The 225426-nt window shown below is 61.6% G+C and carries 203 protein-coding genes, 2 tRNA genes and 3 pseudogenes (2 of these 208 running past the window's edge); 99 read left to right on the top strand and 109 right to left on the bottom strand.

The annotated features are described in order from the left end of the window. From uvrC to ACP691_RS07295, 3 genes are all read right to left on the bottom strand, one after another. Positions 1-871: the beginning of an excinuclease ABC subunit UvrC gene (gene uvrC / locus ACP691_RS07305; protein ID WP_426199001.1), read on the bottom strand. Its footprint begins 953 nt before the window's first position; only the first 871 of its 1824 coding nucleotides appear in the window; its start codon is at positions 869-871; its stop codon lies off the left edge, out of view. Then, a complete protein-coding gene (gacA, locus tag ACP691_RS07300; RefSeq protein ID WP_040262955.1) occupies positions 872-1516 on the bottom strand; it encodes a response regulator transcription factor GacA in 645 nt (214 codons plus the stop codon). Between the two features lie 83 nt (positions 1517-1599). Next, the gene (locus tag ACP691_RS07295) at positions 1600-1968 is read right to left on the bottom strand and encodes a helix-turn-helix domain-containing protein (RefSeq protein ID WP_426198999.1); all 369 of its coding nucleotides are present in this window, start codon (positions 1966-1968) and stop codon (positions 1600-1602) included. 80 nt (positions 1969-2048) lie between these two features. Here ACP691_RS07295 and ACP691_RS07290 point away from each other — a divergent pair, with 80 nt between their 5' ends. Next, positions 2049-2291: a DNA-binding protein gene (locus ACP691_RS07290; RefSeq protein ID WP_426198997.1), complete on the top strand. Its 243-nt coding sequence runs from the start codon at positions 2049-2051 to the stop codon at positions 2289-2291. Here the strand turns inward: ACP691_RS07290 and ACP691_RS07285 are convergent. Next, positions 2273-3118, bottom strand: a complete 846-nt coding sequence (locus tag ACP691_RS07285; RefSeq protein ID WP_426198995.1) for an NAD-dependent protein deacetylase — start codon at positions 3116-3118, stop codon at positions 2273-2275. The two genes, ACP691_RS07290 and ACP691_RS07285, sit on opposite strands and share 19 nt — an antisense overlap. Positions 3119-3159: 41 nt before the next feature. Beyond that, positions 3160-4575 (bottom strand): PLP-dependent aminotransferase family protein, encoded by a 1416-nt coding sequence (locus ACP691_RS07280; RefSeq protein WP_426198993.1) that lies wholly within the window; start codon positions 4573-4575, stop codon positions 3160-3162. 215 nt (positions 4576-4790) lie between these two features. On the opposite strand from ACP691_RS07280, the gene ACP691_RS07275 reads away from it, so the two are divergent. From ACP691_RS07275 to ACP691_RS07240, 8 genes are all read left to right on the top strand, one after another. Then, complete coding sequence (locus tag ACP691_RS07275; RefSeq protein ID WP_426198991.1) at positions 4791-5927, top strand: KamA family radical SAM protein; 1137 nt, start codon at positions 4791-4793, stop codon at positions 5925-5927. Continuing rightward, the gene (locus ACP691_RS07270) at positions 5909-6901 is read left to right on the top strand and encodes a C-terminal binding protein (protein ID WP_426198989.1); all 993 of its coding nucleotides are present in this window, start codon (positions 5909-5911) and stop codon (positions 6899-6901) included. The genes ACP691_RS07275 and ACP691_RS07270 overlap by 19 nt, the downstream gene beginning before the upstream one ends. Continuing rightward, complete coding sequence (locus tag ACP691_RS07265; protein ID WP_426198987.1) at positions 6898-8010, top strand: pyridoxal phosphate-dependent aminotransferase; 1113 nt, start codon at positions 6898-6900, stop codon at positions 8008-8010. The genes ACP691_RS07270 and ACP691_RS07265 overlap by 4 nt, the downstream gene beginning before the upstream one ends. After that, entirely contained in the window at positions 8000-9229 is a 1230-nt protein-coding gene (locus ACP691_RS07260; protein WP_426198985.1) for a hypothetical protein, read from the top strand. The genes ACP691_RS07265 and ACP691_RS07260 overlap by 11 nt, the downstream gene beginning before the upstream one ends. A gap of 2 nt (positions 9230-9231) precedes the next feature. Then, a complete protein-coding gene (locus ACP691_RS07255) occupies positions 9232-10401 on the top strand; it encodes an MFS transporter (RefSeq protein WP_426198983.1) in 1170 nt (389 codons plus the stop codon). A 66-nt stretch (positions 10402-10467) separates the two neighbouring features. Further along, positions 10468-12093 carry an NADP-dependent glyceraldehyde-3-phosphate dehydrogenase gene (locus tag ACP691_RS07250; protein WP_426198981.1) on the top strand — a complete coding sequence of 542 codons (1626 nt, stop codon included), beginning with the start codon at positions 10468-10470 and terminating at the stop codon, positions 12091-12093. Between the two features lie 79 nt (positions 12094-12172). Further along, on the top strand, positions 12173-13228 hold the full coding sequence (locus ACP691_RS07245; RefSeq protein ID WP_426198979.1) for a tetratricopeptide repeat protein: 1056 nt from the start codon (positions 12173-12175) through the stop codon (positions 13226-13228). A 109-nt stretch (positions 13229-13337) separates the two neighbouring features. Continuing rightward, a complete protein-coding gene (locus ACP691_RS07240; RefSeq protein WP_426198977.1) occupies positions 13338-14594 on the top strand; it encodes an ATP-binding protein in 1257 nt (418 codons plus the stop codon). 22 nt (positions 14595-14616) lie between these two features. Here ACP691_RS07240 and ACP691_RS07235 read toward each other — a convergent pair whose 3' ends face one another. The 5 genes from ACP691_RS07235 to ACP691_RS07215 are packed head-to-tail and all read right to left on the bottom strand — an operon-like array spanning position 14617 to position 21187. Next, on the bottom strand, positions 14617-14994 hold the full coding sequence (locus ACP691_RS07235) for a response regulator (RefSeq protein ID WP_040262939.1): 378 nt from the start codon (positions 14992-14994) through the stop codon (positions 14617-14619). 8 nt (positions 14995-15002) lie between these two features. Next, positions 15003-16256, bottom strand: a complete 1254-nt coding sequence (locus ACP691_RS07230) for a hybrid sensor histidine kinase/response regulator (protein WP_426198976.1) — start codon at positions 16254-16256, stop codon at positions 15003-15005. Further along, a complete protein-coding gene (locus ACP691_RS07225) occupies positions 16250-16828 on the bottom strand; it encodes a chemotaxis protein CheB (RefSeq protein ID WP_426198974.1) in 579 nt (192 codons plus the stop codon). The genes ACP691_RS07230 and ACP691_RS07225 overlap by 7 nt, the downstream gene beginning before the upstream one ends. Positions 16829-16841: 13 nt before the next feature. Beyond that, entirely contained in the window at positions 16842-17663 is an 822-nt protein-coding gene (locus ACP691_RS07220; RefSeq protein ID WP_426198972.1) for a CheR family methyltransferase, read from the bottom strand. Positions 17664-17704: 41 nt separating this feature from the next. Beyond that, positions 17705-21187 (bottom strand): response regulator, encoded by a 3483-nt coding sequence (locus ACP691_RS07215; RefSeq protein WP_426198970.1) that lies wholly within the window; start codon positions 21185-21187, stop codon positions 17705-17707. A 227-nt stretch (positions 21188-21414) separates the two neighbouring features. Here ACP691_RS07215 and ACP691_RS07210 point away from each other — a divergent pair, with 227 nt between their 5' ends. The 3 genes from ACP691_RS07210 to ACP691_RS07200 all read left to right on the top strand — a co-directional run bounded on the left by ACP691_RS07210 (position 21415) and on the right by ACP691_RS07200 (position 23744). Next, positions 21415-21801, top strand: coding sequence for a response regulator (locus ACP691_RS07210; protein WP_426198969.1), 387 nt, complete (start codon positions 21415-21417; stop codon positions 21799-21801). 122 nt (positions 21802-21923) lie between these two features. After that, a complete protein-coding gene (locus ACP691_RS07205; RefSeq protein ID WP_426198967.1) occupies positions 21924-22832 on the top strand; it encodes a helix-turn-helix domain-containing protein in 909 nt (302 codons plus the stop codon). 120 nt (positions 22833-22952) lie between these two features. Then, complete coding sequence (locus ACP691_RS07200) at positions 22953-23744, top strand: class I SAM-dependent methyltransferase (RefSeq protein ID WP_426198965.1); 792 nt, start codon at positions 22953-22955, stop codon at positions 23742-23744. A 28-nt stretch (positions 23745-23772) separates the two neighbouring features. Here ACP691_RS07200 and ACP691_RS07195 read toward each other — a convergent pair whose 3' ends face one another. Further along, positions 23773-24276, bottom strand: a complete 504-nt coding sequence (locus ACP691_RS07195) for an MgtC/SapB family protein (RefSeq protein ID WP_426198963.1) — start codon at positions 24274-24276, stop codon at positions 23773-23775. Positions 24277-24339: 63 nt separating this feature from the next. On the opposite strand from ACP691_RS07195, the gene ACP691_RS07190 reads away from it, so the two are divergent. Further along, entirely contained in the window at positions 24340-24546 is a 207-nt protein-coding gene (locus ACP691_RS07190; protein ID WP_426198961.1) for a hypothetical protein, read from the top strand. Between the two features lie 222 nt (positions 24547-24768). After that, on the top strand, positions 24769-26160 hold the full coding sequence (locus tag ACP691_RS07185) for an MFS transporter (protein WP_426198959.1): 1392 nt from the start codon (positions 24769-24771) through the stop codon (positions 26158-26160). Positions 26161-26249: 89 nt separating this feature from the next. Here ACP691_RS07185 and ACP691_RS07180 read toward each other — a convergent pair whose 3' ends face one another. Further along, the gene (locus ACP691_RS07180; protein ID WP_426198957.1) at positions 26250-28343 is read right to left on the bottom strand and encodes a putative bifunctional diguanylate cyclase/phosphodiesterase; all 2094 of its coding nucleotides are present in this window, start codon (positions 28341-28343) and stop codon (positions 26250-26252) included. Positions 28344-28615: 272 nt separating this feature from the next. Beyond that, a complete protein-coding gene (locus tag ACP691_RS07175) occupies positions 28616-29095 on the bottom strand; it encodes a GNAT family N-acetyltransferase (protein WP_426198955.1) in 480 nt (159 codons plus the stop codon). A gap of 85 nt (positions 29096-29180) precedes the next feature. On the opposite strand from ACP691_RS07175, the gene ACP691_RS07170 reads away from it, so the two are divergent. The 9 genes from ACP691_RS07170 (at position 29181) to ACP691_RS07130 (ending at position 37959) form a co-directional block, all read left to right on the top strand. Then, complete coding sequence (locus tag ACP691_RS07170; RefSeq protein ID WP_426198953.1) at positions 29181-29312, top strand: hypothetical protein; 132 nt, start codon at positions 29181-29183, stop codon at positions 29310-29312. A gap of 116 nt (positions 29313-29428) precedes the next feature. Then, positions 29429-29593, top strand: a complete 165-nt coding sequence (locus ACP691_RS07165; protein ID WP_426198951.1) for a hypothetical protein — start codon at positions 29429-29431, stop codon at positions 29591-29593. 25 nt (positions 29594-29618) lie between these two features. Beyond that, positions 29619-30698, top strand: a complete 1080-nt coding sequence (locus ACP691_RS07160; RefSeq protein ID WP_426198949.1) for a 3-deoxy-7-phosphoheptulonate synthase — start codon at positions 29619-29621, stop codon at positions 30696-30698. 87 nt (positions 30699-30785) lie between these two features. Continuing rightward, positions 30786-31067, top strand: a complete 282-nt coding sequence (locus ACP691_RS07155) for a peptidylprolyl isomerase (RefSeq protein ID WP_040262918.1) — start codon at positions 30786-30788, stop codon at positions 31065-31067. Between the two features lie 102 nt (positions 31068-31169). After that, a complete protein-coding gene (locus ACP691_RS07150) occupies positions 31170-33014 on the top strand; it encodes an extracellular solute-binding protein (RefSeq protein WP_426198947.1) in 1845 nt (614 codons plus the stop codon). Further along, entirely contained in the window at positions 33011-34057 is a 1047-nt protein-coding gene (locus ACP691_RS07145) for a microcin C ABC transporter permease YejB (RefSeq protein WP_426198945.1), read from the top strand. Before ACP691_RS07150 ends, ACP691_RS07145 begins: the two co-directional genes overlap by 4 nt. Beyond that, positions 34054-35076, top strand: coding sequence for an ABC transporter permease (locus ACP691_RS07140; protein WP_426199629.1), 1023 nt, complete (start codon positions 34054-34056; stop codon positions 35074-35076). The genes ACP691_RS07145 and ACP691_RS07140 overlap by 4 nt, the downstream gene beginning before the upstream one ends. Positions 35077-35088: 12 nt before the next feature. Further along, a complete protein-coding gene (locus ACP691_RS07135) occupies positions 35089-36675 on the top strand; it encodes an ABC transporter ATP-binding protein (RefSeq protein ID WP_426198943.1) in 1587 nt (528 codons plus the stop codon). Between the two features lie 105 nt (positions 36676-36780). After that, entirely contained in the window at positions 36781-37959 is a 1179-nt protein-coding gene (locus ACP691_RS07130; RefSeq protein WP_426198942.1) for an MFS transporter, read from the top strand. 30 nt (positions 37960-37989) lie between these two features. Here ACP691_RS07130 and ACP691_RS07125 read toward each other — a convergent pair whose 3' ends face one another. After that, complete coding sequence (locus tag ACP691_RS07125; RefSeq protein WP_426198940.1) at positions 37990-38877, bottom strand: LysR family transcriptional regulator; 888 nt, start codon at positions 38875-38877, stop codon at positions 37990-37992. A 113-nt stretch (positions 38878-38990) separates the two neighbouring features. Between ACP691_RS07125 and ACP691_RS07120 the strand changes: the two genes are divergently transcribed. Together ACP691_RS07120 and tkt are read left to right on the top strand one after the other, a co-directional pair. Beyond that, complete coding sequence (locus tag ACP691_RS07120; protein ID WP_426198938.1) at positions 38991-39713, top strand: pirin family protein; 723 nt, start codon at positions 38991-38993, stop codon at positions 39711-39713. A gap of 142 nt (positions 39714-39855) precedes the next feature. Beyond that, entirely contained in the window at positions 39856-41928 is a 2073-nt protein-coding gene (gene tkt / locus ACP691_RS07115) for a transketolase (protein ID WP_426198936.1), read from the top strand. A 135-nt stretch (positions 41929-42063) separates the two neighbouring features. Here tkt and treS read toward each other — a convergent pair whose 3' ends face one another. Further along, entirely contained in the window at positions 42064-44130 is a 2067-nt protein-coding gene (treS, locus tag ACP691_RS07110; protein WP_426198934.1) for a maltose alpha-D-glucosyltransferase, read from the bottom strand. Positions 44131-44322: 192 nt separating this feature from the next. On the opposite strand from treS, the gene ACP691_RS07105 reads away from it, so the two are divergent. Beyond that, positions 44323-45888 carry a sensor domain-containing diguanylate cyclase gene (locus tag ACP691_RS07105; RefSeq protein ID WP_426198932.1) on the top strand — a complete coding sequence of 522 codons (1566 nt, stop codon included), beginning with the start codon at positions 44323-44325 and terminating at the stop codon, positions 45886-45888. On the opposite strand, the gene ACP691_RS07100 is transcribed toward ACP691_RS07105, so the two are convergent. Next, a complete protein-coding gene (locus ACP691_RS07100; RefSeq protein ID WP_426198930.1) occupies positions 45885-46577 on the bottom strand; it encodes a metallophosphoesterase in 693 nt (230 codons plus the stop codon). The genes ACP691_RS07105 and ACP691_RS07100 overlap by 4 nt on opposite strands. A 22-nt stretch (positions 46578-46599) precedes the next feature. Continuing rightward, the gene (locus tag ACP691_RS07095) at positions 46600-47133 is read right to left on the bottom strand and encodes a DUF4946 domain-containing protein (RefSeq protein ID WP_426198928.1); all 534 of its coding nucleotides are present in this window, start codon (positions 47131-47133) and stop codon (positions 46600-46602) included. Positions 47134-47253: 120 nt separating this feature from the next. Between ACP691_RS07095 and ACP691_RS07090 the strand changes: the two genes are divergently transcribed. The 4 genes from ACP691_RS07090 to ACP691_RS07075 all read left to right on the top strand — a co-directional run bounded on the left by ACP691_RS07090 (position 47254) and on the right by ACP691_RS07075 (position 49367). Continuing rightward, positions 47254-47646, top strand: coding sequence for a hypothetical protein (locus tag ACP691_RS07090; protein WP_426198926.1), 393 nt, complete (start codon positions 47254-47256; stop codon positions 47644-47646). 52 nt (positions 47647-47698) lie between these two features. After that, positions 47699-47881: a hypothetical protein gene (locus ACP691_RS07085; protein ID WP_426198924.1), complete on the top strand. Its 183-nt coding sequence runs from the start codon at positions 47699-47701 to the stop codon at positions 47879-47881. A gap of 3 nt (positions 47882-47884) precedes the next feature. Beyond that, positions 47885-48169 carry a hypothetical protein gene (locus ACP691_RS07080; RefSeq protein ID WP_426198922.1) on the top strand — a complete coding sequence of 95 codons (285 nt, stop codon included), beginning with the start codon at positions 47885-47887 and terminating at the stop codon, positions 48167-48169. 70 nt (positions 48170-48239) lie between these two features. After that, positions 48240-49367 (top strand): mechanosensitive ion channel family protein, encoded by a 1128-nt coding sequence (locus ACP691_RS07075; protein ID WP_426198920.1) that lies wholly within the window; start codon positions 48240-48242, stop codon positions 49365-49367. 62 nt (positions 49368-49429) lie between these two features. Here ACP691_RS07075 and ACP691_RS07070 read toward each other — a convergent pair whose 3' ends face one another. Beyond that, positions 49430-49678 carry a hypothetical protein gene (locus ACP691_RS07070; RefSeq protein WP_426198918.1) on the bottom strand — a complete coding sequence of 83 codons (249 nt, stop codon included), beginning with the start codon at positions 49676-49678 and terminating at the stop codon, positions 49430-49432. Positions 49679-49933: 255 nt separating this feature from the next. Here ACP691_RS07070 and ACP691_RS07065 point away from each other — a divergent pair, with 255 nt between their 5' ends. The 4 genes from ACP691_RS07065 to ACP691_RS07050 all read left to right on the top strand — a co-directional run bounded on the left by ACP691_RS07065 (position 49934) and on the right by ACP691_RS07050 (position 55987). Continuing rightward, entirely contained in the window at positions 49934-50971 is a 1038-nt protein-coding gene (locus tag ACP691_RS07065; RefSeq protein ID WP_426198916.1) for an NADP(H)-dependent aldo-keto reductase, read from the top strand. A 121-nt stretch (positions 50972-51092) separates the two neighbouring features. Beyond that, positions 51093-53432, top strand: a complete 2340-nt coding sequence (locus ACP691_RS07060; RefSeq protein WP_426198914.1) for an FdhF/YdeP family oxidoreductase — start codon at positions 51093-51095, stop codon at positions 53430-53432. A 101-nt stretch (positions 53433-53533) separates the two neighbouring features. Next, positions 53534-55483, top strand: coding sequence for a DNA topoisomerase III (locus ACP691_RS07055; protein WP_426198912.1), 1950 nt, complete (start codon positions 53534-53536; stop codon positions 55481-55483). A 72-nt stretch (positions 55484-55555) separates the two neighbouring features. Next, positions 55556-55987: a low affinity iron permease family protein gene (locus tag ACP691_RS07050; protein ID WP_426198910.1), complete on the top strand. Its 432-nt coding sequence runs from the start codon at positions 55556-55558 to the stop codon at positions 55985-55987. Positions 55988-56045: 58 nt separating this feature from the next. Here the strand turns inward: ACP691_RS07050 and ACP691_RS07045 are convergent, their stop codons facing one another. Both ACP691_RS07045 and ACP691_RS07040 read right to left on the bottom strand, forming a co-directional pair. Continuing rightward, entirely contained in the window at positions 56046-56330 is a 285-nt protein-coding gene (locus ACP691_RS07045) for a DUF6021 family protein (RefSeq protein WP_426198908.1), read from the bottom strand. A gap of 85 nt (positions 56331-56415) precedes the next feature. Further along, positions 56416-60588, bottom strand: coding sequence for a PAS domain S-box protein (locus tag ACP691_RS07040; RefSeq protein WP_426198907.1), 4173 nt, complete (start codon positions 60586-60588; stop codon positions 56416-56418). 318 nt (positions 60589-60906) lie between these two features. Here ACP691_RS07040 and ACP691_RS07035 point away from each other — a divergent pair, with 318 nt between their 5' ends. Continuing rightward, positions 60907-61116, top strand: coding sequence for a hypothetical protein (locus ACP691_RS07035; RefSeq protein ID WP_426198905.1), 210 nt, complete (start codon positions 60907-60909; stop codon positions 61114-61116). Positions 61117-61203: 87 nt separating this feature from the next. Here the strand turns inward: ACP691_RS07035 and treA are convergent, their stop codons facing one another. The 5 genes from treA to ACP691_RS07010 form a co-directional block, all read right to left on the bottom strand. Then, positions 61204-62856 (bottom strand): alpha,alpha-trehalase TreA, encoded by a 1653-nt coding sequence (gene treA, locus ACP691_RS07030; RefSeq protein ID WP_426198903.1) that lies wholly within the window; start codon positions 62854-62856, stop codon positions 61204-61206. 189 nt (positions 62857-63045) lie between these two features. Beyond that, entirely contained in the window at positions 63046-64119 is a 1074-nt protein-coding gene (locus ACP691_RS07025; RefSeq protein ID WP_426198901.1) for a polyamine ABC transporter substrate-binding protein, read from the bottom strand. 43 nt (positions 64120-64162) lie between these two features. Continuing rightward, positions 64163-64504, bottom strand: a complete 342-nt coding sequence (locus tag ACP691_RS07020; protein WP_426198899.1) for a cupin domain-containing protein — start codon at positions 64502-64504, stop codon at positions 64163-64165. After that, positions 64501-65925 carry an NAD(P)/FAD-dependent oxidoreductase gene (locus ACP691_RS07015; protein WP_426198897.1) on the bottom strand — a complete coding sequence of 475 codons (1425 nt, stop codon included), beginning with the start codon at positions 65923-65925 and terminating at the stop codon, positions 64501-64503. The genes ACP691_RS07020 and ACP691_RS07015 overlap by 4 nt, the downstream gene beginning before the upstream one ends. A 56-nt stretch (positions 65926-65981) precedes the next feature. Beyond that, positions 65982-66770: a helix-turn-helix domain-containing protein gene (locus ACP691_RS07010; RefSeq protein WP_426198895.1), complete on the bottom strand. Its 789-nt coding sequence runs from the start codon at positions 66768-66770 to the stop codon at positions 65982-65984. A 287-nt stretch (positions 66771-67057) separates the two neighbouring features. Here ACP691_RS07010 and ACP691_RS07005 point away from each other — a divergent pair, with 287 nt between their 5' ends. Both ACP691_RS07005 and ACP691_RS07000 read left to right on the top strand, forming a co-directional pair. After that, positions 67058-69214, top strand: coding sequence for an ATP-binding protein (locus ACP691_RS07005; protein WP_426198894.1), 2157 nt, complete (start codon positions 67058-67060; stop codon positions 69212-69214). Positions 69215-69344: 130 nt separating this feature from the next. Further along, on the top strand, positions 69345-70295 hold the full coding sequence (locus tag ACP691_RS07000; protein ID WP_426198892.1) for a 2-hydroxyacid dehydrogenase: 951 nt from the start codon (positions 69345-69347) through the stop codon (positions 70293-70295). Between the two features lie 57 nt (positions 70296-70352). Here the strand turns inward: ACP691_RS07000 and ACP691_RS06995 are convergent, their stop codons facing one another. Further along, the gene (locus tag ACP691_RS06995; RefSeq protein WP_426198890.1) at positions 70353-75491 is read right to left on the bottom strand and encodes a trifunctional serine/threonine-protein kinase/ATP-binding protein/sensor histidine kinase; all 5139 of its coding nucleotides are present in this window, start codon (positions 75489-75491) and stop codon (positions 70353-70355) included. A gap of 438 nt (positions 75492-75929) precedes the next feature. On the opposite strand from ACP691_RS06995, the gene ACP691_RS06990 reads away from it, so the two are divergent. Then, positions 75930-76304, top strand: a complete 375-nt coding sequence (locus ACP691_RS06990) for a response regulator transcription factor (protein WP_426198889.1) — start codon at positions 75930-75932, stop codon at positions 76302-76304. Here ACP691_RS06990 and ACP691_RS06985 read toward each other — a convergent pair. The 4 genes from ACP691_RS06985 to ACP691_RS06970 all read right to left on the bottom strand — a co-directional run bounded on the left by ACP691_RS06985 (position 76301) and on the right by ACP691_RS06970 (position 79613). Continuing rightward, positions 76301-77284, bottom strand: a complete 984-nt coding sequence (locus ACP691_RS06985; RefSeq protein WP_426198887.1) for a response regulator — start codon at positions 77282-77284, stop codon at positions 76301-76303. The genes ACP691_RS06990 and ACP691_RS06985 overlap by 4 nt on opposite strands. A 199-nt stretch (positions 77285-77483) precedes the next feature. Then, complete coding sequence (locus tag ACP691_RS06980) at positions 77484-77999, bottom strand: carboxymuconolactone decarboxylase family protein (RefSeq protein ID WP_426198885.1); 516 nt, start codon at positions 77997-77999, stop codon at positions 77484-77486. A gap of 26 nt (positions 78000-78025) precedes the next feature. After that, positions 78026-78790, bottom strand: coding sequence for an SDR family oxidoreductase (locus ACP691_RS06975; protein ID WP_426198884.1), 765 nt, complete (start codon positions 78788-78790; stop codon positions 78026-78028). A gap of 25 nt (positions 78791-78815) precedes the next feature. Continuing rightward, a complete protein-coding gene (locus ACP691_RS06970) occupies positions 78816-79613 on the bottom strand; it encodes an SDR family NAD(P)-dependent oxidoreductase (protein ID WP_426198882.1) in 798 nt (265 codons plus the stop codon). A 110-nt stretch (positions 79614-79723) separates the two neighbouring features. Here ACP691_RS06970 and ACP691_RS06965 point away from each other — a divergent pair, with 110 nt between their 5' ends. The 9 genes and pseudogenes from ACP691_RS06965 to ACP691_RS06925 all read left to right on the top strand — a co-directional run. Further along, a complete protein-coding gene (locus ACP691_RS06965) occupies positions 79724-80668 on the top strand; it encodes a GlxA family transcriptional regulator (RefSeq protein ID WP_426198880.1) in 945 nt (314 codons plus the stop codon). A 96-nt stretch (positions 80669-80764) separates the two neighbouring features. Next, positions 80765-81292, top strand: coding sequence for a thioredoxin family protein (locus tag ACP691_RS06960; RefSeq protein WP_426198879.1), 528 nt, complete (start codon positions 80765-80767; stop codon positions 81290-81292). Positions 81293-81670: 378 nt separating this feature from the next. After that, positions 81671-83080 (top strand): annotated as a pseudogene (locus tag ACP691_RS06955) (tyrosine-type recombinase/integrase). A 385-nt stretch (positions 83081-83465) separates the two neighbouring features. Beyond that, the gene (locus tag ACP691_RS06950) at positions 83466-84164 is read left to right on the top strand and encodes a hypothetical protein (RefSeq protein WP_426198877.1); all 699 of its coding nucleotides are present in this window, start codon (positions 83466-83468) and stop codon (positions 84162-84164) included. Continuing rightward, a complete protein-coding gene (locus tag ACP691_RS06945) occupies positions 84157-85143 on the top strand; it encodes a hypothetical protein (protein ID WP_426198876.1) in 987 nt (328 codons plus the stop codon). The genes ACP691_RS06950 and ACP691_RS06945 overlap by 8 nt, the downstream gene beginning before the upstream one ends. A gap of 177 nt (positions 85144-85320) precedes the next feature. Continuing rightward, on the top strand, positions 85321-85605 hold the full coding sequence (locus tag ACP691_RS06940; protein WP_426198874.1) for a hypothetical protein: 285 nt from the start codon (positions 85321-85323) through the stop codon (positions 85603-85605). 55 nt (positions 85606-85660) lie between these two features. Continuing rightward, positions 85661-88426: an NERD domain-containing protein gene (locus tag ACP691_RS06935; RefSeq protein ID WP_426198872.1), complete on the top strand. Its 2766-nt coding sequence runs from the start codon at positions 85661-85663 to the stop codon at positions 88424-88426. Then, positions 88423-89820: a tetratricopeptide repeat protein gene (locus ACP691_RS06930; protein WP_426198870.1), complete on the top strand. Its 1398-nt coding sequence runs from the start codon at positions 88423-88425 to the stop codon at positions 89818-89820. The genes ACP691_RS06935 and ACP691_RS06930 overlap by 4 nt, the downstream gene beginning before the upstream one ends. Before the next feature lie 85 nt (positions 89821-89905). Further along, positions 89906-90826 (top strand): annotated as a pseudogene (locus ACP691_RS06925) (site-specific integrase); the annotation flags it as partial. 51 nt (positions 90827-90877) lie between these two features. Here ACP691_RS06925 and ACP691_RS06920 read toward each other — a convergent pair. The 3 genes from ACP691_RS06920 to ACP691_RS06910 are packed head-to-tail and all read right to left on the bottom strand — an operon-like array spanning position 90878 to position 99464. Beyond that, the gene (locus ACP691_RS06920; protein WP_426198868.1) at positions 90878-92689 is read right to left on the bottom strand and encodes a hypothetical protein; all 1812 of its coding nucleotides are present in this window, start codon (positions 92687-92689) and stop codon (positions 90878-90880) included. A 17-nt stretch (positions 92690-92706) separates the two neighbouring features. After that, positions 92707-95838: an SNF2-related protein gene (locus ACP691_RS06915; protein ID WP_426198866.1), complete on the bottom strand. Its 3132-nt coding sequence runs from the start codon at positions 95836-95838 to the stop codon at positions 92707-92709. Beyond that, positions 95835-99464, bottom strand: coding sequence for an AAA family ATPase (locus ACP691_RS06910; RefSeq protein WP_426198864.1), 3630 nt, complete (start codon positions 99462-99464; stop codon positions 95835-95837). The genes ACP691_RS06915 and ACP691_RS06910 overlap by 4 nt, the downstream gene beginning before the upstream one ends. A gap of 181 nt (positions 99465-99645) precedes the next feature. On the opposite strand from ACP691_RS06910, the gene ACP691_RS06905 reads away from it, so the two are divergent. The 6 genes from ACP691_RS06905 (at position 99646) to ACP691_RS06880 (ending at position 103816) form a co-directional block, all read left to right on the top strand. Next, complete coding sequence (locus ACP691_RS06905; protein ID WP_426198862.1) at positions 99646-99975, top strand: hypothetical protein; 330 nt, start codon at positions 99646-99648, stop codon at positions 99973-99975. A 91-nt stretch (positions 99976-100066) separates the two neighbouring features. Beyond that, on the top strand, positions 100067-101035 hold the full coding sequence (locus ACP691_RS06900; RefSeq protein WP_426198861.1) for a DUF932 domain-containing protein: 969 nt from the start codon (positions 100067-100069) through the stop codon (positions 101033-101035). Positions 101036-101110: 75 nt separating this feature from the next. Beyond that, on the top strand, positions 101111-102115 hold the full coding sequence (locus tag ACP691_RS06895; protein WP_426199627.1) for a YqaJ viral recombinase family protein: 1005 nt from the start codon (positions 101111-101113) through the stop codon (positions 102113-102115). A gap of 89 nt (positions 102116-102204) precedes the next feature. Continuing rightward, entirely contained in the window at positions 102205-103155 is a 951-nt protein-coding gene (locus ACP691_RS06890) for a hydrolase or metal-binding protein (protein WP_426198859.1), read from the top strand. Beyond that, a complete protein-coding gene (gene radC / locus ACP691_RS06885; protein ID WP_426198858.1) occupies positions 103127-103624 on the top strand; it encodes a RadC family protein in 498 nt (165 codons plus the stop codon). Before ACP691_RS06890 ends, radC begins: the two co-directional genes overlap by 29 nt. A gap of 9 nt (positions 103625-103633) precedes the next feature. Further along, positions 103634-103816, top strand: a complete 183-nt coding sequence (locus ACP691_RS06880) for a hypothetical protein (RefSeq protein WP_426198856.1) — start codon at positions 103634-103636, stop codon at positions 103814-103816. A gap of 96 nt (positions 103817-103912) precedes the next feature. Here ACP691_RS06880 and brxL read toward each other — a convergent pair whose 3' ends face one another. The 13 genes from brxL to ACP691_RS06815 form a co-directional block, all read right to left on the bottom strand. Then, positions 103913-105955, bottom strand: a complete 2043-nt coding sequence (gene brxL, locus ACP691_RS06875; protein ID WP_426198854.1) for a protease Lon-related BREX system protein BrxL — start codon at positions 105953-105955, stop codon at positions 103913-103915. A 6-nt stretch (positions 105956-105961) separates the two neighbouring features. Beyond that, positions 105962-108280 carry a BREX-1 system phosphatase PglZ type B gene (gene pglZ / locus ACP691_RS06870; protein WP_426198852.1) on the bottom strand — a complete coding sequence of 773 codons (2319 nt, stop codon included), beginning with the start codon at positions 108278-108280 and terminating at the stop codon, positions 105962-105964. A gap of 14 nt (positions 108281-108294) precedes the next feature. Next, positions 108295-108978 (bottom strand): DUF4276 family protein, encoded by a 684-nt coding sequence (locus ACP691_RS06865; RefSeq protein WP_426198851.1) that lies wholly within the window; start codon positions 108976-108978, stop codon positions 108295-108297. Beyond that, entirely contained in the window at positions 108975-110078 is a 1104-nt protein-coding gene (locus tag ACP691_RS06860) for an AAA family ATPase (RefSeq protein WP_426198849.1), read from the bottom strand. The genes ACP691_RS06865 and ACP691_RS06860 overlap by 4 nt, the downstream gene beginning before the upstream one ends. 16 nt (positions 110079-110094) lie before the next feature. Beyond that, positions 110095-111888: a DUF262 domain-containing protein gene (locus ACP691_RS06855; RefSeq protein ID WP_426198847.1), complete on the bottom strand. Its 1794-nt coding sequence runs from the start codon at positions 111886-111888 to the stop codon at positions 110095-110097. Further along, positions 111885-112862, bottom strand: a complete 978-nt coding sequence (locus tag ACP691_RS06850) for a DUF932 domain-containing protein (RefSeq protein WP_426198845.1) — start codon at positions 112860-112862, stop codon at positions 111885-111887. Before ACP691_RS06850 ends, ACP691_RS06855 begins: the two co-directional genes overlap by 4 nt. Before the next feature lie 2 nt (positions 112863-112864). Beyond that, complete coding sequence (locus ACP691_RS06845; protein WP_426198843.1) at positions 112865-116377, bottom strand: Eco57I restriction-modification methylase domain-containing protein; 3513 nt, start codon at positions 116375-116377, stop codon at positions 112865-112867. Beyond that, positions 116377-119841: a BREX system P-loop protein BrxC gene (gene brxC, locus ACP691_RS06840; RefSeq protein ID WP_426198842.1), complete on the bottom strand. Its 3465-nt coding sequence runs from the start codon at positions 119839-119841 to the stop codon at positions 116377-116379. The genes ACP691_RS06845 and brxC overlap by 1 nt, the downstream gene beginning before the upstream one ends. A 63-nt stretch (positions 119842-119904) precedes the next feature. After that, complete coding sequence (locus ACP691_RS06835; RefSeq protein WP_426198840.1) at positions 119905-120450, bottom strand: BREX protein BrxB domain-containing protein; 546 nt, start codon at positions 120448-120450, stop codon at positions 119905-119907. Beyond that, positions 120443-121222 (bottom strand): hypothetical protein, encoded by a 780-nt coding sequence (locus ACP691_RS06830; RefSeq protein ID WP_426198838.1) that lies wholly within the window; start codon positions 121220-121222, stop codon positions 120443-120445. Before ACP691_RS06830 ends, ACP691_RS06835 begins: the two co-directional genes overlap by 8 nt. Continuing rightward, entirely contained in the window at positions 121219-122115 is an 897-nt protein-coding gene (locus ACP691_RS06825; RefSeq protein WP_426198836.1) for a helix-turn-helix transcriptional regulator, read from the bottom strand. Before ACP691_RS06825 ends, ACP691_RS06830 begins: the two co-directional genes overlap by 4 nt. A 138-nt stretch (positions 122116-122253) precedes the next feature. Further along, positions 122254-123237, bottom strand: a complete 984-nt coding sequence (locus ACP691_RS06820; protein WP_426198834.1) for a YagK/YfjJ domain-containing protein — start codon at positions 123235-123237, stop codon at positions 122254-122256. Positions 123238-123571: 334 nt separating this feature from the next. Then, entirely contained in the window at positions 123572-123805 is a 234-nt protein-coding gene (locus tag ACP691_RS06815) for a helix-turn-helix transcriptional regulator (RefSeq protein WP_028699806.1), read from the bottom strand. Between the two features lie 954 nt (positions 123806-124759). Here ACP691_RS06815 and ACP691_RS06810 point away from each other — a divergent pair. Further along, a complete protein-coding gene (locus tag ACP691_RS06810; protein WP_426198832.1) occupies positions 124760-125452 on the top strand; it encodes a hypothetical protein in 693 nt (230 codons plus the stop codon). Positions 125453-125479: 27 nt separating this feature from the next. Here the strand turns inward: ACP691_RS06810 and ACP691_RS06805 are convergent. From ACP691_RS06805 to thrS, 10 genes and pseudogenes are all read right to left on the bottom strand, one after another. Beyond that, positions 125480-125775, bottom strand: a pseudogene (locus ACP691_RS06805) (hypothetical protein); the annotation flags it as partial. Between the two features lie 304 nt (positions 125776-126079). Beyond that, positions 126080-126156 (bottom strand) — tRNA-Pro (locus tag ACP691_RS06800). Positions 126157-126254: 98 nt separating this feature from the next. Beyond that, positions 126255-126611 (bottom strand): MerR family transcriptional regulator, encoded by a 357-nt coding sequence (locus tag ACP691_RS06795; protein WP_040262871.1) that lies wholly within the window; start codon positions 126609-126611, stop codon positions 126255-126257. Further along, positions 126592-126894: an integration host factor subunit alpha gene (ihfA, locus tag ACP691_RS06790; protein ID WP_002553164.1), complete on the bottom strand. Its 303-nt coding sequence runs from the start codon at positions 126892-126894 to the stop codon at positions 126592-126594. Before ihfA ends, ACP691_RS06795 begins: the two co-directional genes overlap by 20 nt. A gap of 3 nt (positions 126895-126897) precedes the next feature. Next, positions 126898-129279, bottom strand: coding sequence for a phenylalanine--tRNA ligase subunit beta (pheT, locus tag ACP691_RS06785; protein WP_426198830.1), 2382 nt, complete (start codon positions 129277-129279; stop codon positions 126898-126900). A 27-nt stretch (positions 129280-129306) separates the two neighbouring features. Then, positions 129307-130323, bottom strand: a complete 1017-nt coding sequence (gene pheS / locus ACP691_RS06780) for a phenylalanine--tRNA ligase subunit alpha (RefSeq protein ID WP_426198828.1) — start codon at positions 130321-130323, stop codon at positions 129307-129309. Between the two features lie 108 nt (positions 130324-130431). Then, positions 130432-130788 (bottom strand): 50S ribosomal protein L20, encoded by a 357-nt coding sequence (gene rplT / locus ACP691_RS06775; protein ID WP_040262863.1) that lies wholly within the window; start codon positions 130786-130788, stop codon positions 130432-130434. Positions 130789-130822: 34 nt separating this feature from the next. Beyond that, a complete protein-coding gene (gene rpmI / locus ACP691_RS06770; protein ID WP_009394045.1) occupies positions 130823-131017 on the bottom strand; it encodes a 50S ribosomal protein L35 in 195 nt (64 codons plus the stop codon). 60 nt (positions 131018-131077) lie between these two features. Next, positions 131078-131629, bottom strand: a complete 552-nt coding sequence (gene infC, locus ACP691_RS06765; protein ID WP_426199625.1) for a translation initiation factor IF-3 — start codon at positions 131627-131629, stop codon at positions 131078-131080. Next, on the bottom strand, positions 131629-133551 hold the full coding sequence (gene thrS / locus ACP691_RS06760) for a threonine--tRNA ligase (RefSeq protein ID WP_426198824.1): 1923 nt from the start codon (positions 133549-133551) through the stop codon (positions 131629-131631). Before thrS ends, infC begins: the two co-directional genes overlap by 1 nt. Before the next feature lie 301 nt (positions 133552-133852). On the opposite strand from thrS, the gene ACP691_RS06755 reads away from it, so the two are divergent. Next, positions 133853-134152, top strand: coding sequence for a hypothetical protein (locus ACP691_RS06755; protein ID WP_426198822.1), 300 nt, complete (start codon positions 133853-133855; stop codon positions 134150-134152). 182 nt (positions 134153-134334) lie between these two features. Further along, complete coding sequence (locus tag ACP691_RS06750; protein ID WP_003192493.1) at positions 134335-134547, top strand: cold-shock protein; 213 nt, start codon at positions 134335-134337, stop codon at positions 134545-134547. 87 nt (positions 134548-134634) lie between these two features. Here ACP691_RS06750 and ACP691_RS06745 read toward each other — a convergent pair whose 3' ends face one another. Then, positions 134635-134952: an I78 family peptidase inhibitor gene (locus tag ACP691_RS06745; protein ID WP_426198820.1), complete on the bottom strand. Its 318-nt coding sequence runs from the start codon at positions 134950-134952 to the stop codon at positions 134635-134637. Between the two features lie 131 nt (positions 134953-135083). Next, positions 135084-135389 (bottom strand): hypothetical protein, encoded by a 306-nt coding sequence (locus ACP691_RS06740; protein ID WP_426198819.1) that lies wholly within the window; start codon positions 135387-135389, stop codon positions 135084-135086. Positions 135390-135632: 243 nt separating this feature from the next. Between ACP691_RS06740 and ACP691_RS06735 the strand changes: the two genes are divergently transcribed. Together ACP691_RS06735 and ACP691_RS06730 are read left to right on the top strand one after the other, a co-directional pair. After that, entirely contained in the window at positions 135633-135833 is a 201-nt protein-coding gene (locus tag ACP691_RS06735) for a DUF1654 domain-containing protein (RefSeq protein WP_052469353.1), read from the top strand. Between the two features lie 10 nt (positions 135834-135843). Further along, on the top strand, positions 135844-136527 hold the full coding sequence (locus ACP691_RS06730) for an endonuclease (RefSeq protein WP_426198817.1): 684 nt from the start codon (positions 135844-135846) through the stop codon (positions 136525-136527). On the opposite strand, the gene ACP691_RS06725 is transcribed toward ACP691_RS06730, so the two are convergent. After that, positions 136528-137091, bottom strand: a complete 564-nt coding sequence (locus ACP691_RS06725; protein WP_426198815.1) for an SPOR domain-containing protein — start codon at positions 137089-137091, stop codon at positions 136528-136530. Between the two features lie 111 nt (positions 137092-137202). Here ACP691_RS06725 and ACP691_RS06720 point away from each other — a divergent pair, with 111 nt between their 5' ends. Then, entirely contained in the window at positions 137203-137490 is a 288-nt protein-coding gene (locus ACP691_RS06720) for a DUF6388 family protein (protein WP_426198813.1), read from the top strand. Positions 137491-137641: 151 nt separating this feature from the next. Here the strand turns inward: ACP691_RS06720 and ACP691_RS06715 are convergent. After that, positions 137642-137718 (bottom strand) — tRNA-Val (locus ACP691_RS06715). 188 nt (positions 137719-137906) lie between these two features. Between ACP691_RS06715 and ACP691_RS06710 the strand changes: the two genes are divergently transcribed. Further along, positions 137907-139190 (top strand): NAD(P)/FAD-dependent oxidoreductase, encoded by a 1284-nt coding sequence (locus tag ACP691_RS06710; RefSeq protein WP_426198812.1) that lies wholly within the window; start codon positions 137907-137909, stop codon positions 139188-139190. Between the two features lie 46 nt (positions 139191-139236). Here ACP691_RS06710 and ACP691_RS06705 read toward each other — a convergent pair whose 3' ends face one another. Beyond that, positions 139237-139914 carry a peptidase C39 family protein gene (locus tag ACP691_RS06705; RefSeq protein WP_426199623.1) on the bottom strand — a complete coding sequence of 226 codons (678 nt, stop codon included), beginning with the start codon at positions 139912-139914 and terminating at the stop codon, positions 139237-139239. A gap of 213 nt (positions 139915-140127) precedes the next feature. On the opposite strand from ACP691_RS06705, the gene ACP691_RS06700 reads away from it, so the two are divergent. Continuing rightward, complete coding sequence (locus ACP691_RS06700) at positions 140128-140304, top strand: hypothetical protein (RefSeq protein WP_426198810.1); 177 nt, start codon at positions 140128-140130, stop codon at positions 140302-140304. 15 nt (positions 140305-140319) lie between these two features. On the opposite strand, the gene ACP691_RS06695 is transcribed toward ACP691_RS06700, so the two are convergent. Continuing rightward, complete coding sequence (locus ACP691_RS06695) at positions 140320-141063, bottom strand: TerC family protein (RefSeq protein WP_426198808.1); 744 nt, start codon at positions 141061-141063, stop codon at positions 140320-140322. Between the two features lie 107 nt (positions 141064-141170). Between ACP691_RS06695 and nhaR the strand changes: the two genes are divergently transcribed. Next, positions 141171-142082, top strand: coding sequence for a transcriptional activator NhaR (gene nhaR / locus ACP691_RS06690; protein WP_426198806.1), 912 nt, complete (start codon positions 141171-141173; stop codon positions 142080-142082). A 35-nt stretch (positions 142083-142117) separates the two neighbouring features. Continuing rightward, entirely contained in the window at positions 142118-142762 is a 645-nt protein-coding gene (locus ACP691_RS06685; RefSeq protein ID WP_426198805.1) for a YceH family protein, read from the top strand. On the opposite strand, the gene ACP691_RS06680 is transcribed toward ACP691_RS06685, so the two are convergent. Further along, positions 142759-143580: a shikimate 5-dehydrogenase gene (locus ACP691_RS06680; protein ID WP_426198803.1), complete on the bottom strand. Its 822-nt coding sequence runs from the start codon at positions 143578-143580 to the stop codon at positions 142759-142761. The two genes, ACP691_RS06685 and ACP691_RS06680, sit on opposite strands and share 4 nt — an antisense overlap. A 167-nt stretch (positions 143581-143747) precedes the next feature. On the opposite strand from ACP691_RS06680, the gene ACP691_RS06675 reads away from it, so the two are divergent. From ACP691_RS06675 to pbpG, 3 genes are all read left to right on the top strand, one after another. After that, positions 143748-144059, top strand: a complete 312-nt coding sequence (locus tag ACP691_RS06675; RefSeq protein ID WP_426198801.1) for a hypothetical protein — start codon at positions 143748-143750, stop codon at positions 144057-144059. Between the two features lie 91 nt (positions 144060-144150). Further along, entirely contained in the window at positions 144151-144330 is a 180-nt protein-coding gene (locus ACP691_RS06670) for a hypothetical protein (protein ID WP_426198800.1), read from the top strand. A 165-nt stretch (positions 144331-144495) separates the two neighbouring features. Then, the gene (gene pbpG, locus ACP691_RS06665; RefSeq protein WP_426198798.1) at positions 144496-145407 is read left to right on the top strand and encodes a D-alanyl-D-alanine endopeptidase; all 912 of its coding nucleotides are present in this window, start codon (positions 144496-144498) and stop codon (positions 145405-145407) included. A gap of 50 nt (positions 145408-145457) precedes the next feature. Here the strand turns inward: pbpG and ACP691_RS06660 are convergent, their stop codons facing one another. Then, the gene (locus ACP691_RS06660; RefSeq protein WP_426198796.1) at positions 145458-145901 is read right to left on the bottom strand and encodes a hypothetical protein; all 444 of its coding nucleotides are present in this window, start codon (positions 145899-145901) and stop codon (positions 145458-145460) included. 202 nt (positions 145902-146103) lie between these two features. Here ACP691_RS06660 and ACP691_RS06655 point away from each other — a divergent pair, with 202 nt between their 5' ends. From ACP691_RS06655 to ACP691_RS06645, 3 genes are read left to right on the top strand one after another with little or no spacing between them, the layout of a single operon-like run. After that, complete coding sequence (locus ACP691_RS06655) at positions 146104-146790, top strand: response regulator transcription factor (protein WP_040262824.1); 687 nt, start codon at positions 146104-146106, stop codon at positions 146788-146790. Next, on the top strand, positions 146768-148162 hold the full coding sequence (locus ACP691_RS06650) for a sensor histidine kinase (protein WP_426198794.1): 1395 nt from the start codon (positions 146768-146770) through the stop codon (positions 148160-148162). Before ACP691_RS06655 ends, ACP691_RS06650 begins: the two co-directional genes overlap by 23 nt. Next, a complete protein-coding gene (locus ACP691_RS06645) occupies positions 148159-148818 on the top strand; it encodes a response regulator transcription factor (RefSeq protein WP_426198792.1) in 660 nt (219 codons plus the stop codon). The genes ACP691_RS06650 and ACP691_RS06645 overlap by 4 nt, the downstream gene beginning before the upstream one ends. A 2-nt stretch (positions 148819-148820) precedes the next feature. On the opposite strand, the gene ACP691_RS06640 is transcribed toward ACP691_RS06645, so the two are convergent. From ACP691_RS06640 to ACP691_RS06625, 4 genes are all read right to left on the bottom strand, one after another. Next, the gene (locus ACP691_RS06640) at positions 148821-149597 is read right to left on the bottom strand and encodes an enoyl-CoA hydratase (RefSeq protein ID WP_426198790.1); all 777 of its coding nucleotides are present in this window, start codon (positions 149595-149597) and stop codon (positions 148821-148823) included. A 22-nt stretch (positions 149598-149619) separates the two neighbouring features. Further along, positions 149620-150804, bottom strand: coding sequence for an acetyl-CoA C-acyltransferase (locus tag ACP691_RS06635; RefSeq protein ID WP_426198788.1), 1185 nt, complete (start codon positions 150802-150804; stop codon positions 149620-149622). 12 nt (positions 150805-150816) lie between these two features. Further along, entirely contained in the window at positions 150817-151578 is a 762-nt protein-coding gene (locus ACP691_RS06630) for an SDR family NAD(P)-dependent oxidoreductase (RefSeq protein WP_426198787.1), read from the bottom strand. A gap of 71 nt (positions 151579-151649) precedes the next feature. Continuing rightward, the gene (locus tag ACP691_RS06625; RefSeq protein WP_426198785.1) at positions 151650-152678 is read right to left on the bottom strand and encodes an AraC family transcriptional regulator; all 1029 of its coding nucleotides are present in this window, start codon (positions 152676-152678) and stop codon (positions 151650-151652) included. Positions 152679-152792: 114 nt separating this feature from the next. Between ACP691_RS06625 and ACP691_RS06620 the strand changes: the two genes are divergently transcribed. Continuing rightward, positions 152793-153821, top strand: a complete 1029-nt coding sequence (locus tag ACP691_RS06620; RefSeq protein WP_426198783.1) for an alpha/beta fold hydrolase — start codon at positions 152793-152795, stop codon at positions 153819-153821. Beyond that, positions 153818-154777 (top strand): D-2-hydroxyacid dehydrogenase family protein, encoded by a 960-nt coding sequence (locus tag ACP691_RS06615; RefSeq protein WP_426198782.1) that lies wholly within the window; start codon positions 153818-153820, stop codon positions 154775-154777. The genes ACP691_RS06620 and ACP691_RS06615 overlap by 4 nt, the downstream gene beginning before the upstream one ends. Positions 154778-154779: 2 nt before the next feature. Here ACP691_RS06615 and ACP691_RS06610 read toward each other — a convergent pair whose 3' ends face one another. Beyond that, positions 154780-155082, bottom strand: a complete 303-nt coding sequence (locus tag ACP691_RS06610) for a hypothetical protein (RefSeq protein ID WP_426198780.1) — start codon at positions 155080-155082, stop codon at positions 154780-154782. 93 nt (positions 155083-155175) lie between these two features. Here ACP691_RS06610 and ACP691_RS06605 point away from each other — a divergent pair, with 93 nt between their 5' ends. After that, positions 155176-155661 carry an LEA type 2 family protein gene (locus tag ACP691_RS06605; RefSeq protein ID WP_426198779.1) on the top strand — a complete coding sequence of 162 codons (486 nt, stop codon included), beginning with the start codon at positions 155176-155178 and terminating at the stop codon, positions 155659-155661. A gap of 12 nt (positions 155662-155673) precedes the next feature. Here the strand turns inward: ACP691_RS06605 and ACP691_RS06600 are convergent, their stop codons facing one another. Continuing rightward, on the bottom strand, positions 155674-155928 hold the full coding sequence (locus tag ACP691_RS06600; protein WP_426198778.1) for a hypothetical protein: 255 nt from the start codon (positions 155926-155928) through the stop codon (positions 155674-155676). A gap of 106 nt (positions 155929-156034) precedes the next feature. Between ACP691_RS06600 and ACP691_RS06595 the strand changes: the two genes are divergently transcribed. Next, positions 156035-156349 carry a glycine zipper domain-containing protein gene (locus ACP691_RS06595; RefSeq protein ID WP_426198776.1) on the top strand — a complete coding sequence of 105 codons (315 nt, stop codon included), beginning with the start codon at positions 156035-156037 and terminating at the stop codon, positions 156347-156349. 45 nt (positions 156350-156394) lie between these two features. Here the strand turns inward: ACP691_RS06595 and ACP691_RS06590 are convergent, their stop codons facing one another. Continuing rightward, complete coding sequence (locus ACP691_RS06590; RefSeq protein ID WP_426198774.1) at positions 156395-156583, bottom strand: hypothetical protein; 189 nt, start codon at positions 156581-156583, stop codon at positions 156395-156397. A 129-nt stretch (positions 156584-156712) separates the two neighbouring features. Here ACP691_RS06590 and ACP691_RS06585 point away from each other — a divergent pair, with 129 nt between their 5' ends. The 5 genes from ACP691_RS06585 (at position 156713) to ACP691_RS06565 (ending at position 159325) form a co-directional block, all read left to right on the top strand. After that, positions 156713-156880, top strand: a complete 168-nt coding sequence (locus ACP691_RS06585; RefSeq protein WP_426198773.1) for a hypothetical protein — start codon at positions 156713-156715, stop codon at positions 156878-156880. Between the two features lie 112 nt (positions 156881-156992). Further along, positions 156993-157457, top strand: coding sequence for a hypothetical protein (locus tag ACP691_RS06580; protein ID WP_426198771.1), 465 nt, complete (start codon positions 156993-156995; stop codon positions 157455-157457). A 182-nt stretch (positions 157458-157639) separates the two neighbouring features. Next, the gene (locus ACP691_RS06575) at positions 157640-158023 is read left to right on the top strand and encodes a Mor transcription activator family protein (protein ID WP_426198770.1); all 384 of its coding nucleotides are present in this window, start codon (positions 157640-157642) and stop codon (positions 158021-158023) included. 82 nt (positions 158024-158105) lie between these two features. After that, positions 158106-158750: a DUF2589 domain-containing protein gene (locus ACP691_RS06570; protein WP_426198768.1), complete on the top strand. Its 645-nt coding sequence runs from the start codon at positions 158106-158108 to the stop codon at positions 158748-158750. Between the two features lie 56 nt (positions 158751-158806). Continuing rightward, a complete protein-coding gene (locus ACP691_RS06565) occupies positions 158807-159325 on the top strand; it encodes a DUF2589 domain-containing protein (protein WP_426198766.1) in 519 nt (172 codons plus the stop codon). On the opposite strand, the gene ACP691_RS06560 is transcribed toward ACP691_RS06565, so the two are convergent. Together ACP691_RS06560 and ACP691_RS06555 are read right to left on the bottom strand one after the other, a co-directional pair. Further along, the gene (locus ACP691_RS06560; RefSeq protein ID WP_426198764.1) at positions 159322-163005 is read right to left on the bottom strand and encodes a translocation/assembly module TamB domain-containing protein; all 3684 of its coding nucleotides are present in this window, start codon (positions 163003-163005) and stop codon (positions 159322-159324) included. The two genes, ACP691_RS06565 and ACP691_RS06560, sit on opposite strands and share 4 nt — an antisense overlap. Continuing rightward, a complete protein-coding gene (locus ACP691_RS06555) occupies positions 163002-164729 on the bottom strand; it encodes an autotransporter assembly complex protein TamA (RefSeq protein WP_426198762.1) in 1728 nt (575 codons plus the stop codon). Before ACP691_RS06555 ends, ACP691_RS06560 begins: the two co-directional genes overlap by 4 nt. A gap of 111 nt (positions 164730-164840) precedes the next feature. On the opposite strand from ACP691_RS06555, the gene xthA reads away from it, so the two are divergent. Both xthA and ACP691_RS06545 read left to right on the top strand, forming a co-directional pair. Then, on the top strand, positions 164841-165653 hold the full coding sequence (gene xthA, locus ACP691_RS06550; RefSeq protein WP_426198760.1) for an exodeoxyribonuclease III: 813 nt from the start codon (positions 164841-164843) through the stop codon (positions 165651-165653). A gap of 62 nt (positions 165654-165715) precedes the next feature. Beyond that, positions 165716-167050, top strand: a complete 1335-nt coding sequence (locus ACP691_RS06545) for a substrate-binding domain-containing protein (protein WP_426198758.1) — start codon at positions 165716-165718, stop codon at positions 167048-167050. On the opposite strand, the gene ACP691_RS06540 is transcribed toward ACP691_RS06545, so the two are convergent. Further along, positions 167044-168255 (bottom strand): acyl-CoA dehydrogenase family protein, encoded by a 1212-nt coding sequence (locus ACP691_RS06540; RefSeq protein WP_426198756.1) that lies wholly within the window; start codon positions 168253-168255, stop codon positions 167044-167046. The two genes, ACP691_RS06545 and ACP691_RS06540, sit on opposite strands and share 7 nt — an antisense overlap. A 143-nt stretch (positions 168256-168398) precedes the next feature. Between ACP691_RS06540 and ACP691_RS06535 the strand changes: the two genes are divergently transcribed. Further along, positions 168399-169337 carry a LysR family transcriptional regulator gene (locus ACP691_RS06535; RefSeq protein WP_426198754.1) on the top strand — a complete coding sequence of 313 codons (939 nt, stop codon included), beginning with the start codon at positions 168399-168401 and terminating at the stop codon, positions 169335-169337. A gap of 521 nt (positions 169338-169858) precedes the next feature. Here ACP691_RS06535 and ACP691_RS06530 read toward each other — a convergent pair. Beyond that, positions 169859-170524, bottom strand: a complete 666-nt coding sequence (locus ACP691_RS06530; RefSeq protein WP_426198752.1) for a LexA family protein — start codon at positions 170522-170524, stop codon at positions 169859-169861. Between the two features lie 135 nt (positions 170525-170659). Here ACP691_RS06530 and ACP691_RS06525 point away from each other — a divergent pair, with 135 nt between their 5' ends. The 6 genes from ACP691_RS06525 (at position 170660) to ACP691_RS06500 (ending at position 175913) form a co-directional block, all read left to right on the top strand. After that, positions 170660-170926: a DUF6124 family protein gene (locus tag ACP691_RS06525; RefSeq protein ID WP_426198750.1), complete on the top strand. Its 267-nt coding sequence runs from the start codon at positions 170660-170662 to the stop codon at positions 170924-170926. Between the two features lie 69 nt (positions 170927-170995). Further along, complete coding sequence (locus tag ACP691_RS06520) at positions 170996-172144, top strand: M14 family metallopeptidase (protein WP_426198748.1); 1149 nt, start codon at positions 170996-170998, stop codon at positions 172142-172144. A gap of 82 nt (positions 172145-172226) precedes the next feature. Continuing rightward, the gene (locus ACP691_RS06515) at positions 172227-172733 is read left to right on the top strand and encodes a sigma-70 family RNA polymerase sigma factor (RefSeq protein ID WP_426198746.1); all 507 of its coding nucleotides are present in this window, start codon (positions 172227-172229) and stop codon (positions 172731-172733) included. After that, complete coding sequence (locus tag ACP691_RS06510; protein ID WP_426198744.1) at positions 172730-173497, top strand: anti-sigma factor family protein; 768 nt, start codon at positions 172730-172732, stop codon at positions 173495-173497. Before ACP691_RS06515 ends, ACP691_RS06510 begins: the two co-directional genes overlap by 4 nt. Positions 173498-173541: 44 nt before the next feature. Continuing rightward, positions 173542-174639, top strand: a complete 1098-nt coding sequence (gene zapE, locus ACP691_RS06505) for a cell division protein ZapE (protein WP_426198742.1) — start codon at positions 173542-173544, stop codon at positions 174637-174639. After that, complete coding sequence (locus ACP691_RS06500) at positions 174636-175913, top strand: leucine-rich repeat-containing protein kinase family protein (protein ID WP_426198740.1); 1278 nt, start codon at positions 174636-174638, stop codon at positions 175911-175913. The genes zapE and ACP691_RS06500 overlap by 4 nt, the downstream gene beginning before the upstream one ends. A gap of 51 nt (positions 175914-175964) precedes the next feature. On the opposite strand, the gene ACP691_RS06495 is transcribed toward ACP691_RS06500, so the two are convergent. From ACP691_RS06495 to sdhC, 10 genes are all read right to left on the bottom strand, one after another. Further along, a complete protein-coding gene (locus tag ACP691_RS06495; protein WP_426198739.1) occupies positions 175965-176672 on the bottom strand; it encodes a YebC/PmpR family DNA-binding transcriptional regulator in 708 nt (235 codons plus the stop codon). A gap of 129 nt (positions 176673-176801) precedes the next feature. Beyond that, positions 176802-177683: a succinate--CoA ligase subunit alpha gene (gene sucD, locus ACP691_RS06490; protein ID WP_040262774.1), complete on the bottom strand. Its 882-nt coding sequence runs from the start codon at positions 177681-177683 to the stop codon at positions 176802-176804. Continuing rightward, positions 177683-178849 carry an ADP-forming succinate--CoA ligase subunit beta gene (sucC, locus tag ACP691_RS06485; RefSeq protein WP_426198737.1) on the bottom strand — a complete coding sequence of 389 codons (1167 nt, stop codon included), beginning with the start codon at positions 178847-178849 and terminating at the stop codon, positions 177683-177685. The genes sucD and sucC overlap by 1 nt, the downstream gene beginning before the upstream one ends. 179 nt (positions 178850-179028) lie before the next feature. Continuing rightward, positions 179029-180465 carry a dihydrolipoyl dehydrogenase gene (gene lpdA, locus ACP691_RS06480; protein ID WP_040262771.1) on the bottom strand — a complete coding sequence of 479 codons (1437 nt, stop codon included), beginning with the start codon at positions 180463-180465 and terminating at the stop codon, positions 179029-179031. Positions 180466-180582: 117 nt separating this feature from the next. Continuing rightward, entirely contained in the window at positions 180583-181806 is a 1224-nt protein-coding gene (gene odhB, locus ACP691_RS06475) for a 2-oxoglutarate dehydrogenase complex dihydrolipoyllysine-residue succinyltransferase (protein ID WP_426198736.1), read from the bottom strand. Positions 181807-181829: 23 nt separating this feature from the next. After that, positions 181830-184676 carry a 2-oxoglutarate dehydrogenase E1 component gene (locus tag ACP691_RS06470; protein ID WP_426198734.1) on the bottom strand — a complete coding sequence of 949 codons (2847 nt, stop codon included), beginning with the start codon at positions 184674-184676 and terminating at the stop codon, positions 181830-181832. 243 nt (positions 184677-184919) lie between these two features. Next, positions 184920-185624 (bottom strand): succinate dehydrogenase iron-sulfur subunit, encoded by a 705-nt coding sequence (locus tag ACP691_RS06465; RefSeq protein ID WP_426198732.1) that lies wholly within the window; start codon positions 185622-185624, stop codon positions 184920-184922. 14 nt (positions 185625-185638) lie between these two features. After that, positions 185639-187411, bottom strand: coding sequence for a succinate dehydrogenase flavoprotein subunit (sdhA, locus tag ACP691_RS06460; RefSeq protein ID WP_040262764.1), 1773 nt, complete (start codon positions 187409-187411; stop codon positions 185639-185641). Positions 187412-187414: 3 nt separating this feature from the next. Further along, positions 187415-187783: a succinate dehydrogenase, hydrophobic membrane anchor protein gene (gene sdhD, locus ACP691_RS06455; protein WP_040262762.1), complete on the bottom strand. Its 369-nt coding sequence runs from the start codon at positions 187781-187783 to the stop codon at positions 187415-187417. Beyond that, positions 187777-188163 (bottom strand): succinate dehydrogenase, cytochrome b556 subunit, encoded by a 387-nt coding sequence (gene sdhC, locus ACP691_RS06450; RefSeq protein WP_187375337.1) that lies wholly within the window; start codon positions 188161-188163, stop codon positions 187777-187779. The genes sdhD and sdhC overlap by 7 nt, the downstream gene beginning before the upstream one ends. Positions 188164-188514: 351 nt before the next feature. Between sdhC and gltA the strand changes: the two genes are divergently transcribed. Beyond that, entirely contained in the window at positions 188515-189801 is a 1287-nt protein-coding gene (gltA, locus tag ACP691_RS06445) for a citrate synthase (protein ID WP_426198730.1), read from the top strand. Between the two features lie 61 nt (positions 189802-189862). On the opposite strand, the gene ACP691_RS06440 is transcribed toward gltA, so the two are convergent. From ACP691_RS06440 to ACP691_RS06400, 9 genes are all read right to left on the bottom strand, one after another. Continuing rightward, entirely contained in the window at positions 189863-190468 is a 606-nt protein-coding gene (locus tag ACP691_RS06440) for an START domain-containing protein (RefSeq protein ID WP_426198728.1), read from the bottom strand. 16 nt (positions 190469-190484) lie between these two features. Beyond that, on the bottom strand, positions 190485-190757 hold the full coding sequence (locus ACP691_RS06435) for a YkgJ family cysteine cluster protein (RefSeq protein WP_426199622.1): 273 nt from the start codon (positions 190755-190757) through the stop codon (positions 190485-190487). A 93-nt stretch (positions 190758-190850) separates the two neighbouring features. Next, on the bottom strand, positions 190851-191432 hold the full coding sequence (locus ACP691_RS06430; protein ID WP_426198725.1) for a translation initiation factor 2: 582 nt from the start codon (positions 191430-191432) through the stop codon (positions 190851-190853). 84 nt (positions 191433-191516) lie between these two features. Further along, complete coding sequence (locus ACP691_RS06425; RefSeq protein WP_426198723.1) at positions 191517-192962, bottom strand: PLP-dependent aminotransferase family protein; 1446 nt, start codon at positions 192960-192962, stop codon at positions 191517-191519. A 106-nt stretch (positions 192963-193068) separates the two neighbouring features. Then, positions 193069-193884, bottom strand: coding sequence for an OmpA family protein (locus ACP691_RS06420; protein WP_426198722.1), 816 nt, complete (start codon positions 193882-193884; stop codon positions 193069-193071). After that, entirely contained in the window at positions 193881-194240 is a 360-nt protein-coding gene (locus ACP691_RS06415; protein WP_426198720.1) for a DUF4398 domain-containing protein, read from the bottom strand. The genes ACP691_RS06420 and ACP691_RS06415 overlap by 4 nt, the downstream gene beginning before the upstream one ends. 1 nt (position 194241) lies before the next feature. Next, positions 194242-195054 carry a substrate-binding periplasmic protein gene (locus ACP691_RS06410; protein WP_426198718.1) on the bottom strand — a complete coding sequence of 271 codons (813 nt, stop codon included), beginning with the start codon at positions 195052-195054 and terminating at the stop codon, positions 194242-194244. A 135-nt stretch (positions 195055-195189) separates the two neighbouring features. Continuing rightward, positions 195190-196119 carry an electron transfer flavoprotein subunit alpha/FixB family protein gene (locus ACP691_RS06405; protein WP_426198716.1) on the bottom strand — a complete coding sequence of 310 codons (930 nt, stop codon included), beginning with the start codon at positions 196117-196119 and terminating at the stop codon, positions 195190-195192. Next, the gene (locus ACP691_RS06400; protein ID WP_426198713.1) at positions 196119-196868 is read right to left on the bottom strand and encodes an electron transfer flavoprotein subunit beta/FixA family protein; all 750 of its coding nucleotides are present in this window, start codon (positions 196866-196868) and stop codon (positions 196119-196121) included. The genes ACP691_RS06405 and ACP691_RS06400 overlap by 1 nt, the downstream gene beginning before the upstream one ends. Positions 196869-197391: 523 nt before the next feature. Here ACP691_RS06400 and ACP691_RS06395 point away from each other — a divergent pair. After that, positions 197392-199047 carry an electron transfer flavoprotein-ubiquinone oxidoreductase gene (locus ACP691_RS06395; RefSeq protein ID WP_426198711.1) on the top strand — a complete coding sequence of 552 codons (1656 nt, stop codon included), beginning with the start codon at positions 197392-197394 and terminating at the stop codon, positions 199045-199047. Positions 199048-199173: 126 nt separating this feature from the next. Here the strand turns inward: ACP691_RS06395 and ACP691_RS06390 are convergent, their stop codons facing one another. The 7 genes from ACP691_RS06390 to ACP691_RS06360 all read right to left on the bottom strand — a co-directional run bounded on the left by ACP691_RS06390 (position 199174) and on the right by ACP691_RS06360 (position 207255). Then, positions 199174-199950: an IclR family transcriptional regulator gene (locus ACP691_RS06390; RefSeq protein ID WP_426198709.1), complete on the bottom strand. Its 777-nt coding sequence runs from the start codon at positions 199948-199950 to the stop codon at positions 199174-199176. A 55-nt stretch (positions 199951-200005) separates the two neighbouring features. Continuing rightward, complete coding sequence (locus ACP691_RS06385; RefSeq protein ID WP_426198707.1) at positions 200006-201328, bottom strand: MFS transporter; 1323 nt, start codon at positions 201326-201328, stop codon at positions 200006-200008. 59 nt (positions 201329-201387) lie between these two features. Then, positions 201388-202536: a galactonate dehydratase gene (gene dgoD, locus ACP691_RS06380; RefSeq protein WP_426198705.1), complete on the bottom strand. Its 1149-nt coding sequence runs from the start codon at positions 202534-202536 to the stop codon at positions 201388-201390. A gap of 45 nt (positions 202537-202581) precedes the next feature. Next, a complete protein-coding gene (locus ACP691_RS06375; RefSeq protein WP_426199620.1) occupies positions 202582-203202 on the bottom strand; it encodes a 2-dehydro-3-deoxy-6-phosphogalactonate aldolase in 621 nt (206 codons plus the stop codon). Continuing rightward, positions 203192-204163, bottom strand: a complete 972-nt coding sequence (locus ACP691_RS06370; RefSeq protein ID WP_426198704.1) for a 2-dehydro-3-deoxygalactonokinase — start codon at positions 204161-204163, stop codon at positions 203192-203194. Before ACP691_RS06370 ends, ACP691_RS06375 begins: the two co-directional genes overlap by 11 nt. Positions 204164-204319: 156 nt before the next feature. Continuing rightward, a complete protein-coding gene (locus tag ACP691_RS06365) occupies positions 204320-205222 on the bottom strand; it encodes a 1-aminocyclopropane-1-carboxylate deaminase/D-cysteine desulfhydrase (protein WP_426198703.1) in 903 nt (300 codons plus the stop codon). Continuing rightward, positions 205219-207255, bottom strand: coding sequence for an FAD-dependent oxidoreductase (locus ACP691_RS06360; protein ID WP_426198701.1), 2037 nt, complete (start codon positions 207253-207255; stop codon positions 205219-205221). The genes ACP691_RS06365 and ACP691_RS06360 overlap by 4 nt, the downstream gene beginning before the upstream one ends. A 166-nt stretch (positions 207256-207421) precedes the next feature. Here ACP691_RS06360 and ACP691_RS06355 point away from each other — a divergent pair, with 166 nt between their 5' ends. After that, the gene (locus ACP691_RS06355) at positions 207422-208459 is read left to right on the top strand and encodes a carbon-nitrogen hydrolase family protein (protein ID WP_426198700.1); all 1038 of its coding nucleotides are present in this window, start codon (positions 207422-207424) and stop codon (positions 208457-208459) included. Continuing rightward, positions 208456-209511: an AraC family transcriptional regulator gene (locus ACP691_RS06350; protein ID WP_426199619.1), complete on the top strand. Its 1056-nt coding sequence runs from the start codon at positions 208456-208458 to the stop codon at positions 209509-209511. The genes ACP691_RS06355 and ACP691_RS06350 overlap by 4 nt, the downstream gene beginning before the upstream one ends. Here the strand turns inward: ACP691_RS06350 and ACP691_RS06345 are convergent. Continuing rightward, entirely contained in the window at positions 209508-210332 is an 825-nt protein-coding gene (locus ACP691_RS06345; protein WP_426198698.1) for a DUF2242 domain-containing protein, read from the bottom strand. The two genes, ACP691_RS06350 and ACP691_RS06345, sit on opposite strands and share 4 nt — an antisense overlap. 188 nt (positions 210333-210520) lie before the next feature. Between ACP691_RS06345 and gcvA the strand changes: the two genes are divergently transcribed. Then, positions 210521-211405: a transcriptional regulator GcvA gene (gene gcvA, locus ACP691_RS06340; RefSeq protein WP_426198696.1), complete on the top strand. Its 885-nt coding sequence runs from the start codon at positions 210521-210523 to the stop codon at positions 211403-211405. 32 nt (positions 211406-211437) lie between these two features. Here the strand turns inward: gcvA and ACP691_RS06335 are convergent, their stop codons facing one another. Next, a complete protein-coding gene (locus ACP691_RS06335; RefSeq protein WP_426198695.1) occupies positions 211438-212328 on the bottom strand; it encodes a helix-turn-helix domain-containing protein in 891 nt (296 codons plus the stop codon). Positions 212329-212461: 133 nt separating this feature from the next. Here ACP691_RS06335 and pobA point away from each other — a divergent pair, with 133 nt between their 5' ends. Together pobA and ACP691_RS06325 are read left to right on the top strand one after the other, a co-directional pair. Further along, complete coding sequence (pobA, locus tag ACP691_RS06330; protein ID WP_426198694.1) at positions 212462-213688, top strand: 4-hydroxybenzoate 3-monooxygenase; 1227 nt, start codon at positions 212462-212464, stop codon at positions 213686-213688. 171 nt (positions 213689-213859) lie between these two features. Beyond that, positions 213860-214918 (top strand): permease, encoded by a 1059-nt coding sequence (locus ACP691_RS06325; RefSeq protein WP_426198692.1) that lies wholly within the window; start codon positions 213860-213862, stop codon positions 214916-214918. A 98-nt stretch (positions 214919-215016) separates the two neighbouring features. Here ACP691_RS06325 and mnmH read toward each other — a convergent pair whose 3' ends face one another. Both mnmH and selD read right to left on the bottom strand, forming a co-directional pair. Further along, positions 215017-216120 (bottom strand): tRNA 2-selenouridine(34) synthase MnmH, encoded by a 1104-nt coding sequence (mnmH, locus tag ACP691_RS06320; protein WP_426198690.1) that lies wholly within the window; start codon positions 216118-216120, stop codon positions 215017-215019. Further along, positions 216117-217154: a selenide, water dikinase SelD gene (gene selD / locus ACP691_RS06315; protein WP_426198689.1), complete on the bottom strand. Its 1038-nt coding sequence runs from the start codon at positions 217152-217154 to the stop codon at positions 216117-216119. Before selD ends, mnmH begins: the two co-directional genes overlap by 4 nt. A 141-nt stretch (positions 217155-217295) precedes the next feature. On the opposite strand from selD, the gene ACP691_RS06310 reads away from it, so the two are divergent. The 3 genes from ACP691_RS06310 (at position 217296) to ACP691_RS06300 (ending at position 220167) form a co-directional block, all read left to right on the top strand. Continuing rightward, positions 217296-218072 (top strand): substrate-binding periplasmic protein, encoded by a 777-nt coding sequence (locus ACP691_RS06310; RefSeq protein ID WP_426198687.1) that lies wholly within the window; start codon positions 217296-217298, stop codon positions 218070-218072. Further along, positions 218069-219409: a diguanylate cyclase domain-containing protein gene (locus tag ACP691_RS06305; protein WP_426198685.1), complete on the top strand. Its 1341-nt coding sequence runs from the start codon at positions 218069-218071 to the stop codon at positions 219407-219409. Before ACP691_RS06310 ends, ACP691_RS06305 begins: the two co-directional genes overlap by 4 nt. Before the next feature lie 71 nt (positions 219410-219480). Beyond that, the gene (locus tag ACP691_RS06300) at positions 219481-220167 is read left to right on the top strand and encodes a substrate-binding periplasmic protein (RefSeq protein ID WP_426198683.1); all 687 of its coding nucleotides are present in this window, start codon (positions 219481-219483) and stop codon (positions 220165-220167) included. A gap of 7 nt (positions 220168-220174) precedes the next feature. Here the strand turns inward: ACP691_RS06300 and ACP691_RS06295 are convergent, their stop codons facing one another. Next, complete coding sequence (locus ACP691_RS06295; RefSeq protein ID WP_426198682.1) at positions 220175-220492, bottom strand: hypothetical protein; 318 nt, start codon at positions 220490-220492, stop codon at positions 220175-220177. Between the two features lie 117 nt (positions 220493-220609). On the opposite strand from ACP691_RS06295, the gene gstA reads away from it, so the two are divergent. Beyond that, complete coding sequence (gstA, locus tag ACP691_RS06290) at positions 220610-221215, top strand: glutathione transferase GstA (protein WP_426198680.1); 606 nt, start codon at positions 220610-220612, stop codon at positions 221213-221215. 43 nt (positions 221216-221258) lie between these two features. Then, a complete protein-coding gene (locus ACP691_RS06285) occupies positions 221259-222143 on the top strand; it encodes a DMT family transporter (RefSeq protein ID WP_426198679.1) in 885 nt (294 codons plus the stop codon). A gap of 128 nt (positions 222144-222271) precedes the next feature. On the opposite strand, the gene ACP691_RS06280 is transcribed toward ACP691_RS06285, so the two are convergent. The 3 genes from ACP691_RS06280 to ACP691_RS06270 form a co-directional block, all read right to left on the bottom strand. Beyond that, positions 222272-223042, bottom strand: a complete 771-nt coding sequence (locus ACP691_RS06280; RefSeq protein ID WP_426198677.1) for a 3-hydroxybutyrate dehydrogenase — start codon at positions 223040-223042, stop codon at positions 222272-222274. An 81-nt stretch (positions 223043-223123) separates the two neighbouring features. Then, positions 223124-224338, bottom strand: coding sequence for a sugar transporter (locus ACP691_RS06275; RefSeq protein ID WP_426198676.1), 1215 nt, complete (start codon positions 224336-224338; stop codon positions 223124-223126). A 152-nt stretch (positions 224339-224490) separates the two neighbouring features. After that, a protein-coding gene (locus ACP691_RS06270; protein WP_426198674.1) for an NAD(P)H-dependent flavin oxidoreductase crosses the window boundary here: on the bottom strand, positions 224491-225426 show its 3' portion. 141 nt of this gene lie beyond the right edge of the window; 936 of the gene's 1077 nt are visible here — the last part of the coding sequence; the start codon falls outside the window, past its right edge — the gene reads right to left on this strand; its stop codon occupies positions 224491-224493.

The raw sequence follows: 225426 nt of genomic DNA, 5'->3' as shown, positions 1-225426 counted from the left end.
GACTCTCTTCGATACCGACCTGGGGGAAGAAATTCTTGCTACCGAGAACCCGCCCACCGCGTACGCTGATCAAGTGGACGCAGGCGCCGCCAGGGTTCACGAAAGCCGCGACCACATCCACGTCTCCGGTGCCCCCTTCCATGCTTTGCTGATCCTGCACGCGACGCAGCACCGCGATCTGGTCACGCAATTCGGCCGCTTTCTCGAAATCCAGGTTCATGGCCGCCTGCTCCATGGTTTCGGACAGCTCGTTGGTCAGCTGGTGACTGCGGCCTTCGAGGAACATGATCGAATGGCGTACATCCTCGGCATACTCCTGCGCTTCGACTGCCCGCACGCAGGGTGCCTTGCAACGCTTGATCTGATATTGCAGGCAGGGCCGCGCCCGGTTCTTGTAGTAGCTGTCTTCGCACTGGCGGACCTGGAAAGTCTTTTGCAAAAGACTCAGGCTTTCCCGGATGGCGCCGGCGCTCGGGTAAGGGCCGAAATAGCGCCCCTTCCCTTTCTTTGCCCCGCGGTGAATGCTCAGGCGTGGAAACTCCCCCTCGGACAGGTACACGTAGGGGTACGACTTGTCATCGCGCAGCAGGATGTTGTAGGGCGGCCGCCATTCCTTGATGAGGGTCTGCTCGAGCAGCAAGGCCTCAGTCTCGTTGGCGGTGATGGTGGTTTCCACCTGGGCGATATGGCCTACCAGCGCGGAGGTTTTCGGGGCCAGGCCGGTCTTGCGGAAATAGCTCGCCAACCGCTTCTTGAGATTGCGCGCCTTGCCCACGTAGAGCAGGCGGCCACCGCTGTCGAACATCCGGTAGACGCCAGGGCGGCCGCTGCAGGTAGACAGGAAGGCGGCGGGGTCGAAAATCTGGGTCATTTAGGCGTTGGCATCCACCATGCCGTGCCGAACGGCGAGCAGCGTCAGTTCGACGTCACTGGTGATGGAAAGCTTCTCGAAGATGCGATACCGATAAGTATTGACCGTCTTGGGGGAAAGGCACAGGCGATCGGAGATGTTCTGTACCTTCTGGCAGCCCACGATCATCAGCGCGATCTGGATCTCCCGCTCGGACAGCAGGTCGAACGGCGACGCGGTCGTCTGCGGCTGGAATGACTTCAGGGCCAACTGCTGGGCGATTTGCGGGCTGATGTAACGCTGGCCGGCGAATACCAGCCTTATCGCCTGGACCATCTCGGTCAACCCGGCGCCCTTGGTCAGGTAACCCGCCGCGCCCGCCTGGAGCAAACGGGTCGGGAACGGGTCTTCCTCGCAAACGGTGACCACTACCACTTTCACATCTGGATGGCTGCGCAGCATCTTGCGAGTGGCTTCGAGCCCTCCGATGCCGGGCATCTTGACATCCATGAGCACCACATCCGGCCGCAGGTCCCGGGCAGCCTTCAGCGCTTCTTCCCCGGACTCGGCCTGGCCGACCACCTGCAGCCCATCGATATCGGACAGCATTCGAGTAATGCCTGTGCGTACCAGATCGTGATCATCGACCACTAGCACCCTAATCAAGCAGACACCTCTCGTTACGCTTTACATTCATGGATGTACATTAACAAAGATACACATGCCGAACCTAGGCTTTGTATGAAAACTCACTCCCCTCGTATGCGCCCCCGCTTCGCTGCGCTGCCCGGGGCGGGCAGCAAGCCCACCACCGCGTCCGTCATGCCAAGCAGAGCCTGGCGGGCAGCGGGCGGGAGCGCGCGATAGTGGCCAAGCAGGCGAACTTCGTCTTCCTGCAACTGGTCCAGGGGCGGCGCCAGACGCTGGCCAGTCAGCACATAGAGAACATCGACGCCTTCCTTGGCGACAGCTTCCAGGTAATCGGCCTTCGGCCAACGTTCGCCGCTTTCATATTTACCCTGGGCGTTGGGCTCTACCCCGCCGATTTCCCCGAAGGCGCGCTGAGTGAGGCGCAGGCGCTCACGCTCCTCCCGGATGCGCGATCCAATTCCAGTCATTTGAATGTATAATCCTTGCTGAAACACCCGAAGCGGTGTGGATACGACCACTATTAAATCAAACGAAACGGACTTGAACTATGCACGGTATACGGACTGCCGCACAAGCAAGAGCTTGGCTGGATCGTCAGGGGAAATCTGTTCAACAATTCGCCCGGGAGCACAATGTAGACCCCGCGACCACCTACCAGGTGCTATCCGGTCGCAAGAAAGGAAGACGGGGCGAGGCGCACAAGGTAGCGGTACTGCTGGGGATGAAGGACGGTGTCATCCCCGGCGAGTGCGCGTCACTCGAAGCCGGCGTTCAGCCGGGCCCCAGCTGAGCCAAAAGCCGGGGCAAAGCGGCTTCGCAAGGTTGCCTGACCTTGAGCGCAAGTAGCGGATCGGCCCGGGTGCGCCCCAGGTTGATCGCAAACAGCGGTTTGCCTTGGCGGGACATTTCCAGGCACAGCCGATAACTGGAATAGGCCATCAACGATGACCCTACCACCAGCATGGCGCCTGCCTGTTCGGCGGCTTCCCAGGCGGCGCGGGCCGTGTCCGCGGCCACGCCGTCACCGAAGAACACAACGTCCGGCTTGAGCCTGTCTGACCCGCAGCCTGGACAGTGAGGCAAGTAGAACCGCTCGAGAAAGGCCGCGGCCAATTGAGCGTCCCCATCGGGCGCCAGCACGGCGCGCACGTCCAACAGTGTCGGATTGGCTGCCTCCAGGGCAGATTGCATCTCGGCGCGGGGCAACATTCGATGGCAGTCCAGGCAGACGACCCAGTGCAGATTGCCATGGAGCTCGATCACCCCCTGGCTGCCAGCGCGCTCGTGCAATCCGTCCACGTTCTGGGTAATGACACCCTTCACCCGTCCGGCTGCCTGCAGGCCGGCCAGCGCCAGGTGCGCGGCATTGGGCCGGGCCGCATCCACGCCTCGCCAACCCACCATGGCCCTGGCCCAATAGCGTTTCCTCGCAGGCAGCGAATGAATGAATTCCTGATGCATCATGGGGGCATTGCCCCGTCGCACCCCTTCGCTGTCCCGGTAGTCCGGGATGCCCGATGCGGTACTGATACCCGCGCCGGTGAGCGCAAGCACTGGCGTGTCAGCAAGCCGCTGGCACAGGCAGGCGACAGCATCGTCGACATCGGTGTCCTGCATGGCAACCTCCCATCCCTCGTTGGAAGGAGGTTAAACCAGGATCAGTCCGCCCGGCCAAGATTACGACGAACACCGTTGTCATCCCTGACACGGAACAGGCCGCATACGCGGCTGGCATCGAAGTGGGCGACATTCAGGCGCAGCCAGGGAAGGTCCTGCTCCGCGGCGCTGAACAATCTCCCGGGCGCGAGCAACACCCCCTGCTGGGCCGCTGCCTGGATGAAAGCATCCGTGCTTGCGAGGGATGGGTGTCGTATCCACAGGAACATGCCTTCCCTTGGCTGGTGATAGAATTCCCACCCCCAGCTTTTCAGCACCTGCTGGGCATGCGCCTGAGCTGCCTGCAAACGGCGGCGTACCCGTCGCAGGTGCCGCTCGTAGCTGCCATCGGCCAGCAGGGCGCCGAGAAAACGTTCGCAGAAGCTTGGTACCGCGACGCTGGTCAGCAATTTGAGTTCGGCGAGCCTGGCCATTTCTTCGGTGGGGCCCACTACATAACCTATGCGTAGATTGGCGGACAGGGTCTTGGAGAAACTGCCCACGTAGATGACGCTGGTCAAGCCATCCAACGTGGCCAGGCATGGACTTTTCTCGGAACAGAACCCGCCGTAGACGTCGTCCTCGACGACCCTGATGTCATGGTCCTGGCTAAGCCTGAGCAGGTCGCAGGCCGCTCGCGGGCTGAGGGTGGTACCTGTCGGGTTGTGTAAACGAGCATTGATGAAAAAGGCTTTTACCGGGCCCTGTGAAAGATGCCACCGCACCTGAGCGAGGTCCGGACCCTGGGCCAGCCGCTCGATGCCAAGCACCCGCGCCCCACGTAGCCGCAGCAGCCGTACCAGGCTGCTGTTGCAGGGGTCATCCACCATTACGCGGTCTCCAGGCTCCACCAGTATGCGAACCAGCAAGTCCAGGGCCTGGGTCGCGCCCAGGGTGGTCAGGATTTCCTGCGGTGACAACGCGACGCCCAGGCGACTGCGCAGGTGCTGACATAGCGCCTCCCTTAGTGGCAGGTAGCCAACAGGATCGCCGTACTCCACAAGCGAGCTTCGCGCGAAGCTGGCGGTGCGGCGAATTACCCGAGCCAGTGCCTGAGTATCCATCCAATCAGGCGGTAGCCAGCCGCAACCGAGCTTAAGCGCATGCCCTGGCGCATGGAACATGGACCAGAACGCGTCCACTTCCATATTCAGGCTCAGCGCTTGCGGGTTCGTCGGCAGTGCCGCCGCGGCGCTCAGGGCAAAGTAGCCACGGCCAGGGCTGGCTTCGACCAGCCCCAGGGCTTCCAGCCGCTCATAGGCGCGAACCACGCCATGGAAGCTCAGCCCGGGCCTGGCGGCCCACTGCCGGATGGACGGCATCTGCTCACCCGGGCGCACGGTGCCACTGGCCAACGCCTCCCGGATGGTTTCGAAGGCCCGCTGCGCGGGGCCGCTGCGACTACTTGTAGGGTCCATTCCACGCGCCGTATCGCTTGTGTGCCCTCAGACTTTACCGCCCATGGCCGCAGGGAACACCCATGCGAGGGCACAAAGGACCGGTTGACCCGGTGTTAGGGCCCGCGAGCTAACAGTTAGGGCCGTTATCGGCGCTTCCGTAAGGCCGGCGGCCCGTCGTGTTTCCTATGATCGCCGCTTGTGACAGGACCTGACGCAGCGCACGAGGAGGCCGGATGCACCACACCGACGAAGCACCCTGTTGGACCGATTGGCGATGGCAGCAGCGGCATTGCGTAGCGACCCTTGAAGAGCTGGTTCAGGCGTTCCCGGGGCTTGCGGCGCGCGAGGGGCTCGACGGTCTGCGGAAGATTTTCGACCGGCGCCGCGTGTCCCTTACCCCGTACGCCGTGAGCTTGATCCAGGTCGATGGCGATCAGACCCCGCTCGAACATGACCCCATGTGGCTGCAACTGATCCCTGAGGGATCCGCCGCGGGCCCGCTCGAATATGACGGCCATACGGAAAACTGGGAGCTGCCAGGCGAGATGGTCACGAGCATCTGCCAGCACAAATACGACAATCGGGTCATCGTACGCTTGTCGAATGTCTGCCATGCCTATTGCCAGTTCTGCTACGAGGCGTTGCGCACGCTAGAGCGCCGCTCCCGCAAGGCCATGTTGCGCAAGGACGCCTGGCAGGCAACGCTCGACTACCTGGCTGAGCATCCCGAGGTCGAGGAAGTGATCCTCAGCGGCGGGGAGCCGCTGATGCTCGCCGATGCCCGCCTCGAAGCGCTGCTGTCCAGTCTGCGTCGGACGCGGCCGGACATTATCGTCCGTCTGCATACTCGCGCCCTCTCCTTCAACCCGTTTCGTATTACCCCTGCATTGGTTTCATGCCTGGCCCGATATCAGGTCACGGCCGTTGGGCTTCACGTCGCCCATCCACGAGAGCTGACACCTGCGTTTCTGGAAAGCGTCCGTGCGCTGCAGCAGGCAGTGCCGCTGATCTTCGCCAATATTCCTCTGCTGGCAGGCATAAACGGCGACCTGGCTACCCTGCGTGAGCTTTGCATGGGTCTCTATCGCCACGGGGTCACGCCTCACTACCTGTATCAGTTCATGCCGTTTTCACCAGGCCATAGCCGCTATGCGACCCCAGTGAGCCAGGGCGTCACGCTGTTGCGCCAGCTCAAGCGCCATGTATCCAACCTGGCGGTGCCCGAATTCGTCATTCCCCATGTGACCGGCAAGCACACCCTCTCGCTGGAGCTGGGGGGCCAGGCCACGCGCCTGACCGTGGATGACCAAGGACATGAAATCGTCGACTTCATCAACTGGAGGGGTGAGTCATGCACCTTCCCCTACTGAAGACCCAGGCGCCCGGGCGCCTTCGCATTCTCATCCTCGACGGCCGTCGCCATCGCTATGTGGACGAGCCTGACCTGGAACGCGCGGTCCTGGGCCCCAATGCGCAGGTGGAGCTCGCCCACGTGGATTCGGTAGCGGACCTGCCTCGTTCGGCCTTGGCCTGCGATGGCCTCATCTGCTGGCACCTGGTTCCGCTGGACGCCGACGCGCTGGCTCGCTTCACCCAGTGCCGTGTCCTGGTCCGCGCCGCCATGGGCGTCGACAACATTGACCTGGCCGCGGCGCGACGGGCTGGTATTTCGGTAGCCAATGTGCCCGATTACGGTACGGAGGAAGTGGCGGACCACACTCTGGCGCTGGCCTTGGCGCTGCTGCGCAGAATACCGCAAGCCAACGCCGTGGTACGTGGCGGCAGCTGGGACTGGCGTGAGCTGGGCCCGCTGCCCCGGATCGCGAACCTGGTAGTGGGCCTGGTCGGGCTCGGGCGAATCGGCACGGCCGTGGCAAGGCGCTTTCAGGCGTTGGGCTGCAGGACGGTTTTTCATGATCCCTGGCTGGGAAGCGGCTGGGAAAAAAGCCTCGGCGTCACCCGCTGCGAAACACTCCAGGCCCTGCTGGAGCAGGCGGACCTGGTCAGCCTGCATGCACCCCTTACACCTGAAACGCGCTATCTGATCGGTGCCCCTGAACTTGCCTGCCTGGCGGGCAAGTATCTGCTGAACACCGCCAGGGGAGATCTGATCGACCCTTGCGCGCTGCGCGCGGCCATGGCGCACGCGCCCTTGGCAGGACTCGGCCTTGATGTCTACAGCGATGAGCGTGATCCTCCCCCACCCGAGCTCAGAGGCCCACGGGTGCTCTGGTCACCACACATGGCGTTCTATTCGCGCCAGTCGCTGGAAGAGCTTCGTCACAAAGCCGCGGTCGGTTTGCAAACCTTGCTGGCTGGCCAGCACCATCGGGACCGCTTATGAGCATTCATCGCCCCAAGCCAGCCAAGCCCCTGCGCAAGCGCCGGCCGAGCAATCCGTTCCCAGGGATCGCCGCGCTTGAACGCCGAGGCGGCCTGACCATTGCCGCACGCCTGAGCGCCAACGAAGCCCTGCCGCTGTACAGCGAAAGCCTTGCCCAACGCTATGGGCAAGGCTTGCTCGAGCAAGCCCGGCTGTACCCGGATCCGACGGCCTACGAGCTACGCCGGGCCATTGCCAGCGAACACGGGCTCACCGGTGATCAGGTACTGGTGGATGCCGGCGCAGATGCCCTGATCCATCTGTTCCTGCGTGCATTCGCCGACCCAGGCGGCGTCGTGGCTCTTGCGGCTGGCACCTACCCGACGGTGGGTTACTTCGCGCGTTCGCTCGGGCTTCGCGCCTGTCCCGTGGACTACAGGCCATACCCCGCGCCGGCCGCTGACCTGGCCGCCCTCGCCGAGACCGCCCAGCGACGCCAGGCCCGGGTCGTCTACCTGGCCAACCCGGACAACCCGACCGGAAGCGTCCACAGTGGCGCCGCTCTGCAAGCCTTCGCCCGGGAGCTACCGGAATCCACGCTGTTGATCCTGGATGAGGCTTACGAGGCGTTCGCGCCTGCCGCTGGAAACTGGCTCATGCCCAATGTCGTGCGCCTGCGCAGCTTTTCAAAAGCCCTTGGGCTTGCCGGCTTGAGGGTGGGCTACGCCATGGCCCCGCCTGATGTGCTGGAGATAGCCCAGGCAGCGCGCGTTCACTATGCAGTGGGTACCCTTGCCCAAGGCATCGCGACCCAAGCCTGGGAAGACCACGCCCACCGGCAACTGCTCGTCGCCGCTACAGGCGCCCTGCGCAGCCGTTTCTTCGAGATGGCCACGGCCGTTGGGCTAAGGCATTACCCGAGCGCGACGAACTTCGTCACCCTCCCCTTGGCAAACGAACAGGCCGGCGAACGCTTGCGCCAGCGTTTGCTCGACCGCGGCGCCAGCATTTATCTGGGCCGGCTCAACGGCCGCTTGCCGATCGCCAGGGTGACCCTGCAGCCTGAACTGTTCACGGCGCCACTGAGCGAAATCCTGTTCGACCCTGAGGAGGCCCGCAATGGCGAATGACCTGTTACTTATCCTCGGCATTGGGCCAGTGGCCCTGAAATACCTTGAGCCGGCGCTGGCCACCCATGGCCTGGAGCCCTTGGTGCTGGGCCCCAGGCGGCATTTGCCCGCGCAGACCTGGCAGACCTTTTCCCCCTCCCGCTTTCATGAAGTGCCGCTCACGCGCGAGGGCATCGAAGGTTTTCTTCAACGCCACGCCCGTCTGCGCGGTCGTATACGCGCCGTCACCACCTTGTTCGATGAACAGTTGCCTCTGGTGGAAGTCATTGCCCGGGCCCATGGCTGGGCTTACCCGGGCCCGGCGGCCGTGCGCCTGAGCGACAAGTCGACGGCCTCGGCCTATGCTGGAGACTTTTCCGTGCCCAGCGAGACGTTCAGCGCCTGTGAACCTGAACGGTTGGAACCCTTCCTGGCAGAGCCAGGCCGACGCTGGGTCATCAAGCCGGGCTGCTGCTCCGGCGGGCATGCCGTGGGCCATGTGGAGGGAGGCCCGGGTGCCCTGGCCCGGCTGCGCGCGCATCTGGCGCAGCATCATCCTCTAAACCCCGACAGCTGGATACTCCAGCCTTGCCTGGAAGGCCGTCTCATCAGCTTCGAAGGTTATATGCGCCAGGGGCAGCTGTATCGAGTAGGCGTGTCGCTACGCGTTCGCATCGGGCTCACCGAGGTCGCCAACCGCTTTCCGTCCACCGATGGCCTGGATCGCACGCAGCTCGAGCATGGCTGGAGCGCCCTGGAGCGGCTGTTCCAGACAGCCGGTTTCCAGGATGGCTGGTTCCATAGCGAATGCATCGCCGGGCCTGCCGGCCTTCGCTTGATCGACGCAAACCCGGGGCGCGTCGGCGGCGCGACCGTGCTCGAACAGGTCGCCCTGGCATGGGGTCATCTACCCACCGAGCTGCTAGCCCATGTGCTTCTGCTGCCACTTGGGGAACCAATGTCCACGCTGGAAGGAATGGTTGACAGGCCCAAGCCAACGCTGGGTGTCTGGTATGGCCTTTGGACACCCGCACGGCTCAACAGCGTGACCGTACCCGTGTCCGGAGCATGGCATACCCAGTTCGCGGCGGAAGAAAGCCAGGTGCCGGCCATGGGCACCTCGGACTATGCCTGGGTGGGCCTGGTCAGTGGCGAGGAACAGGCAGTACGCCAATGCCTGGCCGGGCTGAGCATAGACACCGACCTGGGGCCGGCGTCGCCCGCCTACCGGCTGGACTGAACATGGCTATCTATCTGATCCGCTTTACCACCTGGGGCAGCTGGAGCCTGCTGTTTTCCTTTTTCGCCGTATGGCTGAGCCGGGAGGCCCCCTTCAGCCCCGCCGATATCAGCTTGCTGGCCGCTACCATCGCCCTGGCCAATCGGGCCGGCGGGCTGGTCTTCGTACCCTGGATCGGGCGCTGGCGTCTACGCCGCGTGCTGATACTGACACAGCTGGCCATCATCCTCGCCGCCGCCGGGCTGCAATGGCTCTACAACCACGGCGATTACCTCCTGGAGGCTTGGCTGCCCCTGGCCGCGCTGTTCGGTGTCGCGCACTCGCTCGCCTCTCTGGCGCAGCTCACCTACCTGGCGGCGGGCGGCGCGGGTCAGAACCAGGTGCGGGCGTTCTCCATGGAAAATGTAGCGCTCAACCTGAGCGCCGGAATCACGCCTTTCCTGTCAGCGCTTGTTCTGGACGAACTCGCGCCCTGGTACCTGGTGGTTCCGGTGGTTTATTGCCTGGCCACCCTGGCCCTGACCGGTTTCATCAGCGACCTGGCCCCCGCCCATGCCGGGGCCAAACCCGGGGGAACCACCAGCGCTACCTCAGCAAAGGCGTTGGGAATGTTCCTGCTGCTCAATGCGCTATCGTTCTTCGCTTTCAGCCAGTTCTACAACGTCTTCCCCTTTTTCGCCCGCCAACAGCTCTCGGCACAAAGCATCGGCTTATGGTTCGCTCTGAGCAGCGGCATGATCGTACTGCTGCAGTTGCCACTGACCCGCTTGCTGGCGGCCAGGCCCCGACGTTGGCTGGTCATTGCAGCCAATGGGGTCATGGGGGTCGGAGTGCTCGGCCTGCTCCAGGCGGTGCAGAGCGTGCCCGCGGCCTTCCTTGCCGTGCTGTGCCTGACCCTGGCCGAGATGGTGTTCGGCCCGCTGTACCAGGTCATGGTCCTGGGCCTGATGCCCGGCCGACCTGCCTTTGCCATGGGCCTTTTGACCCTCATCTGGGCCAGCGCCGAAGCCATGGCCACCGGTGTGGGGCTGTACTTGGTGGCCGAAGGGCAGGCGACCCTGGCGTTCGGTCTCGCTGCCTGCGCGTGCCTCGGCGCGGTGAGCATCGGCCTGGTCTTCGGGCGCCTCCATGGCAGGGGCCCGCTGAGCCAGGCGTTGCGCGCGCCTCACTGAGCAACCGTCCGCCGAGGTCGGACAGGCCTGCTACGCTGCAGTTTTTCCAGTGTAATGGAGGTTGGCATGAGCGAAGCCCATCTGCTGTCGAACCTGTTCCCGACGATGCAGGATATACCCCGACAGTGGCTTCCCGGCGAGCCGCAGGTGCAGAAGGAATACCTGGTCGACGGCCGCTTCGAACAATGGGTGGGGCCTCTGGCGAAAGTCATGAGTCCACTCTGCCTGGCTACCAGCGAGGGAGACCGCCCGGTGGAACTCGGCAGCACCCCCAGGCTGGACGCCAAGGCCGCGATGACCGCGCTCGACGCCGCGGTGCGCGCCTATGACAAGGGCCGCGGCGCCTGGCCCATGATGAGGGTCGCGCAGCGGATACGCCATGTGGAGGCTTTCCTGGAGCGCATGCGTGAACAGCGGGCGCCAGTGGTCAAGCTGCTGATGTGGGAAATCGGCAAGAACCTCAAGGACGCCGAGAAGGAGTTCGACCGCACCTGTGACTACATCGTCGATACCATCGACGCGCTGAAGGAGATCGACCGCCGTTCGAGCCGGTTCGAACTCGAACAGGGCACGCTCGGGCAGATCCGGCGCGTTCCGCTTGGTGTTGCCTTATGCATGGGCCCCTACAACTACCCGCTCAACGAGACCTTCACCACGCTGATCCCTGCGCTGATCATGGGCAATACGGTGGTGTTCAAGCCGGCCAAGTTTGGCGTGCTGCTTATCCGCCCCCTGCTGGCCGCCTTCCGGGACAGCTTCCCGGCTGGCGTCATCAATGTGATCTACGGCAGCGGGCGGGAAACCGTCAGTGCCCTGATGGCCAGTGGCAAGGTCGATCTGTTTGCCTTCATTGGCACCCACAAGGCCGCCGCCGAGCTGAAGAAGCTGCACCCCCACCCTCACCGCTTGCGTTCCGCCCTGGGGCTGGACGCCAAGAACCCGGGGATCGTGCTGGCGGATGCCGACCTGGACAACGCCGTCAAGGAATGCATCACCGGTGCGCTCTCGTTCAATGGTCAGCGCTGCACGGCCCTGAAGATACTCTTCGTTCATAGCTCGATCGCTTCCCGATTCCTTGCCAGGCTTGCCCAAGGCGTGGCCGCGCTCAGGCCCGGCATGCCCTGGGATGCGGGAGTAACGCTGACGCCGCTGCCTGAGCCGGGCAAGGTGGCCTACCTCCGCGCCCTGGTGGATGACGCAGTAGCCAAGGGGGCCAAGGTGGTCAATCAGGGCGGGGGAAGCGTGCGCGGCTCGTTTTTCTATCCCGCGGTACTTTACCCGGTGGGGCCCGGCATGCGCATTCACGCGGAGGAACAGTTCGGCCCGGTGGTGCCCGTGGTGCCCTACACCGATATCGAGACCGTCATCAACTATGTGCTCGAGGCCAACTACGGGCAACAACTGAGCCTCTTCGGCACCGACCCGGTCCTGCTGGGCAGGCTCGTGGACACTTTCGCCAACCAGGTGGGCAGGATCAACCTCAATACCCAGTGCCAGCGAGGGCCGGATCAGTATCCTTTCAACGGTCGCAAGGATTCGGCCGAGGGCACCCTGTCCGTACACGACGCGCTGCGTAGCTTCTCCATCCGCACCCTGGTGGCGACGCGCTTCAATGAAGCCAACAAGGCGCTGGTCAGTGACATCATCCAGGCACGCAGTTCGGGCTTCTTGAGCACCGACTATATCTTCTAGCGAACCCGCGCGCCCGGCGGCGGTTTGACTCTACCGGCATTCTGCCGGAAGCTGTCGACCCGCCTGCACGGATGTCTGCATGTTCCGCTTTTCCCGCCCATTGCTATTGACGCTTGCGGCCCTGGTGGTCGCACTTGGCGTATGGCTGGCGACCCGTCCCGGGCTCCCACCTCCACCCGTATTGCCGCCGGAAAGCTACGAGCTGGCCCTGCGCGCGGCCCGCTCTGGCGAACCGGGGGCGGCGAGACTGCTTTATCAACAACTTGGCCGCGAAGATCTGGCGGCGACGGCGCGGGCAGCCCTCTACCCTTCCTTGGTCAATTATCCCAGCACACGGGCCCTGGCCTTCGTCCAGGCGGGGCTGGGAGCGCCTGACGCATCGGTGCGCCTCGCCGCGGTTGAAGCCGGCGCACAGCTCACTGAAGGTGAAGCTCGGGTGAAGCTGCTCGGTCCGGCACTCACGGACACGGACCCTGCCGTGCGTCGTTGCGCCGCGCTGGCGCTCATGAGCGCATCCCCTATGGACCTTGGCGCCTACGTCGAGGCCGCCAGCCAGGTAATAACGAACTATCTCACGGCGCTCGAGGCGCAACAGGGCGTTTATAGCGCTCAGTTGGAACTGGCTCGCCTACAGCTGGCGCGTGCGAACCCGGCGCAAGCGGCAGCGGCGGCAACCCAGGCGCTCAGCCTGGAACCAGAGGCATTGCGTGCCAGGGTGCTGCTGGCCAAGGCGATGGAGCGCCTGGGATCGGCGGCGCAGGCACGGGCTTTACTGGCTGAGCCGCTGCGCGAACAGCCGGATAATCCCTACCTACAACATGAACTCGGTCAATGGCTGTTGGCTCACCAACAGCCTGAGTACGCGTTGCTGGCCTTGGCCAAAGCCGTGGAATTGGCCCCGCAGGAGGGCGACTTTCGCTACGATCTGGCGGTGGCTCTGTATGCCATGGACCAGCCCGAAGCCGCCCAGGCGCAACTGGACCAGCTGATCCGTCGGCAACCTTGGAACCGCAAGGCCCGCCTGCGGCTGATCGACTACTACACGCGAAGTGGACAGCTACAGAATGTGCAGGTACTGCTGGCCGAGCTCGAGCAACAGAACCCTGACGACCCGATTATCCAGCAAGGCTTGTAGACGAACGTACCAGGTGGCTGGAACCGCGGACGGCAGGTGTGGTCCAGTCAATTACGAGTGGAGTACCGAGCCGCAAGGCAGCAACGCACGGATGGGGACGGCAGCTTTGATGACAGCGAAGCCACAGGGCGGGGATGCCTGGCGTGAAACCCAGGGATGCTGGCCTTCCGAGGACATGCTCGACGGAGGATGCAGGGCTGGCGAAGGCGTGCTCGTATGCGCGGCGCCAGGGCCGGACCGGGACCAGCTCTGCGCCCAGTTGGCCGAGGGCCTGGCGCCTGCCTATCGGTTGATCGAACCTGCTGAACTTTACCTGGCGCTCGAGCGTGGAGCCCAGATGTTGATCACTACCAGCGAGACACTGGCATGCGGCGATCTGGCGCCGCTGCAGGCTTGGCTGGACAATCAACCCGAATGGTCCGATCTCCCCGTACTGGTGTTGACGGCCGCCACCGGCGGTCGTCGCTTGCCACCCCCGCCCTCCCTGGCAGGTTTGGGTAACGTCCGACTGTTGCAGCGGCCCTATCATCCGGCTTCCCTGGAGATCCTGCTCGACGCCAGCCTGCAGGGCCGTGACCGGCAATACCGCATGCGCGCCAAGCTGATGCGCATGCAAGCCGATGACGGCGGTACCGAACCTTACATAGAGTCGCCCTCGCGCCTGGAAGCCGTGGGGCGCTTGACGGGCGGTATCGCCCAGGACTTCAACAACCTGTTGACCGGTGTCCTGGGGGGGCTGGACATGATCCGGCGCTGCCTGAACACCGGTCAATACGGTCGCCTGGACAGCCTTCTGGACTTGAGTACCCATTCAGCCCAGCGGGCCACCCAGCTCACTCACCGTCTTCTGGCATTCGCTCGTCGTCAACGCCTCGACGCTCAGGAGCTGGACATCAATCGCCTTATTGAAAATGGGCTGGGCCTGTTCAGCCGCAGCCTCAACAGCAGCATCGCCTTGCAGTTCAGGCCGATGGACAACCTATGGCCCGTCCACCTGGACCCTAGCCAGCTGGAAAGCGCGCTACTGAACCTGGTCATCAACGCCGGCGATGCAATGCCGGGGGGTGGCCGGCTGCTTATCGATACGACCAACCGGACCCTCGCCACCTGCGAAAACGCAGGCAGCCTGGCGCTACCGGCGGGTGACTATGTGGTGATCGGCGTGCAGGACGACGGCTGCGGAATGAACCGGGAAACCCTGGAACGTGCCTTCGACCCCTTTTTCACTACCAAACCGGCTGGCCTGGGTACCGGGCTGGGCCTATCGATGGTCTACGGGTTCGCACGCCAATCCGCAGGCTATGTCACCCTACACAGCGAGCCTTCCCGCGGCAGCCGCGTCGAACTCTATTTCCCGAAAGCCTAAACCCATCCGCACCCTCCTGGGTTCAGGCCAGTTCCTGACGGATCACCGCGTGCAGCGCATCCAGCGCGAAGGGCTTGGCCAGGATGGGCGCGCGGCGGGCGATAGGATGGGGGCTGTCGCTGATTTCCCTCGGATAACCGCTGATGAAGATCACCTTCAGCTCCGGGCGCAGTTTCACGGCGGGCTCGGCCACATCGACCCCTGAAATGCCACCGGGCAAACGAAAGTCCGTGATCATCAAATCCAGGTGCGGCTTGGTCGCGAGGATTTCGAACGCCTGGGAGCCATTCTCCGCCTCCAGCACGTGATAACCCTCGCCTCGCAAGTAATCGTTCAGGATCTGCCGTATCACGGCCTCATCCTCAACGATCAATACCACGTCTTGCGCGTCTCCACTCATTGCAATGCCTATATCTTGTTGGTCGGGCTGCCCATGTGACCTTGGGCATTCGAAGAGGTTGCGTCAACCTCGACGGACGCCTCCAGGGGCAGGCTCACGCTGAAGGTCGCGCCTTGCCCAAGGGTGCTGCGCACGCCGATATGGCCGCCATGAGCCGTCACGATCTGCTCGGAAATGAACAGCCCTAGACCGAGCCCGGCGATACCCTGGCGGCTCGAAGCGCGCTCGAACTGCTGGAAGATGCGCCGCTGGTCTTGCTCGCTGATGCCTACCCCATGATCCCGAACGTGAACCCTAGCCCATCCCGCGTCGCCCTCTACCCAGACATTGACCACACCCTGGCCGCCGTAGCGCAGTGCGTTGGTCAGCAGGTTCGCCACCACCTGCTCGATACGAAACTCGTCCCAGACCCCGTTCACCGGACCAGGGCACTGATAGTCGATGGTCATGCCGGCGGCGTTGGCCTGGGGCATGAAGCGATCCACCACATTGCCCACCAACAGGGAGAGATCGAACGGCGCCGGGCGAATGGACAGCTTGCCGGTGCGTATGCGCGACACATCGAGCATGTCCTCGATCAGGCGGATCAGGCTCTGGATCTGACGCTCGTCCCGCTCGACCATGCCACGCATCTTGTCCAGGGTGAAAGCGCTGGCGTTCCCCTTGGCCACATGCATCTTGCGCAGTTGGGTCTCCAGATGCAGGCCATTGAGCGGGGTGCGTACCTCATGGCTGACCACGGACATGAAATCATCGCGCATGCGCACGGCGTGCTCCAGCTCCAGTTGCGTTGCCTGCAACTGACACAAGAGAACTTCCTGCTGCTGGCGGCTGCGTTCCAGCGCTTCGAGCTGTTCGTTGAGCGTTTTGCGCTGCCGATATAGGTCAACGAACACATTGACCTTGCTCTTTACCGCGAGGGTGTCGAGCGGCTTTTGCAGGAAGTCCACGGCGCCGGTCTCGTAGCCTTTGAAGGCGTAGTTGAGCTCACGCCCGGCGGCCGAGACGAACACGATGGGGATGTGCTTGGTCTTTTCCGTGCTGCGCATGAGCTCGGCGAGCTCGAAACCATTCATGCCCGGCATCTGCACATCCAGAATGGCCAGGGCAAACTCGTGTTGCAGCAACAGGGACAAGGCTTCGTCAGCGCTGAGTGCCTGATAGACCTGGCGATCCTCGCGACTGATCAAGGCCTCCAATGCCAGCAGGTTCTCCGGGAGGTCATCGACGATCAGAAGCTTGGCAGGTGTTGAACTTAGCATGAGCCTGTTTCCAGATCGGCAATGAAGGTACCGATACCGTGCAAGGTAAGAATGTGATCCGGCTGCATCCTGGCAAGCGCGGACTCGGGCATGGTGGCAACCCTCGCTTCGCGAGGGTCTTGTACCAGGGTACGACCGCCTGCCTGCTGGATTGCGAGCAGGCCGGCGGCGCCGTCCTGGCTGGCGCCAGTCATCAGAACGCCAGTCAGGCTTGGTCCGTAGGCATCGGCGGCAGACTCGAACAACAGGTCGATGGACGGTCGGGAGAAGTTCACCGGGGGTTCCTGGCTCAGGAAAAAGGAATGATCGCGCTCGATGGACAGGTGATAGCTAGGGCTGGCGACATAGATGATTCCCAGTTCTATGCTGGCCTTGTCCTGGGCTTCACGCACCGGGCGGCCGAGCCTGCGCTCGAGCACGAGCGACAGCTCGCTGGGGCGCCGCTCCGGGAGATGCAGCACGGCGATCAGCGGCAGGCCGAAGCCCTGCGGCAAGTAACCGAACACGGTCAGCAGCGCTTCAACGCCACCAGCGGATGCGCCTAGCACCACCGCTTCGCACGCTTGCCTCATCGATAGCGCCTCTTCATGTTTTCCGGTAGATGCGTTCTTGCCGCGAATGAACCTCGAAGCGTCCGTTATAGCTGGAAAAATCCAGACTTTCCTTCGCCCCGAGCATAAGGAAACCCCGGTGGCAGAGCGATTCGTGAAACAGCCCGAACGCTCGGTCCTGCAACGGCTTGTTGAAATAGATCAGCACGTTACGGCAGGTAATCATATGAGTCTCGGAAAACACGCTGTCCGTCGCCAGGCTATGGTCTGCGAAGGTCACGTTGTCACGCAGGCTGCTGTCGAGTATGGCGTGGTCGTAGGCCGCTGTGTAGTAATCGGAAAAACTGCGTTGGCCTCCGGCGCGGTGGTAGCTTTCCGTATAGGTACGGATCGCCTCCAAGGGATAGATCCCTTGCTTGGCGCGCTCCAGCGAGGTGGGATTGATATCCGTGGCGTAGATGAGCGTACGCTCCAACAGGCCCTCCTCGCGCAGCAGGATGGCCAGGGAGTACACCTCCTCTCCAGTGCTGCAGCCCGCCACCCACAACTTGAGCGACGGATAGGTCTTGAGCAGCGGCACTACGTCGCGACGCACCGCGAGGAAATGCTCAGGGTCTCGGAACATTTCGCTCACCGGTATCGTCAGGTACTGCAAGAGTTCGGTGAAGGCCGCCGGATCGTAGAGGACACGCTCCTGCAGCGCCGAAATGGTCCGGCAGTCGAACTGGCGCAACGCGTGCAGCACCCGGCGCTTGATGGACGCGCCGGAATAGTCGCGAAAGTCGTAGCTGTACTTCAGGTAGATCGCCTCGACCAACAGCTGGATTTCAATATCCAGGGTCCGCTCGGGGCTCATGGGTAACGCACTCGCGAAGCGAGCCGGTAAGTCTTGCACACTCAAATCCGCTCCAATTGTGGCAACCACACCCGTATCAAAGAGAACAGCCGGTCCAGTTCGATGGGCTTGGCCAGGTAATCGTTCGCCCCTGCATTCAGGCAGCGCTCCTGATCGTCCTTCATCGCCTTGGCCGTGACCGCGATGATTGGAAGCTTGCGCCAGCGCGGATCCTTGCGGATCTCACGGGTCGCCTCGAAGCCGTCCATCTCCGGCATCATCACATCCATCAGCACCAGGTCGATCTCCTGGACCTCGTTCAACCGCTCGATGGCCTCACGGCCATTTCGAGCGATCTCCACCACCGCGCCCTTATGCTCCAGCGCGCTGGTCAGGGCGAAGATGTTGCGCACATCGTCGTCGACCACGAGGATCTTGCGCCCCTCGAAGACCTTGTCGCGGCTGCGTGCCGTCTTCAGCATCTTCTGCCGCTCGTGGGACAACTGCGATTCCACCTTGTGAAGGAACAGCGTCACCTCATCGAGCAGGCGCTCCGGAGAGCGAGCGCCCTTGATGATGATCGAGCGTGAGTACTTGAGCAGTTCGGCTTCTTCTTCCCGGGTCAGGTTGCGCCCGGTATACACGATCACAGGCGGGAACGACCGGATCTCCTCCGTAGACATCCGTTTCAGCAAATCGTTACCGAGCATGTCAGGAAGCTTGAGGTCGATGATCATGCAGTCGTAGATGTTCTCCCGGAGCAGATCCAGCGCTTCCTGGGCGTATCCCACCGCAGTGATCTCGATATCGTCATCGCCGATAAGGCGGGCGATGCTGTCACGCTGGAGGTCGTCGTCTTCCACCAGAAGGATATGCTTGAGTTTCTGGGTCAGCTTGGCCTCGAGCCTGGCGAAAACCGACTTGAGTTCTTCCCGCGAGGTGGGCTTGACCGCATATCCGACCGCACCCATGTGCATGGCCGCTTCAACGCGATCTTCCACGGAAATGACGTGCACCGGGATATGCCGGGTGGCCGCTTGCTCCTTGAGCCGCTGTAGCACGGTGAGGCCTGAGTGATCGGGAAGGCGCATGTCCAGCAGGATGGCATCGGGAAGGAACTGCTCGGCCAGGTCGAAGCCTTCGTCAGCGCCATGGGCGACCAGGCAGCGATAGTTCAGTTCATGGGCCAGGTCATAAAGGATGCGCGCAAAGCTGGGCTCGTCTTCGATGACCAGAATGCAACGTTTGTCCGAGGCCCCCTGCTCCCGGTCGTCCGGGAAACTGGGCAAGCGCGCTGGCGACTGCACCGCCACGGGCGCAGCCGCCGCCACGGGGGCCACGAGGACTTCGGGAGCCGTGTGAGCGACGATCCTCGGCTCGCCTTGCGTAGGAAGGGCGCCTGGCTCGTAATGCTCTGGCAGCACCAGGGTAAAGGTGCTGCCCTGGCCCAGCGCGGAACTGACACTGATGCTGCCACCCAGCAAGGCGGCCAGATCCCGGGAAATGGAGAGTCCTAGGCCGGTTCCGCCATAGCGGCGACTGGTTGTGCCGTCGGCCTGGCGGAAGGCCTCGAAGATGATCTGCTGCTGGTCCGGTGCGATACCGATACCTGAGTCCTTCACACTGAACGCGATAGCATGCTCGCCCGCGCGGCTGACCGTGAGACCGACCTGGCCACGCTCGGTGAACTTCAGGGCATTGGACAGCAGGTTCTTGACGATCTGCTCCACACGCTGCCGGTCGGTGAACAGCGAAACCGGGGCTTGCTCGTCCACGCGCACCTGGAAGTCCAGCCCCTTGTTCGCCGCCAGCGGCTGGAACATCACCCGCAGGCTGTCTGCCAGCCGTTGCACGCTGGTGGTTTCCGGTCGCACGTCCAGCTTGCCCGCTTCAACCTTGGAAATATCAAGGATGTCATTGATGAGGTTGAGCAGGTCGTTACCCGCCGAGTAGATGGACTCGGCGAACTTCACCTGGTCCGCCGACAGGTTGCCTTCCGGGTTTTCAGCCAACAACTTGGCCAGGATCAACGAACTGTTGAGGGGCGTCCGCAGCTCATGAGACATGTTGGCCAGGAACTCGGACTTGTAGCGGCTCGAACGCTGCAACTCGTCGGCCCGCTCCTCGAGCTGAACCTGCGCCTGCTCCAGGGCGTCTCGCTGGCTGGCCAGGGCTTCGGTGCGCTCGGCCAACTGTTCGTTGGTCTGTTCCAGCTCTGCTTGCTGAGTCTCGAGGTATGCCTGGGATTCCTTGAGTACCCGCGACTGTTCTTCCAGCTCTTCGTTGGCGGTTTTCAGCTCTTCCTGCTGCACCTGCAGCTCTTCGTTGAGCTGTTGGGTTTCGGCCAGCACTTCCTGCAGCCGTTGGCGATAACGGGCGGCCTCCAACGAGGTACCGATGTTGCCCGAAATGAGCTCAAGGAAGGCGATGTCGCGCTCGCCCAGCGGGCGCAGGAAGCCAAGTTCCAGCACGGCATTGACCTGGCCATCATTGAGTGCGGGCGCCACAACGACACTGCGCGGCAGCCCCTCGCCCAGGCCGGAGCTGACCTTGAAGTAATCGGCGGGCACATCGTCCAGCCGGTGCAGGCGGGCCTGCTGGGACACTTGCCCGACGATACCCTCGGCGCCACGAATGACGTGATCCCTGCCCTCCTGCTCACGTGAGAAGCCATAGGTAGCGACCCGTCGCAAGTTGCTTTGCTCATCGCGCACATAGAGCGCACCCACCACCGCGCCCAGGTACTGGGAAAAGAACCGCAGCACGTTGTTGCCCAGCGCCTGCACGGTCAATTGCCCCAAAACCTGCTCGGCCAGCTGGGTTTGTCCGGTACGCAGCCAAGCCTGGGCTTCCAGACGCTCAGCGCTTTGATTCTGCGCCTCGAGGATGTCGCCGTACTGATCAGACAGGTTGAGCAGATCACGACGCCCGCGGTACGCCAGCAGGCTGCTTAGCCCGATGATGAACAGAAGATAAATGCTGACAGCGATCCAGGTGGTGCGAGTGACCTCTTCGCTCCGCTGGATGCGCAGTTGCTGTTCCATCGCTACGAAGGCTTCGAATTCCGTGCGTATCTCGTCGGTCAGGCGCTTGCCTCGCCCCGCCTGCACCGCCGCGCGAAAGTCCTGGCCATTGCGACGAAGCATGATCATCTCGGCGCCGAAGTCATTCCAGGCGTGCTGCAGAGAGCCCAGGCGTGTCAAACGGTCCACTTGCTGGGGATTGTCCGACACCAAGTCCTTGAGCGCGTCGAGTTCGGAATCGATCCGCGGCTTGGCCACTTCGTAGGGATCCAGGAAGCGCTCATCTCCGGTCAGGAGGAATCCACGCACCCCGGTTTCCATGTCGATCGAGAGCTTCACGGCCTCGTTGGCGTTATTGATCACCCGGTCGGTGTGGTCGACCCAGCCGATCACGGACATTAGGTAGCTGAGCAACCCGGCGAACACCAAGACGCTGACGACACCCACTCCCAGTGGAAGCGAGACGTTGCGCATGAGGATCTTGCGAAAGGCGGATTCATCAAGTGAGAACGGTTTGGTCATTTCCCTGGCCTGGCTGGAGGACAACGGCGGGTCTGCCGACAATTCGCGCCCCCTTCCCTTCCCGACCGGTGCTCGGAAAGTATTTAGTGGAACGACGAAATTGACGTAGGATACCCGCTTGGCGTGGACGTTCCACCTGCCCGTCGAAAATCTTCGCTCACCTGATGACGCGCCGCCCTAGAAAGCCCGTGCCGGTGGTCGAGTTCATCTATTTATGGAATCTGTGCATGCCTGTAGTCGATACCCCCACCATTCTTGTGGTCGAGGACGATGACATCGTTCGAATGTTGCTGGTGGACATTCTCGAAGAGCTGAATTTCAAGGTATGTGAAGCTGAAAGCTGGGACGCGGCCGCAAGGTTCATCGAGGAACGCGCCGACATCGCCTTGTTGATCACGGACATGAACCTGGGTGACCGCCAGGGCCGCAGCGGCGTGGACCTGGTCAATCATGCCCGGAGCGTGCGCCCTGAGGTTGCGGTGCTAATGGCCAGTGGCTACGGTGATACCCTGGAACTGCCGGAGGGCGCCGAACTGCTGAGCAAGCCATTCACCCTCGACGCCTTGCGTGACCGTGTGCATGCGATGCTGGGGCTGCCAGGGGTTGCTCTGTAAGCCCGCGGGCAGGATACGTCCGGGCAAGGCGCCAGCCAGGCGCGGGGACGTGTCGCCAAACCGATTGAAAGGCAGGGCCGTCTCCGCGATCATGTGAGCTCAGCCCAGGACCCGGCGGCCGCATGAACCGTCCAGCGCGCATCAGCGAACCCTCCTACGAACTGATGGATGACCATGAAGGCCTGTCCATCATCTATCGCCAGCATGGCTTTCCATGCCCGCTGGTCCGCTGGCATTTTCATAAGGAATATGAACTCCATCTGATCACTGCCAGTTCAGGCAAGGTGTTCATCGGTGATTACATCGGCAACTTCAACCCCGGCAGTCTCTTCTTGACGGGGCCCAACCTGCCGCACAACTGGATCAGCCAGGTCGAAGGCTGCGAGGGTTTTCCCCAACGAGACATGCTGGTCAACTTCAGCGATGCCCTCTTTGAAAGCACGCCGTCGGTGTTCGCCGAACTGAGGTCCGTGCTGCCCCTGCTGGAGCGCGCCCGCTATGGCATCGAATTCCGTTCACGCGCTCTGATCAGCGAAGCGACCCGGCTGATGGGCCTCATCGCCCATCACCGCGGTGCGACTCGGCTGGGGTATTTCCTGATTCTGATGGAAGCCTTGGCGACCAGCGATGACTATTGCCTTCTTTCGGCCAGCAGCGCGGCCGACCTGGCCGACGAAACAAACGTGGATCGCACCAACAGAGCGGTGGACTATATCTTTGCCCACTATGGGCGGGACCTCTCTCTGGAGGAAGTTGCCCAGCACCTGCACATGAAACCGACCTACTTCTCTCGCGTGTTCAAACAGTCCACCGGAAGAAGCTTCGTGGAATTCGTGAACAGGCTTCGCATCAGCAAATCCTGCGAACTGCTGGCCGATGGCAATAAGCCCGTCACCCAGGTGTGCTTCGAATCTGGCTTTAACAACATCTCCAATTTCAATCGCCGTTTCCAACAGCTCAAGGGCATGACGCCCAGTGATTACCGCCGGCTGGCGGTACAGCGCCTGACCGAACAGAACCTGCGCTCCTAGGTGCCCAGGCCCGCTCGACGGCGGAGCAGCTTCTGCCAGGTGCGCTACGCTTTCATAGGCATCCAGCCATTTGCGCCGGACCTCCCCGGCTGTTCGCGCCCTGTTGCAGAGGAAACGTTCATGAGCCTTGCCGAAAAACTCCACTTGCCAAGGTTTCCGGGCTTCGGCCTGGTGTCGGAAAACTATGACCGTGGGCGGCCGGGTTACCCGCCGGAGATCGAAAAATGGCTCACTTCCGAAATGCAGATCAGGAACGGCACACCGGTGCTCGACCTGGGCGCCGGCACGGGCAAGTTCACTCGCCTGCTGGTAGACCTGGGGGCCAAGGTCTATGCCGTGGAGCCCGAGCCCACCATGGCTGAGCGCCTGGTGCGCAATGTGCCTGGAATCACCCATTACCAAGGCGTCGCCGAAGCCATTCCGCTGGACCCGCAAAGCGTCAAGGCGGTCGTGTGCGCGCAGTCTTTCCACCTGTTCGCCAGTGATGCCACCATGGAGCAGATCCATCGTGTGCTGCAACCTGGCGGCCACCTGGGTCTGTTCTGGAACGTTCGGGACACCACTGTCGGCTGGGTCAAGGCCCTGGCTGAGATCGTCAATCGCCACAGTGGGGATCATCCCCGTTACTACGACTTCAAATGGCGCGAGCCGCTGGACAAGCGTTTGGCCAAGGGATATGCCCCCTTCAAGGAAGAAACCTGGAAGCACGTGCACACCGGCACGCCTGAAGACGTCATCATCAGGCGGGTCCAGTCGATCAGCTTCATTGCAGCGGCGCCGGAGGCGCGCAAGAGCGAAATCATGGGCGAGGTGCGCGAGCTGATCGCCACCCATCCGGACCTGGCGGGGAAGGAAATCGTGAGTGTCCCCTATGAAACACGGGCGGTACGGACAGTCAAGATACTTCCATGAAGCCCCATGGCTTGACGCATGGCTCGGCTTACGGCTCCGCCGATTTGCGCTCGGCCCGCTCCACCAGCCGAGGCCCAAGGGCCAACACCGCCCAGGCCAGCAGCGTGCTCAGCACAGCGGTGGCCTCGCGGCCCATGCCCGCGGTGATCCCGATGGCCGCCGTCATCCAGAGGCCGGCAGCCGTGGTCAAGCCCTTGACGTGGTGGGCATCCGTGCTGTTGCCCTTGAGGATGGTACCGGCACCCAGGAAACCGATACCGGCCACTATGCCCTGCACTACCCGGCTCATGGCATCGGCCTGGGATCCGGCCATGTGGGGCACCAGCACGAAAAGCGCGGCGCCGATGGACACCAGCATGTGGGTGCGCACGCCAGCGGCCTTGCCGTTCTGCTCCCGTTCGAAACCCAGGATACCGCCGAGCAAGGCAGCGATCAGCAAGCGCACCGTGACCCGAGTCAGCTGCTCGACATCCGTGATGTCCGCGAACTCACTTCGCAGGGCTTCCCACACCTGCCCCCAACCGCCGTCCATAGGTACTCCAATGACCTTTATCAGCGTTCGACTCAAGCGCAACCGCAAAGTGCCGAGGTGCCAGTGGCTATTGTAATGTTCGAGGAGCAAGGGGTGGTTCGCCTGCAAATGCCAGAGCTGCCAGGACCGGACGAAGCCAAGGAAGTCTCGATAACCGAAGACAGCAAGGGTATTTATGCTGAACTGGGAGGGCTTAGGGCAAGGGTCATCCTGGAACAGGCGGAGCGCCTTATCACCGCTGGCGCCAGGGATCACCGCACCCGCCAATGAGGTTTCCTTCCAGAATTTCTTCCTGAGATTGATTCTCACTCTAGGCTTATGCTCAAGGCTTAGGCAGAATACCTCGTTCGTTAATCGAACGCATTTCAGGCGCCTCCCCCGGGCGTGGTTGACGCCCCTCCAAGCGGCTGATATTCATGTACCACCCGGTTAGTTTTGCCTCCAGGCATGACAACGGCCACGCGCTTGATAATAAAAACAACGGAGACAAACATGGCTAGCCATGACATCCATGCCAAAGGCTCGAACCAGACGAAGAAGGCCACCGCGAGCGGTTGGGTCGGCTCCGCGCTGGAGTACTACGATTTCTTCATCTACGCTCAAGCCGCTGCGCTGATTTTCCCTCAACTGTTTTTCCCTTCTACGGATCCCAAGATCGCGATAGTGGCGTCATTGGCAACCTATGGCGTCGGCTATGTAGCCAGGCCGATCGGCGCCTTCGTACTGGGTCACCTTGGCGATACTCGCGGGCGCAAGAACGTACTGCTGATGTGCATGTTCCTTATGGGGTTCGCTACCATGGCGGTAGGCTTGCTGCCTACGTACCATCAAGTGGGCATGCTGGCCCCCGCGCTGCTGGTGGTCTTGCGGCTGATCCAGGGCTTTGCCGTCGCCGGCGAGATCTCCGGCGCCAGCTCGATGATCATGGAACACGCACCCTTCGGGCGCCGCGGCTATTACGCGAGCTATACGCTGCAGGGGGTACAGGCCGGGCAGATCTTCGCCGCCGCGATTTTCCTGCCGTTGTCCTACTTCATGCCCGAAGAAGCGTTCAATACCTGGGGCTGGCGTATTCCCTTCCTGCTCAGCGCGGTGGTGCTGATCGCCGGAGTCATCATTCGCCGCGAAGTACACGAAACGCCTGCCTTCTCCCAGGCTGAGGCCAAGGGCGCGGTCACCCGCGCGCCGGTCAAGGAAGCCTTCCAGAAGAACTGGCAGAACATGGGGCTGGTGACCTGCATGGCCCTGATGAACGTGATCCCGGTGGTTGCCACCGTGTTCGGCGCAGCCTATGCGGTGCAACCGGCATATGGAATCGGCTTCGAGAAAAGCGTCTACCTCTGGATTCCAGTGGTGGGTAACCTGGTTGCGGTAATGGTGATCCCCTTCGTGGGCAACTGGTCCGACAAAGTCGGCCGTCGACCCATGATCATTGGTGGTGCCTTGGGCTCAGGCCTGCTGTCCTTCGCTTATCTCTATGCCATCAGTGCTCACAACGTCCCCTTGGCCTTCGTGATGTCGCTGCTGATGTGGGGGGTGGTGTATCAGGGGTACAACGCGGTATTCCCAAGCTTCTATCCGGAGCTGTTCCAGACCCGCTACCGGGTATCGGCCATGGCCATTTCCCAGAACATCGGTACCATGATCACCGCCCTACTACCCGCGTTGTTCGCTGCCGTCGCCCCGCCAGGCTCCGAAAACGTGCCCCTGACCGTAGGCTGCATTGCCTTGGCAGTGACCGCCATCGCCGCGCTGGCCGCGTTCACCGCGAAGGAAACCTACCGGATTCCCATGGAGGATCTGGGCAAGCGCGACGCTACTCCGGTAGAAAAGCGCGACTATGACGCCATGCGCTCGCAGGCAGCGCCGCAAGCGCGGATATGAGTGCCTGAACCAGGAAGCCCGGGCTCGATGCCCGGGCTTTTTTCATCCAGGCGAACCTACCTCGGATAGCCATCCGTTTCGACAGGTTTTCAATGTTCCGGCACTGAAGCCACTGCCTGCTTGCCCACGATTTCCGCCATGAATCGCTCCGCCGGTTGCGGACGCCCGAGCAGGTAGCCCTGCAATGAGTCACAGCCCAGCCGGGTAAGAAAGGCTTGCTGGTTATCGGTTTCCACGCCCTCGGCCACGATGCGCAGGCCCAAAGCCTGTCCAAGGGCTACGATGGCCGACACGATGGCTGCATCGTCGCTATCCTGCTCCAGGTCACGAACGAAGCCACGATCGATCTTCAGCTCGTTGGCCGGCAGGCGCTTGAGGTACATCAGGCTGGAATAACCGGTGCCGAAGTCATCGATGGAAATATCCACCTGCATGTCGGCCAGCCGTTGAAGCACGCTCATGCTGGCGTCGGCGTCATTCATGGCGGTACTTTCAGTGATTTCGAGCGTCAGGTTGTCGGCGCGCAGGTGATTGCGGGCCAATGCATCGGCCACGCTCTGCACCAGACCGCCGTGACAGAATTGCAGGGCGGACAGGTTGACCGCGACCCGCCAATGGCCGTAGCCGGCCGCGACCCACTGGGCCATCTGCCGGCAGGCTTCGTTCAGTACCCAGTCGCCGATGGCGATGATCAGACCGGTCTTTTCCGCCAGCTCGATGAATTTATCCGGACCCAGGAGGCCCATTTGGGGGTGCTGCCATCGCAGCAACGCTTCGGCGCCGACAGGCTGGCCGGTCGACGCGTCGATCTTCGGCTGGTAGAAGAGGCGGAACTCGCCACGCTGCTCAGCCAGGCGCAGGTCCTGGATCAACTGCAGTTGCTTGCGGGCATTGCTGTTCATGGACGCGTCGAAGAAGCTGTAACCGTTCTTGCCACTGCTCTTGGCATGGTACATGGCCGCGTCGGCATTGATCAGCAGCTGGTGCTGGTCACTGCCGCAGCCTGGATAGAGGACTACGCCGACACTGGCCGAGACCTGCAGCTCCTGCTCGGCGACCGAGAAAGGCCGGGCCAGCAGGGCCACCTGGTGCGCTGCCACCGACACTGCATCATCGGGCCGGCGCAGGGGCACCAGCAGGACGAATTCATCCCCCCCAATGCGCGCCAGGGTGTGCTCGGCGCCCAACCCTTCGCTCAAGCGCTGGGCCACCGCCAGCAGCAACTGGTCCCCAACGTGATGACCAAAAGCGTCGTTGATGGGCTTGAAGCTGTCCAGGTCGATGAACATCAAGGCGAAGCAGCTTTCACTCTCTGTCGCCCGCTGCATGGCTTGAGTGATTCGGTCACCCAGAAGCATGCGATTGGGCAAGCCGGTCAGGGAGTCATGCAGGGCCAGCCGGGTAAGTTTCCTGTTGGCCGCGGTCAGAGAGCTGGCCAGGTCGGCGGTGCGCTCCTCCAGGCGTGCGTCCAGAACTGAAGTCAGCAAGGCGATGGCAAGTACGCTGAGGGTAGTCACTATGACCAGGTAGACCAGGCCGTCGCCGGTCAGGCCGGCACCGTCGAGGGCGCCACAGTAGCTTCCATCGGGAAAGCGCGCGGCCGCCATGCCGGTATAGTGCATGCCGACGATGGCAAGCCCCATGATCACGGCCGCCCCGGCACGCGCCACGCGTACGTATGGGGTATGCCTGCGCAAGCGGTACGCGATGATGAGCGCGGCCGCGGAAGCCCCTATCGCGATCATCAGGGAAAGGATGAACAAGGCAGGGTCGTAGACGATGCCTGGCATCATGCGCATGGCGGCCATGCCGGTGTAATGCATGGCCGCTACACCGGCCCCCAGGATGAGCGCGCCACAGGCCAGGCGCGGCCACGGCAGGCTCGGTTGGCCGACCAGCCAGAGTGCGAAACCTGAACTGCCTACGGCGATGAGCAACGAAAGCACCGTAATGCCCAGGTCATAGCCGAGCTCGATGGGCAAGCTGAACGCAAGCATGCCGATGAAATGCATGGACCAGATACCAACGCCCATCGCCAACGAGCCGCCCAGCATCCACAGGTAGGCCGAGCGCCCCGTGGCACTGGCGATCCGGCCGGCCAGGTCGAGCGCTGTATAGGAGGCCAGCATGGCTACCAGGAAGGAGGCGAGCACCAGCGCCGGTGAATAGGTACCTGTCAACATAAGCTTACCAACGAATCTGATAGGAAAGGCAGAGCTCAACTCGGAGCCAGCACCGCCGGGCATCGTGTCGATACCTGGACAATTCAAGGATGGACGTCCTGAATCAGGAACCTGAACCAATACGAACCTTATGCAAGGTTATCGGCCAAAGAGTACCGGACTGAACGCATCCCCGTGGCCACCGGTCAGTACAAGCCTAGACCAAGCTCCCGGCGCTGGAGCGAGATTGTACAGACCGCGAAAACTTGTACATGAAAAGTTTTGTATGCGCCTTATAGCAATTCGCTGCCCTGGCGTTCCAGCCCCGGCACGGCGCGCTCCATTCGCCAAAAGCACAAATCCTCTCCAACCACTGCAAGGCCCTTGCGCTTATACAATCGCTGTGCAGGGTTGTCCTTGAAGACCATCAATCGCAACCTCAACAGGCGTCGTTGCGCCGCAATGGCCAGGGCATGGTCCAGTACCGTGGCCCCTATGCCCCGCCCGCGGGCCTGTTCCACCAGATGCAATTCGCGGATATACAGCGCGCGGGCGTCCGCGCTCAGGCTCACAAAGCCTACCGCCTCGTCCAGGACCCGCAGCAAATGGTTCTCCCGCCAGCTCCAGCCGGCATCGAAATCGGCGTCTTGCCAGAGCAGGCCATGACGCGTGTAGTAAGGCACCATGGTCTTGCGGGCCAGGTTCCTCGCAAAGGGCAAGTCGGCATCGCTGGCCGGCGTGAAGATGACGTCGTCCACTGCATTCCTCGTCATACGGACCTCAATCGGGTGCGCAAAGCGGGGATTGCGACCCGCCAATGCCTCACGTAAGCTCTAGCGCTCACTGGGAGACACTAGCATGGCCCTGGCTCTTCGCATCTTTACCACGCTCGCTGCCGTCGCATCGCTGTCGGCCGGCTCGGTAGCGGGCGTGATTCCGGCTTATGCACGCGCTTATTTTGGCTATTGGTTTAGCCACTGGCGCGTCTGAGTGTCCCATTCAGGCGCCCATCCACCGGGTCGCCTGCCGCCGTTTTTCGAAACCCCTGGTCGGCCACCCGACCAGGGGTTTCGTTTTTCTTGCACCTAACGACTGGAGCTTCTGCCATGACCTACACCACCTACCGCACCTTTTATACCTACGCCTGGCGATTTAGCGCGCCCCGCTCGGTGCAACACGCCACCTCCGAACGGCCTGTCCTGGGTGGCGAAGCCCCTGTCCGCGGCTCATCGCGCTCACGAACACCACTACCCTCCCGCTTGCGTGCCTGAACGCAGCGGGCGATAAGGATCGCCCATGAATACCCTGGTTACCCGACTCGACCCCACCTCCAGCGCTGTCCGCCACCTTCCGGCAGCCGCCCCCCAGGAAAGCATCGGCCAGCGCCTGCCCACTGCCTACGCGCTTCGCCAGGCCCTTCCCTGCTCTGCCGGGCTCGCCGCCCAGGTTGCGCTACAGCGTCAGCAGGTCGAGGCCATCCTGAGCGGCCGCGACGACCGCCTGCTGGTCATCGCCGGGCCTTGTTCCCTGCATGACCCCAAGGCTGCCCTGGAGTACGGCAGTCACCTCGCCCGCCTGGCCGTTGCCTGCGAAGACAAGATGCTGATCGTTATGCGCGCCTATGTGGAAAAGCCTCGCACTACCATCGGCTGGAAGGGCCTGCTCTACGACCCCCACCTCGATGGCAGCGACGATCTGCTATTAGGCCTGGCCTTGTCCAGGGAGTTGATGCTGGGGCTAATGTCCCTGGGGCTGCCATTGGCCGGCGAATTGCTCCAGCCCATGGCCAGCGCCTATTTCGACGACTTGCTTGCCTGGGCTGCCGTGGGCGCGCGGACCACAGAATCCCAGGTGCATCGGGAAATGGCCAGTGGCCTGGCCCTGCCGGTAGGGTTCAAGAACGGCACGGACGGCTCCCTCGGCGTGGCTTGCGATGCCATTCGCAGCGCGGCCCATCCGCACCGCTACCTTGGCCTGGATACCCATGGCCACCCGGCCTTGCTGCGCAGTGAAGGTAACCCCCACTGCCACCTGGTGCTACGTGGTGGCCATGGTGGCCCCAACTACAGCGAAGCGCACCTTTCCAGTGCCCGGGCCCAGCTGAGCAAGGCCGGGCTCAATACCCGCTTGATCGTAGACTGCAGCCATGCCAACAGTGACAAGGATCCGCTGCGCCAGCCCCAGGTGATGAACGAGGTGCTTCGCCAGCGCGGCGAGGGAAACCGAGACCTGGTAGGGGTCATGCTGGAAAGCCATCTGTTCGAAGGGGCTCAGCCCACCGGGCCGCGGCTGCGCTACGGCGTCTCCATTACCGACGCCTGCCTGGGTTGGGAATCGACCGAGGCCCTGCTGCGCTCGAGCCTGGCATCGCTCTGAGCTCTGATGGGAAACCAGCGCGAGGCGCTGGCCTGTTCGCCCGTCGCGCGTTAGGCTGTTCCGTTCAATCAATGAGGAGACACCCCCATGGCCAAAGCCACCGCACGCCACATCCTGGTATCCAGCGAGGAGAAATGTAACGAACTCAAGGCCCAGATCGAGGGCGGCGCCGACTTCGCCGAGATTGCCAAAGCCAACTCAAGCTGTCCTTCCAGTCGTCAGGGCGGCGACCTGGGCTCCTTCGGTCCGGGCCAGATGGTCAAGGAATTCGACCAGGTGGTATTCAGCGCCCCGGTGAATACCGTGCAAGGCCCGGTCAAGACGCAATTCGGCTATCACCTGCTGGAAGTCACCAGCCGCCAGGATTGATGCTCGCCCCGATTCGGCCCGTTCACGCGGGCCGTTTCGTTTCTGCGCACGGACGTGCATGATAGCGTCTAGACATCTTCCCGGGTGCGCTCAAGGCCTTCCATGCGATCGGTTTTCCTGCTTATCAGTTGCGCCCTTGCGCTGGCCGCCGCGCCGGTAGTCGCCGCGCCCCTGCATGCCCTGACGGTGTACGGCGAGGCGCCCAAATATGGCGCGCAGTTTCGGCATTTCGACTACGTCAACCCGGACGCACCCAAGGGTGGCAGCTTGCGGCGAGCGGCCATGGACATCGGCCAGTTCGACCATCTGATGCCCTATATCGACAAGGGAATCGGCGTTTCCCAGATCGACGGCCTGGTGTATGCCCCCTTGGCGGTGCGCTCCCTGGACGAACCCTACACCGTCTACGGCCTGGTCGCCGAGGGAATGGAACTGAGCGACGACCGCCTGAGCCTGCGGTTCTTCCTGAACCCCAGGGCGCGTTTCGCGGATGGCTCGCCCATCACTGGCGAAGATGTGCGCTATACCTTCGACCTGTTGATGACCCAGGGCAGCCTTCGTTACCGCGCTCAGTTCGCCGATGTGTCCCAGGTCGTGGTAGAGGGTGATCGCCGGGTGCGCTTCGACTTCAAGAACCGGGACAGCCGCACCCTGCCGCTGGACCTGGCGGCCCTTCCGGTATTCCCCGAACACTGGTGGCAAAGCCGGGACTTCGCCAATGGTGGCGGCTTCGAGCCGCCGCTGGGGAGTGGCCCCTACCGGGTCGGCAAGGTCGATAACGGCCGCAGCCTCACATTGGAACGCAACCCCGACTGGTGGGGCAAGGATTTGCCCGTAGCCAAGGGCATGTTCAACTTCGACCACTTCAGCGTGGAATACTTCGCCGATATCGACGTGGCCCGGCAGGTGCTGCGCGGCGGCGGCTTCGACTACAATCGCGAGTTCTCGGCCACCGGCTATACCATCGGTTATGCCGGCCCGGCGCTGGAAGACGGCCGTCTGCAAAGGGCACAGTTGGCGCCCAAGGGATTGCAGCCAGCGCAAGGCTACGTCTTCAACCTGTCCCGCCCTGTCTTCCAGGACAGGCGGGTGCGCCAGGCCCTGGCGATGCTCTGGGATTTCGAGTGGAGCAATCGCCAGCTGATGCGCAACCTGTACATCCGCCAGCAAAGCTACTTCTCCAATAGCCCGCTGGCGGCCACCGCGCCGCCCACCCCCGCGGAACTGGTTATCCTCGAACCTTTGCGCGACCAGGTACCGACGGAGGTCTTCGGCCAGCCGTTCCAGGCGCCCAGAACCGATGGCAGCGGCTTCATCCGGGACAAGCAGCTTCAAGCGCTGCAACTACTGGCCGAGGCCGGCTGGCACCCTGTCGGTGACCACCTCGTCAACGCCGATGGCCAGGCGCTGAGCTTTTCGTTTCTTGAGGCCCAGGCCAGCCTCGAGCGCCTCCTCCTGCCTTACAAGCGGACCCTGGCGCAAATCGGCATCGACATGCAGATCCGCCGCATCGACCCTTCGCAATACCTGAACCGGCTGATGGCCCGGGACTACGACATGATCGTCACCGGTTATCCGGTGTCCGCATCGCCGGGCCTGGAACTGTACAACTACTTTGGCTCAGCCGCGGCCACGGACACGGGGTCCGGCAACTACATGGCGCTACGCGACCCGGCGGTAGACCATCTGATCGACGGCGTGGTCAAGGCCGACAGTTTCCAGGCCATGATGGACCACGCTCACGCGCTGGACCGTGTGCTGCAGTGGAACCACTACTGGATCCCCAACTATTACCCGCCTGGGACGTCCACGGTCTGGTGGAACCGCTTCGGCATTCCCAAGGTCCAGGCAGCCTATGACGAGGCCCCTGAAACCTGGTGGGAAATCAGCCCTACCCCGCTGACCACCGCGCAGATGGCCGAACGCAACGCGGGAGCGGCCCGATGACGCTCTACATTCTGCGCCGGTTACTGCTTATCCTGCCAACGTTGCTGGTGATTTTGCTGGTGAACTTCATCATCGTTCAGGCCGCTCCCGGCGGGCCGGTGGAGCAGGCCATCGCCCGTCTGCAAGGCGTTGGCAACGGCGGCAACGCTGACGTCGCCCAAGGCAGCTCCCGAGCCAGCCGCGGCCTGGACCCACAACTGATCAAGGAAATCGAGCGCCAGTACGGTTTCGACAAGCCGGCCCATGAACGGCTGTGGTTGATGCTGACGCACTACGCCCGATTCGACTTTGGGACCAGTTTCTTCCGCGGCGCTCGCGTTACCGATCTGATCCTGGACAAGATGCCGGTCACACTATCCCTGGGGTTCTGGGCCACGCTCATCACTTACCTGGTATCCATTCCGCTGGGTATCCGCAAGGCCGTGCGCCATGGCAGCGCCTTCGATATCTGGAGCAGCAGCGCGGTGATCGTCGGCTATGCCATGCCCTCTTTCCTTTTCGCCATGCTGCTGATCGTAGTGTTCTGCGGCGGTACCGGACTGAATTGGTTCCCGGTGCGCGGGCTGGTGTCCGAAGATTTCGAGCAGCTGTCCACCCTGGGCAAGCTGGCCGATTACTTCTGGCACCTGGTGCTCCCCGTGCTTTCCCTGGTCATCGGCGGGTTCGCCAGCCTGACCATCCTCACCAAGAATGCGTTCCTCAATGAGATCACTCGCCAATACGTGGTCACGGCTCGGGCCAAGGGCGTGAGCGAGCGCCGGGTGCTTTACGGACACATGTGGCGCAATGCGATGCTGGTAGTGGTGGCCGGATTGCCCCAAGCGTTCGTCAGCGTGTTCTTCGCCGGCTCGCTGCTGACGGAAGTGATTTTCTCCCTCGACGGGCTAGGCCGCATGAGCTATGAAGCGGCCGTATCCAGGGATTACCCGGTGGTGTTCGGTTCATTGTTCATCTTTACCCTGTTCGGCCTGCTCATCAAACTGGTGGGCGACCTTTGCTACCGGCTGGTCGACCCGCGCATCGATTTTTCGAGGAATGCCTGATGCGCCTGTCTCCCCTGGCACGCCGGCGCCTGGAGCGCTTTCGCAAGAACCGCCGTGGCTGGTGGTCCCTCTGGTTGTTCACCGGGCTGTTCGCGCTGTGCCTGTGTGCCGAACTGGTAGCCAACGACAAGCCTCTGTTGGTCAAGATCGACGGCCATTATCGTTTTCCGGTGGTGGTGCGCTACACCGAGCAGGAACTGGGCGGAATGTTGCCGTTCCAACCCGACTACCGTAGCGATTACGTGCGCAAACTGATCGCCGACCGCGACGGCTGGATGCTTTTTCCTCCCGTACCCTTTGGCCCGGATACGCCTAACTACGAGCTGTCCCGGCCGGCCCCCAGCCCACCGAGCTCGAGCAACTGGCTGGGCACTGACGACCAGGCCCGGGATGTACTGGCGCGGGTGCTCTACGGAGCTCGTGTCTCGATCCTGTTCGCCCTGGCGTTGACCGTGCTGAGCTCGCTGATCGGCATTGTCGCGGGCGCGCTGCAGGGATACTACGGCGGCTGGATCGATCTGCTGGGACAGCGCTTGCAAGAGGTGTGGTCCGGCCTGCCGGTGCTGTACCTGCTGATCATACTTTCCGGCTTCGTCGAACCGGGTTTCTGGTGGTTGCTGGGGATCATGACGTTGTTCTCCTGGCTTGCACTGGTGGACGTCGTCAGGGCCGAGTTCCTCCGTGGGCGCAGCCTGGAATACGTCAAGGCGGCGCGGGCCCTGGGGCTGCCGACCCGTACCGTGATCTGGCGGCACATCCTGCCCAACGCCATGAACGCGACCCTGAGTTACCTACCCTTCATTCTCACAGGCGCCATCACTACCCTGAGCGCGCTGGACTTCCTCGGTTTCGGCATGCCCGCCGGCAGCGCCTCTCTGGGCGAGCTGATCAGCCAGGGCAAGCAGAACCTGCAGGCGCCCTGGCTTGGCCTGACCGCCTTCTTCTCGCTGGGCATCATCCTGTGCCTGCTGGTGTTCATCGGCGAGGCGTTGCGCGATGCCTTCGACCCCCGCGCCTGACCGGAGCCTGCCATGAGCGAGCCGTTGATCGAAATTCGTGACCTGTGGGTGGCCTTCAATGGCGAGCCGGCGGTACGCAATCTAAGCCTGGACATAGGCCCTGGTGAATGCCTGGCCCTCGTCGGGGAGTCCGGATCGGGCAAATCCGTCACCGCCAATTCGATTCTTGGTCTTTTGCCAGCCCACGCCTGCCATGTGCAGGGCAGCATCCGCTACCACGGGCAGGAACTGATCGGTGCCAGCGATCAATGCCTGCGCGAGCTGCGCGGCAACCGCATCGCCATGATCTTCCAGGAGCCGATGACCTCCCTGAACCCGCTGCATACCGTTGAACGGCAGATCGGCGAAACCCTGCTGGTGCATCGTGGCGTTGCGGGCAAGGCCGCCAGGGCGCGCATTCTCGAATTGCTGGAGCTGGTCGGCATCAGCGATCCCAGGTCGCGTTTGCGCGCCTATCCCCATCAGTTGTCGGGCGGCCAGCGCCAGCGGGTGATGATCGCCATGGCCTTGGCGTGCGAGCCTGAACTGCTGATCGCTGACGAGCCTACCACCGCTCTGGACGTAACCGTGCAGCGCAAGATCCTGGCCTTGTTGAAATCGTTACAGCAGCGGCTCGGCATGTCCCTGCTGTTGATCAGCCATGACTTGAACCTGGTGCGCAGCATTGCCCAGCGGGTCTGTGTCATGCGGGCCGGGGAATCAGTTGAACAGGCAGACTGCGCCACGCTGTTCAGCGCCCCCCGGCATCCCTACAGCCGGCTACTGCTGGATGCGGAGCCGGCCGGCGAGCCGTTGGATCTGGAACCCAGGGAACCTGTGTTGGCAGTGGATGGGCTCAGGGTCTGGTATGCCCTGGGCGGGGGCCTGTTCCGCCGCCCCTGGGGCCATGTCAGGGCGGTGGATGACGTAAGCCTGTCGGTGCAGCACGGCAAGACCCTGGGCATCGTCGGCGAGTCCGGCTCCGGCAAGTCCACCCTCGGTCAAGCCATCCTGCGGCTCATAGCGTCCGAGGGCGTCATCGCCTTCCAGGGCCAAGAGTTGCAACGCTTGACCCAAAAGCAGCTGCGCCCGTGGCGCAGGAAAATGCAGGTCGTTTTCCAAGACCCGTACGGCAGCCTGAGCCCGCGCATGTCGGTGGCGCAGATCATCGCCGAGGGTCTTGAAATGCATCAGCGCGCCAGTGCCCGCCAATGTGAGGATGCGGTAGTTCAAGCCTTGCAGGAAGTGGGCATAGATCCGGCTACGCGGCATCGCTACCCGCACGAATTTTCCGGCGGGCAGCGCCAACGCATCGCGATCGCCCGCGCCCTGGTGCTCAAGCCCGATCTCATCCTGCTGGACGAGCCCACCTCCGCGCTGGACCGTACTGTGCAGAAGCAGGTGCTCAACCTGTTGCGCCAGTTGCAGAAACGTCACGGCCTCACCTATCTGTTCATCAGCCATGACCTGGCCGTTATCCGCGCCCTGGCCCACGACGTGATCGTGCTCAAGGACGGCCAGGTGGTGGAGCGCGGCGCCACCGAAGAATTGTTCAGTTCCCCAAGACACCCCTATACCCAGGAGCTGCTGGCAGCCTCGGCAGTGACAGCGTCGGCCTAGTAGGTACCCTCCCAAAAGCCGACACCGCCCTGCGCCAATGCTATGCTTGGCGGCTTTGCAGGGCGTGCCGCCCGGTTTAGCCACACTCTTGCGTCGGACCTCCCAATGATTTCACAACCTTGCGAAAACGCCCGGCTGACGCCGGCGTTGGTCATGCTGTTCGCCTTCAGCTGCGGCGCCATCGTCGGCAATATCTATTACAGCCAGCCGATCCTCGAATTGATCGCGCCCGCGGTGGGGCTCTCGGCGCATCAGGCCAGCCTGGTGGTATCCCTGACCCAGGCTGGTTATGCCCTGGGCCTGTTCCTGCTGGTGCCGCTGGCCGACCTGCTGGAGAACCGCCGGCTTATCCTCGCAACGCTCGTATTGGCAGCGGCCAGCCTGGTGGCGGCGGCGGCCACTAGCCGGGCCGATGCCTTTCTTGGGATTTCCCTGCTGATCGGCTTCAGTTCCGTATCGGTGCAGATGCTGATTCCCATGGCCGCGCACATGGCGCCTGAGCAAAGCCGCGGGCGAGTCGTCGGCAACATCATGAGCGGCCTTATCCTGGGCATCCTGTTGGCACGTCCGTTGGCGAGCCTGATTGCCGATCATTTTGGCTGGCGGGCCGTATTCGTGGTGGCGGCCGCCGCGATGCTGGCGATCCTGGCACTGCTGGCATTCACCCTGCCAGCGCGACAGCCGAGCCACACCGCCAGCTACGGGGCCCTGCTGCGGTCCATGCTGCAGCTGTTGCGCCAGCATCCCGCCCTGCGCGAGCGCGCCTTCTACCAAGCCCTGATGTTCGCGGCCTTCAGCCTTTTCTGGACCACCGTTCCCCTGGAGCTGTCCCGGCAGCATGGCCTGAGCCAAAGTCAGATCGGCCTCTTTGCCCTGGTAGGCGCCATGGGTGCGGTCGCCGCGCCTCTGGCCGGGCGCCTGGCCGATGCGGGTCATGGCCGCGCGGCGAGCCTGTTGGCCCTGGGTCTGGCCCCAGTGGCCTTCGGCCTCGGGCTTTTGCCCTCCGCAGGCGTGCTCTGGCTAGCGCTGACCGGTGTGCTGCTGGACTTCGCCGTACAGATGAGCATGGTCACTGGCCAGCGCATCATCTATGACCTGGATGCCGCCAGCCGCGCCCGCCTCAACGGGCTCTACGTCACCAGCATCTTCGTAGGCGGCGCCCTTGGCTCGGCCTTCGCCAGCAGCCTGTACGAGTTCGCGGGCTGGGTGGGAATCGTCGGGGCCGGCATCGCGTTGCCGACCCTGGGGCTGGTGGTCTTCCTCAGCCGCTGGCGACATCACTGAGTGGCCTGGCGCCGGCTCGCGGCTGGAGGTTCAAAGCACGTCCTGAAGCGCCACCCGTAGAAACTCCACCAGCACCTGTACCGCGCGCACCCCTTGCCGGTGCGCCGGGTAGAGCGCCGAAACCGCCAGGGGCGTGGGGCGATAGTCGTCCAGTACCCGGCACAGCCGGCCTTCCTCCAACGCCTTTCGAACGATGAAGAGCGGCAGGTAAGTGATGCCCAGGCCGGCAATGGCGGCATCCCTGAGCACTTCCCCATTATTGGCCCGCAAACGCCCCCCTAGCTGAAGCTGCTGGGTCTTTCCTTCGCGCTCGAAGCGCCACTGCACCGTGCGGCCGTGACCATAGGGCAGGCAATCATGAGCGACCAGCGCGGCGGGCTCTTCCGGCGTTCCTCGCTCGGCCAGATAGCCCGGGCTGCATACCCATACCCGCTCAACCTCCCCGATGCGTCGAGCAATCAGGCTCGAATCCTCCAATTGCCCGATGCGCAGCGCCAGGTCGAAGCCTTCGGCCAAGAGGTCCACCGAGCGGTCGCTCAGGTCGAGCTCGAGGATGACCTGAGGGTAGCGTTGCATGAATGCCGGGAAGACCTGGCTCAGATGCTCCACCGCGAAGGACAGCGGTGCGCTGAGGCGGATGGTACCCCGAGGCTGTCCGTGCTCCCCGGCGATGCTCTGCTCTACCTGCTCGACCTCCGCCAACAAGCGCAGGGCTGCTTCATGGTAGGCATGGCCCAGAGGCGTCACGTCCAGACGGCGGGTCGAACGGTTGAGCAGGCGCACGCCCAAGCGCTCCTCCAGCTGCATCAACCGACGGCTGATCAGTTGCTTGGAAACGCCCAGCTGTTCCGCCGCTGCGGTAAAGCTGCCGGACTCAAGCACTTGAGCGAACAAACGCATGTCTTCGAAAGGGTTCATGGGCGGCCCAACTGTCAACATAGGTGTGACAGTATTGCCGCTTCAAGGTACTTAATACAGCCTTTCATGGACAGTAAACTGCACTCATCCCCACTTGAAACGAGGTGCACATCATGTTCGCTCTGCGCAAATCCGCTGATCGTGGTCAAGCCAACCATGGCTGGTTGAAGTCCTTTCATACCTTCTCCTTCGCGTCCTACCGCGACCCGCGCGAGCAGGGTTTCTCAGACCTGCTGGTCATCAATGACGACCAGGTGGCGCCAGCCAAGGGCTTCGGCCAGCATCCGCACCGAGACATGGAGATCTTCTCCTATGTACTGGAAGGCGCGCTCGAGCACCGTGACAGCCTAGGCACCGGCTCGGTGATCCACCCCGGCGACGTACAGCTGATGAGTGCCGGGCGCGGCGTGACCCACAGCGAGTTCAACCACTCGGCGCACGCGCCTGTCCACTTCCTCCAGATCTGGATCGTACCCTCTGTACAGGGCGCGGAGCCTCGCTACCAACAGCAGCACTTCAGTCAGGAAGAGAAACGTGGGCGGCTGCGCCTGATCATCTCGCCGGACGGGGCCCAGGGCTCCTTGTCAGTGCGCCAGGACGCACGGGTCTACGCCGGCCTGTTCGACGGCGATGAAGCGGCTCGCCTTGAACTGGACGACAACCGTTATGCCTACGTACATGTAGCGCAGGGCAGTGTCACCCTCAACGGCCAGGTGCTTGGCGAAGGCGATGGCGTACGTGTTCGCAACGAACGCGCCCTTACGCTCGAGCACGGAAGGAACGCCGAGGTACTGGTGTTCGATCTGCGCCCCCACGAGCTGCCCGGCATGGCCTGAACCGAGCGCAAGGCTCGGGCCAGACGGTAAATCCGAGGCAACTCACCTGAGCCACCGTGGTCAGCTCCATAACCAGCACGGTTACGGAGCCGGCCGCGCGCCGGTCCGCTAATCGACTTACCGTCGACTCAGGACCTCAACCATGCAAGCACCCTCCTCCCTCTCCCCAGCCGACCGCGATGCCCGCGATCGCCTGTGTACCGATACCATCCGCACCCTGAGCATGGATGCCGTGCAGAAGGCCAATTCAGGCCACCCGGGCACGCCCATGGCGTTGGCGCCGGTGGCCTACACCTTGTGGAGTCGTTTCCTGCGTTACCACCCGGACCACCCGGACTGGCCCAATCGCGACCGCTTCGTACTGTCGGCCGGGCACGCCTCGATGCTGCTCTACTCGGTGCTGCACCTGGCCGGGGTCGTGGAAATCGACGCCCATGGCAAGCCTACCGGCCAGCCGGCCGTGAGCCTGGAGGACATTCGGCAGTTTCGCCAGATGTCATCGAAAACCCCGGGGCACCCCGAATACCGCATGACCACCGGCGTGGAAACCACCACTGGCCCGCTCGGCCAAGGTTGCGCCAACAGCGTAGGCATGGCCATGGCTGGGCATTGGCTGGGAGAGCGCTTCAACCAGGTGGGCAAGACGCTGTTCGACTACCGCGTCTTCGCCCTTTGCGGCGACGGCGACATGATGGAGGGGGTAAGCGCCGAAGCCGCCTCCCTGGCCGGTCACCTCAAACTCGGCAACCTGTGCTGGATATACGACAACAACACCATCAGTATCGAGGGCCACACCGAACTGGCCTTCACCGAGGATGTAATCACCCGCTTCAAGGGCTACGGCTGGGACACCCTCCATGTCACCGATGCCAATGACACCCAAGCCCTGGCGCAAGCCTTCCAGGGCTTCGACGGCCACGGTCAGGCGCCCTTGCTGATCGTGGTGGACAGCGTGATCGGCTATGGCGCTCCCACCAAGCACAATACTGCCGCGGCCCATGGCGAACCCCTGGGCGACGAGGAAATCCGCCTGGCCAAGCAGGCCTATGGCTGGGACCCGGAGGGTCAGTTCGTAGTCCCCGAAGACGCCAAGGGCTGGCTCCAGGCACTTCTGCGCGAGCGCAATCAGGCGGCCTATGAAGCCTGGGAAGCAGCGCTGGCGTCCCTTGCAGCCGCGCAGCCGAAGCTGGCGGACGACCTGAAGCGCATGCGTGCCGGGCAGATGCCTGAAGATTGGGACGCCGAGATCGAGGCGTTCCCCGCCGACGCCAAGGGTGTGGCGAGCCGCCAATCCGGTGGCAAGGTGCTCAACGCCTATGCGCGGCGCATTCCCTGGCTGCTGGGGGGTTCGGCCGACCTGTCGCCATCGACCAAGACCAACCTGACCTTCGAGGGCGCCGGCAGCTTCCAGGCCGGACAATACCAAGGCCGCAACCTGCACTTCGGCGTACGCGAACATGCCATGGGGGCCATCGCCAATGGCTTGGCCTTATGCTACCTACGGCCTTATACCTCCACCTTCCTGGTGTTCAGCGACTACATGAAGCCGCCCATTCGCCTGGCCGCCATCATGGAACTGCCGGTGGTCTTCGTCTTCACCCACGACTCCATCGGCGTGGGCGAAGACGGGCCTACCCACCAGCCCATCGAACAACTGGCACAGCTGCGCGCCACGCCAGGCGTACTGACGTTGCGGCCCGGCGATGCCAATGAAACGGCTCAGGCCTGGAAGGTAGCCCTCAAGCAGACCCACCGTCCTTCCTGCATCATTCTTAGCCGCCAGCCCTTGCCGACATTGGATCGCGAGCGCTATGGCGCGGTCGAGGGCGTGGAGCGTGGCGCCTATGTACTGGCCGACAGCGAAGCGCCGCGGGTTTTGCTGCTAGCCACGGGCAGCGAACTCAGCCTGGCCGTGGAGGCGTACGAGCAGCTCAAGAGCGAGGGTATCCCCAGCCGGGTCGTATCCATGCCTTGCTGGGAGCTGTTCGAGGAGCAGGACGAGGCCTACAAGGATGCCGTGCTGCCGCCATCGGTCAGCGCCCGGGTGGCCATGGAGCAGGCGGGCCCTCTGGGCTGGGACCGCTATGTCGGCCAGGGGGCGAAAATCGTCATGAACAGCTTCGGCGCCTCGGCGCCCATCAGCAAGCTGCAGGCACAGTTCGGCTTCACGGTGGAAAATGTGGTGAAGGTGGCTAAATCCCAGCTGAAGGCTTGATCCGAAGGTGGCCTACTTTGTGCCGACAAAGTAGGCCACCTTCGGCGGCTGAGGCCCGCAGGAGCCGCGGCGGAGCCCTAGGCAAAGCTCGCGAAAGAGGCAATATCGCCTTTCGGAGCTTCGGTGCTTCTCTACCTACAATGGAAGCGACGCGCTGACCACCCGCAGCGCCAAGCCTTCATAGGGGTCCAGACTGATGGTGAAATCGCCAGCTTCGGTGAGGTCGCCTTCGACTCGCTCGTTGATGATATCCACCACCGGGCCGGGAGCAATGCCGGGCAGGTGCAGGGTCTCTACCAGGGCCTCGTTGCCGAAGTTCAAGGCGGTGATCTGCGTACCCCGCCCCGCCGGTAGCTCGTGCACCATGATCAGCAACGACGGATGCTCCGTTTCCGGCAGCATGATCTGCTTGCTGGCGGCAATATCGTAAGCCCGTCGCACCGCCAGGATCTTCTTGAGCTGGGAAGCGAACGAATCCGGGCGCTTCAACTGCTCCACCAGGCTGCCGTACAGGCTGCGAGCCTTGGGCATGCCACCCTTGGACACCACGGCTTCGGGATTGAGCTCGGCCAGGTCGTAGGCGCCACGGTGAATCCAGCGCGTATCGCCGTCGGCCATCAAGTGCGCCACCTGGTCGGCCGGTAGGGGCAAGGCACCCGCCAGGTCCCAGCCGGACAGAGCGAATACCCCAGGCTGCATGGCGTTGAACATCACCAGCAAAAGGTGGATATGCTGGATTCGCTTGATGTCATCGTCCGTCAGCGTGTCCAGGTCACGAATCCCCAGGGCGGCGGTGATGATGCTGGCCGTGGTGCAGGCCACGCCATTGGTGACGAACTTGAGATTGTAAGGCGCATGCTCGCCGGCCAGGCGCTCGTACATTTCCTCGCGGATGTGCTCGCGCAGGATGTTGCCAGGGAAGGTCTGGCCTTGGTACATGAACTGGTCGTGGGCATGGAGCGTCCAGAAATGCACCAGCTCCAGGGTGAGCTCGTCGTGATTCTGCAGGGCATGGATCAGCGATGCCGGGTCCACGCCGAACCGGTGCATCTCCTTCAGCATCAGGCGCAGGAATTCCGTGCGCCCGGTGAGCAAGGCGTGTTGATAGGCCGGCCGGGTGATGAAGTCGTAGGACAGATCGGCGCCACCATGGGACATGGCCGCGATATCGTCGATGGTCAGGTTCAGTTCCTGGAAGCTGAAGCCTCCGGCCTTGCGGATCGCTCCGCCGAGCAACTGGTTGCCATTGACAGACAAGGGATGGCTTTCAGACCAGGCATTGCCCTCGGGTCGGCGCTCCACGCCCAGGAAGCCGTTGGCGTCCAGACGCAGGATACGCGCGCCCACCACGTCGATGGCATGCAAGGCGTCGCCGATGATCATCTGCTGCGCCGTGAAGCTGGGGTCCAGCCAGTTCAAGGAAGGTTGGCCTTCCTTGAAATAATGCAGGTACACCCAGCGTCGCGCCTTGCCATCCACGCCAACCACGACCGGCGTGGCGCTCCAGTCGGTTTCCTTTACCCCCGGCTCGAAGAAAATCACCCGTTGCAGCTGGCCGACGATGTAATGCTTGTCGCGCAGGCAGTCCACGGTCGCGGGCGACAGGTTGATGGCATCCCTCCCCGCTGGCACCTCGGGCAGCAAGCCCCAGTCTTCCTCGCGGATTTCCACCATATGGAACAAGCCCGGATAGTCCTCATAGGCAAGTTCGGCGAGGCGGAAGTCCGCGCCCTTGCCGGTATGGGAAGGAATCGCGTCCTCGATCACCACCGCGTTGTGAGCTGCGGCCAGGCGCGCCAAGCCTACCAGCTCGGCCTCTGTGCCTAGCGCCGGGTCGATATCGAAGCTGATGCGGTCGAAATTGCCATCGATGGTTGGCGTATGGGTGCGGCCGCGCAGTCCACCGGAAAGCTTCAGCGGGCCATTGTGGATGCCTTGGATGCCGATTTCCGACAGAGCGTGCCACAGGGCTTCATCGCCCAGGGCCTGGAGCACCGAACCTTCTTCCCGGGTCACGATCGAGGCGGGATACGCGGTGAACCAGACCGAAGCAATGGCAGAGGCGTCGCGTGGCCGCGCCTGGGCGAACGGCCGTTGCCACAAGCGGGCCTGGCCCGAGTAAAGCTTGGCGCGCTGCTTGGCGGCATGGAGCATCGAGCGCTCTACCAGCCATTGCACATGATCCGGATCCGGAGGGGTCATAGGCTATCTTCCATTGAAATGGGTCTTGCCTTGAGAGTCTCGGCGGCGGCGAACGTTGCATTGGCGAAGCCTGAGCAGCGAAGCGGCTCGCGGTTGCAGCGCAGAGCCCTGACCGTCATCATGGAGCAGCCCCTTCATGCCTCCTGGCCGAGCCGGGCCGGAACGAGCCTGATATCCGTACAGCGAGCCCCCATGCCAAACGTCCGTCCATTCAGCCCGGCAGGGCGAACCAGCCCGCTTACGGTAGCCCTGTTACTGATAGGCGTCGTGGTGTCCTCCCTGGTGGGGCTGGATATCTGGCAAAGCTGGACGTCCCGAAACCAGGCGCTGACGGCGGCCCAGAACAATGTCTCCAACCTGGCGCGTTCCGTGGCCGAGCATGCTTCGCACACCTTCGAGGAGGCCGACACCCTATTGGTAGGCATGGTCGAGCGGGTGCAAGTGGACGGGCTCGGCACGTCGGAGAAACGCTTGCGGTTGCATCGGCTGATGAAACGGCTAACCGGCTCGGTGGAACAACTGCACGGCCTGTTCATCTACGACCGTGAGGGCAATTGGCTAGTGAGCTCCACTGACGCTATACCGCCCAACGCCAACAATGCCGATCGGGACTATTTCATTTACCACCGCACCCACGCCGACAGCGGCTCGCATCTCGGACCAGTCATTCGCAGCCGTTCCACCGGCGATCTGATCATCACCTTGTCACGGCGTATCGACGACAGCGAAGGGCGTTTCGCCGGAGTGGCCCTGGCAACCCTGAAGGTCGACTACTTCAGGCGTTTCTACAACGCCTATACCCTGGACCCCAATGGGGTCATCAACCTGGTGATGGCCGACGGTACCATCCTGGTGCGCCGCCCCTTCGATGAGAAACTTATCGGTACCAGCATCGCCAAGGGTGTGGTGTTTTCCCAGTTGCTGCCCAAGGCCAGCGCAGGTACCCAGATGCTGCCCTCGGTCATTGATGGGGTTGAACGGCTGTACGCCTACCGGGCGCTGAGCCGCTACCCGGTGGTGGTGATGGCGGCCGAATCCAAGGACTTTCTATTGAGCCAGTGGCGAAGCAACCTGCTGCGCATGGCGGCGGTAATCCTGCTGCTGCTCTGTGCCACCGGTCTGTTCGGCGCCCTCCTGATTCGCCAGATCCGCCAGACTACCCAGACCGAAGCCGAACTACGCAACGCGCATGCCGCCCTTGAGTTGATGGCCATGCAGGACAGCCTGACCGGCCTGGCCAATCGGCGCCAACTGGACCAGGCCCTGCCCCAGGAAATCGGCCGCGCGCGCCGGGCCGGCCGGCCGCTGGGCATCATCATGCTGGACATCGACCATTTCAAGGCTTTCAACGACATCCACGGCCACCCCGCCGGTGACGCCTGCATTCGCGATGTCGGCCAGGCCGTGCTCGGTTGCGTGGGCCGTTCAGGTGACCTGGTGGTGCGCTATGGTGGCGAGGAACTGCTGGTGCTCCTGCCCGAGTGCGAGCTCAGTGGTGCCATCCGCGTCGCGGAGCGCATCGTCGAAGCCGTACAAGGGTTGAACATTGCTCACAGCGGTAGCCCTTATGGCCGGGTCACCCTTAGTGCCGGCGCCCACGCCTGGCTCGAGCAAACGTTGCCGCCCCGCCCCCAGGCGTTGGTGGAAGCGGCCGACGCCGCGCTGTACCGCGCCAAGGCGCTTGGCCGCAACCAGGTGTTCCCAGGCCCACGCTCGAGCGCCAGCGCCAGCGCCAGCCCAGGGCCACAGCCGGGCTAGACGGGCACCACACGAAGACGGCCAAGCTCCAGCAGGCTGAAGTAGCCCTCGCTCCAGCCGGCGGTGTCGATATGCCAGACGTTACCCAGGCGCCGGGGCCGACGCAGGGGGGTATGGCCGACCACCACGGCACGCACATCGCGTACCTCGCTCTCATCCCGCTGCTTTAAGCGGGCCCGGGACCATTGAAAGCTTTCCTCCAGCTCGACGGCGTAGGGCAAGGCGCCGGTAAGGTACTCACGCAAGGTGGTCCAGCTGGAAAAGGGGCAATGGGCATGAACCAACCCCACCAGGCCGAGCGGGGTTTCCACTTCCAGCGCCACGGGCAACTCGGCGAAGCGCAGGGCGTAACGTTCCTGCTCCTGGCGGCTGCTCTGCATGAACCAGGTCCCGCCGCTGCTGCGGTAATCGTCCGGGTGCAGTTGCGGATCGCCTTCCACGTATTGGCGCGTCAGTACCTCGTGGTTGCCCTGCACCGCGTGAAACCATGGCTGGGCAAGCCACTCCAGGGCGCGGGGACTTTCCGGACCGCGATCCACCAGGTCGCCGACGCTGAACAGCCGATCCCGCGCCGGGTCGAAGCGGGCGCGCCTCAAGGTCGCCTCCAGCCGACTGAAGTGACCGTGGATATCCCCTACGGCGTAATCTCGCCCCCGAGGGTTGGGCCCAAAATGTTCAAATCGCGCCATGCCTGCTCCTATGCCGGGCCTGTCACTGTCCTGCATCCAACACCAGCGAACTACGAATCTCCAGCACCGCGCCCTCGTTGAGCCGATAGCCCTCCGGCGTGCCGGCGTAGGACAACGCCCAGGCTTTCAGCGGGCCAGCGGCGGCGACCAGCGTCTGGGTGAGCACATGCCCGCCGTTAAGGGTAATGGTGCAGGTGGTTTCGGCCGCGGGCACCTGGTTCAGGGTGCTAGCCTTCACCCGGGTACAGGCACTTTGATAGCCGCCCTGGGAAAAGTTCTTCTGCACCGCCTTGCGCATTTCCAGAACGACCCCCGCCACATTCACCACATGGTCCTGCTCCACCGGGCTCTGGCTCAGTTCCACCACCATGGCGGGGTTGCCCTGGGCGTCCAGCCTGACGGCGCGCTGTCGCGATACATCACTACCGGCCTCTACGGGAACGGGCTCTACCTGCCAGCCGGGCGGCCAATCGATGACGGCCAGCTCGGCCTTGGCCTGGCCGTAGCCCAGCACACCGAGCATTAAGACCGCGGGGCGGATGAAGCGGTTCTGCATGGGTGTTCCTTGCGCATAAAGCGCACAGTCTCGCAGCCAGCCATGCGTTCGTACAGAGCGCTAGACTGGACAGGCCACAGCGCCTTTCGTAGGGTTAGCTCCCCATAGCGGAGACTTTCGATGTCGGAATTGCCCAAAGCTGGCGCCCTGCTTTTCGCCAAGGACCTGGAGCGCATGGCCAGCTTCTATGAACAGGTCGCCGGACTGGCGATCAAGGCCCGTGTCGAGGGGCGAATCGTGCTCGAATCGGCCCATTATTCCCTGGTTCTTCATGCGCTCCCCCAGATAGTCGCTGACAACCTCAACATTACCTCACCGCCCATGCGCCGCACCGACGTACCGGTGAAACTGATCTTCCCCGTGCCTTCCCTGGCGCTGGTCCATACCCTGAGCCCGATGCTCGGTGGAGGCGTGGACAGCGAATCGGCCGAGTGGATCGGCCCTGGCTTCCGGGCCTGCGACGGTTTCGATCCGGAAGGCAACCTGGTGCAATGGCGGGAACCTTTGGCCTGAACAAGACCTCCCTAGGCTATCTACATTGTCGTTGGCCAGAGAGGACGCCGCCATGAACCCACAGACCGAAGGTACCGAGCAACAAGGCCCAAGCGGCGTACCCTTTGTCAACGACCCGGCCAAGCCGGCCAACCATGGACGGGTGAACGACCCGGGCAACGAGGACCCGGGCTGGGGCCTTGACGACGCCCAGGTACCACTGATCGATGATCAGGTCGAGGATGATCAGGACTGACCCATGGCCTACATCGACCTGATTCAATGGCCCGCCATGCTGACCACCGTGATCGCTGCATGGCTGGTCGGTTCGCAGCAGCCCCGGCGACGCATGGCCGGCTTCTGGCTGTTTCTCCTGAGCAACCTGCTCTGGGTAGCCTGGGGCTTGTACAGCCACGCATGGGCGCTGATTGTCCTGCAGGCGTGCCTGTGCGTCATGAACTGCCGTGGGCTGCGGCGCAATGCCAGTGCCCTGGCCGACCCAACCGGCACGGCCGACCTTGCCCAGGCTCCTGGAAGCCGCTGACTAGACGGGCCGGCGGAACCCTCGATGACCGCCCCGGTCGGTATCGTTTTGGACCGACCGAGGCGTGCTCATGGACCTGATCCCGGAAAACTGGCTGGATCGCATACCATTGCCTTGGCTCAGCACGCTGATCGTGGCAGTTGCCGCCGTGCTGGTGACCCTGCTCATTCGCTGGCTGGGAATCACGGTGCTCAGGCGCATAGCCCGGCGCATGCTGTTGGCCCATGAACTGATCACCAAGGCCCAGCGCCCGTCCCTGTGGCTGATGCCCTTGTTGGCCTTACAGTCGGTATGGACGTCCGCCCCGGACGATCTGCCGCTGATCAACAGCGTGCGCCACCTCAATGGTCTGCTGGTGGTCGGTGGGTTTACCTGGCTGGGCTTGCGCTGTGTGGCGGCGGTGGCGGATACCATCGCCATTCGCAATCCGCTGGACATTGAAGACAACCTCACCGCGCGCCGGATACAGACGCAAGTCCGGGTACTGGTTCGCTGCCTCAACGTAGTGGTGATTCTTTTCGGAAGCGGGCTGATCCTGATGAGTTTCCCGGCAGTGCGCCAGGTCGGCACCAGCCTGCTGGCTTCAGCCGGGCTGGCGGGCCTGGCGGCGGGGTTTGCCGCCAAGCCGGTGCTGGGCAACCTTATCGCCGGCCTGCAGATCGCGATATCGCAACCGATTCGCCTGGACGACGTGGTCATCGTGGAAGGCGAATGGGGCCGGATCGAGGAGATCACCGGCAGCTATGTGGTCGTCAAGATCTGGGACGAGCGGCGCCTGGTGGTACCCCTCACCTATTTCATTGAAAAGCCTTTCCAGAACTGGACCCGCAGCACTTCAAGCCTGATCGGCTCGGTGTTCCTCTGGGTGGACTATTCACTGCCTCTGGATGTGCTGCGAGAACAGGTCAAGCAGATCTGTGAGGAAATTCCCCATCTATGGGATGGTCGCGTGTGCGTGCTCCAGGTCACCGACACCAGTGAAAAATCCATGCAACTGCGCATTCTGCTCAGTTCACTGGACTCCTCCCGCAACTGGGACGCTCGTTGCCACGTGCGCGAGCGCCTGATCACCTTCATCAACCATGAGTATCCCCAATGCCTGCCACAGCTACGTGCTGAATTGCAGACGAAGACAATCCGTCCCGATGCGCATCAGGCCAGGAAGGCCGATAACATCGAGCGTCAACCACCGGTTTGAACGTTGTTCTTATAGGAAGCCCGCGATGCGGACAATGGTGCGGGAGATCGAGCTGGGTTGTATCAGAGCATCTGGTCAGTGGAGGCCATGGATGCGATCACCACGGTTTTCTGTGCCTCGGTCAGGTGATCCCAGTAGTGGCTCTTGACGAAGAGGCCCAGGCCGCCAGCGATGTAGAGGCTGAGCGCGACTATGGCCAGGATCGCCAATGGCGAGGTACCGGTCTGGGCTTCGTCCCGTTCAGAGGCGGTGAAGGCGTCTTGCAGACGTTTGAAGAAATGAGTCAAGTAGAGCAATACTTGGCGCCCCATGGTGATCGTCGAAACCTCTTTGATGAATAGCGTGAATGCAGGGTCTGCCAGACAACGATGCCCGGTGCGCGCATTGTCGCCCCTGGCTCCGTTGATCGAAGCAGTTGTATGATAACTCAATAAGAAGTGACCAAATAGTTAGCCTGCTAGCCAGTACGACGAACTGTCGTGCGGCAATCCGCCTCACCCCCTCGACCGGGAACGCCCCGGTCTCCTCCACCGGGCCTCTTGGCCCGCCTGCACACGGGAGCTTCCATGCACTATCGCGTACTGGGCAAAACCGACGTCAAGGTCAGCGCCATCGCCCTGGGCACCATGACCTGGGGAGAACAGAATACCCAGGCCGAGGCCTTCGAACAGATTCGGCTGGCCAAGGCAGCCGGCGTAAACTTCCTCGACACCGCGGAGATGTACCCCGTGCCTCCTCGGGGCGAAACCTACACGCGCACGGAAAGCATCATCGGCGAATATTTCCGCCAACATGGCGATCGAGCCGACTGGGTTCTCGCGAGCAAGGTCGCCGGCCCCGGCCGCATGGATCATATCCGCGACGGCAACCCCAGGCTGGACCGCAAGAACATCACCGCCGCCCTGGACGCTTCACTCAAGCGCCTGAACACCGATTACCTGGACCTTTATCAACTGCACTGGCCCGACCGCAAGACCAACTTCTTCGGTGTACTGGGCTACCAGCATGACGAAACCGACGTCTTTACCCCCATCGAGGAAACCCTGGAAGTGCTCGACGAGGCGGTGAAGGCCGGCAAGGTGCGCCATATCGGCCTGTCCAATGAAACACCCTGGGGTACCCAACGCTTCCTGCACCTGGCCGAGACCCGGGGCTGGCCAAGAGCGGTGTCGATTCAGAACCCCTATAACCTGCTCAATCGTACCTTCGAGATCGGCCTTGCCGAAATCGCGCTGCGGGAGCAGATCGGCCTTCTTGCCTACTCGCCCCTGGCCTTCGGTGTGCTGTGCGGCAAGTACCTGGACGGTGCCCGCCCAGCCCAGGGCAGACTGACGCTGTTCGAGCGTTTCCAGCGCTACAACAACCCCGAAGCCGAGGCGGCTGCCAAGGCATACGTTGCCCTGGCCAGAGAGCACGGGCTGGACCCAGCGCAAATGGCCTTGCAGTTCGTGACCGAGCAGCCCTTCGTTACCAGCAATATCATTGGTGCGACTACTCTGGAGCAGCTGCGCAGCAACCTGGCCAGCATCGATGTGCGCCTCAGCGAAGAAGTGCGCGCAGGCCTTGAAGCCATCCACAAGGGTCAACCCAACCCTGCGCCCTGAACTGCCGCTGCAACTGGCGCCCCTTGGGCGCCACGCCGGCTCGCCAGCCGCCGAACCGAGCGAACCTTTGGCCGCTTCGCCACGTCGTAACGGAATACGACTTTTCGATGAAGGCTGAGCCATGTTTCTTTCCCCGCAGGTTCGTTTCAAGCCCTATACCCATGCGGCAGGCGGCTGGGGGTCGGCCCATTCGGTCGCCAATATCCTGCTCAGGGAGAGAGCCCTGGGCAAAGGCGCCTCGGCGCTGCTGAAGCAGAACAAACCGGATGGCTTTGCCTGCGTCAGCTGCGCCTGGGCCAAACCGGGTCACCCGCACCCCCTCGAATTCTGCGAAAACGGCGCCAAGGCCACGGCCTGGGAGCTGACCTCGCGACGGGCTACGCCTGAGTTCTTCAGCCGACATACCCTCGCCGAACTGCGGACCTGGCCAGACTTCGATCTCGAGCAGCAAGGCCGTCTCACTCACCCGATGCGCTACGATGCCGCGACTGACACCTACCGCCCGGTTGCCTGGGCTGACGCTTTCACTGCCATCGGCGCCTCCCTCAAGGCCTTGCCACGAGACAGCGTGGTGTTCTACGCCTCCGGGCGTGCCTCGCTGGAAGCCTCATTCATGTACCAGCTGCTTGCCCGGGGCTATGGCAACAATCACCTACCCGACAGCAGCAACATGTGCCATGAAAGCACCTCAGTCGGCCTGCAGGAAAGCATTGGCGTACCAGTAGGCACCGTGACCCTGAACGATTTCGAGCACACCGACTGCTTCCTGTTCTTCGGCCAGAACGTGGGCAGCAACAGCCCGCGCATGCTTCACCCTCTACAAGAGGCGCGCAAGCGCGGGGCACAGATCATTACCTTCAACCCCCTGCGCGAGCGCGGGCTGGAACGCTTCGTCAACCCTCAGAACCCGGTCGAGATGCTGGGGCCGGAATCGACCCAGGTCAGCACTCAGTACCATCAGGTCGCCATTGGAGGGGATCTGGCAGCCATGGCGGGGATGATCAAGGCGCTGCTCGCCCTGGACGCCGAAGCCCAGGCCAAGGGCGAAGCCGCCGTGCTGGACCATGGGTTCATCGCTGAACACACCACAGGTTTCGAAGTCCTGAGGGCGCAGATCGAGGCTTATGCCTGGGGAGCGCTCGAGCAACGCTCGGGCCTGAGCCGCAGTGCCATGGAAGCGGCGGCCAAGGTATATGCCCGCAGTGAACGCGTCATGGGCGTCTACGGCATGGGCCTTACCCAGCATCATCACGGTGTGGCCAACGTGCAGATGCTGGTCAACCTGCTGTTGCTCAGGGGCAACATCGGCAAGCCCGGCGCGGGCATCTGCCCAGTGCGCGGCCATTCCAACGTGCAAGGCCAGCGCACCGTCGGGATCACTGAAGACCCCAAGAAAGTCCCTGCCGACCTGATCGCTGAGCATCTAGGCATCGAGGTGCCCGCGGACAAAGGCTTCTGCACGGTAGACGCCTGCGAAGGCCTGCTCGACGGCCAGGTCAAGGGCTTCATCGGACTGGGGGGCAACTTCATACGCGCGGTACCCGATACCTCCAGGCTCGAACCAGCCTGGCAAGGGCTTGCACTCAACGTACAGATCGCGACCAAGCTCAATCGCAGCCATTTGCTTCCCGGACAACAGATGTGGCTGTTGCCATGCCTTGGCCGCATCGAAATCGATCGTCAGGACGGCATCGAGCAGCAGTGGACCACCGAAGACAGCACCGGCTGTATTCATGGCTGGCGGGGGCACAGCGAGCCGGCCAGTGATCAATTGCTGTCCGAGCCGGCCATTATCGCAGGCATCGCCCAGGCCACCCTTCCCCCTAACCCCAAGTTGGACTGGGACGCGTGGAGGCGTGACTACCGCCTGGTGCGCGCGGCCATCGCTCGAATCTACCCGGCCATTTTCCATGAGATGGAAACACGCATGCACGAACCTGGCGGTTTCCATCGTCCGTTGGGCGCTGCCCAGCGGCAGTGGAATACCGAGAGCGGCAAGGCCCAGTTCACGTTGTCGCCAACCTTGGACCCGGATGATGACGTGACCACGGCCAGCGCGCGGCGGGACGTGCTGCAGCTGATGACGCTGCGTAGCAATGACCAGTTCAACACCACCATCTACGGCTATGACGATCGCTTCAGAGGGGTAAAGGGCACGCGAAAGGTGTTGCTGATGAACAAGAACGACATCGCCCGCCTGGGCTTCATGGCCGGAGACTGGGTCAAGGCGGCCACAGCCGTGGAAACCGAGGTGCCCAGGGTGGTCGGCCCGCTGCAGATCCTGCCGTACGACATTCCCGCTGGCTGCTGCGGTGGCTATTACCCCGAATGCAATCCGCTGGTGCCGCTGTGGCACTACGCGCAGAAGAGCAAGGTACCGGCTGCCAAGTCCATACCCGTGACCGTGACCCGGGCCGCTGTGGAACCCGGGGCGGTACCGATCGACCTCAAGCGGGCCTGACGCGATCTGAAGGCTGGAAGCTGTACAAATATACAGATAGACCCTTGCATCCCTGGCTGGCGGCCGCCATGCTTTGCCTGGTGTGAACGAGGGTCGATGACATGCGGCTGTATCTCTGTGAAAAACCATCCCAGGCTCGGGATATCGCCAAAGTGTTGGGTGCCCGGGGCAAGGGTGAAGGCTGCCTGCGCGGCAACGGCCTCGCGGTGAGCTGGTGCATCGGCCATCTGTTGGAAACCGCCCCGCCGGACGCCTACGACGCACGCTACAAGCAATGGCGGCTCGAACATCTGCCGATCGTGCCCGAGCAATGGCGCATGCAGGTCAAGCCCAAGACCGCCAGTCAGTTCAAGGCAGTCAAGGGCTTGCTGGCCGAGGCCAGCGAGGTAGTGATCGCGACGGACGCGGATCGTGAAGGTGAAATGATCGCCCGCGAACTGCTCGACTACTGTCGCTACCGCGGGCCCATCCAACGACTGTGGCTCTCGGCACTGGATGACGTTTCGATCCGCAAGGCCCTTGGCGCCCTGCGGCCGGGCGAGGCGACTTTCAGTCTGTACCACTGCGCTTTGGGTCGCTCCAGGGCGGACTGGCTGATCGGCATGAACCTCAGTCGTCTGTTCACCCTGCTGGGGCAACGCTCCGGGTACCAGGGGGTATTGCCGGTAGGGCGTGTGCAAACCCCGACCCTGAGACTGGTGGTGGACCGTGATCGCAGCATCGCCGCCTTCGAACCCAAGCCCTGGTGGGCCATCGAGGTGCGGCTGGAAAGCGTCGGCCAGGCGTTCACCGCCCAATGGCAGGCGCCGGCCGCCGACTGCGATGAGGAAGGCCGTTGCGTGCGCCAGACGCTGGCCCAGGCGGCTGCCGCGATGCTGGGGCAGGCCAGCCATGCCAGCGTTGAGCGGGTCAACACCGAGCGGGTCAAGGAAGGGGCGCCTCTGCCGTTCGACCTGGGCACCCTGCAGCAAGTGTGCTCCCGCCGGCTGGGCCTGGGCGCGCAGGAAACCCTGGACATCGCCCAGGCGCTCTATGAAACCCACAAGGCCATCACCTATCCCCGCAGCGATTGTGGCTACCTGCCGTTAAGCCAGCACAGCGAAGCCTCGGCCATCCTGGCGGCCCTGGCCCGTGCCGACCAGGGCCTGGCACCCCTGGCGCCCCACCTTTCGGCTTCCCGCCGCTCCCGAGCCTGGAACGACGCGAAAGTATCGGCGCATCACGGCATCATCCCTACGGCGGTGGCGCCGGCGCCGTCAGGGCTGCCGCCCAAGCACAGGCGTGTCTACGAACTGATTCGCGCCCGCTATCTGGCCCAGTTCCTGCCTGATCACAGCTACGACCGTACCCGTGCCATCTTCGACTGTGCCGGACATACGCTGGAGGCGGTGGGCAAACACGTGACAGAGCCAGGCTGGAAGCGGGCAATGCCCGAGGCGCTGGCCCAGGCCCGAACCCAACCACAGGCGCAGCCCGCCGGCCGAGAGCCCACGCAGGTGCTGCCTCCTCTGGCGGCCGGCATGCAGTGCCCGCTGCTGGACGTGCGGCTCAAGGACAACTGGACGCAGCCGCCCAAGCCCTATACCGAAGGCGACCTGATCAGCGCCATGAAGAATGTCGCTCGCCTGGTGGCAGATCCGCAGCTCAAGCAGAAGCTCAAGGACACCACCGGCATCGGTACCGAGGCGACCCGTGCCGGCATCATCCAGGGACTGCTGGACCGAGGCTACCTGCGCAAGGATGGAAAGGCGCTCAGCGCGACGCCGGCCGGTCATGGCCTGGTGGACGCCGTACCCCGCGCCATCAGCGATCCGGGTACCACGGCCATCTGGGAACAGGCGCTGGACATGGTCCAGGCCGGCGAGATGACCCTTGAGGAATTCACGACGCGCCAGTCAGCCTGGATGAGCAAGCTGGTGGAACGCTGCCGTGGCCTGAGCCTGGTGATAAAAGGCCAGGCGGCGGTACCGGCTTGGCGCAAGAAGCGCAAGCCGGGCGGCCGAGGCAAGACCGCGGGCAAAGTACGCAAACCGCGCCAGGCGACTGAATGAAATTTCATGCCTGGCGGCAGACAACTGCCTTGGTCAGCTGTCATTACCTCAGAATACAACGAGGTAACCTACATGAGCTTCTCCAGCTTTTCCCAGTCCCTGTCCAAGCACGCCGGCAGCCCCAGGGCATTCGCCACCGCCCTGGTATTGATCATACTGTGGGCACTCACCGGTCCCTGGTTTCATTACAACGATACCTGGCAGCTGATTATCAACACCTCCACGACCATCATCACCTTCCTGATGGTATTCGTGATCCAGAACACTCAGAACCGCGATAACGACGTGTTGCACATCAAGATCGACGAGCTACTGCGGGCCACCAAGGAGGCACGTATGGCCGTGGTCAACCTGGACGACCTGGACGCTCACCAGCTCAAGACCATCCGCAAGCAGTACAAGAGCATGGGCAAGGGAGAGGAGGTCGAACTGCTGCAGGAGGAGACGACCCTGACCGCCAAGGACGACAGCTGTGAGAAAGCCCCTGGTCCATCCCAGCGTTAAGACGGGGGGTTCACCGTGAAAAGTGCCGGCCCAGGTACGGCCAGGGCCGGCATCGCTATCAATGACGCCCTTTAGGCTCACCTGCACCCTCATAAGGAGGGTAGGCATCACCGCTACCGCGCTTGTCGGTGCTTGCGCCGGGGCCGCTGGGTGCGCGTGGTGGATGCGGTGGGTCGATCTGCGGATCGGCCAGGTCGGGTGAGTCCGCATCGAAGCCAGGCTCGTTCTTGCCTGCCCCCGCACCTGGGCGTGGCGTGCCTGGCGCTGGGGTCAGGTCCGGCTCAATGCGCTCGGGCGCCTGCTGTGTGCCCTGCCCTTGCGCGTCGTGCTTGTCAGTAGCCATGCTCTGCTCTCCTGTTGGTCCAATGTCAACATTGGAACGACGCGGCGGCGGTTGGTGCCCTTGCCGGGACCAGCGGCCGCGCCTTTCACTCCAGACGAGTACGCATCTGTTCCTCGCTGGCTTCGAGCAGTTCCCTCAGTTCACGGGCCAGGCTTGCTGTGGCCACGCCCTCTATGGTTTCAGCATCCGCCCGCTCGAGGCTTGCTTCAAGCTTGCCCGCACGCATCGACAGGGCCTTGGCGCCGATATTGGCCGCGCTACCCTTGATCGCATGGAATATGGCCCGGGCTGTGGCGCGGTCTCCGGTGGCGGCGACACCTTCCAGCCGATTGAGCAGCTCCCGGGTGTCGGTGGCGAAAATGTCCAGCACATTGCGCAGCAAGTCCAGATCGCCACCGAAACGGCCAGTCACCGTAGGCCAGGCTTCGAGCAGGCTGTCGCTGTCCTGTCGCTCGATCACGGACAGCGGTTCTGGACGGCTGTGCCCTACCTGTTCGTTGAGGCATTTCACCAGCCCGGCCAGGTCGATCGGCTTGCTGATGTGGTCGTCCATGCCTGCCGAGAGGCAGGCCTGACGATCCTCGCTAGACGCGTTGGCAGTCATGGCGATGATCGGCAAGCCCTGGAAGCGCGGGTCCAGACGGATACGCCGTGTAGCCTCCAGGCCATCCATTTCCGGCATCTGCACATCCATCAGCACAGCATCATAGGTGTTCGGTGCATTGTTCAGAGCAACCAGGGATTCGTAGCCATTGCCAGCCAGGGTGACGTTGGCGCCCTCCATGTGTAGCAGCCCACTGGCCACTTGCTGATTCACGGCGTTGTCTTCCACCACCAGGATATGCAGCCCGGCCAGGCGCTTGGGCTGACGCTCGGGCGGCGGCGCAGCCGCGATGGGCCGCCCTTCCACCACACCCAGCACGCAATCGCGCAACTGGCGCGGCGTCACCGGCTTGCTCAGGGTCGTGGCGAACAAGGTCTTCTGGGACACCGGGTCGGCCTTGGATAGCTGGTCCGCATAGGCCGTGACCATGACCATATGCGGCCGCTGCGCTTCAGGCAACGCGTCTTGGATCATTCTGGCGGTGGCCACACCATCGATATCGGGCATGCGCCAGTCCATCAGGATCAGGTCATAGGGTGCCGTCGTGTTGGCCGCGCGACGCACCCGCTCCAGTGCCTCACGGCCCGACAGTGCATGCTGCGCCGTCCAACCCAGGGCCTGGATGGTACGCGAGAGCACATCGGCGCTGGTGGCATTGTCGTCTACTACCAACAGCCTGAGTGGCAACCGCCGCCCGGGAAGTGGCAGAGGAACCTGGCCACCATCCTGTACCTGCAGCGGCACGTCGAACCAGAAACGGCTGCCAACCCCAACCTCGCTTTCCAGTCTCAGCTCGCCCCCCATGAGCATCACCAGGCGGTTGCTGATGACCAGGCCCAGGCCGGTCCCACCGAAGCGTCGAGAGGTGGACGCCTCAGCCTGATTGAAGCCTTCGAAGATGCGCTCCTGCTGTTCCGGGCTGATGCCGATGCCACTGTCGCTGACGCTGAAGCGAAGCGTCACCTGGCCGTCGTGCCGTTCGACCACCTCCAGCCGAATGATGACCTCGCCATCCAGGGTGAACTTGAGCGCGTTACCCACCAGGTTCACCAGCACCTGTTTCAGGCGCAAGGCGTCCCCTACCAGCAGGGATGGCACGGTCGGCTCGATATCGAACACCGCCTCGACTTCCCGGGTACCCTGGTTGCCGGCGATGATGATGGCCAGTTCCGTCAACAGCTCGTCCAGTTCGAAGGCATAGCTTTCAAGCTTCAGCTTCCCGGCTTCGATCTTGGAATAGTCCAGGATGTCATTGAGCAACTCCAGCAGCGAGCGCGCCGCTTGACGGGCCTTGGCGACGTAGTCCCGCTGCTGGGCATCCAGGGCTGTGCGTTGCACGAGCTGAAGCATGCCCAGGACGGCATTCAACGGGGTACGGATCTCGTGACTCATGTTGGCCAGGAAGGCGGACTTGGCCGCGCTGGCCTCGTCGGCACTGGCCTTGGCCTGCCGCAAGGTGTCTTCGAGTTCCTGCTGGAGGGTGATGTCCCGGTTGATACCCGTTACCCGCAATGGTTTGCCATCGGCGTCCAGCTCGGCAAGGGCGGCGGCCTGGATATGTCGCAGGCGACCATCCGGCAGGCGGGCTCGGAATACCAGCTCATAGGGTTCCTGGTATTGGAGCAGCGCGTGCATGGCCTGCTCGCAACGTCCGATGTCGTCCGGGTAGACGCATTGCAGCCAGTCTTCGTAGTGCAGCACGCGATCGCGATTGGGATCCAGGCCATAGAGCTCGAACATGCGCTCATTCCAGGTCAAGGCGCGATCGGCCAGGTTGAAGGCCCAGATACCCAGCGCGGCGGCCTGGGCGGCCAGCAGCAACTGATCCCGCGCCGCCAGCAACTCATTGCGCTGCTTGATTTCGGTGGTGATGTCAGTCACCACGCACACGAACACGCGAGACTCAGCACTGCTTTTCAGGCCCACGGACACCCGCGCGGGGAAGACGCTACCGTCCTTGCGCAGGCCATGGATTTCCTGGCTGCGAGAAGACGGCGCTGCTTTCTCCAAGGTTCGGGCCACAAAGCGCTCGTAGGCGGACCAATGCGTGGCTGGAATCAGGCGGGTCACATGCTCGCCGATGACCTCCTCGGCCTCATAGCCGAATACTCGGCTGCTGGCAGGATTGAAGGACAGCACGGTGCCGCTTTCATCGATGCTCAGCACCGGATCGACCACGGTGTCGAGAATGGCCTGGGTGGTGGCGCGGCTGTCGTGCACCGCTTCCTGAAGGGCCTCGTTCTGCACCTGGATGCGAGCGGTCTGGGCCTTTTGCAGAGTGATATCCCGCGCCGTTACCGAAGCGCCGATGATCTGCCCATTGGGGCCGTGCACCGGTGAGGGCGTAATGGACACCTGAATCAACTGGCCGTTCTTGTGCGCCCTGACGGTTTCGTAATTCGGCACGAACTCGCCCTGGGCGACCCTAGCCAGCATGGCGTTTTCCTCGTCAACCCGATCGGCCGGGACGATCAGGCGGTTTATGGGACGCCCCAGGGCTTCGTCCGTAGTGAAGCCGAACAGCAGTTCAGCGCCCCGGTTCCAACTGCTGACGATACCGTCGAGGGTTTTACCGATAATGGCGTCCGATGCGCTCTCAACGATGGCGCCCAGCTCCATGCGCGCATAGAGAATTTCCCGGCGTTGCGCCCGGCTAATGGCGATGGCGCCGGCCAGGCCCGCCAGGCCAAGGCTGGCCAGGATACCCACCAACCATACCCAGGCCGGGGCGATGATGCTCTGCCGGGAAACGAAGGCTGGGGTGACGCTGAAATCGAATGCCCAGCGCCGGCCGAACATCTCATGTTCCAGATGGGTCGGAAGAAGCCCCGCGGCCGGTGAGCTGGGCCCTTGGTTATTGAAGAACGTAACGGGCATCGCGTCCGGGTTCGAAACGTCGGATAACGCCACGTGCAGCCATTGCGGGTCAATGCGCAGCCCTTGCAGCACCTCGGACATCAACAGAGGCGCGTAGCTGAGCCCAACCAATTGCGCGCGTCGCTCCTCGAGCGTGCCAGGGGTTCGCGGGCTGCGGTAGATAGGCATCAGCATCAGGAAAGATTGCTGCGGCTTGGACTTTTCCTGCATCAAGGTGATCGGCTGGGTCAGGCGCACCTCGCCGGTATCGATGGCTTCATGCGCTGCTCTGCGTCTGTTGGGCTCCGAAGCAATATCGAAGCCCAAGGCGTTGCGATTGCCACGGTTCGGCTCGATGTACTGGATGAACAGCCGGTCGCCGTCGTGTGGCCCGACGCTACTCAGGGCGTACTCAGGGCCCATATCTGCCCGAACCCTGGCCAGAAACGCCGCCTCGCCTCCCATGGGCACCCGCCGAACGAAACCGAAGCCCCGCGCGCCCGGGAATTCGACCCCTACGTCCCGGGATTCGGCATAGCGATGGAACACAGCCTGGGTAAGCGCATCCTCGCCTACGCTCAGGATCGCGCCACGAACTCCACGCAAGCCATATTGGTAAAGCTGGACACGATTGAAAATGGCATCCGTGGTGTCGTGGACGATGTCGGAAACGGCCTGATCCACCCTCGCTTCGTTGGCTCGGGCCACCAGCCAGGCGGCGCAGCCAGACAGCACCAGCCCTATCGCCAGCGTGACCAGGGCGGCTGGATAGAAACTCGAACGCGTCCGTGTGGTCATCGCGCCTCTTCCCTGTGGGCCTCTATGTACTGCGTGCCCGTTGTTTTCAGGATAGCCTCCGCTAGCACCCATGCTTGTCCAAGCGTAGCTCCCTTTCGAAAGCTTGCAGGCTCGCCCTGACGACAATCGCCTATCAGGAAGGCACGTAACAGATACTGTTGCCGGCCGGCAAGATTCTCGAAGCTAATATGCGGCGCAGATTAGAGGCCCGTCACATAACCTGCAACATTTCCTGTGGCCGCTGAAACCGCGCTCCGGCTTCGCTGTCTTCTTTGCAGAAACGCGCCACCAGGGCGCGGTATTTCGCTGGAGCCCGCGATGCCTTTACCCGCCTTGTTTCTCAATGCCGTTTTTTGTACCAGTGAGGCGCATACCACTTGCATGCCGCCGCAATTCGTATGGACCGCCGAAACCTTCGTGCGCGAGGAAACGCGAGTCGAGCAATGCACCACCAAGGCCACGCAGCTCAATGCGAAGCGCAAGGACCTCAGCATGCTGTACCGATGTGACACGGTAAAAGGCGCCTGACATACTCGCGACTGACAGGAGCCGGCAAAGCCGGTGAATCGTGAACATGGACGAAGAGTCGCCAGCTTCGCGGGCTCCTAGCGGCAATCAGTTCCCTGAAGCTGTCTGCTCATCAGGGCCGCCGTACAGCCGCAGCAGCCGCAAGGTTACGCCGTTGGTCCAGCCGAAACCGTCCTGCAGCGCATACTCGCCGCCGCCACCCCCCTGGCCCCCTTCGATGTCGTATTTCTCCACCAGCTTGGCTTCCCGATCGTAAAGGCCCTGCACCTGGGTCAGGAAACGGCTGCCGATGGTCCGCGCGAGTGTGTCTTGTCCGTAGCCGCGCAGCCCTTCGACCGCGATCAGTTGCAGGGGCGCCCAGCCGTTGGGTTCGTCCCACTGCTGGCCGCTGCTGACCGTGGTGGTCGCCAGGCCGCCAGGGCGGACCAGCCGCTGATTGACGCTGGCCGCGGTCTGCTCGGCATGGGCGCGGCTGGCAAGCCCGCTATAGAGCGGATACAGGCTGGCGGCAGTGATGCTGTCACTGAGGCGCTTCTGTTTCCAGTCATAGTCTGCATAGAAGCCGGCCGGGTTCCACAGATAGCGCTCGACCGCTTTTTGCCGCGCCTGGGCCCAGCCACTGTAGCGCGCCGTGCAACTGGCCTGGCCGCTTTGCTGGCACGCCTTGGCGATGGTCTGCTCCAGATGGAAGAGCAAGGCGTTGAGATCTGCCGGCACAATGGCGGTCGTACGAATGCTGGCCAGGGTATGGCCGTCGCCCAGCCAGCGCGAAGAATAATCCCAGCCACTTTCCGCGCCGGCGCGCAGATCCCGGTACACCTCGGCGGCCGGTCGGTCGGGCGCCTGGGCCGCCGTGGCACGGTCCTCAGCCCAGGATTCCTGGCGCGGCGCGTCACTGGCGTCCCAGTAGCGGTTGAGCACGGCACCGTCGGCAAGCTTGACCACATGCGCGTTCGCTTCGCCGGGCTTCAGGCCCTGCGCGCCCTCCATCCAGTAGGCGTATTCCTTTTGCAGCTGGGGAAGATACCGCTGGTATGTCGCCGGGCCGTCGAGGCTGGCGAGCAAGTCCACCATGTAGGCGAAGAATGGGGGCTGCGAACGGCTCAGATAGTAGGTGCGGTTACCGTTGGGAATATGCCCGTAGGTGTCGATCAGGTAGGCGAAGTTGTCCACCATGTCGCGCACCTGAGCGGTGCGCCCGTTCTCGGCCAGGCCGAGCATGGTGAAATAGGAATCCCAGTAATACATTTCTCGGAAGCGACCGCCCGGAACCACGAAGGAGCGAGGCAAGGGCAACAGGCTGCTGTAGGCCGGTACCTGTTCATAGCGGCGGGTAAGCACCGGCCAGAGGTCGTTGATATGGGTATTGAGGTCGGCTCCGGGCTTTGGCGGTTGAACATCGGCTGTACCTGATTCTTCGAAATGCGCGCTGACAAAGGCCTTGAGGTCGAACCCCGGCTGGTCTTTCTGGCTCAGGTAGGCGGCGCGGATGTCGGCCGGGGCCTGCCTGGGCAGCGCGTCGACGAAGTGCTTCTGGTCCGTGAACAGGCCGCTCTGCTGCACCGCCAGGAACAGTTCGGGATAAGCCTGGTCTGGAGGCACTTCCCGGCTCGCTGTGACCGCCTCCCAGCTCCAGGTGGGCAATCCAGGCTGCGGCGCCTGCTGCGCCGTGGAGCAGCCATAGATGGCTGCCAGGGTGATGGAGACGGCCAGGCTGGTCGCGCGGTGGAATGACCTCATGAAAGCTCCTTGTTCGCGATGCGGATACCTTCAAGTCGACTCGTGCGCACCGCAGGTGGTTCGTTCGACCTGCGCGAAAAAAACTTCAGGGTGCTTGTGGCGGGCGGGCGGTCCTGGCCCGGCGCCCGGCCCTTGCAGGGGGGCGATCGGGCCTGAGCGCGAGCGGAACGGCCGGAGCCTGCGGCCGGGTCAGCCGCCGTTCTTCACCGTGCTCCAGACCCGCGTGCGCACGCGGTCGATGGCTTGTGGCATCGCTTCGAGCACGAACAGCTTCTGCATGACGTCCTCAGGTGGATACACCATGGGGTTGGCGCGAATCGCCGGCTCCACCAGCGGGTCGGCGGCGGCGTTGCCGTTGGCGTAATGCACCGCGTCGCTGATCTGCGCCATTACCTTGGGTTCAAGCAGGTAGTTGAGAAACGCATAGCCGGCAGCCTCATCAGGCGCGTCGGCAGGCATGGCGACCATGTCGAACCACATGGGCGAGCCCTCCTTCGGAATCACATAGGCGATATGTTGGCCATTGCGGGCTTCGTCGGCCCGAGCCGCGGCCTGCATCACATCGCCCGAAAAGCCGACCACCATGCAAAGGTCACCGTTGGCCAGGTCCGCGGTGTATTTGGAACTGTGGAAGTAGCTTATGTAAGGGCGCACCTTCATCAACAGGGCCTGGGCCTTGTCATAGTCCGCCTTGCTCTTGCTGTGATGGGGAAGCCCCAGGTAGTTGAGGGCAATGGGAAGAATCTCCGGGCCGTTATCCAGGAAGGCAACGCCGCACTTGGCCAGTTTCTGCATGTTCTGCGGCTTGAAGATGACATCCCAGGAATCGACCGGCACGTCCCCCAGCGCTGCCTTGACCTTGTCCAGGTTGTAGCCGATGCCAGTGCTGCCCCACAGGTAAGGAAAGCCGTGACGGTTACCAGGGTCATTGGCCTCAAGGGCCTTGAGCAAGGCCGGATTAAGGTTGTGCCAGTTGGGCAGGCGACTGCGGTCCAGTGGCTTGAGCGCGCCGGCGGTGATCTGGTGGGCCATGAAGTGATTGGAAGGAAAGACTACGTCATAACCCGAATGCCCGGCCATCAGCTTCGCATCGAGCATTTCGTTGCTGTCGTAGAGATCGTACTGGGTGGGATGGCCGGTGGCAGCGGTGAAGTCCCGCAAGGTATTGGGCGCGATATAGCTGCTCCAGTTGTAGATCTTCACCGTATCGGCCGCCTGGGCGGCGACGCTGGCTAGCAATAATGGAGCGATGAACTTCAACATCTGACACCTCGACCTTTATTCTTCGGTTCTCTGGAAGGGGCAGTTAGAAAATCAATACATAGGTTTTGCGAACGGTTTCTTGTATGTCCCAGGTGCCTGTCGTGTTCGCGGGGAACATCAACGCGTCGCCGGCCTGGATGTGCAGCGGCTCACCGTCGTCCGGGGTGAAGGTGCAGCGCCCCTGGATGAAATGGCAGAACTCTTGTTGAATGATCTGGCGTCGCCAGCGGCCTGGCGTGCATTCCCACACCCCCGCCTCCACTCCATCGTCGCGCGTGCTGCTCTGGCTGGCGACTCGGGCCACCGGCTCGCCAAGCGGCAGGGCCACCGGACCCGGGTCTCCGAGAACAACGGCGGCGGTGTTCGTGAAATGGTCGATCTTCATGAGAAAGGCTCCTTGCTATGCATCAGCCGCTCCATGGCGCCGGCCAGGCCCTCGGCCATCCGGCGGCGCCAGGGCGACGTAACGGGGTTACGGAGAACGCGGTCCTCCAGGACGAAGCTGCGGATGATTGCGTTGTAGCCCAGCCATCGAAAGGGTTCGGGTTCCCAGCGAGGCAGCGAGGACAGGGGGCGGTCGCCCACTACCCAGGGCTGGCGGGTCAGGGCTGTCTCACGACCCAGAATCAGGTCGGCCAGGGTGCGGCCCCCTAAGTTGCTGGCGCCGACGCCTTCCCCACCGTATCCGCCAGACAGCGCCACCTGCTGCCGGCGGTCGGCAAGCATGTGTGGATGAAAGCGGCGGGCAACGCCAAGGTTGCCGCCCCAGGCATGGGTAAGCCGGACATTGCGCAGTGTCGGGAAAAGCTCACTGAACAGTTGCTGGCGCAAGGCGCGCTCTTGGCACGTGAGGTTGAAGTCCTGACGCAGCCGCCCGCCGAAACGATAGCCCCCGCGCGCGCCGAATATCAGGCGGTTGTCCGCGCTGCGCTGTCCGTAGGTGACTTGCCTGCTGCTCTCGCTGAACGCCTGGCCATGGGCCAGGCCGATACCTGCCCAGGTATCCTCCGACAAGGGCTCGGTGGCGACAATCAGACTCTGCGCGGCCAACTGGTGCTTGCCCAGGGGTGAAAGCTCGCTGGAATACCCTTCCACTGCCGGTACCACCCAGTCGGCTCGTACCTCTCCCGTGGCCGTGGTGACACTGCCAGGACCCCAGGCGACGACTGGGCTTCGCTCGAAGAGGGTCACCCCCAGCCGCTCCACCGCTCTGGCCAGGCCACGTGCCAGCTTGGCCGGCTGCACCGTCGCGCAGTGGGGGGAGTAGAGCGCGCCATAGGCATTGGCTACGTTAAGTCGCGCGCTTAGCTCACTAGGCTCTAGCCAGCGATAATCGGCCTCGCCCAAGCCCAGAGCACGGTAGCTTTCCAGGTAACCACGCAGGCGTGACTCCTGCTCAGGATAACGTGCGGCGCAGTAGAGCACGCCGCCCTTGCGCAGGTCGCAGTCGATCTTCTCTCTCTGGCACACAGCGGCGACTTCGTCCGGAATGCCTTGCAATAGCCCAAAGCCCTCGGCCCGCGCCGAGGCAGGCAGCCCGCCAAGCAGGCGGTCCTCACCGAGCAGATTGCCCATCAGCCAACCGCCATTGCGTCCTGAAGCGCCGAAGCCCGCGGTCTGGGCCTCAAGGATGACCACCTTGAGGTGAGGCGCCAGTCGCTTGAGGTAATAGGCTGTCCATAGCCCGGTATAGCCGGCTCCGATGATGGCGACGTCGGCCTGAAGCCTCCCGGACAAGGCCGGGCGGGCGGTCAGAGGCTCCTCCAGTTGGTCCATCCACAAGCTCACCCCACGCCAGCCCGTCATGCCCTGCCTCACTCGTCGATTTGGCCAGAGTGTAAGCAGCCGTTGCGTTGACTGTCTTATCTGCGGGTACGCGCGCAATGCGCCTTGAGCCAGGCCTTGGGAGAGGTGCCGGTACCGGCGCGAAACGCCTTGTAGAAAGCGGAGGTGGAGTTGAATCCGGCCCGGCCGGCCCATTCATCGATGGCCACGGTTTCACCCTGCTGGGTCCATTGGCCGAGCAGGTAGGCCAGGCGCGCCTGGTTGACATAACGATAGAAGCTCTGGCCAAGCACCTGATTGAGCAGGTAGGACATCTGGTTACGGCTGTAACCCGTGGCGCGGGCTACCGCTTGCAGGCTCAGCTCGGGGTCCAGGAAGGGCCGCTGGCGTTCGAAGTAATCATTCAGGTCCCGCGCCATGTAGCTCAGCTGGCGGGCCGAAAGCCCCAGCTTGCTGATGGCAGGCGCACGCTGGTTGTCAGCCAAGCTCGACTCCGGCGCCCGGACCAGGGAGGCGTACTCGTTGATACGCCAGATCAGCCCGTCGCGAACGGTGATGGCTTCGCTGGAGCGGAACACTACCCGCTGCCCGCTGCCTGCCAGCGCCGTCTGGTATTGGATGAAGGCCGTGTCGCCATCGACCCGTATGCGGTCGGTGTGCTCAAGGTAATCTTCCGGCTGTCTTGGCAAGGTCTGGGAAACATAGTCCCGGAGTTCGCCGATGCTCAGGCAGCGGTTCTGGAAGAAATCGTTGTATTGCACCTCGGGATGATAGAGCGCGAGGATGGCCTCCAGGTCCCGGCGTTTCCAGGCCAGGTGATAGGCCAATACAGTGGCCTGAGTGTCGGCGGAAGCAACGGTAGACATGCGCGGGCTGATCTGGCTGGCAGTCAGCCCAGTATGGGCAAGCCCAGGCCGTGATGAAACCCCTCGCCTTGCGCCTCGCCCGATCGCCGCCTGATGTCCCCGGTTAGCGTAACGCCTGCGCCTGCTCGCTACGCTTCCAGGCGCCGCCGGAAGCAGGAACCAGACAAGCGTTTCCTATACGGCATGCCCGATTTGCTATCATCCAGGGCACGGGTCCACCGATGCGGTGTCCTACAAAGCGTCATGGCCCATCCATGGTTCCGACCCTCGCACTTATAAGGCCCGCCATGCCCGATGTTTTACCCGGCCAGATTACCCTCGCGAACTGTGAAAGTGAGCCCATCCATACCCCAGGCTCTATCCAGCCCCATGGGGCGCTGGTTGCCCTGGGCCGGCACGGCCAAGTACTGACCCGTAGCGCTAACTTCGAGCGACACCTGGGCGTGGACGCCGCGCCCGGCCAGGGCCTTCCGGCGCCTTTGCTCGCCCAGTTGGGCGAGCTGGTCCAGGCGGGCTTGGCCGGTGAAGACGGTTGGAGCGACAGCGGCCGGTATACCGTGGGTGAGCACGGTTTCGATGTCATCGCCCATCGCTTCCAGCAGCTGCTTTTCGTCGAATTCGAGCCCCAGCCGCTCGCGCAGAACGCATTTTTCAGCCTGGCGGCCGACGCGCAGCGGATCATCGCCCGCATCCGTCACGCTCGGGACTTGCAGATCCTGATGAGCCGCCTGACCACGGATATCCGAGAGCTGACCGGCTATGACCGTGTCATGGCCTACCGTTTTCGCCCCGACGACTCCGGCGAAGTGGTCGCCGAGGCTCACCGGCCAGGGCTGGTCTCCTACCTGGGGCAGCGTTATCCCGCTTCGGATATCCCGCGGCAGGCGCGCCGCCTGTATATCCAGAACCCTACCCGGCTGATCGCCGACGTGGCCTACAGCCCGTCCCCCCTGGTGCCTGGCCTGCAGGAAAACGGCCAGCCGTTCGACCTGAGCCATTGTGAGCTGCGCAGCGTGTCCCCGATTCATTGCGAATACCTGAGCAACATGGGCGTCCATGCCTCCATGAGCGTCTCCATCGTGGTCGGGGGGCGGTTGTGGGGCCTGTTCTCCTGTCATCACTACCAGGCCAAGACCCTGGCCTACCCGGTCAGGCTGTCGTTCTCCATGATTTCGCAAATGTGCGCGGCCCTGGTCGAGCGCCTGGAGCAATGGCAGGAAGGTGAAGCCATGAACCTGGCGCAGACCCGTATCCATGCCTTGGAAGAAGGGCTGCACGATGCCGAAGACCTGCTGGCCGCCCTTTGCCACTCAACCCCGGGGCTGGACCACTTGCTCGACTGCGAGGACGTAGCCGTGTGCCTCAAGGGCCGGGTACAAACGCTTCGCGGACTGGCCGACGAAGCCGCCCGCGAAATGAACGGTTACCTGTCGATGCTCGGAGACAAGGACCTCTACGCGCTTGATCGCTGGCCAGGCCCGGCGCCGGTCAAAGGCTTGTGCGGTGTGATGGCGGTGCGCTTCGACCGGGTTGAAAACGGCTGGATCATGTGGTTTCGCAGCGAACAGGTCGAGCACGTTCGCTGGGGCGGAAAGCCGGAGAAGATCGTGGATACCGGGCCTTCCGGGCCGCGGCTTACGCCGCGCGGTTCGTTCGAGGCCTGGGAGGAAGTGGTACGGGGCCAAGCCACGCCATGGTCACGAACCGACCGGGCTATCGCCGAGCGCCTGCGCCAGGCCCTGGGCAACGTCGTATTCAGTCGGGTGAGTCACACCAATGGAATGCGCCAGCTGTTGATCGCCGCGCTCGGCCATGACCTGCGCACTCCGCTGCAGTCGATCACCATGGCCGCCTCTATGCTTTCTGACAGCGAGCAACGGACGGCTCGCTTGCGCCAGAGCATTGCCACGTCTTCCGGACGGATGACCCGGCTGGTCAGCCATGTGATGGAGCTGAGTCGGCTACAGGCGGGCCTGGGCATGGCACTGAGCAAAACCCTGACGGACATGTCCGCCCTGTTGGAGGTTTTGGCCAGCGAGGCGGAGCTGGCCTACCCTGGCTTACGGCTGGAACGAAGCATCAAGCCGGGCCTGCATGCCGACGTAGATCCGGATCGGCTGGCTCAGGTTGTCATCAACCTGATCGGCAACGCCTCACAGCACGGCAACGGTAACCGCGCGCGCCTGAGCCTGGATGTCGAAGATGGCGAACTGGCGCTTTCGGTCAGCAATCCGGCACCGCCCATGGATCAGACACGGCTGGCCAATCTGTTCTCGCCGCTCAAGGGCACCACCAGCCAGCAAGGCAATCGCGACGGGCTTGGCCTGGGCCTCTACATCTGCGATGCCATCGCGCGGGCCCATGGCGGCTCGATCACGGCGCGGCAGGTCAATGGCGAAGTGATCTTCACCGTCAGGCTTGCCATGGCTGATCCGGCTTCCTGAACATCACGAGGCGACCGAAAAGACGCTAAGCTGGAGCGCGACGAACCGGATCCAGGACCAGGCAGCAGTGGTCTGACGGCCTGGTTTCAATTACGCGGCCTAGCATGGTGCCGCCTCGATGGAGCAATGCATGACGGACACAAGGGTGGATGTTTTGGTCTGGGGGGCCCTGAACCCTAGCCTGATGGCGAATCTGGAGCAGCACTATCGCATCCATAATCGGGCCGAGATCACGGACGTGGCCAGTTGGGGCCGGGAGCACGGATACAAGATCAGCGCCGTGGTGACCAGCGGCGTGCTGGGGACCGAAATCGAGGTTCTGGAGCGATTGCCCAATCTGAAAGTGGTCTGCAGTTTCGGTGTGGGCTACGACGCTATCGACGTAGCCTACCTGGGCGACCGAGGCATCGCGCTGAGCAACACCCCTGACGTGCTCAACAATGCCGTGGCCGAAACCGCCATGGCGCTGATGCTGTGCCTGACCCGCCGCATCAGCGAAGCCGAGCGATTCGTGCGCGCCGGTCAGTGGCCCACCGGGAAATTCCCGCTGGGGCGCCAGCTCACCGCGAAGACCTGTGGCATCGTGGGGCTGGGGAAGATCGGCAAGACCATCGCCCGTCGCGCTGCCGCCTTCGATATGAACATTGCCTATTACCGCCGTGGCCAGGCCTACCCCGGAGTGGACTACACCCATTACGACGATTTGAAGGCTCTGGCCCGGGCCGCGGATTATCTGGTAGTGATCGTGCCCGGCGGCGCGGATACCCAGCACCTGATCGATGCCTCGGTGCTCCAGGCACTGGGCGCCGAAGGCTACCTGGTCAATGTCGCCCGTGGTTCGGTGGTCGATGAGCAGGCCCTGGTCGCGGCCTTGCAAGCCGGGCAGATCGCCGGCGCGGCGCTGGACGTCTTCGAAAACGAGCCCCATGTTCCGCAGGCTCTGATGACCATGGATAATGTCGTGCTGGCACCACACATCGGCAGCGGCACCCAGGAGACTCGCCAGGCCATGGCCGACCTGGTATTCGCCAACCTGCGTCAGTTCTTCGAAGACGGCACGCTCATCACGCCTGTGCAATGACAAGGCGCCCTCCCCGCGCCTGGACTGTAAGGCCACGTTTTTTCGCCAGCGTGGGGATTACACCAAGGGCGGGTTCGATACGCCTGCCGCCAATAGCGAAAAGCGAATGCGCCCGCCGCCCTGCTCATTGTCCTCGGCCACCAGGTTGCCACCGTGCGCCTTCATGATGGTTCGGCAGATGGCCAGGCCCATCCCCAGGCCGGTGCCCTTGGTCGTGAAGAAGGCCTCGAAGATCCGTTCGCGGTTTTCGACCGCGATACCCGGGCCGTTGTCATCCACCCGGACCTGCGCCTCGTCTCCGTCACGCCAGGCACGGATATGGATCAGCCGGGCGCCACTGTTAAGCGAAACGGCTTCGGCCGCATTGTTGATCAGGTTGTAGACCACCTGCTGAATCTGCACCGGGTCTGCGTTGACGCTCAGGTCCGGTTCCAGGTTTGCCTGAAGGGTAACGTTCTGACGCTCCAGGTCCGCGGCGGTCAGCCGCAAGACTTCCTGGATAAGCTCATCGAGCTTGAAAGGCTGGCGTTGCGGCGGCGTCTGCTTGGCAAGTTGTCGCAAGGCGCGCACGATGTTGGTCGCCCTGGCGCCATCGACGCGTATATCCTCCAGCCCGCGCATAGCCTCTTCGATGTCGGGCTGCTCACGGGCGAGCCACATCAGGCTGGCATCGGCGTTGGAGACGATGCCCAGCAACGGCTGGCTGATTTCATGGGAAATGGACGCTGAAAGCTCTCCCATCACGGTCAGGTGGGCGCTGCGGGCCAGGGCCTCCCGGGAGCGCCTCAGTTCACTCTCTACCTGGGCTTTCAAATGGGCTTCTTCCACCAGCTTTTCGTAAAGCCGCGCGGTGTCCAGGGAAACGGCCGCCTGGGTCGCGACTATGTCCAGCACCGATAGCCGCTGCTCGTTGAAGACCCCCGGCGACAGGCTGTTCTCCAGGTACACCAGGCCCAGCACGGCCCCCTGGCGCAGCAAGGGCATGCATAGCACCGAGCGGGTATGACGCAGTACGAAGTCATCCCTGTATGCCTCCGGGCAGTCGATATGCACATCGTCCAGCACCAGCGCCTTGCGGGTACGAAAAGTCGCGTTGAGCACCGAAGCGGGCACCTCGGCCTGGGAAAGATTGTCCAGATCGATGACGACCTCACCTTGGGCGACCCGGCCGGAAGCCGCAATATTGAGCTTGCCGGCCTGGACCACGTAGAGCACGCCCAGGTCAGCGCCAGCCTGAACCATCAGATGGTTCATCAAGGTGACGACCAGGCGGTCCAGCAACACCTCTTCGCTCAGCGCCTTGGCGGTCTGGATACTGACGGCAAGGTCGAGCCCGGGCTCGGCGAAGGGTCGATGCTCCACGATAGGCTCGCTGGCCAGGAAGGAGAATTTTCTTTCCAGCCAGTCCGCCTTGCCGTCACCACCCCACATCCTGTACCAGTCTCGCGCCACTCGCATGTGCAGGGTGATGCCAGAGATCAAGCCGTTCTTGCCTGTAGCGGTACCCAGCATCTCATGAGCGAGGGCGTATTCATTGACGAAGCCGGCCGCTGCTGAAGCAATGGCCGACTCGTCGAAGCAGCGGATAGCATGCATGTCGTCATCCTGGAGCATGGCGATCATGCCTTCGATGAACATCAGCTTGCTCTTGAAGGTTGCCGGGTTGATGGCCGCCCAGTGGGCGAAGCGTTCCCGCGTCGCTTGCAGCAAGCTGAGCTTGCCATGTAGCCCGCCCGGGGCGTCGGGGTGAGCCTTGGCCAGACTCGAATAGAGGTAGAAATCCGCCAGGTTGATATGTGCCGGTATGGCCCAGGCCAGGCGCTCGGCGGCATCGAACTCGGCGATCGCACTGAGGAAGTCATGGTAGAAGTATGCAGTCATGCCGGCATACAGATGCTTGAGGAACGCCGTGGTCTGGGAGGTTCCATTAGAGAGTGGGCGCAGCGGCAGGCTTCCTTCCTCGGCGCTGGCCGGCCCTATCCTGGTGCCACGACCATGACGCATGGCTGTAACGAACTGCTTCTGCGCCAGCAGAATCTGCTCGACGTCGGCGTACTGGTACTGGCGGACCAGCGCCAGGCCCCGGGAGATCTCTTCTTCCACCTTGATCAGGCGCTCGCCCATGATGAGCAGATCCGAGGCCACGTGGTAGCAGGCGTAGCAGGCCATGCTGATGTTCTCGCCCGCCTGGCCCGCGCGTATGGCTTGCTTGGCCTTGTGCAGCGCGCTCTTGAGTGGGAGGGTCCAGGGCGACAGGCGATCCATGGCCACCAGGGTCGCCGCCCGCGTATGCTCGTAGCCTCGGGCGTCCACCATGGCCTGGCCTGCCTGCGCGAAGGCCAGGCCTTGAGCATAGGCACCGAAGCGGTCGGCCAGTACCACGCCGAACCAGGCTAGCCCTTGGGCCGAAGCCGGGGCCGAACCGTGGCGCAGGGTCAGTTCCACGATCTTGGCCAGGTGGGTGAAACGCAGGCCTCCTTCGATGAACAAAGTGCAGAACAGCGCGCTGAGCAGGTCTACCGAGGCGATGAATACCCGGTCCGCGCAAGGCGCGAGCTGGCCGAGCTCTTCGATAGGACGGGCGCCGATCAGCTCCCTGATGACGGCATAGGAACGATCGATTTCCGCCTCGCTGGGATGGCGGTCCAGATCCACGCCCAGCAGGCGAAGCCCAGCCAGTGCCGCGCAGATCGCGCTTTCGTAGTCCGACTGCAAGGTTTTGAGGGTGGCCTGCAAGCGATAGGCAATGGCCTGGTCATAAGGGGCGCAGGCATTGCGCAATACCGCCGAGATCAATTCCTCGGACGCCTGGAGGTGCCCCAGTTGCAGCTCGCATTCGGCATACAGGCGGTGCGCTTCGAAACAATCCACGTACTGGAAGCCCCAGCCAGGCTCTTCCAACAGGCCAATGGCCGTGGCCAGATAGCCACTGGCCTGGTTCAGGGCCGCGGCGTCCTTGGCGCGTTCGGCGGCGGCGATCAGCAATCGGGTGAAGGGTATGCGGTACTGTGAGGCGATAGTGTGCAGGGAGGCACGCTGGATCTGGTTGGCGATCTCGAACGCGCGGTCGCCCGGTCGTTCGCTCCAGACTTCCAGCATCGCCGCGGCGATCAGGCCATGCTGGGTTGCCTGCTGTTCCACGGGCAACATGTTGTAGGCTGCCTCCAGCAAGCGATCATGCGGGAAGGTGTAGCTGCCCTCATCGTGGATCAGCAGCCCGGCCGAGAGCAGCGGTTCCAGTTGTCTGGAGGTCTGGGCAGGGGACTTGTCGCTGATGTGCAACAGCAGCGCCTGATCGCAACGGGTACCCACGCAGCTGGCCAGGCGCATGAGCTCGCGCTGGTCTACCGGCAGCCGATCCAGGCGCTCGATCATCAGGTCAACCACGTTGTCGGCATATTCATGCTTGCGCACCTGCTGCGCAGACCAGGCCCAATGCCCGGTGGTGGCGTCCACCCGCAAGATGCGATCGTCGACCATCGCCCGCACGATCTGGTGTACGAAGTAAGGGTTGCCAGCCGTCTTGGCAGCTACGATCTTGGCCAGGTGCGGGGCGTCGTCGATGGGCAACGCCAGCGAGGCGCTCATCAGTTGCGCCACGGATTCGCTGGACAGCGGCTCCAAGAACACTTCCGAAGCAGGGGTGATGTTGCGCTGGGCAGCGCGATCGAGGAACTGGCCGTGGCTACGCAACGCCTCCACTTCATTGTCACGATACGCCACGATCAACAAAACGTTGCCTGGCGGCTCGTTGAGGAAGGCCGTGAGCAGCAGAAGCGTGGACTCATCGGCCCATTGGAGGTCATCCAGGAACAGCAGCAGCGGTTCTCCCTCGCTAGGGAACGCTGCCAGTGCCCGCAGAAGCGTGCGGGTCGCCCGCCCTTGGGCCTGGCGCGCCGGCAGCTCGGTCAGCGGGGGTTGACGGCCGATCACCGTTTCAAGGTCCGGCACCAGTTCGGTCAGCAGGCGGCCGTTGCCGTCCAGGTTCTTCAGCAGGGCCTGGCGTATCGTTTTCAGCTGTTCTTCCGGGCGTCCAAGGACGCGGCCGGCCAAGGATTGGAACACTTGAGCCAGGGGAGCATAGGGTACCTGGCGCTGCAGCAGGTCACTCTTGCCGCTGGCCCACCAATGCCTGCCCTGACCCTGGAAAAGATCGCTGACCAGTGCGGATTTTCCCGCGCCAGGCGCGCCGCTGACCAGTAACAATTCGGAGACGCCGGTGGTAGATACCCGGCGCAGGGCCCCCTTGAGTCGCTCGCTTTCGTACTCGCGACCAAACAGGCGCTGCGATCTGGAGAAGCCGGGCTTGAAGTCGGTTCGTCCAAGTACGAAGTCTTTGATGGAGGCGGTGGCCTCCCATTGCGCGATGCAGCGGGACAGGTCGGCGGCCAGCGCATCAGCGGTCTGATAGCGCCCTCCGGGGTCCTTGGCCAGCAACTTGAGGATTATCTGGCGCACCATCTGGGGCACACGCGCCTCATCCACGGCGCGAAGGGAGACGGGAATGGCCAGATGGGCGTGCATCCAGTGGGCCGGGTCCTTCGCTTCGAACGGCAGGTGGCCGATGAGTGCCTGGTAGAGCACCACCCCCAGCCCGTAGAGATCGCTTCTGGCATCTGAAACCCTCTCTGATGGCCGGATCTGTTCCGGTGCCACATAGGGCCATTGCTCCAAGGTCGGGAGCAAGTGACTGGTAGCGACGAGCGCGGTCGATTGGAAGCCGCTGAGCCGTACATGGTCGCCCTCCCCCACGAGGATGTGGACAGGCCTAGGGTTGCCATGGATGATGCCGCTGGCATGGGCGTTGGACAGGGCGCGGGCTGCCTTCTGGATGATGCTCAGCACCCGACCCAATGGAAGCGGACTGGCCTGCAACATCTCTGAGAAACGCGTTTCTTCGGTTTTTGCAAAGAGCAGGAGCAAGCCATCGGTGGTCCGGATCAGCGCTTGCGGTACCTGCGCCCAGGCGGCATCCAGGGCCAGCTGGTGCTGGCGCTCCAATTGATGACAGGCGCACGGCGACTGCACCGACACCCGAACCCCCTCCCAGCATCGGTTGAAAAGCGGGTCGCGGACTTCACAGTAGGACAGATCCCCTTCCCGGCGAACCAGGCTCAGGGTACAGCGGGCCAACCAGGCCTCATCGAATTGAAGCGGCTGGGCAAGTACCCGGGAGCTGTCCAGTTGACCGGTCATTGTTGAGTCCATGCAGGGCGAGCGGCGGCGAAGCGCTGATTATACCGGTGCAACCTCTCGAGAACTTTAATGTGGAGATGGCCGTATAGCGTTCTGCTTTGGCAGTCCACCGTCCTATTTTCAACGGAACCGATACTTGACAAGTTCAGCGCGCGACAAAAAAAGGCCTTTACCTATCCCTAGGGATAATTGTCTGAAACCGCGCGTTTGCATTATTTTAAGTTCAGCCTGCCAGCCTTCGCCTGACACCTTTCCCGGACACTGGGCATTAGCGGATATCAGCCTTTTCGCCAGGCGCACCGCTGATTCAAGTGAACCCGGCAAGCGTGCCGTGGAGTGGTACGGCCAACTTATATCGGCGACGCCGAACATGCCCGGGATTCGCTCCAAGGGCCCTGGCTTTGTATTGAGCGGCGGCTGTGAGCCGGGATGATAACAATGTTGAGTGTAGGCGTGGTCGACGATGACCTCTCAGTGCGCAAGAGCTTGATGAATCTGCTGAAGGCCGCTGGGTATCGCCCAACCAGCTTTGCTTCCGGCGAGGCGCTGCTCGCCAGCCCTGACATCGACGCTTTCGACTGTATCGTGATGGATTTGCGGATGGGCGGCCTGCAAGGCACACAGGTGCAACGTCTGTTGAATGAGGGTGGTAGCTCGCCGGCGGTGATCTGCATGTCGGCATTCTGGGACCAACCTTCGCTGGACGAAGCCAGCACCCAGGGCGCCTACCACTGCCTACGCAAGCCCTTTACCGCCGAGGAACTGCTGGCGTCCATACAGGGCGCGGTCGCCGGGCGCCAGCCCCCTGGCTAGACCGCGGCGGGGGCGGCCACCGGCGGTATCATCGCTCGACCAAGGCGCTGGCCAAGATGGAACAGATCGGCCATGGAACCCAATTCCAGCTTGCTGAATATGTTTTTCTTGTGGACCTTGATCGTCACTTCGCTCAGGTTGAGCTGCCTGGCAATGGCCTTGCTCTGCGCACCGGACAGCAGCGCGTCGAACACTTCGCTCTCGCGGACACTCAGCCTGCCGAAGCGACGGCTCGCTTCCTCCGTATGGCGCCTGGCTTCGAAACGCAGCATGGCCTGGCCCAGGGCTTCCCGTAGGCTGCCGAGCAACTGCGTGGAATCGAAGGGCTTGACGAGCAGGGTTTGCGCCCCGTTCTTCATGGCCCTGACCGCTATTTCAATGGTTCCGAAGCCGGTGATGAAGACAATGGGAAACGGCGCCTGGCGCTGGGCCAACTCCGCCTGGAGATCGAGGCCGCTGGCTTGCTTGAGATTGATGTCCAGCAACAGACAGCCAGGGTTGTTGAAATCGCATCGCTCAAGGAACGCCTCGGCGCTGTCCAGGGCGAGGGCTGACAGCCCGTGGACACGGCATTGACGTAAGAGTGCATCACGCACGCTTGGGTCGTCGTCCACAATGTAAATAATGGGCTGTCCGTTTTCAGCGCTGTTCCAGCTCAACGCTTCGCTGCTTGGCGCACCGACCTGTGGCCCGACCGTCAGGTTCAAGCGATATCCCCGCCTCGGTATGGTCTCGAGTTGGCTCTTGTCAGCCTTCAATAACCGGCGAAGGTAGGATATTTGCACGTGGACATTGTTTTCTTCCACATAGAGCCCGGGCCATACCGCTTCCAGTAGTGCCTGTTTGGTCACAAGTTGGTTCGGGTTATCCATAAGGATGCGAAGGATATCGAAAGCCCGGCCGCTGATGGGAACCGGCACTCCCTCAAGATACGCCTGTCGCCCCTCGACCGATATTTCAGCTTGGCCTATCCGTATCATCAAGCTGTCCTGGGAGTGGAACTTTGGTTGAGTGTTTTTGTATCACTCCCGCAACGATAGCCCAGGCAGGGCGCTAGGACAATTCCAATTGTATTTCATACTCGAAGACTTCTTAATGACCTGGGAGTGCAATCTATCTGCTACCGGGTACCCGCTGGTCTGCCAGGGGTAAGCGGCAGGTCAGCGGGGCTTCCTGAACTCAGGCGCAGGGCGGAAAATCGATGGTCGTCTGCGCCACGTTGTTCAGATAATTGGTGAACGTCAGCAAAGCGACCTGAGCGATGACGTCGATTATTTTCCCATCGTCGAGCCCGCCTTCCCTGGCCGTTGCCAACTGCTCATCGCTCAATTGCCCACGGCTAAGGGTGACCGCCCTGGCCAGGGCAGCGACTGCGCCCTGTGTACCCGCCCGTGCGCCTGCCAGGGCCTGGTCATCGAGTCCCAGCTTGGCGCCGAAGAAACTATGAGCCGCGATGCAATAATCGCAACCGTTGACTTGTGAGGCCGCGAGGGCGGCAATCTCCCGCTCGGCAGCGGTCAGGCTGTTTCTGTTCAACGCCTGGGACAGCGCTAGGTAGCCTCCAAGCGCGGCCGGCGAGTGTGCCAGGGTGGCAAAGGCATTAGGTATGAAGCCAAGTCCCTTGTGTATTCCTTGCAGTGCGGTATGGGCTGCGGCAGGGGCTTGTTCCAGGGTAAGCGGAGCGATGCGGCTCATGCTAGGCGTCCTTTGATTGATGGCCTTCAGGCCACAGGAATAGGGTTGGCGATCAGGGACAGATTGAACTGCTCGATCAGGGCGTGCTCGTTGGCACCCTGGTTGGCGCGAAGAGGCAAGACGCGGTCCACCAATACCTCGGTGGTAGCGGTTTCGAGCTTTTCCAGGGTTTCACGAATGAAGTCATCCAGAGGCATGGCCCGGGCGTCACCGCTTTTGTGGATCAGGTCGGTGTCCACCCATGGTGGCGCTACTTCCAACACCCGGACGGAGGTGTCCCGCAGCATGAAGCGCTGGGACAGCGAATAGGAATGGAGCGCGGCCTTGGTCGCCGAGTAGAGGGCGGTCACTGCCAGCGGCAGATACGCCAGCACGGAGCTGTTGTTGATGATGTAAGCCTGCGGCTGAGCCTTCAAGTGCTCAACGAAGGCTGCGCTGACCCTCACCGGCCCGAGCAGGTTGGTCTGTACCAGGCCGACGGCCTGCTCGTCATTCAGACTACCGGCACCGGCGTCATCGAAGGGCATGATGCCGGCGTTGTTGATCACTACGTTGAGCGAGGGGTGACGAAGAATCACCTGCGCCGCCACTGCCCTGACCTGCTCAGGATCATTGATGTCCAACTGCACGGTATCCATGCCCGGATTCGCCCGGGCCACTTCGTCCAGTAGTGCCTGGCGGCGCCCGGCGATGATTACCTGGTTGCCCCGCTGGTGGAAGGCCTCGGCCAAGGCGCGGCCGATACCGGAGGTGCCGCCGGTGATGAATATCGTGTTATCGCTCAGTTTCATGATCGCTGTCCTAGGGTAGGCAAAGTCAGGCCGCGTTGTAGCGCGGTGCCAGGCGGTGATTGGAAAGGTGGTCGAACATGGCCTGACGGCTGGCTTCGAACCGCTGGAAGTGGCCCAGGTCATGCATCGATGGAATGGAGATCAGGGTGCCTGCATCGAAGTCTTGCAGGGCAGCATCGACCAGGTCAGGCGCGGCCATCACGATGGAGGGGTCCAGGTTTTCCAGGGGCAAGCCGCCAGTGGCCCAGAAGTCGGTGGCTGTCGCCCCCGGCAGCACGGCCTGTACCTTGATGCCCTGCGCCGCCAGCTCTTTGCTCAACGACTGGGTGAAAGCCGTGACGTACGCCTTGCTGGCGCCGTACACCCCGTTGAGCAGCTCTGGCGCCAGGCTGACGATGGAAGAAATATTGATGATCCCGCCCTGGCCGCGGGCCACGAAGCCGGGCACGGCGGCATAGGTGAGCCTGGTCAGGGCAGTCACGTTCACGCCGATCATGGTCGTCATTCGCTCCACATCACTTTGCAGTAGCGGCGTATGGGTGCCGAGCCCCGCATTGTTTACCAGGAGGCTGAGGCTGGCGTCTTCGCGCAGCTTGCCCTCTACCCGGGCGAGGTCCCTGGCCTGGGCAAGGTCGGCGGGAAATACCTCGATGTTGCGTTGGGTTTCGGAGGTCAGCCGATTGGCCAGGTCATTGAGCCGTTCTCTATTGCGAGCGACCAGCACCAGGTCATAGCCTCGGCGGGCCAGGCGGTCTGCGTAAAGCGCACCGATGCCGGACGAAGCGCCGGTGATAAGCGCGGTGCCAAGTTGAGCGTAAGCCATGCTGTCAATTCCTTTTCAATGGAAACTGAGGCCATCATGCGCTCCAGCCTCTACGACACAAATGACGTATAGGGTATGGTTTCAGGACATCGACGCTGCCCGGAGGCCGCATGCATAGAGTGGGCTATCTACTTACCGATGGATTCCAGGTCATGTCCCTGGCGACCCAGGCTGTGTTTGAATTTGCCAACATGGTCGCCGGGGAAACGGTCTACCGCATCCAGAACTTTTCTGTAGCGGGAGGCATGGTCAGGTCCTCTCTGGGAATGTCCGTGGACACCCTGCCCCTAGGCTCGCCAGGCTTGGCCGAGACCTGGATGGTGACAGGCACCCTTACCCCGCTCGCCCCGCCAGAGGATGCAGTGCTACGGGCCGTGCGCGGGTTCGCCGAGGGCGCATGGCGCACCGCCGGAGTATGTACTGGCACCTTCGTGCTCGCCGCCGCGGGCGTGCTGGATAATCGCCGCGCCACTACCCATTGGGCCTACGCCACGGCCATGCGCGAACGATATCCCACCATCGAGGTAGAAGAAGACCGGATCTACATTGTCGACGGCCCGGTGTGGAGTTCGGCCGGCATGACCGCCGGTCTGGACATGGCGCTGGGCATGGTCGAGAAAGACCTTGGCAGTGAGCTGACACGTTCAGTGGCCCATAAGCTGGTGATGCATCAATACCGCTCCGGTGGGCAGTCCCAACACTCCGAGCTGCTCACGCTCACGCCGAGGTCCGACCGCATCCAGAGCGCGCTGAATTACGCCAGGACACACCTGGGCCGTCCCCTGAGCGTGGAGGAACTGGCCGACGTGGCTCATCTCAGCCCCCGCCAGTTCACCCGGGTATTTACGGCCGAAACCGGCCAATCCCCAGCCAAGGCCGTGGAAAGCCTCCGGCTGGAGGCGGCCCGCTTGATGATCGAGCAGAGCCGGCATAATCTCGACACGGTGGCCAGGGAAACGGGCTTCCGGGATCGTCGCCACATGCGTGAGGTGTTCATGCGCGGGTTCGGAGTGCCGCCCCAGGCTGTGCGTCGGGACGCGCGACGCCTCGGCTAACCCAGGGGGTTCTTGGCAGGTTCCCCCGGGCCACTGGGGTTGCCTGCACTGATTAGTCAGTGATAGGACATTGAATGTAGTTTTCAGGAGCAGCCGATGAGCCTGTACCGGGACATCTTCGAAACGGGCAGACGCTACGACGCCTTCGTACAGGATGGGCTCGCCCCCGAGCGAACCGCCGCGAAGGCGTTCGTGGAAAAAACTGGCCAAGCCGACACTTTTTCCAGCGCCAGCCTGGACAGACTCGCGAATCTGACCGGCCGCTATCACCTTCTGGTCGCGGCCGAGATCTGGTGCCCGGACTGTCAGATCAACCTGGCCGTCATGGACTTCATGCGCCAGGTACAGCCGAACATCGAACTGGCGATCGTCTCCAAGGGCCGCGCGGAAAACAACTATCGCACTGCGCTGGGGCTGGAACGCATCTCGGTACCGCTCGTGGCGATCCTCGATGAAGCCTATGAGCTTATCGGCACCTTCGTGGAACGCCCCAGCGTGGTAGCGAACGATAGCTCAGGCCAGGCGTTGGTCCGCTATAAGGCCGGCGAGCATATGGAAGATACGTTCAGGGAACTGCTGGAGGTGATGGAGCGTCATGAAGAGCATGGCGGCAACCGTCGATAGATCGCGGCAAGGCGGGTCGCGAGCCAGGGCTCCTGCTACCGAGCCTCTGTGATCCCGCTGAGGTTCGACTGAAACCACTGCTTCCAAATCGCGCGCATGAAAAAGCCCAACCGTTTCCGATTGGGCTTAGTCATTCAACAATATGGTCGGGACGGAGTGATTCGAACACTCGACCCCTTGCACCCCATGCGCTTATTTGGCGGATATCCCTAGACCTTATCGGACACTACCGGACAGCCTTAACCATAGTAAACACGAGGCTTACAGGCTACTCTTGCATCCCATAGCGTCCAAAGCCGTCCACCACCAGCCAAGCGATTCGGTGGGGCAAAAGTGGGGCAAAATTCTAAGCCAACCGAATCAGACAAGGGGTAGAGTGTGGCGAAGCTGACAGCGAAACAGTTGGAGGCGCTAACCGAATCCGACGATGGCAAGACGCTTCGCGAGGACGGCGGCCTGGTCGCCAAAGTCCGCGCTGGCGTTCGCGGCGTTACCGTCCTGTTCCGCTATGAGTTCAAACTGGATGGCGTCAAACGCGATCATCGCTTGGGCAGCTGGCCGAAAAAGTCTCTGGCTCAGATTCGCGCTGAGCGTGATGAGGTAAAAGCCACGGCATCGAAAGGGATTGATCCAACTGCAGCCCGCAAAGCCGCCAAGATCGAAGCTCAAGCTGCAATCGCCGCGACCATTGCCGAGGCTGAACGCCAAGCCGCCGAGAACAAGACAGTGGCCGATCTGTTTGATGAGTGGATACGTGACGGCGTCTCCCGCCAGGACGGCAATGCCGAACTGATCCGCAGCTTCAAGAAGGACGTCCTACCGCTCATTGGCAAGAAGCCGCTTCGCGGCCTGACCGAGAAGGATCTGCTCGCCGTCCTACGCTCAATCAAGTCTCGCGGCCTTAATCGCACTGTCGTCATCCGCAGCAAGGACATTGGCCAGATGCTGCGCTGGGCCGAGAAACGTAAACCCTGGCGTGGCCTGATGGCCGACGGCAACCCCGCCGACCTGATAGACGTCAACAAGCTGCTCGACCATGACTACGAAGAACAGCGTGACCGCCGCCTCTCCCCTGATGAGATTCGAGAGCTGCGTGACATCCTCGAACGCCTGGAGAAAGACTACGAAGCCCTACCCACCGGCCAAAAGTATTCGGGCATTCGACCGGTTAACACGCGAGTCCAGTGCGCTCTGTGGATATGCCTGAGCACCCTCTGCCGCATCGGCGAACTGCTCAAGGCCGAGTGGCGCTTCGTCGATCTGGAGAAAGGCACTTGGTACATCCCTGCCGAAGCCACCAAAGGCCATAAAGGCAAACGCCAGGATCACCATGTGTTTCTGTCAGCGTTTTCCATCGCGCAGTTCAAACGCCTGCAGAAAGAAACCGGCGATACACCGTTCTGTTTCCCCAGCAAGAACAACCAAAGCCACGTCGACACCAAGACTATCAGCAAGCTCATCGGAGACCGGCAGTGTCGATTCAAGAACCGCAGCAAGCCTCTGGCTGGCAGACATCATGACGACTCATTGGTACTGAGCAAGGGTGTAAAGGGCGAATGGACACCGCACGACCTGCGTCGCACAGGTGCAACCATGATGCAGGAGCTCGGTGTCACGCTGGAGATCATCGATCGATGCCAGAACCACCTGTTGGGCGGGTCAAAGGTACGCCGGCATTACCTGCACCACGATTAAGCCAAAGAAAAAACTGAGGCCTGGCGGTTGCTGGGCGAGAAGCTGAAGTCGATCCTTAGCGAAGCTCCGGTAGCTACTGCTCAGCCTCAGTAGCCAGCTTCATTTGAGTGGCGAAAGGCCCAGACATAAGCAGTATCGTCAGCACGCTGATACCGGTCGAGCACGACGTAACCTGAGCCACCAGGCTCGATGATGAGCTCACGCTGCTCTAGCAGATTTAGAAATGGACGCCCCACTTCCGGGCTTTCCTCCAATCGCGCGAGTATGACAGCAGCGAAGAGGAGCCCCTGTCTATTTATCCGCCGATTGCAGAGGATTAGGATGATGGCTATGCATTGGCGCTATAAGGTCAGAAGAAACTATTCCTGCTTATAGCTCTTCCAGCGCCGCCGAATTATATTTCTCACCCACCGACTCAGATTCGGCAGGGCATACCTATTCAGCCGCACGAGTCAAATACCAAGGATTTCAGCTGCGCATGGACAAACTCGAAAAGATAGAAGCCCGCCGAATGATTTTGAGTTGGAAGGACCGCTGGACGCTGACAACACAGCAGCTCCTCGAAGTCGAGTCGCGGCAGTTCCAAAGCGAATTGCACGCCAAAATCGACCAAATCAGTTTTTGGGATGCACTCTTTTCCGGCAGATATCTGCGCAACACTATTCAGCCGCTGTTTACCGCGTGGTGCCACACCAAGGCAAAGGAACTGAGAGCGGCAGCCGAGCAAGACCTTCAATCAGTGGTAGCGAGAGCAATCCCAGAGGAAGATCTCGCTCCATCTCTGGACGCGCATAGCAGCAAGGGCACACTGCTTGATGTCGCCACTGCAGCCATTTCAACCGGTGTTGCTGCAGCAACTATCCCAGCGGTTGTCGCCTTTTCTACAGCCAGTGTTTCAGTAGGAGGTCTGTTGGGTTTTCTGGGCGTCACTACAACGGTGCTCGTCACACGCAACATAGTCGCAGGCTTGATAGTCCTGGCTATCCTTTTCCTGGTTGCCCTACTGCGCTTCAAGAGCATCAAGCGCAATGCCCGCAGCCGCCTGAAGGCTAAGGTCGACAAACAGATCATCAAGAAAGTCCACTTCAGCAAAAAAGAGCAGTCCTTGGCGATGGGCATGACCAAAATGCTGGAAAGCACCGCAGACAGCCTGATCAGAGAGCTGCGCCATGGTTGAGCAGATCCTGTTTGAGGTGCCGGCGAAGTATGCCAGCGGTATCGCCGATGGCAGCATCGTGCGAATCGGTACGCTTCTCAAGGACAGTATGTCCGGTCAGATTCTCAGCCACGTTCAGGAAACCGGCGTTGCTCAGAAGCTTCTCAGCAACGCCAGTCTTTTACCGCTTTCCCCATTGAACGCCCTGGAGCTGGCTTCCTCTGGTTACGCCAACGTCCAGTTGCACCAACTCAAAACCATGGTTGAAGGGCTACAGATACTGCAGTACGCCAACATCGGCCTTGCCGCCACCGGGCTCGGGGTAAGCGTGTTGGGCTTTATAGTGATCAATCAAAAGCTCAAAGGGCTTGAAAGCGCAGTCGCTCAGCTATCCAACCAAATGGATAAGCACTTCCAAGAGCTGGCTGAAAAACACCTGAGGCTTAGGTTCGCCAATATCTACGTGTTGTTTGAGCGAGCGGAGCAGGCCGTATTTTTGCGCAGTCCCACTCTGGAGTGGCTGACCATTGAAAGCCAGCTCGCCATGGAAAGCGGCTTCCTAAGAAGCGAGATCGGCCATCACCTGACCCAGCACAGCTTCCACTACGACTGGTTCAATAAAATGACCAGCGCGCTGGCAATGTGTAATGCCGCTCGCATTCAGTGCCTGCTACAAGCCAACGAGATGAGCGCCGCTCAGCATGCATCCAACGTTATTGCCGATAACTATAGCGACCTTTTTGACCCGCTCAGCGCTACACAACTTGCGGCAAGAATGACTGAAGCAGAACACGACGCGCAGCAGGATGACCTGCACCTATTCAAGTCCAACCAAGCCAAAGCAGCGCAGGTCATGCAGGGTCTACGCGAGATGACCGATGCTGCAATGACCCAACCGCTGCTGCTCGAACACCTCAAAAGCAGAGAGATCAGTGGGCCGAATTACCTGAAAGCAATCAGCGATCAGGATCAACACCCTATCATCATGCTGACCCCATAATGCCGTTTTAAGGTCAAGGCTTAACGCACTCCAAAGTGCATGCCATTTGCCAGTAAACGTCTCAGTATTCGTGAAACAGGCAGCCACACAAAAAGGCAACACCCAGAATGCACAAGAAATACGGGATGTGCTTAAATATGCTTCTGCGCAACACGGCATTCAAGAAGGAACTGAGCCATGCACCCGGCCGGGTATAACCGCCAGCGTCAGGAGTCGACAGTCAAGGTTCTGTCACCTTTGCGCCAAATAGAAATCAAGGCGGTCACCCGCAAGGATGTCATCGGTCAAGCCTTGGCAGTCACCGCCAGTATGGCACCGGCCGCGGTCGACTTCCTCGGCCATATCCGGTTCCCCCTCAAGCACGAAGAAGTTGAAGAACTGGCCATCCTAGCCCAGTGCCCGCCGCTGGTTACTGGATCAGAGCCCCGCGCTACCATCGCTGAAATCAACATCAACCAGTAACCGGCGTCAAGTCGAGCGATTGAAGCGCTCAACCATCGCATATGGAGTATCAACGATGGCATTAAAAGCATTCCGTGGCAGGCCTTTCGAGCATACCCACGAGAACCGAGCCTTCAACGACTTGTTTGACGCGCTGCAACAGCATTGCATAGCCACTGGGCAGGACTGGTACCTGCTCGGTAATTTTTTTGTGGGCAGCCGCGAACTGGATGCGATGGTGATCAAGCCCAACGCACTGATCATCATCGACTTCAAGGAGTTCAGCGGAGCTCTGCAGTTTTCCGAAGAAGGGCCGTGGCTGATTAGCAGCGCCGAAACGGGCGACAGCGTGACGGTTAAGGGTGGCGCGAGTATTAATCCGCTGCGACAACTGCGCCTCAACAAAAGCGCCATGCTCGACTTTCTGAGCCGCAACCTGGCGGAACTTAACCCTGTATGCAACTGGCGGCACACGGCGGCACTGGTAGCCTTTCAGGGTAAGATCGAGTTCGATCGGCAACAGTTGCCGGGCTCGATCAAGCCCTGGTTCCATATAAGCGATACGCGATCCGTCATCAGGGATCTTGACGCAATTGTCAGCAGGGAAATCAGGCTCTCGCCCGAGAATACTGAAGATATCGTAGACAAACTTGGGCTTGAGTTTTTTGTACCTGCCGGCATGCCCACAACCAGAGAGCTGGGCCATTCGCATACTCGTGCAAATGCCGTTTGCCGATTGACCACACGGCAAAACGAGGTACTGCATGACTTTCGAAGCTGGCTGCAAAACTGTACCGGGGTATTTCGCATCACGGGCATGGCCTCGACCGGAAAGCGCTACCTGTTTCCTCATCTGGTGGATGCTATGGGTGAAGCCAGACGGGAGCTGTTACTGCTGACGCCCAGTGTGCGGATCTCCTCGACTTACCAGAATCTTTTAGCGCAGCCGACCTCTATCTATAGTTGGTTGTATACCCATCAGCCCAAGCGCTTCGAGAAGCAAGACGACCGCAAGATCGGCATTCACGAGATCAGGGACGAGCTATTCTTAGAGGGTAGAATCCCGGTTCTAGTGGATGCTCATCTGCTTAGCGATGAAGAGTTTGAGGTCGGTGACAGGCGCTATGGGTCTGGTCGACTACTGCATGATTTTCTTTCAGTCATCGCCAAAACCAAGACGCCCTTTGTGATCATCGGCGACCCTTATCAGATGCCCAGAGGCTCCCTGCAGCGCAGCCTAGTCAGCGGCACCATGTTGGAGCAACTGGGGCTGGCAATTGATCACTACGCGCTAACCGAGCAGATCGTCATGGAAGATGATGATGCGCTCAAACACATGCAGGCACACCTAGCCGACAGCCTGAACAAGAACGGCTTCAACAGGCTGCCACGCCTCTCGGGTAAGCACCTTGAAATTCTCGATCCCGGAAATGCCAAGAACTGGACGCCTGATGTCCGCAATGTAAGAGCCGAGTCCATTCTGATCTGCGCCACCCATGAGCAGAACAGTAAGCTCAATGCGGCGGTAAAACGCAGAGTTCTGGGGCACGCCAGCCCAACACGACTGGCTGCGGGTGACCGAATCGACTTCTACAACCGCACGCCCATCCTTGCATCGACAGAGGAATCTTTGAGCCTTGAGGCACTGCGCTGGATAAGCTCCGGCGACATAGCTCTGGTCGATTCGGTTGACGAGGCAGTTGAAACCCACTTTGTCGAGCTGCGTGGCCGCAAGGAGGCCATCCGTTTGTGCTTCCAATGCGCCATTTGCCGCCTGCCCGGGCGGGGTGAGGTGCGCTTCCGCTATCTGATGGACTACTTCGAGGCAGATCGCCCAGAGCTAGCCAGCGAGCAATACCTGGCGCTGCAGGTATTGGCAAGGCAGCTGGCCAGGCCATTACTACAGCCGCTGAAAGCCACGCTTCCGGATAAGCAAAGTCCGGACTACAAGGAGGCAAGAGCCGAGTACGACCGGCTCGAATATCAGATCCTGCAGGGTCAAGGCTATCTATCCGCCGCACTCATTCGCCCTGCACATGCGATGACCCTGCATCGTGCTCAGGGCAGGCGCTGGCCCAGTGTCTGGGTCAACGCGGCGCGCAGTGCCTCGAGTACAACGGCCAATAACGCTGACTATTTCCGTTGGTTGTACACAGCAACCGTGCTGGCGGATGAGCAATGCGTCATTCGTCAGATGCCTGCCCTCACGCCGCTGAGTAACGCCTATATAAGCCGCGCCCATGACTTGAAGATAGCCCCCCTTCCACATAGGCGGGGTCTGTTTTACGACACAACCCGGCAGCCTACGGAGCAGGAAGCCCGGCTGAGCCCCCCGTCAGGGTTCTCCAACATGGAGCTACTTCCACTCTTCCTGACATTGCATGAGCGGCTGTCAGACTCCGACTGGAGCATTGCGGACTGGAGCGAGCACAGCTACCAGGTCGTTATGGGGCTTACCCACCGGCACTCGACAGCCAGCGTGCGGCTAAAGCTGCATTACGACAAGAAGTTTGCCGTCAGCAATCTGGTTTTTGCCGATGGCAGCCAGCCTGGGCAGGATGCCATCAGCACTCTGTTGTGCCAGCCTTTTAGGCCGCAGAGTGAACCCCTGGCGCAAGCACTTGATGCCTTGCAGGAGCAGATCAGTACGCTGGGCTTTAGCCTGATGGAGGCAAAGGAGTCGAACTATCGACTGCAACTGACGCTGGCCATTGACAATGAATCCGTCGAGACTCAGGTAGATTGCGACAAGGAAGGTATGATCAGCTCGGTGCGTATTCTGAAAGCATCTTCCGAGGGCGTAATTAAACGTCTAGAAGAAGCTTTGGTGGCCTCAGCATGAGTGTTTTCGATGAAATTCGTGAACATAAATCACGCCATGACTTCGAAGGCGCCTGGCAGGTCGGCTTTAAAGCCCTGGAAATTGAACCCAGCAATGAGTTCCTGAAAACCTCACTGTTCTGGGTGAATTACGCAGCGCTCAAGCCTTTGCTCGAGCCCATAAAATCCCGTGAAAACAAGGCTCCTCTACCTCACGAGCAGGCGAAGATCGACCTGTGGGCCTCACGGATCGCAACTCTTCAGCTCGCGCTTCCCAGTGAAAATATCGATTTCAGGCTATGGAATCTGTTTGGCGAAACTGGGAAGTTCTGCGAGCCACTCTGCACATTTATCTTGCATAGTGGAAGCAAGCTTTTTACGCCAGGTGATCACCAGCCGTTCGTTTCGGAGAAAGGTGAGTCCCCCAGCGTGGTCATGAAACTGGCCCGTATGGTCGCGGCCGGCCTTCTCGTAAAGGGTGCTAGCAGCCCAATGCCTGCAAATCGAGTCACTGGGTTTCTAAAGTATGCAGAGGCCTATGCGGAGGATTCGACAGAGCGCAAAGTGTGGCTTGAGTGGGACAAGGCACGAATATACTTCACTGTAGGTGAATTCTCCCGCGCCAGAGACTCCTACTTGGCCGTCCTGAAAAAGAAGCGTCGAGAACCCTGGGCTTGGTTCGGCCTGGCCAAGACCTATGCGGACGAGCCGGAAAAAGCGATCTGCCTGATCGCCTCCGGCCTGACCTATGCCCTTGATCCAAAATTCAGCATTCCGGGGCTGGTCGAACTTGCCGAGCGCCTCGCGGAAGCAGGGGCTTACGAGAACGCCTCAAAAGCCTTAGTCAAACTGATGGCAATCTATAATCAGAACAACTGGACGCCCAAGGACAATATCGTAAAGCTGACATCCTACTCATGGTATGACGCTGCGATTGATTCCAGTGATTTCGATGCCGTGGTGAAGAGGCTCGCTGATAACGCCAACCTCTATACCATCTCCAGGCCTGGCTACTACCAGGGCGTACTGCAGTCCGTGCACGCCTCCAACAAAGGTGCGAACATTTACATCGCGAGAGATCTTGTCATCTCTGCGCGCAAGGCCGTTTTCCCGGGACGGCAAATTCCGCGACCGGGAACCTTCGTGAGGGTTCTCTGCGATATGGACGCAGAGGAAAAGGAAGTCATTGCCGCAGAAATCGTTCAGGAATTCAGCTCCGCCGACATCCGCACCTTCAGCGGCCCGCTGACAGTCAGTGAAAAAGGCTTCGGATTTGTCAACAGAGAGATCTTTGTTCCAGCAGCCCTAATATCTGGCATTCAACCTGGCACCCAAGTGGCAGGAATGGCAGTCATGTCATTCGACAAGGTCAAGAATAAATACAACTGGAAAGCAATTACCGCAGCCTTGTGCTGAATACCGTGTCAGATCGACTGCTTTAGTGCATAGGATAGCGGGCCTTGACTTGATGGCTTAAGCCTCTGGCCGCATAGCTGTTTGAATCGCCGTCCTGCGCTCGGTCAAATCCCGCGGCCTGAACCGTACCGTCGTCATCCGCAGCAAGGACATCGGTCAGACGCTGCGCTGGGCCGAGAAACGCAAGCCATGGCGGGGGCTGATGGCTGACGGCAATCCAGCCGACCTGATAGACGTCAACAAGCTGCTCGACCATGACTACGAAGAACAGCGGGACCGACTGCTCTCACCAGACGAAATTCGTGAGCTGAGCGCCATCCTCGAACGCCTGGAGAAAGACTACGAAGCCCTACCCGCCGGCCAAAAGTATTCAGGGATTCGTCCGGTCAATACGCGCGTCCAATGCGCCCTGTGGATCTGCCTGAGCACCCTGTGTCGTATTGGAGAACTGCTCAAGGCTGAGTGGCGGCACGTGGACCTGGAGAAAGGCACCTGGTTCATCCCGGCCGAGGCCACCAAAGGCCATAAAGGTAAGCGCCAGTATCACCATGTGTTCCTGTCAGCGTTTTCCATCACGCAGTTCAAACGTCTGCAGAATGAAACCGGCAATACACCGTTCTGCTTCCCTAGCAAAGACAACAAAAGCCACGTCGACACCAAGACTGTCAGCAAGCTCATCGGAGACCGACAGTGCCGATTCAAGAACCGCAGCAAGCCTCTGGCGGGCCGGCATCATGACGACTCACTGGTGCTGAGCAAGGGAGCCAAAGGGGAATGGACGCCACATGATCTACGCCGCACCGGCGCGACCATGATGCAGGAACTGGGTGTAACACTGGAAATCATCGACCGCTGCCAGAACCACCTGCTGGGCGGCTCCAAAGTACGCAGACATTACCTGCACCACGACTACGCAAAAGAGAAAACCGAGGCCTGGCGCTTGTTTGGCGAGAAGCTGGAGTGGATTCTTTCAATCAGCCCCAAGCCCCCTACTGGAGCTCAGTAGACCGTTTCTTTCCGATGCCGAAATGCCACGACATGCGCGGCGCCATATTCCCTACTTATCGATGTAGTTATCTCGCCAGCTGTCTGAAACGGTAACCGGAATCACTGACTTAGGTACCGATTTCAAAACCTTCCCCAGATTAAGGAAGCTCAAGCCGTAAGCCACTGACAAACGGTCGAAATCATTTTTCGCAAGTCCGGGAGCCTCAAGCCGCTTGGGCAACGTCAGCGGCCTGACTTTCACTCTCATCCACTCGTACAGGCTGGGATGGTTGTTCAACGTCTCTCTCAACCGACCGTAGAACGGCATACGGCTGCCTCCCCCGCAGAGATAAACAGGGAGATCTGTCAGCTGCTGCCGCGTAAGGTGGCCTCGTGAGGCCTTCCAGTAGGTCTCGTGCCCCACTTGCGTAAACACCTTCCCGTAAAACTGCCGATCTGAATGTTGACGAGGATCGGAAAACCGGACCTTGGCTGCAGAGAAATAAGCTTCAAGCTGTTCTGGTATGCCTTCCTCGCCATCTGTCACCTTTCTTGCAGCTGTAATCGCCTCCAAAAGATCTTCGCGATTAGATGCGCGCTCCTCAATGGCACGAACCCACCAGTCCAGACGATTTCGATGCAGGTTGACCGCGCCAAGTGGCTCAACTGTCGCGGTATAAAACTCGAAGTCCCATTTACCGCGCCCGCGCTTAACATGAAAAAGCGAAGCATCTACCGTCCCCGCGCCTACGTCCACCATCATGAAGTTGTTGGCAGCCTTGTGATCAAAACGCTCCGATGCGACGTAGCCGTAGATCTGCGCAGCGATTTCTGGAACGACAGAAAGCTCCACATCCTCCTGATCGGACGGGAGCTCACCCGCATCAAGCGCCTCTGCACGGAATATGGCAGCGGTAACCCCAACGTCCTCAATCTTTTCTTCTGAGCGTCCGGCCAGTATCCAGGCCGCCGTACCCAATAGCCTATATCCCTTCGTTTGTTCAGGATCCAAGTGGTTGGCCGTAGGGAATCCCAATGCCATTCGCCAGACAATATTGCTCGAGCGGTAAACTGCTTCCTTTTCGCTAAATAGCCAGGCACGCGCTCTTCGAATGACTAGAGCAAGAAACGCCACAACTCGCCGCTGGTACGTAGCGACAGAGGGGTGGGCAAGGAAAGCCAACTTGAGATCAGCCAATGCTCGCCCCCCAGCCTCAAGCGAAAACGCTTCTCCTTCTTTGTAAACCCGGCACGGCAGCAAAAAGCTCGGCAATCCAGGAGCATTGCGAAATGGCACAGCAAATGCCTTTTCCAAAGCGCTGTCACCGATAACCGCCTTCACACTGGAGCTACCGAAATCCAGGCCGAGGACCAAAACTCGATCCTCCTGAGCAGTAATTCCCTCCTTCGGTGTCGGCTGAACCTGTTGCCCCGTTAGCTCAAGTTTCAACAACTCCAATACGCTCGATCCATCAGAGTGACTCCAGCACGGTGCAGAATCAGCACTAAGTGATATTTCATAATGGGAATCAGGGCTGGTCCCGACTGTTCTGGTCTCTCGAGGATTGACGCCTTGGCGGTAAACACTCAGGTCAATGCTCATTTGCTTAGCTGCTGCATTGGGTCGCTTTGACGACAGAGGCGGCCTAGTCTTCGCTACCTTTTTCTTTTTCCCTGCAGCTCCTGGTCGGGGCGTTGGCGCCTGTTCTGTTAATACTTCGGCCGGTGCCTGAACTCGGGAGAGTTTGTTTTCTGCCTGCTGGTGTCGCCCATCACGCTCAGGCTTACGCCCCGACGATTGAGTTGTTAAAGGTCTAGCAGGCAATTCTTGCCCTATCTTGGCGAAGGCCTCTTTGAATTTTTCTTCTAATGTCACGCGCATATGTCAGTCCCTTGCGCTCAAAGCAGCCGAATGACACCACCTGTCACGAAATTTTTGTCAGAGCTTCCGCCGCTCTTCAGCTCAAGCTCAGCAATGCGCTCTTGAATCCTGTTGCGCAATTTTTTCAATTTCCCCTCGGCTGCTGGAATCATGCGCATGCGTCGTTCCTCACCGGAAGAGCGGTGCGATTGAATTGTCGCTATGAGTCGCTCTACCTGCTTGTCCAAATGTGATTGAAGGGCCTTTTTCATCATCTTTAGCCGATCACGATCCTCCCGGCCTTGGGCGCTTTGAAAGTCATCAAAACGCTCATCCAGCTGGTCACGGCACGCATCGAAATAAGCAGCTGCAGCTTCGGTGTCCAACTCATTGGCGACACTCAACCACTGACACCCACAGAGTGCTGCCGTGTTAACGAGGTGCTCTGCCTGTTCCCCGTCGACAAAACAGTCACCCTGAAAAGGCCGAACAACATATTCCAATCGTTCGATATCGCGGGTACCGGAAACGGTCCAGCGGTAAACGCCAAAAACATACACCCCAGGCTCAAAACCATGCACCTCAAAGGCTGCAAGATCGATCGCTGAAACCGGGAACTTTGCCGTGCTTTTGCCTGCCTGGCGCAGACGCTCGGTGACAAATCGAATCAGTGGATGATCCTGCGTTACTCGCTCGAATACATTTGAGGGATTTCTCTGGCAGTTCTCGAAGAACAACGGTTTAGCACGTTGACTCAACAGTTGGCTTCGCCCCTGCAGACGATACAGGTCTACGAACTCTGCGAACTCGACTCGGGCCTGCACCGAAAGCTCAAGGTCATACTCCATCGGGACTCGATCTGTCGGCACAAGGCGCGAGCCGGGGTAGTGCTCGGTCAGAAAATCGCGTGCATAGCTGAGTAAATCCTCCCCCCGGATGTACCGGCCCAACTCCTTGGCAGCCCGAACCTTGTTCTGGATAAAGTCGCTATGCGCAATCAACTGAGTCGCCTGAGCCTCGAGCTCCTCTTGCTGCCGATTGGTGTTCTCAATCGCAAGGCTGGCCTGGTTGATGCGCTGACTCTCCTCCTCCGGAGTCAGCTTATGGGTAAGCAGATCTTGAGTAAGCTCCCGAATCTGCTCCCCGAGAATCCCCTCCATACTTCCCAATGCGCGCGTGAAGATATCCAGTCTATCCAGCAGGCGATCATAGACTCGCTCGTCGATGGTGTCGGCATACATAAAATTCCAGATCATGATCCGCTCAGCTTCCTGGCCGATACGGTCAATTCGACCTATTCGCTGCTCAATGCGCATCGGGTTCCAAGGTAAGTCGTAGTTGATGACCAAGCTGGAGAACTGTAAGTCGACCCCCTCTGAAGCCACTTCGGAAGACAACAAAATGCTGGGGCCCTGAGGTTCGCGAAAGCGCGTCAAAGCCTCCTGTTTATCCATGCCTCCCTGGACTAATACAGAGACATAGCCATCTTCACGCAAACGTTCGGCAAGGTAGGCCAGAGTCTGCCGGTAGAAAGCAAATAAGACGACCTTCTTGCCTGGATTGTCAGCCCAGTAGCTGCGCAGGTTCTTCAGCAGCTCAGCGTACTTGCTATCGTTGCGCCTCAGCGTTTCGTAATCGCCCACCTCTCGGGCTATGTCCACCAACGCCGAGAGTAGCGACCCTATATCGTCAGGCTGCGGCCCCTCTTCTTCTAGTAGATCACCCTGTAAGTCGTACAAGGTCTCCTCAAGTTCGTCCTGCTCCAGAGCAGCATGTTTTTTCTGCCAGGCTCGACAGGCTGCCGCCATGCAGCTGGACATCTGTCGCTGTGGAATAGTCAGCATGAAGCCAGTGGAAACAGCATGCGTGACGCAATACCCGCGAATCGCCTCGGTGACCTGCTCGTAAAAAACCGACTCACTACCACTCATGGTTGCGCGAATCGCGTATGGCGCACGTACTACTCGTCCTTCGTGCACATCCCGTTTCAAGGTACGGGTCACCACTTTACTGAGCGGGTTGATTCGATCTAACTGGTCGGCCAGCTCTGCCCGCCCTTTGGGATCGGCCAACCGCTTGTTGCTAGGGGCATGCTCCCGCAGGTAGGTGATCTGTTCGTTATCCTCAAAAAAACGCGCATCAAGCGCCTCATCCAGTCCTTCGATGAAATCCGCTCGGGTTATCGGCCCAGCCAACACGCGATCACGCAACCTTACGATAGGAGCATTAGCCTCAAGGCTGTAGCGAAAGCTCTCCTCGTAGGGGAAGGCATCTTCATCGATCAGATTGAGCAGATTGAATAAGTCCGAACTGCGTAGTTGGATCGGTGTGGCCGAAAGCATGACCAGACTTGAGGCAACCGGGCGAAGTAATCGCCCCAACAGGTTGGTCTGAGTACCTTTGTTGCGCAGATAGTGCGCCTCATCGACCACGACCATATCCAGCAGCGGCTCGTCCACCTCTGCATCTTCGAGAAACCTGGCCAATTTGGCAACGGAGCGCTGACTGACTCGATCCGGTGAATTGAAGCCACGAGGTGGGCGCAACCCTTGCATGCTGGCGATTACCGCGAAGCCATCCTGTGGTCGCTCCCGCACTGTTTGAAGCTTCTTCAGTAAATCTCCCGCATCAACCATCTCCGCCTGCACGCCAAAACGGTTAGCCAGCTCGTCACGCCACTTTTCCCTCAACATTGCCGGGCAAACGATCAACAATCGCTTCGCATCCAATCGCGCGCGCAACTCAGTCCAGATCAAACCTGCCTCAATGGTTTTACCCAGGCCCACTTCATCCGCAATCAGAATGCCGTTGCAGGGCGAATCGAGAAACTGCAACACCGGCTTGAACTGATACGCCAAAAACTGGGTGTTGGTTGTATTGAGGCTGTAGATCAGGTTGGCCAGCTTGCCACTCAGTCGGTGAAACGTAATCGCCGCCCGCAGATCATCCTCGCCACTGAATCGCCCCCGCTCAATGCATTCGTAGGGGCGTAAAGGCTTGTTCTCTACTTTTTCGAGCGTCGAGGGCAGAACGAAATCTTCGCTGCCATCGAGAAACGTAACCAACACTCGCTGTCGGTGTGTAGGGCCATCGGTTTCGTTACCCAAAACACCGACCCGCGCCGGATTGGCTTTCAGTCTGACCTTGTCGCCTGGATTCAGAATGCTCACTCCGGAACTCCCTGCATTTTCCGAATTAACCTATCTGCTTCCATGCTCAGTTCAGCCCCTTCGAATGTTTCAATAAGCTGACCTGGGAAATGCTTTTCGTACCACCCAAGCTTGGTTTCCCGATGATTGCGGTAACCCTCGTCGGTCATCATGCCCCAGTGCTCCCAGATGTACGTTTGCCCTTGGCAATGAACCAGGAAGTCAGGCAGGTAAAACGTCCCATCTTTCGCGTACAGCGGCTGCTCATACTCGAAGGGAAGCTCACGCTCGAACAGCATGTTCGCGATGATGACCTCTGACTTTGATCGCACCATGAACTGGGCAAGCGTCTGATGAATCTTGCCCTCTTCATACCAGTCCCGCTTTCTGCTGAGCAGTTGCGAAACAGGCCTCATGTCAAACAGTGAGGAGTTGATAACAGCCAGATGCGATGCTTCAGGGCGGCGCAGAGTCAGCAGTGGGGAAAGGTCTTCTTCGATCAGAAGCGTGCAGTGTTTTTTGGCACGCGTCAGACCGGTATAGAGCAACTCAGGTGAAAGCAGAGCCTGCTTGCTTTTGGGCAGCACAAAGTAAACACGCTCAAACTCGCTACCTTGAGACTTGTGCACTGAAATGGCGTAGGCAAGCTCCAGGTTATCCTCCACCTTCTCATCCTCAATCCATTTTCCATCGGGTGTTTTACCCAGAGAACGGCCATAGCCTATCCAGTAACTCTCTTTACGGGAAAAAAGGACTTGAAAATGCTTAATCCGGAACCAGCGAGCAAACGCATTTTTACCATCTAACGCATGTGCTTTGACAAACCCGAGCTCGCCGTTGAAAACCTCTACAGGTTTGTTTGAGCGTCCATGAGTATCCCAGGCCCACAGAGGCTTGGAGCGCGAACGATTTCGAATTTGCATGACCTTATCAAACAGCGCTACCCCATCAATCAACCGATGTGGATCCGGCCTCCGCCCCTTACTGGCGATCTGCAGCAGCCCGTTGAGATGATCAGTACCGAAAAACTCACCTCGATATGGCGAGATAACCTGGGATTGCTCAGGGCGATCTACCCCCTCCTTATTCTTGAAGGCTGCCCGCCATAGCTCATATGGCTTCTCGTTATTCAGCGTCAGACCCGTATCAGCTTGCATATCCGACTGCAGACTAGACACCAGCTTGACCTCGAGATCTTGCTGGCCACTCCAATAGATAACCCGCAAATCCTCGTCGACCTTCCCTCCCTCTTGAACTCGGACAAGTATCTGTTCGGCATGGGCCTTCTGAAGCTCTACCTCGCCACCACTGTTACGCAGAATGAACAGCGAGGCTAGGTCAATAATCCCGGTGCCCGTCTCCTGGAGACGGTTCTCCATTTGCCGAACATTGGTGCACAGGGTACCCAGGCACTCGGGATAGTCCTTACCTAGCCAATCGATCAAATCCGCAAACACCTTGCCGCGACCTATTGGTGGCAGCTGGTTGGGATCACCAACCAGAATGAGTCGCCTCACAGAATTCCAATTGATGGCTCGGAATAACGCGGCAACCAACGTAAGGTCGAGCATGGAGGACTCATCGACGATGTAAGTCTCGATACCCTCCTCTCGCATACCTCCCTGCCGCTTGAAAGTCAGGTTGTCATTCAACCAGCCACGCTGAGCCAGAAACGAGTGGATGGTTGAGGCAGCTTTACCTGTTTTTTCACGGATGCGATCTGCGGCCTTACCTGTTGGGGCCAAAAGCTGAAAAGATGCGCCGCTGCCGTGGACTCTTTCAACAGCATGAATCAATGAGCGAATAACGGTCGTCTTCCCGGTCCCAGCAGAGCCCGCCAGCACACACAATGGCCTGACAAAAATCTGCTGACAGACTGCAATCTGGCCCTCTATCGCCTCCTGGTACTGATCAGCGTCCATTCGGTTCAGGATGCTGCTGTCATCGCGCAGGTAATCGCCCCAGTGCGCCTCCGTCAGAGGGACCTTAAAGCTGATGTCGGCACGCTTATTGAGTTCACGCAGGCACTTCGAAACCAGCTGCTCGTCTTCCCAGGCAGAGTGCAGATACACGTAGCGTTGCCCTTCGTGCTCCCGAAACTTGAGAGCGCCCAGCATGTGCTCCTGATCGACCTCGTAGTAGCGCTCGGTAAACTGGTGTCGTTTCCACTCAGCGACAAAGCTCAAGTCATGGTTAACGTCATGCAAGACCTGAGATAGCTCGAGGAATGTTTGCGTCGACTTGATGAGCAGCTGACCGACCGTGAACGCACGCAGACGCCTCCAGTCATCCACCTCATACAAGAAAGCCGGCGCGATGTTGGGCGATGGGAAGATTCCGTGTTCGATCTTGCTGAGCCCAATGGTGTCATCCGGTCCGTCGCCGATATATGACTCGCAAAGGATGTAGGGGTTGTCGATGATCTCGCTCAAGCTGGTAGGCAGGCCATAAGTCGTTCGGTCCTCCCCTAGCAAGCGCTTCACTTGGGTGCCATCCAAGCCGAACCTAGGTAACAAATCTCGACAAAGTGCTCGCTCCTCATCCGTCCTTAGCTGCCACTGCCGCTTGACCTTACGCACCTCATCGCTGTTAAGGGCAAGTCCCTCAAGCACTTTGGCAGTACCATCGAGAAAGGCAAAAACAGCATCCTTGATCGCAACAGCCTCCTTGGCTTGCGCCTTGACGAAGCCAGGGATGGCGGCCTGAAAGCCGATGACATCAAGCACTGCCGGCAACCCTGGATAAAGCCCCCGTCCTTGCCAAAGCTCGGCAATCATTGATTGCAGCCAGCTAATCCGGCTGTCCCAGTTTTCGCTATCGTCGCCCAGTTCCCGCAGGCGGCAAGCAACTCCAAGTAGCTGCTCTACCAGAATGAGGGCGTCGTCGTCAGATACATGTCTCGCAGCGTACTTGCATACTCGTGGGTTAGTCGGTACAGCAAGAATCTGCTCCAACACCTCCGGTCTATCCGTATAGCGGTGATAAGGGATACGCATGCCCTGATCGGGATAGTGGCTGGAAACCACCCGCTGCCAAACGAATCCACCATATCGGTCTATGGTCTCTTGGCTGCATTCGTCATAGAACAGCTCTTCACCCAGAGCCTTGATCCGTGAAACACCAAGCAGCACGTAGCGCTTGTTGTCTTCCTCACTGAACGGGTTGCTGAAGTTGGCGTAGTAAAAAACCAGGCTTCGACCGGCCTCAACCTTGGCAAAAAATTTCCGAGCCGCTGCCAAGCGCTTGTCTGGATCGTACCCCCCCTTGGGCAGCTTGACCTCATCCTTGTACATCTCCTCATAAGGCCAAATGCTGCAACTGGACGGCGGCATATCCCACTCGCGGCGCACCCCATCAGGGCTTTTATCCGCCTTACGGAAGAAATCCGGGGTATCTGCAAAGGCATGAATCCTGTCCTGCCCGAAAGCATTGAGGCTATACATGCAAGGGGGCACATCCTTGCCCAGCTTGCTACATGCCTGCCCACAAGCCTTCTGCTCATAGGCCAAATCGCGCTGCTCGCCGATCATGTCGCCTGGATAGGACTGCTGCCCGACACAATAGGTATTGGCCGCAGGATCCTTACAAATATGGCCATTCCAGCCGTCTGCATGCCAAGCCAATCGAGCGGTGATATGCGTAGTCATCCCTGCTACTCCTTACTCATCGTCAGAAGTTGAATACCATTTTTGCCACGCCCCTACGAGAGCTAGCCCGATAGCCCGTTGGCTAAAGATGCACAAAATAGCACCCGACCAGTAAGATCGATTCAAAAAAATCTCAGCCACACATTACTGCAATGACATCACCACCAATGAGGTTCGCCCTATGTCATTGCAGTGCCCTCGCTGTCACTCCCCCAAAGTCGCTTCTTTCCATCACGCAATGAAGGCCGGCGCGGCCATCGGCACCGTAGGTGGTGTTGCTCGCGGCGTCAGCGCTGCCCTGGCAGGTAGTCAGGCTGGCGCGGCTATCGGCGCGTTCGCCGGCCCTGTTGGCATCACCCTCGGCTCCTTATCTGGTGCCATCCTCGGCGGCCTGGCCGGTGGTGTCGGAGGCTGCGTACTTGGTGCTCAGCTCGGTGAGTCACTCGACCGCCACGTCCTGGCCCACAACCTCTGCCTGCTCTGCGGTCATCGCTTCAACCTGCCGGCCTGATCGGCGCCTTCTTCTCTTATCTCCGTCATCCGGATAGTGCTGCGCATTGCGCGGCGCTTTATGCCGGCGTGTACCTACAGGAATCACTCACATGGCACATCTCGTCGAAACCATGGCCTACGCTGGCGCTACTCCGTGGCATGGCCTGGGCAATCAGCTCACTCAGAAACAACCCATCGAAGTCTGGCAACGTGAAGCCGGCATGGATTGGCAGATCCAGGAAAGCCCCGTGCACTTCAAGTCGGATGCTGTCGGCCATCTGGGCGCGATCCATTCCTTCCCCGAACAGAAGGTACTGTTCCGCTCGGACACCAAGGCACCGTTGTCGGTGGTCTCGCAGCGTTATCACACCGTGCAGCCTCGCGAGGTGCTGGAGTTTTACCGGGATCTGACCGAGGTCTCTGGCTACGAGCTGGAAACGGCCGGGGTACTCAAGGGCGGACGTAAGTTCTGGGCACTGGCGCGTACCGGCCAGGGTGCTGCGCTCAAGGGCAACGATCAGGTCAACGGCTACCTGCTGCTGGCCACCTCCTGCGACGGCACTCTGGCCACCACGGCAACACCGACCACTGTACGCGTGGTCTGCAACAACACCCTGACCATCGCCCTGGACGGTACCAGCCGTGCAATCAAGGTGCCGCACAACACCCGCTTCGATCCGAAGGCAGTGAAGAAGCAACTCGGTATCGCCGTCTCGCAATGGGACGACTTCATGTACCGCATGCGGGCGTTGTCCGAACGCAAGGTGCAGTGGCATGAGGCGCTGGGCTTCTTCATGAACGTGCTGTGTGAAACCCATCCAACCGCTGCGCTGCCGGAGCAACTGCCCAACGAGCGCGCCCTGCGCAAGGTTCAGGAACTGTACGAGGGGCGTGGACGCGGCAGTCAGCTCGCCTCAGCAAACGGTACGGCTTGGGGCCTGCTCAATGCCGTGACCGAGTTCGTCGACCATGAGCGCCGTGCACGCAGCAACGAGTACCGCATGGACTCGGCCTGGTTTGGCCAGGGTGCTCAGATCAAACAACGCGCCTTGGATGCTGCGCTGCAACTCGCCGCTTAACCCTCAATTACATCAACCCTCGCGCCCGGTCAGCTTTGTGCTGGTCGGGCGTTTTTATGTCTGCAGGTGAACACCATGAAAGCGACATCATTGAATGGCAGCCCCCGCAAGAAACGCCCTGCCCTGCGCCTAGTCAGCACCAAGGAGCTGCCGCGCGAGGACTGGCTGCAGATCCGCAAGCAAGGCATCGGCAGTTCGGACGCCGCGGCGGCCGTGGGCCTGAATCCGTACAAATCGCAGCTGGAACTGTGGCTGGAGAAGACCGGTCGCGATACCGGGCTGCCGAAGGCCGATCCCCAAGATGAGGAAAGCCCGATGTACTGGGGCAATGTCCTGGAGCCCATCGTGGCCTGGCATTACAGCAAGCGAACGAAGAACAAAGTCCGCCGCATCAACGCCGTGTTGCAGCATCCCGATCCGGAGTTGCCCTGGATGCTGGCCAACATCGACCGCGAGGTGATCGGGGCCGATGACGTGCAAATCCTCGAATGTAAGACAGCTGGCATAAACGGCGCACGCCTCTGGAAAGAGGGCGTGCCCGAGTATGTGCAGCTGCAGGTGATGCACCAGCTCGCCGTCACCGGCAAGCAGGCGGCTGATGTGGCGGTGCTGCTCGGCGGCCAGACGCTGGAGATCCACCGTATTGAGCGGGACGAGCAGATGATCGCTCGCCTGATCGAGCTGGAGCGCAAGTTTTGGCGCTACGTGGAGACCGATACGCCACCGCCGGCCGATGGTACCGCTTCCGCCGAAGCGGCCCTGCGCTGCCTCTATCCAGAGGACAACGGCCAGGTCGTCGACTTCAGCAGCCATGCCGGACTGACCGCTGCCTTCATCGAGCTCAAGGCCGTTCGCCAGTCGATTGCCGACAAGGAAAAGCGCGAGGCCGAGCTCAAGCAGATGCTGCAGCAGGCCATGGGCGATGCCAGCCGAGCGGAGTTCTCCAGCGGCTACGTCTCCTGGCGCAAGGCCAAGGACAGCATCGGTCTCGATGTCGCTCAGCTGCTCCAGGACAAACCCTACCTGCAGGCCAAGTACCCGCTGCTGAAAGCCGGTGCGCGGCGTTTCCTGGTCGGCTGATTTCCGTCCATCAACTCCTCCCTCCCCTTGGCCAGGCCATGCAGTTCGCGCTGCATGGCCGGCCTTTTTTCATTTTCAGGAGAACCACCATGCTCAAAGGTTTGGCTATCACACCGCCGGTGCTCGGACGCATCTCCATCGGCAAGGTCGTCGAGAAGAACGGCAAGCGCCTGCCGGAGAAGGATGACCAGTTCACCATCACCTCCCAGGTACAAGGCAAGGACGGCTGGCTGTTGCACCCGCTCAATGACGAACTGCGCCAGGGCAAGGACGACAAGCTGCGCAGCATCCCGGTACGGCTGCTGTTCAACGAACCCGAGCTGAATTTTCGCGCCGACTACACCCTGTTCGACCGGCAGTCCGGACGGCCGCTGTGCGTGGGCAATGGCGAGACTTGCAAGCGGGTCACTCAGGACGGCATGCAGTCTCTGCCCTGCCCTTCGCCGGACGCCTGCTCGTTGGCCAAAGGCAATGCCTGCAAGCCCTACGGCCGACTGAACGTGGTCATTGGCGACGACGACCCGCTGGGCAGCTTCGTATTCCGTACCACCGGGTTCAACAGCATCCGCACCCTGGCCGCTCGTCTGCACTACTTCCAGGCCATCTCGGGTAACCGCCTGGCCTGCCTGCCACTGGAGTTGCGCCTGCGTGGCAAATCGACCCGGCAAAGTCATGGGACGCCAATCTTCTACGTCGATCTGACGGTTCGTGGCGGCATGGAAATAGCCGAAGCGCTACAGGCTGCCAATGACCTCGATGCTCAGCGGCAAACCACGGGATTCGATCAGGCGGCTTTGGATGAGGCAGCAAGACGTGGCTTTAGCAATGGCGCATTCGAGGATAGCGGGGAAGACGTCGCGGCCATCGTCGAGGAGTTTTACGCCTCAGAAGAAAGCGTATACCCAACCACCAATACGCCCCCACGACCAGCACCAAACAGCCTGGCCGAGAAGCTGGACGCACAAGCCCAACGCAAAACCCGTTCGGTTGAAAACAACCCAGGAGCCGATCATGCGACTGCACAAGCTGAAAGCCAGTGACACGACCGGCACCTACCTGGTCGAGTCGCCGGTCACTGAAAACGACATTCTGCTGATGGCCCGCCAGTTGGCGAATTTGCGTCTGCGCCGGGGGCGAGCACTGACATCACCCAAGGAGGTATTTAGCCACCTGCAAGCCCTGCTGGCCGAGTATGAGCATGAAGTGTTCGCCCTGCTCATGCTCGACAGCAAACACCGTGTGATCGACTTTCATGAGCTGTTCCGAGGCACCCTGGACGGCGCCAGTGTTTACCCGCGCGAAGTCGTGAAGTTAGCCCTGGAGCACAACGCCGCCGCCATGATCCTCGTGCACAACCACCCCTCTGGAGACCCCAAGCCAAGCCTGGCGGATCGCAATCTCACTCACAAACTCAGGCAAGCGCTGGATTTGGTCGGGGTGCAAACTCTGGATCATATCGTGGTCGGCCAGGAAGGCTGCGTCTCTCTGGCAGAACAGGGCTACCTGTAAGGAGGCGGCATGAAGCTTTGGCTACGTACCTTCGCAGCGGTGTTCGTATTCGCTGGCATCCTTGTAGGCTGCTTGGCAATCGTGCTGCTGGTGATTCTGATGGTGCGTTTTCCACCACTGCTGGTCGCTGTGCTCCTGGCTTGCTGGATCTTCGCTCGGCTGCTGAGCGCAAAGCCAGGCACAGCCCGCTAAACGGCCACCTTCAACGTGAGCAGCCGAATGGCTACTCACGTTGAGGTCGGCCAGTTTTTTCTTTTTGGGTCTGCGCTCCACCACCAAGGCGAGCTGTTACTCCACAACCGCCTTCAACAGCGCATCGCGGGCATCCTGATAGAACTGAATGTCGATTTTGGTGGCCATGTCATCCGACAGATCGTAGAGCTGTCGACGCGCGGCAACTGGCATCAGTAATGCGCTAGCGCCCTTCTCCACAGCCAGCTCGGCAATGTTTACTGCATTGCTGATGGGCTCGATTGAGCCACCCAGGTTGATCTCACCGACGACGATTAACCCACCTTTGACGGACTTCTTCAGCAAGCTGCTGCACATGGCGATTAGCGCTGCCATCCCCAACTTAGAGCCGCGCTTCGCCGCATCAAAAGCCCGCAGTTGAATGGAAAACTCATGGGAGCGCGGATCGCGGTCGCCAATCAACTGTCCTGCACGTGAGTACAGGTTTTGTTCGGCATAGCGCACAGACTCTTTGAACGCGGCAGGTGCTGGGTTATTGAGAATCTTCACCCCAGAACCAGGCCCTTCATTGACCTCAATCCGGTACAGGCCAGCATTGTCATCAATATCCGCCCCCCCTTCACTGATGGTCCAGATCTGACCAGGCTCCAACGGATCGTCACCGATTTCGTTATCGGCTCTCAGCTCAGGGGTTGCAACGAACTTCTCGACGCCATCATCGCCAATGAAATAGCTGAAATGGGTATTGCGGAACTCGGCAGCCCCCACCCGTTTCTGTTGCTCTTTCACCCGCCGGCGAACCTCAAGGCCCAAGCGCGTTGCCCACTCCAGATCTTCATCGGAGACCGGCATATCCTGTTTGGGGTACATCAACTTCAGCAAGCCCGATACCGTCTTGTTAACCGCGTTGGTATCACGACCACTGAGAGCGCCGCCCAGGTGAACGCGGTTTTGCATCACGGATACGCGGCTCTCAAATCGCAGGCGGCTCATGCACTCGGAGAAGAAGTCGCTAACCAGACCAAAATGATCGGTGGCCAGATCCTTGTTCATCTTCGGTACATCCCAGCCAGGCAGATAGCAATGGATACGGTCCATCCAGGCCGTGTCATCACGCATTTCAGCAGGCAGCGGGCCAAACAAATGGCCAACGCGCTGCTGGTGCTCCACGTCTACATCGAAGTTACCCACAAACACCATGGAGCCATCAGCACGAATGCTTTCCTTGCCACGGCTGAACTCACCGGACTCCATGTAGCCTTTCATGATGTTGATCCCCTCCTTACTGTCAAAGGAGATCCCACTCACCTCATCAAAGCAGACCACATCGTACTGGCACACCAGGCCGCGCTGTCCGCTCGAATTATTCACGAACATCTTGGCGATCGTCGCCTTGCCCCCGGAAATCAGGTGGGCGTAGGGAGATACCTGCTGGAAAAGGTGGCTCTTGCCGGTGCCCCGCGGCCCCAACTCAACCATGTTGTAGTTGCGCTCTACGAACGGGATCATCCGCAGCAAAATGGCATCTTTCGCACGCGAGGTCAGCGCGCTGGCCTCCAGGCCAATGGAGCGCACCAGAAAGTCGCGCCACTCCTCACTGCTGAAATGACTACGGGCCTCGGCCATGATGTCCAGCACGTTGCGCTTGGACATCTGGATCGGCCGCAGCTCGGAGATACCAAAAGCGTTGCCCTTCTCCTCAGCAATCACCCCGTCGTACTCAAGGGTGACCTCAGCATAAAAACCGCCGGTCAACAGGCGCTCGTTGTCATCGACTATCTGGTCAGGGATGCGCACCCGGTTCAGGTTCAGGCTGGGCAAACTGGCCAGATAGCCCCCCTCTTTTTCCACGAAGCGTACGCTAACAATATCAATCAGCTTGGCTGACCCTGTCTTGTAAGCCCTGGCCTTGAACAGCTCTTCCTCGCCCGCACGCACGGTTCTGGAAGACAGCTGGCGCTGCACAATCTCCAGCCCCTCCTCAATCTCATCGGGATTGGTGGAAGCGCAGTACCGCCCCAGCATGAACTCGACCACATAGGTGGGTACCGGAAACTGGCGGGCGAAGGTTCGCACCAGATCCTTGCGAACCAGATAACCCTCAAAGGACTCAGCAGCCTTGTGGTCCAGCGTATCCATTTCCACTTATTCGTCTCCTACCAATGTCGGCTTCTTCGCCAGCACATTGCCTTGATCGTCCAGCAGCACCAACACCGCAGAGCTGCCCTCATACTGGTCATCCACCAAGAGGCTGCACTTGCCTTCTTTGAGCGGCTTGCGCTTGCTGATTTCGGAATCCGCTTCACCCGCATGTGTTCTCAGCACCGCCAATACGCCGTCTGCCTGGGTTGCAGCCTGCACCTTGCAGGTCAGGCCTAACCAGCGAATATCCGACAGGGTCGCGGTAACTGCAGAGACGGAGTTGGGCGCTTGTGTGCTGCGCAGCTCAATGACCGGAGTGAGGCACTCCTGCAGGCTCAAGCCTCCGTGATCATAGTGCTGACCAGCCTTGAAGCTAAAAACCCCCGGCGCCAATGCAATGCTAACAGCGCTATTCCAGTACCAGCCCACCTGCTGATAGCCCGTATCGACAGCATCCTTGATGACCGCACAACGGCCCCAGCGAGTCTCTGTCAGATGCTTGGGCAAATCGACCTTCACCATCGGCTTGGGCGTCAGCAACCAGCCATGGTCAGTAACAATGCGGATTCTCCGCCAGCCAGCAGCGATCAGTTCCTCAGCCCGCTCCACCACCTCATCCAGCAGAGTGTCGATGCGCGCGGCGAGTTTCAGCCCTTTTACGTGGCCTTCCTTATCAATATCGCCACTTTGCAGCCAGGCATTCGAGGACGGACTACCCGACTCTCCTTCTTCCAGGTACTGCCAGCTCTTTTCGTCCAGCAGCTTGCGCAGGTAGTGAGCTGAAAAGTCTTTATCCTCATCCAGCAAACTGGGTTCGAAGTCTCGATCGGTCACACGCCCGGTCAAGCGATCATGCACGGGGGTAACTGCCGCCTTGGCCGTAGCAGTAACCGAAGGCAGCGCTGCCCAGTTAGAGGCGAGCTTAATATCACCCAGATCTTTCAGTTTGGCCGCCAGGCGCTGAGCCGTATCGAAGCGCAAACCATCTACGAAGAAAACTGCCTCGCCGGTCGCGGCATAGTCAGCAGTTGCCTCATTGACCTGACCAGAACCCGGGTAGCCCTTAGTGCGCACCAGGTTCTGGAAGTTGGAAGTGATGCCATCCAGCCACGGGGTGTAAATCAGATCCAGGATGCCCTGCACCAACCCCTGCTGTACCAAAGACAACGGATAAGCCAGCGCTCGCAGCGCATGATCATCCGCCTGCCAGTAGTGCTCTTTGTACTGGCTTGCCATTTCCTCCGGGTCAACTCCCGAGAAGGTAGTTGCCGTGGCCTTGGCAATCTCCGCCAGATGCTGCAGAACGCCAGCCAACGGAGCCATCTCAAGCGAGAACCACACCCACTCACGACGCGCAGCATGCCGCGCTTCAAGCTGAGCAATAGCCAAGCGAACCTTGGCAGGCTCCTGCTCAAGCAACCCGCTCAAATCCTGCTCAAGCTGTTGCTCTTCACTGGCATTGATCGAAGGGTAGCTGTCACCGCTCGCAGCAAGGTCAGCCTGCACCTTCAACAGCAACTGCGGCAACTGCGGGTAGTGGGTGCAAGACTCGACAAAACGCCGCCACACGCCGTCCCAAATACCCTGGCGCTGGCACAGCAACTCCGCAGCCGTGAGTTCCCCATCCCGCTCCGGATTAAAGTGGTACTCGGCATCGCAAATACCCACCAGCGCCTGCCAGCGTGCCGGCTCCCAGCGCTCACGGCAGGCTTGGCTGTCATTCATCCAGCTGAGCAAATCTCTGACCGGATCGCTGCTGACCAACTTGTTGAAGTCCGCCGCCTCCAGGCGACGGTTGCTCAGCTCATCGCGCTCGCTTTCGAGAATTTCAGGCAGTACGCGCAGCAAAACCTGCTGGCTTTTCTCATCCTTGGCCACATCCAGCCCGGCACCGCCGTTGCTCGATACCAGGAAGGCATTCACCGTCCAATCCCGACCGGAATTGCTGTAGATCCACCAGCAGCCACGGTACTGCAACTCCGCCAGCGGCTTGAGCGCCTCCGGGCAAGCGGCGATAGCGCGTAAATCTCGGCGCTCATAGCCTGGCAAATACACAATCGGCGTACGTTCGGCGGGCAGCTCAATGCCAGGCAACACCCCCTCAACCGCACACTTGATCCAGATAGCCGGACCGGTTCTAGCCTCAGGCGCATAGTCACCCAGCACAATCAGCTCAGGCATAGCCGCCTGCAACAAAGGCAAGGCCGGCTCCCACTGACGCAGCTTATCGGTCCAGAGAATCACGCTGGGGGCGGTTTGAACGTTGGAGTTGTACGCAGCGCTGGCACGGACTTCCTGGACCAACAGGTCAATCAGCTTCATGAAACTCCCTAAATTCAGATTGCTTCATTGGTCACCAGCAACGACTCAATGCGCGTCAACCAATCATTGAAAAGCGCGCATTTTGCACGCATTACATCCAAACCCACTTCCAAGGCAGCCAGCGTTCCCATCAATGGCTTTTGATAGTCAGCCATCAAGGCCTCGATCCGCTTGCTGGGAGCTGTTACAGGGCTATTGTTGATGTGTTCTGGACTCTCGAACTGCGCGCTGATTGCTTTGAGGTGCTGGTTCAAGGAAATTCTGTCGACGCCAATGGCAAAGGCATCAGGGTCGCTGAACAACAGCGCCTCATATTCGTACATCTGCACAAAGGGTATAAATCGCCGCATGGAGTCTTGGCCGATTAAACGGATAAGCTCATCGACCATTGCATCCTGTACGGCTGCAGCTTTGTCTCGGATGTCCGCATGAGCAGCTAGAGTATCCTTACCTGGGAAACCCTGCGGCAGGCCGTAATAGTCAAAAAATGTAGTGCAATAAGCGGTTCGGTCACCCAGCAAGCGATTTTTCACATCCGCCTGTAGGCGTTCAAACTTGAAGTTGCCGCCCTTATGCCCTGGTTTGCCAACGAGCGCGGGAACTAACTGAATACCCTTAGGGAAAAAGACCGGCGTCAGCATTTCATTGACAAACATCTCCTCTGTTTGCCCTTCGCAAATGACATGGACTCGGATCATCGTGAAGGCCTCCCGCCCAAGACGTTCTTCTCCCATAGCTCACCGAGACTGTAATCCTCCAACCAACTGGTGAAGTCCGCTTCAGCCAGGCGCTTAAATACTGAACCGCCCTCTTCACGCTCGACGACGATCAAGTCTTCAATTTCAAACTCGTTGAGCAAGGGAACTGACTGAGTGGAAATAATCACCTGAGTGCGCATGGCAGCCGAACGTATCAGTGCCCCAAGCAGCGTGATTGCATAGGGATGTAAGCCCAGCTCAGGCTCATCAATAATAATTGTTGTAGGGGGATCAGGCTGAAGCAGCGCAGTTACCAGACAGATGAATCGGATAGAACCATCCGACAGTTGACTGGGCCAGAGTGCGTAATCACTGTCGTTTTGCTTCCAAAGCAAACGGATCTGCTGCTCTTCTGTGGGCAAAGTCGTCGGCTTGAGCACAAAGTCCTCAAAGAACGGCACTGCCAGACGAACCGTCTTACGAATCTGGTTGTAAACCTCAGGTGCTTCACTTTGCAATCGGAAGAGGAAGGCTGCCAGGTTCGAGGCATCCATCCGCAAAAAGGTGTTGTCATGCACGGCACACTGGCGCTTCACGCCCGCCGTATCACTAGTGTCATGGAAGTGATAAACCTTCCACCCGTTGATAGCGTTAAAGCAAAAGGTCGCAATTTTTTTTGACGTACCGCTCGCCATCACACTCTTGAGATTCGACTCGGAATGCCCAGCCCCCAACCTGGGACGGGTTACACCGTGGTAAGGGCCATTGAAATACAACATTTCAGATGTGAAAGTGAATCCACCATCTACCCTTGGCTCCAGCGCAATGTCGTAGCCATTAGCACCAAAACGAACAGATGTAGTCAGTTCAGGGGTTTCCTTAACCCCATAACTGAGAAGCCTGTCTGCGCCGCCTTGCTTGCTTGCCCAGACCTGTAGCCGCCCCTCCACAAGCTCTGAGAGCATGCGGAAATAGGCAACAAAATTGCTCTTTCCGGCACCGTTTGCCCCTATCAAAACGTTAAGGCTCGACAGGTTCAGGTTCTCCATCTTTCTGATGGACTTGAATCCACTGATAGACAGCGTGTGGATCGCGCTCATATCGTCACCGAGGCTTTCATTTGAACGAAATGGCCAGAGGATACTTCTGCAGCACCTCTTGCACCAAAAGATCCGTGCGAGCCTTGAGCTTATCCACGGTCCAGCTGGTCTCATTGGCCAACGCTTGGTTCAAGTGCAGGCCATTGTTGTAGCCCACCTTGCGCCCCTGGCTATCCAGCCGGCTCTGCTTTTCGGCAAAGCTCTTGTTGCCCAGAGCGCTGTTGTAGCCAGAGATAGTCAGATTTCCCAGACAGTGGGCGTAGGTTTGGCGGTGTTGTTCCGCTAGCGCAGCGTCGCCGTTTGCGATCATCTGCACCCAGGTATCAGGGATGTTTTCACCCTGAGGGAAAATGTGCTCGATCGTCCAGACGTACTGCTTGCCTTTCAAGGCCCAGAGATCAACCTGGGTTTCACGGGTCATGCGACTTTCTTCAAGCGCGCAGAGCACAAAGCGGCAAACAGCTTTGTTGTCTTCATAGATCGGCCCCTTCAGGCTCTTCTCAAACTGCTCGTCACTGGCGCTTTCACCTGTCAGGCGCTGCTGGATATGACTGACCACTGCCTGGCCTTTTAACGCCAGCACTGCCTCGGCCACATCCATAAAAATCCGGGTCAGGTCTCGGGTAGGCGGCAGGTCGGTGGTGTTGCGCCGTACAAAGAAGGCGATGAGGAAATGCACCGCCTGCTCCAGGTGCTCCTGCTCGAGCTCCAGGGTGTCCTTACGCTCAAACAGCACCATCAACAACAGATACGCTGCGGCCCCTTGGATACGATCCAACGACAACAGCAGACCGGATAGCTTTGGCTGCTCAGGCACGGCGCGGTAACCCACGATCTGAGCGTAATGGGCAGAGAGCCGGATCATTGCCTGCAGGAAGCTCTCAGCATCATGGGCGATCAGCTTCTCGTACACATGCATCAGGTTGGATTTGGTCGCCACCGGCACCGAGACGATGTCCTTCAGGTCAGGCTTGAAGGCGTTGTAGTACTGACGGAAGAATCGCTCCTGCACCGCATAGTCATCACCCAGGGCATCGATGACTTTCTTCCAGCGGTTGTAGTGCTTGTCGATGCTGCCAGGGTCCTTGGCTTCCAGCACGGCCAACAGTTTGTTCTTGATCAGATCAATAGCCGTCAACGGCACGCCACGGTTGTTCAGAGATTCAAACAGGGTGTAGGCATCCGAATGACCAGCCACCTCGATCTTGACCAGGGTGGCTGTATTCACCTTATCCAGTAGCGCTTGCAGGCTCGCGACTGGATCGTTCAGACCTTGCAGGTACTGCTCAATGCGGCTTAGAAAGTGACGAAAAGCTTTGAGAACGCGGCGATTACCTGCATTTGGAACAGTTTCCACATCACTTAAGACACCTATCTGGCCAAGTACAGCGTAGTAATCCTGCTGGTTATTGTTTTGCACCTGAGGGATCAGTCGTGGCTGGTCTGACTTTTTCTTCAGCACCAGCTTGTGCTTAAGGTTGAACAGCTCAATCTGCTGCTCCATGACCAGGTTGGGTTGCACTCTGTAGCTTTGATAAATAGCGGCCAACAGCAGCGACAGGGTGGTCATGCGTTGCTGACCATCCACCAGCTCCAGGCTTTGTACTGACAAAGCGTCTTGCGATTGATTGATGCAAATGATCGAGCCAAGAAAGTAATTCGGCTCGTTTTCCAGCAAATCGTCAAACAGAGCATCCCATTGCGCCCGACTCCAGGTGTACTCACGCTGGTAGCGCGGGATGGCGTAGATAACGCCACTTTCAATATCGAGAAGAGTAGATACAGGGTAGTTATAAACTGACTTGATCATAATCTGGCAATGGCCTCAGCCGTTTTCAGGTGCTCGCCCAGGTAAGCCTCGAAGGTGAAATCACGCCGTTCAATCTGCTGCACAAAGTCATCGATCCACTCGCCGGCCTTGTGCTGGTAGCCATCCATCATGGTTTCCGGTGCGATAACGCCCACAGGCCGGCTGGCGTAATCCGTCAGGACATTCAGTGCGGCATAGCCCTGCTCGCCCATCGACACAAAATAATCACTGGCCAGGTCCGCAATGGCCTGGCGGAACTTCACCAGCTCATCGGCGCGGCGTTGCTTGATGGGCACATCGCTCGCAAGGCGCACATCAAACACCTTGCAGGCCAGCGGCAACATCCAGCGTGACGGCACATGGAAGCGCTGCAGATTATGTAGCTTGGCCACAAAGAGCTTTTCCAGCAGCTTGATGTCGCCAAGGTTCTCGTGCCAGCGGCGCATGTCATCTTGCAGTTGCTTGGTGTGAGCAAAACTGATTTCGACGCTTTTACCACCAAAAATCAGCCCGTTGAGGCAGATCCAGCGGCAAAAGCCGATTTCAAAACGCAGCCGGCGTGTACGGTTGTAGCTGTTGGTGATGCGCACAAAGGGCACCCAGCGATCCTGCTGCCAGGGTTCAAAATCGCTGTCTTTGTGGATCAGGTCGATATGGCAGAAAGACCGCGACCTGGGCATGGTCACGTTCAAGCAGGCCATATCCGCCATAGAGGTAAAGTCAAACACCTGCTTGAGCGCATCGGCGGCCAGATCGTAGGCCTGCTGATTGGTCACCAAGTGATAATCCTCAGTGACCACCGCAAACGCCTGGCTATTTTCCACATCCACCACGGCTTGATGCCGCGGCAGCGCCTGGAAGCCAGACGCCTGAAACAGGTCGCCAGCCGAGCCTGATGCCTCAATAAAAACAGGCCTCAGCTCGACAGGGAAAAAGGCGACCGCAGGATCCATCGCGGACCATTTACGCTCCATGTTTACTGGCTCCTTGCCGCCCGTTTGTCCGCCAAGCTCAGGTGATGATCATTGATCCGTGCGCCTTCGCCTTCGTCGTACTGCAGCCCGAGCCTGTACCAGGGGGCGGATTCAACATCCTTACCGCGATCCTTGGTCCACTTGATGTTGGGTGCCCAGCGCAGGATGCCGGCGCCTTTTTTGCCAACATCACGGGCGTAGATGAACGGGCGAATATTGAGGCGCACGCCGTCGTTGAGGTCGGGGTTCCAGCCAATAGGCTGTTCGGCTGGGGACTTCCAGCGAACGAAGATGTCGTAGGGCTTTTCGCCTTCCAGGATGGCTTCCAGCTGTTTCTTCAGCGCTTCAGCGGCAGCGAGGCGTTCCTGGGCACCGTCTTCGCCATTGACCAGGCCGGCTTGCTGAGTACGAATCCAGTCACCCAGGTAGGTGTAGATCAGACGCTCAAGCCCCGCCTTGTCGAGCTTGTGGTAGTTGACCAGTACGCTGAAACCGTCTTTCAAGCCGTCCCAGATATGCCAAATAAAGGGCCGGTGCTGGAAAAGTTTGCAGTGCTGCTCAAAGAACTTGTCGCGCAGCCACAGGCTGAGGGACTTACTGCCGACGGTTTCCAGCAGACGATTTTTTTGCGGCGTAGTCCAGGCTTCACCGTAGGCGCCTTGCAGCAGGGCTTCCAAGCGTTGGTCAGCGGATTTTTCACCACGTACTGGAGGCAGGCAGACAATGCCATCGTCATCGACAAAACCGCCCAGTTCCGCACAGCGCTCAACCCAGGCGCGCTGTTCGGCAGCCAGTTCCATCTTAGGGTCCATCTCAGCCGGCCAGCGATAACCCAGCAAACGGGCGACGGCAACTTGCAGCACGGTGTCATCGACACGCAGTTCGCCGTGGGCGGTCCATTTGCTGTCTTCGTCCCAGATTACGGAGCCGCAGGGGTGGCCGTGGAAGATCCATTGGGTAGGGTCGTTGGTGTAGGGCTGGGGTAGGCCGTTTGGGTATTTCTCTTCAGCAACGTGAGTCCAACGCTCAAGATCAAAGGGGACTTTAATTAAGTCGCCACGGACCTTTAGCGTTTGATTAATTTTTCTCACTTCAGCGCAGTAGTCGTCATCACTACAAAAAGCCCAAACGGCAGGAAGTACCAATTCACTCTTCGGGATCAATGACACAGTATTTTCGTCATATAGTGCACCGTCATATAGCGCCGCATAAAGAGAGCCTGTTGCACTTATAGAAACGCCTGCTTTACCCCATGCCTCCGTGCCTCTAACCACAGATCCTGAGCTTTCTGATAAGCAACCTCTGCCTTGCTCCCAAAGTACGATGTTATCTCTCCCACCATAAGCTGTTGTACCTGACACAGTGGACTGGTAGAACGACCAACACTCTGGAATTGGTAAAATTTCCCAAAACTTGGCGCCAAACCTCGAGTAGTCGCCAGTTTGAAGTCCATTGTGAAATGACGTGGAAAGCTCTAACAACTCGGTATCACCAGACTCAACTAGAGCAACTCGCGCATCCGGATTCTCCAGCTGCCGCCCCTGCTCCACACTCTTCACGTCATCCGCCAGCAACCCCGCCGCCTTCTCCGCCGCCGTGCGCGGTTCGGACACATCCACTCCACGAATCCAGTTGCCCTGCTCGCCACTGTGCAGCAGATCCGCCGACTGGCCTGCGGCATTGCCACGGCTCAGGTTGATCAGAATCGCTTTGACGACCTCGCCACTGATGGTCTCGAAGGCTCCCGGCCCCAAGCGGGCAATCAAATGCCAACTGTCGTTCTGCAGCAGCTTTTCGCGGAACTTGCGGTAGCTGGTGAGGAATAACCAGTTTTGCGGCAATACAATGCTGGAAGTACCGCCCTGCACACAAAACTCCAGGCAGCGGTCGAGGAATACCGTAGCCAGATCGTTTTTGCCTTCGGGGTAATAGGTTTCGCAATAATCCTTAAGAGTGTCGTGCTGCTTGCCCCGCGCCAGGTAAGGCACGTTGGTAATCACCCAAGTGTATTGGCCGGCCAGTAGCTCGGCGGCTTTGACTAGCCCTTGGGCGACAATGCCTGCCTCCAAGCGATTGTTCAGGGCAAGAGTTTCGCCATCGAGCTGGCTTTGCTGATTGGCTTGATCCTGCGTCAGCGCCTCACCCAGCAGCTGCTGTAACTCACTCCACTGGGCAATTTGCGCGGCCTTGCTACGGCGCGGGTTGATCAGGCTGCCAAGGACAGGGGCATCCTTGAAGGTCTGGTACATCCAGTCCAGGGCAATGGTCAGGTTTTGCTTGCCGGCCTTGCGACTCAGCTCTTTCCATTCGTCGCGGGCGGCGGCGATGGACAGGCCACTGCAGGCCAGGTGCAATTCTGGCAGGCTGCGATAACCGCCAGCATCCGGGTAGCGCCAGGCTTCCAGAGCCACAGCAAAGGCTGCCAGTTCGACGCAACGCTGATCCAGCTCCAGGCCGTGCAAGTTTTCGCTAAGCACCTTATCGATCGCTTGCTGAGCAGTCAGCTGCTCGGCCTGCATACGCATGGGCACCAGCATCAGGAACGCAGCCACCAGGAAGTGGCCGGAGCCGCAGCAGGGGTCGAGCGCTTTCAGTTCACTGAGCCGCTTGGGCCAGGCGTCAAAGGTGCCGGAGGCCGGCTGCCACTGCTGAGTGGTTTCCTCTTTGACAAAACGCAGGTAGCTCAGCGGCACTCCTGGGATAGCGACTTTCTCACGCAGCTCCTGTTCGCTTTGCGCGGTTTGCCAGTCATCCGCCGTGAGGTGCTGGCCAGCCCACCAGGCGCCCAGGCTGTTATCCAGCAGGAAGCTGACCATATAGGGTTCGGTAAACAGCTGGGTGACCGGCGACAACTCGTCGGCGCCGATCTTGACCTCCGACTTGTTGACCTCGTCCTTACGCTTGCTTTGCCAGAATTGATAAACCCAGCCCAAGCTGTCTTGCGCCTGGAAGGTTTCTTCAGCCAAGCCGATAACCAGCCTTTCCAGCTCGCGCTGATGCTCAGGGGCAAATTCCAGCTCGAACACCGGAGAGTCAACGCGGAAGATCTGCGGCAGCATTTTTGAGGCGAGTACGCCGGCCAGCTCCCAGCCACTTTGGCAGCGACGCTCCAGCTCATCACGCAGGGTGTCGGGGTCTTGTACCAGTTCAGAGCAGTCCGCCAAGGTCAGTGGCGAATGCTCGTCGTACATCAGCAGCTCGTTCTGCTCTAAAAAGCGAGCAAACAACATACGGTGCCAATGCTCGTAAGCAACCTCGGTGATCAGCTTGTTGATGCTTTGCTTGTCATTGTCCTGCTTGATATCGCCGAGCTGGCGACCATGGGCACGCAGCCGGGTACGCAGGCGGCGCTGCTCCTCGTTCAGGTAATCCGCAGGTTTGGCATCCGCCACGCTCAGACGCGTAAGCGCCTGGGCAGCCGCCTGCTCAGCAATATCACGGGCCTTGATGATGGTGGTTTCCAGCGCCCGGCGCAGGGCTTTGCCGAGGGGCTGGCGGTGTTGGGCTTGGGTCATTAGAAGGTCACCGGTCCGTCGTTGAGTTTGCTGAGAATCTGTAGCTTGACCGCGGCCAGCCAGGCATCCACATCGGCCTCACTTTCAAAGGTTTGACGCGGCAAGTTGATGCGCTGCAGCTTGGGCTGCAGCAGTTCGGCGGCCTCCAGGCGGGCGCTGTCGAACTTGCTGGCCAGGGAGTCGGTACGGTCCGTCCACTGCTCCAGGCTGACCTCGCCGAGGCTGTCGAGAATGGCCTCGGCATCGTTCAACGTGGGTTGCTCCAGGGCCAGCAGCTTGCGTTTTTCCAGGATGGCGCGCTGCTGCTCATCGCTCAGCTGTTGCCATTGGCTATCCGCTTGCAGCTGGGCCAGGCAGCTGGCATGCCGCTCCAGATAGGCCTGCACATGGAACTGAACGGCATCGCGCAGTTTGCTCACAAGCTGCTGAATCAGTGCGCTGGTCGGATTGGGCTCATCCAGTAGCGAGCGCTGCTGAGTGATGGCATCCACTTCAGTCTGAATCGTCGCGTGGAAGGCCAAGCCACGGCTGACCTCCAGCAGGCTGCTCAGCAGTGCCCAGTCACCCCGACGGGCCTCAATCAGCTTGGCAGTATCGCTCCACTCCTTGATCGCTTGCTTGATCGCATCCTGATCATCAAGCGCCTGCCTGAGCCGGGCATTGCCGGACTGACGCGCCAGCTCGTCAAAGACCTTGGTGTCTGGCACTACCGGGAAGGGCGCAGCACCGCCGGCGCGCTTGGCCAACTCTCTACCCTTTTCGGCCAACAGAGCGAGCTTGCCTTCCTCCTCGCCCCGCTGACAGTCAATGCCACAGGTTTTGAGAAGGCTAAGGATCTTGATCCTTTCCGCCACGAGGATGGAGATGCTTTCCGGGCGGAAGCTGGCCTGGGTGATCTGCTTGCGTTCAAGGGTGCTGGCGGTGACCGGGTTATTGCGGTTGTCGGTGGCAATCAGGATGCCACTGGCAAGCAGCACATAGAGCGCGCCGTCGATGGCATCCTGCGGCCAGCCATAAGGCGCGGCGAGGAAGTGCTCGCGGATCTCGCTGCCCTTTTTCGATACGCCGATAAAGCGCTTGATGGCGGCGCAAACAGGATGCTTCTCGGCTTCGTCCTTGTAACCCAGCACTTCCAGGGCGTTCTGCCCACCGTCCTTGCTGGCCCGCTCAAAGACCTTGCCCCAGGCCGGGTGGTCGGCTTGATCGAACTCACGGTACAGCCGCACCAGGGAAGCCTTGGCGGCCGTATCAACCCGCTCGCTGATGCTGTTGCCATCCACCTCGTTACCGCCGGCTTGTAAGACCTGCACACCATCGAAGATTTCGTTCAGCAGGGTTTGCACCTGCTTATGCGCCTCACGCTGGCGCGTTTGCATGGCGCTATACGCATCTTTACCGGCATCGGTACCTGGCAGGCCACGATTTTCGATGGTGGCCTGAGCAGCGTGCTCAGCGATGATGGCGTTGGTCAGCTCGGAACGATTACGGGCCGGCACATAAATGAAGATGGTCGGCTCGCTGGGATTACGGCTGCGGGCTTCGCTGGTGAAGCTTTTTTCATCCAAGGCCCAACCGTCTTGAACCCAGGCGTAGATTTTCTCGCTGGCGTCTTTGGGCAGTTCGGGCTCAAAGCAGGCAATGACTTGGCGCGGCTCGTTGCACTTGCCCTGGATCAGCCGCACCTTGGCAATCTGGCTGCGCAGCTCCTTGTGCAGCAGATCCACCCGGATGTTTTCCACGCGCTGCAGGTTGCCACGCAAGTCGGCCTCTTGCTGGCGCAGGGTGTCGTACCACTGGGCACTTTCCTGGGTTTGCAGGCGATATTCCGTACCGCTGCTGGTTTGCATCGCCATGACCAGGCCGTCGTCGGCCAGCTCTTGCAGCAGCTTGGGCACCTGGCTGCGGATGATTTCTTTGCCTTGGTTGAGATCATCAATCAGCAGGTCACCCAGCATCTCGGCGGTGGCACGCACGCCGCAGTCGGCCGTCGGGTCGGTGGGCAGTTTGCCGATCAACAGCACCAGGGCCAGGATGCGGGACTTGAGCTTGTCGTCAGCAGTGCCGGCTGACAGGCGACCGATAGTCTCCGCGATCTCCTTGGAGATCACCCCAGTTTGCAGCAGGTTGACCGAGATCTGGTTGTAGATAAAGTCGGCGGCTACCACATGGCCAATAGGCTGATCCGCAGTGGCCTGCGCGGCTTCATGGATGACTTTGAGCTGGTTACGCAACTGCGAAGCAGTACCGGTGGTATCGACAATGCGCAGGACCTTTTCCCAGAAGCGCCGGCGAACGGGCAGCAGCGGGTAGTCGGCGAGCATGATCTTTTCGTCGTCGCGGTGATGCTCAATCTTGGTCCCACGCAGCTGGCGGGAAATCTCCCCCAGGTGGGACTGCATGACCTGCTCCAGCTGCGGACGGGCTGAGGCCTTCTTGCGCAGGATGACCTTGCGAATCACAGATTCAACATCGGTATCCGACAGCTGCACAGGAATCTGGAAACGGCCAAGCAGACGCTGCAGGTTGACCATACCTGACAGTGCGCTCTGGCCGGTAGAGACGAACAGCATCTTGCTCTTGAACTTGGAGCTCTTGCAGCAGGTTTCAACCACCTCCTGCACCTGGTGAGCTTTTTCCGAGTCGGAGCCGACGTACTGCTGCACCTCGTCGAGCACAACCAGTGTCAGCGGGAACTGCCCATCTTTGGCCAAGGCGTCGTGGATGGCATCGACCATCTGCTGGTTGGTCACATCCTGCACATTGGGGTACTGCTCGCGCAGCAGCTGGCGCACCTGCTTGACGTCATCCCCCAGAGAGCTATCGATGGCTAGCAAGGCACGGGCAATGCTGCTGGAGACGTAAAGGTCTTCCAGCTCGTCATCCCAATTGTCCCCCGCCTCTTCGACATGCGCTTTGACCTGATCAAAGATGCCCTGCTTTTGCAGCCAGAGCACAAAGCGCGCCTGGTGGTATTGCTCCGGCAGGCCTGCAGACTTGAAGACGATGTTAAGCAGGGCCAGACGCACATTGTTGTTAGCGCCGGCGCCCAGGGTGCCGGAGGCTGCATGCGCACCGCCGTAGCGCGAGGCCTGGATGCTCAGCTCTTTGAAGTAGTCTTTGATTTCCTGCGGCAGCTCGGCAATGTCGCGCGCAGCAACGCCGTCGCTGAACTTTTGGTTGGTCCAGAGGGCGCGGAGCATTTTGGCCAGGTGCGATTTACCGGAACCGAAGAAGCCGGAAATCCAGACACCCGGCTGCTCATGGCCGTCACCCAGGTTGCGCAGATAGGCGGAGAGGATCTTGTCGAGACCCGCCTGGTATTCGCCATCACAAACAAAGGTCTGCAGCTCGTAGCGCAGTGTTTTCAGGGCCTGCTGGGATTGGTCGTCTTTGACCTCGGCGACACCGTTGTTTTCCAGACGGTTCTGTTGCGGGTCAAGATCGTAAATCTCGCGGTTCAACATCCTGAGCGTACTCCCTGTGCGCATGTGCGCGATTCAATTCAAAGCGGCAGCTGCTGCCGGTATTCAGTTGTCAGCGGTAATGGCCATTGCCTGGTAGCCCCAGCCATCACGGGCATCCAGCAGGCGGTAGGTGTTGTTGACGTATTCCCCAGGGAACAGCACCAGCAAACGACCCGGCACATGCTCGGCCAGTTGCTTGACGAAATCGGAGACCGAGGCGAACCCGAACAGGGTGCCGCAGCCAACCAAGGCGACCAGAGTGTTGCTGTCGGCCTGGTTCTGGATTCGCTCTGCCAGCGCCACTACGGACTGGCGGGCAAAGGTTTTGTACTTCGAGGTGAGCGAGTCGGGGTCCTCGAAATAATCTTCGCGGTATTTTTGCTGCGCCATCCACTCTGGAAACAGGCGCGTAATATCCAGCTCCAGCCAGGGGTGGCCGGCACTTTCAGTAGCCAGGCGAAACTCTTCGATGCGGGCGCGCAGCTTGAGCTCATCTTCCTTGTGGTAGACGGCAAAGAGCACCCGCTGCTCATTGGCCAAGCCGCTGATCCACGGCAGGCTGATGTGGTTGCTGTAGCTTTTCAGCAAACGGTTCAGGCGGTTACTCATGCAGCCAGCCCTCCTCTTCCTTGGTCAGGTAGTCGGGGAAGGTGACTTCCACAACTTCGCTGGAATGTTTGAAATTCAGCAGGCCGCTGTGACTGGCCTGACGAGCCAGCTCCAGCAGGCGCTCCTGACGGCAGCCGAGTAGTTTGGTCCACTCGGTATTGAACAGGCGGTTACCTGTTGCCCCCTGCAGGTAGCCCATAAACAGCGCAAAGGCGACGTTCACCGGGCGGATGTCAGGCTCGGTGCGGCGCTTTTTGCTTCGGCCTTGCAAGTAGCCGGCATCGGTCCACGTGCCGTTGACGTTCTGCGCCAAAGACCTGAGTGTTGCCGGGCTATAGCGGTCGGGGAACTGTTCCTCAAAGGCCTGTTCCATTTCCTCGCGCAGCAACAACTGCCCAAGCACAAGCGACAAAACCTTTTCTTGCGACAGCCTAAGCAGTGGGTCCCGAGCCAAGGCTATTTGGCAGGTCAGCAAGCCGCGTGCACTCGCGTCACTCTCCCACAGGCGGCGAAAGGCTCGGAATAGCACGACGTTTTTGTCCATCGCATACAGATCAACCAGGTGACGCCAGGTCAGCTTACGGGCCTTTTCTGTCGGTTTATGCAGTACGTTGAAGAGCTCGATGTCTTCCTGATATTGCGCCGTACTCGCCTCAGCTTCGCGGCCGTGGAACAACTCGGTGAGCTCAGCCAGCATCATGGTGCGCGCGGCATGCGCACCATTGCGGCCAAACTTGAAGCCAAATTTCTGCTGTGTAGCGTTACTGATCATCGACAGTCGGTCTCTGAGGTAAATCCTGGAGCAATGGAGAGGTTGGCCTGCAGCGCAACGCTCTTGGGCTCGCGCAGAGCCAGTTGATACTCGCCCGGGTTTAAGCCGGCACTCACGCTGCAATCCACCCCCCAACGCCGCAGCAGATAACCCGCTGTAGCGGCCCGCACCTGCACTCGAATGGATTGCCCAGGCGTCAGCCCATAGTCCAGCTCGATGGCACGGATATGCGGAGCATTGGGATGGGGAATCAGCTCCAGCACAACCTCATGATTCCACTCTTTATCCCGCTCCCAAGACTCGGCTGCGGTTTCTACAGCGCCATCCAGCTCCTGGACCTGGGTGATACGGGTTAATACGAAGTCGCGAAACTGTGCACGCGCTCTGCAATAGGCACGGACATGCCAGCGCAGGCCTGTGTTAACCAGGCTATGCGGCACGATTTCTCTGCTGGATTCACCGCTACTGACCGAGACATAGCGAATCGCCAAGCCCTTGCCGGCATAAATGGCACGAGACACAGATGCCAGGATTTCCAGATCCGGCTGATTTAGCGTGGGCGCAACATCAACCACAATCGGCTGAGCACAAGCCTCCAACCCCACGCCCTGCCCCAAGCTGAGGGCCTGCAGGGTGTGTTCACGGTCATAGGCAAAAAGCGGCTGGAACACCGGAGCACGCCGGTAAACCTTCTCGCGATGGTCGTAATCGAGGTTGTCCGGTGCCAGCTGGCGATAGAGAGCGAAGTCGCGGGTAGCGTTAGATAGTGCGATAGCAAAGCGCTGCACAAGATCTTGACGGGTCACCTGACCACGAAAACGCGCCAGAAAGTCGATCTGCCACAGCCGCTCACGCTGGTTTGGCGAGGCATCTTCAGGTGCGATATTGGGCATGTGAGAGAGTTGTTCCGTTTAGCCTGGCTGGTCATACTAAAAATGATGATAACCAAACTAAACAGCTCAAACCAGCACCAATTACTGGCTTACGCAACGGTCGCCGCAGGCATTAGTCCGGACTGGAGCTAAATCGCACTACTGCCGGATGGACCAGACACCCCTAGCCCCTCTTCCGACCTGACCTTTGCGCAAGCAGCGAGCCCCCATAGGCTTGAGCCGCAGGTGCTGGTCATTCTTGACCAGATAGCGCATGGCGTAATGCACATTCCCCCGTGCGATTGGGTCACGCCGCTGGATCATCCCAATCCCCAGGCGGTCCCGGTGCTTTGCCTTCTCACGGTTGCAGTTGTGGTAGCAGCCCTGACCAAGAGTGATGCGCTCCCACAGCTCGCCAATCTGCTGCGCTCTGTAGATGTCCGCACCCACCTCTGAGCCGTTGAAGAAAAAGGCCGCATGGATGTGGTAGCCACGATCCTCGCCCTGCTCAACACTGCAGATGTAGCCGGTCTCATGATCGAAAATCGGGTCGCGTTCACGCCCCTTAATCAACCGCCTCAGATCATCGAACACACGCTCAACACGCAACCTGGCCTGAGCCTCTTTCCGGTAATACAGATCGACCCTGACCACGCAGGTACGGGCGTAACGATCAAGCACAGCATCCACGTAGCGAGTGATCTCAGCCTCCTGCTGAATGGCCTGGTAGCGCTGATCATGATGCTCACGCTGCTTGAACTCCTTCTGGGTAAAGAGGCTACGGATGCATTGGGTTAGCTCGTTCAGTGTCTCGCTGGTGCTCAGGTAGCGAGTTTCATTCTCGCTCAGGCAGGTAATGCCACATGGGCTGAGTTCAACCCCGATGATCTGGCAGGCTTGCTGAAAGAGGCTCAACTGCCAGCTGTACTGATACTCCACATCGCCTTCGAACAGCATGATCATCTGTTCGACACCATTGAAGTACCTGGACAGCCTGGTATCACTGACCAGTTCATCTCCCCGCTTCGAGTAGGTGATTCGGTAGGCTTGGCTATCCGTACGTTTGATGGCGTTGATGAGACGTTCAATCCGGATGGCGGTATCGGACTGGGATGGATAGGTGCTGGCGCTTCGTTTGGTCATGGGTATGTACCTGTTGATGGTTTCTCATACCAGGTACGCAATGTGTGTTTTTTAACCTATGACCTACTCACTTACTGGGATATAGGACTGGCATTGCTATCCACACCAAAACCTATTGGCTGGATGTATTTTTATAGTCTTTAGCTATATAACTAGATCCCGATCCAGTCTCATGCAGCCCTCCCAGGCTGGCCCGACAATGGGGAGCAACATTGCCGAGCCAGCCGTCAGATTCGCCGTGGCGCATCTTGGGAGAGTTAGCTGAGAACGATTTTTCCCAGACGGCATAAGCGCCATGACCAGCCGAAGCCAGTCATGGCGCTTATGGTCATTGCTAGCTGGCCACACTCAGGTGGCCGACTGAACGTAGCGCAGCGCCACCCTCCGCAAGGTCGCGCTCCTCAATCCTTGCCAGGATCCAGTCGTGCACTTCACTGTCGACCCAGCCGACGCAGCGATCGCCCAGTGAGACTGGTTTCGGGAAGGTGCCTTCCCCGATGTACTTGTAGATGGTCGACCGAGCAAGACCGGTCGAGTCGATGACTTCTTTCAATCGGATGATTCGCATGAGCAGGCTCCTCTGTGGCTCAGAGGATCTGCAGGCACCGTTTAAAAAAACTAACCGGCCATAACACTGACCTACCCCGGCCAAACCGAACACCCTCTCCCCGCCAGGTTACCCGCCAGCCAGACGCTTGAACTCCTGAGGTGAACAGCATTTTCAGCCCTCCGTGCAGATGCTCCTCGCCGTAATCCTTGAAGAGCGACCTAGGCTCAGTCGATAGGGAAACGTGGCACATACAGTCCCGCCTCACGATCTTTACAAGGCTCTCCCCTATGCGTTGCTCTGCGTGCTGACACCACGGATTACCAGCGGTGGTGGGTCGATATTCCAGACAACAAGTCGAGGGCGGCCGAAGGCATCGATCGAACCGTCATCACTCAGCGATTGCACCGACAGAACCTTGCCGCTCACCACAGCGGGTTTCTTGATCGGCTACAGCATCACGTCACAACACCACCTCCACCGCACCCGCTTGAAGCTGAGAACCCCGCTACGCCGGCCCGACTACTTGCTCAACGCGCCAGCAACATGAATCGCCCCATGACACAGAAAATCCATTCACAGTTACCATCAACTAGATCTGCTGCTAATGCGGCTTCTGAAATAGCAGAAACCCTGCAAACCCTTTAAAAATGGGCATAAGAACACGATTATTACCCATAGAAGGCCCCTAGAATGGCAATAGAATCCGACTAGAAATATATTAGAATTTCCGTAGAAGACAGATAGGATAGATATAGAATATACGAAGATCACCACTAGAATCAGCGCCGACTTAACACTAATGATTCGCACCCACAGGCATAAGTGATAATGGCTTCCATCTACCCCTCCGACAAACTCTCCCAACTACTACCCGGCACACGGATAAACAAACGCCAAGAAATTTGGCTTTGGCTCGGCCTGTACGTATATGAGCGCTTTGACCTAGAGCGAGACTCGTGCAACGGAGCAACCATGCGCGATGAGGTCGCCCAGGCCTTGAGGGGAGACCGCAAGATCGCAGCAGACATCCCTGCCAAAATGGATCGCTACTTGCTACCGGATGAGCAACTGAAATGGATCACTGACAACACGAGACAGATTCAGTGGCTAACCAGAAGAGTTGACGAGCTCACCGAGCGCATCCTCCCCAGAGGCCTGCCTCACCTTCAGGGGCGGGAGCGACTCGTAGCCGCAATAGACATTTGGCAAGTCGACCTAGAAAAGAAGCAACGAGATGTAGACAGACTTCACGACCAATGGCGCAGGCACAAAGCCCTAGACAGCCAGCTTGAGTGGTTTGCGGATCAGAAAGAGAGCACGAAGCGATGCCTTTGCGCCTGGGAGTGGTTACAGAAGAATTACTTGACGCCAATCTCAAGACAGCCGCCCATCAGCAACTATCAGGAGCTGCTGATGTTCTTCGACCAAGAGGAGATAGGTTCAAACGAGCGAGTAGCTATCATCGAAAGGATCAGGAGGCTTTGGAGCAAAAGGCAATTCAATGAACGCTCCACTGACAAGAAGCAGGTCAACGTCATGCTCTCGAAAGCAGCAATTGCCCAGCTGGATGCGCTAGCAGAGAAGCATGGCCTGAAACGCGCTCAAGTCATTGAAAGCTTGATTAGGATGGAGGCCGATGCAGGCGTGTACCTGGCCGAAAGCTAGCCATTGGATCGAAGCAGCTGCCGTCTAGCGATTGCAGGGCAGCCCGACCTCCCGCCAGTTGTGACACAGCCGCGGAGCCCCTCTGCGGCCCTTGCTGCACTGTATGCCTGAACGACCTGCCGATCCAGTTCGGTTCTTCACCAGTGCCACAGTGATGCCCCCACAAGAGCACCAGGCGCAGTAGCCACTGCGGACGATGCCCAACAAGCGGCATATAGCCCGACTCGGAAAGTGCGCAGCAGCCTTTTTACGATGGCCATCTCCTCAGCTTGCTCAGCCAAAGCCAGCGCTTCGTCCTTATAGGCTTGGGAATAGCAGGTGCGGGCCTATTTCATCAAAAAGAGGGGGTGCCATTGCTCCCCTCGCGCCAGGTATCGCTTAACGGGGTGCACACCGGAACTGGGCAAGATCAGTCACCCCGAAGAGCAAAGCATCGGCACCCGAGCAGTAGAAAATCCAAGGGCCGGAAGCCGGGATCAACCGACCGGAACGGGAGAAAACGATCCCATAAAAACAACAGAGGATATCGGTGGGGCAAAAAGTGGGGCAAAAATAAAAGCCCCAACAAAATCTACAGACATAAAAAAATCCAGCCACCGCTAAGTGACTGGATTTTCTAGGGTTTTTTGGTCGGGACGGAGTGATTCGAACACTCGACCCCTTGCACCCCATGCAAGTGCGCTACCGGGCTGCGCTACGCCCCGACTAGGCGTTTTAAACCTGTTCTCGTTAGCAGCGAGAACGGAGAGAAAGATACCTTAACCTTTTGAATTATGAAAGCTTTTTCTCCAATTTTTTTCGCTCATTTCTTCAGCACGTAGAGAACGTCTTCCAGCTCGCTGATCATCTGACGGATAAGCTGCTTGTACTGGGTAGTGTCTTCCTTGGCCTCGTCACCGGAGAGGCGCAGACGCGCCCCGCCGATGGTAAAACCCTGGTCGTACAGCAAGGCGCGGATCTGCCGGATCATCAGGACATCCTGCCGCTGATAATACCGTCGATTGCCGCGACGCTTGACCGGATTGAGCTGGGGGAACTCCTGTTCCCAGTACCGAAGCACATGGGGTTTCACCGCGCACAAGTCGCTGACTTCACCAATGGTGAAGTAGCGCTTGCCGGGGATGGGCGGGAGCTCGTCGTTATGACTTGGTTCCAGCATAGGCTTCTACTCGGGCCTTCAGTTTCTGCCCTGGACGAAAGGTGACGACACGGCGCGCGGTGATCGGAATTTCCTCACCCGTTTTCGGGTTGCGGCCCGGCCGCTGGCGCTTGTCTCGGAGGTCGAAATTGCCGAAACCCGACAATTTCACCTGTTCGTTGTCTTCGAGCGCATGCCGGATCTCCTCGAAGAAGAGCTCGACCAATTCCTTGGCTTCGCGCTTGTTCAGGCCCAGCTCCTCATAAAGACGTTCTGCCATTTCAGCTTTCGTCAGAGCCCCCATACGTCACTTCCTTAACGTGGCGTTCAACCTGTGTTCGAGCGAGGTGAGGATTTCAGACGCGGTCGCATTCACCTCATCGTCGTTAAGAGTGCGTGATGGATGCTGCCAGGTCAAGCCAACGGCAAGGCTTTTTCTATGCGGATCAATGCCTTTACCCTGGTACACGTCAAACAGTCTCAGGTCGGTCAGCCACTCACCCGCCGTCTCGCGAATTACCGCCATCACCGCCTCACTGGACACCGCCTCATCCACCACCAGGGCGAAGTCACGGCGCACTTCGGGGAAGCGGGACAGTTCCTTGAACCTGGGCAAGCGCCCTTCCACGACCTGATCCAACACGAGCTCGAACACATAGACCGTGCGATCGAGGCCCAGTTTCTTTTGCAGTTCCGGATGCAGGGCACCTATATAGCCGACTTCCCGGCCGTCGCGCTCGATGCGCGCGGTCTGCCCAGGATGCAACGTTGGATGGCTGCCTGGCGTGAAGGTGAAAGCCCCCAGGGCACCCGCATGGCCGAGCACGGCTTCCACGTCTGCCTTGATGTCGAAGAAATCGACTTTCGCATCGCCCTGGGCCCAGCCTTCAGGCAAGCGCGTGCCACACGCGACCCCGGCCAGCATCGGCTCTTGCTGGAGCTCGCCCAACTGGCCCACGAAACGCAGGCCACTTTCGAACAAGCGCACGCGGGTTTGCTGGCGGTTAAGGTTGTGCTGCAGGGCCTGCACCAGTCCTGGCCAGAGGGAAACTCGCATGGCGGCCATGTCCGAGGAGATCGGGTTGGCCAGGGTCAGCGGCTTCACGCCAGGGCTGAACAGCTCGAACAGCTTGGGATCGATGAAGCTGTAGGTGATCGCCTCCTGGTATCCACGCGCAACCAACAGGCGACGCAAGGCCGGCAGCTCGGCCTTGGCCTCGGTACGCAATTGCGGCGCCAAACGTGCCTGGGGATAACGGACCGGCAGGCGGTTGTAGCCATACAGGCGAGCCAGCTCTTCGATCAGGTCGACTTCCAGGCTCAAGTCAAAGCGGTGGCTTGGCACGGTCACCGACCATTGCCCGGGGCCCTGCGCCGTGACGCCAAGCTCCAGCCCCCTGAGCAAGCCTTCGATGGTGGCAACGCCCAGGTCCAGGCCGAGCATCTGCTCGACGCGCTCGGCGCGCAGCGTGACGGGCGCCATCTTGGGAAGGTGCGCCTCGGCGGTCGCGTCCACGATAGGACCGGCTTCGCCACCCACGATTTCAAGCAGCAACGCGGTTGCGCGCTCGATCGCTTCCTGGGCCAGATTGAAGTCCACGCCCCGCTCGTAGCGATGGGATGCATCGGTATGCAGGCCATAGGAGCGTGCCTTGCCCGCCACCGAAACAGGCTCGAAGAAGGCGCTTTCCAGGAACAGGTCACGGGTGGACGCAGTGTTGACGCCACTATGCTCACCGCCCATTACACCGGCAATGGCCAGGGGACGCTCGTGATCGGCGATCACCAGGGTGTCACTACGCAGGGTCACTTCCTGACCGTCGAGCAACACCAGCTTTTCCCCTTCGTCGGCCATCCGTACCCGCACGCCGCCTTTGATCTGGGCGAGGTCGAAGGCATGCATCGGCTGGCCGAGCTCCAACATCACGTAATTGGTGATGTCCACGGCGGCGTCGATACTGCGCACATCGGAACGACGCAAGCGCTCCACCATCCACAAAGGGGTCGGGCGACTCAGGTCGACGTTGCGAATGACTCGGCCAAGATAGCGTGGGCAGGCGGCCGGGGCCAGCACTTCAACCGAACGTACCTCGTCATGGGCCGGCACGAGCGTAACCGCCGCGGGACGCGTGACAGGCTCGGCATAGAGCGCCCCCACTTCACGCGCCAGGCCGGCCAGGGACAAGCAGTCGCCGCGGTTGGGCGTCAGCCCCAGTTCGATGATCACATCGTCCAGGTGCAGGTACTGACGCAAGTCCTGGCCGATCGGCGCATCACCGGGCAACTCGAACAAGCCATCATTGCCCTCGCCCACTTGCAGCTCGGCCTGGGAGCACAGCATCCCGTTGGATTCGACGCCGCGCAGCTTGGCCTTCTTGATCTTGAAGTCGCCAGGCAGCTGCGCGCCGATCATGGCGAAGGGGACTTTCAGGCCAGGCCGCACATTGGGCGCGCCGCAGACCACCTGGAAGGTCTCGCTACCGTTGCTGACCTGACACACTCGCAATTTGTCGGCATCCGGGTGCTGCTCGGTGCTCAGCACCTCACCGACGACCACCCCGCTGAAGGCACCGGCCACGGGGGTGACGCTATCGACTTCCAGCCCGGCCATGGAAAGGCGGGCCACCAAGTCTTCGCGGCTTACCTGCGGGCTCACCCAGCCGCGCAGCCACTGTTCACTGAATTTCATGCTGTGCTCCAGAAAATGTCGTTACGGCTAGCGGAATTGCGCGAGGAATCGCAAGTCGTTGTCGAAGAACAAGCGCAAATCGTTGACACCATAACGCAACATGGCCAGACGCTCGGCTCCCATGCCGAAGGCGAAGCCGGAGTAGGTTTCCGGATCGATTCCGGACATCCGCAGCACGTTGGGGTGAACCATGCCGCATCCCATCACTTCCAGCCAGCCGGTCTGCTTGCAGACGCGGCAGCCGCCGCCGCTGCAGATGACGCACTGGATGTCCACCTCGGCCGATGGCTCGGTGAAGGGGAAGAAGGACGGACGGAAACGTACCGCCAGCTCCTTCTCGAAGAACACTCGGAGGAACTCCTCGATGGTGCCCTTCAGGTCCGCGAAATTGATATCGCGGTCGATCAACAGCCCTTCCACCTGGTGGAACATAGGGGAGTGGGTCAGGTCCGAATCGCAACGATAGACGCGTCCTGGGCAGACAATGCGAATCGGCGGCTGGCTGGCTTCCATGGTCCTCACCTGAACCGGCGAGGTATGGGTTCGCAACAGCATGTTTGCATTGAAATAGAAGGTGTCGTGCATGGCACGAGCCGGGTGATGCCCCGGAATGTTGAGCGCCTCGAAGTTATGGTAGTCGTCTTCCACTTCGGGGCCTTCAGCGATGCCGTAGCCAATATGGGTGAAAAACTGTTCGATGCGCTCGAGGGTACGGGTGATCGGGTGCAGCCCGCCACTGGCCTGGCCGCGACCCGGCAGGGTGACATCTACTCGCTCGGCGGCGAGACGAGCATTGAGTGCCGCCTCTTCGAAAGCCGTCATCCGGGCATTGAGCACCTCGGTGACACGCTCCTTGGCTTCGTTGATCAGCGCCCCGACCCGGGGCCGCTCTTCGGCCGGCAGGTTGCCGAGGGTCTTCATGACCTGGGTCAGCTCGCCTTTCTTGCCGAGGTACTGAACCCGGATCTGCTCCAGGGCATTGATGTCTTGCGCATTGTGCACGGCCTCCAAAGCTTGGCTGACCAGCGCATCCAGGTTTTCCATGTAAAGGCTCCAGATACGAAATAGGGGAAGAGCGCAGGCCCTTCCCCTATTCAAAGACGTTCAACACCCTTGCCTACCAAGGCAGGCAAGGGTGATTGTCGGGGATACTCAAGCCAGCGAGGCTTTAGCTTTCTCGACAATCGCAGCAAACGCCGCTTTTTCGTTCACTGCCAGATCAGCCAGAACCTTACGGTCGATCTCGATGGCTGCCTTTTTCAGGCCAGCGATCAAACGGCTGTAGGACAGGCCGTTGGTACGAGCACCAGCGTTGATACGGGCGATCCACAGAGCGCGGAACTGGCGTTTCTTCTGACGACGATCGCGGTAGGCGTATTGGCCAGCCTTGATGACGGCTTGCTTGGCAACGCGGAAGACGCGCGAACGCGCACCGTAGTAGCCTTTGGCAAGTTTCAGAATTTTCTTGTGACGCTTACGGGCAATGACGCCACGCTTAACACGAGCCATGAGTTATATCCTCTATCTTTGACCGAAAACGGAATCAACGAACGCGCAGCATGCGCTCCACTTTTGCCACGTCAGACGGATGCAGCAGGCTGCTACCGCGCAGTTGACGCTTACGCTTGGTGGACATCTTGGTCAGGATGTGGCTCTTGAAAGCGTGTTTGTGCTTGAAGCCGGAAGCGGTTTTCAGGAAACGCTTCGCGGCACCACTTTTGGTTTTCATCTTTGGCATGTTCGGATACTCCGCATTCAGTGAATAAACATAACCACAAGGCCTGCCGTGCCCTGGAGGTTACTTCTTGCGTTTGGGGGCGATGACCATCAACAGCTGGCGTCCTTCCATCTTAGGCTGCTGTTCAACGGAGCCGTATTCGGCGAGGTCGGTTTCGACTCGCTTCAACAGCTGCATGCCCAGCTCCTGGTGGGCCATCTCACGGCCACGGAATCTCAGAGAGATCTTGGCCTTGTCCCCATCACTCAGGAAACGTACCAGGTTGCGCAGTTTTACCTGGTAATCCCCTTCTTCCGTCCCTGGACGAAACTTGATTTCTTTTATCTGGATCTGCTTCTGGTTCTTCTTGGCTTCGTTGGCCTGCTTCTTCTTCTCGAAGAGGTGCTTGCCGTAGTCCATGACCTTGCAAACGGGCGGCTGCGCGTCAGCGGAGATCTCCACCAGATCCAGCTTCGCTTCTTCAGCGATACGAAGCGCTTCATCAATAGAGACGATGCCAATCTGTTCACCGTCAGCACCGATTAACCGGACCTCGCGAGCCGAGATGTTCTCGTTGATCGGTGCCTTGGGCGCAGTTCGTTTATCCTGTCTCATTTCACGCTTAATAATGATTACTCCAAATCTTGGCGACCACGCCGGGAAACCGCCTGCGCAAGGTGCTGCTGGAATTGCGCGACCGGCATCGAGCCAAGGTCCGCGCCTTCGCGTGTGCGCACGGCGACAGTTTGCGTCTCCACCTCGCGGTCCCCGATGACCAGCATGAAGGGCACCTTGAGCAGAGTATGCTCGCGGATTTTAAAGCCAATTTTCTCGTTTCTCAAGTCGGACTTGGCACGGAAGCCGCTTCCATTGAGAATCCCTTCCACTTCACGGGCAAAAGCCGCCTGGCTGTCGGTGATATTCATGATCACCGCCTGGGTAGGCGCCAGCCAGGCCGGGAAGGCGCCGGCATAGTGCTCGATCAGCATGCCGATGAACCGCTCGAAGGAGCCGAGGATGGCGCGATGCAGCATGACCGGGCGCTTGCGGCCGTTGTCTTCGGCGATATAGCTGGCGTCCAGACGCTCCGGCAGGTTCGGGTCGTACTGCAGGGTGCCGCACTGCCAGTTGCGCCCGAGGCAGTCTTTGAGGGTGAATTCGATCTTCGGCCCATAGAACGCGCCCTCGCCAGGGAGGTATTCCCAGGGCAGGCCGGAATCGTCCAGCGCGTCGGCCAGGGCCTTCTCCGCGCGATCCCAGAACTCTTCCGAACCCACACGCTTGGCCGGGCGGGTGGAAAGCTTCATGGTGACGTCGTCGAAACCGAAGTCCTTGTACACCTGCATGGTCAAGCTGATGAAATCGGCCGATTCCTTCTTGACTTGATCCTCGGTGCAGAAAATATGCGCGTCGTCCTGGGTGAAGCCGCGCACGCGCATGATGCCGTGAAGCGCGCCCGACGCTTCGTTACGGTGGCAGGAGCCGAATTCGGCCAGCCGCAACGGCAGGTCGCGGTAGGATTTCAAACCCTGGTTGAAGATCTGCACGTGGCAAGGGCAGTTCATCGGCTTGACCGCGTAGTCGCGGTTCTCCGAATGCGTGGTGAACATGTTTTCAGCGTAGTTGGACCAATGCCCGGAGCGCTCCCAGAGCACGCGATCCACCACCTGGGGGGTTTTCACCTCTACATAGCCATGCTGGCGCTGCACCTGACGCATGTGCTGCTCCAACACCTGATAGATGGTCCAGCCGTTGGGATGCCAGAACACCATTCCCGGCGCCTCTTCCTGCAGGTGGAACAGGTCCAGCTGCTTGCCGATGCGCCGGTGGTCGCGCTTTTCAGCCTCTTCGATCCGCTGGATGTAGGCGGCCAGCTGCTTCTTGTCCGCCCAGGCGGTGCCGTACACACGCTGGAGCTGCTCGTTCTTCGCATCGCCACGCCAGTAGGCCCCCGACAGCTTGGTCAGCTTGAACGCTTTCAGGAAGCGGGTATTGGGGACATGGGGCCCACGGCACATGTCCACGTACTCTTCGTGGTAGTACAGGCCCATGGCGGTTTCATCCGGCATGTCCTCGACCAGGCGCAGCTTGTAATCCTCGCCACGGGCCTTGAATACCTCGATGACTTCGGCGCGCGGGGTCATCTTCTTGATGACGTCGTATTCGGTATCGATCAGCTCGCGCATGCGCGCCTCGATGGCCGCCATGTCATCCGGCGTGAAGGGCCGCTCGAAGGCGATGTCATAGTAGAAGCCTTCCTCGATCACCGGGCCGATGACCATGCGCGCGGTCGGATAGAGCTGCTTGACCGCATGGCCCACCAGGTGCGCGCAGGAGTGGCGAATGATTTCCAGCCCCTCCTCGTCCTTTGGGGTGATGATCTGAAGGCTCGCATCATTGCTGATCAGGTCGCAGGCATCGACCAGCTTGCCGTCCACCTTGCCGGCCACCGTTGCCTTGGCCAGGCCGGCACCGATGGAAGCAGCCACTTGGGCCACGGTCACGGGATGATCGAACGAACGCTGACTGCCGTCAGGAAGAGTGATGTTTGGCATGGCGCCTCCTCTCCTAGTGGTGACCCCTACCAAAGGTCACGTGGGTTGGGATGAGCCAGTACAGGATTCGGTGGTATGCCTGCCTCACAGTGGCAGGAGCCGAAGGCCAACCAATGACCGAACCGGAGTGACTGGAAATGAACGTTGAGCCGCTCCCTTGAGCGGGGCGACCATCCTAGCACAGGACCGGCCAATGACGGCTGTGCTTTCTGGGCAAACCTGGCAGATGCGCTGAACTTGCCAGGGGCAACCGTCTCGAATGGACGTGAAACCTCGCGAACCCTGTCCGAAGGAGCCTGTCATGCGCCTGCCTTACTCCCTGATTCGCGCCGCCTTGCCGCTGGCGATGCTTTGCCCCCTGATGGCGCACGCCGCGTGGCCCGGCGGCGCTCGCGAGCAGTACATGAACGACTGTGTCGCCACCGCAAGACAGCAAGTGGACGCCAGCACGGCCACGGCTCATTGCAGCTGTGGCGCCGACGTGATCGAAAGGCAGTTCAGCACCGCGGAAATCCAGCAACTGATGAGCAAGGCCCCGCCGCCCACGGTGGAGTTGCGTGATCGCTTGCAGAAAGAGGTCAGCGTCTGCCGGGCCAAGTAATGTTCACTGGCAGACAGGTTTTCCTGACCTGGCGCATGGAAAGCCGTCGTGGGCGAAAATATTTATCCGCTTTTCCCGACGACAGGGGTTACCAATGCGCGGTTTGTGTCTATGATGGGTCAAGCTTCGCTCGATTGAGCGTCGCCCGCACCAGATAATTATGTTTCTTGGAGATACACCCCATGTCCAATCGCCAAACCGGCACCGTCAAGTGGTTCAACGATGAGAAGGGCTTCGGCTTCATTACCCCGACTGGCGGTGGTGATGACCTGTTCGTCCACTTCAAGGCGATCGAATCCGACGGTTTCAAAAGCCTGAAAGAAGGTCAGACCGTTTCTTTCGTGGCTGAGAAAGGCCAGAAAGGGATGCAGGCCGCGCAGGTTCGTGGCGAGTAAGACACCGCCGCTTACGATGCCGGAAAGCCCGTCAGGAGTACCGCATGAAGCGGCGCGCCTGGCGGGCTTTTCTTTGTCCGGCGATTGTCAGCCACAGTTGGCGCGAATGATCTTACCGGTTTCATCGGCGTTGAGATTCAGCCGCTCGGAGCGATAGTCCAGCGTTACCGCATCATGAGGGCCGAGGATGCGCGCCATCATCGAGCCCGACCGGGCCTTGGCCTGCTCGAGAAGCACCTTGGATGCCTGCTGACCCACCGCGAACTGTGCAGCCTGCGCATCGCACCGGCCAGCCGATGCCACTGGAGCACCGTCCCCACCCGCCGAGGGCTGTACCCCATCCTTGGAACAACCCGCCAGTACGCCGACCAGGGCCAATGCCAGCCCGGTTTTCACCACACCCATGAAGCCTCCTCAAGAACAAAGGGTTGCTCAGCTGCGACCACACCAGGACCGGGAGGTTGCACATAGAGTGTGCCCGCTGCGCCGCGAATTTCCGCGCGAGTAACGGTGACAGGATATTTCAGCGGATCGCATCAGTAGATATCCAGGTAGTCCGAGTACGGCTCAGGCCAGTTGCTTTGCAAGGCGGCCTGTATCTTCGCAACCCACGCATCATCCGCTGCTGCGGCTGGGCCGACGCACCCGGATCCCGCCGCCCAGGTTTCCAGACGAAAGCGCACCCCTTGCAAGGCCTGACCCCCAACCGCCGTACTGGATAGCCAGGCCATGCCCCTATCGCTTACACGCAACTGGCAATGTTGACGATCATCGCCCCGAGCCAGGAGCTGGCGCACCGCCTCCATACTGGGCTGGCCTGGCAAGTTCAGATCTATTTCCATGAACGCTCGCTCGATTAAGCCATGACCAAGAATAATCGACCCTCATCTGGCTGATAAGTAGCCTCGCCCACTGCGGCCTACTTGCAGCGCCTGCCAGACACATAACCAGCCTTCTTGACGAATAAGCGCAGCGGGTTGCGAAAAATACGCATACTCACTACTGTATGCGCATACAGCAACAAAAGGAAACACCTGGTGACTGTCTCCGCCGCCCTTTTCGCCGCAGAAAATTCTTATGAACGCATGGCCTTGCGTGTTCAAAAGATCATTAACGCCCCGCCAGCGCAGCGCACCCGCTCCGCGCTGCTCTTCAAGCAGCCGGATGAATCCCCTGAGGATTGGCGCAGACTGCTCGACGAAATCGCTGAAAACGATAACGTGACCCTCGCATGGCGAGACGATGGCGGCATCCAGCTGTTCTGGGTGGTACAAAGCGATGATTGAACGCGGTGCAATGACGAGTCTTGCAGCTCTTTGCCTGGCCTTGGCGCTCCCGGCGCAGGCGGACGCCCCTAGAACGTTCGCGGAGGCGAAGAAAGCGGGCTGGCGGCTGTACGCGCCTCAGTCGACGGAGTTTTACTGCGGCTGTAAATACAGCGGAAACAAGGTAGACCTCAAGGGCTGCGGTTATGTGCCCCGCAAGAACGCTGCCCGGGCGTCGCGCATCGAATGGGAGCATATCGTACCGGCCTGGCAGATCGGCCATCAGTTGCAGTGCTGGCAGCACGGAGGCCGCAAGAACTGCGCCCGCAACGATAAGCGCTACCAGCAGGCCGAGGCCGACCTGCACAACCTGGTCCCGAGCATTGGTGAAGTCAACGGCGATCGTAACAACTTCAGTTTCGGCTGGCTGCCGGAGCGCTCCGGCCAATACGGCAGCTGCCTTACCCAGGTAGATTTCAAGGCCCGCAAGGTCATGCCGCGACCAACCATCCGGGGGATGATCGCCCGAACCTACTTCTATATGAGCAAGCGCTACCATCTGAAGCTGTCACGCCAGGATGCACAGCTCTATCAAGCCTGGAACAAGACGTATCCTGTCCAGGCCTGGGAGCGACAACGCAATCAACGGGTAGCCTGTGTCATGGGCCACGGTAATGAGTTCGTCGGGCCCGTTGACCTCAAGGCGTGCGGCTGATCAAGGAGCCGGGTGCGGCTGTACGTCGGATTCGATACCCTGGCTGGCCATCAGCTTTTCACGCGTGGCTTCGGCCTCGGCGCGATTGGCGAAGGGGCCGAGGTAGATCCGTGGCTTGCCATCCTGGTTGGCGACGCTGGCCACGAACCCATGCTCGACGAGGCGCGACATCATGTCGGTGACCGCGCCCCGGCTGTTGTCGGCGATGACCACGTCCCACCCATGAGCGGCCTCGGCAGCCGTGGCGGCGGCGCCTTCGCTTTGTGCCAGGGGTGCGCCACAAGCGGCGCGCACTACGATATTGGTACCATCGCGGTCGATGACCGCCTCATATCCGTTGTCGGTCTTGATCGCCACATAGCTTTGATAGCCGCCGTAGTTGCCCGCCGCATCCTTGCTCTTCACCTGTCCGCAGACATTGCCATTGGACGTGGTACGCACATTGGTGAATTTCGCCGAGGCTGGATTTTCCAGCTGGGCAGCCACAGCCTTGTGCCCCTCCTCCGGCGCGCTTCCACACCCTGCCAGAGCCAGAACCACAGCTACCGTCAATACTTTACGCACACCATCGTCTCCCATCGTTCGAGACCGGCATTCTAACACTCCCAACGACTCTCGGCCTCGAGCTCGGGCTGTGGCATCATGCCTCCATTCTTACTCACGGCGCGAACCCTAATGCTCAACGATGCACAACAACAACTTGCCTATGACCGCTTCCTGGCCGCCCACCCGGAGCTTGTTGAAGAAATAGGCCCGCTGGCTGCACACGAACGCCAGCAGCAAGTAGCCTGGGCGTTCGAGGACGAAGCTGAAGCGCGAGGCCTTGAGCCTTGGGAATACACCCTTGAGTTGACCGCAAGCGGTCCTGAAGAGCTGGCCCAGATGAGAGAGGCTGTACATCGGCAGGTTGCCGAAGCCCTGGGAATGGCTTGGGAAGACTATCGAACGCTCAACGGATTGTAGGACTCAGCAGAGCTGCCGCTCCGGCAGATACCCTTAGGCCTTCGCTGGCGGCATCCGCCAGCTGGCGCGGCTTTTTGCTCTCGGAAGAAATAACTCCAAACGAAAAAGGGCGACCCTTATGGATCGCCCTTTTAATGCCGGACGGCAGATATGGTAGGCACAATTGGACTCGAACCAACGACCCCCACCATGTCAAGGTGGTGCTCTAACCAACTGAGCTATGTGCCTGCTATGGATGCGCATTCTACTGAGGCGTACGCTATTGTCAAGGCAGTATTTCCGTAACCTTCTGAAATCCCGGTAAAATCTCGTACCGCCGCCAACGCAGCGGCCTCGAATGTCGCCGCTGGCGGTGATGAGTAAATTGGGGTAGCATTCACGCCGTCGTCAAGAATATTAAACAAAAGGTTGCTGAAATGGCGAACACCGCTTACCCACCTTCCTATTATGCCGCGTCGGCCAATGCCGCCCCAGCCCGCCCAGTCTTGCAGGAAGCTCTCGAAACCGACGTATGCGTCGTGGGGGCTGGCTACACCGGCCTGTCCAGCGCCCTGCATCTGCTCGAACAAGGCTTCAGGGTGGTCGTTGTCGAAGCCGCCAAGGTGGGCTTCGGGGCTTCTGGTCGCAACGGCGGGCAGATCGTCAACAGCTACAGTCGCGACATCGATGTGATCGAGCGCACCGTTGGCAAGCGCCAGGCCGAGCTGCTGGGCGCCATGGCCTTCGAGGGCGGCCGCATCATCCGCGAACGCGTCGCGCGCTACAACATTGACTGCGATCTCAAGGACGGCGGTGTCTTCGCCGCGCTCACCAGCAAGCAGATGGGCCATCTGGAATCGCAGAAGCGTTTGTGGGAGCGCTACGGCCACACCCAGCTGGAATTGATGGACCAGCGGCGCATTCGCGAAGTGGTAGCTTGCGATCAATACGTCGGCGGCATGCTGGACATGAGTGGTGGGCATATCCACCCTCTCAACCTGGCGCTTGGCGAAGCGGCGGCCGTGGAATCCCTCGGCGGACGCATCTTCGAGCAAACCCCGGCCACGCGAATCGACCGAGGCCCGAACCCGGTGGTGCATACCCCGCAAGGCCAGGTCAAAGCCAAGTTCGTGATCGTGGCCGGCAACGCCTACCTGGGCAATCTCGTCCCTGAATTGAGCGCCAAGTCCATGCCTTGCGGAACCCAGGTGGTGACCACCGAACCCTTGGACGACGAACTCGCGCACAGCCTGCTGCCCCAGGACTATTGCGTGGAAGACTGCAACTACCTGCTCGACTACTACCGCTTGACCAGGGACAAGCGCTTGATCTTCGGTGGCGGCGTGGTCTACGGCGCGCGCGACCCGGCCAATATCGAGGCCATTATCCGGCCGAAGATGCTCAGGGCCTTCCCCCAGCTGAAGAACGTGAAGATCGACTTCGCCTGGACCGGCAACTTCCTGCTGACGCTGTCGCGCCTGCCCCAGGTCGGGCGTATTGGCGACAGCATCTATTATTCGCAAGGTTGCAGCGGCCACGGCGTCACCTACACACACCTGGCCGGCAAGGTGCTGGCCGAGGCGCTCCGCGGCCAGGCCGAGCGCTTCGATGCCTTCGCCGCGCTGCCACACTACCCTTTCCCGGGCGGGCATGCCTTGCGGGTACCGCTATCGGCCCTCGGCGCCTGGTACTACAGCCTGCGTGACAAGCTGGGCGTCTGACGCTGGGCAGCGGTATCGCCGAGGTGGCTTCACCGCCTGCGCCGGGCTAGCGCCTGGTCAACGCTGCCAGGGCCTGCCTGGCAGCGTCTTCCTGTCCCGCCTGCCCCAGCCGGGCCGCGGCCTGCCGCCAACGAGCCTCATCCACTCGGGCAGGCAATTGCCCGGGCGGCTGTACCAGCACTGCCCAGGCGCCATCCTCTCGCCAGGCGGAAATGAAGTCGGCGAACGACATCGGTTCGCGGCGCTGCTCGCCCGAGCGCAGCACTACCAGGCTCTTGAAGCGATCGTAGCCTACCAGCAATGCATAGCGTGGCGAGCCCCAGAGCCGCCCACCGCTTCGGTAGCGCACCAGTACCGGGTTACCTCCCGCCACCTCGGCCAATAGCGCCTGGAACTGATCCTCCATGGGGTAAACCACGAAACCATAGCGTCGAGCAGCCTCGGCGATACTTTCCCCTAGCGCGTTGCCTTGCGCCTCAAGGCCCAGGGTTGGCGCGACCATGCCAGGGGTCACACTTACTCCTCGCTGACGCAGTAGCGCCGCCAGGGCTGTCGGCGCGCCGGCATTGGCCTCGCCTCGATAGAACGGCACGGCAGTCAATTCCACGCGGTCGGGAAGCCCGCTGATCCTGGGAGCGGCGCGGTCCGCGCAGCCCGCCATGGAGGTAGCCAGCGCAATCGCCAGGAGTGCTCTGCCGTACCGGTTAAATATCTCTGACGCCATGGTGTTCCTCTCGAACGTCTCGGGAGATGGTTCCGAATTGTCGGCATGATAGGCGGTGAGAATCTTCAGGTACAGCGAGGTAACCGGGCCCCTGAAAAAGCCGTAGCGAGGCGGGTGCATGGGTGCCACTCGTCACAGCTCGGAAACATAGTGGCCACTAGACTGCTCTTATGACAAACGCCTGCGTTTGTTGAGCGAGAAGGAGGTACCCTGATGAGCCTGACAGTGGCGATAGTGATGATGATACTGGCGTGGCTCCTGGCGGCCGCCGCCATGCTGTGGGGCGTGCTGCGGATCGCTCGGCGCCATCATGGGCCGACCCCGGTGGCGAAGCAGCCCACGGCCCGCCGCCCTGGGCCGACGCGGCATCAAGCCGCGCACGCCCATTGAGGGTGGAGAGGGTTTCTACTCCACGGCACGCTTGCCACGGGCACGCCGGGCCCAGAGATTGAGGCATTCGATCGCCGCCGAGAACGCCATGGCAGTGTAGATATAGCCTTTGGGCACATGGGCGCCGAAGCCTTCGGCGATCAGGGTCATGCCGATCATGATCAGGAAACCCAGCGCCAGCATGACGACCGTCGGGTTGGCGTTAATGAAGCGTGCCAGCGGCTCAGAAGCGAAGAGCATCACCAACACCGCCACGATCACGGCAATTACCATGATCGGCAAGTGCTGGGTCATGCCTACGGCTGTAATGATGCTGTCGACCGAGAAGACCAGATCGAGCAGGAGGATCTGGCCTATGGCCGCGGCCAGGCCCATGGTCACCTTGGCACTGGCCTTGTCGTCCGCCTGGGCCACCGGGTCCACGCTGTGGTGAATCTCGGTGGTGGCTTTCCACAAGAGGAACAGCCCGCCCGCGATGAGGATTACGTCCTTCCACGAAAAGCCGTGACCGGCAATCTCGAAAACAGGCTGGGTCAGCGTGACGATGAAGGCCACGGTACTCAACAAGGCCAGGCGCAGGATCAGCGCCATGCCGATACCCAACCGCCGTGCCTTGGTCTGATGCTCGACCGGCAGCTTGTTGGTCAGAATGGAGATGAAAATCAGGTTGTCGATACCCAGCACCACTTCCATGGCAATCAGCGTGGCCAATGCAGCCCAGGCGGCGGGGCTTGTGGCCAATTCCAGCAAATACTCCATCTTGGCGCTCCAATTCAAAAGGTATGGCCTTAAGTGTAGATCGCCTTATACTTCTAGAAAATTCGTATTTCCAAGCTCATTCGTTCGGATTTTCCTAATAGTTCTCTATGCTCAATTATCGCCAGCTGCATTACTTCTGGATGGTTGCCCGTACCGGCAGCATTGCTCGGGCCTGCGAACAATTGAACCTGACCGCCCCAACCATAAGCGGTCAGCTTGCCCTGCTCGAGCAGGGCCTGGGCATGCGCCTGTTTCAACGGGTAGGGCGGCATCTTGAGCTTTCCGAGGCGGGGCGGCGAGTATTGGCCTACGCCGAACCCATGTTCGAGGCGAGCGCGGCCCTGGAAGCGATGATCCGCTCCGAACCAGGTCAGCAACCCATGCCTTTCCGGGTCGGCGTGGCCGATGTCGTGCCTAAGTCCATTGTCTATCGCCTGCTCGCCCCCACGATGCAGCTCGACGCACCACCGCTGCGGCTCAATTGCCGGGAAGACAAACTGGAGCGTTTGCTGGCCGACCTGGCCATTCAGCGTCTGGACCTGGTGATCTCCGACAGCCCCGTCCCCGCCCAATTGGACATCAAGAGCCGCGCCATCAAGCTCGGCGAGTGCGGGATCGCTTTCTTCGCTACCGAGTCGCTGGCCGCGGCCTGCGCCGGCGCATTTCCGATGTGCCTGAACGGCGCGCCCTTGCTCATTCCAGGACCGCAGAGCGTAGTCCGCGGACGGCTGCTGCGCTGGCTGGAAGACGCCAGGGTTGCCTGCCGAATCGTTGGAGAATTCGACGATAGTGCCCTGATGCAGGCCTTTGGCCTGGCCGGCAGTGGCGTGTTCGTAGCGCCACGAGTCATCGCCGATGATCTGGTGGCGCAGGGCCAGGTGCGCCTGCTCGGAGTAACCGATGCCGTGACCGAATCCTTCTTCGCCATTTCCGTGGATAGAAGGGTCAATCATCCGGGTACAGTGGCGGTAACCGAAGCCGCCCGAGAGGGCTTGTTCCAGTATCCAGAGTCAACATGACAGCCTACCCGCCCCCTTCACAAGGAACCCTGACCATGACCGACGACCCTCTCGAGCCGCAACGACCGGATCTGACGCCGATAGACATCCGTATTCTGGGGTGCCTGGTCGAGAAACAGGCCGCCAGCCCGGAAAGCTATCCACTGACATTGAACGCCCTGGTGCTCGCGTGCAACCAGAAAACCAGCCGCGAGCCGCTGATGCAGTTGGCGCCCGCAGACCTGAGCCAGCGCCTGCGGATCCTCGAAGCGACGGGGCTGGTACGCCTGGTGATGGGTAGCCGCGCCGATCGCTGGGAGCATCGCCTGGACAAGGCGCTGGAGCTGGTGCCGGCCCAGGTCGCCCTGCTCAGCCTGTTGTTCCTCAGAGGCGCTCAAACCCTGGCCGACCTCTTTACCCGCAGCAGCCGCCTCTATGCGTTCGACGATGCCGAACAGGTGCATCATCAACTCGAGCGGCTGGTCGGACGGGGCTATGCGCAGGCGCTGCCGCGCCGTCCTGGTCAACGTGAAGGTCGTTATAGCCACGGCTGGGTCGACCCCGCGCAAGCTGCCGAACCGGCTTTTGCCACTGTTGGGGCAGATAGCATGGACGGCGACCGACTAGCGATGCTGGAGGCACGAGTCGCTGCGCTGGAGGAGCGACTCGCCCGCGTGGCAGGGGCCCCGAGCGAGGATTAGCCCGCCGCGGCGAAAGCCGTCGCTTCGGCTACAAGTTCGGGCGTGGGCCGCACGCCGGTATAGAGCGCGAACTGTTCCAGGGCCTGGAGCGCCACCACCTCTTGTCCGGTGATGCATGACTTGCCGGCTGCCTCGGCTGCAAGGATCAGGGGTGTGCGAGGAGGAAGCGCCACGACATCGAATACCCACTGAGCTTGGTCGATCGCTACCTGGTTGAATGCCAGGGTATCCGCCTCAGGGCCACCCGCCATGCCCAAGGGCGTGACGTTCACCAGCAGGTCCGCCTCCAGGCCGGCATCGTCGGCACGCCACTGGTAACCGCAACGTTCAGCCAATGGCTGGCCGGTCTGCCGATTGCGCGCGATAAGGGTACCGTGGCGGAAGCCCGCGTCGCGGAAGGCACAGGCCACTGCCTTGCCCATGCCCCCACTACCTCGAAGGGCGAGCCGTAGGTCCCGGTCCAGCCCATGTCGCTCGATGAGTTGACGAATGGCGATGTAATCGGTGTTGTAGGCCTTCAAGGCCCCGTCATTGTTGACGATAGTATTGATGGATTCGATCGCCGCCGCTGAAGCGTCCATCTCGTCGATCAGCGGAATGCTCGCTTCCTTGAAAGGCATCGAAACGGCGCAACCCCTGATGCCCAGCGCACGTATGCCGGCAATGGCAGCGGGCAGGTCCGTGGTGGTGAAGGCTTTGTAGAAGTAATCCAGATCCAGCGCCTGGTAGAGATAGTTATGGAAACGTGTACCGAAGTTGCCAGGCCTCGCGGCGAGTGACATGCAAAGCTGGGTATTCTTGTTGGGGAAAATCGCCATTGTATATCCATCAAGTAAGTGAATGGTAACGCCGCCCACACAGTGAACTTACATAACCTTTACCGTTGCGAGCCATCAGTTCCAACTCTTTCGCTGTCATAGTGTGTACGGCAGTCCCAGGACCCATTACGGGTCACAGGCGCCCCGTCGTATTACGAGGAACCATCATGATTCGTCATCTACCCAAAATCGCCCTCCTGGTTGGCGCCCTGAGCCTGGCCGGCCAGGCATCAGCTCATGGCGGCGGCATTGGCCCAGGTGTGCTTGGCGCGGTACTGGGTGCCGCGGTCGTGGGGGCGGTCGTCGCCCGCCCCGGTCCGGTCGTGGTCCAGCAACCGGTGTACGTCGCTCCACAACCGGTGTACGTCCAGGCTCCGCCGCCGCCGGTGTACTACCAGCCGGCGCCGGTCTATGTAGCGCCACCGCCACCGCCTGGCTATTACGCGCCCCATCCTTATTATGGTCCGCCGCGCTGGTAATGTGGCCATTCCCGGTGCCTGGTCCAGGCGCCGGGGTGTGCGTCATCGCCGGCTCGCTCATTGAGCGCATTGGGTCCGCGAGGTTCCACTCATGCTTTCATTTCGCATCATGTGCGTAGTAGGTAGCGCCGTACCGGAAAGCGTCAGAGACCTGGGTCTGCTGGTGTGCTGGTACGTAGTCAGCGAAGGTGTGGCGGTAAGCCCGCCGTTGCTGTCGCGCATAGCGGCCGAGGACTTCAGTCGACGCCTCGCCGGGGCTGTCGCCGCCTGACAGGAAGATGTATCGCCCCCCTGCCCCGCCGGTAGCCGACCACAGGCGGGATGAAGAAAGATTTAGCCTGCCGGGCAATCGACAGGCACTTGGCCATAAATTTACAATGACGGCCACTTTCCATGGCAGGACGCCAGACTTCCTTCCTTCTTGCGAGCTCTCTTCGTGAAAAACCGTTTTTCCGTGTTGACCCTGTGTTTGCTGCTCGCGGGTAGTTGCGTCACGTCGAATGTCTCCGCCGCCGAGGCACCGCCGAAGCGGGACCCTTCCCAGTTGCACCTGGCCTCGCATAGTGCCCTGCTGATAGATCTGCAAACCAATCAGGTCATGTACCAAAACAACCCGGATCAGGTAGTTCCCATCGCTTCGGTCACCAAACTGATGACCGCCATGGTGGTATTGGACGCGAAGCAGTCCATGAGCGAAGAGCTGACTGTCGACATCAGTCAGACACGGGAAATGAAAGGCGTTTTTTCCCGGGTGAAGCTGGGAAGCACACTCAACCGCCATGACATGTTGCTCATCGCCCTGATGTCTTCGGAAAACCGCGCCGCGGCCTCGCTGGCGCACCACTATCCGGGCGGCTATGGTGCCTTCATTGCCGCCATGAACGCCAAGGCCAGGTCGCTGGGCATGGCGCACACCCGCTACGTCGAGCCTACCGGCCTATCGGAGCAGAACGTGTCCACGGCGCGGGACCTGAGCAAGCTTTTGGTGGCGGCGAGGCGCTATCCGATGCTTTCGGAACTGAGCACCACCAAGGAAAAGACAGTGGCGTTCAAGAAGCCCAACTATACCTTGGGCTTCCACAATACCGACCACCTGCTGAACCAGAAGAACTGGGACATCCAGATCACCAAAACCGGCTTCACGGATAAGGCGGGGCACTGTCTGGTACTGGTTACCAACATGGGCGGACGCCCGGTCGCGATGGTGATACTGGACGCGTTCGGCAAATACACCCATTTCGCCGACGCCAGCCGCCTGCGCACCTGGGTGGAAACCGGGCGCAGCGCCAAGGCCCCGGCAGTGGCCATGCAATACAAGGCCGAGAAGCATCGCCAGCTAGCGGACTGACATGGCATCCCTGCCGAGTCGCATCAGCTCGCCGCAGCCGGCGCTCCCAGTCAGGCCGTGGTATTGACGCTGGTTCCACTCGTGCTGCCTCCCTCCTCCACCAAGGCTTGCAGCAAGGCGGCCGTGGCGGTCTGCAGGGCGCTGTTGGTAGCGGCGACCTGCGCTTGGGCCGTGGCGACCTGCGCGGCTTTCTGTTGATCGCTGGCGTCGCTGGCCATCGCTTGCTGCAGAGCCTTTTGGTCCCTGGCCAGCTGCTTTTGCAGTTCGGCAATCTGCTCCTGAAGCCTGGTTACCGTATCCGATGCGCTGCTACTGGCGTTATCGCTGGTACCAGCGCCGCCGGCAGGCGCAGCTCCCTGGGCTTGCTGACTCGACGTTGCCGTCGTAGCGCTGGCTTGCGTATCGGCAGTGGATGCCGTGGCAGCCGTGCTGGATGCGCTCGGGCTGTAGCCCTGGATGTTCAGGTGTGAAGCGATGGTGGACAGGCTTGTCATAAGCAATCCCATGGACGGTTTATTGGCCTGCTATGCATCGGCCACCGCGGCGCAGCCTTTAGCACGATTTGGTAACAAGCCTGGTACCGTCATCACAGGCGGCAGACCAGAATGTCGGGCAAGATGAAATAATCTTCAACTCGCCATGGCCGCAAACTTGGCACAATGCCACGGTCCGCTTTCGAATCTGCAGGTAGCTTCCATGACACGTGTACTGACCATCGAAGACGACGCGGTGACCGCCCGCGAAATCGTGGCTGAGCTAAGCAATCATGGCCTTGAAGTCGACTGGGTCGACAACGGTCGCGAAGGACTGGTCAAAGCCGTGAGCGGCGCCTACGACGTCATCACCCTGGATCGGATGCTGCCCGAGCTCGATGGTCTGGCCATCGTGACCACCATGCGAACCATCGGTGTATCCACGCCTGTGTTGATGATCAGCGCGCTGTCTGATGTAGATGAGCGGGTACGCGGCCTGCGCGCCGGCGGTGACGACTACCTGACCAAGCCCTTCGCGTCGGACGAAATGGCTGCGCGGGTGGAGGTGCTGCTGCGACGCAAGCAGGCCGGAGCCGCTACTCAGGACAATACCCTGAAGGTAGCTGACCTGCAGCTGGACCTGATCACCCGAGAAGCTCAACGAGGCGGTCAGGCACTGAACCTGCTGCCGACCGAATTCAAGCTGCTCGAATTCCTGATGCGCAATGCGGGCCAGGTGCTGACGCGCATGATGATCTTCGAAGAAGTATGGGGATATCATTTCGACCCTGGCACCAACCTTATCGACGTCCATATCGGCCGCCTGCGCAAGAAGATCGACCCGGCCGGCCTACCGCCGTTGATCAAGACGGTGCGGGGGTCTGGCTATGTCATTGCCGAACCCCTCTAAGGGTTGGCGCTCCTCCAGCAGCCGCCTGCTGGCGCTCTACAGCTTCCTGTTCGTGGCCTGGAGCAGCATCCTGCTGGGGGTGCTGTACTTCGAGGTTTCCGACTACCTGAACAGCCTGGCCAGACAATCCCTGATGCAGCGCCAGCACCTGTTCGCCCGCTTCGCCGGACGCGATCTCGAAGATGCCCTGGCCGCCAGCCAGGCGTTCGACGATCGTGCCTTCGATGCCTATGGTCTGTTCGACGACGAGCTCTATCATCTGGCCGGAGAGCTGCGCCGTATCCCGCGCGGCCTTGCCCTGGACGGGGACATCTACGAGCTTGAGGATTGCATCGATTCCAACGACCCGAAGCTGCCTCAGGACAGCTGTGCCGCGGTTGCCATGCCGACCCGGGACGGACGCTGGCTGGTTCTGGTACGGGATAATGGCTCGGTGTTCGCCGTTACCCACATCATCCTACGCGCGCTGCTCTGGGGCATTTCCCTGACCATTCTCCCCGGGGCAGCGGGTTGGCACCTGCTTCGGCAAAGGCCGTTGCGGCGCATACGGCAGATCCAGGCCAGCGCCGAAGCCATCATGGCAGGCGACCTCGCTGGTCGCCTGCCATTGTCCAACCGACGCGACGAGCTCGACATGCTGGCAGCCATCGTCAATGCCATGCTCGACCGCATCGAAAAGCTCATGTTCGAAGTCAAGGGCGTATGTGACAACATTGCCCATGACCTGCGCACGCCCCTGACCCGGCTGCGCGCACAGCTGTACCGCATCAAGCAGCAGACCGAAGATGGCTCCAGCCAGGCCCAGCAGCTGGACCAGGCCATAGCCGATACCGACATTCTAATGGCGCGTTTCCGGGGCCTGCTGCGCATTTCTGAGATCGAGGATCATAGGCGGCGCTCCGGCTTCGTTGAGCTGGCACCGCTGGAACTGCTCAATGAACTCCATGATTTCTATCTGCCGTTGGCCGAAGAGGGTGACCTGGTGCTGACCCTGGAGGCCCAGCCCGAGTTGCCGCTGATAATCGGCGACCGCGCCTTGCTGTTCGAAGCCCTGGGTAACCTGCTCAGCAATTCGATCAAGTTTACGCCCCCTGGAGGCCAGGTGGTGCTGCGCGCGATCCGCCATCGAGACAGTACGCGCATCAGTGTCGAAGATTCAGGTCCCGGCATCCCCGAGCAGGAACGTCAGGCGATCTTCCAGCGCTTCTACCGTAGCGATGACTCGGCCCAGGGCGGTTTCGGGCTCGGGCTTTCCATTGTCGGCGCGGTGGTGAACCTTCATGGTTTCAGCCTCGAGGTTACCGACAGCGCCCTCGGCGGCGCCAGCATGGTGCTGGACTGCCGCCCCACACACGCATTGGTTGCCACATGAACCTTCTCTACATTACCGAACATCCCGACCCCAGCCTGATGCAAGTATTTGCCGACCAGGCCGGCGGGATCGTCAGCACCGCACCGGAACATGCCGACCGGCACCTGCACGGCCGGTATGGGTTCATCGTACTGGATCTACCACAGGCGCGCCCGGAACTGCTGAGCAAGGCCATGGGCCACCGTGGCCGGGCCCGCCTGCTGGTGCTGCTCGGGCAAAGCGATTCCAGCACCCGGGCGCGGGTGTTGCAAGCGGGGGCGGACCTATGCCTGCCGAGGCCCTTGAGCCCGGAAGAAATGCGGGCTCGCATGCAAGCGCTGACCCGCGAGCATGCTGTGCCTGCCAGCCCTCCAGGCCAGGGCTTGTGGTTATCCAGCAACAGATTGCTGTTAGGCAATGGCACTGCCCAGCAGAGCGTCACGGTTACCGAACAGAAGCTATTGGCGCTGCTCGCGCAACAGCATGGCCCCCTCAGCCGCAAAGCGATCGAGGAGCACCTCTGGGCCAGTGGCGAGCCTTCCCGCGGCCCGTTGATCGAGCGACACATCTGCAACCTGCGACGCAAGCTGAGCGAGCTGGGCTCGCCCTATGCCCTACAGACCGTCCGCGGTTTCGGCTACTGCCTGAATGAACCCTTGCGCCTGCGTACCGACTGATCCTAGCGGTGACTGAAGCCAGGCTTTCGCTTCTCGACGAAAGCCTGCATGCCTTCCTTCTGGTCCGTGGTCGCGAAGGCGGCATGGAACAGCCGGCGCTCGAAACGGACGCCTTCAGCCAGGCTACCCTCGAACGCCCTGGCTACGCTTTCCTTGACCATCATGCTCATGGGTAACGACTTTTCAGCGATCACCGCGGCGACCTTCAGCGTCTCGTCGAGCAGTTCCGCGGCCGGCACGATGCGCGCCACCAGCCCGGCGCGCTCTGCTTCCTGAGCATCCATCAGGCGACCGGTCAGGCAGAGCTCCATGGCCTTGGCCTTGCCCACGGCGCGCGCCAGGCGCTGGGTGCCGCCCATGCCCGGCAGCACTCCCAGGTTGATCTCCGGCTGGCCGAAGCGCGCTGTGTCCGCGGCCAGGATGAAGTCACACATCATGGCCAGTTCGCAGCCACCACCCAACGCATAGCCGGCAACGGCGGCGATCAAGGGTTTGCGCCGCGCCGCGATCCGATCGGCCTCGCGGAACAGGTCATCCATGTAAATGGCAGGGTATTGCAAGCTCGCCATTTCCTTGATGTCAGCCCCGGCGGCGAAGGCCTTTTCCGAGCCGGTGATCACGATGCAGCCGATATCCGCGTCGCGCTCCAGAATGTCGAGCGCATCGTTGAGCTCGGCAACGACCTGCGCGTTCAATGCATTGAGGGCCTGGGGCCGGTTGAGGGTCAGCAGACCTACCCGGCCACGCCGCTCTACGATCAGGGTTTCATAGGTGACCATGAAGCATTCCTTGAGTGAGAGGTTAATCCAGACATTCCAGGGCCACGGCCGTGGCTTCGCCGCCACCGATGCAGATAGCGGCCACGCCTCGCCTCAGGCCGCGCTGGCGAAGCGCCGAGACCAAGGTTACCAGGATGCGCGCGCCCGACGCGCCGATCGGATGGCCAAGGGCGCAGGCGCCGCCGTTCACATTAAGCCTGTCATGGGCGATACCCAGCTTGCCCATGCACACCAGGGCGACCACCGCGAAAGCTTCGTTGATCTCGAACAGGTCCACGTCGGCCAATGCCCAGCCCGTTCTACTCATCAGCTTCTGGATCGCGCCCACCGGCGCCACGGGGAACAAGCCCGGCTCATCGGCGAAAGCCGCATGCCCATGGATCGCCGCCAGGGGCCGCAGCCCCCTGGCCAAGGCCTCGCTCTGGCGCATCAGCACCAGCGCGGCGGCCCCATCGGAGATGGAACTGGCGTTGGCCGCCGTCACCGTACCGTCCGGACGAAACGCGGGCTTGAGCGTTCTGATTTTTTCGGGCCTTGCCTTCGGTGGTTGCTCATCCTCGCTCACCCAACGCAACGTCTTCCCCTCCGGCGCCTGAACCGGCACGATCTCTCCCTGGAAGCGGCCACTGGCCATGGCTTCGCGTGCTCGCTCCAGAGACGCCAAGGCGTAGACATCCTGCGCGTGACGATCGATGCCCTCACGGGTGGCGCAGTCTTCGGCGTAGGTACCCATCAACCGGCCTGGCTCATAGGCATCCTCCAGGCCATCGAGAAACATGTGGTCCAGCACCTGGCCGTGGCCCATGCGATAACCCCCCCTGGCCTTGGGCAGCAGATAGGGCGCGTTGGACATGCTTTCCATGCCACCTGCCACCACGGCTTTCAAGCTGCCGGCCATGAGCTGGTCATGGCCAAGGATCACCGCCTGCATGCCCGAGCCACACATCTTGTTCAGGGTGGTGGCCGGTGTATGCCTGTCGAGACCCGCGGCCAGAGCAGCCTGGCGAGCCGGCGCCTGGCCAAGTCCGGCTGGCAGCACACAGCCCATGAGCACGTGATCTATGTCCTGGGCGCCAAGGGCAGCGCGCTCAATCGCCGCGGCGATGGCGGCGGCGCCCAGCTGGGTCGCGTGCACGCCACCGAGGCTGCCCTGAAGCCCGCCCATGGGCGTACGGGCAATGCTAACGATGCAAACAGGATCATTCATCTTCTGTCTCCTTCAGCGCGCCGCCATGCGCAAGGCGCCATCAAGGCGGATCACTTCACCGTTGAGCATGTCGTTGGCGATGATATGCAAGGCCAGGGCCGCGTACTCGGCCGGTGTCCCCAAGCGTGCCGGGAAAGGAACCGACGCTGCCAGTGAAGCGCGCACCTCCTCGCTCATGCCCGCCATCATCGGCGTTTCGAACAACCCTGGAGCGATGGTCATCACGCGAATGCCGTGGCGTGCCAGCTCCCGCGCCGCTGGCAAGGTAAGACTGGCAACAGCGCCTTTCGAAGCAGCGTAGGCCGCCTGGCCGATCTGACCGTCGAACGCCGCCACTGACGCGGTATTGACGATGACCCCTCGCCCGCCGTTCGTATCCGGATCATTCCGGGCCATGGCCGCCGCGGCCAGACGCAACATGTTGAAACTGCCCAACAGGTTCACCTGGATAACCCGGGCGAAGCGCTCAAGGTCATGAGGGCCGTCCCGGCCAAGAATGCGTTCACCCAGCACCACGCCCGCGCAGTTGACCAGCCCGTGAAGGCTGCCGGCCTGGGCGACCGCCGTATCCACCGCCCGCTGCGCCTGGGCCGCGTCGGTGATGTCGGCCGCTACCGAGGTCATGCCAAGTTGCTCGGCGACAGTGGCAACGCCCGCCTGGTTCAGGTCCAGGAGCGTGACCCTGGCACCTGCGCCTACCAGGGCGCGTGCCGTTGCCGCCCCCAGCCCGGACGCCGCGCCGGTGACGATGAAATGCTTGTTCACGGGGTCCATGGGGCCTCCTATGCCTGATGACCATGTCCCATCCTCAAGCCAGCCTCAACCGCGCACAATGGCCGTGGCGCTCAATCTCGATGCGCGTTTTCGCCAGGGCCCATGATCAGATTGCGGTAATGCCCAGGGTTGCACCCGAACCATTGGCGGAACGCTCGATAGAACGAACTTTCGTCAGCGAACCCGAGGGCTTCGGCGATCTGCGCCAGGCTCAGCCGATCCTCGGCCAGCCACCGTACCGCCCGCTCCTTGCGCACACTGGCCTTGACTCTCTGGACGCTTTGGCCTTCAGCGGCCAGCTTGCGTCTGAAGGTCGCTTCGGACATGCCATGGTCCCGAGCCAGGCTGCTGGCTTCCGGCCAGGCCACCGCTGGAGCCGCCTGCAATTGCTCGCGCAGTTGGTGCGCCAGGCCGGCAGGGTCTCGATATTTTACCAGCAGGTTCCCAGGCAGTCGGCCTATGAACGCCTCCAGATCGCGGGCGGTGCGCCGCACTGGCAGGCCAAGGCAGCCGCCAGGGAGGATCAGCCGGTCATGGGCCTGCCCAAAGCGCAGATGGGCGCCGAAGAAGCGTTCGTAGTCGGCCTGGTCCGCGGGCGCGGCGCTGCGCAGTTCCACGGCCAGTATGGGCAGGCGGCGCCCGGCCAGCCAGCAGGCCAGGCCGTAGACGATCATCCAGAACGTAAAGCAGGTGAACGGACGAGTTGGTGGGGCCACGGGAGCCAGGGTGATCGCCGCGAGGTCGAAGGCGTGGTCTGGTCGCGCATCGAAGTTCCCCAGCATCAGGCGGAGAAAATCCAGCGCAAGGCCGATACCAGCCCCGACGGTGGCCTGTGCGGTGGCCGCGCGCCAGGCAAAGGCCAGGCTGCCGACGCGCAAGGGGCGCTCGCCCATGCCAAAGAACTCGTCGTCCGTAAGCGCGGCCACGGCCTGCCATAGCCGGCCATAGTGAGCAACGCCTACCCGGTCGTCCGGCGCGCCCGGGCGGCCGTGGGAAAAGGCGCTGATCCCGGCGGCCGCCAACGCCTCCCTGGCAGCATCCGAGGGTACCGCTTGCAGGGCTTCGAGCACCAGTTTGGTGGAAATGCTGTCCTTGATCATGGCTGCCTGGAGTGACCGGTCCGCCCCCATGTTAGAGTGGCCCGGTGGGAAAGTCAGCGAACGTCCGCTGGTTTGCCGCGTCCAGCCCGCCTTGCCTGCCAAAGGAACCTCTCCATGCGATCGTGCCTCCTTGCCAGTGCCCTCCTGGCGCTGTTCACCACCTCGCTCGCCGCCGCCGAGGCGCCGGTCTACGGGCCTCAACTCGAGGGATTCGAATACCCCTACACACTGCAGCATTTTTCTTTCGAGTCTCAGGGCAATACCGTGGAAATGGGCTACATGGACGTGGCTGCCACCAGCAAGGCCAACGGCCATACCGTGGTGCTGATGCATGGAAAGAACTTCTGCGCGGCAACCTGGGAGTCCACGATCAAGACTCTGGCCAGCGCTGGCTACCGCGTGGTGGCGCCAGACCAGATCGGCTTTTGCACGTCCAGCAAGCCTGAACACTATCAGTACAGTTTCCAACAACTGGCTACCAACACCCATGCGCTGCTGGAGAAACTGGGCATCAAGGAAGCGATGGTCCTCGGACATTCCACTGGAGGCATGCTCGCCACTCGCTATGCATTGTCGTACCCCCAAGACACCGAGCGGCTCATGCTGGTCAACCCCATCGGGCTGGAAGACTGGAAAGCCCTCGGGGTGCCCTACCGCAGCGTGGATGAGTGGTTCGCCCGGGAGGTCAAGCTCAGCGCCGACAGCATTCGCGAATACGAGCGCAAGACCTATTACGGCGGTCGTTGGGAGCCAGGCTACGAACGCTGGGTCAGCATGCTCGCCGGGCTGAACCAGGGACCGGGGCACAACCTCGTCGCCTGGAACTCCGCGCTGATCTACGACATGATTTTCACCCAGCCGGTCTACTACGAGTTCAGGAACCTCAGGGTGCCTACCCTGCTGCTGGTCGGTACCGCCGATACCACGGCCATTGGCAGTGACATCGCGCCGCCGGACGTCAAGGCGCGGCTGGGGCATTATGATCGGCTCGGCAAAGAAGTCGCCGGGATGATTCCCAACGCCAAGCTGGTAGAGTTTCCCGGTCTCGGCCATGCGCCTCAGATGGAAGAGCCCGAACGATTTCACCGGGCCCTGATCGAGTGGCTGGCGCAGCCTGCCCCCACCGCGGCGGCACGGCCATGAGTGAATGCAGAATCGCGGTGATGGATGACTGGCAACGGGTCGCCCGGGATGTGGTGGAGTGGAACGCGCTGGCTTCGGTCGGCCAGGTAGACTTCCTGCATGATTACCCGGCAGACCTTCCGGCCATGGCTCAGCGGCTCGCTCCCTACACTGTGCTCTGCGTCATGCGGGAGCGAACCCCCTTGCACGCCGAGTTGCTTCAGCGTCTGCCGCGTCTGAAGCTCATCGTGACCGGTGGCATGCGCAACGCCGCCATCGACCTGGCCGCTGCGCAGGCCCGCGGCATCCTGGTCTGCGGGGGGCCGAGCTATCGCCAGGCAGCACCCGAACTCACCTGGGCGCTGTTGATGGCGCTTAGTCGTAACCTGGTGAATGAGGCCAACTCATTACGCAATGGCGGCTGGCAACTGGGCCTTGGCCAGGACCTGGCCGGCAAGACCCTGGGCCTGCTTGGGCTGGGCAACATCGGCAGTACAGTGGCCGGCTATGCCAAGGCCTTCGGAATGAACGTGATAGCCTGGAGCCAGAACCTTACCGAAGCGCGCGCCGAAGCGGTCGGTGCCCGGAAGGTAGAACGCAAGGTCTTGTTCGAGCGGGCGGATATCCTGAGCATCCACTTGGTGCTCAGCGAGCGCACCCGTCACCTTGTCGACAGCCAGGCGCTGGCCTGGATGAAACGCGGCGCGCTGTTGATCAACACGTCCCGTGGCCCGATCGTGGAGGAGCAAGCGTTGCTGGCGGCGCTTGAAAGTGGGCGCCTGGGCGGGGCCGCGCTGGACGTGTTCGACCAGGAGCCCCTCCCGCTCGATCATCCGCTGCGCCATTTGCCTAACGTCCTGGCCACACCCCACCTGGGGTACGTGACGGAGAACAACTACCGAACCTTCTATTCGGCCATGATCGAAGACATCCTGGCGTGGCACGGTGGGCAGCCGATTCGGGCGCTGACACCCTAGATTCAAGGCCGCCGCTGCGCCGGCGGCCTTGGCGGGGCGCCGGGCGCCGGTCTCGGAAAAGCCTGTCCGTTGCCGATGCCGCGATTCTCCAGGCTGGGCATCGGTCTGTTGGGCAAAGCCTGCCAGGCATCGCGTTGAGCCGGAGCGCTCGGCACCGTGCCTTGTCGGCTGTTGGGGTTGATTCGCCGGATTGGGCTATTGAGCGGATTCACCGACGGCTGGGCCTGATAGCCGGGAAGCGGGGGCGCGGCCTGCGCGACGGCAGCCCAGAATGTCAGGCCAAGCGTGACAAGCGAAATACGCATGAAACCTCCAGAAGCGTCCAGCGACGGCAATCGTTCGTCGGCGAACATAGAGAACGCGAAACTGTCGCACAGTTACCGCTGATGGAGTTCGCCATGCTTACCGATTCGTTCCGGGTCGCCCTGTTTTGCATTTTCTGCGCGCTGAACGGTTGCGCATTGTTCTACGCCCATGACCCTTTGAACGTCCAACTGGCCGGGATCGCGCCCGCTCAAGGGGCGGAGCTGGAATGGCGCATGAATGTAAGCCTGCGCATCCAGAATCCCAACCGCGAAGCCATCGACTATTCCGGCGTCGCGTTGAAGCTGGAGATCAACGGCCAGCCTCTGGCCAGCGGCGTAAGCCCGGCCCACGGGCGCCTCGAGGGCTATTCCGAAACCTTGCTGAACGTGCCGATGGCCGTATCCGCCTTCTCGGTGGTGCGTCAGGCCTTCGGTCTTGCGTCGCTGCGCGCCGGCACTGGCTTGCCTTATCGACTCGAAGGCAAGCTGGACGCGCCCGGCCTGGGCAAGGCGGCGCGCTTCGTGGAGACGGGTCGCCTGGATGCTGCCACCCTGATGCCATCCGGGCTCGGCGACTGACCGGCAGCACCCTCAGCGGGCGGCTGCCATCAGCTTGTTCACCTCCGAGCGCACCAGGTTGACGTAGTCGGGGGGGCTCATCTGTTCAAGCTCCGCACGCACCCATTCGGCCCATTTGCCCTTGCGTCTCGGTTTTTCGGCGATCAGCCGCGCCGCTTCTGCCTTGGCGCGTCCCAGGTTGCTCTTCCAGTTATCGAAATGCCGCGCTTTCTCGACCTCGATGGCCTGGCGCTCGGCAAAGGACTTGTTCGCCAGATTCAAACTCATGTGCCTTACCTGCGATGGTTCGTTCAAGCAGCCCAGTTTACACCCTGCTGCAACTTTCAGGGCCATCAGGACTCCCAATCACCACAGTGGAAACCAGGAGCCCGCCATGGCCCGTAAAAACTCTAACCCATTGATCGACGATCAGATTATGGACCAGGCCTTCAGTGAACTCGCGGCATTGGTGGAAGAGTCAGAGGCGCTGCTCGACGGGCGTGGCATCTCGGCCGGCGGCCGGCGCGACTGCCATCGATTGAGACGACTGCTGCGCCGTGGCAGTGAACTGGCCGGCCAGCTCTCGCGCAGGACGGCCCCCGCCCTGGAAGGGACCCGGCAGTATGTGGCCGCGCATCCATTGAAGGCGCTTGGACTTGCCGCTGCCGCAGGCTTGCTGGCGGCCCTGCTGGTGAACCGCCGTGAATGATGAACCCCGCTCGGCTCGCGCGCTCAGGTCTTGATACTGATCGGGCTACCGTTTGACTTTCCGGCGCATGATGCCGTTGATGACGACCGCGACCACGGCCACGCCGATAGCCAGGTACTGGAAGGTTTTCTCATCCAGGCGGCCCTGCGTCTGAAGCCAGGAAAGTCCAAGCATGATGGCGACGATGAGGACGGACAACAGAAGGGAGTATTTCAAACGCTGCATTTGGGTCATGGAGGGCTCGATGTATCGGATTGCTTACCAAGTGGACACGAACGGACGGCAACAAAGTAGCCGCGCGACCATCATAGTACCGCGCCCGCCCTCGCGGTGCGGTGTTTAATCCATGAGGAGTACCCGATTTTGCGTCGAATCACCTGGCTGATTCCAGTTCTATTGACCGCCAGCCTGAGTGGCTGCTGGTTGTTCATGCCTCCGGGCGGCCACGGCGGAGGCGGTGGCGGCGGCCACGGTGGGGGCCATGGCGGCGGCCCGGGCGGCGGTGGCCCAGGCTTCATGCAGCCACGCTGAGCGAAGCAGGCAAGGGTTTGGGTAAACGATTTCACCTTCAACTGGTTCCTGCTTAACTGACCCTGCAGGGTGCTTCAGGCTTAGGCCTTTTCTCCCTGCAAGGACAGTCATGATGCGTCGCTGGTTCATCCTCGTTTCACTCGCTGTGCTCCCTGCCTTCTCCTCCGGCCTGACCCTTCAGGGCATGGAGCCCTCTCAGCTCAGGCGTTACGCGGCCATGCTAGGTGAGCATGCCGGCGCCAGCCAGTGGCAGCGCCTTTGGCAAGCGACCCGGCAGCGCGGGTACTTTGCCGCGGACGGAGAACGGCTGCGTTTCGTGGTACCGATGCGCGAGCTTCCGACGGTTGCCAGGCAAACCCTGAACGCGCCTGATGATCTCGAAATCGAAGGCGGTTCGCGGATGCGTATCCGCCGCAATTTCAATCCGGTCGTAATCGGCACGATCGACGGCAAGCTTCTCCACGGGCTATGCCTCGCGGTGGACTGGAGCGATGCCCCCGCGCTCCGGCCAGGTGAAGCCTGGTCCCCCGCCGACCTGTTTCATGTGAGCCTGCGCCTCGCTGAGCCTTGCGAGTGAACAGGCTTGGTACAACGTCATTCGCCAGCGGCGCTGGCGCCTCCATGCCTTCAGAAGCCTACAATCCCGGCGGAATTTTCCTTCCTCCCTCGCGCCGCTGCTACCCATGTAGCGCCTAGAGCGCCCCTGCACAATGGCCCCGCCAATCGGCGAAACGGACCATCCACTGAAGGGATTTCATCATGGACACTTGCGATCTGAGCCAGATCAATACCGCGCGGCTGCCTCATTCCCTGCGCGCACTCATCGACTGCATTGGTGTAGAGAACGCCTACCGGCTGACTCGGCTCTATGGCGGCCGTCCCCGCTACATACCCAAGAATCCGGCACGCTCAACCCTGGCCAAGCTTTTACCGCCAAGCGCCTTGCAGGCGCTGACTGCACGCTTCGCTGGGACTTCCCTGGAAATTCCCAAGCCCGACCACTTCGATCGGCAGTTGCGTGATCGCAAGATCCTGGAAGAGACCAGTCGTGGGCGGTCACGTTCCGAACTGGCCAACCGCTACGGCTTGAGCCTGCGCCAGATCGGCAACATACGCCGGACGCAGCGGCATGCGGCGGACTGAATGCTCTCTTGGCCGCGCCGCCCTTTTGCCAGAACCGTCGGCGGCGGAGGCCGCGTACTGACCCTTGGAATGGATATCCCTCATGGCTGACCTCAACAACGAACTCATCGGATCCGTCATCAACGCACTACCACTGGACCGCCTGATCGCCGGACCTCTGCAAGCGATGATCCAGGCCCAGACCGCCGCCAGCAAATCCTATGCAGACTTCCTCCTGGGCGTGTGCATTCAGAACGGCAAGGCGGTTGCGGTAAAATTCGACTATGACGAAACCATCACAGACGAAAACGGCGTCTTCAAGGGCACCGTTGCCAAGTCCATGCAGATCCCGCTATTGGCGGCGGTGACCCATCCCAACATCGCAATCAGCGAAGGCACTATCGACTTCGAGCTGACCATTTCCCAGGCTGCCGAACAGAGCAGCCAGACCAGTGCCGGCGCAAACCTGCAGGGGCAACTGGGCTGGGGCCCTTTCAGCTTGTCGGTCAAGGGCCAGATCAGCCATAACCGGGCTCAGACTCGCAAGACCGATACCCGAGCCAGGTATGCATTCAATACCAAAGTCGTGCGTCAGGAGCCCCCCGAGGCGTTGATGAGGGTGATCGATGCCCTGACGGAGGCCGCGCTCAAGCCTGTTCGGCTGCCGGGAACTGTTATCCGGATCGATGAAGACGCTCTTGGCGCGAACGCCTTGAGAGGCCCGGACGCGGGCGCCACCTCTGCCTGAACCCTACCCAGCGCTGCTCCGTCCACGGGGCGGCGCCTCGCCAAGGAGAAGCCTACGTGGGAATGTTCTCCCGCAAGAAACCGATGGTCCCCAGCGACCTTCGGGACATCACCCGCGGCCTTCATGAGGCCGCCAGCAGCGCAAACAATCTGATTGCCCAACAATACATCAAGCTGTTCGATCAATTCTTCGACTATGACCCCGACGACCTGGGCACGCCAATGAAAGCCAAGATGGTGGACGTGGCCCTGGATGAACGCCACCGCATGCAGGTCCCCCTCATCACTCTGGTGTCGCCCCGCGGGCTGGCCATGGATACCATGACCGTGGAGCTCAGCGTGAAGGTCGCCGCCAGTCAGGCCGAAGCACTGAGCCACCCGCTGGAAAACGGCGAACATGGCTGCGCTCGCTTCTTGGTCACGGTTGGCGGCAACCCTGAACAGGAAAAGCGCGGCACCGATGAGGTACGCATCAACATGACCTTCAAGGCCTGCGAGCCCCCGGAAGCGGTGCATCGTCTCATCGAGGAATACACGCGCCTGATCGCGCCGCTGAAGGAAGAAGCCGATAGCTAGAAGTCTCTTTTGTAAAAGAGGTCCAGCGAACTGGCCAGGCCGCTGGCGGCTTCCAGGAAAAGCCGCCGCGTCAGGGCATAGCGCAAGGCGACCGTATTCGCCGGCTCGAACACCCCGACTCCGTAACGCAGGGTCAAACGGTCGGTCAGGTTACCGCTGGCCACTACGCTAGTCTTGTCGCCCGAGCCTTCGGTATCAAGTTGGAAGTCCTGAATACCCAGGCTCTGTGCCAGATGGCCGGCCGTCGAAGAGCTGCCCATCAGGCCGAGTCCCAATGCCGCCTGTGCCAACAGATTGGAGTCTTCTCCCTCAGTGCTCAGGGGCCGCCCCAGCACCAGCCAGGACAAGGCTTGCTCCTGACTCATGGCCGGCTCAGCGAATACCTCGCTGACTGGCTGTTGAACGCTTCCGCTGAGCCGGATGCCGGCGATGACGTCGCTGGTCTGCCGAATGGCTTCCACATCAAGGTAGGGCTGGTCCACGGCCCCGGCGAAGAACAGCCGCGCCCGACGCAAGGTAAGACGCTGGCCGTATGCGCGATAGCGACCATTGCGCAACTCCAGGGAGCCGCGCGTATCCAGATCATTGCCTATGTGCAGCTTTCCCGCGATATCGGCTTGCAAACCGAACCCGTTGAAGGTCAGCTTTTCGTCTCCCACCTGCACATCTATGTCCATGGCGAGGTTGGAGCTGGACCGGGTCGGTCCTTCGCGCCCGACCACCACAGCGTCCTGGGACACCTTTACGGTCGAAGGCGGCAACTGCCTGACCGTGATGGCGCCCCTGGGGATCCGGACCGTACCGGCCAATGCCAGTGCCTGGTCCCGCAGGGTCAGGCGAAGATCGGCACCGGCCTCCACTTTCGCGTAGGGCGGCACTTCAACCGGCAGCTTGCTGGCCTGCAAGGCGACGGCCATTTGCAACGGCCCTGCCCAATCCATGTCGCCGCTGATGCGCCCGCTTCCCTGTTCGCCGCTGCGCCAGCCACCCTCCAGATGAAGGCGGTTACCGACCATCCTGGCATCCAAGGTGGCATCGCGCACGCTGATAGGAAGACCAGGCGCCGACAAGGCACCCCCGGCAAGCGAAAAGGCACCTTCCACGCGAGGCGCCATCAAGGTTCCGCTCAATTGGCCGCTGCCACGCAAGCGCCCGGCAACCTCCTGCGCCTGCTCCACGAAGGGCCGCAGCAGCCCAAGATCCAGCCCTTCGAGCGCGAAGTTGCCTGACAGAGGCTTGCCGGCCCCAAGAGGATCGACTATGGCACGCAGTTGCAGCCGCCCGAGCGCCCGCCCTTCGAACGCAAGGTCGCTGACCACCCGCCGTGGCGCCAGGGTGCTGGTCAGGCGCAAGCTATCGTAAGGCAGGTCCAGCACCTGCTCGTCCTGCTCAACCCGCAGGGTGCCGTTGCTCAGGTCCACGCCCAGGCTTCCGCTCGGCCCTGCGCCCCCAAGATCCAGTTGGAGATCTGCGTTTGCCACCGCTTTCCATTCCATGCCCTGGGGCATCCAGGGTCGCAGGCTGGCCATGGAAAAGTCCCGCAGCCGCAGACGAAGGCGGGGATCCGGGGCCAGGCGCTGGTCGTCCGCGCATAGACTGGCCGTGCCAGCGCGCCAGCAATGAGCGCCCAGTTCGATCCGACCATCGGCCAGTCGCTGCAGGCTCGCCGGCGCCTGAAGCGCCCAGGCCTGTTGGCCGAACGCAACCTGGCCACGGTTCAGTCGCCCCTTCCAGGCTCCCCTTTGCCAGGACCCCTCGGTGCTCAGTTCCAGGTGCGCCTGTGTTCCCGCCAGGTCCAGTTTGACCTGGTGGCGTCGGGCATCGCCGCCTGCCTCGGCGGTAAAGGTTCCCAGCGCCGTGTCGCCCACTGCCAGCCCTTTACCCTTGGCCGACAGCTTCCCTTGTTGATGGGCGTCCAGGGCGGCGTCCAGGGCGAGTGCCTGCAAATGGTAATTTGCCCAGGCCAGGCGTTGAGCATGGAGCCTGAACTGGCCTTGCGGCTGATCGAGTGTCCCCGCCAGGTTCAGTTCACCTTTCAAGGCGCCTGCCAGGCCCGGCCAAAGCTGGTCGAGCCGGGGCGCGTCCAAAGCCAGGCGACCAGAGAGCCGCTGCGCGCTGCTGCCCTCGGCGTTCAGATGGTTGGCGCCTAGGCTGGCGTATAGCTTTTCAGCACGCCAGTCGGTACCCTGCCCCTTCAGTTGGCCCTGCAGTCGAGCCGGCTGTCCACGCAGACGCCCGTCCAGTGAGGCATTTGCGATCAGGTCGAGCTGGCCATCTTGCCAATGACCCTGGCTGTCAAGGCGTCCAGCCAGGCTGCCCGGCAAGGCCGCCACCCAATAGGCCGGATCGAGGGCCGCAAGCTCCAGCTTTGCGGCCCAATCGATACCCTCGACGAAACCCAACCGCAGGTTTCCGTTCAAGGCACCCTTGCCAGCCCTGAGCTGCAAGCCCGGCAGCTGTACGCTTCGAAGATCGCCCTGGAAGGGTGTATCGACGCTGAAAGGCCCCGCAGGCCCGGTGAATTCGCCCTTGAGCGTGCCCTGGTAGCCTTCATCGGCGTATCTGGCTTGCGCCTGCAGACGCTTGGCCACCACGGTCGGCACCGAGGCCTGGGGATACAGACTGGTCCATGGAAAGTCCTGCCAGTCTATCCGCGCGACCCCCTTCAAGCCTTCGCTCCAATCAAGCGAACCCTCCAGCCTCAGTTCCCGATCCTGTGCCGCCACGAGGCTCAGCGCCTTGACCTCTGCGCCGCGGGCAGTGGCGGTGCCGTCCAGAGAAACGGCCACGGCGCCTTCGGATCCCGGCAGACGGCCCTGCCCACGCACTCTGTAACCCTGGGAAAGATCACCTTCTGCATGCAGCTCCATGGCTTCCAAGGTCATGCTCGCAGGTAGGCCCGGACTGGGCACAAAGGCTGCGCTGGTCAGGGTAAGCCGCGCCGGCAGGTGCTCGGCCAGCGGCTGCAGCTCAGCGAGCAGGTCTGCCTCGAGATAACCCGTGCTTCTTCCCTTCAGGTTCAAGGTTCCGGCCAGCGCTCCATCGAGGCTGCCCGAGAGTGACCAGGCCTGCCCTGCTACCTCAGGCAACTGAGCCTTGAGCTGGGCCCGCAGTGGCCAGTCACCGGCAGGCGCGAGTGTTCCCTGGATATCCAGTGCCAGGCCTGCATAGGTGAGCTGCAATCCGCCCAGGCTAAGCCCGGTGTCGTCCCAGCGCGCGGCCAGGCGCAGCTCACTCAGCAAGGGCGCGCCGTCCAGGCGTACTTCATCGATGGCCACCTCCCCGAGCTCCAGGCTCAACGGCATCCGTAGCTCGGGCAGACGGAACGGCTGGGCGTTTTCGCTCGAGGTCGAAGGCGCCGACTGAATGGCCAGTTGTCGTGCCTGCAACTGGCCCAGGCAAACGCTTAGCCTCAGCAGGCAGGAAGGCCGCCACTCCAGACGTGGAGCCCGGGCAGACAACCGCGGGCCGGAGGCGTCGCTCCAGCGCAGTTCCTCGGCCTGCCATCGGCCAGCGAGCCGCCCACTGAACCCGATCACTTCGAGGCCAGGCACCCGCGCAAGCACCCAGCGGCTGCCTGCCTCGGTTCCGAGCAGCCCGAGCGTGGTCCCGGCCACCGCACACAGCACTGCCAGGGGTAGCCCCAGGGCCAGCGCCCAGCGGTGCCAGCGACGGCTCACAGCTCCGGCCCCATGGAGAAATGCAAGCGCAACCCGCCGCCTTCATCGAGACCCTGGGCGAGGTCCACCCGGATCGGACCCACCGGGGACACCCAACGAAGGCCCAGGCCGACGCCGGTCTTCAGGCTGGGCAATGCCAGATCATTGAAGGCATTGCCCTGGTCGACGAAGGCAGCCATGCGCCATTTGGGCGCGAAACTGTACTGATACTCTGCGCTACCAGCGATCATATAGCGGCCGCCAATGTGGTCACCGTCGCCATTTTCAGGGGAAAGGCTCTGGTAGTCATAGCCGCGTACACTCTGATCGCCTCCGGCAAAGAAACGCAGCGAAGGCGGGATAGTCTTGTACCCATTGGTGGCGCTGCCGCCAACCTGCAGCCGCCCGAGGAAACGGTGACGCTCGAACAGGGTTTTCAGCCCGCGCAACTGCACATCGCCACGTAGCAGGTTGTTGTCTGAGAACAGGCCTTCCTTGGCGACCTGGGCGCCGAACTGCAACCGGTAGCCGTTGTTGGGGTCGACCCGGCTATCGCTGTGAAGGTAGCTGTAACTGATGCCAGGCATTACCAGGTTGCTCAGACCTGTATCGTCACCAAGGCGATACTCTTCGCGTTGCCATTTCAGGGAGATGACCCTCTGCCAACCACTGGACAGCTTGCTGTGCCACTCAGGCCCGAGGGTGAGCAGCTTGCTCAGGCTGTCCGTATCGGCCAACTCCTCGTATTGGTAGCCGGCCGCATACCTGAGCTTGTCGGTCAACGGCGAAGCCAGGGGTACGTCGTACCAGAGCCCTACATTCTGCCGCGGGGCCGAGAGTTCGGCTTCGGCACCGTAGCTATGGCCTTGCGGGTTTGTCCAGTGCCGGGTCCAGTTGGCCTTCAATCGCGGACCAACGTCGGTCGCGAAGCCGCCTCCGATTCCGAACGTGCGGGGCGCCCGGGCCTGCAACTGCACAATGACCGGAATGGAGCGTCCCTCGGCGGCCTGGGGCGTGGCTTCCACGATCACGCCCTGAAAATAGCCGGTGGCCTGGAGGTCCCGGTTGAGCTGGGCGACCAGGTCGGCATTGTAGGGCGCGCCCTGGCGAAACGGCACCATTCGCTGGAGCAGCTGTGGTGAGATGATGGAATCCCCCTCGAAACGCACCGGACCGAAACTGTAACGAGGGCCGCTAAAGTAGTGAAGGTCGATATCCGCTTGAGCCGTGCTCGGGTCGATCAGCAGCCGTTGGGTATCGAAACGTCCTTCGAAGAAACCGAGCCGTGATGCCTGGTTCTGGATGAGTCGCTTGGCGTCCTCATAACGGCCGTGGTTCAGGGGGGCGCCGGATACCAGCCCCAGCGCGGGGGGGACCCTGAAATCCGACAGTGCCGCGGCGGGGCCATCGACCCGGATCGCTACCTGGCGCAGGCGGACCCGGCTCCCTGGCTGAACGCGCAGGTGCAGGATGGGCTGATCGCCCCCCGTGACCTTGGTCTGTATCGCTGCGTGGTAATAACCCAGGGCCTCGGCCGCGCTGCGCGCCTGGGCCTGCGCCGCCCGCTGCATGTTCAGCAGCGCTGGCTCGTCGCGGTCGGCGACGCTGCCGACATAGGCTACGATGTTATCGCGCAAGGCTGTGTCCGGCGGGCTTATCTCGACCTGCAGCCGCCCCTGCCCGGTGGCGCTCGTTGCCAGCAAGACCAGAATCAGCCCTGCGCCTGTTCGTCCTGAATGCCTCATGGGCCGGATCCTACCACGACCGGATGCCTGGCGGGCCGGTTACAGGTCTTCGACTGGCTTGGGCCGACCAGCTTCGGTAGCATTTCCGTTTTTCCCGTGGGTGGTCGCGTCATGAAAATGGTTTCGTTCAACATCAATGGTCTTCGTGCGCGACCGCATCAGCTCCAGGCCTTGGTCGAAAAGCATCGACCCGATGTCATCGGCCTGCAAGAGACCAAGGTAGCGGACGAACAGTTTCCCTTGGCCGCGGTTCAAGCGCTGGGCTATCACGTACACTTCCACGGACAGAAGGGGCATTACGGCGTCGCCCTGCTTTCCCTGAGGCCGCCCCTGGCGTTGGGCAAGGGCTTCGCTGGAGATCCGGAAGATGCCCAACGGCGGTTCATCTGGGGCAGCTACGCTGACGAAAACGGCCGTCCCGTCATTATCATGAACGGTTACTTTCCCCAGGGCGAAAGCGTGGACCATCCCACCAAGTTCCCGGCCAAGACCCGCTTCTACGCAGACCTGCAGGCCACCCTGGAGCGTGAGCACAGCCCGGACAGCCCCCTGATCGTCATGGGAGACATGAACATTTCCCCCGAGGACAGCGATATAGGTATCGGCGCCGAGAACATGAAGCGCTGGCTGCGGGCTGGCAAATGCAGCTTCCAGCCCCAAGAGCGCGAGTGGCTGGGCCGGCTGAAGCAGTGGGGACTGGTCGACACCTGGCGCCACTTCAACCCGGGCGTGTCCGATACGTTCAGCTGGTTCGACTACCGCAGCCGCGGCTTCGAGGATTCGCCCAGACGCGGGCTGCGCATTGACTTGATCATGGCTTCCACCGGGCTGCTACCACGCCTGAAGGCCGCCGGCATCGATCATGACATACGCGCCATGGACAAACCTTCGGACCATGCGCCGATCTGGCTGGAGTTGAGCTAGGCCTGTCACATGCCGGTAACCGGGCTGTCTTATCCTGCGACCCCCAACAACGGTGTTCCGTCATGTCGCGGTCCAAGCGAACGGTTGTCGTCCTTGCATGGCTTCTGGGCAGCATTCTGGCGATGGTCGCAGGCGCGGAGCCTTTGTCTGTGCTTCGGGTACAGGGCTCGAATACCATCGGCACAAGCCTGATACCGGCCCTGATACAAGGGCTATTCCAGGCACGGGGGCTGGAAGCGGTGGGCATCGTGCCCCTGCCCGCCGTCAACGAATGGCGCGTTCAAGGACGCTACCCGCTGGGCGCTGAGATCGAGGCCCGGATCGATGCACACGGCAGCGCGACGGGCTTCGCCGCCCTGGCCCGGGGCACCGCTGACCTGGCAGCGGCGTCGCGGCCGATCCATCCGGTTGAAGAAGCGGAACTGTACGGCCAGGCCAACCCTGCCCTGACCGGAGCCGAGCACGTCATTGGCATCGATGGCCTGGCCGTCATCGTTCACCCGAACAACCCTTTGCGTAGCATGGACGCCGCTCAGTTGGCGGACGTATTCGCGGGGACGTTGACTCAGTGGGAACAGCTCGGTGTTCCGCTGGGCCCGATCCATCTATACGCCAGGGACAACCGCTCCGGCACTTGGGAAACCTTTCGCGACCTGTTGCTCTCTCCCCGCGGCCTGAACCTGTCCGCTGCCGCCGCGCGACTCGAATCCAGCGAGGACCTTTCGGCTGCCGTCAGCCACGACCCGCAAGCGATAGGTTTCATCGGCTTGCCCTATGTTCGCCAGAGCCGGGCCCTGGCCGTGGGTGATGGCGAGGCGCAGCCCTTGCATCCAAGTACCGACACAGTTGCAACCGAGGACTACCTGCTGTCTCGTCGACTTTACCTGTACGCCCCTGCTGGCGGCGCGAGCCCGTGGGCAAGCGCCCTTGCCCGCTTCGCCCAAAGCGATGCCGGTCAACGACTGGTGGCCGAACAGGGGTTCGTGGCGCAACAGATTCACCCGGTCAATCCGCAACCCTCCAGCCTGATGCCCGCGGGCTACCTGGCTCTGGCACGCGCCGGCCAGCGTCTGACGGTGAATTTCCGCTTCGCCGGTTCCAGCGCCAGCCTGGACAGCAAGGCCATGGCTGACCTGGAACGCTTGGCCAGCTATCTGCGCAGCCATCCGCGAGATTCGAAAAGGCTTGTGCTGGTAGGTTTCGGCGATACCAAGAGCGACCCGGACCGTGCCGAGCTTCTTTCCCGACTCAGGGCGATGACGGTTCGCCGAGAGTTGGCCCGGCGCGGCATCGTCGCCCAACAGGTGCTTGCCCTGGGCGCGGCGATGCCCGTCGCCAGCAATACCTATGAAAGTGGCCGCGCCCGCAATCGGCGAGTAGAAGTCTGGCTTCAGTGAGGGGCTCGGTACCGCTCCAATTCATACTTGGCGATGGCGGCCCGGTGCACTTCATCCGGGCCGTCGGCCAGGCGCAGTGTGCGCTGCATCGCGTACATATAGGCAAGGGGCGTGTCCGCGCTGACGCCGGCGCCGCCGTGCAACTGAATGGCACGATCGATCACGCGCAACGCTACGTTCGGCGCTACTACCTTGATTTGCGCGATCTCGCTGCGCGCTACCTTGTTGCCCAGCCGGTCCATCATGTCGGCCGCACGCAGGGTCAATAGCCGCGCCATGTCGATTTCGATGCGGGACTCGGCGATAAGGTCCGCGTTACCGCCCAGCCTGGCCAGGGGTTTGCCGAATGCCTGGCGCGACAGCGCTCGCTGGCAGGCCAGAGACAATGCGCGCTCGGCCATTCCCAACGAGCGCATGCAATGGTGAATGCGCCCGGGCCCAAGCCGCCCCTGGGCGATTTCGAACCCTCGCCCAGGGCCAAGAATGACATGGTCCAGGGGCACACGAACCTCATCGAAGACGACTTCGGCATGGCCATGGGGAGCGTCGTCATACCCAAACACGGTCAGGGGCCGAATGACCTTCACTCCGGGGGTGTCGATGGGCACCAGCACCATGGAATGCTGCTGATGACGTGGTGCCTCAGGATCGGTCAGCCCCATGAAAATGAGCACTTCGCAGCGAGGATCACAGGCGCCGGAAGTCCACCACTTGCGCCCATTGATTACCCAATGCTGGCCATCGATCATTGCGGTGGCGCGCATATTGGTGGCGTCCGAAGAAGCGACTTCCGGCTCGGTCATGGCGAATGCCGAGCGGATCCTGCCTTCGAGCAACGGTATCAGCCAGCGCTGCTTCTGCTGCTCGCTGCCATAGCGCACCAGCACTTCCATGTTCCCGGTATCCGGCGCTGAACAGTTGAATGGCTCGGAGCCAAGCATGGACTGGCCCATCAGCTCTGCCAGCGGAGCGTATTCCAGATTGGTCAGTCCGGCGCCGAATTCAGACTCAGGCAGAAACAGGTTCCATAGGCCCTCTGCTCGAGCGCGCTCCTTCAGCAGTTCCATGATTCGGGTAGGCTGCCAGCGCTCGCCCTGTGCCAGTTCCTGGGCAAAGCGTTCTTCGGCGGGAAACACTTCGGCGTGCATGAATGCGACGACCCGCGCGCGCAGCGCTTCGACGCGTGAAGAGTAGGCAAAATCCATCGGTCATTCTCGGCATGGGTCATGGGCGTGGGCCCGATGACTGCAAGCCTAGGGATCAGAGTACTATTTTGCGAGCCTATTATCCTGGTGTATAAACATTCATAAGCCGGATACGGCATCCCTGACCTGAGAGCGTATCGCCCATGAACCTGAGCAAAGTCGATCTGAACCTGTTCATCGTGTTCGACGCCATCTATACCGAGGCGAATCTGACACGAGCAGGGCAGATCGTCGGCATCACCCAGCCTGCCGTGTCCAATGCCCTGGCTCGCTTGAGGGAAACCTTCAACGACCCACTGTTCGTGCGCACGGCTCAAGGGATGGTGCCTACGCCCATGGCACAGAACATCATCGGGTCGGTTCGCAGCGCCCTGGCCCTTCTCAGGGTATCGGTCCAGGAAAGCCGTACCTTCAATCCCGCCGAGGCAGGCAAGACCTTTCGAATCAGCATGACGGACCTGATCGAGGCGGTAATGCTGCCGCCCCTGCTACGACGGTTGCGTAAACAGGCGCCTGGTGTCGTAGTGGAGAGTTTTCTGTGCAAACGACGTGAAACCACCAAGGAGCTCGCGGCGGGCCGTCTGGACTTCGCGGTCGATGCCCCGCTCAACACTGATCCTCAGGTTCGCCACGTGCGTCTGATGGAGGACCGCTACGTATGCGCCATGCGCCGAGGTCACCCTCTGGAAGGCAGGCCGCTCACGCTCGATGCTTACCTCGCCCAGGCTCACATCCATATCTCCAGTCGGCGCAACGGACTGGGTGAAGTCGATCTGGCCCTTGGCAAGCTCGGCTTGCAACGGCGAATCGCTCTGCGCTCGCAGCATTACATGATGGCATCGCAGGTACTGCAGCACACCGACATGGTCATCACCGTGCCTGAGCGATTCGCCCGCCGTCACGATCTTCCCTGTGCGCCACTGCCTGTCCCGGGTGTAACCAGCGTGGAAACTCACCTTTACTGGCATGAAAGCACCGACCAGGACCCCGCCAACCGGTGGATGCGCGAGCTGTTGATCGACCTTTGCGAAGCGGTCAGCCAAAGGGAGCGCTCCCAGGCGCTCGCACAGGCCACGACTTGAAGTGTTACCGAAGGCTTCAGCTGTACCGGTGAACGAGTAACCCGGAAACATAAAAACGTCACTCAAAGCCTTTAGCGCCCTCACCCTCACAGCACGTCATTGTTTTATAAGGATTTATCTGATCTGGCACGGCTTCTGCTATGTGATTGGCACAAGAACAAGAAAAACCCAGCGACACCATAACAACAATACAAACGACTCTGACATAACAAGAACAACCGCGGCAGAGGCGAAGCCAACAGATCTTTTTGACGAAGGTGCGTTTTCAAGGGCAATGCCCACGATCGTTCAAACATAAGAACAAAACTGCCCTGAGGCAGCCGATGAACATCGTACTCACTCGAGAATGGATCAGCGCTCAAAAAAATACGTTTGCTCTTGGCCCCGAGTGGGGGCCGCACAGCGTGCACAGGCAGGCCGACAAAAACAAGAACAGGCCGCCGTAGACCAATAACGAAAAGTGCACACGACCTTGGGGGGAGCTTCGGCTCCCCTCGCTGCATTCGCGCCTATGCCTGAGCCTATTGCAGGTCGAGCATGGCTCGAACCACAACGCCCTTGATTTCCCAGTCATCCTCCCAGCTCATCACCGGCCAGTTCGGATTCAGGGCCCTGAGATAGCGGCGTCCGCCCTCTATCGCCAGCTCCCGAAAGATCGCTTCCTGAACGACGACGGCCGTCACGATCACCAGGTCGCCAGGAGCGGCCTGAGCGCACGGGTCCACCAGTACCAGCGCTCCGGACGGTATGCTACGCCCGAAAGGCGCGCTCATGCTTTCACCCTCTACCTGAAGCCAGTAGGCAGGCCCTTTGGCGTGGTAGTCCGACACGTATTCACGGCCGGTGCTGTAAGCGGATATCGAGGGTTTCGAATCAACCGCGGCCGCCCACTCAAGCACGGGATAACTGAAGCCAGGCCTGGTGATGGCCCACTCAGGGACAGCCGCCACAGCCTGATGACCGTATCTGCCTCGCTGCTCATTGACACGGAGTATCTGCACCACTTCGAGATTCACTTCCCCAAGTTCGCGAAGCACATCGTTCATGGTGTCCAGGTCCGGTCGGCGGCGCCCGCTGAGCCAGTGGTTCACGGCGCCCTGGGAGCGGCCGATGCGTTCGGCGAGCTGCTCCTGCGTAAGGCGGCGCTCGCGCATTTTCTGTTTGACTAGTTCGATCCAGGTTTCCATGGGGTCGTACCTTAGCGCGCAGCGCCACGAGAGCCATACATAATCCGTAATGCTTTGCTTATCCCCCTGCTACGGGCCGTAATTATACTAGGCGCTGCCACGGCTTTCTCAGTGTCATCCAAGCAAGGAGCCTCAATGACGCCCTCTCTCCCCTTCCCGCTTTCCCTGCCATTTTCCCCTCGGGCCAACCTCGACCATCTTGAAGCCTTGACCCAGGCCAGCAGCCTGCTTCACTGCGCGGCGGCCGTAGCCTATGAAAACGCCGATTCGCAAAAGGGTGAAGCGCGCCACCTGGCCTTGGGCGTGGTTCACCTCCTGGGCATGGCCCACGCGCTGGTCATACATTGCCTCGACTGCGGCCTGGAGGTCGAGAAGGTCGTACACGCCGAACCCTGTGACTGATCCGTCTGTAACGTGAGCACCGACCAACCCAGGTGTACACTCTGTTTTTGTCCAACATGAAATCTGCACATGCACTCCAGCCCAAACGCCATCACCATCGAAGCGGGCTTCGATACTGGAAACATTCAGGTACTGGACGCCAGCGACCCTACCAACATTCGCCTGGCCATCAGGCCCGATACCCGCAGCGGCCATTTTCAGTGGTTTCATTTCCGAGCATCCGGACTCGTGGCAGGTGAGCGCTATGAGTTCGTGATCACCAATGCCGGTCAGTCGTCCTATCCCCATGCGTGGAACGGGTACGACGCCGTAGCCTGCGAAGACTCGGAACACTGGTTTCGGGTACCTAGCCATTACGACGGCTCAGCGCTGAGCTTCAGCCTGGTCGCATCGGCGCCGATCATCTCGTTCGCGTATTTCGAGCCATACCGCCTCGCTCGCCACGAGGCCCTGATGGCCCGCGCCGACGCTCATCACGGGCTGGAACGCCTGGCCACTGGCAGGAGTTGCGAGGGACGGGAAATTCCCCTCTACCGCGCAGGCAAGGGGGAGCCGGGCAAACGGAAGCTCTGGTTCATTGCGCAGCAACATCCCGGCGAGCACATGGCCGAGTGGTTCATGGAGGGGATCATAGAAGCGCTCGAGCAAGGCGAGCCCTGGCTGCGGTCCTTGCTGGAGCGGGCTGAGCTGTATCTCATCCTGAACATGAACCCGGACGGCGCCTTCCACGGTCACTTGCGGACCAACGCGGCAGGCAAGGACCTGAACCGGGCATGGCAGGATGCGACAGCCGAGGAAACCCCGGAAGTGCATTTCGCGCTCCAGCAGATGGATAAGCATGGGGTGGACCTTTTCATCGACGCGCATGGTGACGAGGAGATCCCCCACGTGTTCACGGCAGCCTGTGAGGGCAACCCGGGGTACAGTCCTCGTATCGCCGACCTGGAGGCGCGCTTGCGCGATGCGCTGTGCGCACGGACGGCGGAGTTCCAGCAACGGCACGGTTACACCCGGGACCTGCCGGGCCAGGCCAACATGCGCCTGGCCTGCAATGCGGTCGGCCAGCGTTTCGACTGCCTGTCCCTGACGCTGGAAATGCCGTTCAAGGACCACCTCGACGCACCGGAGCCGCGCACCGGCTGGTCAGGGGCCCGCTCGGCGCGTCTGGCCCAGGATATGCTCAAGGTAGTCGCCGACATGGTCCCGGTTCTTCGTTGAAAAAGACGACCGCTGGTCGGCCTGGGAGGGAATAAACGCGTTCCATTGCCGTCTGGCCGGTTCAACCAGCGACGTGATTGCCATGAAAGACCTAGACGAGCAACTGCGAGACCTTCTACCGCGCCTGCGCCGGTTCGCCCTCTCGCTGACCAGGGACAGCAGCAATGCGGACGACCTGGTGCAATCCACCCTTGAACGAGCGTTGGCGCGCTGGAACGGCAAACGCGACGACGGCGACCTGAGGGCATGGTTGTTCTCGATCCTCTATCGTCGCTTCGTCGATAGCCACCGCAGCGCTCGCCGGTATGCCCGCATGCTTGAGTTCTTCATGGGTCATGACGAAGCGCTGCCCTCCACCGAACGCGCGGTGGTGGCACAGGCCGCATTGGGCGCGTTCGACCGGCTCAAGCCGGAGCAAAGAGCCCTGCTCTTCGCGGTGTCGGTCGAGGGAATGAGCTATCAGGAAGCGGCACGGATGCTGGATATTCCCATAGGTACCGTGATGTCTCGACTCTCCCGGGCGCGCAAGGCGCTGCATCAACTGACGGAGGGGGAAATCAGCCCCCCTCCTTTGCGAGTATGCAAATGACGAACCTCCCCCCTTCCGAGCATGATCTTCATGCCTACGTGGACCAACGCCTTTCGGCCGAAGACCGCCAACGGGTGGAAAATTGGCTGGCCAATCACCCGGACACCGCGCGAGAAGTTCAGGCCTGGCAGGCCGACGCCCAGCGATTGCGCGCGGTTTTCGGCGGGGCGCTGAACCTGCCAGCGAACCCCGGCCTGGATCCGCTGGCCATCGCTAGACAGCGTCGCGGCCGCCGCCTACGTCACTTGGCCCGGGCCGCCACACTGGTAATGGCAGTAGGCTGCGGCGCCATGGCCGGATGGCAAGCCCGCGGACCTGAATATCGGCCCGTGGCCACCCATGCGGCGCCCATGACGGATGCCTTGGCCGCCTACCGCATGTTCGCGGCACAGGGGATACTCCAGGCCGACTACACCGGGCAAGCGCCGGGCGATCTGCAGCGCTGGCTGGATAGATACTTCGACCGCGCGCAACGGCTGCCGGACTTGTCACCTGCGGGCTTCCATCCACGCAGCGCGCGCTTGCTCAATACCGACCAGGGCCCAGCCGCAATGGTTGTATACGAAAACGCCGCGGGTGAACGGGCCAGCTTCTATGTGCGTCCTCCCGGGCCCGGCTACCGCCTGTTGCCCCGGGGCAGCCGCCGGGATGGCGAACTGCAGGCCGATTACTGGTCGGACCCGGTCTATAATTACGCCATGGTCAGCGCGGTGGGTCTGGGCAACCGAGAGGCTCTGACGCGCGCCATGGGTAAGGACATCTAGCCCGTATATACTGGAGGCCCCAACAGCTTCAATGGGACCTTCCCTTGGTTTCGAAACGCTCCTGGTTTTCCTTCGGCGGCGGGAATGCCGATTCCCCGGCCCGCAACAGCGCAGCCGCCGAAGCGGTCAGGCATTACTTCGATGAACGCGCCGCACAGCAGGGCTATACTCTCGGCCAGAGCCAGCGTCAGGTCATCGACCGGCTGGCGGCCCGCGTCTCCCTGCTCGTGGAGCCACAGGCTCGCTTCAATGGCCGGCATAGCCTTTATCTGCATGGCAAGGTGGGCCGCGGCAAAAGCTGGCTCCTGGATCGCTTCTTCGAGGCAGTCCCGTTGGATGGCAAGCGCAGGTTGCATTTTCACGGGTTCTTTGCGGATCTCCACGCGGGCATGTTCCGCCATCAAGGAAAGGACGACGCCCTGGAGCGCACCCTGGACGTGCTGCTCAGCGATTGCCGTCTGCTGTGCTTCGACGAATTCCACGTTCACGACATCGGCGATGCCATGCTCATACGGCGACTCTTCTCAGCGCTGTTCGCCCGTGACGTGCTACTGGTGGTTACTTCCAATTACGCCCCGGCGCAACTGCTGCCCAACCCCCTCTACCATGAACGATTCCTGCCAGTAATCCGCTTGATCGAAGCGCAAATGGAGGTCCTGGAGGTCGGAGGCGAGCAGGACTACCGTCGCTTGCCGGGCTCGGGTAGCGCGCAGCGTTTCGTAACCGGAAGCTATCGTGTGAGCGCCAGCGCGCAGGAACGTCGGGAACTTGGGGTCGTCCCAGGCGAAGGCGTTTCACTGAAGGTGGGTAATCGTCAGCTCACGGCACGCAGCTGGCATGAGCGACGTGTCATCTTCACCTTCGCTGAGCTCTGCGAGGCGCCCACCGCGGTCATGGATTATCTTTTGCTTTGCGAGCGTTTCGATGAATGGGTGGTCGCCGACCTGCCCCTACTGGCGGAGTGCTCGATTGCCGTGCAGCAACGCTTTATCAATCTGGTGGACGTACTCTACGACCGGGACAAGCGGCTGATCCTGCTTAGCGAACATCCGCTCGAGCAAGCACTGGCCGCCTCGGCGGTGGACCTGATGCGCAGTCAGAGCCGTCTGAGCCAGCTCCGCCAGAGCGAGGGGCGGCCATGACGACCCTTGACCAGCTACGCGCAGGCGCCCTGGCTGGCGCCACTCGCCTGGATCTGCAGGCTGACTTGAAAGAAGTCCCTCCTGAGGTGTACGGGCTGGCCGATACGCTGGAGGTGCTCAATCTGAACGGTAACCAGCTCACCCATTTGCCCGCGGACCTGCCGCGACTGAAGCGACTGAAAGTGCTGTTCTGCTCCAATAATCCGTTCACTGAGCTGCCCGAAGTGCTTGGGCAGTGCCCGGCGCTGGAGATGGTAGGCTTCAAGGCCTGTGCCATCGGCCAGGTCCCTGCCGCGTCGCTGCCGCCTGCATTGCGCTGGCTGATATTGACCGACAACCGCATCCAGACACTGCCTGAGGTTTTCGACGGCTTGCCCAGGTTGCAAAAGCTCATGCTCGCGGGCAATTGCCTCACCGGTTTGCCGGCAAGCCTGGCCCATTGCGGTGCCTTGGAGCTGATACGAATCGCCTGCAATGATCTGGTCGAGCTGCCTGGCTGGCTGCTGCGCCTGCCCCGGCTCGCCTGGCTCGCATTCGCGGGAAATCCAGGTTTCGCTGAGCATGGAAGGCGGGCTCGTCCCGCCATGGCCTGGAAGACCTTCAGGGTTGGCCGGCCATTAGGCGAAGGGGCATCCGGAATCGTCTACGAAGCCTGGTCGGCCACTAACGAAGCTGTAGCGCTCAAATGCTATCGGGCCGGGAGGACCAGTGACGGCACACCGACCGATGAGATCGCCGCCAGCCTGCAGGCCGGCCAACATTCCAACCTGATAGCGGCCCACGCGGAGCTCACCGGACATCCAGAAGGATTACCGGGGCTTGTCATGGAGAGAATAGGTAACGGCTATCGCACCCTGGCCGCGCCGCCAAGCCTGGAGACCTGCACACGCGACTGCTACCCTGGCGACCGCTGGTTCACACACGAACAGGCCAGCACGCTGCTTTCAGGCATTGCCAGCGCTGCCGCCCATCTGCATCGGCGGGGCATCAGCCATGGCGACCTGTACGCCCATAATGTGCTGGTCGACAGCAGTGGCCACGGCCTGCTCGGAGACTTCGGCGCGGCCAGCCGTTACACAAGCGAGGATCAGGATCAGGCCAGGGCCCTGGAAGCCATCGAAGCGCGTGCCCTGGGCATCATGCTTGAAGAAATATCACTGCGCTGCGCCCAACCGGCAGAACACTGGGCCAGCCTCGCCAAGGTCTGTCAGCAACCGGATACCCTGGCGCGCCCAGCCCTTGAAGAAGTGCGGGCGCGTCTGCTCAGTGATTAGGCAGCAGGTAAAGGAACAGGGTGCGGCCACCTCGGCGCCGGGCCGCGGGCGTCATTCGGTTTTAAGACCCACATAGACGTTTTGCACGTCGTCATGACCGTCAATGGCGTCCAGGAAGGCTTCCACTTCAGCAAGTGCCGCCTCGTCGGTCACCGCGACCGGGTTCTTGGCCACGTAGCCGATCTTGGCTGACAGCACCGTGAATCCGTGCTCGGGAAGCGTCTTCTGCACCGCGTCCAGGTCAGTAATCTCGGTGAAGAACAGGGTAGCCCCCTCCTCCGCCGCCTCGAAATCCTGCGCGCCCGCTTCGATGGCGGCCAGCTCCGGATCGGCATCGGCCTCGGCCGGCGCGGCTTCGATCATGCCGCAATGGTTGAAGTCCCAGGACACCGAGCCCTCGGCGCCCAGCTGACCCTTGCGAAACAGTACCCGGATCTCGGCGACGGTGCGGTTCACGTTGTCAGTCAGGCACTCCACGATCAGGGGCACCCGATGCGGGGCAAAGCCTTCATATTTCACCAGGGTGTACTGCACCACATCGCCACTGAGACCAGCGCCCTTGTTGATGGCGCGTTCCAGGGTATCGCGAGGCATGGACGCCTTCTTCGCCTGCTCGACGGCCAGGCGCAGCCGGGGGTTCATGTCCGGGTCCGCTCCGGCGCGAGCGGCGATCTGAAGTTCCTTGGCCAGCTTGCCGAAAATACGCCCCTTGGCGTTGGCCGCTGCCTCTTTGTGTTTAGCTTTCCACTGTGCGCCCATGGCTACTCTCATTCTTGATGTTTCTGACGTCGGCCTCAGCGACCGCCGCGGTGTGGCAAGTCTATACGATTGCAAAGGCCGAAAAAAACAAAGGCCACCCGAAGGTGGCCTTTGCAGGAAGGGAGCCGCTTACTTCACAGCCCAACCGGTCAGCTCGGCCAGGGCCTTGCCGATGTCCGCCAGGGAGCGAACGGTCTTCACGCCAGCGTCCTGCAGGGCGGCGAACTTCTCGTCCGCGGTGCCCTTGCCGCCGGAAATGATGGCGCCCGCATGGCCCATGCGCTTGCCGGGAGGCGCGGTCACGCCAGCGATGTAGGACACCACGGGTTTGGTGACGTTGGCCTTGATGAAGGCAGCCGCTTCTTCTTCAGCCGAACCGCCGATCTCACCGATCATCACGATCGCTTCGGTCTTCGGGTCTTCCTGGAACAGCTTCAGGATGTCGATGAAGGTCGAGCCCGGGATCGGGTCACCGCCGATGCCCACGCAGGTGGACTGGCCGAAGCCGGCGTCGGTAGTCTGCTTGACCGCTTCGTAGGTCAGAGTGCCGGAGCGGGAAACGATACCGACCTTGCCAGGCAGGTGAATGTGGCCTGGCATGATGCCGATCTTGCATTCGCCTGGGGTGATGACGCCCGGGCAGTTCGGGCCGATCAGGCGCACGCCCAGCTCGTCACACTTGACCTTGGCGTCCAGCATGTCGAGGGTAGGGATACCTTCGGTGATGCAGACGATCAGCTTGATGCCACCGAAGGCGGCTTCCAGGATCGAGTCCTTGCAGAATGGCGCTGGAACGTAGATGACCGAAGCCTCTGCGCCGGTCGCTTCCACGGCTTCCTTGACGGTGTTGAACACCGGCAGGTTCAGGTGGGTGGTGCCGCCCTTGCCTGGGGTCACGCCGCCGACCATCTTGGTGCCGTAGGCGATGGCCTGCTCGGAGTGGAAGGTACCCTGGGAGCCAGTGAAGCCCTGGCAGATGACTTTGGTATCTTTATTGATCAGGACGCTCATTACTTGCCCTCCGCGGCTTTGACGACTTGTTGAGCAGCGTCGGTCAGGCTGGTAGCCGCGATGATGTTCAAACCACTTTCTGCGAGAACCTTGGCACCCAGCTCGGCATTGTTGCCTTCCAGGCGAACCACTACAGGCACCTTCACACCGACTTCCTTCACCGCGCCGATGATGCCTTCGGCAATCATGTCGCAACGAACGATGCCACCGAAGATGTTCACCAGAACAGCCTGGACATTGGAGTCGGACAGGATGATCTTGAAGGCCTCGGTCACACGCTCCTTGGTGGCGCCACCGCCCACGTCAAGGAAGTTCGCAGGCTTGCCGCCGTGCAGGTTGACGATGTCCATGGTGCCCATGGCCAGGCCGGCGCCGTTGACCATGCAGCCGATGTTGCCTTCGAGGGCAACGTAGTTCAGTTCGAACTTGGCGGCATGGGCTTCGCGCGGATCGTCCTGGGACGGGTCGTGGAAGGTTTTCAGCTTGGGCTGACGGTACATGGCGTTGGCGTCGATGTTGATCTTCGCGTCCAGGCAGTGCAGGTCGCCGTCGGCCTTGATCACCAGCGGGTTGACTTCGAGCAGGGCCAGGTCATGGTCCTGGAACAGCTTGGCCAGACCGGTGAAGATCTTGGCGAACTGGGCGACCTGCTTGCCTTCCAGACCAAGCTGGAATGCCAGATCACGGCCCTGGAAAGGCTGCGCGCCGACCAGCGGGTCGATGGTCGCCTTGAGGATTTTCTCCGGGGTATCGTGAGCGATTTTCTCGATGTCCACGCCACCCTCGGTGGAGGCCATGAACACGATACGACGGCTGGAGCGATCGACGACGGCGCCCAGGTACAGTTCCTTGGCGATGTCCGTGCAGGACTCCACCAGGATCTTGGTGACCGGCTGGCCATTGGCATCAGTTTGATAAGTGACCAGGCGCTTGCCCAGCCATTGAGCGGCGAAAGCCTTGGCATCTTCGCGGCTCTTGACCAGCTTCACACCGCCAGCCTTGCCACGGCCACCAGCGTGGACCTGTGCCTTGACGACCCACTCGGAGCCACCGATCTTGTCGCAGGCTTGCGCCGCTTCCTCGGGGGTGTCCACCGCGAAGCCCTTGGATACCGGCAGGCCGTATTCAGCGAACAGCTGCTTACCCTGATACTCGTGAAGGTTCATGCTTTTTACCGTCTTCGTTAGGTACTGCGCTCTCGGCGCTGCGCTCATGTGAGTGCCGCGCCACCTGTGACTGCAACCCGCGACCACCCAAGGGGCGGCGCTGCGGGCTTGAGTCCGACCTGCGTTCCGCGGTGAGCCCGAAGGACCCACGACGGGCGGCATGTCGTGGTTTCTTGTTGTTAACGCTTCTTGCGGTTGGCGATGTGAATGGCGCCGCCATTGACCGCCAGGGCCGCTTCATGCAGCGCCTCGGACAGGGTCGGGTGCGAGAACACCATCATGCCCAGGTCTTCGGCGCTGGTGCCGAACTCCATGCCGATGGCGCCCTGTTGTACCAGCTCCGCAGCGCTTGGGCCGATTACATGCACGCCCAGGACACGGTCGGTCTTGGCGTCGGCGATGACCTTGACGAAACCGCCGGTGTCATTGGCCGCCATGGCCCGGCCGCTGGCCGCGAACGGGAAGGAGCCGACGTTCACTTCCACGCCTTCGGCCTTGAGGGCCTGCTCGGTCTTGCCTACCCACGCGATTTCCGGGTGAGTGTAGATCACCGATGGAATCAGGTCGTAGCTCATGGTGGCCTTGTGGCCCTTGATGCGCTCGACGACCATGATGCCCTCTTCCGACGCCTTGTGCGCCAGCATCAGGCCGCGCACCACGTCGCCGATGGCATAGACACCCGGCACGCTGGTGGCGCAGTAGTCATCAACGAAGATGAAGCCGCGCTCGTCGATGTCCACGCCGCTGTCGGTGGCCAGCAGGTCGGTGGTGACCGGGCGACGGCCGACCGCGACTATGAGCTTGTCGAAGACGATTTTCTGTTCGCCATTGGCGTCGGTGAAGGTAACCTCGACTTCCTCGCCATTGACCTTGGAGCCGGTGACGCGCGCGCCCAGGCGAATGTTCAGGCCCTGCTTGGTGAGGGTCTTGTAGGCTTCCTTGGAGACCGCTTCGTCAGCAGCGGGCAGGAACTTGTCCAGCGCTTCGAGCACGGTGACTTCAGCGCCCAGGCGCGACCATACCGAACCCAGCTCCAGCCCGATCACGCCAGCGCCGATGACACCCAGGCGCTTGGGCACGCTCTGGAATTCCAGCGCGCCGGTGGAATCGACGATGACCTTCTGGTCGACCGGGGCAGGCGGAATGTCGATCGGACGGGAGCCCGACGCCAGGATCACGTTCTCGGCCTCGACCACTTCGACGTTGCCGTCCTTGCCGGTCACTTCCACTTTCTTGCCGGCCAGCAGCTTGCCATGGCCTTCGAGCAGGGTGACGCCGTTGGCCTTGAACAGGGTGGCGACGCCGGAGGTGAGGTTTTTCACGATCTGGGACTTGCGGCCCACCATCGCTGGAACATCCATGGTGACCCCAGCGTGGTTGATGCCGTGAGCCTTGAAACCTTCCTCGGCTTCGTGGAATTTCCACGAGCTGTCCAGCAGGGCCTTGGAGGGAATGCAACCTACGTTCAGGCAGGTACCGCCCAGGGCAGTCTTGCCTTCCTTGTCCTGGTACTTCTCGATGCAGGCGGTTTTCAGGCCAAGCTGGGCTGCCTTGATGGCAGCGACGTAGCCGCCAGGGCCGGCACCGATCACAACGACGTCGAATTTCTGGGTCATAAGAATTCCTTAGCTACAAGCTGCAAGCTTCAAGTCGATCCGGGCGAGCCGGACGGCCGATGGCATTCACCGCCGCCGTCCAGCTTGCCGCTTGCCGCTGATGGCTTGAAGCCGGGGTTAAATGTCGAGGAGCAGACGAGCCGGGTCTTCCAGCAGGTTCTTGATGGTGACCAGGAAGGTTACCGCTTCCTTGCCATCGATCAAGCGGTGGTCATAGGACAACGCCAGGTACATCATCGGGCGGATCACCACCTGGCCGTTGATGGCCATGGGACGCTGGATGATGTTGTGCATGCCAAGGATAGCGGCTTGCGGCGGGTTGACGATAGGTGTCGACATCATCGAACCGAATGTCCCGCCGTTGGTGATGGTGAAGGTGCCGCCGGTCATCTCTTCGATGGACAGCTTGCCGTCGCGGGCCTTCTTGCCGAAGGTGGCGATGCCGTTCTCGATCTCGGCCAGGCTCATCTGCTCGGCGTTGCGCAGCACGGGCACCACCAGGCCACGGTCGCTGGACACTGCCACGCCGATATCGGCGTAGCCGTGGTAGACGATGTCCGAACCGTCGATGGAGGCGTTCACCGCCGGGAAGCGCTTGAGGGCTTCGGTGGCGGCCTTGACGAAGAAGGACATGAAGCCCAGGCGCACACCGTTGTGGGTCTTCTCGAACAGGTCCTTGTACTTCGAGCGCAGTGCCATGACTTCGGTCATGTCCACTTCGTTGAAGGTGGTAAGCATCGCCATGTTGGACTGGGCTTCGACCAGGCGCTCGGCGACCTTGGCACGCAGGCGGGTCATCGGTACACGCTTCTCGACCCGATCACCGACCGCGGTCACAGGAGCCACCGCGGCGGCCGGCTTGGCGGCAGGCGCCTGGGCTGGTGCGTTCTTCTTCGCCTCGACGGCGGCGACCACATCTTCCTTGGTGATACGACCGTCTTTACCGGTGCCCTTGATGCTGCTCAGGGCAATGCCGTTCTCTTCGGCCAGCTTGCGCGCGGCCGGGCCGCCCATGGCGTCTTCATCGGCGCTGGCAGGCGCGGCGGCGGCCGCGGCCACGGTGGCGGCGGCGGTAGCAGGCGCAGCGGCAGGCGCGGCGGCGCCACCGGCTTCGATGGAGCCAAGCAGCTCGTCGGAAAGCACGGTATCGCCTTCGTTCTTGACGATCGCGCCCAATACGCCATCGGCGGTGGCGAGAACTTCCAGCACGACCTTGTCGGTTTCGATGTCGACGATCAGCTCGTCACGCTTGACGGCGTCGCCCGGCTTCTTGTGCCAGGTAGCCACGGTACCGTCGGCAACCGATTCCGGGAAAGTAGGGGCTTTGATCTCGATAGCCATTATCAGTGGTTCCTTAATTCGGTTCAGTGCGCGTTGGCGTTGACAGTGAAAGCGTCCTGGAGCAGCTTTTCCTGCTGCTCGGCGTGCATCGAGGCGTAGCCCACGGCGGGCGCGGCCGAGGCATCACGGCCGGCGTATTCTACCGTCAGCGACCGGTTGTGGTTGCCAATGACACGGCGCATATGGTGCTGGCTGCTGTACCAGGCGCCCTGGTTCATGGGCTCTTCCTGGCACCAGACGACGGTTTGCAGGCTGGTGTAGGGTGCCAGCATCTCCGCCAGGTCGGTGTCCGGGAACGGATAGAGCTGCTCCAGGCGGATGATGATGGTGTCTTCACGACCTTCGGCGCGGCGTTTTTCCAGCAGGTCGTAGTACACCTTGCCGCTGCAGAGGATAAGGCGGGTCACCTTGGCCGGGTCGAGGCTGTCGATTTCCGGAATGACCGTCTGGAAGGAGCCTTCGGCCAGGTCCTCAAGGGTGGACACCGCCAGCTTGTGACGCAGCAACGACTTGGGCGTGAGCACTATCAGCGGCTTGCGCAGCGGACGGATGACCTGACGGCGCAGCAGGTGGTAGATCTGGGCCGGCGTGGTCGGCACGCATACCTGGATGTTGTGCTCGGCGCACAGCTGCAGGTAGCGCTCAAGGCGCGCGGAAGAGTGTTCCGGCCCCTGCCCTTCGTAACCGTGTGGCAGCAGCATGGTCAGCCCGCACAGCCGGCCCCACTTGTGCTCGCCGCTGGTAATGAACTGGTCGATCACTACCTGGGCGCCGTTGGCGAAGTCACCGAACTGAGCTTCCCAGATCACCAGGGAGTTTGGCGAAGTGGTGGCGTAGCCGTACTCGAAGGCCAGCACGGCCTCCTCGGAGAGGAAGGAGTCGTAGAGTTCGAAGCTCGGCTGGCCAGCGAACAGATGGCGCATCGGCACATAGGTGCTGGCGTCCTTCTGATTGTGCAGCACGGCATGGCGGTGCGAGAAGGTACCGCGTCCGATGTCCTGGCCGGTCATGCGAACCGGATGGCCTTCGAACAACAGCGTAGCGTAGGCCATGGTCTCGGCATAACCCCAGTTGATGGGGAGGCCGCCGGCCTGCATCTTCTGGCGATCTTCATAGATCTTGGCCACCTGGCGCTGAACGACGAAGCCTTCGGGTACTTCAAGCAGCTTGGCGGAGAGTTCCTGCAAGGTCTTGAGGTCGAAGCGGGTGTCGTGACGGGCGGTCCAGGCATGGCCCAGGTAGGGACGCCAGTCCACGAAGAGTTCCTTGTTGGGCTCCTTGACCAGGCTCTTGACCACGTGCAGACCGTTGTCCAGTGCGCTGCGGTATTCATCTACCTGCGCCTGGGCGATCTCGGGGGTCAGCGCGTTGGCTTGCGCCAGGCGCTCGGCGTAAAGCTCGCGAGTGGTGCTCTGCTTGGCGATCTGCTGATACATCAGCGGCTGGGTGCCGCTCGGCTCGTCGGCTTCGTTGTGGCCCCGGCGGCGGTAGCAGACCAGGTCGATCACCACGTCACGCTTGTACTGCATGCGATAGTCGATGGCCAGCTGTGTCACGAACAGCACCGCCTCGGGGTCGTCGCCGTTCACATGCAGGATAGGCGCCTGGATCATCTTGGCAACATCGGTGCAGTACTCGGTGGAACGAGCGTCACGAGCGTTGCTGATGGTGAAGCCGACCTGGTTGTTGATCACGATGTGCACCGTGCCGCCGGTCTTGAAACCGCGGGTCTGGGACATCTGGAAGGTCTCCAGGACAACGCCCTGGCCGGCGAAGGCCGCGTCGCCATGAATGGAAACCGGAACGACCTTGTCGCCGTTGGCATCGTTGCGGCGATCCTGACGGGCGCGCACGGAACCTTCGACCACCGGGGATACGATCTCGAGGTGGGAAGGGTTGAAGGCCAGCGCCAGGTGCACTTCGCCGCCGGGCGTCATCACGTTGCTGGAGAAGCCCTGGTGGTATTTCACGTCCCCGGAGCCGAGCTCGACCTTCTTCTTGCCCTCGAATTCGTCGAACAGATCCCGCGGGTTCTTGCCGAAGGTATTGACCAGCACGTTAAGGCGACCACGGTGGGCCATGCCGATGACGACTTCCTTGGCGCCGTAGGAACCGGAGCGCTGGATGATTTCGTCGAGCATCGGGATGAGGCTTTCGCCACCTTCGAGGCCGAAGCGCTTGGTGCCTGGGTACTTGGTGCCCAGGTACTTCTCCAGGCCTTCGGCCGCGGTGACGCGCTCGAGCACATGGCTCTGCACTTCCGGCGAATACACGGGACGACCACGAACGCTTTCGAGGCGCTGCTGGAACCAGGCGCGCTGCTCGGAATCGACGATGTGGGTGAACTCCGCGCCGATGGTGCGGCAATATGTCAGCTGTAAGGCTTCCTGGATTTCGCGTAGGCTCGCTTCTTCCTTGCCGATGAACAGGTCGCCGGTACGGAAGGTCGTATCAAGATCGGCATTGGTCAAGCCGTAATGATTGATCGACAGGTCTGCCGGAGCGGGCCGTTGCCACAAGCCCAGCGGGTCCAGCTGGGCCGCCTGGTGGCCCTGCATCCGGTACGCATGGATCATGCGCAGCACTTCAACCTGCTTCTTCTCGTGCTCACTGCTCACGCTACCGGCGGAAACCGGTTGGGCGCGGCGCTGGTTCTTCGCCAGCAGGACGAAATGATCGCGGACGGTAGAGTGCGAAACATCGGGGGCGGTGCTGCCTTCGGCGGGCAACTTCTGGAAGTAGGTGCGCCACTCTTCTGGCACAGCGTTAGGGTCGTGCAGGTAAAGCTCATAGAGCTCTTCCACGTAGGCAGCGTTTCCACCTGACAGGTAGCCGCTGTCCCACATGCGCTGCATCACGCTTTCTTGCATGCTTGGTCACCCTCGGTTAGGGGCCACCACCTGCGCGAGCCACGGCGGGCCTGAACAAGTCCGGTGCAGCGACTCGAACACGGCCACCAAGGGTCTCGCAGGTAGTCCGGGTACCAGCCCGGATGCCCCTGCTGGTCTCATTTCTTCAAAGTAAGGGCGGCGACCGGCGAGGTCGACGCCCGAGTTCTCGCCGTGGCCGAGCTGGCGGGCCTGACCACGGGGTGCTGCGGTGCAACGGATGAATCAGGTACCGCTTTGCAGCAGCATGTTACGCACGTGCCCGATGGCCTTGGTAGGGTTCAGACCCTTGGGGCAAACGTTCACGCAGTTCATGATTCCGCGGCAACGGAAGACACTGAAGGGGTCGTCCATGGCTGCCAGGCGTTCGCTGGTGCGGGTATCGCGGCTGTCCGCCAGGAAGCGGTAGGCCTGCAACAGCGCGGCGGGGCCCAGGAACTTGTCCGGGTTCCACCAGAACGAGGGGCAGGACGTCGAGCAGCAGGCGCACAGGATGCACTCGTACAGGCCGTCCAGCTTTTCCCGGTCTTCCGGAGTCTGCAAGCGCTCGATGGCAGGCGCAGGGGTATCGTTCTGTAGGAAAGGCTTCACCTTCTCGTACTGCTTATAGAAGATGCTCATATCCACCACCAGGTCACGAATGACCGGCAGGCCCGGCAGTGGGCGCAGCACCAGCTTGTTGCCCTTGACCACGGACGACAGCGGCGTGATGCAGGCAAGGCCGTTCTTGCCATTGATGTTCATGCCGTCGGAGCCACAGACCCCCTCGCGGCAGGAGCGACGGTAGGAGAAGCCTTCGTCCTGTTCCTTGATCAACGCGAGGACGTCCAGCACCATGAGGTCCTTGCCGCCGGTATCGACCTGGAAATCGACCATCCTGGGCGCGGCATCCTGGTCCGGGTTGTAACGATAAACACTGACTTGCAACATAGCGGTCATCACCCTTAGTAGGTCCGGACTTTAGGTTCGAAAGCCGGCACGGTTTTCGGCGCGAAGTTCACGGCACGCTTGGCGACGCGCTTTTCACCCGGGAAATACAGGGTGTGGCACAGCCAGTTTTCGTCGTCACGGTCTTCGTAGTCTTCGCGGGCATGGGCACCGCGCGACTCCTTGCGCTCCTCGGCCGCGATCGCGGTGGCCTCGGCGACTTCCAGCAGGTTCTGCAACTCCAGCGCCTCGATGCGGGCGGTGTTGAAACCCTGGCTCTTGTCGTTGATCTTCACATTGGCGATTCGTTCACGCAGGCTCGCCAGCTGGGCAATACCCTTTTGCATGTATTCGCCGGTACGGAACACACCGAAGTAGTTCTGCATGCAGCTTTGCAGCTCGCGCCGCAGAGTGGCCACGTCTTCACCGGTGGTGCGCTCGTTCAGGCCGCTCAGACGGGCCAGGGCCACGTCCACATCGGTGGAGCTGGCATTGCGGTATTCGATGCCGTCGCTGAGGGCCTTCTCCAGGTGCAGGCCCGCGGCGCGCCCGAAGACGACCAGGTCCAGCAGGGAGTTGCCGCCCAGGCGGTTGGCGCCATGGACCGAGACGCAGGCGACCTCGCCCACTGCGAACAGGCCAGGGATGATGACATCCTTGCCTTCGCCGTCCTGGGTGATGGCCTGCCCGTGAATGTTGGTGGCCACGCCGCCCATCATATAGTGGCAGGTAGGCACCACTGGTACCGGGGCAACCACCGGGTCCACGTGAGCGAAGGTCTTGGACAGCTCGCAGATACCTGGCAGGCGGCTGTGCAGCACTTCCTCGCCGAGGTGGTCCAGCTTGAGCAGCACGTGATCGCCATTCGGACCACAGCCGTTGCCGGCGATGATTTCCTTGACCATGGAGCGGGCCACGACATCGCGACCGGCCAGGTCCTTGGCGTTGGGCGCATAACGCTCCATGAAGCGCTCGCCATGCTTGTTGATCAGGTAGCCCCCTTCACCACGGCAACCTTCGGTTACCAGTACGCCGGCGCCAGCGATGCCGGTCGGGTGGAACTGCCACATCTCGATGTCCTGGACCGGCACACCCGCGCGCAGCGCCATGCCCACGCCATCACCGGTATTGATCAGGGCATTGGTGGTGGACGCATAGATGCGGCCCGCGCCGCCGGTAGCCAGGACGGTGGCCTTGGAGCGGATGTATACGGTTTCGCCGGTTTCGATGCAGATGGCGATCACCCCGACGAAGGCGCCGTCCTGGTTCTTCACCAGGTCCACGGCGTACCACTCGTTGAGGAACGTAGTGCCGGCCTTGAGGTTGCCCTGGTAGAGGGTGTGCAACAGGGCGTGACCGGTACGGTCGGAAGCGGCGCAGGTACGCGCGGCCTGGCCACCCTTGCCGAAGTCCTTGGACTGGCCACCGAACGGACGCTGATAGATGCGCCCGGTTTCCGTGCGGGAGAAAGGCAGGCCCATGTGGTCCAGCTCGAAGACCGCGGCCGGGCCTTCCTGACACATGTATTCGATCGCGTCCTGGTCACCGATGTAGTCCGACCCCTTGACGGTGTCGTACATGTGCCAGCGCCAGTCGTCGTTCGGGTCGGCCGAGGCGATGGCGCAGGTGATGCCCCCCTGGGCGGATACGGTGTGCGAACGGGTCGGGAAAACCTTGGTCACCACGGCGGTCTTGTGGCCGCCCTGGGCCAGTTGCAGCGCGGCGCGCATGCCGGCGCCACCACCACCGATGATGATGGCGTCGTAATTCAGCGTACGGATGTTGGACATGGATCAAATACCCCAGAGAATCTGCACACCCCAGACGAAGTAGGCGAACATTGCGACGCCACATACCGCCTGGAACAGGAAACGCACGACAGTGGCCGACTTGCCCAGCGCCATGGGCGTGAGGTAGTCGGTGGAAATGGTCCACATGCCGACCCAGGCGTGGGCGCTCAGGGCGACCAGCGACAACAGGCTGAAGATGCGCATCCAGTTATTGGAGAACAGAGCGTGCCACTGGGCGTAGTCGAGCCCCGGGTGAGCCACCAGGTATCCAATCAGGAAAATGAAATATACCGCGAGAACGACAGCTGAAACCCGCTGCGCCATCCAGTCGTAGAGGCCCGAACGGGACAGGTTAGTGACGTTGGTTACCATATCCAGACTCCCGCCAGAACGATCAACACTACGGAAACGACGATGACGATCTTGGAGCCGAGCTTGCCGCCTTCCAGCGTTTCGCCGACACCGGTGTCCATGATCAGGTGACGCACGCCGGCCACCAGATGATAAAGCAGCGCGGAGAGCAGGCCCCACATCACGAGCTTGGCCAGCGGACTGGTCAGATACGCCTTCACCTCGCCGAAGCCTTCCTCGGACCCCAGGGACTTGCCCAGCGCGTAGAGCGCCACGGCGATGCCGAGGAACAGGATGACACCGGAAATGCGATGGAGAATGGACGTGTAAGCAGTGACGGGGAGTTTGATGGTCCTTAGGTCTAGGTTTACAGGTCGTTGGCTATTCACGGCTTTTTTCACACTGAAGAGCCCCCAGCTAGCAGGGCAAAGTTGTAGGGAAGTGTACTGGTCAGGTACCCACCACCCAGGGAGTGACGACGACAGTGGAACGGGCTCGAAAGCCCCTGGCGGTCGGACGCCGAGTATAGACAGTTAGGATACTAATGACAACGTAAAGGACTGTTCCGCAATCCGCGTTGCAGCGCATTTCGAAAAGGCGTAGATGGTGTAAAAAAACTACATTTTCGGGCAGGCGAGGCGCCCACCCCAGGGCGGTTCGGCAAATTGACTTTGAGATTTATCACACTATAGTGGTGCGGGCCCTGCGTGGGGGGTCTGTCTGATGATTTGAAGCATTAATAGGAGGCCACAATGGCTGACAAAAAAGCGCAGTTGATCATCGAGGGCGCAGCCCCCGTCGAGCTGCCGATTTTAACCGGCACCGTTGGTCCCGAAGTTATCGACGTGCGCACCCTGACCGCGTCGGGCCGCTTCACCTTCGACCCGGGCTTCATGTCCACCGCCTCGTGCGAATCGAAGATCACCTACATCGACGGCGACAAGGGCATCCTTCTCCACCGCGGATATCCCATCGAGCAGTTGGCCGAAAAGTCGGACTACCTGGAAACCTGCTACCTGCTGCTCAACGGCGAACTTCCGAACGCCGAGCAGAAGGCGCAATTCGTAGGCACCGTGAAGAATCACACCATGGTGCACGAGCAGCTCAAGACGTTCTTCAACGGCTTCCGCCGCGACGCGCACCCCATGGCGATCATGTGCGGCGTGGTCGGCGCGCTGTCCGCGTTCTACCACGATTCACTGGACATCAAGAACCCGCAGCACCGCGAGATTTCGGCGATCCGCCTGATCGCCAAGATGCCGACCCTGGCGGCCATGGTGTACAAGTATTCCATGGGCCAGCCCATGATGTATCCGCGCAACGATCTGTCGTACGCGGAGAACTTCCTGCACATGATGTTCAACACACCGTGCGAGATCAAACCGATCAGCCCGGTATTGGCCCGCGCGATGGACCGGATCTTCATTCTGCACGCGGATCACGAACAGAATGCCTCCACTTCCACCGTGCGCCTGGCCGGCTCTTCCGGGGCCAATCCCTTCGCCTGTATCGCGGCCGGCATCGCCGCGCTATGGGGCCCCGCCCATGGCGGCGCGAACGAAGCGGTACTGTCGATGCTCGATGAAATCGGCGATGTTTCCAATATCGACAAGTACATCGCGAAGGCCAAGGACAAAGACGATCCGTTCAAACTCATGGGCTTCGGCCATCGGGTTTACAAGAACTTCGACCCGCGCGCTACCGTGATGAAGCAAACTTGTGACGAAGTTCTGGCCGAACTTGGCATCAAGAATGATCCGCAGTTGGAACTGGCCATGCGCCTGGATGAAATTGCACGTAACGATCCTTACTTCAAAGAACGCAATCTCTATCCGAACGTGGACTTCTATTCGGGTATCATCCTGAAAGCCATCGGCATTCCAACCAGCATGTTCACGGTAATCTTCGCCCTCGCCCGTACGGTCGGCTGGATTTCCCACTGGAAGGAAATGCTCTCGAGCCCTTACAAGATCGGCCGCCCACGCCAGCTGTATACCGGCGAAACCCAGCGCGACGTGAAGGACCTCGAAACTCGCTAGGCCGGATTGTGCCAACTGAAAAAGCCGCCCCAAGGGCGGCTTTTTCTGGCCTGCCGAACGCTCAACGCTGCTCGGCGAGCGCCTTCAGGCTTTTAAGCGTGTTGAAAGGCGCGTCCACGACGAACTTGTTGGCGACCCAGGAAGGCACGCTGCCCCCAGGCTCGGTATGCACCTGATAGGTGACCTGGGTAGCATTCGGCCCCTTGGGCTCGAGCTTCCAGTAGCCTTCGACCTGCGCGACTCGCACAAAACCCTTTTCCTCCGGCAGATAGCCAGGCACCCCCTTGAGCTGGCGGGTGATGGAACCGTCCGCCCCTTCGCTGCTGGTCACTTCCAGCACCGAGTCGCGGGGCGTCACCGGCCACGGCGTATTGAACTGGGTGTAGGTCCAGCTCTTCGCCCCGTCATGCTTGAGCAGCTTCTGCGACTTGCATTCATGGATCCAGGCGCAGGCGCCACTGGCGTCTTCCTGCAAGCCGCGCACCTTGGCCAATGGAGCATTGATGGTGACTACCCCTTTGTAGGTCTTGTAGTCGGACCCGGGCTGCGCGCTCAGGGAAACGGTGATGCCGTCCGCCTGCTTGGCCACCTGCCAATCCTCGGCGACGGCAATGCCACTGAGCCAGGGAAGCGCGCACACTGTGATCACTCGATACATCGCTCTCATAGGTTTTCCTTCTTGTTTACGAGACGCTCGAAGCCCCAGCCACGGTTTCGTGCTCCAGCCATGCCAGGGTCGCCAGCGCCTGGGCCGTGTCCGTGCCGCAGACCTCAGGATCAGCGCTGAATGCACTGCACACCGGCGGCCGTTCAGGCTGGCCGAATATCCTGCAGCGGTTGTTGCCATCGAGCTGTACACAGCGCTCTCCGGCGCGCTTGCCCTGCGGCATGCCCGGAATGGGGGACGAGATCGATGGAGCGATGCAGCAGGCACCACAGCCGGCACGGCACAACATGGGCAGTACGACTCCGTAGAGGGCGATAGGGTGAGGCACGACGATGTTAACCGGGTAAACGCGCGTTTGAAACCGCTGTTCGCCGTATGCGGCCTATTGCTTGAACTTGAAGTCCAAGGCCGCGCCATCGACCTCCCGCCGACTGTCGTTACGTAACTGCAAATCCATTTCGTTGGTAAGTAGCCGACCATTGAGTTCGAAGGGCTCCCCTTCGACCTTGGGCGCGAACAACGAGGGCAATAACGGCTTGCCGTCGACAGCCGCTGGAGCCGCGGAGATAGGGACGCGCTCGGGCTTTCCAGGAGGCTGCAACTGCTTGACCATGTCCTTCGGCAGGCTGAGGTCGAGCTTCGCGGCGGGAATATCCGTGGCGATGACTTCGGCTTTTTTCCGCGACTTGCTTTTGGCGGCGACTTTTCCCGCAGTTGCCTTGCCTCGATTGCTGGCAATGCTCTTGGGCGCCTTGCCTTTGCCAGGCTGGGCCTTTGTGGTAGCAGGCTTTTTGGCGGAGCCTGGCTTGGCAGGATCAGCCGACAAGGCCTCGGGGGCAGCTACCGCCTTGCCCAGTCCAAACCCTTCGGGCGCGTCGACCGCAGGCGCCGCCATGGCCAGGGCCGCCACCGGCAGCACCGAGGCGAACATGAGGAGGGAAGCGAGGCGCGTGAGCCGATTCATGGAATGACCACCTAGCAACGGACAAGGGGCATGCTCGCTCTCACCCGCGACCTTGGCAAGGGCTGCATCGTGATATTGGACTGATCAATACCAGGCGCCGTTCCCGCTTTCCTCGCACAATTGCGTAGCCAGGACGCCAAGGGTCACCAATGCCCGCTCGGACTCGCGGTTCCACGGGATGCCGCAGTTCAGACGGATGCAATGATTGAACTGCTCGGTATTACTGAAGATCAGCCCCGGTGCAATGCTGATCCCCTGCTCCAGGGCGCGTACATGCAACTGCTGGGTGTCGACGCGGCCTGGCAGGCTCACCCAGAGGATGAACCCGCCCAAAGGGCGCGTCATCTGGGTTCCGGTGGGAAAATACTGCTGCACGGCCAACTGGTAGGCCGTGAGGTTCTTGCGATATTCCTGGCGAATGTGACGCAGATGGCGGTCATAGCCGCCATTTTCCAGGTAGCTGGCAATGGCCATCTGGGTCACGCTGCACGCCGAATGAGTACTGAAGGTCTGCAGTCGCTGGATCTCGGCCTGATGCTTGCCCGCAATCATCCAACCGATGCGCACGCCCGGCGACAGGGTCTTGGAAAAGCTGGAGCAGTAGATGACATGCCCCAGCCGGTCATAGGCTTTCAACGCCTTGTGGCGCCCCTGGTCGAACATCAGCTCGCCGTGGATATCGTCTTCGACGATCTGTATGTTGAAATCCGCCGCCAAGCGCAGCAGCTGCTTCTGTCGCTCCTCGGGAACAATACCTCCCAGCGGGTTGCTCAGACGCGAGGTCATCATCAGTGCCTTGATCGACCATTGGTTTGCGGCCAATTGCAAGGCCTCCAGGCTGATTCCCGCGGTGGGATCACTGGGAATCTCGATAACCTTCAGCCCTAGAAGGTCGGCCAGTTGCAGCAGTCCGTAATAGGTAGGCGATTCGGCGGCGATGAGGTCGCCCGGTCGCGTCACCGTCCGCAATGCCATCTGCAACGCATCGACGCATCCATGGGTGATCACAAGGTCTGCAGGGTCCACCACCACCCCCGCGTCCCGCATGCGAATAGCGATCTGCCGGCGAAGGGGCTCGTAGCCCGGGCTGAACATATAGCTGAAGGCCCTTGGGCTCTGAAACCGGGTTACCTTGGCGATCTGCTGGTGCAACGCGCGCACCGGCAGATACTCCACATGAGGTACGGCCGCCCCCAGGGCGAAAACGCCATCACGCCTGGACTCATCGAGCACCTGCTGGATGATGCTGCTGCGAGTGACCAGGCCGGGGCGTTCGACCCGGGCGATATCAGGTGTCGGGGCCGTCAGCGCGGGGGTCTGATGAACATAGTAGCCCGACTGCGGCCGCGCCCGGATCAGCCCCTGGTCCTCGAGATTGGCGTAGGCTTGCAGCACCGTGGCATGGCTTACATTGAGCTGAGCGCTCATCTTCCGCACTGAAGGTACCCGCTCTCCCGGCTGGTACACACCCTTGCGGATGTCTTCGGCCAGTTGTCGGGCGATGCGCTGATAGAGAAGAAGGTTGGTCATGGCGCCGCAGAACACCTGAGCACGATACAGTTGCAACTGTATGGGAACAGGACGCGAATTGCCAGAGGCCGCTCGCGCGGCCACTTGCATACCCCCGGCCGGACGGTCAGCGCTGCTGACCCAGTACACCCTGGCGGTCGGAGATCACCACTTCCACCCGGCGGTTCAGCGCCCTGCCCCGCTCCGTGGCATTGGCCTCGACCGGGTATTGATCGCCATAACCCAGCACCTGGATGCGGCTCTCCCGCACGCCCAGGTCGACCAGCATGTCGGCGACCGCTTGTGCACGGTCCCGTGACAGTTTCAGGTTTTCATCCGCCGAGCCCGTGCTGTCCGTATAGCCCTCGATGCGCACAGCCCGGCGAGGATTCATCTGCAGAAACTGCACCAGCTTGAGCAAGGTACGGTTGGCCGAGGGCTTCAGGTCCGCCTCGCCGGTGTCGAACAACACGTCGCCCAAGGTCAGGACCAGACCGCGATCAGCGTCGGTCGTGGTCAGCGCCAGCAGTTGATCCTCCAGCCACTGGCCCTGGCGCTGGACGCTCATCAGTTTCGATTCGCGCAAGGCCAGTTGGAGCCGTTCCCGCTCCAACTCCTGATGCTGCCGTCGTTCCTGATTATCCGCCGCCTCGCTATGGGCAAGGGCTATGTCACTGTAGCGACTGCTCAGATACGCGTAGTGGCGCACGTCGCTTTCACTTCCCCAGTAGCCAGCGAGCCGCTCGGCGCGCGCCAGCGATTCGCCGGCGCGAATCACGTCTCGCGGCGCATGCCGCAGTACTTCGGTGTTATCGCGCACTGCCTGAAAACGGGTGTTGGCCTGGGCAAGCGCTTCATCCGCGTCATGGGTGGCGCACCCGGCCACGGTACCGGCCAGGCCCAGGATCAGGCAGCTGGCGGCCCGCCATGGCTTGAGGCTCATTGAACGTCCCCCAGTTGCTTGTGCAGGCGCTGGATGCGGGCATTGACCTGGGCCAACTGTTCGCGACTCTTGCGGCTCAGTTCGTTGGCTTCGGCCAGTCGCGCATCCAGCTCCGCCTGCTCCAGCGCCATGCGCGCCGCCTTGTTACGCTGGCCCGCCAATTCAGCCCGCGCCCGGGCAGCCTTCGCCAGGGCTTCGGAAAGTGGCGCGCTGTCATCGGCGGCGCCCACCGCGCGCGCCTGTTCGATGGCTTGCTCGGTCAGCCGCAGTTGCTCATCCGGCACCGGGTCCGAGGCACAGCCGGCCAACGCCAGCGCAAGCCCCAGGGAGTAAAGTCGTTTGTTCACACTGCTCATCCTATGGTTTCGCCGTTGCGCCCGCCGCTTGTTGCTGTAGTTTCCAGCGTTCGGCGTTGCGCTGCAGGATCGCCTGGATCCCGCCGGAGGCGGCCAATTCTGTCATTTTTTTTGCCAGCTGTCCGCGCAGCCAGCCGTCGTTGCAGGCAGAGTCCTGGGCGATCGCCAGGTAGATGCCAGGCCGGTCGAGGGAGACCTCCCTGGGAACGAGCTGTCCGGTGAGCCCCAGCGCCTCGACCGCGGCGGCACCCGCGTAGCGAGGCGCGATGGCGTATTGCGCCTCACCCTGGGCAAGGCGCCGCAGCGCTTGGGAGAGCGATTCGGCGACCGTCAGCTCGAGATGAGTGGCCGCGAAAGCCTGGAAAGCCGGTGTCAGGCGAGCCTTGCTGGATACGATGCCCTGAGCGCCGGCAAGGTCGGCAAGGCTGCCATACGCGAGGTTGGCGCCCTGGCGAACCCAGGGCACGTACTCATTGTAGGCCAAGGGCGGATAGACGTAGTCCAGGCGCGTCAGGTCTTGCTCATTGAGTACGGCATCGGCCAGCAGGTCCACACGGCCGCTACGCGCTTCCTCCAGCGCCTGGGAGCGCCTGCCGGTATAGAGCACGTCGATTTTCACGCCCAGTTCGCCACTCACTTGCGAGAGGATATCGATACTGGCGCCGATCAGGCGGCCAGGCTCGGCCGGATCACGCCAGGCAAAGGGTGGCGCGTCCGGGCTGGCCGTGGCGACCAGTCGCTCGCAGCTGCCTCCGGCAAAGGCCAGAGAAGGGAGCAAGGCCAGGCAGGCCAGGGAGAGGGCGGTCCAAGACATAGCGTCATCCGGGCAGCTAAAGCCCGGCAGTGTAGCGTCAAGGGATGGGCCAAGGAAACGATACCCCATCGGGGATGGCCAGGTCACACAGACGGAAAACCCGGGCAAGCCCGGGTTTCTGGGTTCGCCGCGGAATCAGACCAGCTGTTCGAACTGGGGAATGATCTCGAACAGGTCGCCCACAAGGCCGTAATCCGCCACTTGGAAGATAGGCGCCTCTTCATCCTTGTTGATGGCCACGATGACCTTCGAGTCCTTCATGCCGGCCAGATGCTGGATGGCCCCCGAGATACCCACGGCAATGTACAGTTGAGGCGCGACTATCTTGCCGGTCTGGCCTACCTGCATGTCGTTGGGCACGAACCCGGCATCCACCGCGGCGCGGGATGCGCCTACGGCGGCGCCAAGCTTGTCCGCCAGGGCGTAGAGATGCTTGAAGTTGTCACCGTTCTGCATGCCGCGGCCGCCAGAGACCACGATCTTGGCCGCCGTCAGCTCGGGACGGTCCGACTTTGCCAGCTCTTCGCTCACGAAAGCCGAAACGCCAGCGTTCTTTACTTCGCCGACAGCTTCGACCGAGGCCGCGCCACCTTCGGAGGCGACCGGGTCGAACCCGGTGGCGCGCACGGTGATGACCTTCACAGCCGCGCTGGACTGCACGGTGGCGATCGCGTTACCCGCGTAGATAGGCCGCTTGAAAGTATCGGCGCTTTCCACGGCGATGATCTCGGAGATCTGATCAACGTCCAGCAAGGCGGCGACCCGCGGCAGGAAGTTCTTGCCGTTGGTAGTGGCCGGGGCGAGCACATGGCTATAGCCCGACGCCAGCGAAACGATCAGTGGAGCGACGTTTTCCGGCAGCTGATGGGCATAGGCAGCGTCATCGGCGACCAGCACCTTGGCAACGCCCGCCACCTTGGCGGCCGCCTGGGCGACCGCGTCGATCCCTTGCCCCGCGACCAGGACGTGAATGTCGCCGCCAATCTTCTGCGCGGCCGCCACGGTGTTCAGGGTAGCGCCCGCCAGTGCGCCGTTCTCGTGTTCAGCGATAACCAGGATAGCCATCAGATTACCTTCGCCTCGTTCTTCAGTTTTTCGACCAGCTCGGCGACCGACTTGACCTTCACCCCAGCGCTGCGGGTGGCCGGTGCCTCGACCTTGAGGGTCTTGGTGGTGGACGTGAGGGAAATGCCCAGGTCCTGGGCCTTGACCACCTCCAGCGGCTTTTTCTTGGCCTTCATGATATTGGGCAGCGACGCGTAGCGCGGTTCGTTCAGGCGCAGGTCGGTGGTGACGATGGCCGGCAGGTTCAGCGCGACCGTCTGCAGGCCGCCGTCGATCTCCCGGGTGACGTTGACCTTGTCCCCGCTCAGCTCGACCTTCGAGGCGAAGGTGCCCTGGGCGTAGCCGGTCAGCGCGGCGAGCATCTGGCCGGTCTGGTTGTTGTCGCTGTCGATGGCCTGCTTGCCAAGAATCACCAGCTGCGGCTGTTCCTTGTCCACGACGGTCTTGAGGGCCTTGGCGATGGCCAGGGAATTGAGCTCTTCGCCGGCTTCGATGAGCACGGCGCGATCGGCGCCGAGCGCCAGGGCGGTCCGCAGCTGTTCCTGGGCGGTAGCGGGGCCCACCGTGACCACGACGATCTCGCTGGCGACGCCCTTTTCCTTGAGACGGACGGCTTCCTCGACGGCGATTTCGCAGAACGGGTTCATGGACATCTTGACGTTGGCAAGATCGACCCCGGAGTTGTCCGGCTTGACCCGGACCTTGACGTTGTAATCGACCACTCGTTTGACAGCTACAAGAACCTTCATGGATTCCTCGTTACTCTCCGGTGAATAGAATGTCGCAGGGCGGGCCTTGCGATCGCTCATGGCGCGGTCTGCCGCTGACCAGGAAGCTTCGTGGGAAAACTGGCCGTGCCCGACGCCGCGATGCCTTTCGACCAGCAGCGTAGCAGGCTTGCGAGGCCTTGATCGCCCGCCCCGGGCCTGGGCCCGGAAGTCGCCACAGGGCGCGAAGCCAGCCGCCGCGAACGACAGCCGGCATGAAACCGCTCGTATCTTGACCGTATCGAAAAACCCGGTCAATACGCGGAACCCGCCGGTCACGCCGTTGCGCAAGGCGTATTTACAGGCCTGGAGCGAATTCAAACAAACGTTTGATTTGGACCGGTCCAATGGTGTAGATATAATGCGCCACCCGCGGTAAAGGGCCGCTTGAGCCCACTGCCCCGAGTCTGCCGCGTGGTGCTCGTGCATCATCGCTACAGGCGTGGCCAGCGCGCCAACCTGCCCATTAGAAGAAACCGTACCCGCCTGTGTTAGGAGAGAACCTGTGGAACGCGAATACATGGAATTCGACGTGGTCATCGTCGGGGCAGGCCCCGCGGGCCTGTCTGCTGCCTGCCGTATCAAGCAGAAAGCGGCCGAAGCCGGTAAGGAAGTCAGCGTCTGCGTGGTGGAAAAGGGCTCCGAGGTGGGCGCCCACATTCTCTCCGGGGCTGTTTTCGAACCCCGCGCGCTGAACGAACTGTTCCCCGACTGGCAAGCGCTCGGCGCCCCGCTCAACACTCCCGTCAAGCGTGATGACGTCTATCTGCTCAAAGATGCCGAGCGCGCGCGCAAGATTCCCGACGCCTTCGTGCCCAGGACCATGCACAACGAAGGCAACTACATCATCTCGCTGGGCAATCTCTGCCGCTGGCTTGGCCAGCAGGCGGAAAACCTGGGCGTGGAGGTGTATCCCGGCTTCGCTGCCCAAGAGGCATTGATCGACGACCAGGGCATCGTTCGCGGCATCATCACCGGCGACATGGGCGTGGACCGTGAAGGCCAGCCCAAGGAAGGCATGTACACGCCCGGTATGGAACTGCGTGGCAAATACACCCTCTTCGCCGAAGGCTGCCGCGGTCACCTCGGCAAGCAACTGATCGAGCGTTTCGCCCTGGACAGCGAAGCGGACCCTCAGCACTACGCCATCGGGCTGAAGGAGATCTGGGACATCGACCCGGCGCGCCACGAGCAGGGCCTGGTCGTGCACACGGCGGGCTGGCCCCTGGACGACGAGAACCCGGGGGGTTCCTTCCTTTATCACCTGGAAAACAACCAGGTGGTGGTCGGGCTCATCGTGGACCTGTCCTATAGCAACCCTTACCTGTCGCCCTTCGACGAATTCCAGCGTTACAAGCATCACCCGGTGATCAGCCAGTACCTCGAAGGCGGCAAGCGGGTCTCCTACGGCGCCCGGGCCATTGCCAAGGGCGGCTACAACGCGCTGCCGAAGATGGTGTTTCCCGGAGGCGCCCTGATCGGTTGCGACCTGGGTACCCTGAACTTCGCCAAGATCAAGGGCAGCCATACCGCTATGAAATCCGGCATGCTGGCCGCCGATGCGGTGGTGGAGAGCCTGTTCGCCGGAAGCGAAGGCGGTGACCTGCTCAATGCCTACCCGGAAACCTTCAAGGCGAGCTGGGTCTACGAAGAGCTGTTCCGCAGCCGCAACTTTGGCGCGGCGATCCATAAATGGGGCGCGGTCAAGGGAGGCGCCTTCAACTTCATCGACCAGAACCTGTTCGGCGGCAAGATCCCCTTTACTTTGCGCGACACTACCCCCGACTATGCCTGCCTGAAGCTGGCCGCCGATTCGAAGAGGATCGACTACCCCAAGCCAGACGGCAAACTGAGCTTCGACAAGCTCAGCTCGGTGTTCCTGTCCGGTACGAACCATGAGGAGGAACAACCCTGTCACCTCAAGCTCAAGGATCCGAGCATCCCGATCGCGAAGAACCTGCCGCTCTACGACGAGCCCGCCCAGCGCTATTGCCCGGCCGGCGTGTATGAAGTCGTCACCCAGGAAAACGGTGACAAGCGCTTCCAGATCAACGCCCAGAACTGCGTGCACTGCAAGACGTGCGATATCAAGGACCCTTCCCAGAACATCACCTGGGTAGCACCCGAAGGCTCGGGCGGCCCGACTTATCCCAACATGTAGAGCCAGGTATTGAAGAGCTGGCGAGGTTATCGGACCTTCGCTGGCCTTCGCCCCGCCTGAAGGGATCAGGCAGTAGCAATGTGGCGGGGCAACGCTCTTCGATGACCGTCGCGCGAACCGTCGGGTTCAGCCGCCCAGCTCTCGGCTTACGGCATGGGCGGCCTGCTGGACCCTTGGCCGCAGTTCGTCCATGCGCTCCAATGGCATGTAAGGCACCGTACTGGCGACACTGATGGCGGCGACGATCTGCCCGCTGGCGTCGCGCACCGGTGCCGCCACGCAGCGGATGGAGGGCTCATTGTCTTCCAGGTCGAACGCATACCCACCGGTGGCATACGCCTGCATGCGGGCCAGAAACGTCTCCCAATCCGGTTCAGCGCGGCCGGGCCACACGGCGGCGGGCTGAGGCTGCCCTTCGAACAAGCGCCGCCATTCTGCCTCGGCGGCATCGAGCAACAGCGCCTTGCCGATACCGGTACGGGTGAGCGGCATGCGCTGGCCGACCCGGGAACGCATCTCCGGCCCGTTTCGCCCGGGGTTCTTGTGCAGGTAGAGCACCTGGTCGCCGTCGCGCACGGCCAGGTGCACCGTATCCCCGGTAAGCCTCGATAGCTCATCCAGCCAGGGCATGGCCAACGCTGGCAGCGGGAGTTCTTCGCGCGCCTGGAAACCCAGCTCGATCAGCCTCGAGCCGAGGTAGTAACCCTGTGGCGTCACCCGCAGGTAGCGCGCTTCCACCAAGGCGCTGGCCAGCCGATGGGTGGTGCTGCGGGTCATCCCCAGGCGCGCGGAAATCGCCTTGAGGTCGCGCGCGCCAGTGGCCACCGCCTGGATGACATTCAACCCTCGCAGCAGCGTCTGGGTGCCGGCTGGCACGGAGCAAGAGGCATCGCTGGACGTCATCGACTATGACCCTGAACGGTAAAAGAGCTCATTATCGTCGGCCACGAAGGAGCCGTCATCTCTCCTCGACTACGATGCGCTCTACCTTTCCGACCAGGACGATGTAGCAGAGCGCGCCCACTAGCGCAGTGGCCGCTACATAGGTGATGGCTGGGGCGAACGAGTCTCCGCTTGCCAGCAAGCCGATGACCATGGGTGTGATGATGGCCGACAGGTTGCCGATGAAATTGAACATGCCGCCCGTAAGCCCCAGCAACCCGGCCGGCGCCAGGGTCGATACCAATGACCAGGTAATGGACGCCAGGCCGTTGCCGAAGAAGGCCAGGGCCAGGCAAGCGATGACCACGGCCGTGGAATCGAACCAATTGGCGCCTATGATGCTGGTAGAGATGAGCAGCCCGCCGATGATCGGCAACTTGCGCGCCACGCCCACGCTGGCGCCCCGCCGGATAAGCCAGTCGGAAAACACCCCGGAGCAAAGCACGCCGATGAAGGCGGCCAGGAACGGCACTGCCGCCAGCAGCCCGGACTTGATGAAGTCCATGCCGCGGTATTTCACCAGGTAGGTGGGAAACCAGGTGAGGAAGAACCATAGGGTCGAATTCAGACAAAACTGGCCGATATAGATGCCCCACAGCTTGCGCTGGGTCAGGACAGCCTTGATCTCCCAGGCCTGGAAACCCCGTCTGGCAGCCTTGCCCTGCAGGTCCACCAGGCCGCCACCTTCCTGGATCAACGCCAGCTCGGCCGCGTTCGCGCCCCGGGCCGCGCGCGGCTCACGATACAAGACGTACCACGCCAACGCCCAGGCCACGCCCGCCAGGCCGGTGATGACAAAGACCATCTGCCAGCCGAAGGCCTGTTGCAGCCAGGCCAGCACCGGCGTCAGGAACGCCAGCCCGACGAACTGCCCGGAGGTGTATACCCCCACGGCGGTAGCTCGCTCACGCTCAGGGAACCAGGTGGTCACCACGCGGCTGTTGATTGGATAGGCCGGCGCTTCCAGCGCGCCCACTGCCATGCGCAGCGCGAACAGCGCCACGAAGCTGCCGACGAAGCCCAGGGCCAGGGTAGCCAGTGACCATAACAGCAGCGCGGCGGTATACAGAATGCGCGGCGGTACCCGGTCAACCAGCCAGCCGCCGGGAATCTGCATGGCCGCGTAGGTCCAGCCGAAGGCAGAGAACACGAGCCCCACATGGGTTGGGTCCAGCCCCAGTTCACCGGTCAGGGCGGGCGCGGCGATGGACAGGTTGGCGCGATCCAGGTAGTTGATCACCACAGTGATGAACAGCAGCACCATGATGAAGAACCGTTTACGCGTAGGCGCCATCGCGACGCTGGGAGCCACTGGCGCGGCGGTAGCTGAGGTGTGCATGTCGGGTCCCTTCTGATTATTGTCCACGTGCCGAACGCGCCCTCAGGCGCCGGGCGGCCTTACCACTCCGCGAAACTGCCATCGGCGTGACGCCAGATCGGATTGCGCCAGCGGTGGCCAATGGCGGCGCGCTCACGCACGTACTCTTCGTTGATCTCGATGCCCAGCCCTGGACCGCGCGGGATCTTCACGAAGCCGTTGTCGTAATCGAACACTTCGGGCTGGCGGACATAATCGAGCAAGTCGTTGCTCTCGTTGTAGTGGATACCCAGGCTCTGCTCCTGGATGAAAGCGTTGTAGCAGGCCGCGTCCAGTTGCAGGCAGGCGGCCAGGGCGATAGGCCCCAGGGGGCAGTGCAAGGCCAGGGCCACGTCGTAGGCCTCCGCCATCGCGGCAATCTTGCGTGTTTCGGTGATGCCGCCGGCATGGGACGCATCGGGCTGGATGATATCCACGTAGCCCTCGCTGAGGATGCGCTTGAAGTCCCAGCGGGAGAACAGCCGCTCGCCCAGGGCGATGGGAGTACTGGTCAGGGGCGCCAGCTCCTTCAGGGCTTCGTAATGTTCGCTGAGCACAGGCTCTTCGATGAACATGAGCTTGAACGGGTCCAACTCTTTCATCAACACCTTGGCCATGGGCTTGTGCACCCGCCCATGGAAGTCAACACCGATGCCTACGTTGGGGCCCACGGCATCGCGAACGGCGGCCACGCTGGCCAGGCAGCGATCGACCTTGTCGAAACTGTCCACATACTGCATTTCTTCGGTGCCGTTCATCTTCACCGCGCTGAAGCCACGGGCCACGGCCTCGCTCGCTGCCTTGGCGGTCTCCGAGGGGCGGTCGCCGCCGATCCAGGAGTACACCTTGATGCGATCACGTACCTGCCCACCGAGCAGGTCACTGACCGAAACCCCCAGGGCCTTGCCCTTGATGTCCCACAAGGCCTGGTCAATGCCCGCCAGGGCGCTCATGTGTACCGCCCCACCCCGGTAGAAGCCACCCCGGTAGAGCACCTGCCAGTGATCCTCGATGTTGCGCGGGTCCTTGCCGACAAGGTAATCGGCCAGTTCCTCGACCGCCGCCGCCACGGTGTGCGCGCGCCCCTCCACCACCGGTTCGCCCCAGCCACTGATGCCCTGGTCTGTCTCGATTTTCAGGAAGCACCAGCGCGGGGGCACGATAAAGGTGGTCAAACGGGTAATTTTCATCGCTTGTCTCTCTTGTCGATGGACTGAATTCGTAGGGGTCGCGCTTCAGCGTGCCCGCTGCCAGCCTTGTAAGTAGGCGTCGGCGCGCTGACGTATGTCTTCGGTGCTCATGTCCGGCTTGTACAAACCGGAGCCCAGGCCGAAGCCGGCGACACCGGCTTCAAGGAAGGGCAACATGTTCTCCGGCGTGATACCACCGACCGGCACCAGCGGTGTTCCCTTTGGCAGCACCGCCAGCAACGCGCGAACCACTCCGGGGGTCAGCGCCTCGGCCGGGAATAGCTTGAGCGCGTCGGCCCCGGCCTCCAGCGCGGCGAACGCCTCGGTTGGGGTCACCACTCCGGGAGCCAGTTGCAAACCCGCGGCCTTGGCCGCGCGCACTACTTTCAGGTCGGCATGGGGCATCACGATGAGCTCGCCGCCGGCGTCGCGTACCTCCCCCACGTCCCGCTCGCTAAGCACGGTGCCCGCGCCCACCAGGCAATCCGCCGGCAAGCCATCGCGCAGAATGCGGATACTGCGCAAGGGCTCGGGAGAGTTGAGTGGCACTTCGATCACTCGCAGGCCGGCAGCATAGAGCGTCTGGCCTACGGACAATGCCTCATCGGGCCGCAGGCCTCGCAGGATCGCGATCAGGCCGTTATGCGCCATGGCGTCATTGAGCAACATGGGTGAACTCCTTCAGGTCAGGTTGGACAAGGCCGGCCGCCGCAGCCAACGACCACAGCCCAAGCTCGGTAGCCTGATCGCTGATGCGGACATTGGCGAAGCCGCAAGCGTGCAAGACACGCTGGTAGCGCTGACAGAGGGCTGGGCTACCAATCAGGGCGATAGCGTCGGTACTCGTGGCGCCTGGCCGTGCGCTGGCCAGCGCGGCTACCTCATGGCCGATCATCAAGCCGGAGAGGTAGTCCGCTTGCTCGTCGGGGGCCAATACCTTGGTCAACCCCAGCGTCCTGGCACTGAACAGCGTGGCGAGCAGGCCCAGGCGGCCGTCCGCCGATCGCGCCACGGCCGCTCCGCGATCAAAGGCCTGCTGCTGGAAGGCTTCGCTGGGTGTCTGGGTACGCCCCAGGATGGTGTGTTGGCAAGCTACCGCGAAGAGCTCGCCTGTCATGAAGGTATCGAAGTGGCGGATGCACCCTTCTTCCACCTGTACCCATTTGCTGTGAGTGCCCGGCAGGCCGATCAGCCACGGCGTATTGTCCCCAGCCTTGCCCAGTGTCTGGAGCAAGCCGAAGACCTGGGTCTCTTCGCCCCGCATCACGTTGGGCAGCGCTCCGTTTTGCAGCACGCCAGGAATGATATGCAGGCAGCCGCCGTCTTGCAGGGGCTGGCGGACCAAGCCGGCCGCGACGCCGGCGGGGCTGGCTGGCGCCATGCAATAAGGGGCCTCACGCCAGCCCTGGGCGCTCCCGACCATGCCGCAGGCCACTACCGGCGCTTGGGGAGCGAGCTCGCGCCAGTCGCCGCAAGCGTCATGGAGGACCTGCTCGAAGCCACCCTTGGCGATGTTCATGATGCCCTTGGCCAGCGCGCGTGTCGCCAGCACCTGGCCGTTCTCGCCCAGGCAATAGGCCCTCAGAGCGGTGGTGCCCCAATCCAGCCCGATCAATCGTACGTCCATTGCCTCACCTGCTTGTTGTTATTTCAGCGGCGAAAAGACTATAGCGCGACCTCTTGGAAAATCTCAACATATAGGCTTCGATCCCATATTATGGGATTCGGCTACAGCCTCACGAGATCGCGCTCAGGCGATCCGTGACCTCGAAACAGAATCCGGCTACAGAAGGGCTGGGAATCCACGACGCCCTTGCAGGCCGCCCGTATGGACAAACACCAGACGGCTGCCCTTGGGGAACAGCCCGGCGCTTACCGACGTGCGTAACGCAAACAGCGCCTTGGCGGTGTAGAGGGGCTCCAGGGCAAATCCGCCTTGGGCTTCGGTGGTGGTCAGGAAGGTGATCAGCTCGGCATCGACCTTGCCGAAACCGCCGCGGCTGGCGTCATGCCATATGACGGGCTCGGCGCCCAGCAGCGCGATGACATTACGCTCGGCGCCCTGGCCAGGCCGCACCGCCAAGGCAGCGTGCACAGGGCGTCTGCCGTCTTCGGCCCTGGCCAGGCCGGCCGCGGTAGTGCCGGTACCCGCGGCCAGCCACCAGGCATCGAAATCCTCCCAGCCAATGGCGCCCAGCTGCGACTGGACCAGCTCAAGCAAAGCGCTACAGCCCTGGACGCCTCGCTGACAAGCGCCGCCTTCGGGCAGGCCCAGGTAGCCTGGGTAGCGTTCGTGCCAGGGTTTCCAGAAAGCAGGGTCATGCCGGGCCCGATAGCCGCCATAACCCAGCCAGTGCAGTTGCATGCCCATGGCGCGCAGGTCAGCCACGGTCGCCGTGTCTCGGGCCTCGCCTCGTAGCAGGCCGACGGTCGCCAGGCCTTCATGCGCGCCCAACGCTGCCAGGGCGTGAAGATGATTGGACCAGGGGCCGCCGAGGCTGATCAGGCCGGGGGCGCCTGTCGCCCGGGCCTGGGTCAGCCAGGGAAGCAGCTTGAACAGCTTGTTGCCGCTGACCAGGGGATGGATAAGGTCCAGCCGCAGCACCGTCGCTTCCACTCCCGCTGCGTCCAGCCACGGCAGGCGCAACCGCTGCAGGGGCGCCTGGCCATGCCCCGGCGCGTTCATAGCGCCGCGGCGAGACGTGAGCCCTGGTTGATGGCGCGCTTGGCATCCAATTCCGCAGCGACGTCCGCGCCACCGATCAGATGCACCCGGATGGCCGCGTCGCGCAGACCCTGCTCCAGTTCCCGTAGCGGATCCTGCCCGGCGCATACCACGATATTGTCCACGGCCAGGACACGCGGCTCACTGTCGCCGACGCGGATATGCAGCCCCTGTTCATCTACCTTCAGATACTCGACCGAATTGAGCATCTGGACGCGCTTGCTCTTGAGCCCCGCGCGATGAATCCAGCCCGTGGTCTTGCCGAGGCCATCGCCTACCTTGCTGGCCTTGCGCTGCAACAGCCAGACCTGCCGCGCCGGCGGACTGACTTCAGCCTGCACCCCAGCCACCCCACCACGCGCGTCCAAGGTGGGATCGATACCCCATTCGCGCCAGAAGGCGCCAGGGTCCAGGCTGCTCACGGTGCCTTGGTGAACGAGGAATTCGCTGACGTCGAAACCGATGCCGCCCGCTCCGATCACGGCGACCCGAGCACCGACCGGCTTGCGCCCAAGCAGAACGTCGAGGTAGGTCAGCACGCTGGGGTGATCGATGCCGGGAATCGGAGGAACCCTTGGCGTGATGCCGGTCGCGAGGATGACCTCGTCGAAGCCGCCATCGACCAGCTCGGCCACGCCGACCCGGCCCCCCAGCCGTAGGCTGACCCCGGTCAGTTCCAGCTTGCGGCGGAAGTAGCGCAGGGTTTCATTGAACTCTTCCTTTCCGGGGATACGCCGCGCCACGTTGAACTGGCCGCCCACTTCGGTGGCAGCGTCGAACAGGGTCACCTGATGCCCGCGCTCGGCCGCCACGGTAGCGGCGGCCAATCCCGCTGGCCCGGCGCCCACCACGGCGATTCGCTTAGGCGCCATCGTCGGCAGGTACAGCAGTTCGGTTTCATGGCAGGCCCGCGGGTTGACCAGGCAGCTGGTGAGCTTGCCGGCGAACGTATGGTCAAGGCACGCCTGATTGCAGGCGATGCAGGTGTTGATCTCGTCCGCGCGGCCCTCGGAGGCCTTGGCCATGAACGCCGGATCCGCCAGGAAGGGCCGGGCCATGGACACCATGTCTGCGTCGCCCTCGGCAAGGATGCGCTCGGCCACTTCCGGCGTGTTGATGCGGTTGGTGGTAATCAGCGGAACCTTGACCGCGCCGCGCAGCTTGGCCGTCACCTTGGCGAAGGCCGCGCGAGGCACCTTGGTAGCGATGGTCGGGATGCGCGCCTCATGCCAGCCGATACCCGTGTTGATCAAGGTCGCCCCGGCCGCCTCTACCGCCTGGGCCAATCGCACGATCTCGTTCCAGTCGCTGCCACCTTCGATGAGGTCAAGCATGGACAGCCGGAAAATGATGATGAATTCGGCACCGACCGCGGCGCGGACCTGGCTGACGATCTCCACCGCCAGGCGCATGCGGTTCTCGTAGCTGCCACCCCAACGATCCGTGCGGTGGTTGGTCCAGGCGACCAGGAACTGGTTGATGAAATAACCCTCGGATCCCATGATCTCCACGCCATCGTAGCCGGCCTGCCGGGCCAGGCGCGCGCAGTTGACGAAATCGGCGATTTGTTTCTGGATACCGGCCTCATCCAGCTCATGGGGTTTGAACGGGTTGATCGGTGCCTGGATGGCGCTCGGTGCTACCAGCGCAGGGCTGTAGGCGTAGCGCCCGGCATGCAGGATCTGCAGGCAGATCTTGCCGCCTTCGGCATGTACCGCCTGGGTGACCACACGGTGACGCTCGGCTTCTTCGGCCGTGGTCAGCTTGGCGGCGCCCTTGTATACGCCCCCTTCTTCATTCGGCGCGATGCCCCCGGTCACCATCAGCCCTACGCCGCCCCGGGCGCGCTCGGCGAAGTAGGCAGCCATGCGTTCGAAGCCGCCGGCCACCTCTTCGAGCCCGGTATGCATGGAGCCCATCAGGGCCCGATTGCGCAAGGTGGTGAAGCCGAGGTCAAGCGGGGCAAGCAGGTGTGGGTAGAGGGTGTCGGTCATGGGGTAGCTCCAGCATCAGGTCCGCGGCCGCTCAGGATGGCGCCTGCGTCATGGCTGCGACAGTAATGACCGGACGGGGTACGCTCAATGATCGCAAATGACAAGTCATTGATCCAGGCGCACAGGCTGCTAACCTATGCTCCACTGTCGGTTTCCTTGGTTGCTCATGCGCAAGTTTTCCCTTCTGTTCTGCACAGCGCTGGTCGTATCAGCCGTAGCGGCCTATGCCGGCTGGATTGGTCAGCGGCCGGTGGCGCACTACCTTTCCGACTTGCGTATCGACCTGGTGCAGGAGCAGGGCACGCGCGGCGACGCTGGCAACATCCTGGGAATACAGCCACACATGGCCCCGGCGGACTACCAGGATGCCCGGCGCCTGCGCCTGAAGTTCGAGGCCTACCTGCGCCAGGCGCGGGCCCAGGGCCTGCTCGGCCCTCATACCGTGATTGTGCTCCCCGAGCACATCGGCACCTGGCTGTGGCTCAGCGGCGAAAAGGACGAGGTCTACCAGGCTGATCGCCTGGACGCCGTCAGCGGCTGGCTGACCTTGAGCAACCCTTTGGCGTTCGTCCGGGCATGGTGGCAGGGAGAAGGCAGGCATCGCCTGAGCGAGGCGCAGTTACGCATGAAGGCCTCGCGGATGCGCGACGAATTCCAGTGGGTGTTCGGCGGCCTGGCGCGGCAATTCAAGGTAACCCTGGTGGCCGGGTCCATCGTGCTGCCCAACCCCAGAGCCGAGGACGGGCAACTCGCTCTGGCGGCCGGCCCGCTGTACAACGTCGGCGTGATCTTCGGGCCGGACGGGCGGGTCCTGGGTCAACCGCTGCGTCAACACCAGGTACACTATCGGCGCTTTGTCAGCCAGGGCCCCTCCCCGGCCGTCGCCTTCATTCCCACCGTCGCAGGCCCGCTGGCCGTGGCCTTGGGCAACGATGCCTGGGCGCCCGAGATACAGGCCCGGATTCGTGAGCAAGGCGCCCGCGCGCTGCTGGTCCCCGCCTTCAGCGCCCAGGCCCTGAACGAATCGCCGCCCGCGCCGCCGCCGGACCTGTCTGCCCGCATCCCGGCCGGCGTGCTGGTATACCTGCGGGGTCGTTTCTGGAGCCATGTGGGCGCTGGCGAGGGTTACAGCTGGCAAGCCGGCGCGCAGGGCCGGCCCGCGCCGGCGGGTAACGGCGCCGGGATGTTCAACCTATGGCTATGAATGCCCGCACGGTGCGGCTGGGCGAGGTGTCCGTGGGGTTTCTCCAGGCCCTGGCCGCGGCCTTGGTCGAACACAATCGAAGCCCCACGCCGCTACTGGAGCAGTTCGGCTTCGACGCGACCCGCCTGGGGCAAGCGGGCGCTACCTTGTCCATCGCCCGCTACATGCGTCTGGGCCACGCTGCCATCCAACTGAGCGGCATTCCGGCCCTCGGGCTGACCATGGGCCGCTGTGCTCGCTTTGCCCACGCGGGTCTGGCCGGGGTGACCGCGGCCCAGGCGCCGAACGTGCGCGAAGCAGCGCGGACACTGATTCGTTTCGAGCCCCTCTATGGCGTCAACTATCGAGGACAGTCCAGCTTCCAGGAAGATGCCGGGGGCGCCTGGCTGAACTTCTACTCCATCAGCCCATATAACGACTTCAACCGCTTCGTGGTGGACTCCGTGCTCAGTGGCTGGCTCGGCCAGCTCAGCCTGCTGACGGGCGAACCATTACGCGCGGAGCAGCTACAGATCGAATTCCCTGCCCCAGGCTATGCCCAGGCCTATGAAGGCCTGAGCGAGGCCCCGGTGCAATTCGGCAGCCAGGCCAACCGACTGCGATTAAGCCAGCGCACCCTCGCGCTACGCAATCCTGACCATTGCCCAAGCACCTGGCAGCAACTGTTGGTCTTGTGCGAGGAAGCCCTGGTTCGACAAACCCGCTCGCGCAGCCTGACCGAGCGTATCGCCGGGCTGCTCGGCCCCATGTTGGAGGGCCGTCGCGAGCCCGACCTGGGACAGGTCGCCGCCCGCCTGAAAATGCCGCCCTGGACCCTGAGACGCAAGCTCGCCGAGGAAGGCAGCGGCTTTCGCGTGATTCTCAACCAGACCCGTCGTGACCTGGCCATGGCCTATATCCGCGACACCGAACTGAGCCTGGGGGAGATCACCTACCTGCTCGGCTTCACGTCCGCCGAGGCGTTCCAGCGCGCTTTCAAGCGCTGGGCCGGGCAGCCGCCCGGTGCCTATCGCAAGAACTGGCGGCAGCCGGGAGAAGATCCGGACAGCTAGGGCGCCGCCTGGGCGCCCTCATTCGGAGTGATAGGTGGCTGCTCGGCGGGCGGAGCCAGCGGCTCGGACATCTCGGGCAAAGCCTCGGAGGGCTCGGCTGTCGGGGCAGGCGCCGGGGCCTGGGGAGCAGGTGGCGCTGCCGGCTCCGGCTCCGGCTCCGGCTCCGGCTCCGGCTCCGAGGGCAGGGGCTCTGCCGTCCGGGTGGCGTCCCGGGAGGGCGAGGTTTCCGGCACGCCGAGATCACCCTTGGGCCTGTCGGGAATATGCGCCGCCTCCCGCGTCTCCCTGGGCAGGAAGCTTTCTACCAGGGCAAAGTAGCGTTCGTAGAATTTGCTGGCCGATACGGTTTCACTGGCCACCTTGACCATGGAATCGTCGGTGGACCCGATCGGCATGGATACCGAGCCCAGTACACCAACCCCAAGGCTGGCCGAATTGTTGACCTTCTTCAGGGCGTAACGGTCCTGCAGGGCGTTGGCGAACATGGTCGAGGACCGGTCGCCATTGCTGTCCGGCGCGCAGACCACGTTGAAGGAGATCTCCAGATGGGTGTCACCGTTCTGCTGGAAGCTCTTGTGTCCGCTGACCAGCTTGGGGTCGTTGCTGGTGATGATGTAGCCCTGGCTGAGCAAGGCGCGGCGGGCGGCCTCACAGGACGCGGTATCGCTGACCGGGTAGCGACGGGAAAAAGTGCCGGAATCATCGAAATGCTCGTGCTCGTAGATGGCCGGTTTCTGCGAGGAACAACCCGCCCCGGCCGTCACGATCAAGGCCAGCACCCACCCTTTGCGAGGGAGAGCGGCGGCAATGGAATTGAACATCGACATATCCTGGTAACGAACGGCGGGATCGGCATCGTGCATTACAACAGAGGGCCGCGCGCCATGAAATCGGTGATTGGGACCCACGGATTTTACTATGCCCCGCGGCAAGTACCAACCGGCCGAATGGCAGATGGCGTAGGCTTGCCGTATATTGCGCCGGCTTCGTTACGCCCAAGGAAACGGACATGTCACGCCGCCTGATGCCCTCGATAGCCGCGCTGCAATGCTTCGAAGCCGCCGCGCGCCATCTGAGCTTTACCCGTGCCGCCCAGGAGTTGCACCTGACCCAGAGCGCGGTCAGCAAACAGGTGGCGCAGCTCGAAGACATGCTCCGTCATCACCTGTTCCAGCGTGTGCGGCGGCGTCTGCAACTGACGCCCGCAGGATCCCTCTACCTGGCCGAGGTAGACAAGATTCTGACCCAGATCGATATGTCCAGTCGCTATATCCTCTCCTACGGAGCCGAAACCGAAGTGCTGCGCGTGGCCACCCAGCCCACCTTCGGCGCGCGCTGGCTCATTCCTGCCCTCAAGGGCTTTGGCAAGCGCTATCCGCAGATCCATCTGGAGATCAGCAACGCGCTGGAACCCTTCGACCTGTCTCAGTCCCGGGCTGACGTAGCCTTTTTCTTTGGCCAGGGCACCTGGCCCGGCGCTACCTGCCTGCGACTGTTCGATGAAGAGGTGATTCCGGTGTGCGCCCCGGAGCTGGCGACGGAGACACGCCTGTCCAAGGCAATGGATCTTACCGGGGTAGTGCTGTTGCAGTGCACGTCTCGCCCTGAAGCCTGGCACGAATGGTTTCTGGCCCAGCACCTGCATTCTTCGAACAGCTACCATGGTCCGCGCTTCGATACCTTCTACATGTGCATTCACGCAGCGGTGGCCGGATGCGGCGTGGCACTGCTGCCGCGCTACCTGATAGAAGACGAACTGGCCTGTGGAAAACTGGTGGCGCCAGTACCCGCGGCCATGCCCAGTAATGGCTCACACTTCATGGCTTTCTCCGAACATGCCAGCGAAGTGCCCAAGGTCCGCCGCTTCGTGGACTGGATACTCGAGCGGGTCTGAGCCCACCCCGCGCAATCCGGAAGGGCGGCGGCCTAGACAACCGGGCCGGTGGCGAGCGACTCCCGGAAGGCGCGCGGCGACTGGCCCGTCAGTCGACGGAAAAACCGGGCGAAATACGCAGGATCGGCAAACCCCAGGGCGTCAGCGATCTGATTGATGGTCATGCTGGTGTAGGTCAGGTTGCGCTTGGCCTCCAGCAGCACGCGCTGGTGAATGATCTGCAACGGCGACTGTTTCGCCAGACGCCGGCACAGGCTGTTGAGCTGGGGCACCGATACCCCGATGGCATGGGCCAAATGCTCTACGCTGGGCTGCCGACGGAAGCAGGCTTCCACTTGTTGTTGAAAGCGTGCCAGTACTTCACGTCCCCGTTCCGGGACCTGCAGCGCGGCCCGATGTTGCTGGATACGTCGGCCCAGCCACACCAGGGCTACGTTGGCCAAGGCATGCAGCATCAGTTCACGGCCCGGCTGCGGACCTGCATATTCGCGCTGCAGCGCCTGGAACAGGCGGTACAGGTAACCCCGTTCTTCACCCGCCAGCAGGCACACCGGCGCCTGGAACAGTTCCTGGCCCATGCCCGCCTGCGCGCGCAGCTGTTCGATCCAAGGCGCGGCCAGGGTCACTACGTAGCCCTCTACGTTTTCACTGAAGCGAAAGCCGTGAACGGCCAGTGGCGGTACGAACTGCAAGGCAGCCTGACGCACCGACTGTCGATGGCCTTCGATGTCGATCTGCGCTTCTCCACGATGCAGGTATAGCAATTGATAAAGGTCGGCATGGCGGTGCGGCCCGATTTCCCATTGGAAAACCCGGCTGCGGGCACTGATGGTCTCGCAGTGCAGCAAGTCGGCGATTGGCCAGTCAAGTCCGTCGCCATAAAGCTTGAAGGTCGGTACCTGTTCAACAGCAGGCGGATTCACGGCGCACCTCGGTTCGATAATCGAACTCTTTACTTGAAAGTACCCGTTATTTAGCCGATTTCCCCTGTTGTGAACAGTGGGCGGGACCAAAAATACAGACAGTCCAAACACAATAACAATCGCGAGACATTCCATGCATACTTCAGTCGCAATCATAGGCGCGGGGCCTTCCGGCCTTCTGCTCGGTCAGTTGCTTCACCGTGCCGGCATCTCCAATGTCATTCTTGAACGGCAAACCCCAGAGTACGTGCTTAGCCGCATTCGCGCCGGGGTGCTGGAACAGGGCATGGTCGACCTGCTGCGCAAGGCCGGCGTGGATCAGCGGATGACTGCTGAAGGCCTGGTGCACGACGGTTTCGAGCTGGCCCTCGATGGCCGCCGGGTGCATATCGACCTGAAGGGGCTTACCGGCGGCAAGACCGTGATGATCTATGGCCAGACCGAAGTCACCCGTGACCTGATGGCCGCGCGCCAAGCCGCTGGCGCTACCACGGTGTACCAGGCCGGGGATGTGCGTATCCACGAGCCCAAGAGCGACCGCCCCTGGCTCACCTATGAGCGGGACGGCCAGGTGCATCGACTCGACTGCGACTATATCGCTGGCTGCGACGGGTTCCATGGTGTTTCCCGGCAGAGCATCCCCGCCGAGGCCTTGGAAATCTTCGAGCGGGTCTACCCCTTCGGCTGGCTGGGCATCCTGGCCGATACGCCGCCGGTGAATGAAGAGCTGGTGTATGCCGCCCATTCCAGGGGGTTTGCCCTGTGCAGCATGCGCTCACCGACTCGTACCCGCTATTACGTGCAGGTGGATGCCCAGGAGACGGTCGAGAACTGGTCTGACGAGCGTTTCTGGTATGAGCTAAAGGCACGGCTGCCACAGGACCTGGCTGAGAAACTGGTGACCGGCCCGTCCATCGAAAAGAGCATCGCCCCGTTGCGCAGCTTCGTGGTGGAGCCCATGCAATATGGCCGCATGTTCCTTGTGGGCGATGCGGCCCATATCGTCCCGCCGACCGGGGCCAAGGGCCTCAACCTGGCGGCCAGCGACGTGAGCACGCTGTTCGATATTCTCCAGAAGGTGTACCACGAAGGCCGCACGGAGCTGATCGAACGCTATTCGCAGATCTGCCTGCGGCGAGTATGGAAGGCCGAACGATTCTCCTGGTGGATGACTTCCATGCTTCACCAGTTCCCCGATGCCGATGCGTTCAGCCAGCGCATCACGGCTACCGAACTGGATTACTTTGTCAGCTCGGAAGCCGGGCGGCGCACCATCGCCGAAAACTACGTAGGCTTGCCTTACGAGCCGGTAGAACCGCAAGCGGATACCGACCTCCCGCTTCGCTCGCGCTGTGCCTGATGGGCATCGCGGGTCCGTGGCGATGCCGTTGCCATTAGGCCTGCGTGACCCTGTCACAGGAAGTTTTCCCGTCACCAGCCCCGCTTGGCACTGGCCCAGCCCGGCGGCCCTGCCCTTTGCGCCACCGAAACCTTATCATGCAGCGTTTTTTACCCACGGACATCTGCTGCCATGCATAGCCTGCCCTCCTCTCCCCAGCCACGTGGCTGGTCGTTCTGGTGGAAACCCCTGTTGTTCGTACTGGTCGCCGTGCTTGGCCTGTACTACGTCAAATGGTCGCCCTATTACCTGAAGTCGTTCGTGGCCGCGCAGAATCACAGCATCGGGGCTTCGATCATCGACGATCACCAGGTGGCACCGCTGCAGGCAGCGCTGGCCTATGCCCAGGTCTATTTCCTGGCGATCTGGAAGGCCGCTGTGCTGGCGGTCATTCTCGGCTCCCTGCTCCAGGTGCTGATTCCGCGGGACTGGCTGCTGCGTCTGTTCGGCAAGGCGGGCTTGGGCTCTACCGTGCGCGGCGGCCTGTTCGCCCTGCCGGGAATGATGTGCAGCTGTTGCGCGGCCCCCGTGGCCGCCGGCCTGCGCAAGCAGCAGGTTTCCGTAGGCGCGGCCCTGGCCTTCTGGATCGCCAACCCGGTGCTCAACCCGGCCACGCTGGTTTTCATGGGCTTCGTGCTCGGCTGGGGCTTCGCCGCGTTGCGGCTGGTCGGCGGAGTGATGCTGGTGCTGGGGGTGGCGCTGTTCGCTCAGCGCCTGTCCCGCCCTGACCAGGTGCCAGAGCCGGCGCTCAACGCGGTGGCGGCTGCCACGGCCGACCCCGAAGGCAGCTTGCTAGGACGGTGGGCCGCCAGCCTATGGCACTTGTTCTGGAGCACCATCCCGGTGTACGTGCTGGCGGTGCTTGTGCTCGGGGCGGCTCGGGTATGGCTGTTTCCCCACGTCGACGGCAGCTTCGGCGAAGGCCTCAGCTGGCTGGTGCCCATGGCCGTCATCGGGACGCTTTTCGTGATCCCCACGGCCGCGGAGATTCCCATCGTGCAGACCCTGATGACCCTGGGCCTGGGCACAGCGCCAGCGGTGGCCCTGCTGATGACCTTGCCTAGCGTGAGCCTGCCGTCCCTGCTCATGCTTCGCCAGTCGTTCGACGCTCACGTGCTCTGGGCCGTCGCCCTGATCGTCATGGCCTTTGGCACCCTATGGGGGCTGGTGGCCCTGGCCCTGCCGCTGTAAAGGCGAGCTGTCGCCATCTGTGGCAGCTCGCGAAGCAAGCGCATCCGGAAGCTTTCGCCAGCTTCGCTGGCTCCCACCGGCGAACCGGGCGGGCCGGTTCAGCCTCGGCCCGGGCGCTGTCGAAGGTATTCCACCACCTCGGCCCGCTGGCCAGCGAATTCGATACGCTGGCCCTTGGCATCTCGCTGAAAGACATACATGGGGTCGTAATACTCCTTGAGCAGCGTTTCGATCCAGGCGCGGTGACTGTCGACACGGCCGCTGGCGGCCTGGACCTGCAGCGCCTGGTCCAGGATAGCGGCCAGGCGCTGATAGCGCTCGCCCCCCAGACGCTTGGCGATGCCTGCCAGGCTCTGGCGCAGGCGCTGCGCGAACGCTGTGAAACCCGCTTCCTCGCCGTGGAGCGCGACGAACTCAGCGCACAGGTCGACCACATAGTCGCGCAGGATGCGCGAGACCCGCGAATCGAAGCTGTCCTCCAGCCACACCAGCGGGCTTTGCTGCATGCGCCGGAACAGCGACAGCGGCAAGGCGCAACTGCCGATCATGCGGCTTTCATCCTCGACCACAAACCCTTGCTGGCCCCGTGCGCGCCGCTTGAGCAGGTCGATCGCCAGGCGATTCTCGAAAGTGATCGGTGCCGGCTGCGCAGTGGCGCGCTTGCCGAACCCCGAGCCCCGATGGTTGGCCAGGGCTTCCAGGTCCACGGCGTTGTCCAGTTCGCCAAGCACTTCGGTCTTGCCGATGCCGGTCATGCCGCCCAGGCATACGAAGCCAGACTGCGCCACCGCGTCTTCGGTCTGCTCGATGAGGTAGGTGCGTAGCGCCTTGTAGCCACCGATTACGCGGGGAAAGTCCAGGCCCGTCTCGGCCTTGATCCACTGCTGGGTGACCTGTGAACGCAAGCCACCGCGGAAGCAGTACAGGAAACCCTCGGGGTTGGCCTGTACGAATCGCGTCCAGGCTTCGACCCTGGCCAGCTTCAACGGACCGGCGACCAGCCGGTGGCCAAGCTCGATGGCGGCCTGCTGGCCATGCTGTTTGTATGCCGTGCCGACCCGCTCGCGCTCGCGGTCGTCCATGAGCGGAAGATTGACCACCCCGGGAAACGCGCCCTTGTTGAATTCGACCGGGGCGCGTACATCCATCATGGGCACGTCTTCCAGGAACAGCCGCTGGAAGTCCGTGGTATTTTCCCTCATCGAATCACCTCGACCGCATGCGCGCCCCGGCCTGTCATCTCCCCGATGGGCGCGAGCGCCAATCCCAGATCGGCAGCGCAGGCGAGAAAGGCTGCATCCTCCTCCGGCGCTACCGCAACCAACAGGCCGCCGCTGGTCTGTGGGTCGCACAAGAGCAGGCGATCCGCCTCACTCATGGGGCTCACCCCAGCGCCGTAACTGTCGAAGTTGCGCGAGGTGCCGCCAGGGGCACAGCCCTGCGCCAGGTAATCGTCCACCCCCGCCAGGCGGGGCACCGCCGCAGCCTCGACGCGGGCGGTGAGCCCGGCGCCGTCAGCCATTTCCAGCAGGTGGCCGATCAGCCCGAAGCCCGTGACGTCCGTCATGGCCCGCACGCCGGGCAACTTGGCAAAACGGCTGCCGGCCACGTTGAGGGTGCACATCCAGTCCCGCGCTACACCCTGGTCTTCCGGGCGCAGCAATCCCTTCTTCTCCGCAGTGGTCAGGATGCCGATGCCCAGGGGCTTGGTCAGGTAAAGGCGGCAGCCTGCGGTGGCAGTGTCGTTGCGCTTGAGCTGCGCCTTGTCCACCAGGCCGGTGACCGCCAGGCCGAAGATGGGCTCCGGCGCGTCAATGGAGTGGCCTCCGGCCAGGGGGATGCCGGCCGCGTCGCAGGCGGCCCGGCCGCCACGGATGACCTCGCGGGCAATCTCCGGCGCCAGGACGTTCACCGGCCAGCCCAGGATCGCGATGGCCATCAGCGGCGTACCGCCCATGGCATAGATGTCGCTGATGGCGTTGGTGGCAGCGATACGGCCAAAGTCGAAGGGGTCGTCCACGATGGGCATGAAGAAATCCGTGGTGGAAACCACGCCCCTTTCCTCATCGATGCCGTAGACCGCCGCGTCGTCCCGCGAGGCGTTGCCTACCCACAATGCCGGGTCGAGGTTCTGCGCTCCGCTGCCCGCAAGGATCACTTCGAGCACCTTGGGAGAGATCTTGCAGCCACAGCCAGCGCCATGGCTGTACTGGGTCAGGCGAACGGTTTCGGTCATGGTCGGGCCTCTGAAGTTCAAGGCGGCCAAGTCTACCACCGCCGACCGGGCGTTGAGGCCGCCACTTGCCCAGAGTCAAGTTGCCGCCCGAGCGGCCGATAGCGTGGGCACGATCCTTCCACCAGCCTTCGGAGAGCGACCATGCCCCTTGCCTGGCTCTCGCGCACCTTCAGCGCCGCGCTCGCCGCCGTGGCGCTCTTGGTGTGCCTGGAAGGCGCCGGCGCCACGGCATTGCAGGTGGTCACCGAAGAGCTGCCACCCTACAACACCCGAGTGGGCGGCAAGGTCGGCGGCATGTGCACCGAGATCGTCCAGGCGGTGTTCCGGGAAATGGGTATCGACCCTGACATCCAGATGATGCCCTGGGCCCGCGCCTACGACCTGGCGCTGCACGCGGACAACGTGATGATCTATTCCATTACCCGCACCCCTGAACGCGAGGCGCTGTTCCAATGGGTCGGCCCCATTGTCAGCACGCGCTGGTTTCTCTATTCCACCCAGGCGCGGCCCGTGAACCTGGATAGTCTCGGGCAGGCCTTGGAGCAGCACTACCAGATCGCGACCGTCAACCAGGACGTAGGCGAGCAGTACTTGATCCGGCAGGGCTTTGCCTTGGGCCAGACGCTGCAGCAGAGCAACCATTACGCCCTCAACTACGAGAAGCTCAAGCTGGGTCACGTGGCCCTGTGGATTTCGGACGAACTCAACGCCGCCTATACCGTAAGCATGGCCGGCGACGATCCGCGCCAGGCATTGCGTCCCGTGCTGGAGCTGCCGGAGCTGGAAGACAGTGGCTTCAACGTCGCTTTCAGCCGCAGCACTGATCCGCAGACCGTCGCCGCCTTCCGCGCGGCCCTGGCACGCCTGCGCGACGACGGTCGCTACGATGCCATCGTTCGCCGCTGGGTGGGCCCATGAGACCGGAACACTACGAGGACCCTACGCACCCGAGCATGAGCGCGGAACGGCCCCTGGCCCATCGCCTGGTGGTGGCGACCCTGGTGTTCTGCCTGGCCTTCACCTGCGCCACGGTAAGCGTGAGGACCTGGTTCGCCTGGGGCACCGAAATCCAAGCCATGAACGGTGAACTGGCGTTGATCGACCAGGTGTTCCAGGGCTCGCTGTCCAAGGCGATCTGGGAGATGGACCGCGACAGCCTCGAAGCGCAACTGGACAGCGTGGTGCACGCGGCCCCAGTGGGGCGCGTGACTTTGCGCATTCCCCGCCCCGAGCGCGCCGAGGAAGTATTGGTAAGGCAACGGGACGGTTTCCTCGGCACCGGCCCGGCGCCGTCCTTGCAACGCGCGTTGGTCGTGGTGCCTTACCCCGGCGCCGTGCAGGCCGTGGGCGTCCTGGTCATCGAAGGCGACCCTGCCCTGCTGCGCCAGCGGCTGTGGAAGGAAATCTGGACCATCATGCTGACGCAGATCGTCCAGGCTCTGGCGCTGGCGGGCATCACCATGCTCATGTTCAATGGCCTGGTCACCGTGCACGTACGGCATATCGCTCGTCACCTGGAGCGCCTTACTCCGGAAACCCTGGGCAAGCGCCTGCGACTGGACCGCCTGGGCAGCCGCAACGACGAACTGGACCTGCTCACCCTGCGCATCAATGCGCTGCAAGACAATATGGGCCAGTACCTGCAGCGTCAGCGCGAGGCCGAACAAGCCCTGGCCGCCAGCCGCGATGACCTGGCCCTGGAAGTGGCGCAACGCACCGCCGAGCTGGTGCGCGCGAACGAGCAGTTGCAGAGCCTGTCACGCCTGGACCCGCTCACGGGCCTTGCCAACCGGCGCTATTTCGACGAGCTCAAGGATGCGGAATTCAACCGCGCCTTGCGCAGCGGGCGCCCTTTGACCGTGCTGATGTGCGACGTGGATTTCTTCAAGCGCTACAACGATACCCACGGACACGGCGGTGGCGATGCCTGCCTCAAGCAAGTGGCCGATACCATGAAGGCCTTGTTCATGCGCAGCGGCGAGGTCATCGCTCGGCTGGGCGGCGAAGAGTTCGCCGTGCTGTTGCCTGGCAGCGATGCCCGGCAGGCCCGCCAGGCCGGCGAGCGACTGCGCGAGGCGTTGGCCGGCAAGCGGATCCCGCATGGATCCTCGCCCATTTCCCCTTATGTCACGGTGAGCATCGGCATGGCTGAGCTCGATCCGGTCGGCATGAGCGTGTTCGATCAACTATTGCATAGCGCCGATCAAGCGCTGTATCGCGCCAAGAATGGAGGCCGAAACCGGGTATGCGAATGACTCCTGTAGCTTCAGCCTCTGGCTGGAGGACCTGCCTGACTCAAGGTGTCGTCGCCGCCTTGATTGCGCTGATGGCAAGCCGGGCCCTCGCTCAGCCGATCGAAGCGGTCACCGAAGAATCCTCTTACAGCTACATGGAGGACGGAAAGGTGGCCGGGCCCGCGACCTCGGTGGTGACCACCGTGTTGGAACGCGCAGGCCTGAGCGAATATCACCTGGCCATGTATCCCTGGGCACGCGCGTACGACATCGCCCTGGGTGAACCCAACGTGCTGATTTTTCCCATTATCCGTACTCCGGAGCGGGAAGCGCATTTTAAATGGGTGGGCGAATTCGAGGAAATCCAGACGGTGCTCTACAAGCTCCGCGAAAGGAGCGACCTGGTCATCGCCCAGCTGGCAGATGCGCAGGAGCACAATCTGGGGGTGGTGCGCGACGACGTGCGTCATCAATACTTGCGCGGCAACGGCTTCACCCGTCTGGTGATCTCGGCCACGCCCATGGACAATCTTCGCAAGCTCCTGGCCGGCCAGGTCGATATGGTGCCCCTGTCGCCCCGGGATGCGCGGCGGTTCTGTGAGGAGCTGGGGATGCCCTTCGAAAACCTCGAGGCGGTCATGCCGTTGAGCCAGATCACTGTCCATGCGTACCTGGCCTTCAGTCTGGGCACCTCTGACGAACTGGTGCGGCGCGCCGTTGAAGCCTTCCGGCAATTACAGCGTGATGGAGAGCTCAAGCGCCTGATGGTGCCTCGCTGAGGCCCGTTCAGTCTTGCATCAGCGCCGGCAGGAACTCGCCATGCAGGTCCTGCTCGGCCAGGCGCCGCTCGACCGCCGCGCGCAGCCGCGCGACCGTGGCCTGCGCCGTAGGCATCGCCACACGCACCCACACGCGCCTGACATTCTGCTCATGGGTACCCTCACTGAGCATGTCATGGCTGACTACCGGGCGGCCCCGCCACAGGCACAAGCCTTCACTGGGAGAGTCCGTATCGTCAGGGGCATCCGGCGGCACCAGCCAGAGCTCGGTAGCGCCCCGCAGGTCCACAGTGTTGATATGCGCTTCTTCGATCGCTATGTTCATGGGGCTCTCCAATGTGATGTCGTTGAGAGTCCGGCACCTGCCGGCCGGTTCACTCGGCCTGGCCGGGCCGGCCATCGAAAAGGCCACGACCGCGGCCACGCCCATCAAGGAACTGTCATGAAACTGTTCTACCTGCCTGGCGCCTGCTCCCTTGCTCCGCACATCGTACTGTGCGAAACCCACACCCCCGTCACCCTGGTGAAGGTGGACCGTGCCACCAAGCAAACCGACGAGGGCGAAGACTTCCTGAACATCAACCCAAAGGGCTATGTGCCGGCCTTGCAACTCGATGATGGCCTGGTGCTGACCGAGGCTCAGGTCATCCTTCAATATCTGGCCGACCAGCCCCAGGGCAGTTCACTCGCCCCCAAGGCGGGCACCATGGAGCGCTATCGACTGCAGGAATGGCTCAGCTTCATCTCTACTGAGTTGCACAAGACAATAGGCTCCTTCTTCAATCCCAAGCAGACACCGGAGTGGAAAGCCGTCGCCACCGAGATTCTGCACAAGCGCCTGGCCTGGCTGGAAAACCAGCTGCAAGGCCGCGAGTTCGTGCTGGGCGACGGGTTCAGCGTGGCTGACGCCTACCTGGTCACGGTGCTGAGCTGGACCGTACGGGTGAAGTTCGATTTGTCGCCATGGCCAGCGGTACAGGCCTATCACACCCGCGTGGCGCAGCGACCTTCCGTGCAGCAGGCCCTGCGTGAGGAAGGCCTGGCGTAATGCTTCCTGCTCAGGGCATCGCTGCCTGGCTCGCTGGGGCGCCGTGACTCGGGCCCGGGCGTTGCTGCAACTGCACCTGGCCGCGCTGCTCTATGGCCTGTCCGCGCTGTTCGGCCAGGCCTTGAGCGTGAGTCCTCAAATGATCGTCTTCGCCCGAGGGCTGTTCGCCCTGGCGGTGCTCGCCCCGCTGTGCCTGCTGGCAAGGCGGATTCCCTGGCGCTCGCTGCGCCTGCTCGATATCGGCACGCTGATGCTGCTGGGCATTGCCCTGGCCATCCACTGGCTGCTGTTCTTCAAGGCCATTCATACAGGCGGCGTGGCGGTAGCGACCCTGGGCTTCGCCACCTTTCCGGCCTTTACCGCGCTCAGTGGCTGGCTTCTGTCAGCGCAGCGCATGGGCAGCCGGGACTGGGCCCTCGTTTGCCTGGCAAGCGCTGGCCTGGTATTGATCGGCCCGATGGACGCCAGCGATGCGACATCCTTGCAGGGGCTGGCATGGGGCATTGCCAGTGGCGCGACCTACGCGGCCATCGCCATCGCCAATCAGCACCTGAAGGTCACCTCGGACAGCCTCACGTCCAGCGTTTGGCAGATGGCCGGCATTGCCTTGGCCCTCGCGCCTTTCAGCCTGGACGAGTGGGCCGAGGTCGTCGCGAGGGACTGGTGGCTGCTGGCAGGCCTGGGCGTGCTGTGCACGGGCGTGGCCTATACGCTTTTCATCAGCGGGCTCAGCCAGGTCAGCGCCAACGTTGCCGCTGTGGTGATAGCCATGGAACCGGTCTACGCCATCGCGGGCGCATGGCTGCTATTCCAACAGCGGCCAACCTTGCCCATGGCCCTTGGCGGGGCCTTGATCGTGGGCGCCGTGGCCTGGGCCGGGTGCCGTCAGAAGCCGGCCGGCCAGCCCAGCGATAGGTACCGGCCATAGCTCGGCTCCAATCAGCGAAAGCTAGAGGTGAAAGCCGCAGCGTCCGGGAATGAAATGGCCAGTTTTCATCACAGCGATGCCCCTCGGGAATAGCGAGCGCGGCATCCTCTGCGCATTCCCGGCTGGTGTCAGGCCGCGGTCCATCCGCCATCCATGCTCCAGGCCGCCCCCCGGACCTGGCGGGCAGCGTCGCTGCAAAGGAAGCACGCCAGCTCACCAAGCTGCTCGGGGGTGACGAACTCCAGCGAGGGCTGCTTTTCGGCCAGAAGTTGGCGCCGGGCCTCGTCCGCGGTCAGGCCGCCTTCAGTCTTGGCGTCGATCTGGGCCTGTACCAAGGGCGTAAGCACGAAGCCTGGGCAGATGGCGTTGCAGGTAACCCCGGAGGTCGCCGTCTCCAGCGCCATCACCTTGGTCAGGCCGAGCACACCATGCTTGGCCGCCACATAGGCCGCCTTGCCCACCGAGCCGACGAGGCCATGCGCCGAGGCAATGTTGACGATCCGCCCCCAGTCACGGGCCTTCATGCCCGGCAGGCAGAGGCGGGACGTATGGAAGACCGAGGACAGGTTGATGGCAATGACGGCATCCCAGCGCTCGACCGGGAAACTCTCCACTGGGGCCACATGCTGGATGCCGGCATTGTTCACCAGAACGTCCACCGCGCCGAAGGCCGCCTCGGTGGCCTGGACCATGGCTGCGATAGCCTGCGGGTCGCTCACATCGGCAGCGTGGTGGAAAGCCTTGACCCCCAGCGCCCTGACCTGGGCCAGGGCCGGCTCCGGGTCACCGAAACCATTGAGCATGAGATTGGCGCCCGCCCGGCCGAGCGCCAGGGCGATACCTAAGCCGATACCACTGGTGGAGCCTGTGACCAGGGCGGTCTTGCCGCTCAGTTGCATGGGTGCCTCCTTGGGTTGGTTGATACTCCAACGGTAGCGGGGCCCGCAGGCGGCGCCAGCCTGGGCGAAGATTTTTCTATTTCAGTGCAGCGCTACCGGGCCCGCGTCCGCCTGGGCCGGCGGCGCGCCATAGCGGCGGGTAGACCAGGCGCACAGCCCCAGCCCGGCCAAGGCGAACGACCCACCGACGAAGCCCACCTGGCCGACGCCAAGGTGACTGGTCACCACGCTGCCCAGCAGCGCGCCGCCGCCAATGCCTATGTTGTAGATGCCTGAATGGAGCGCCATGGCCACGTCGGTGGCATCCGGGGCCAGATTGAGCACCCGAGCCTGCAATATCAGGCCGAAACACATAACGAAGATGCCCCAGAGCGCGCTCTGCACAGCCAGCCCAGGCAGCCAGCCGGCGACGGGTGTCATCACCAGCAGGCAGGCGGCGAGGCCACCTAGCACCAACAACAACAGTGCACGGGGATAACGATTGTTATAGCGACTGAACAACAGGGAACCGAGGATGCCCGCGCCGCCGAAAAGCAGCAGCAGCCCCGTGGTGGTTTCTCCACGCAGCCTGGCGACTTGGGCGACGAAAGGCTCGATGTAGGTATAGGCAGTAAAATGAGCGGTGACCACCAGGGCCGTAAGGACGTATTGCAGCGTGAGCGCGGGGCGCTTGAACAGCACCGGCAGGCTGCGCAGCGAGCCCGAATTCTGGCTGGGCAGCGCGGGCAGCGCCCTGGCCAGGACGACCAGGGTAGCGGCCGCGGCGATCCCGATGACGGCGAAGGTCACCCGCCAGCCAAAGGCTTCGCCCAAAACCCGGCCCAGCGGGATGCCCAGCACCATGGCCAGGGAGGTTCCCGTGGCAAGCAGCCCCAGGGCCTGTACCTGACGTCCTGGAGGCGCCACACGTACCGCCAGCGACGCGGTGATGGACCAGAACACTGAATGGGCGAAAGCGATCCCTACCCGGCTGGCCAGCAGCATGCTGAAACTGGTGGCGAAGGCTGAAACCAGGTGGCATAGCGCGAACACGGCGAAGATCACCATGAGTAATCTTCGCCGCTCGACATTTCGGGTCAGCAGCATGATCGGCAGGGAGATCAGCGTAACGATCCAGGCGTAGACCGTCAGCATCAACCCGACCTGGGCGGAAGTCATCTCAAAGCTGCCGCCAATGGCGGCGAGCAGTCCCACCGGCACGAACTCGGTAGTATTGAAAATAAAGGCGCCCAGGGCCAGGGCTATCACGCCCAGCCAGCTGTCACGTACGACGGGGGTAGCGGGTGACGTCATCATAGGTACTCAGGTCAAGTCCACCCGGGAGGGCGAATCAGCGAAACGGCCAGTGCCAAAGCAAAAAGGCGCGCTCACCAAGGGTAAGGGCGCCTGCTGAATGTCGTTATGGAATCACTGCCGAGCCTGTGGCAGGACATGCTAACGGTGACACGCTATCGGAGCAATCCGGGCAAGGCATCGAGATCGGAGCTGGCCTTGCGCTCCTGCTCCAATACCCTGACCAGTTCACCCGCGGGCAAGCGCCGCGCCAAAGGCGCGCCCTGCCCCGCCCACTGCACGGCGAAATCCGTACTGCCAGCGGCCGAAGCCGCCGCCGCCAAGGCTTTTTGCGCGTCATAGGCCAAGGGATAGTCGGGAATACCCGAGCAGCCGAGGCTGAAGTTACGATTGACCAGCCCACGGGCCGGGCGCCCCGAAATGGCTGTGGTTATCTGGGTGCACAAGCCTCGAGGCCCGACCAGCGCCTGGCGATAGCTTTCGTTGGCCGCGGATTCCGGGCATCCGATAAAGGCTGTTCCCAGCTGTACGGCACTGGCGCCCAGTTCCAGGCAGGCGCGGATGCCGGCGCCATCCATGATGCCCCCGGCGGCTATCAACGGTAGCGACACCTTCGCCGCCAATAAGCGCAACAGCGGCAGGGTTCCCAGGCAGAGGTCGGCATCGGGGTCGAATACGCCTCGATGCCCACCAGCTTCATATCCTTGCACCACCAGTGCGTCCATGCCCGCCGCTATCGCCATCTCGGCCTCGGCCAGCGAGGTAACGCTGCACAGCAACAGGCTGCCGGCCTTCTTCAGCGCCTGCACCGCGTCCGGCGCGGGCAGCCCGAAATGAAAGCTCACCACGGCCGGGCGCATTTCCAGCAGGCAGGCCAGCATGGCGTCATCACCCACGAAGGTACGGTAGATCTCTCGCAAGGCCACGGGAGGACGCGCGCCGAATTCCATGAACAGCGGTTCCAGGGCGCTCAGCCAGGCAGCATCGCGCTCGGGCCGGGCCTGGGCCGGCCTATGACAGAACAGGTTAAGGTTCAAGGGGCCCGCCGTCAGCGCGCGGGCCTGCTCCACCATCGCACGGGCTTGCTCGGG

It is taken from the genome of Pseudomonas sp. DC3200b2 (genome assembly GCF_049895785.1).
In the GTDB taxonomy this organism is placed as follows: Bacteria; Pseudomonadota; Gammaproteobacteria; order Pseudomonadales; family Pseudomonadaceae; genus Aquipseudomonas; species Aquipseudomonas massiliensis.
The sequence above is the reverse complement of the archived record's forward strand: the minus strand, read 5'-3'. Positions and strand labels throughout refer to the sequence as shown.

Excerpts from the sequence above, each read along its gene's own strand:
- ACP691_RS07295 (WP_426198999.1), bottom strand. The coding sequence starts at position 1,968 with ATGACTGGAATTGGATCGCGCATCCGGGAGGAGCGTGAGCGCCTGCGC.
- ACP691_RS07290 (WP_426198997.1), top strand. The coding sequence starts at position 2,049 with ATGCACGGTATACGGACTGCCGCACAAGCAAGAGCTTGGCTGGATCGT.
- ACP691_RS07285 (WP_426198995.1), bottom strand. The coding sequence starts at position 3,118 with ATGCAGGACACCGATGTCGACGATGCTGTCGCCTGCCTGTGCCAGCGG.
- ACP691_RS07280 (WP_426198993.1), bottom strand. The coding sequence starts at position 4,575 with ATGGACCCTACAAGTAGTCGCAGCGGCCCCGCGCAGCGGGCCTTCGAA.
- ACP691_RS07275 (WP_426198991.1), top strand. The coding sequence starts at position 4,791 with ATGCACCACACCGACGAAGCACCCTGTTGGACCGATTGGCGATGGCAG.
- ACP691_RS07270 (WP_426198989.1), top strand. The coding sequence starts at position 5,909 with ATGCACCTTCCCCTACTGAAGACCCAGGCGCCCGGGCGCCTTCGCATT.
- ACP691_RS07265 (WP_426198987.1), top strand. The coding sequence starts at position 6,898 with ATGAGCATTCATCGCCCCAAGCCAGCCAAGCCCCTGCGCAAGCGCCGG.
- ACP691_RS07260 (WP_426198985.1), top strand. The coding sequence starts at position 8,000 with ATGGCGAATGACCTGTTACTTATCCTCGGCATTGGGCCAGTGGCCCTG.
- ACP691_RS07255 (WP_426198983.1), top strand. The coding sequence starts at position 9,232 with ATGGCTATCTATCTGATCCGCTTTACCACCTGGGGCAGCTGGAGCCTG.
- ACP691_RS07250 (WP_426198981.1), top strand. The coding sequence starts at position 10,468 with ATGAGCGAAGCCCATCTGCTGTCGAACCTGTTCCCGACGATGCAGGAT.
- ACP691_RS07245 (WP_426198979.1), top strand. The coding sequence starts at position 12,173 with ATGTTCCGCTTTTCCCGCCCATTGCTATTGACGCTTGCGGCCCTGGTG.
- ACP691_RS07240 (WP_426198977.1), top strand. The coding sequence starts at position 13,338 with ATGACAGCGAAGCCACAGGGCGGGGATGCCTGGCGTGAAACCCAGGGA.
- ACP691_RS07235 (WP_040262939.1), bottom strand. The coding sequence starts at position 14,994 with ATGAGTGGAGACGCGCAAGACGTGGTATTGATCGTTGAGGATGAGGCC.
- ACP691_RS07230 (WP_426198976.1), bottom strand. The coding sequence starts at position 16,256 with ATGCTAAGTTCAACACCTGCCAAGCTTCTGATCGTCGATGACCTCCCG.
- ACP691_RS07225 (WP_426198974.1), bottom strand. The coding sequence starts at position 16,828 with ATGAGGCAAGCGTGCGAAGCGGTGGTGCTAGGCGCATCCGCTGGTGGC.
- ACP691_RS07220 (WP_426198972.1), bottom strand. The coding sequence starts at position 17,663 with ATGAGCCCCGAGCGGACCCTGGATATTGAAATCCAGCTGTTGGTCGAG.
- ACP691_RS07215 (WP_426198970.1), bottom strand. The coding sequence starts at position 21,187 with ATGACCAAACCGTTCTCACTTGATGAATCCGCCTTTCGCAAGATCCTC.
- ACP691_RS07210 (WP_426198969.1), top strand. The coding sequence starts at position 21,415 with ATGCCTGTAGTCGATACCCCCACCATTCTTGTGGTCGAGGACGATGAC.
- ACP691_RS07205 (WP_426198967.1), top strand. The coding sequence starts at position 21,924 with ATGAACCGTCCAGCGCGCATCAGCGAACCCTCCTACGAACTGATGGAT.
- ACP691_RS07200 (WP_426198965.1), top strand. The coding sequence starts at position 22,953 with ATGAGCCTTGCCGAAAAACTCCACTTGCCAAGGTTTCCGGGCTTCGGC.
- ACP691_RS07195 (WP_426198963.1), bottom strand. The coding sequence starts at position 24,276 with ATGGACGGCGGTTGGGGGCAGGTGTGGGAAGCCCTGCGAAGTGAGTTC.
- ACP691_RS07185 (WP_426198959.1), top strand. The coding sequence starts at position 24,769 with ATGGCTAGCCATGACATCCATGCCAAAGGCTCGAACCAGACGAAGAAG.
- ACP691_RS07180 (WP_426198957.1), bottom strand. The coding sequence starts at position 28,343 with ATGTTGACAGGTACCTATTCACCGGCGCTGGTGCTCGCCTCCTTCCTG.
- ACP691_RS07175 (WP_426198955.1), bottom strand. The coding sequence starts at position 29,095 with ATGACGAGGAATGCAGTGGACGACGTCATCTTCACGCCGGCCAGCGAT.
- ACP691_RS07170 (WP_426198953.1), top strand. The coding sequence starts at position 29,181 with ATGGCCCTGGCTCTTCGCATCTTTACCACGCTCGCTGCCGTCGCATCG.
- ACP691_RS07165 (WP_426198951.1), top strand. The coding sequence starts at position 29,429 with ATGACCTACACCACCTACCGCACCTTTTATACCTACGCCTGGCGATTT.
- ACP691_RS07160 (WP_426198949.1), top strand. The coding sequence starts at position 29,619 with ATGAATACCCTGGTTACCCGACTCGACCCCACCTCCAGCGCTGTCCGC.
- ACP691_RS07155 (WP_040262918.1), top strand. The coding sequence starts at position 30,786 with ATGGCCAAAGCCACCGCACGCCACATCCTGGTATCCAGCGAGGAGAAA.
- ACP691_RS07150 (WP_426198947.1), top strand. The coding sequence starts at position 31,170 with ATGCGATCGGTTTTCCTGCTTATCAGTTGCGCCCTTGCGCTGGCCGCC.
- ACP691_RS07145 (WP_426198945.1), top strand. The coding sequence starts at position 33,011 with ATGACGCTCTACATTCTGCGCCGGTTACTGCTTATCCTGCCAACGTTG.
- ACP691_RS07135 (WP_426198943.1), top strand. The coding sequence starts at position 35,089 with ATGAGCGAGCCGTTGATCGAAATTCGTGACCTGTGGGTGGCCTTCAAT.
- ACP691_RS07130 (WP_426198942.1), top strand. The coding sequence starts at position 36,781 with ATGATTTCACAACCTTGCGAAAACGCCCGGCTGACGCCGGCGTTGGTC.
- ACP691_RS07125 (WP_426198940.1), bottom strand. The coding sequence starts at position 38,877 with ATGAACCCTTTCGAAGACATGCGTTTGTTCGCTCAAGTGCTTGAGTCC.
- ACP691_RS07120 (WP_426198938.1), top strand. The coding sequence starts at position 38,991 with ATGTTCGCTCTGCGCAAATCCGCTGATCGTGGTCAAGCCAACCATGGC.
- tkt (WP_426198936.1), top strand. The coding sequence starts at position 39,856 with ATGCAAGCACCCTCCTCCCTCTCCCCAGCCGACCGCGATGCCCGCGAT.
- treS (WP_426198934.1), bottom strand. The coding sequence starts at position 44,130 with ATGACCCCTCCGGATCCGGATCATGTGCAATGGCTGGTAGAGCGCTCG.
- ACP691_RS07105 (WP_426198932.1), top strand. The coding sequence starts at position 44,323 with ATGCCAAACGTCCGTCCATTCAGCCCGGCAGGGCGAACCAGCCCGCTT.
- ACP691_RS07100 (WP_426198930.1), bottom strand. The coding sequence starts at position 46,577 with ATGGCGCGATTTGAACATTTTGGGCCCAACCCTCGGGGGCGAGATTAC.
- ACP691_RS07095 (WP_426198928.1), bottom strand. The coding sequence starts at position 47,133 with ATGCAGAACCGCTTCATCCGCCCCGCGGTCTTAATGCTCGGTGTGCTG.
- ACP691_RS07090 (WP_426198926.1), top strand. The coding sequence starts at position 47,254 with ATGTCGGAATTGCCCAAAGCTGGCGCCCTGCTTTTCGCCAAGGACCTG.
- ACP691_RS07085 (WP_426198924.1), top strand. The coding sequence starts at position 47,699 with ATGAACCCACAGACCGAAGGTACCGAGCAACAAGGCCCAAGCGGCGTA.
- ACP691_RS07080 (WP_426198922.1), top strand. The coding sequence starts at position 47,885 with ATGGCCTACATCGACCTGATTCAATGGCCCGCCATGCTGACCACCGTG.
- ACP691_RS07075 (WP_426198920.1), top strand. The coding sequence starts at position 48,240 with ATGGACCTGATCCCGGAAAACTGGCTGGATCGCATACCATTGCCTTGG.
- ACP691_RS07070 (WP_426198918.1), bottom strand. The coding sequence starts at position 49,678 with ATGGGGCGCCAAGTATTGCTCTACTTGACTCATTTCTTCAAACGTCTG.
- ACP691_RS07065 (WP_426198916.1), top strand. The coding sequence starts at position 49,934 with ATGCACTATCGCGTACTGGGCAAAACCGACGTCAAGGTCAGCGCCATC.
- ACP691_RS07060 (WP_426198914.1), top strand. The coding sequence starts at position 51,093 with ATGTTTCTTTCCCCGCAGGTTCGTTTCAAGCCCTATACCCATGCGGCA.
- ACP691_RS07055 (WP_426198912.1), top strand. The coding sequence starts at position 53,534 with ATGCGGCTGTATCTCTGTGAAAAACCATCCCAGGCTCGGGATATCGCC.
- ACP691_RS07050 (WP_426198910.1), top strand. The coding sequence starts at position 55,556 with ATGAGCTTCTCCAGCTTTTCCCAGTCCCTGTCCAAGCACGCCGGCAGC.
- ACP691_RS07045 (WP_426198908.1), bottom strand. The coding sequence starts at position 56,330 with ATGGCTACTGACAAGCACGACGCGCAAGGGCAGGGCACACAGCAGGCG.
- ACP691_RS07040 (WP_426198907.1), bottom strand. The coding sequence starts at position 60,588 with ATGACCACACGGACGCGTTCGAGTTTCTATCCAGCCGCCCTGGTCACG.
- ACP691_RS07035 (WP_426198905.1), top strand. The coding sequence starts at position 60,907 with ATGCCTTTACCCGCCTTGTTTCTCAATGCCGTTTTTTGTACCAGTGAG.
- treA (WP_426198903.1), bottom strand. The coding sequence starts at position 62,856 with ATGAGGTCATTCCACCGCGCGACCAGCCTGGCCGTCTCCATCACCCTG.
- ACP691_RS07025 (WP_426198901.1), bottom strand. The coding sequence starts at position 64,119 with ATGTTGAAGTTCATCGCTCCATTATTGCTAGCCAGCGTCGCCGCCCAG.
- ACP691_RS07020 (WP_426198899.1), bottom strand. The coding sequence starts at position 64,504 with ATGAAGATCGACCATTTCACGAACACCGCCGCCGTTGTTCTCGGAGAC.
- ACP691_RS07015 (WP_426198897.1), bottom strand. The coding sequence starts at position 65,925 with ATGACGGGCTGGCGTGGGGTGAGCTTGTGGATGGACCAACTGGAGGAG.
- ACP691_RS07010 (WP_426198895.1), bottom strand. The coding sequence starts at position 66,770 with ATGTCTACCGTTGCTTCCGCCGACACTCAGGCCACTGTATTGGCCTAT.
- ACP691_RS07005 (WP_426198894.1), top strand. The coding sequence starts at position 67,058 with ATGCCCGATGTTTTACCCGGCCAGATTACCCTCGCGAACTGTGAAAGT.
- ACP691_RS07000 (WP_426198892.1), top strand. The coding sequence starts at position 69,345 with ATGACGGACACAAGGGTGGATGTTTTGGTCTGGGGGGCCCTGAACCCT.
- ACP691_RS06995 (WP_426198890.1), bottom strand. The coding sequence starts at position 75,491 with ATGACCGGTCAACTGGACAGCTCCCGGGTACTTGCCCAGCCGCTTCAA.
- ACP691_RS06990 (WP_426198889.1), top strand. The coding sequence starts at position 75,930 with ATGTTGAGTGTAGGCGTGGTCGACGATGACCTCTCAGTGCGCAAGAGC.
- ACP691_RS06985 (WP_426198887.1), bottom strand. The coding sequence starts at position 77,284 with ATGATACGGATAGGCCAAGCTGAAATATCGGTCGAGGGGCGACAGGCG.
- ACP691_RS06980 (WP_426198885.1), bottom strand. The coding sequence starts at position 77,999 with ATGAGCCGCATCGCTCCGCTTACCCTGGAACAAGCCCCTGCCGCAGCC.
- ACP691_RS06975 (WP_426198884.1), bottom strand. The coding sequence starts at position 78,790 with ATGAAACTGAGCGATAACACGATATTCATCACCGGCGGCACCTCCGGT.
- ACP691_RS06970 (WP_426198882.1), bottom strand. The coding sequence starts at position 79,613 with ATGGCTTACGCTCAACTTGGCACCGCGCTTATCACCGGCGCTTCGTCC.
- ACP691_RS06965 (WP_426198880.1), top strand. The coding sequence starts at position 79,724 with ATGCATAGAGTGGGCTATCTACTTACCGATGGATTCCAGGTCATGTCC.
- ACP691_RS06960 (WP_426198879.1), top strand. The coding sequence starts at position 80,765 with ATGAGCCTGTACCGGGACATCTTCGAAACGGGCAGACGCTACGACGCC.
- ACP691_RS06950 (WP_426198877.1), top strand. The coding sequence starts at position 83,466 with ATGGACAAACTCGAAAAGATAGAAGCCCGCCGAATGATTTTGAGTTGG.
- ACP691_RS06945 (WP_426198876.1), top strand. The coding sequence starts at position 84,157 with ATGGTTGAGCAGATCCTGTTTGAGGTGCCGGCGAAGTATGCCAGCGGT.
- ACP691_RS06940 (WP_426198874.1), top strand. The coding sequence starts at position 85,321 with ATGCACCCGGCCGGGTATAACCGCCAGCGTCAGGAGTCGACAGTCAAG.
- ACP691_RS06935 (WP_426198872.1), top strand. The coding sequence starts at position 85,661 with ATGGCATTAAAAGCATTCCGTGGCAGGCCTTTCGAGCATACCCACGAG.
- ACP691_RS06930 (WP_426198870.1), top strand. The coding sequence starts at position 88,423 with ATGAGTGTTTTCGATGAAATTCGTGAACATAAATCACGCCATGACTTC.
- ACP691_RS06920 (WP_426198868.1), bottom strand. The coding sequence starts at position 92,689 with ATGCGCGTGACATTAGAAGAAAAATTCAAAGAGGCCTTCGCCAAGATA.
- ACP691_RS06910 (WP_426198864.1), bottom strand. The coding sequence starts at position 99,464 with ATGACTACGCATATCACCGCTCGATTGGCTTGGCATGCAGACGGCTGG.
- ACP691_RS06905 (WP_426198862.1), top strand. The coding sequence starts at position 99,646 with ATGTCATTGCAGTGCCCTCGCTGTCACTCCCCCAAAGTCGCTTCTTTC.
- ACP691_RS06900 (WP_426198861.1), top strand. The coding sequence starts at position 100,067 with ATGGCACATCTCGTCGAAACCATGGCCTACGCTGGCGCTACTCCGTGG.
- ACP691_RS06895 (WP_426199627.1), top strand. The coding sequence starts at position 101,111 with ATGAAAGCGACATCATTGAATGGCAGCCCCCGCAAGAAACGCCCTGCC.
- ACP691_RS06890 (WP_426198859.1), top strand. The coding sequence starts at position 102,205 with ATGCTCAAAGGTTTGGCTATCACACCGCCGGTGCTCGGACGCATCTCC.
- radC (WP_426198858.1), top strand. The coding sequence starts at position 103,127 with ATGCGACTGCACAAGCTGAAAGCCAGTGACACGACCGGCACCTACCTG.
- ACP691_RS06880 (WP_426198856.1), top strand. The coding sequence starts at position 103,634 with ATGAAGCTTTGGCTACGTACCTTCGCAGCGGTGTTCGTATTCGCTGGC.
- brxL (WP_426198854.1), bottom strand. The coding sequence starts at position 105,955 with ATGGATACGCTGGACCACAAGGCTGCTGAGTCCTTTGAGGGTTATCTG.
- pglZ (WP_426198852.1), bottom strand. The coding sequence starts at position 108,280 with ATGAAGCTGATTGACCTGTTGGTCCAGGAAGTCCGTGCCAGCGCTGCG.
- ACP691_RS06865 (WP_426198851.1), bottom strand. The coding sequence starts at position 108,978 with ATGATCCGAGTCCATGTCATTTGCGAAGGGCAAACAGAGGAGATGTTT.
- ACP691_RS06860 (WP_426198849.1), bottom strand. The coding sequence starts at position 110,078 with ATGAGCGCGATCCACACGCTGTCTATCAGTGGATTCAAGTCCATCAGA.
- ACP691_RS06855 (WP_426198847.1), bottom strand. The coding sequence starts at position 111,888 with ATGATCAAGTCAGTTTATAACTACCCTGTATCTACTCTTCTCGATATT.
- ACP691_RS06850 (WP_426198845.1), bottom strand. The coding sequence starts at position 112,862 with ATGGAGCGTAAATGGTCCGCGATGGATCCTGCGGTCGCCTTTTTCCCT.
- ACP691_RS06845 (WP_426198843.1), bottom strand. The coding sequence starts at position 116,377 with ATGACCCAAGCCCAACACCGCCAGCCCCTCGGCAAAGCCCTGCGCCGG.
- brxC (WP_426198842.1), bottom strand. The coding sequence starts at position 119,841 with ATGTTGAACCGCGAGATTTACGATCTTGACCCGCAACAGAACCGTCTG.
- ACP691_RS06835 (WP_426198840.1), bottom strand. The coding sequence starts at position 120,450 with ATGAGTAACCGCCTGAACCGTTTGCTGAAAAGCTACAGCAACCACATC.
- ACP691_RS06830 (WP_426198838.1), bottom strand. The coding sequence starts at position 121,222 with ATGATCAGTAACGCTACACAGCAGAAATTTGGCTTCAAGTTTGGCCGC.
- ACP691_RS06825 (WP_426198836.1), bottom strand. The coding sequence starts at position 122,115 with ATGCCCAATATCGCACCTGAAGATGCCTCGCCAAACCAGCGTGAGCGG.
- ACP691_RS06820 (WP_426198834.1), bottom strand. The coding sequence starts at position 123,237 with ATGACCAAACGAAGCGCCAGCACCTATCCATCCCAGTCCGATACCGCC.
- ACP691_RS06815 (WP_028699806.1), bottom strand. The coding sequence starts at position 123,805 with ATGCGAATCATCCGATTGAAAGAAGTCATCGACTCGACCGGTCTTGCT.
- ACP691_RS06810 (WP_426198832.1), top strand. The coding sequence starts at position 124,760 with ATGCGCGATGAGGTCGCCCAGGCCTTGAGGGGAGACCGCAAGATCGCA.
- ACP691_RS06795 (WP_040262871.1), bottom strand. The coding sequence starts at position 126,611 with ATGCTGGAACCAAGTCATAACGACGAGCTCCCGCCCATCCCCGGCAAG.
- ihfA (WP_002553164.1), bottom strand. The coding sequence starts at position 126,894 with ATGGGGGCTCTGACGAAAGCTGAAATGGCAGAACGTCTTTATGAGGAG.
- pheT (WP_426198830.1), bottom strand. The coding sequence starts at position 129,279 with ATGAAATTCAGTGAACAGTGGCTGCGCGGCTGGGTGAGCCCGCAGGTA.
- pheS (WP_426198828.1), bottom strand. The coding sequence starts at position 130,323 with ATGGAAAACCTGGATGCGCTGGTCAGCCAAGCTTTGGAGGCCGTGCAC.
- rplT (WP_040262863.1), bottom strand. The coding sequence starts at position 130,788 with ATGGCTCGTGTTAAGCGTGGCGTCATTGCCCGTAAGCGTCACAAGAAA.
- rpmI (WP_009394045.1), bottom strand. The coding sequence starts at position 131,017 with ATGCCAAAGATGAAAACCAAAAGTGGTGCCGCGAAGCGTTTCCTGAAA.
- thrS (WP_426198824.1), bottom strand. The coding sequence starts at position 133,551 with ATGCCAAACATCACTCTTCCTGACGGCAGTCAGCGTTCGTTCGATCAT.
- ACP691_RS06755 (WP_426198822.1), top strand. The coding sequence starts at position 133,853 with ATGCGCCTGCCTTACTCCCTGATTCGCGCCGCCTTGCCGCTGGCGATG.
- ACP691_RS06750 (WP_003192493.1), top strand. The coding sequence starts at position 134,335 with ATGTCCAATCGCCAAACCGGCACCGTCAAGTGGTTCAACGATGAGAAG.
- ACP691_RS06745 (WP_426198820.1), bottom strand. The coding sequence starts at position 134,952 with ATGGGTGTGGTGAAAACCGGGCTGGCATTGGCCCTGGTCGGCGTACTG.
- ACP691_RS06740 (WP_426198819.1), bottom strand. The coding sequence starts at position 135,389 with ATGGAAATAGATCTGAACTTGCCAGGCCAGCCCAGTATGGAGGCGGTG.
- ACP691_RS06735 (WP_052469353.1), top strand. The coding sequence starts at position 135,633 with ATGGCCTTGCGTGTTCAAAAGATCATTAACGCCCCGCCAGCGCAGCGC.
- ACP691_RS06730 (WP_426198817.1), top strand. The coding sequence starts at position 135,844 with ATGACGAGTCTTGCAGCTCTTTGCCTGGCCTTGGCGCTCCCGGCGCAG.
- ACP691_RS06720 (WP_426198813.1), top strand. The coding sequence starts at position 137,203 with ATGCTCAACGATGCACAACAACAACTTGCCTATGACCGCTTCCTGGCC.
- ACP691_RS06710 (WP_426198812.1), top strand. The coding sequence starts at position 137,907 with ATGGCGAACACCGCTTACCCACCTTCCTATTATGCCGCGTCGGCCAAT.
- ACP691_RS06705 (WP_426199623.1), bottom strand. The coding sequence starts at position 139,914 with ATGGCGTCAGAGATATTTAACCGGTACGGCAGAGCACTCCTGGCGATT.
- ACP691_RS06700 (WP_426198810.1), top strand. The coding sequence starts at position 140,128 with ATGAGCCTGACAGTGGCGATAGTGATGATGATACTGGCGTGGCTCCTG.
- ACP691_RS06695 (WP_426198808.1), bottom strand. The coding sequence starts at position 141,063 with ATGGAGTATTTGCTGGAATTGGCCACAAGCCCCGCCGCCTGGGCTGCA.
- nhaR (WP_426198806.1), top strand. The coding sequence starts at position 141,171 with ATGCTCAATTATCGCCAGCTGCATTACTTCTGGATGGTTGCCCGTACC.
- ACP691_RS06685 (WP_426198805.1), top strand. The coding sequence starts at position 142,118 with ATGACCGACGACCCTCTCGAGCCGCAACGACCGGATCTGACGCCGATA.
- ACP691_RS06680 (WP_426198803.1), bottom strand. The coding sequence starts at position 143,580 with ATGGCGATTTTCCCCAACAAGAATACCCAGCTTTGCATGTCACTCGCC.
- ACP691_RS06675 (WP_426198801.1), top strand. The coding sequence starts at position 143,748 with ATGATTCGTCATCTACCCAAAATCGCCCTCCTGGTTGGCGCCCTGAGC.
- ACP691_RS06670 (WP_426198800.1), top strand. The coding sequence starts at position 144,151 with ATGCTTTCATTTCGCATCATGTGCGTAGTAGGTAGCGCCGTACCGGAA.
- ACP691_RS06660 (WP_426198796.1), bottom strand. The coding sequence starts at position 145,901 with ATGACAAGCCTGTCCACCATCGCTTCACACCTGAACATCCAGGGCTAC.
- ACP691_RS06655 (WP_040262824.1), top strand. The coding sequence starts at position 146,104 with ATGACACGTGTACTGACCATCGAAGACGACGCGGTGACCGCCCGCGAA.
- ACP691_RS06650 (WP_426198794.1), top strand. The coding sequence starts at position 146,768 with ATGTCATTGCCGAACCCCTCTAAGGGTTGGCGCTCCTCCAGCAGCCGC.
- ACP691_RS06645 (WP_426198792.1), top strand. The coding sequence starts at position 148,159 with ATGAACCTTCTCTACATTACCGAACATCCCGACCCCAGCCTGATGCAA.
- ACP691_RS06640 (WP_426198790.1), bottom strand. The coding sequence starts at position 149,597 with ATGGTCACCTATGAAACCCTGATCGTAGAGCGGCGTGGCCGGGTAGGT.
- ACP691_RS06635 (WP_426198788.1), bottom strand. The coding sequence starts at position 150,804 with ATGAATGATCCTGTTTGCATCGTTAGCATTGCCCGTACGCCCATGGGC.
- ACP691_RS06630 (WP_426198787.1), bottom strand. The coding sequence starts at position 151,578 with ATGGACCCCGTGAACAAGCATTTCATCGTCACCGGCGCGGCGTCCGGG.
- ACP691_RS06625 (WP_426198785.1), bottom strand. The coding sequence starts at position 152,678 with ATGATCAAGGACAGCATTTCCACCAAACTGGTGCTCGAAGCCCTGCAA.
- ACP691_RS06620 (WP_426198783.1), top strand. The coding sequence starts at position 152,793 with ATGCGATCGTGCCTCCTTGCCAGTGCCCTCCTGGCGCTGTTCACCACC.
- ACP691_RS06615 (WP_426198782.1), top strand. The coding sequence starts at position 153,818 with ATGAGTGAATGCAGAATCGCGGTGATGGATGACTGGCAACGGGTCGCC.
- ACP691_RS06610 (WP_426198780.1), bottom strand. The coding sequence starts at position 155,082 with ATGCGTATTTCGCTTGTCACGCTTGGCCTGACATTCTGGGCTGCCGTC.
- ACP691_RS06605 (WP_426198779.1), top strand. The coding sequence starts at position 155,176 with ATGCTTACCGATTCGTTCCGGGTCGCCCTGTTTTGCATTTTCTGCGCG.
- ACP691_RS06600 (WP_426198778.1), bottom strand. The coding sequence starts at position 155,928 with ATGAGTTTGAATCTGGCGAACAAGTCCTTTGCCGAGCGCCAGGCCATC.
- ACP691_RS06595 (WP_426198776.1), top strand. The coding sequence starts at position 156,035 with ATGGCCCGTAAAAACTCTAACCCATTGATCGACGATCAGATTATGGAC.
- ACP691_RS06590 (WP_426198774.1), bottom strand. The coding sequence starts at position 156,583 with ATGACCCAAATGCAGCGTTTGAAATACTCCCTTCTGTTGTCCGTCCTC.
- ACP691_RS06580 (WP_426198771.1), top strand. The coding sequence starts at position 156,993 with ATGCGTCGCTGGTTCATCCTCGTTTCACTCGCTGTGCTCCCTGCCTTC.
- ACP691_RS06575 (WP_426198770.1), top strand. The coding sequence starts at position 157,640 with ATGGACACTTGCGATCTGAGCCAGATCAATACCGCGCGGCTGCCTCAT.
- ACP691_RS06570 (WP_426198768.1), top strand. The coding sequence starts at position 158,106 with ATGGCTGACCTCAACAACGAACTCATCGGATCCGTCATCAACGCACTA.
- ACP691_RS06555 (WP_426198762.1), bottom strand. The coding sequence starts at position 164,729 with ATGAGGCATTCAGGACGAACAGGCGCAGGGCTGATTCTGGTCTTGCTG.
- xthA (WP_426198760.1), top strand. The coding sequence starts at position 164,841 with ATGAAAATGGTTTCGTTCAACATCAATGGTCTTCGTGCGCGACCGCAT.
- ACP691_RS06545 (WP_426198758.1), top strand. The coding sequence starts at position 165,716 with ATGTCGCGGTCCAAGCGAACGGTTGTCGTCCTTGCATGGCTTCTGGGC.
- ACP691_RS06540 (WP_426198756.1), bottom strand. The coding sequence starts at position 168,255 with ATGGATTTTGCCTACTCTTCACGCGTCGAAGCGCTGCGCGCGCGGGTC.
- ACP691_RS06535 (WP_426198754.1), top strand. The coding sequence starts at position 168,399 with ATGAACCTGAGCAAAGTCGATCTGAACCTGTTCATCGTGTTCGACGCC.
- ACP691_RS06530 (WP_426198752.1), bottom strand. The coding sequence starts at position 170,524 with ATGGAAACCTGGATCGAACTAGTCAAACAGAAAATGCGCGAGCGCCGC.
- ACP691_RS06525 (WP_426198750.1), top strand. The coding sequence starts at position 170,660 with ATGACGCCCTCTCTCCCCTTCCCGCTTTCCCTGCCATTTTCCCCTCGG.
- ACP691_RS06520 (WP_426198748.1), top strand. The coding sequence starts at position 170,996 with ATGCACTCCAGCCCAAACGCCATCACCATCGAAGCGGGCTTCGATACT.
- ACP691_RS06515 (WP_426198746.1), top strand. The coding sequence starts at position 172,227 with ATGAAAGACCTAGACGAGCAACTGCGAGACCTTCTACCGCGCCTGCGC.
- ACP691_RS06510 (WP_426198744.1), top strand. The coding sequence starts at position 172,730 with ATGACGAACCTCCCCCCTTCCGAGCATGATCTTCATGCCTACGTGGAC.
- ACP691_RS06500 (WP_426198740.1), top strand. The coding sequence starts at position 174,636 with ATGACGACCCTTGACCAGCTACGCGCAGGCGCCCTGGCTGGCGCCACT.
- ACP691_RS06495 (WP_426198739.1), bottom strand. The coding sequence starts at position 176,672 with ATGGGCGCACAGTGGAAAGCTAAACACAAAGAGGCAGCGGCCAACGCC.
- sucD (WP_040262774.1), bottom strand. The coding sequence starts at position 177,683 with ATGAGCGTCCTGATCAATAAAGATACCAAAGTCATCTGCCAGGGCTTC.
- sucC (WP_426198737.1), bottom strand. The coding sequence starts at position 178,849 with ATGAACCTTCACGAGTATCAGGGTAAGCAGCTGTTCGCTGAATACGGC.
- lpdA (WP_040262771.1), bottom strand. The coding sequence starts at position 180,465 with ATGACCCAGAAATTCGACGTCGTTGTGATCGGTGCCGGCCCTGGCGGC.
- odhB (WP_426198736.1), bottom strand. The coding sequence starts at position 181,806 with ATGGCTATCGAGATCAAAGCCCCTACTTTCCCGGAATCGGTTGCCGAC.
- ACP691_RS06470 (WP_426198734.1), bottom strand. The coding sequence starts at position 184,676 with ATGCAAGAAAGCGTGATGCAGCGCATGTGGGACAGCGGCTACCTGTCA.
- ACP691_RS06465 (WP_426198732.1), bottom strand. The coding sequence starts at position 185,624 with ATGTTGCAAGTCAGTGTTTATCGTTACAACCCGGACCAGGATGCCGCG.
- sdhA (WP_040262764.1), bottom strand. The coding sequence starts at position 187,411 with ATGTCCAACATCCGTACGCTGAATTACGACGCCATCATCATCGGTGGT.
- sdhD (WP_040262762.1), bottom strand. The coding sequence starts at position 187,783 with ATGGTAACCAACGTCACTAACCTGTCCCGTTCGGGCCTCTACGACTGG.
- gltA (WP_426198730.1), top strand. The coding sequence starts at position 188,515 with ATGGCTGACAAAAAAGCGCAGTTGATCATCGAGGGCGCAGCCCCCGTC.
- ACP691_RS06440 (WP_426198728.1), bottom strand. The coding sequence starts at position 190,468 with ATGAGAGCGATGTATCGAGTGATCACAGTGTGCGCGCTTCCCTGGCTC.
- ACP691_RS06435 (WP_426199622.1), bottom strand. The coding sequence starts at position 190,757 with ATGTTGTGCCGTGCCGGCTGTGGTGCCTGCTGCATCGCTCCATCGATC.
- ACP691_RS06430 (WP_426198725.1), bottom strand. The coding sequence starts at position 191,432 with ATGAATCGGCTCACGCGCCTCGCTTCCCTCCTCATGTTCGCCTCGGTG.
- ACP691_RS06425 (WP_426198723.1), bottom strand. The coding sequence starts at position 192,962 with ATGACCAACCTTCTTCTCTATCAGCGCATCGCCCGACAACTGGCCGAA.
- ACP691_RS06420 (WP_426198722.1), bottom strand. The coding sequence starts at position 193,884 with ATGAGCCTCAAGCCATGGCGGGCCGCCAGCTGCCTGATCCTGGGCCTG.
- ACP691_RS06415 (WP_426198720.1), bottom strand. The coding sequence starts at position 194,240 with ATGAGCAGTGTGAACAAACGACTTTACTCCCTGGGGCTTGCGCTGGCG.
- ACP691_RS06410 (WP_426198718.1), bottom strand. The coding sequence starts at position 195,054 with ATGTCTTGGACCGCCCTCTCCCTGGCCTGCCTGGCCTTGCTCCCTTCT.
- ACP691_RS06405 (WP_426198716.1), bottom strand. The coding sequence starts at position 196,119 with ATGGCTATCCTGGTTATCGCTGAACACGAGAACGGCGCACTGGCGGGC.
- ACP691_RS06400 (WP_426198713.1), bottom strand. The coding sequence starts at position 196,868 with ATGAAGGTTCTTGTAGCTGTCAAACGAGTGGTCGATTACAACGTCAAG.
- ACP691_RS06390 (WP_426198709.1), bottom strand. The coding sequence starts at position 199,950 with ATGACGTCCAGCGATGCCTCTTGCTCCGTGCCAGCCGGCACCCAGACG.
- ACP691_RS06385 (WP_426198707.1), bottom strand. The coding sequence starts at position 201,328 with ATGCACACCTCAGCTACCGCCGCGCCAGTGGCTCCCAGCGTCGCGATG.
- dgoD (WP_426198705.1), bottom strand. The coding sequence starts at position 202,536 with ATGAAAATTACCCGTTTGACCACCTTTATCGTGCCCCCGCGCTGGTGC.
- ACP691_RS06370 (WP_426198704.1), bottom strand. The coding sequence starts at position 204,163 with ATGGACGTACGATTGATCGGGCTGGATTGGGGCACCACCGCTCTGAGG.
- ACP691_RS06365 (WP_426198703.1), bottom strand. The coding sequence starts at position 205,222 with ATGAACGCGCCGGGGCATGGCCAGGCGCCCCTGCAGCGGTTGCGCCTG.
- ACP691_RS06360 (WP_426198701.1), bottom strand. The coding sequence starts at position 207,255 with ATGACCGACACCCTCTACCCACACCTGCTTGCCCCGCTTGACCTCGGC.
- ACP691_RS06355 (WP_426198700.1), top strand. The coding sequence starts at position 207,422 with ATGCGCAAGTTTTCCCTTCTGTTCTGCACAGCGCTGGTCGTATCAGCC.
- ACP691_RS06350 (WP_426199619.1), top strand. The coding sequence starts at position 208,456 with ATGAATGCCCGCACGGTGCGGCTGGGCGAGGTGTCCGTGGGGTTTCTC.
- ACP691_RS06345 (WP_426198698.1), bottom strand. The coding sequence starts at position 210,332 with ATGTTCAATTCCATTGCCGCCGCTCTCCCTCGCAAAGGGTGGGTGCTG.
- gcvA (WP_426198696.1), top strand. The coding sequence starts at position 210,521 with ATGTCACGCCGCCTGATGCCCTCGATAGCCGCGCTGCAATGCTTCGAA.
- pobA (WP_426198694.1), top strand. The coding sequence starts at position 212,462 with ATGCATACTTCAGTCGCAATCATAGGCGCGGGGCCTTCCGGCCTTCTG.
- ACP691_RS06325 (WP_426198692.1), top strand. The coding sequence starts at position 213,860 with ATGCATAGCCTGCCCTCCTCTCCCCAGCCACGTGGCTGGTCGTTCTGG.
- mnmH (WP_426198690.1), bottom strand. The coding sequence starts at position 216,120 with ATGAGGGAAAATACCACGGACTTCCAGCGGCTGTTCCTGGAAGACGTG.
- selD (WP_426198689.1), bottom strand. The coding sequence starts at position 217,154 with ATGACCGAAACCGTTCGCCTGACCCAGTACAGCCATGGCGCTGGCTGT.
- ACP691_RS06310 (WP_426198687.1), top strand. The coding sequence starts at position 217,296 with ATGCCCCTTGCCTGGCTCTCGCGCACCTTCAGCGCCGCGCTCGCCGCC.
- ACP691_RS06305 (WP_426198685.1), top strand. The coding sequence starts at position 218,069 with ATGAGACCGGAACACTACGAGGACCCTACGCACCCGAGCATGAGCGCG.
- ACP691_RS06300 (WP_426198683.1), top strand. The coding sequence starts at position 219,481 with ATGGCAAGCCGGGCCCTCGCTCAGCCGATCGAAGCGGTCACCGAAGAA.
- ACP691_RS06295 (WP_426198682.1), bottom strand. The coding sequence starts at position 220,492 with ATGAACATAGCGATCGAAGAAGCGCATATCAACACTGTGGACCTGCGG.
- gstA (WP_426198680.1), top strand. The coding sequence starts at position 220,610 with ATGAAACTGTTCTACCTGCCTGGCGCCTGCTCCCTTGCTCCGCACATC.
- ACP691_RS06280 (WP_426198677.1), bottom strand. The coding sequence starts at position 223,042 with ATGCAACTGAGCGGCAAGACCGCCCTGGTCACAGGCTCCACCAGTGGT.
- ACP691_RS06275 (WP_426198676.1), bottom strand. The coding sequence starts at position 224,338 with ATGATGACGTCACCCGCTACCCCCGTCGTACGTGACAGCTGGCTGGGC.